The following is a 164,883-nucleotide window of genomic DNA, read 5'->3' on the forward strand; positions in this document are numbered from 1 at the left end:
GTATCGGGCGCGCGGATCTGGAGGCTTATCTGGAAGGCGTTACCGATCTTGAACATTTGGACGCCGAACAGCGGTTTTCCGGGCTTGGCCTGATTGCTTTTTTGGGGATGGGGATCAATACGCCTCAGATTCTTCCGGAGGCGAGAGTGCTGGCCCTTATCGGAAACCTCGAAGAAGAGTACGGGTTCACGGCCGAAATGATCGCGCTCCAAAGCGGGCTTGAAACCTCGGATGTCGAACGTTTCCTCGCCGGACGCAAAGTCGCGGCCGAGAAACGTTTTAAACTGGGCGTAGCCGTATTGTTCCTGCATTTCCTGATCCATAAAGGAAAGGAGTAGAAGTTTTTTCAACGGAGGTTCGCGGCAGGGCCTGATCGCTTCGGGCCTGCTTTCCCGCGACGCTTATTCACGGTCAAATCGTCCGCCCCCGGCTCTCTACCAAGTTCGCCACCCAGTCGTCAAAAGCCCCAAATTCGCATTCTTCGATCCACTGCTCCGGAGGCACCTCCGGGTAAAACACGCCGAAGCGCTCATCCCGATCGCTGCCCGGCCGGAATCCGCCGAAGTGCCCCAGCTTCGGAATCGAAATGCCCAGCAGCAGCTCCGGGTACAGATCTTTTCCGTAACCGTCGAATACCTGATGCGAAAAGGCTTGAATTTCGTCCGGTCCCAATACTTCGATCCCCGCAGTCAAAGGACCCACGAACAACTCTACCCCGCCGACCCCGATCAGGAAACGCTTATATTCAGCCGGAAGCTCGATCCCCGACTCTTTCTCAAATACCTCCAACGCTTGTCCGGTAAACGTTCTTTTTCGCATAAACCGATACGATTCGCCGTTATCCAGCTCGATGAATTGGCCTTCGCTGGCTCTGATCCAGGCGTTAATCTGATCGTAAGCTTCTATGATTCTCCACATCTCTCGTCCGACCTCCACTTCGCATTTACCAAGGGCGCTTCGCCCATGTTCAGACCTATAAGTATCCTTTTTGCCTATGTATAACGATTTCTTTCATTGTAAACGCTTGAGGCCCAAACGCCAAAAAAACAAGCCGGCAAGTTCCCGACTTGTTTTCCGACCGGTCGCAGCCGAGTGTTAACCCTTGAGCTTGAAAACAGCCCCTTGACTCATATCCTGCACCTGAATCGTCAATCCGCCGGTCTGCGTATCAATGTACCAACCTTCCTGCCCGTGATCCGCCTCATCCTCCGTCAGCTCGGCCAGCCCTTCGATCTCCGAAGGCTTGAACGCCGTGCATACCAGAGCAAAACGCAGCAGATTGCGGTTCGCCGCATAGCCCCGACGCTCGTAGCGATAACTCAGCTCCAATTCGTTTTCCCCGCCGCGCAGTTCGAATTGGATCGACGACGAGACGCCGCTGGCGTAATCGAAGCTTGAGCCGTCGTCTTCGTACAGACTGTAGCTTGTTTTAAAACCCGGCCGCGCCTTTGCTCCGTACACGCGCAGCGTCAGCGTCTCGTCCGTCCGATCGTCCGCATACAGCTTCGTTACGCCCTCCGCGATGACTGCACCGGATTTGATGTACAACGGCATAATGCTGAGCGGAGCGTGAGCCAAAATATGCCGTCCGCCCTGAATGATCTCGCCCGTCCAATAATCGATCCACTCGCCTTCAGGCAGATAAACGGCGCGATGCTCGGTATCCGGCCGATAGATCGGTGCCGCCAGCACGTCGCTGCCCACCAGAAATTGGTCGCACAGATTGGTCACGTTCGGATCGTCCTGATATTCCAGGATCAGCGGACGCATCGGCGGCAATCCGTTCTCCGACGCTTCATGGAACAGATTGTACAGATGCGGCATCCAGCGATAACGCAGGCCGATATATTCGCGCAAAATGCCTTCGATCTCCGGCCCGAACGACCACGGCTCCTGCCGCAGCGTGCCGATCGACGAGTGGTTGCGGCAGTAAGGGAACAATACGCCCATCTGCGTCCAGCGCACCAGCAGCTCGGCCGACGTATGGTGCGCGAAGCCTCCGATATCCGGTCCGGAAAAAGCCAATCCCGACAGCCCCATATTGAGCACCATCGGCATGGCGAGCGCCATATGCTCCCAGAAGCTGCGGTTGTCGCCCGTCCAGACGGCCGCGTAACGCTGGATGCCGGAGTAACCCGCCCGCGTCAGCACGAAAGGCCGCTGTCCGTCCATGTTCCTTTTCAACCCTTCGTACGTCGCTTTGGACATCAGCATGCCGTACAGATTGTGCAGCTCTTCGTGCGTCTTCGGATTGCCGTTGTTGCCGTGCATGACGTCGAGGTCCATCGTTTTGGAATTATTGAAAACGGCCGGCTCGTTCATGTCGTTCCAGATGCCGGGGATGCCGAGGTCCGTGTAGTATTTGTGCAGATTGCCCCACCATTCCGAAGCGGTATCATCCGTGAAATCGGGAAACGCGCTCGTGCCCGGCCATACGTCTCCCAGGAAAATATCGCCTTCGAGCTTGCGGCTGAAATGGCCTTCTTCGACGCCTTGACGGTACACCGCGTATTTCGGGTCTTTTTTCACGCCGGGATCAACGATGGGCACGATTCGAATCCCCAGCGATTTAAGTTCGGCCATCATCGCTTGCGGATCGGGAAAACGCACCGGATCGAACGTGAACACCCGATACTCGTCCATATAATGGATATCGAGGTAGATGACGTCGCACGGAATTTCTTTTTCCCGGAACGTCCGCGCCAGATGCAGCACCTCGTTTTGATCCATGTAGCTGTAGCGCGACTGATGGTAGCCGAGCGCCCACTTCGGCGGCAGCGCGATGCGTCCGGTCAGTCCGGTATAATCTCGCACGACCTCTTTCAAATCCGGTCCGTACACGAAATAGATATCATAGTCGCCCGTCGAGCAGCCGATCGTGTACGCGATGCCGTGCGAGCGCATATCGAAGTCGGTACGGCCCGGATTATCGAGGAAAATGCCGTACGACGAGCTGCCGTGCATATGGATCAGCAGCGGAATCGACTCGTACAGCGCTTCGATTTCCGGCATATGCGGCGCATAGACATCGGTGTTCCACATGGTGTAGCGCTCGCCGCGTTTATCGAGGAAGCTGGCTTTTTCGCCGAGTCCGTAAAAGTGGGAATCGCCCGGCATATCGTACACCGAATGAATAGCGCCTCGCGGGTTCCAACTGATGTTGTTTTGCCGCGCGACCAGCCGTTCCTCAAGATCGAATACCGACAAGGCGGACGACTTCTTTTCGATTTCCAGTACCAATTTGCCGCTGCTCAGCTTCCATGCCGAGTCGGTCTCTTCCACGGTCGCTTCGAGCGGTTCGTTGTCGCGAGGCAGTACGGCGATCGTAGAGGACAGGTTGACTTCTTTGCCCATAAATAGCTTCATCCGGAACATCTTCTCGCTCAAAAAAACAAAAGCCAACGACGCCCGTTCCCCTCTGCATACATACACGCCGTTCATATGCTCCAGCGCCAACGCTTTTCCGATCGTCCCCCACGCTTCCTGCACGATGATCGGTCCTACCCGGTCGGGGTGTATTGCTTCGCTCGTATCCATGTCTGCGTCAGCTCCTTGTTGGTTCGCTCTTCGCCGTGCCGTTCGCTGCGGCGAAGACGAGTATCGTATCGCTTTCCCGGCATCTCGTTATCCCTATTTCACCTTTATTTCGGCGGATGAATAATGGACGGATCGAAGCCGGAACGCTCTGTATGCACGGATATAGATAGAAGGTTCAAAATGAATATCAGCTTGCTTGTCCCGATTATCCCACCGCTTTTCGTCTTCGGCAATCGGAAAATTCGCGAATCCGGGTACAAGCCGCGCAATTCGGGGTAAAAGGGAGGGAGAAGGAAATGACCTGCCGGTCATTTCACGATTTGACGGATGACTTTTGCGATTCCCGAACTCATGACCATACTCGAAAGGGGCTGTTTTTCTTGTCATCAACCTCGAAAAATCCGTACAAATGGTTAAACGCAATTCTTTTTATCGCGGTAATCGTCGTGAACGCGCTTGCCACCACGCTGCCGTTGGCCGGCCGCGACACCCGGGAGATCTCGGACATGTACAAAAACCTGCTGACTCCGGCAGGGTTCGCTTTCTCGATCTGGTCCGTGATCTACGTGCTGCTGCTCGGCTTCATCATTTACGCGTTCGTCGCCGAACGCAAAGGCCGGGCTTCCGCCGCCGCGCCGGGACCGCTGTTCGCCGTCACCTGCGTGCTGAACATGGCTTGGCTGTTCTGCTGGCATTACTTGCTGGTCGAACTGTCCGTCGTCGTCATGCTGCTGTTCCTCGTCACGCTGATTCTCATCTACCTGCGGACGCGTCTGGATAACGAACGGCTTGAAGTGTTGGACATCCTGTTCGTAAAAGTCCCGTTCAGCATGTATCTGGGCTGGATCAGCGTCGCGACGATCGTCAACATCTCGGCTTTGTTCGCCAAACACGACTTCGGCACTTTCGGTCTCGGGGATGCAGGCTGGGCGATCGTCATGGTGATCGTAGCCGCCTTGCTGGCCTTCGCGATCGGTTTCCGCTTCCGCGACGGCGTATATCCGCTCGTCTTCGCTTGGGCACTGTACGCGATCTCGGTCGAACAATCCGACGCTTCGCAAGCGGTAAGCACGGCCGCTCTGGTGACTTCCATCGTGGTCGCTTTGTTCGCGATATGGATGTTCGTCCGCTCCGTCATGGATCGGGACTGAAGGAAGGGCGGCGCGGAACTCGCCTTGTCGGGAGCTCGCTCGGAAGGTGGGAGCGGTTAGGCGGATTGTTCGAGCAGGGGCAGTCGTTCGGGCTTACCCGCCGTTCGCCTCGAACGACTGCCCCTGCGGAGTTGTGCCGCGGGAAGCCGCTCCTTTGTGGGAGCGGCTTTTTGCATGGATAGGGATCGCGCCCCACCCAACACCAAACCCGGGAAACAGATTCGACGTCGCTGCGCGGCCGAAACCGGAAAACAACAAATATTTCGGCTCGGCTCGGCTCGGCTCGGCTCGGCTCGGCTCGGCTCGGCTCGGCTCGGCTCGGCTCGGCTCGGCTCGGCTCGGCTAACGGATTGTATATACTTTAGAAGCCGAATCAACCCTCTTCGCGATTTTAACGGATCGTATTGCCGTTAGACGCTTACTTCCCCGCTTTTTCCGCAAAAATCAAGCCGATTCCTGCTCTAATCGTCACCTCGATCCGTTAAAAATCTCAAGCGGCTCCAAATCCCCTCTAAGCGTCGCCTCGATCCGTTAGATTCTAACCCTTTTGTTAGACGCTCGGCCTCCCGTCCGCCGCCTTCGCCTTTATCTTTGCTCCCCCTGCAAAAAAGCCGACTGCATAGAGCAGTCGGCTTGATTCGGCCGGAGAAACCTCCGGCCAGGGAAGGCCCAGCGGACGCAGGGGGATTCGTGCAGGAGTAAAACTTCCCCCGGAGCCCGCGCCCGCCTTCCCGCACGCCCGGTTTCAAGCGTCCGAGTCAAAAGGCCGCTCCCGAAATCACTCGGCGAGCGCGATGACTTCGACTTCAACGAGAGCGTCCTTCGGCAGACGAGCCACTTCGATCGTGCTGCGCGCCGGGAACGGCTCGCTGAAGAACGTGCCGTACACCGCGTTCGCCGCGGCGAAATCGTTCATGTCTTTCAGGAACATCGTTGCTTTCACGACGCGATCCAGACCGCTGCCTGCCGCTTCGAGCAGAGCGCGGACATTTTCCAGCGATTGCTTGGCTTGCGCCTCAACGCCGCCGGACGGGAATTCGCCCGTCGCAGGGTCCAGTCCAAGCTGTCCGGAAGCAAAAATGAATCCGTTCGCCGCAACGGCTTGCGAGTAAGGTCCGATTGCGCTTGGTGCTTGGTCGGTAACGATCGGCTTTTTAGTGTTCGACATATGATCCCATCCTTTTCGGCTCGTAATATAATCTGCTGGCTAAAAAGCGTTTGAAACGCTTTGTTCCGCTTCGCATATAGGCCTATTTTAAGCGGTGAACCGCCTTCTCGCAAGCCGTCCGCGAAGGACGGACGCCGCTTACGAGTATGCAAAATCGCAATATCCGGTTTTTTCAAGCCCCCGCAGTCTTTCGTCTAATCAAACGTCGCAATAATGAAGCGCTTGTGCGTTTTCCGATTAACCCCCTGCGTCCAACCGTAACGGAAAATACAAGCAGCAATCCGCCGAGCAGCCGTCTGAAACACGACAAAAAGCCGCAGCCCGGATAAACGAATCATCCGGCAGCGGCAAAATAGGCATCCGATATCGCGAAACCCGCATTTTCAGGAGAGCGGCAAGAACAGCGCAAAGGTACTCCCTTTTCCTTCCGCGCTCTCCACACGAATAAATCCGCCAAGCAAACGTGCCAAATCCCGACTGATCGACAAACCAAGACCCGTTCCGCCATATTTTTTGCTCACCGTGCTGTCGGCCTGTTGAAAAGCTTCGAAGATCGTAAAATGCTTCTCCGCCGCAATGCCGATCCCCGTATCGCGAACCGCGAAAACGACCCATTCCCCTTTTAACTGCGGCTCCTCGGCCTTGTAGATATTCAGCTCCACTTTGCCCGTCTCCGTGAACTTGAACGCATTCGCGAGCAGATTGCGCAAGATTTGCTGGAGTCGCTGCGGATCGGAACAGATCGTATCGGGCAGGTCTTCCTCCACCCGGATATCGAACGTTAATTGCTTGCGCTCGGCGGTAAGCTCGAAATACGGACCGACCCAAGTCGGAATCTCGACCAGACTGATATCTTCGGTGACCACTTCCAACTTGCCCGCTTCGACTTTGGACAGATCGAGAATATCGTTGATGATTTTAAGCAAATCCTCGCCCGAGTGGAAAATGAGCTGTCCGTAGCGGTGCATCTCCTCGCTGCTCGTATCTTCGGCCGAATCCGAGATGAACTGCGCCAGATTAATGATGCTGTTCAACGGCGTCCGAAGCTCATGCGACATATTGGCCAAAAATTCCGATTTGTACTGCGAGGCGAGCTGAAGCTGCTTGGCCCGGTCTTCCAAAACGGCTTTGTTTTTCTCAAGTTCCTCCGTTTGCTGACGAAGCAGCCGATTCAATTTGCCGAGTTCGACGGCGCGATGCTGATCCTTTTGAAAATCCCTTAGGATAAAAGCGAAGAACGAACACAGCAAAAGGCTGGTCGGCAGCGTGTAAGGCAAGATATGCAGCAGATATTCATCCGCGGGAATAACGCCGAAAATCGCGATATTCACGCAATTCAGCACGTTTATAACGACAAGCGCAACGGCCGCCTGCCGCAAAAAGCTCCAGTTCACGCTGCGGAGCCAACTATTCAGTAACGCTCCCACGAAGCCCAAAATCGTCAAATTAATAAAACCGGCCAACGCCGCGTCGGTAAAACCAAAAGCAAAACGCGTCAATCCGATGCCTAACCCGACGACAAAGACGACAGGCGAGCGTTGATACACGAATATGGCAATCAATAGCGGAACGATGCGCATATCGAAAATAATGCCTTCGCGCAATTCAAAACCGAAAAACGTAGCCGACCAACCGCCTGCGATCAACAACAAAACCGAGCCTATGTATTTCACGACACCCGACGTGCGGTAAATCGCATATTTGTAGATGAGATTGGCGATATAAGCAAACGTAACGAGAACCGCCATGTTTTGAATGAACATTTTGGAAAATTCCATCTCTTCGCCTCTGTTTCCTGGATCTCCCGCTCCGGCATTGTTGAGCCCATCATACCACGAAGTTTCGGTTGCGGATATATTCACCATTTTTCGAACGTATGATCTTTTATTCTTATACACGATACATTTTTTGTCAAGAAAAAAGCAGATTTGATGAGTCGTTTCCGAACGTTTCCGCGCCGCCCCCGAATTTGCTATGATGAAGCTATCTTGAATTCAAGGAGGTTTCACGCCGATGAAAATGCGCGCAGCCGCCGTGCAATATCACCTGCATTCGATCTCGTCCTTTGACGAGTTTGCGGCGCAGGCCGAACACTATGTCAAAACCGCTCAAGAGTTCGAAACCGAATTTTTGTTGTTTCCCGAATTTTTCACGACGCAGCTGCTATCCATCCCGGACGAGCAAGGAAATGCCCGCGGGATCGAAAGTCTCCCTGATTATACGTCGGCTTATCTGGATTTGTTTCGCGACCTTGCCGCCCGTTCCGATATGCACATCATCGCAGGTACGCATGTGGTGCGCCGAGAGGGCAAGCTTTACAATACGGCCCACCTGTTCTATCCGGACGGACGGGTAGAAACGCAAGAGAAAATCCATATCACGCCGACCGAGGTCCATGAATGGAATATGGCTAAAGGCGACGGACTGACCGTTTTCGAGACGGAAAAAGGCACCATCGCGATGTTGACCTGTTACGACATCGAGTTCCCGGAGATCGTCCGCATGGCTCGCGCCAAAGGCGCCGACGTGATCTTTTGCCCATCCTGCACGGACGATCGGCACGGGTTCCACCGCGTCCGCTATTGCTGCCACGCGCGCACGATCGAGAACCAGATCTATATCGTGACGACGGGCACCGTAGGCTCCCTGCCGACCGTAGACTTTATGCGCGGGAACTTCGGCCAAGCCGCCGTGCTTTCGCCGAACGATGTCCCGTTCCCGCCCAAAGGCATTGTCGCCGAAGGCGAAATCAATGACGACATGATTATCGTGGCCGACTTGGATCTCAGTCTTTTGGATCAGGTGCGGGAAAAAGGTTCCGTCACGACCTGGCGCGACCGCCGTACGGATCTATATACGGACTGGTCCTGAGGCCGCCCATGAGCGAAACGGCGATCTACGAAAAAAGCTGCTATGTTTTCCGAGACGGGCATCCCGAGCATTTACGCATTCGCAACTATACGGAGCAAGACATTGAAGCATTGATTGATATCCAGCGCGAATGCTTCCCTCCGCCCTATCCGTCCGAACTATGGTGGAACCGCGAACAACTGCTTCAGCATATCGAAAGATTCCCAGCAGGGGCATTATGCGCAGAAGTCGATGGGCGTCTGGTCGGATCGCTAACCACTATGATTACGCCTTTTGACCCGGCACATACTGAGCATGGCTGGGCTGAAATGACGGATAACGGGTATATCGGCACCCATGACGCAGCAGGCGATACCCTATATGTCGTAGATATCAGCGTCTCTCCTGCCGCACGCGGTCTCGGGTTAGGCAAGCAGATGCTTCAATCGGCCTATGAGCTTGTGATCGCTTTGGGACTTACTCGCCTGCTCGGCGGGGGCCGAATGCCCGGATACGGCGCTGTGCAGCATGAAGTCACGCCCGAGCGTTATGTAGACGACGTGCTGCATGGACGCCGACGCGATCCGGTTATCGGATTCTTGCTCCACTGCGGACGCACGCCGCTTGCCGTCGTGCCCGATTATCTGGACGATGAGGAATCGGCCAATCATGCTTTGTTGATGGAATGGCGCAACCCGCTCCTCTCGCTCCGCGGTCGTTGAACAGCGTCTGCTCCACCATGCTTTTCTACCATTATTAATAGGTTTTGATCCAGATCAACTTTATAGGAGGAATCATAGAATGGAATATACGCGGGTAACCGATATTGCTGATCCGCTCTTTGCAGGGCTGCATCGGCTGATGAGTGAGATTTTTCCGCCGGAGGAAGTGCTGGCGTTCGATCTTTGGAAAGAACCGCTGCAAGATCCAGGCATTCGAGTATTCGTGGCCGTGCATGACGGGGAAGTCGTAGGTGCCACGGAGTATCGATATTATGCGGAAGACGATATCGCCATGACTGATTTTACGATCATCGGTCGCCCCGGGCTTGGAATCGGGCCTTTCCTGGCTAACCGCCGCGAAGCGGATCTGAGACGGTTGGCTCACGAAGCAGGCGGAACGCTCAAAGGCATGTTTGCCGAGATTTATGATCCTTATCAATCGCAGGAGCATGAATTCGGCGGCGTGAAGCCGATGGATCCGTTCGTCCGTCGCGAAGTGTTGGCTCATCTGGGCTATCGGCGTCTGAACTTGGGCTATGTGCATCCATCCTGGCAAGGCGACGGGGAAGCGGTAGGCGGCCTTGACCTATGTTTCCTGCCTTATGAAGAAAGCGCGTCTCTCGCCGGAAGTTTCATTGCCAAATTCCTGCGTACGTATTACAGCGTTCTGGAGCCTAAACCGGCGCAGTGGACCGAGATGGTCGAAGCATTGGAACAGCGAAACGCCGTAGAGCTGCTTCCTTTATAAACATTCAAAAAAAGAGTGCGACCACGCCGTCAGGCGCGGTTGGCACTCTTTTTGTTTCCGTGTTCGGCGGGCGTGGAGAACGCCCGGCGTTTCCACTTGGAGAGGACAACGGGAGAGACGATTGATCGAAGGACATCCTCCGCTGCATCGTCTTCCGCCCTTTCTCCTTCCGGAAGTTTGTAATAACGAAGGTCATAGGAGCTTACGAGTCCGCCTTGAACGGTAATGACGACATGGCCGCGCTGCTCGATAATCCTGCCGGATACGACATAAGATTCCACCATGGCTGCGTCCCCTCTCTTCTGCTTCCGGATTTCAACCCGTGATCCCGCCCGGCCTCCGCTCAACTCCGCTTCTTGCGGGTACGGATAGCGGCGGGGCGTTCGTCCGTATATTAGCGATCGCTGCCCGTCGTGAGCGCGGACGCCCAAGACTTGTATTCCAATTCGGCCGCTTCGGCATCATGCCCGTAGCGCTCGCGAACCTTCTCGATCAGCTTTTCCTTGTCTCCGTTTATATACTCCAAGTCCGCTTCCGTCAGTTTGCTCCATTGCTTCTTCGCCTCGTGCTGCGTCTGATTCCATCTGCCTTTAATCACTTTGGTTTCGATCGGATTGGTCATGAGGTCAGCTCCTAACTAATTGGGAATCGGTTTAATTTGAATTACCCTGGCTCCCATTTGCTGAATCCGGACAGGGGTCGTTAAAGCCGTAAGCACGGGGTGAAAAAAATCGAATTTCGACACGGAACGCGCGGAATGAGACATATGCCACACACTTTGTGATTATTATCACATGAATATTTCAAATTGTATGTTATTCTGATATCGAAAACGGTGACGGACGGAGAACGAACCTACGCAGCATCCGTATTCCGGAGTATTTTTAGCCGGTTGAACACCGCTCTGACGGAATCGTTTTCGGTAAATCGTCGATCGTTCGGAACGATTCATTCAGACAATGACGGAGGGGTTAAGGAATGGGTAAAAAACATGGGTCTATCATGATGTGCAGCGTGCTGTTGTTAGGCGTGCTGGCAGCATGCGGAAGCAACAACGAAACGGCAGCAACGACTGAACCGGCAGCGCAAACAGAAACAGCGGCGGAACCGGCAGTTACCGAAACGACGGAGCCGGCTGAAACGACAACCGAGCCTGCCGAAGCAACATCCGATCTGCAAGACGGCATGTACTTCGCGCAAGGCGAAATGGACGCGAACTCCGGTTGGCAGCCTTACGTGATCCTTCAAGTCGAAGGCGGCAAAATTACAGACGCCGCTTGGAGCGCATCGAGCATCAACGCGGGTCTCGACAAAAAGACTTCTTCCGAAGAAGGCAAGTACGGCATGAAAGCGGGCGGCGCTTCTTCCGAATGGCACGAACAAGCCGAGAAGATCGAGCAATACTTGATCGACAACCAAGATCCGGCGAAAATCACGACTGACGCCGAAGGACATACGGATGTCGTATCCGGCGTGTCCGTTCACGTGAATGATTTCACTGAGCTTGCCGCAAAAGCGCTGGCAGCCGGACCGGTCGAAGCTGGCCCTTATAAGGACGGCGCTTACCATGCGGAAGCAGCCGATTTCGATGCGGAAAGCGGTTGGAAAGAAACCGTTGACGTGACTGTTGCCGCCGGCAAAATCGTTGCCGTTAACTTCAGCGGCGTGAACGCGGCCGGCGAAGACAAGAAAACGAACTCCAAAGACGGCAAGTACGGCATGAAAGCAGGCGGCGCTTCCTCCGAATGGCACGAACAAGCCGAGAAAGCCGAGCAGTACCTGATCGGGAAACAAGATCCGACGGCTGTCGAAACAACGGAAGACGGCAAAACGGACGCAATCAGCGGCGTATCTATCCATATCGGCTCTTACCTCAAATTGGCCGAAGAAGCTCTGGCAGGCGCGAAGTAATCGAAGCTGCCTGTCTCGCAACGTATAATTTTAATCTGAAACAACGGACGGGCCGCCGCCTGCCCCTCGCGAGTAATCGCGAAGGCCGGCGGGCGCGCGAAGTCCGTCAACGGAAAGGTTGGTTTCCTGATGAAGAAGATAGTCGTATTGGGCGGCGGTTACGGCGGCGTTCTGACTGCAAAGAAATTAGCGAAAAACTTCAAAAAAAACGACGATGTACAGATTCAACTGATTGACCGCAATCCTTATCACACCATGTTGACCGAGCTCCATGAAGTCGCGGCAAACCGGACTTCCGAAGATGCGGTCAAAATGGATCTCAAAAAGATTTTTGCCGGCCTCAAAGTCGACGTAATCCTGGATGAAGTAGAGAATATCGACTTCAATGCCCAGTCTCTGCAGGGGCAACGAGCTTCCTACGCATATGACTATCTCGTCATCGGAACAGGTTCCAAACCTACTTTCTTCGGTATTCAAGGCGCTGAAGAAAACAGCTACACGCTATGGTCTTACGACGATGCCGTGAAGCTGAAAGATCGCTTCCGTCAGATGTTCACCGAAGCATCGAAAGAAACGGACAAAACGATTCGTCGCGAAAAACTGTCGTTCGTCGTGGTAGGCGCAGGCTTCACCGGCGTCGAACTGATCGGCGAAATGGCCGAATACCGCAAAGAGTTGTGCCGCGAGTTCTTCATCGAAGAATCCGAAGTTCGCATGATCGTTGCGGATATGGCACCGAAGATCCTGCCCCTGCTGCCGGACAACTTGATTGCCAAAGCCGAAAAACGCCTGAAAAAGATGGACATCGAGATTATCGTCGGCAAACAAATCACCGGCGTATCCGAAACGGGCGTCGACCTCGGCGATCAAAAGCTGATTGCCCGTACGGTCATCTGGACAGCAGGCGTGGAAGGCGCAGGCATTCTCGATAAGCTGGACGTGCAGCAAAAAGGCCGCAAACGGATCGAAACGAATGCGCATCTGCAAAGTTTGGATCACGAGAACGTATACGTCGTCGGCGACAATATCTTCTTCATTCCGGAAGGCGAAGAGCGTCCGGTTCCGCAGATGGTCGAAAACGCCGAACATGCGGCTCCTTTGATCGCGCACAATATCACGGCCGATATCAAGGGCGGCACGAAAAAAGAATACAAACCTGCTTTCCACGGTACGATGGTATCGATCGGCAGCCGCTACGGCGTCGCAAGCGTAGGTCTGCCGGGTAAATTCTTCCCGCTGACCGGACTGTTCGCGATGTTCGCCAAGCATGCCATCAACGTTCTGTATCTGTGCACGGTTCTGGGCTTCAATAAAGTCTGGACCTATATGATGCACGAAGTCTTCCATGCCCACGACCGCCGCACGTTCCTGGGCGGACACTTCTCGAAGCGCTCGCCGAATTTCTGGCTCGTTCCGCTGCGCGTATTCGTCGGCTGGATGTGGTTGCACGAAGGCTGGGACAAGCTGCAAAAAGTCATCGATGACCCGAACAATATCTTCCTGATTCCTCCGGATCCCCGCGCGGACGTCATCAGCGCCGCTTCCCAAGCGGTAGGCAACGTCGCCGATACGGTCGATGCTCAAGCAGCCGCTTCCGCGGTCGAAAATGCCGGTCAGGCCGTTCAAGCGATCCCGGTTCCGGGCTTCGTATCCGACATGGTGCAATCGATGATGAACCTGATGTTTTACACAGGCGACGGCGGCTATACCTGGCTGGCTACCGCGTTCCAAATCGGCATGGTTGCCGCTGAAATCATCTTCGGCTTGATGCTGATCGCAGGTCTGTTCTCCGCGATTGCTTCGCTCGCAACGATCGCGATGGGCCTCATGATCTGGTCGTCCGGCATGGCACCGACCGACATGTGGTGGTACTGGTTCGCGGCATTCGCTCTTATCGGCGGATCGGGCAGCATCTTCGGCCTGGACTACTACGTCCTGCCATGGCTCAAGAAACATTGGAAGAAAACCTGGTTTGCAAAACGCTGGTATCTTTATACCGACGACTGAGGCGTTTCGATAACGGAATCGCTATAACCAACCGACTTTGCGTTACGGGCGGGGTCATGTGCAGCTTACGACGCACATGACTCCGCTTTTTTCAAACCGACGTCCCGTTACGCTTTGCATAATCAACGAATTTGTCTCATAATGTGGGGGAATCCGAGTGAACACGGTATATAAGCCGATTCGGTATTTTGTTAGTCCGTCAAGGGGTGCTTCAATGAACGACATCATGATCCGGGAAGCGCTGGAACGCCTCCAGGCCGAGATCGACCCGGTCACGCGCATCCGCCTCAAACCGGAAAAGTCGGTACTCGTCGAAGCGCTAACCGTATTCGAACGCTGTGGCGTAGAACCGCTGCGACGATCGAGACTGTTGGCGATCTATACGCTTTTGGCCTCGGCGTTCGCTCGGCATTCCGAGCCGCTGGAGCTGGACGATACAGAACTGACCCGCCGTATCCTGGACGGCGATTATCTGTATAGTCTCTACATTCAATATGCCTTAAAATGCAAGGAAGAATCATTGCTCCGCGACTTGTCTCCGTTCGTCAAAAAAATTCAAATTGCCCGCGCGCTAGGCCAAGACGAACAAGTTCCTCTTCTGTCTGCCTTCGAGCAAATCCTTCTGAATCGCAAGGAGGCGAACTAGGCATGCCGCTGCATAAAAAATTGCGAATCGACCTGCGCCGAATCGATCGGGAGATGAAGCGCATCGTGAAGTACGACAAGGATGTCCCGCCTCATTCGGAGCTGGAAAAATCTCTGCTGCAAACGATCGACGCAGGCGGAAAACGGCTGCGCCCGATGCTGGTCATGGTCGGAAGCCGCTTCGGTACGCGTCCGGACGACAACCGAATCGTACAGCTTGCCGCGGCTGCCGAATTCATTCACACCGCCTCGCTGATTCACGACGATCTGATCGACCGCTCGCCGCTGCGGCGGGGGGAACCTTCTCTGCACACGCTCATCGGTCCGGCAAAAGCAGTCTATGTCGGCAACTATATGTCGGCACGAGTTGTCGAACTATTAGCCCAAGTGGACGAAGAGCCGGCAGGCGACCGACAAAGCTTCACCGCCGTCGCGACGGCGGAACTGTGTCTGGGCGAGTACGAACAATTGGAACACGCCTACAACTACAACATGAGCTTGGATGACTATTTGTTGAAGTCCAGGCACAAAACCGCCCACCTCATGGCCGTTTCCCTCGAATTCGGTGCCAGAGCCGCCGGAGCCCCGGAACCCGTCTGCCAAAGCCTGTATCGGTTCGGCGAGCATTTGGGCCTGTCGTTTCAAATCCGGGACGATCTGCTCGACTTTACCGCTTCGGCGAAGCAGCTCGGCAAGCCGGCGGGAAGCGATCTGCTCGGCGGCCAAGTTACCCTTCCTGTGCTATACGCGCTCGAAGACGCGCAGCTTGCTGCACAAATTCGCAGCGTAGGCCCGCATACGCAGCCGGAAGACATCCAGCCCCTGCTGGAACAAATCCGCACGAGCGGGGCCCTGAAACGCGCCGAGACGTTCTGCGACGAAGAGCTGCAACGCGCCCGCGATGTCGCTGTCTCACTGGGCGAATACGCCGCACATGCTGACCTTCTGTCTCTGGCCGACTATTTCGGCGGCCGGACGTTTTAGGGGGAAGCGGCGGGGCTGCTGCTGGAGACGAAGTTCCTGTTCGTTTTTTCGCCTCCGGCGGGGCTTCGGGGGAGTGCGTTCCGGGCGCTGTCTCAATCTTCCGATTTCAAAGGCGCCCTTCACCCACTCCCCCTCCGCCCGGTTGGCTAAGTTGCATAAACCGGAACTTCAGAAACCTTTTCAAAAGGCCGACGGACCCTATACCGTCGGCTTTTGTTTTTAGATCAGAGGTCGGCTTTGCACTTTTGAGGCTTCGCGGGCTATCGCAAAAAAGCAAAAACACAAAAAAGCAAAACGCAAAATATCGCAGCAGGAAATTTTTAACGGATCGTCATTGCTTTAACGCGGCTTTTTGGACGTCCGGCGAATTCTAACGGATACACGCGACGCTTAGCGAAGAAAACCGTGCTTTTTGAACGTTTAAAACCCTCTTTTTGCCGTCTAAGCGTCATCTGTATCCGTTAAAAATTCCTGAACCCGAATTTTGCGCGCTAAGGGTCACCTCGATCCGTTAAACTTCGCACGTGAAGAAAAGCCTCCCTGTCGTTCAAAACTCGCTGATTCGTAACCTCATCGCTTCTCCCTGACCTTCGCAACGATATGCAACTAAGCAACTCCTCCCCTTTAGCGATGTTCCCCCGGAACGAGCCTATCCCCTTATCTCCTCTTATAAACGGCGTCCCAGGAGTTTATCTCAATCAGATGCAGCTTTAAGTGAGTCTGAATCGCATCTTTAAAATGAAACAAACCACCAGGAGAGTGATTTCCTTTTAGAGCGACTTTTGGCTTTCCGTAGGAAAACAACCCGGAGCGATAAAAGGAAATCACTCTCCCCGCGTCGAATATACCCCCTCTCAGCACAATACAAAGGAGCTACTCACCCCATGACTACAGACGAACAGCTGGCGCAAATGCGGCAGGAAGAAGAAGAATTGCGGTTTCGCGCTTTTGACGCGGAAACGGCGCTTGCGCTTGGTTTGACTTTGATCGAAGAAGCGCGTCGAACCAACAAAAAAGTTACGGTAGACATCACTCGCAAAGGACATCGCCTTTTCCTGCACGCGATGGAAGGCACCTCGCCGGAAAACGAAGACTGGATTCGGCGCAAAAACAATACGGTCGGACGCTTCGTCAAAAGCTCGTGGCACACCGCCCTCCAGCTTCGCAGCGAAAACAAGACCTTATCGGAAGACTTTGGTCTGAGCGACAATGAATTCGTGCTCGCCGGCGGCGCCTTCCCGCTGATGCTAGCCGGAGAAGGCTTGATCGGTACCGTCACCGTATCGGGCCTCCCCGATCAAGAAGACCACGACCTCGTCACCTCCGGCATCCGCCGCTTCCTGAGCGAAAGCCAGAATCAATAAATCGCTCAACCTGCACCTAACCTGCTTGCAAAAGCAGTCAAAGCACAACACGACCAAAAAGACTTCATCATTCGCATTTTCGCGAATGATGAAGTCTTTTTACCATTCTTATTATCGCTTGCCTTCTTGACCCTCAAGACACTTTACAAAAAGTAGTCCAACATCGCAAACAACAAAATCAGCATACTGACCACCTGATTCAGATTGTACGAAGCGATCTTCATCAGCCGTCGATTATGCGGTTTGACGATCCCGTGCTCCAGCATCAGCAGGAACGCAGCCAGCACGATCCCGATCAGGTACAGCCAGCCCAGATCGCGGAAAACGAACAAGAACAGCAGCAATCCGACCATCACCGCATGCAGGAAACGCGAGATATACAGTGCAGGCTTTAAACCGAAAGCGCTAGGAATCGAATGCAACCCCTGCTTCCGATCAAAGTCGATATCCTGCGTTCCGTACAAAATATCGAAGCCGCCGATCCACAACATCACGATCGTACCGAGCACGAACGGCGTGAACGCGAATGATCCGGTCACCGCGAACCAGGCCCCGATCGGCGCGGACGCAATCGTAAATCCCAGGTACAGATGGCTCAGCCACGTAAAGCGTTTCGTATACGAATACGACGAAATCAGGAAGATCGCGACCGGAGACAGGATCAGGCAAAGCATGTTCAACATCCCCGCCGCCACAATAAAGATTGCATAATTGACGACGACAAAAATCCAAACTTCGCGCACGCCAAGCAGCTTTTGCGGCAAATGTCGGTGGGCGGTGCGCGGATTGGCGGCGTCGAACTCGCGGTCTGCCAACCGATTGAATGCGTTCGCGCCGTTGCGGGCGGCAACCAGTGCGATCAGCGACCAGAGAATGACGCGCCATGAAGGCACGCCGCCTGCTGCCCACACGATCGAAATGATCGCAAAAGGCAGCGAAAACAGCGTGTGCGAGAACATCACCAACGAACCAAAATCACGTGTTTTTAGAAAAGCACTGCGTATCGCCGCACTCATGGCTGCCGATTCGACGCAGAAGCTTCGCTTTCTCCGCCTTGTTCCTTTTCCGTTACTGTAAGCCGCTCCTGCTCAATTGCCCCCAACACCGCATCCAGCGCTTCCAGCATCAGCTCGATATCCGACGCTTCGATGACGATCGGCGGTTGGAAAGCCAGTACGTTGCGGGACACGCCGTTTTTGCCGATCAGGAAGCCGCGGTCTTTCATCTCTTCCAGCACCCGATCCGTCATCATTGCGCCATAGGTCGGATCTTCCGCGTACAGTTCGGCCCCCAGCATCAAGCCAAGTCCGCGAACTTCGGACACGATATGCGGGTAAAAGACGCGCATGCGTTCCAAACCAAGCTTCAGCGCCGATCCCAAACGTGCCGCCCGTTCCGGCAGATTCTCCGACTCGATATAATCCAGCACCGCCAGCGCGGTTTCGGCCGAGATCGGATTGCCGCCGAACGTCGAAGCCGAAGGCACGTTGAGCGAAGCCGCTACCTCTTCCGTCGCCGCGAACGCGCCGATCGGAATGCCTCCGCCGAGCGCTTTGGCCATCGTCACGATATCTGCCTGCACGCCAAGCTGCTGCGAAGCGAGCAGCTGTCCGGTACGCCCGAAGCCGGTTTGAATCTCGTCCGCGATCAGCAGTACGCCGTAAGATTCCAGCATTTTTTTCGCGCGAGCCAGATAGCCTTCCGGCATCACGATCATTCCGCCGTTGCCCTGAATCGGTTCGACGATCATCGCCGCGATATTGTCGCCGGCTTCGCGCAGTACGTCTTCCAGCGCGCTTAACGAACGTTTTGCCGCTTCCTGAGGATCAACGCCATACGCATAAGGACGCGGAATGAAGTAGACATGATCGTCCGGGAACGGGTCGGTCCGCCACATTTGCAGACCCGTGACGCTTGTCGTCAGCGAAGTACGGCCGTGCAGCGATTCGGTCAGCGAGATGAAGCCTCTGCGTTTTGTATGCCGACGCGCCAACACCAACGCCCCTTCGTTCGCTTCCGAGCCGCTGTTGCAGAAAAAGACGCGCGGATAAGCGGGCAGAAGTTCCGACATCCGTTTGGCCAATTTGGCGGAAGGCTCGGTCAGATAGATCGTGGTCGTATGCTGAAGCTTGCGCGCCTGACGAACGGTCGCTTCGGCGATCGCGGGGTTGCAGTGACCCGTTGCAACGACGGATACGCCCGCGAAGAAGTCCGTATACGCCTTGCCTTCGCCGTCCGTCACATGCTGCATGGAACCGGAGACCAGTACGGGCGGATTCTTATAGAAATGCTGCGTGCACGGGAAAAAGTGGGCTTTGCGCAGCGCGACGACTTCTTCGGGCGTCATGACGCTCCCGACGGGTTCAGTCTGCGCCGCCGCTGCATGTCGCGCTTCCGCTCCAGACTTCTGCGTGCGATTCGCTTCGGTATCGGTAAACACTCCGGTTGATTTGGGCACTTGATTTTGTTGTTCGCTGTTCATTCCGCTCATCCTTTCGTTTCTTGAAGTACCGGCTGTTCGGCAGGCGCGACCTTTTCTTCCGACGCTTCCTCTGCCGAAGGAGCCGCATCCAGAGCTGTCGGCAAGTTCGCCGGCGTGCTGCGGTCCGCACGGCGGAAAGCCAGCGCGCCGAGCGTAAATCCGGCAAAGGTCGGCTCAAGGCCAGCCGCCAGTTCGACTGCGCGTTCCGGCGCATTCAAGGCTGCGCGATAGACCGCCAACAGTTCGCCCAAGCGCTCCGGCGCATAGGTCGAACCTTCGATGCGGAAGTGCGAGATTCCGGCCTGCATCAGTTCGGCGACGACAGGCAGCATGCAGATTTCTTTGGACGTCGTGAGATGGCAGCGGCCGTGAACGTCTTTATAGACCGGGCTTTCGCCTTTGTCGGTCATCAAGACAAGGATGTCGTCGCGAACATAGTGATTACTTTCTTCGGCGACCGGTTGGTAGACTTCGGTATTTTCATACAGATCGTGCTCCATATACATCACGACCGGCGTGCCGTGTACGGTCAGTTCCAGTTCGCCTTGGGTACGGCCCAACAGAGCAGCCAGATCCGGCAAATTGGCTTCGATCGAAGCCGTCAAACGTTCTACGCCTAACTCGCGGTACATATGTTCAGCCATATGATTATACAGATTCAGCGACAGGTCGCCGATCAGCGGAAGACCGAAACCTTTGAAGCGACGCACCGCGCCGATGTTTGTCACCAGAAGCGCGTCCAAGCCCGGTACACCGCGAGACAGCAGAGCATCATATTGTTCAAAGTGTATTTCGTTCATCATGCGCGGGGTTGCAAGCACTAGCCGCGTATTGCCTTTGATCGCGGCCAGTTCGGCCAGTTCTTTCCGGCCGAAAGCCCGATCCGGCAGCAGCACGTCGCCCGACAAGAACAGTTCATCCACGCCGGCTTCCAACGCTGCCTTGGCCTGAGCCATGTTATTGACGCGAACCGTCAGCTTCGGAACAGCAGCTGTCGGCGCGGAGTTTTGCAGTGTTGTTGCTTTTTCTACAGCGGTATGCGTCAGCCATTCGCGAGCGGTACGGACAGCCGATTCGCTCGTCTCGCGTTCCGCCGTCGGCGTGCTGAACACTTTACCCGTGCTGTAGAACTTGCCCGTGCCTTCAAAGCGCTGATTGATATTGGATAAGCCCGGCTTGCCGAATGCGTAAGCCGTGGAAAAATCGCGTTTGCGTTCCTTGTGCATCTTCTCGCTTTCCGCGTCGCGTTCGAAGCCTACCGGGTCTTCGAGATAGCGATCAATCGCTTCGCCGTAGCTGTTGACCAGAGAGGCCATGAATTCCTTGTCTCGCATCCGGCCTTCGATCTTGAACGAGGTCACGTGGGCATCGATCAGCTCCGGCAGATATTCGTACATATTCATGTCTTTGGCTGCGAGCGGATACGGCGTGCTGTAGACGTAGCCGTCTTTTTTCATCCGGTAATCCCAACGGCACGGCTTGAGGCATTTGCCCCGGTTGCTGCTCATGCCGAACAGATGCGAGCTGATGTAGCAGTTGGCTCCGTGCACCGAACACATATCGCCGTGGACAAAGTATTCGATCTCGATTCCGGTTTGTTCTTCGATGATTCGGGCTGTTTTGAGATCCATTTCCCGCGAGGTTACGACCCGGGTGACGCCGAATTCCTGAAGCGCGCGGACCATCTCGACGTTATGTACGTTCAGCATAACGGATGCGTGCACGGGCAGATCCAGACCTTGCTCGCGAAGCAGCGACGGGACGGCCAAATCCTGTACGATGATGGCGTCGACGCCGGAGCGATCGAGGAAGCCCAGGTACTCGCCCGCTTCGGACACGTCCGTTTCGCTGAGCATATTATTGACGGTGACATAGGCTTTTTTGCCGAGGCCGTGCGCGATGTTGACGGCTTCGACGATGTCTTCGCGGGTGAAGTTGTAGCCTTTGCGCATCATGCGCATGTTAAGGCCGGGACCTCCGAAGTAGACGGCGTCGCAATTGGCGCGGATGACCGTATCGAAAATCTCGAATGTTCCGGCTGGGGCTAGGAGTTCGACTTCTCTTCCTTGGAAATAACGTGGCATAATGGTTCCTCCTTGAAGCAAGTTCCTGTTCGGGGGGAAGCGCGGGACGCTGCGGGGGAAATTCGTTTCGGTCGCGTGTTGCACTTGGAAAGCCGGATTGAATTTTAATAAGGTAGCTTCCCAATTGCAAAGGCGAACGCTAACGCTCCTTCACTGAATTTCCCCCTTCGCTTAGCGCTTCGACTTAAGCAGGGGCTTGCTTCTTTTATTTAGTGTGTAGGTGGTTAAGAGATTTGAGCGAGTAAGCAAGCTCAAAGTCTGATGAAACGGATTTGTTTGGTTATAAGGTCAATCGCATTAACAGCGCTCCTACGGGCAGTAAAGCGAAAAGGAGCGTAAACCAGGTATCGGCGGAGCGCCAGATGAGTTGGCGGTAAGCGGTTCTGGGAGCGCCGATCCGGTAGCCGCGGGCTTCCAAAGATGTCGTCAGTTCCTCGGCGCGGCGGAAAGCGCCGACGGTGACGGGTACGAGCAGGGACAGGAGCAGACGCGCTTTTTCTTTGAGCTTCATTTCTTCGTAATCGGCGCCGCGTGCGGCTTGGGCCTTCAGGATGGTCTGCGCTTCTTCCAGCAGGGCCGGGATAAAGCGGAGGGCAAGGCGCATCATGAGCGAGAAGCGTTCGGCTCCCGTGCCTTTACGGGAGAGCGGCTTCAGCATGCCTTCGACGCCTCGGCTGAGCATGGACGGCGTCGTGGTGAAGGTCAGCATGGCGGTGAACACGATCAATAGCGCCATGCGGCTTACCGCAAGCAAAGCGCTGGAAAGAACGGCGGATGTAAGCGTGAACGGTCCCCATGTCCAGCTCCAGAGTAAAGGTTCGACGGCAGAGAGATTCACGGCGCCATTCCCTGCTCCGGCAATCAATTGGAACAGGAAAACGAACAACATCAGCCAGCGCAGCGGGCGTAGAGCGCGCAGATAAGTTTTGGCCGGAATTTTCGTCGCGGTCAGCACCAGGATCGATAAGATCGCAAGCGCAGCGAGCTGCGGCCAACCGTTGGAGAGGATAAGCGCCGCCGTGAAAAGCAGCATCGCCGCGATTTTGGCTCGCGGGTCCAGTTCATGTACTCGCGAACCTGTAGGAATCATTCGGCCGATGATCAGCTTGTCACGCATATGCTCGCCTCCTTTCCGTGTCCAGGCAGTGCGTCCGCCGAAGAATCGGCTGGGCCGCCAAGTGCCTGTATCGACTCGTGTTTAGCCCCTTCTTCCGACGCCATGTTCGTACTCTCGCACTCCGCGAAGCCGCGAACGGCTTCTTCGATCCGCCGCGCCATATCTTCGGCCGTCCGAGGAAGCGGCAATGCCGCCAACTGCGGCAGCCGGGCCGTCCATTCTGCCCAGCAGCGAAGCTGTTCGGGCACGGCTATGCCCCAATGATCCAGCTCCTCCGAACGGTCGGCCAATTCATCCGCGTCTCCTTGGAAAACGACGCTGCCTTCGTGCATCACGATCCATTCGTCCGCGACTTCCATCAATTCCTCGATCCGGTGCGTAACCATCAGAATCGTTCGGCCTTCTTCTCGGCATAGCCTCGCCAGGAGCGCAATCAATTCCCGGCGCGCCGCCGAGTCGAGCGTAGCGGTCGGCTCGTCGAGCATGACGATCTCCGGTCCGGCCGCCAGCACGGAGGCAATCGCGACCTTGCGCATCTGTCCGCCGCTTAATGTCAGCGGATGACGCTTGAGCAGCGCTTCGTCCAACCCCATCGACTTGAGCGCCTCAACCGCTTTCGACTGCGCTTCTTTACGCGACGAGCCAAAATTCATCGGGCCGAACATCAAGTCTTTTTCCACCGTATCCTCGAACAAATGCTGCTCGGGAAACTGAAAGCTCAACCCGATCCGGCGGCGCAGCGCATTCAGCTTCGGTTTTTGCCTATTCGGCAGCAGCGTGCGGTCCAGAACTTCAACCGTCCCTCCCGTAGGCAGCAGCAGACCGTTAAGCAGTTGCAGGAGCGTGGACTTCCCCGATCCCGTGCCTCCGGCGATGCCGACGAGCGTTCCTTTGCGAATACGGATATTGACGTCATGCAGCGCCGCTGCGGCGAACGGACTGCCTGCCTGATAGGTGTAATCGACATGGCTTAACTCGATAACCGGATCGGATAGGCCCGCCGCGTTTTTTTTCGCGGCAGCGTCCTCGATCCGATCTCCCATTGACGCCGCTGCTTCGTCCATACCGGACAAAGGCTCGGCGATCGTTGGTTTTCGACCGAAACCGTCCGCTTCGCTATTCGATTTTTTCCCCGCGTTTCGTCTTATCCAGCCGATCACGACCGTATCCCCCTTCAACTGCCTGCTTGATTCCCGGATGCTGCCTGTTTTGGCCGATGCCCGACTATCCGATGCCCCGCGCTCTGAGCTGCTGTTCCAGTCTCAAGCGAAACGGAAGCTCGATCCCGCAGTCGCGCAATACCTCTTCATCCTCGAAAAAAGTGTCCGGCGTGCGGTCTGCGCGAATCGTGCCGTTTTGCAGCGCTATGATTCGATCCGCCGCCAGCATTTCGTCCACGTCGTGCGTAACGGAGAACATCGTGTAGTTGCCCTGCTCCTTCATCCCTCGGATCACGCCCAGCAATTCGCGCCGCGAACGCTCATCCTGCATGGAAGTCGCTTCGTCGAACACGACGATCTCCGGCTCCATGGACAGACACGCGGCAACCGCGCAGCGCTGCTTTTGTCCGCCCGACAGCTCGCCCGGATGCTTCGGCAGAAGCGAAGAAATGTTTAACTTATCCGTATAGGCCGTAATTCGCCGCTCCATCTCCGCGCGGTCCAGGCACAATCCTTCGAGTCCGAACGCGATATCTTCTTCGACCGTCTCCCCGATAAACTGGTTGTCCGGATTCTGGAACACCATGCCGATCCGGGCCCGAACAAGCGGCGCGTTATGCTCGGTCAATTCTTCGCCGAATACGGATACTACGCCGTTTTGCGGCCGCAGCAGTGCGTTCAACAGCCGGACGAGCGTCGATTTCCCGCAGCCGCTTTCCCCCACGACCGCGATCCATTCTCCTTGGCGAACGGTAAGGTTTACGCCCTTTAGCACCGTGTCTTTTTTTGTATAAGCGAATTCAATATCCTGTAGTTCGACCAAAGCCGCTGCCTCGCGTTCCATGCTGCTTCCCCCTTCCTGCTTCCTATTGCTGCGCGGCTTGCATCAATATTCGTTCGGTACGAACGGCGCGAACAATTTCATATGGCCGAGCGCGTTGACCAGGTACCGAACCGCGATACCGACCACGATCCCCGTTGCCACGCCTGCGATCATCAAGACCGGCAGGTAATAGAAAATGTTAAGCGAGTCGATCACGATCGCGGCAGCCGCGAGTTGTCCGATATTGTGCGCAATCCCCCCGGCGACGCTGATCCCGATCAAACTGAGACGTTTACGGCTGATCTTCATCAATCCGTACATGACGCCGAAGCTGAGCAGAGCGCCGAACAAACTGAACAGCAGCATCGAAAACGTACCCAGGATCATGGCGGTCAGCAGCGTTTTGAGTACGACCAGCATCAGCGTATCCTTACCGTTCAAGAAATACAGGCACGTCAGGATCATGATGTTCGCGAGCCCCAACTTCGCGCCCGGCATCATAAAGCTTCCGACCGGAATCATGGACTCGATAATGCCCAACACGACCGCCGCTGCTGCGAAGATCGCCAGAATGACCGTCTTTTTCAGCAGCAACGATTCTTCAGCCAACGACGTCATCGACTTCCAGCTCCTCTCCCGATTCGACTCCGATAAAGACCGATACGCGGTGCGGCAAGCATACGATCTGCTGCCCCGGACGCGTCACGAACCCAAATCCCAAACACAACTCGTCCGGACAGTCCGCATCGATCATTTCTACGCCGCCGTTGTGAATTTTGATCTGATTGAATCCGTCTTCGGTCTTGATCATGACGACCTGCTCTTCTTCCGTCAGCGGCAGGGTCCGATAAGCTTCACCATTCACCTCGATATGCACAAAGCGATTTTCGATGTGATTTTTTTCACTTTCATTGCCACCCCAATAACGCGGAACGATAAAAGCAAGCGCCGCAATGACCACGATTCCGATCAGAATCAAGTCGCCCCTCTTCATCATCTTGCCTTTCATGGCCTGACTCCTAATCCGTACTTTGCACCTAATTTCACATGAATGTGCAGAAAAATGCTTTCTCGCTGCAAAATACTCTTTTTTTTGAATACCTAAATCTTAGATGCCTCCATTATACGCCCACATCCAAGATTCGACAATGCTTACGCCAACAGCGGCAGGGCCGTTTTAAGGTCTTTTCACAAATTGCTCAATATTAGATAAAAATTTAGGTAAAAATGAAGACACGCCCTAGGCAGGGAACAGAGATGGCGACAACGTCTAAGGAGGGCGCCGAGTACCTTGTCAACGCTAAAAGTAAGGTTACGTCCGACTGAAACGCACCTAAAGCGTGTACATTTCAGTCGAACATAACCTCTGATTAAGAGTTGACAAGGTACTAAGTACGGGAAAGCGGCCGCGGCCGCTTTCCCGCTTCGACAGGCCGTGCAGGGTGGAATCTGTTAAAATGATGAAAGACGCGCGCAGATGCGCGATTGCAACACATGAAGTGCATGCTGCGTTTATAGGTATGAGCATTGATTCATCGCATCTGCTTTTATGATGAGGCGTTCAGGGATGCCTTTCTTATCTCGATAGATTTTCGACGGATCGCGATTCTTCAAGATCGGAGGAACGATAGATGAAACGAACAGGAATAATACGCTTGCTTGGCGCGGCGCTGGGCTCGGCGGCTTTGCTCGCCGTGCTTGGCGCCTGCTCGGGAGGCGCGCAAGGCGAACGGGCGTTCGGCGGGAGTTACTCCGCCGAACGCCCGCGTCCCGCTGACAACGGCGGGGCGGCGGCCGCGGAATCTTCGCGGCCGGAAGCGGACCCGGCGCAGCCTGCCGGGTCCGGGGCGGACGAGCAATCGCGTCCGCCGGAACAGAGCGACGGCGGCGAAGCCGAGCCGTCGGAGCGCGGCCGACCGGACGAGTCGGCCGCGGAGCCGGGAACCGGCGCGGGCTTGGCCGACGAGCAAAGTCGGCCTGAAGGCGAAGCCGCGGAGAGCGCCGGCGAAGCGGCGCGCGAGGATGCAAGCGATCCCGCCGAGCGTAGCGCGGCGGGGAGTGCCGCGGACGAGCGGAGTCGACCAAGCGATGAGGGCGACGCCGAGAGCGAAGCGACGGATTCGGGTGAACGCAGCTCCGTGAGTGAGCAGAATCGGCCTGTCGACAAGAGTAACGACCAAACTCCACAAAACAATGAGCAATCGACGAACACAGAAAGTCAGCGGCCAAGCGACTCCAGTACCCGTGGTACCGAGAATCCATCCGCCGACGAGCAGCAACCTGTCAATAAGGAGCAGCAAAGACCCGAGGACAAAAGCTCGAAAGATTCAAGCAACAAGTCCATGCAGGACAAAGCTAAAGAGTCTCAAACGGATGAGAAAAACCGTCCAAGCGATTCTACGAGCAAAGATGGCCAAACCGCTAAAAAAGAAAATTCTTCGGAACGTATAGGCAACATATCCGACGAGGAAAAACGCCCTGTTCAAGCCCCGCGTTGGAACGGCCCGGATCAATCGTCCGAGCAATCCCGAACAGACGGTTCCCTTTCCGGCAGCGGGCATTATCTGGTTAACGAACACTTGCGACCGGGATTGTATCGCTCGGTCGGCAATATCGAATATTGGGAACGGACCTCTGGCAAATCCGGTACCGAGAAAGACCGGATCGTCCGGGTACAACCTGTAGGACCTGCCGTTGTGGAGATCAAGTCTTCGGACGTCGGCTTCATTTCCAAAGGATCAGGAACCTGGAAACCCGTATCCGGCAAATCCGGCTCCTTCAAGACCGAATTCGGAGCCGGAACCTACATCGTCGGCGTCGATATCGAACCGGGCCGTTATCGTTCGCCGATCGGCGCAACCCGTTGGGAGACGTTATCCGGCTTCGGCGGCGAAAAATCCGACATGATACGCGGCGCTTCTCCCGGGAAATCCGCTCCCGTAACCGTCGAAATCAAAGCAACGGACAAAGGCTTCACCTCAAGCGGCGCTTTATGGATGAAAGTAGAATGACCATGTTACCAGATCCTAATAACTGCAAATTTACAGTTGTTTCATCTGAGGGATAGCCAACGACTGAAATAGATACCTATCTACAGTTATTTGGCGATTGAATCTTGATGCAAAGTAAAAAACCAAGCAAATAACTGTATAGTTGTCGTTATTCATTCTGGAATCGTCGATATCAGAAGATTAAATGGATATTTGCAGGTATTTGAATAGAATGAGATTCAGCGGCAATTCTGAACTTTTGAAACGTTAACGGAACGTGGCGACGCTTAGAACGATTATTGAACAGACTTGAATTTTTAACGGAACGTGGCGACATTTAGCGGAGGGAAATGACGAAAAATCGAGGTTTTCAGCCTTTTTTCCTGCTAACGGCGTATCATTCCGTCAAAACATTTTCGCAACCTAAAAAGGCGTCGTAACGGCTATACGATCCGTTACAACACCTAGAGTCGATGAAGTCGAAATATAGTCTGCGCGATCTGTTACCGAACGATTCGCCGGCCTATATGCAAGTGCGACGCCGCGCGCAAGCGAGTTTCAAAGCCGCGCGGCTGCTTAAATCAAGCGTCTGCTTGCTCTTCCGCAGAAGCAGCTTCGGCCGCCTCATCGGCATCCGCGGACTCGCTCGATCCGCCAACGCTTTGTCTAGCCAACTCTGTATAACTGCATAACCGAAAAAATAAACCCGCGACCTTCGACGCTTCGGCCCGTTCCATATCCGAAGCGGCAAGCCGGCTCTGTTCGCCGGATCGCCCCAGTTTGCGCAGCAAATCCTCCAACAGTTCCATGCCCAACCTTTGCGCTTCATCCGCTAACGCTTCCAGTCGCTTGGCGTCTTCCACGGCAAACTGGCTCGTTCCGCGCAGCAGCAGATCCTCCGTCCAATCTTCCACTCGGCTGAGCAGACGATCTAATTCGATACCGCCTGCGCTATTCCTGTTCATGCGCTATTCCTCCGTTTCGACCCGCCCTATACGTCCAGCTTCAAATTCAACTGCCGGTTTCCTTGAAGGAAGCTGATCGGATACACGCCGTCTTCGCTGATCGAGGCAAAAATATGGAACTCGTCCCCGTTAGGCAATCCCCGTCCCGATTCCAAGCGAGTGATCGCCGCGCTCCAATCCGCGTGATACGGCAGGATCAGTTCCAATCGGTCGCCTGCGGCATCCGCAACCGTAAACTTGAGAGCTTGCGCGACTCGATCGTAGATCGAACCCACGATTCCTGCCGCCCTCAGCAGCTTGAATCGCCGCGGAAGCCCTCCGAACAATCCCACTTGAACCGGCTCCGATGCCAGTTCCGCAAAGGAAGATGCTCGCAGATTCCCGAAATCGAACGACTCTGCCGCAGGCCGCTCCGTCAGGGTCAGCACAGGTGAACCTCCGGAGGATAACCGTCCTTCGCCGCTCACTTTCACGGCGCGGAAAGACAGCATCGAGCTGCTGGCTTCTTTCATCGACAGATCGGGCTTCCACGGCGAACGCTCGCGATAATGACGAGAGAAGTCGAACTCGGAACCCTCGTAATAAGCGGGCCGAGCCTGACTGTAGGTGTACAGTCCGCCGTCTTCGCCGCAGTAGAAATAATACGTGATGCCCCGGTACCCTGAACGCGTCTCCCACGGTTCGGCTCCCAGCGCATAAAGGTCAAGCCTCGGCACCGTATAGTATTTGCCCCGAAAGCGTCCTGCCAATTGCGCCCGGCGCGCCGGCCCGATTTCGCTCTCCAGCGCATCCAGCATCAGGCTCACGCGAGAAAGGCGACTCAATAGAACCCGCGCAGAGAACCGAACATGACGTGCGAAAAACAGCTCCAGCTCCCCATGAATTCCGCGCGCTTCGCGCTCCAGATTCGGCAGTCCGCTGCTGCGGGCCGCGATCGCGAGAAGCTCGAAACGATCGGCGAAGCTATGCGGCAAACGAGCAAGGCCGTTGCGCAGCAGCTCGCCGATGCTGTCGCGGAATTCGCCTAACGTTTCCGGCGGGAACTCGACCTTGGACAACTTTGCCGCTAACGCGTCGCTATCGTTCAACCCTTTGCCTGCCCGGTAACGAAGCAGCGCTTCAAGCTTGTACATCTCGCCGTCCGTACCCGAAACCGCGCATAAAGCACGGGCAATCTCCGGTGTATCGGTAAAAGCGACCTCCACGCCGGAACGCTTCATCTGCACGACCAGCAACGAGCCTTCGCGCACCTCCAGTTCTTCCACATACCTCAACCGAAACGCGGCCTCTTCCACTCTTGAAGGCGAAAAAGGCGAGACGAGCTCACTGATCTCCCGCTCCGTCAGCCAACCGAAATCCAAGACCGGCGACTCCGCCTCTACGGATCGGTCTGCCGCAGCATCCAACCCAAAAGTTTCCGATTCTTGATCACTTCCGGAATCGGCCGGCGCTCCATCGTTAGCTGCGCTCGATTCCCCATGCTTCGCATCGGCGTCTTGCTCGTTCTCTGAGGATAATCCATCCCCGCTGCCCGCAAAGCGCCGGTAATCCAAAATCCCGATCAGCACATGCTTGCAGATTTTATCGGATGGACAGCTGCAAGCAAACGACTCGATGGAATCGGTCAGCTTGCAAATCGTGTCGTCGCTTAGCGTGCAGATCACTTCGTTTTCGGTAAAGTCATACTGAACCGAAACGCCTTTTTCCATCTCCTTAAGCGCACGGTTGTACAAGCCTTTATTGGCATACCGAATCAAATAATCTTCGGTGCCGAGTGCGACCAGTCTTGCAAACCGTGCCCGCATATCGCTTCCGCTCATTCCCGTTCACCTCCGCCCCGAGCCTGACGATCGTGCTTGATGATGCAGTTTGAACTCATGGCGTATCCGACTCTTCGTCCAAATAGTTCTCCAGATACGCCGCTAGCGCCGCATCGTCTTGAAGTTCAAGGTGTATGCCCCAGTTCCAATCGGCCAACGCAAGCGGTGCAAGGCCGGCCAGCGCACGCAGCAGCTTGAGGGTCCATTCATACCGATCGCGATCCTCGAACTCCAGCGTCAGCCAGGCTTTATATAAAATGCCGTCCTTATGCTCGCAAAAAAGCGCGGTCTCTTCGTTCGGTCCGAAAGCTTGAATCCGAGGACATTCCACGCGGTACGAAGAACCATAGCCCGTCGACACGATATCGTACGGCTGCGCGAACGAAGATACTGCCGCCTTGATGTCCGCAATGCGGATGCCAAGCCCGGTCAGGCCGTCCGCGTCGCCTTTTCGCACATACAGATCGGTGTACCCGGCTTCCGTACGATGCTTTTCCGAAAATCTGGCGATATGGCCCATCTCTTCTTCCGCCTCGTCTTGTTGTCCCGGCAGAACCAGCTCCAACATGCAGTAATCGTCCTCATGGAAAAACAACTTTCTTACGCCTGAATCGGCAGAAAGGGAGGCTTGCGCCGCCCCGTTCTCCGAATCGCATTCATGCCTTGTCATGCTTGCAGCCTGCCTCTCTTCTGCTCTTTTCGCCCCATGCCGGGATTACTGTCCGGTCGCGCGCAGAATATCGTAGACCGTCTCGCTGAATACGCGGTTCGGTACGTTTTTCATCAGATGGCCGCTTGCGGAGGTATAGTAATAGTCGTCGCCTTTGTTGTTGAAAAACTCAAGCTCTTCCAGCGAGACGTCCTCCATGCCTTCGTAGTACGCGATGCTCGTGCCGCTGAAGTTCAGGCGCGCCATCAGTTTGCCGTATGACTTGAACAATTCGTTGTAGAATCCGCCGTCCTGCGCACGTCCTTTGACCCATCCGTATTTTTCCAGCGCTTTCGGGAAACCTGTCGGCGAATATTCGCCTTCCGGCAGACGGCTGTAGGTGCGGCGCTCCAAATCATCCTCTTCCGGCAAATAGACCGGGCGATTCAACTGGATGAACGGCTGCACGATCTCGTAGTCTTCCAGCTGCGTTTTCCAAGCGCTAAGCGTCTCGGCGTCGAGTTCCAGCGGGTGCACCAGACCGATCTTCGCCGTCTCCGCCAATTCGTATTCGTCCTCGTCCACCGTATTGAACGTGCCGTCTTCCATATAACGGAACGTGTCTGCGATCGTCGTTTCTTCGCTGCCGATTTTGTAGACGCCCCAGATCAGACCCACCGCGAAGCGGCGCATGACTACATTGTTCACGAATAAATCCGTCCACTCCGACGCCGTCCACAAACGCTGCTTGGAGAGAGACTCTTCCAGACGCTGCGCCTGGATGCCGACCATCGTTTTGAGGTCTTTTTTGAGCTGGGCAAACCGGGATTTGGATTGTGCGGCAAGCGCCGCATCGTCTTTTTGTCCCGGCGCGGGCAAGCTCTTGACCGCTTTGCCCGTCTCGTCGTTCACGGCGGACAGTTGAAGATCGGCACTGACTTTGACGGTGAACGAACGTTCTCCGTAACTCAGCGCAAGCTCGCCTTTCTCGTCAAAACCAAGCGTCGTGATCAGTCGGTCGGCGAGTTGATCCTTGGTCAGGCCTTGATTCTCGGCGGCCAGTTGCAGCGCTTCTTCGGCCGCTCCCTTGACCTGACGGTTCTTGATCGCTCGTCCCAACCGGTCGATCGTCATCAGCGCCGCCGTATCGTTCATGAAAGCCAGAGCGCGTACCGCATCAGCGGCAATCGCGCCGCGGCTGCTTTCCGCCCAGTCTTTGATCTGACGGCCGAGCAGATCGATCACGTCGCGGCCGCCGAAACGAGCCGCAAGGGGCAGTACCCACTTTTCTTTGGCCGGAGCCTGAGCGTCGATCCATATACGCAGAACCTCGATCGTCAACGCGGCAAGCGACGCATGATCCGCATACTCGGCGACCTCGTCCAGACGAGGATTCGGCTCGGACGCGAAATCAACGGATTCCGTCAGCACGTAAGACTTGATTCCGTCAGCCAGCTTATGTCCGTCTTTCCCGCGAAGCTCAGGCAGCCGATCGAGCGACAACCAAGATAGGCGGGCCAGCTTTTTGGCATCGGCGTGTTCGGCCAGCGCGGCATGCGCATATTCGGCAGGCTTGCCCAGCGTATCGGACAAAGCCTGCAAACGAGCTTTCAACGCCGCGGACTTTTCTTTTTTCAACAGCTGCTCATAAGCTTCGCCTTCTCCCTCGATTCCGCGCAGCAGGTCGATCACGACTTCGCGAACGCCGGCTTTTTTCTCGGCCAGATACAGCTTCACGTACAGATCCTTGTCCGGACGGCGAATAAGCTCGGCACGCGCAATCTCGCGGGAACGTTTGGACGAATCGCCAAGGCCCATGCGCAGCGCTTGAATCAGCAGCTCCCCGTTCTCTTCTTCGCTGACCGACAGAGCCGTCTCCAGGACCGTCTGCCGCACTTCGCCTTGCAGATCATTATAGAAGTCCAGGCTGGCCGGCAGACGGTGCCGGATAATGCTCCGCAGTTCTTCCTCCGGAACGCGGGCATAATAATACTGGTTCAGTCCGTTCAGCAGCAGCAAACGAAGCAGCAGGCGTTCGCCGTCGACATCCGGATCCGCCTCAACCCGCGCCAGCAGCTTCTCGCCGTTGAACATCGGAGACTGATACAGATACGACAGGAAAGACGCCGTCCCGATCTCGGGATGTCCGGCAACTTTGACGAATTTGGCGTACAACTCCGAGTCTTCAGGCAGGAAAGTGACCGCAATCAGCAGATTGCGGCGTCGCGTGTCGTTGCCCCTGACGTCGTCCCAGGCATGGGAAGGCTTGTGCTTGGCGTACGTTTCGAACGAAAGCTCTCCGGCCAAATATTTCGCCAGGCTTTGACCGAGAATATTGCCGTGAAGCTTGTCGGCCAACGCTTCAAGCACCAACTTCTCGATGCCGCCTTCGCTCTCCGGTGCGGCTCCTTCATCCAGTAACACGCGGTATACGTAAGCTTTGAGCATCGGACGGCGCAGGATGGAGAAGAGATACCGGGCACGCTCGGCGTCTTTGACCAGTTCGGCACGCAGCATATTCCAAGCCGGCATATAGCTGTCGATCTCCCGTGCGAGCGTGGCGATCAAGGCGAACGGTTCATCGGTACGGACGACGCCGTCCAGTACGAGATCCGGGTCCTTGCCCGTATTTTCCATCAACAGCAGCTCGGCACGCATCTCCAGCGGAAGAATCTCATGCACGTCGCGCACCAGATCCAGCACGGCCGAATCAAGCTCCGACGACGATTTCAGCAGCCCTTCTTTGCCGCCGTTAAGCAGCAGCATGTAATAAAAGGCCATGCGCAGCTGCGTTAATACGGCATTTTGCTGCTCCCGGCGAAGCTGCTCGTTCGGATCGAGCGTCGAATCCGGGAATAGGCGCGCTCTCAGCGCTGATCGTCTGGCTTCCACAAAATCGGGCGCAAGATCAAGCTGCGTCAGCGTGTCCTTGAGCGGAAGCTGACGGATCGCCAGAGGTTCAATCGCCTTGAGCAGATATTTGCGCAGACGTTCGGCATCACCGGCAAGCAGAGCTTGGATCGAATGAGGCAGCTTCAGGATCATTTCGTCCGCAAATGCCGAATCAATCTGCGCATACAGCTTCAGCAGCACCAGCGTGTCCGCACTCGTCTCCAGCGGCGATACCGATTTGCCGTTCTGTTGCATGGAGCCGATTCGGGAACGGAACATTTTCTCGACATGCTCGGCTCCCACGTACGTATGCATCAAGCGAAGACGTTGAAGCGACTTTTCCATCCGGTCTTCCACATCGTGGATTTGGCGCGCGCCCAAGTTGATGCCGACCAACAATTCGTCCGTGCAAGCCCGGTACAGCGCATTTTCCTGATACCCGTATCCGCCGTTGCCCATCGTGCGCAGCAGAACCGCCGCGGCCCGGAAAAAGACTTCTCCTTTTTCGCTCCGACCCAGCTTTTCCAGCGCGTCGATCGTACGATACAGATACCGATTGGAACCTGTGAGCATGTCCGGAAACTCTTCCGACACTCCCGTTACATAATCGATAATCGAATCTTTGCGATCTACCGCGAGCGAATAATCGTCCGAGCAGGCTTTGGCGAATTTCTCGATCAAGGGATCAACCGTATGGTTTTGCAAACTCATGGGTAAGCCTCCTAAAAATAAAGTTTAGTTAACGATACGCCCGATCCATTCGGCGAGAGCGTCCGGCGTCAGCGCCGCGACCTCCGCTCCCATATCCGCAAACGTGCGCGCCGCATGTTCGTCGTACATCGCGTGGCCTTCAAAATCGAGCGCGGTCAGCACCAGCAGACGGGAACCCGCGTCCAGAATATCTTTTCCCGCGCGGTACATCCGGGAAACGGGATAGCCTTCTACCAGATCGCTCACGAGAATAAACAAGGTGCGCCCCGGGTTTTCGATCAGCGTCTCGCCGTAGCGCAGCGCTTTGGCGATATGCGTGCCTCCGCCGAGCTGCACGCTCATCAGCACGTCGACCGGATCTTCCAGTCTTCCGCTCAAATCGACGACTTGAGTATCGAAAACGAACAGGCTGGTCTTGAGCGAATTCAACCGGTAAAAGATGCTGGCCATTACCGAGCTGTAAATGACCGAATCCAGCATGCTTCCGCTTTCGTCCACCGCGATGATGACATGCCATTTGTTGTAAGGCTGAACGCGTCCGTCGAAATAAAGCCGATCCACGACGAAACGCCGGTTCTCGCGATCATAGTTTTTCAAATTGCGGGAAATGGTCTTCTTCATGTTGAGATTGCGCAGCGTGCGAACATGTCCGGATGTATAACGGTTACGTTTGCCGACAATGCTCGCTCTGGCGTCGGACTCCAGCTTGCGCCGCAGATCCTCGACGACCCGGCGCACAATCTCTTTGGCGCTCGCGACCACTTCGCCTTTCATTCGTCCTTTGAACTGCAAAATATTTTTCAGCAGGTTCATGTTCGGCTCCAGCGATTCGAGCACGGCTTTATCGGTCAGCAGCTCGCTCAAGCCGTAACGGTCCAGCGCCTGCTTTTCCAAAATTTCGACCGTTTCTTTTGGGAAAAGTTCGCGCACCTTGCCCAGCCAGCCCGGAACGGTGAGATTGGAGCCTCCGCGGCCCGCCTGCTTGCGCCGATACCCCTGTTCTTCGCCGTATTCGCGGTCATACAGATAATCGAGCAGCTCGTCCAGCTCCCGGTAAGCGAAGCTTTCCGCGGCGTAGCTCTCCGTCTCGCCGAGCGCCTCGTCCGCCGCAGGACCGAGCAGCAACCGCCAACGGTTCAGCGTCTCGGCGCTCATTCCGGTTTCCATGATTCAAACTCCTCCCGTATCGCCCGATCCAGCTCCCGCGCCGTACGCAGCGTACGCTCATCGACGGCGGGACTCTCCAAGCTTGACGCCGGAATGCCGTGCAACCCGGCAACTTTCGCCGCGATGCGCGACGTCTCTGGCGGCGTGAAAAAGGTAAAGGCCAACCGCAGCTCCGGCAGCATGCGCAGAAACTCTTCATGCGGCAGACGTTCCAGCAGCGCGCTAAGATCGGCGATCAATGTGTCGTCTTGCATCAGCGCATCCCGCGCCAATGCGAACACGCCCTGCAAATACTCGGCGCTTTTGACCGCCTGGTCCGGCGAACCCTGCATATAAGCGCGTGCCCGATTCGAGATTTCGCTTCGTTCCCGCTCGCCGAGGCGGACAAGAACGGCAGCGACCGCTCCTTCCAGCCGCGGAGCCAGATCGGATACCGCCAACAGCTCGTTCAAACGGTCCCGGAAGTTCTCGTCGGCTGCCGATGCGCCTTCGACATTGCCGATGCGCCCGACGGCGTGCATATAAAGCAGCTTCAGCCCTTCCACCGCCTGCGGCTGCTCGTCGGGATTCAGACCGTTCAGTCCGGCCAATCGCGATACGGAGGCCGCATAAGCTTCGTTCGCCAGTCGGCGAAGCCTCGCTTCGTCCGCTACGCCCAGTAATCTGCGGTGCGAGCGAATACGGTCCAGATTGTCGAGCGTATCGCACAGCGACAGGAAGCTGCCGTCTTGACGCAAAGCGGATTCGAGCCGTTCGAACAACCGCGACGACAGCTTTTCCAGCCCCATGACCAGCGCCCGCAGCAGCCGTAAGGCGACCTCGCCGCTATGATGCTCCGGAATGTTGTCCAGCTCTTCGACGATCCGGGCTTCGGCTGCTTCCGCAACCGTTCCGCCGTAGATCGAATTTTCGATCAAACGCGCTTCGGTTCGCGAAGAATACGAATAGCTCCAAGTCTCCCGCACAAGGTTCATGTCGCGCCGCGCGATCCAATCCGGCCCGGATTCGCGCTTGGCGAATTCCGAACCGAGAAACTCGGCGCAATGCAGCAGCCGGCTCGCTTCGCGATGCGCGGGCTTGGCGTAAAGCTCGAGCGTCCGGCGATGCCGGCCTGTCGATTGCACGTTCAGGCGGCAGGCCGCGGCACGCTTTTTGAAGTCCTCCACGATCGGCACCGCGAACTCGTTCGGCGCGACTTCCCCGATTCGGTCGCCGGTCATCAAACCGAGCAACTTTTCCAGCGGGCGATCCGAAGCCAGCGTACGTTCGCCTTTGATAAACGAAGCCGTTACCGCATCGATCAGCTCATAGGCGCCGCCCTGGCTTTTATTCCGAAGCGCCGCCAAACCCTGCATCATGCCGTAAGCTTCGATGCCGTCCGCGGTCGATACCGCTTCGGATTCTCCCCGAAGCTCTTTGCCCAATAGGGACAGAAGCTCCAGTCCCGTCCGGTCGTAAGGCTTGGTCTCCCCTTTGGCGATCAACTCCCAGGTTCGGTCATAGTACCCGACATGCGGCATGCCGCTGGCGTAACCGTTCAATCGATCGGCTTCTTCGAACGTGAACACCATCGGATACATTTGCTTGCGAATAACCTCAGCCTTTCGGGGGCTTGTTTGGGCGTCTCGATCTGTTCGGATCGTACGGACGTCTTCCGAAGCGCTTGCTTTGCCCCGAGCTGACGATTCCGGAACTTCCTCCGCTTCATCAACGATCAGCCCGTAAGTATGGAAGCCGCCGGTTACGACCAATATGCGCGAATACTCGGCGCGCGCTGCCTGGATATGCTCCCGCATCCGGAGTTCCCGCTCCAGATCGCCTTCCGACGCTAACCGTTCAGACGAATAAGTCATGCGCGATAACGTGCAGTACGCGAACACGCTTCGGACAAACTCGCGGGTATCCCGGTTCAAGCCCCCGACCTCGAAAGCCCGCTCCCACAATTCGTCGAAGCTGCGCGCGCGGCTGGTTCGGCACAGCCGACCGATAAAGTCCGAATTGGCCAGCAATGCTTCGTCTTGAGCGGACGCTTTGCCCCCCTCTTCCGTCGTTTCCCGCCGTCCGCGGTAATCCAGATCGATAAACCGCGCAGGTATGCCGCGTGCCGACGCTTCCCGAATCGCCGCGTATTCCGGCGAATAGTCCAACATCGGGAAATAGCAGGAGCCGCGCCCGTTCTCGTCTTCATACCCGTAATACAGACTGACCGGCGCCCGGGTAGCCGGATCGGCCAGTACGGGGATCAACGGATTTCCGCTTTCCGGCCCTTCGATCAGCACGATGTCCGGTTGATAAGCTTCAAACGTACGCAGCAGATGATACGAACAAGCCGGACTATGGTGCCGAATAGGGAAATGTACGACCGGGCCGCTCAGATCGAACACTTTTTCCGCAAATACGGCATTAAGCTTCGCCAGCTCTGCTTCCGTATCGGGAGGCAGCGCAAGCTCTTCGCTCTCCGCCGCTTGATTCAGCCGATCCATTTTTTCTCCTTGTAATACGCGTCCCATAGACTTTCCGTGCGTGCGCGTTCCTTGACGACTTTGGAGAAATAAGCTTTGAGCACGCTCAAATCTTTGGTGCTCTCCTTCGCGACGGTTCCGAGCATATTTTGCACCAGCCGCTCCATCGACAAACCGCCTTCCTCATAGTAGTAGGAAGTCATCGCGCTTTGGACGTAAACGGATACCGCTTCGGCCGTACTCATGACCGCCTGGGGAACCTCGATCTTATAGCCTTCGCGCGTGCGTCCGGTGCGCAGCTCGATGAAGGTGGTCGCCAGCAGTTCCACGACGCCCGGATCCACCTCGATATCCACGCCGCTGTGGCTGAGCAGGTTGGATGCTTGCGATTCGATGATCTTCGCTTCCATTTTGACGTTCTCGATCGGGCGGATGGTCTCGAAGTTGAAGCGCCGCTTGAGCGCGCTGCTCATCTCGTTGACCCCTTTGTCGCGAATATTCGCCGTCCCGATCACGTTGAAGCCCGGTTTTGCGAACAGCACGCCGTCCGCCAGCTCCGGAATGTTCATCACTTTATCGCTCATGATGCTGATCAGGCTGTCCTGCGCTTCCGAAGGACAGCGGGTGATTTCCTCGAAGCGGGTGATCAAGCCGTGCTTCATTCCCTGATACAGCGGAGACGGCACAAGCGCGGCTTCGGAAGGTCCTTTGTCCAGCAGCATGGCGTAGTTCCAGGAATACTTGATCGTATCTTCCGTCGTGCCTGCCGTGCCTTGAATCGTATTGGTGCTAGTGCCCGAGATCGCCGCCGACAGCAGCTCGCTCAGCATCGTTTTGGCCGTGCCCGGTTCGCCGACCAGCATGAGTCCGCGGTTGCCGGCCAGCGTCACGACCGCGCGCTCGATCAGAACGTCGTTGCCGTAAAACTTCCGTGTAATATGTATCTTTTCTCCATCCAGGTCAATAGGCTTCTCGCGTCCGATCAAAAAGTCTCGTACGGCAGCAGGAGACAGCTTCCAATTCGGCGGGCGTTTACCGAGCCCTTCTGCGGCCAACGCGGCCAATTCCCGCTCATGCAATACTTCCGCAGGCGGCTTGATCATCTCGATCGTCATGACGTTCCTCCTCAAAAAAACAGATCATACGTTCTCATTTTTCTTCGTATGTATTTTATCACATCTGACGGGGATATCGCGAGAACATTTGGCGGAAATGAGCGGGATGTCCTGTTCCGTTGCGAACTGCTGGGACATCTCATCCTCGTAACGACGGGTTTCCGGGACCAAAGTCGCTCTCTTTCGTTGCTTTTCCCGCGGATGCACGTCAATACGTCGAAACGCGAACTCAAGCTTCGTACGCCCCCAAAAAAGCGTCTTCATCTTTTTTTCAAAAAAACGAACTTTCTTTTCTTTCCGCGCGTATATGAAGCAAGGAGCGGAAGCGGATCGCTCGTTTCCTCTCTTAATTTTTTACCCACTAAAGGAGGCTACCGCATGACATTCTTCTGGATTTTATTGATTTTCGTCCCTGTCGTTTTGTTGATATCCGCCCTTAATCCCAACCGAAACAAATCGCGTTCGCGCAGAGGTTATCGCTCCGGCTTCACGCACGACTCGGGCAGCGGCTATTCCGGGGATTACGGCAATCATCACTCCTCGAATCATTGCAACGACTCCCATTCCTTTTCGCATGACGGCGGCAGCTGCGATTCCGGCGGCGGAGACGGCGGCGGAGGTGGCGGGGAATGAGCTTCGAAGACGGATATGCAGCAAAAAGAACGCGTTGATTCCCGCAGTCGGGAAACACGCGTTCTTTTTAAACGGCGAAAATTCTATACGACCACCCGATTGCGACCGCTCTCCTTCGCCCGATACAGCGCACGATCCGCCAGCTCGAACAAATCATCGATCCGCGTGGATTGCATCGGGCTGATCGCTCCCCCAATGGATAAGGTAACAGGGATGCGCAGCGCATTCTCGTGCGCGGCAACAGCCAGCCGAAGGCGTTCCGCCATCTCGTACGTTTCCGGCAAATTCCGTCCCGGAAGCAGAACGATAAACTCTTCGCCTCCGTAACGACCGCATAGATCCCGATTACCCACCGTTTCTTCCAGGGTACGCGCCACGCTCCGCAATACTTCATCGCCTGCCGAATGACCGTGACGATCGTTGACGGACTTGAAGCGATCGATATCGATCAACAGCAATGCAAACGGACGGTTGTCGCCTTCCATCTTTTCCAACACTTCGTCCAGCGCGCGTCGGTTCAAAAGTCCGGTCAGCGGATCTTTTAACGCGAAATCGTTCAGATCGCGGTTCTGCCGCTTCATCTCGCGCACGGTGCGCATGACGGCCCGATTCAGCAGATCCGCTTCGCGGTTCCAGTGGCGCCTGACGGAAGGCATGGCTTCGTCCTGCGGACGATCGGCTGCCCGAACCACGAAGTCGGCCAACGATACGAAAGGCGCCGCCAAGCGGCGTGCCAGGAACAACGCGGAAGCGGCCAAGATGAGAAAAGGCCCCAATACCACAAGCAGCGTTCCCCGCATTTGCTCCAATTGCTGCGCCGTAATGAGGCTGGTCGGCGTCTGCGCGACAATGCCCCAGCGCGTCGCCGGGACATAGGTGTAACCGACCAGGTACATGTCTCCTTGCGAATTTATGAGCTTCTGCTTTCCGCTTTCTCCGCGAAGCAAATGCATAACCGCAGGGTTATCGGCGACATCCTGACCCGTTCGACTTTTATCCGGATGGTAGGCCAGTTTTCCTTTCGCGTCGACGATGTAAGCATAAGATCCGCTCGCATCGATCTGATTTTCCCCGAACAATCCGCCCAGCACGTTAGGAGATTCCAAATGAAGCACGCCGCCGATGATGCCCAGATAAATGCCTTTTTCGGTAAAAATCGGTTCCGTAATCATGATCGCCACGCCGCCGTGAACATCCCGATAAGGCTGCGACTGAAACTGAAGCTTTGCGCCGAGGGCTTCGTTCATGACGGCCGCGTCGATATCCATCGCTTTGCCGCCCTGCTTGCCTCCTTCGTACGTCGCAATAAGTTTTCCGTCCGCCCCGGCCGCGAACACTTCGGCAAAATAACCTCCGCTATCATAGAGCAACCGCAGTTCGTCTTGCGTTCTGGTCGACGCGCGAAGCACCGCCATCTCGGCGAATTCGCCGGCGAAGGCGGACAAACTCTTGCCGATCGAGACAAACAATAAATTCATGGCATGTCCCACACGTTCCGACTCCCGGAAATTGGCTTCCAATGTCCGGTCTTCCAGCAGCCGTTGCTCCGAACGATACGAAGCAAACAGCGTAATGACAAGCGTCATCAAGAAGGTCAAAATGACGAGGCCGGAAAACAGCGCACGCAAACTGACCCTGCCTTTTGTTTTGAAAAGCCCGTCTTCATGCCCCTTTTTCCGATCGCCCGTCGCTGTTCTCACTGTGTCCCTCACCTTTTCGATCGATTGAAGTCTTGTTGCCGAGTTACTTTCTTTCTATATATTACGGCACAATTTGTCGATTATTTAGGGATTTTATCGAAGAAGTCAGAGGAAGGCGAGAGAAATCGTTGAATATGTATGTGATTTAAAAAGAAGAGAGGCTCAGCGCTGGTTTCCCGTCTGAGCCTCTTCCGTTCCTCAACCTAGGTTGTGGTTTGACCGTGTGGCGACGCCACATCTAAAAATTACCCGGAATGCAGATAATTATTCGGCATTTTTCGCATAAAAAAATAAATAAAATTAAAGCTGATTCTCATCGTTTCTTGATTCCATTCTTGATCCGGAAAGGCTGCTTTGATCGACTAAAGATTAGGCGGACGGTAGATGAATGGTAGACGAACCAAAAAAGACGCGAGTCCCAGTTTCCCGAAACCCGCGTCTTTCCTGCTTTCTTATGATGCTGATGAAGGGAATTGAACCCCCGACCTACGCATTACGAGTGCGTTGCTCTACCCCTGAGCTACATCAGCTCAAGAATGGCGCGCTACAGCCGTTCATGCGAGGACCAACGCTTTTCACGAAGCCCTACGTTAATTTCATTATACAATAATTCTTCAGTCGTATGTCTTAAATTTTAAGGTGAAATAAGTCGATAGTATCGCCGACCAGGTGTGCTTAGAGATTAAAACATGTTCTTAGGTCTTTTTCAGATTTAAACTAACCCCGTATTTTTACATAAGCTTAGGAATTCTTTTAGCTCGTTTATTTCCAGCTTAATTATTCATTCTCTTTCTTTTTAAGATTGTAGCCTTTATCAAATATATGCTCTTTATCACGACTGAGATTTTTCAATATATACCCTACTAAATCTGTAAGATCAACTGAAAAATCATTCTTATATGCTTTTCTGGTTAAAGTTATTACAAGCCCTTTCAGTTTCACATATTTGAAATTATCAAAGTTAGCTTCTAAAAAAGTTTCTTCTTTAAACATTTCTCTAACTTCTTTTTCTACAAACTCTTCTTGGAAAAGAGAATGATAGTTATTAATCAAATCAGCGAGTGAACATAATCTTTTAAAATGCTTATCTGCTAAAAAAATATTCTCAGTATTACCTGAGTAACTAATGTATTGATCTGAAGGAATCCCTTTTTTTTCACACTCTTGTTCTATCCACTCTTTATCTGCGATAGGTTTAAAGTCTTTCATTCCCGGAACATATGCTGTCATATGAAAAGATACAGTTTTGATAGAACCATCCCAAAAACTTTCTTCAGGCTCTGCAAGAGTATACAATTGTATACCATTTGAATCCGCTACTTCTTTAGCGCCTTTTTGATAGCCTGTTCGTGTTACAAATACACCTCTAGGTTGATTAGGAAGATCATTTAATACAGCAGAGAAAGCTAGCATTTGCCCTTTATTTATCTTAGACTTTTGATCTTTAGCTTGTATAATAGTAGAATATTTTATATCGTTAGCTAACTCGAATTCCCAATAAATATCAATTTGGTGAGTGGTCGTTTTTCCTTGTAAGGTAATGTTATGCTTGAGTTTTATATTCTCAACTTCATTTTGATTTAAGAATGCATTAAATATTTGCATAGTAAGGGTCTCATACGGTAAACCAGTGTTCTTCATACTCCTCCTCCTTCACTATATTTCTTAGGCTTCTTAACTATGCGTTAAATGTATTATACTTTAGACCAATTTTGTAGACTTCTTCAAGCTTTTTAGTTGTTTCTTTCTTTAGTCTACCAAAAATAATACCTTTATTTTCAAGTGTCATTATGGCTTAAAATTGTCTCCTGCTTATTGCTTCTTATCTTTTCACATTTTCGCTCACACGTAGGGGAGAGTAATTCCAAAATAATATTTAGTCCTAATTATTTCCAATCCATTCTTATATTTTCTAATATATATTCAAAACATAATTTTACATATATTTTAAAAAGAAAAATTTTCAAGATCGTTGGGTTTGTAGATTGCTCCAAATAATTACTATTTATATAAATAAATCACGTATCGTCTCTTATAACATAGTATATTTTTATAAGAGATAATATTTTTTAGGTTTAAATAATTAAAGCACTCTCTTATAAAAGAGAGTGCTTTACTTTTAACGATTTTTAATAATTATTTCAACAATTTTCAAGATATCATTCTCGCTTATACCTTTCTGAATGAACCGAGAACAAAATTCTGATATTTCTTTTTCATTTCCGGTTTTAATGCGGTTAAGCAACGGACTCTTTAGAATTTCTATAATTATTGAAATGAATTTTCTTGCATACATTTTGGATGGCATTATTAACAAAAGTCTTTCTAAATCTTCTATTGAGAATTGAACAGGACTTTCATGTTTCTCTTTTTTATCGATTAAAACTTCTTCTTTTGAAGCAATTGATGGCACTGGAATACTTCTATTAATTGATTCCACTACTTTTTGTTTGTTAATTGCTTTAAGATAAATAGTTTGTCCATCTGTTGTCTCAAACTTATAAGACTTTGCAATCACGTTTTTTACATTGGATTTATGATTAATAATCTTAACCAACTTAGCATCATTAAAGGGACCAATGTGTATTTTTTCATTAATATTTAGCTGAGGTAACTTTTCTTTTATACGCTTGTTGTCAGAAAACGACCATAATTTTGGTTTGGTATCAAGGTTTTCTTCCAGCTCAAGAGCATTTGAAAGCTCTCTTATGTAGTTAAAATCTTGTACTATCAACCAATCCGGCGTAATCCATTCTGTTCCATGAATTGCTCCAAACAAAGCACCTACCAATGACGCATTAGTATCTGCATCTGTATCTTTTAAAAACGAAATTTCAAGTAGACCCTTTAACGGATTGGAAGCATACTTTGAGGCCATGTAGATTGATACTAAAGCTGCTACAGTTCCTGCACCTCTTGTTTTCTTATCAAAACAAGACAACTTCGTAAGAGTCTCTCTCTCATTATCAAGAATCCCTCTTTTTAAAGAAATTCTAGCAATTTCTAAACCATCCATCAACTCTATTAAAGTTTGACTCCATAATATATCATATCTCGCGTTTGTAGAAACTTTAGCAGCATCTATCCAATCATTCATATTATTAAGAGTCGGTTGCTTCCCCCATTCGTTTTTAGTTTCAATTAGGTAATCAACTATCTCGCCATAACCTAATACATTATCTTTTTTCATCAAATAGTTCAGAGAGAAAGCATACATTATTGCACTTAGCAGTGCCCTTGGATGTCCATGAGTTGATATACCGTTTAAAAATACTTGACTAGCTATTTCTTCTATATTTTTTTTAGGCAACATCGCATGTGGAAGTATTCTCATTACCACCCCATTACCACCTGCATTGAAATAGTTCTTAACTTTTTCGATACCTTGCTTTTCAATGTTCCATGGTGTGCTTCCATTACTCCAAGTTTGAGCGGCTCTTTTAGTTGCCCCGCCACCACCTCTTTCATATAAAGGCCAAGAAGGCAATTCAACTCTTACAAAATGAGAAAACCAATTACTGTATCTAAGACTTCTAGCTGTAGAAAGTATCAATTGTGTATCATCACTGTACGATCCTTCTAAAATCTCCTCATTGTGCGAGTAGTATTGTCCCCCAGATTTTCTTGTCCAACGTTGAAACCCTAACTGTGGTTTAATAATGCTCTCTATTTTAGAGCCTCTGTCTTCTTGTGGCCAACCTAATGAATCTCCTACGGCAGCGCCAAGAAAACAACCGATTTTTTTGTCTATAAAATGTATTTTAGCTCGATCGGGCATTTAATCACTCCTCTAGATATGGAGTCTCGGTCGGTCGACGCCCTGTACGAATAATATTATTCCAGTTGACATCGAACAGCTCAGGCGCGACTATCCACTCAAAATTTTGGCGTGCATCTGGTATTAGACTTACCATTGATTTTATCTTTCTAACATGTTCTTTGGTAGGGGCTGCAATACCAATAATATCTGATAGAGCTATGTTTTGGTATATAAGAACTTCAGCTTGACCGTCTGTTGGGCAACATGCCAGCATATCCCTAGAACGATAAATTGTACTCCTTCCTTGTACTGGATTATTAAACATACCTCTAAATCCTGTTTCTCCTGCTTTCACGTACTCTCCTCGATTGGCAGCTGCATTTCTATGGCAAAATAGTGTAGTCTCTTTTACCATTAAATCAGGATTCAACAACAGTACCACCCAGTCTTTGAATATAGGGTCATTATTTTTTATCCTTCTCAGGTACCAAGTATTAGGGTACTCTACCGAACAACAAATATAGTCCTCTCTTCCATCTAACCTCAAAAGATCATTTTTATCCAACAAATCAAGTTGATCCTGTAAAAATGCATTAGCTACAACACCTGATTCATTTCTAACAATGTGCAACAACTTATTCACTTTAGTAAAATGACAAAGCCGAGTAATGCCTCTTTGAGAAATCTCGCTTTTAATATTATTCATTAGAATCAAGCTCCTGATATAAATTTTCATCAGAAGGAAGCAACTTTGTTATATTTCCGCTATAAGAAATAAGTAGGCCAGTTCTTGCTCTAGTAACTCCTACATACAAAAGTTTAATTTCTTCACTGCTTGCTTCTTCTTCTGAACCTAGGGCAAGAATCCGCTCTTCTGCTGGGAGCCTACTTTCATTACAAAAAGGCATCATAATTATATCAAATTCTAAGCCCTTTGCAGAATGGTATGTACCTACTGAAATTCCTGGGTTAGAATCCCAAGTGGTCATATCTCCACTCAATTCTTTTGCAGCAATACCTCTGGAAAAGAGATGTTGTCTGAACCTTTGTAATGTCTCTCTATCTCTCACAAGTATAGCTGCTGTTTGAGTAGTAATAAAATTAGGGACTTGACTTAATATATATTCTATCTCTTCTTCTTCATTATTAAATTGTAATAATACAGGTAATGGACCAGAGGCACGAGGGAATTTAGGTTCAATTAAATCTACATCATCCTTAAAATAAGGCATTTTTGAAATTGCCAATCCTAGAGTTGCAATTTCTTTAGTATTTCTGTAGTTGTCTTCGAACTTCCATATTCTCGGGTTATTAAATCCTGCTGATCTCCAAGAAATTCTACTTCCATAAATCTGTTGAGCAACATCTCCAAAATAAGTGAGACTTCCATTATCAGGTATAGCCGAAGCTAAAGATTGAAGCATCACAGGAGAAAAATCTTGTCCTTCATCAATGATAATATGTCTATACCGACGCTTAGTATTATCTACTTTTAGTTCTTCTCGAACATAAAATGCTAAGTCCTCCATATCGTACTTGTAACCTTTATTAATTCTTAATTCAAGATATTTGTCATACACCATATAAAAATATTTCCTTGTGTTTCTACTGATTCTGGTACTTGAACGTCCAGCTCTTTCTACATTTTCATACTCTTCTAGAGTAGTAATACCGTGCTTTTGAATCCAATTGATTTCTTCAGCAAATATTTCAATAGGGCGTTCTAAAGTAGTTATGCCAGGGTTTTCTGTCTGAATTAATTCATATGCTATTTTAATCAAATCACTTTTCGTGAAGTATTGATTAGAATAAGGTGGAGTGATATCTTTTCTTCCCATCTTATTACGATAAGCTAAATAGCCACGAGCAAATCGGTGATAGTTTTCTACTTCTACATTTTTCATAAGCCCTTTTGAAATTGCCTTTAAAAAAGTTACTAAAGCCTTGTTGAACGTAACAAGCAAAACTTTTTCTCCAGGATCACAAAATGTTTTTGCAAGGTATATAGCACGGTATATTGCCAATGTCGTTTTGCCACTTCCTGCTGTACCTAAAACCACAAAATGGCCTTTTTCTGGCATAGCTAAAACCTCTGCCTGTTTCCCCGTAGGGCTTGGAAGTTTCGTCATAACTTATCTCCTAACTATAAGTGTAATAATTCATAGTATAGATCATATTACCTCCATTAAAAACTTATTTTTGATCTAAAAATCCTAATTTGGTCATAAATGCCTGGTTTTTTTTAGCATAGACGTCCTATAAAAACTTGAATTTTTAAATAATGAAATCTAAACACTTAAATACTTGTTTAAATCATTAGTTCTTTTCTTTCAAATTTAGTCACTCTTACAATCTGATTTCGTATATCAATAAGCTTTAGATATATTGATATTTTAGTTATAAATGGTTCTGTAGTTTCACTTTATAAGAGTTCTGCACAACTTTAGTTTATTAAGCATACATTTTTTGAATTTTAATAATAATTTCAATTGCAGGTGAATCAGGAAAGTGATTTTTTGAAATCAAAAATAAAGCGATAAATTTAATGAATAAGAATTCAACCAAAATCTTTGTTATCTAACTATAGATAAAACCAAGTTTTTCTGTCATTATTTCTCATCGAAGTAATAAAGAAATTCATCAAGACACCTTATGCATAAAGAAAATTATTAAGATATTAAAATGCCTATCTAACACTAAAACATGTTGGGAAGTGACTGCGGTATATAAAGCAATTTAAAGCATCAAACACAAAGACGCTTTTAATATTTGACGATTATAAAACGAAGTGCAACACCTCGAGCTGAATCTAAAAAGGCTCTTAACTGGATTCGTATAAAATAAAATTACTATGCTACCTTCTATAAAGACCCCCTCATCATATACTCCACTCTTTTTAACTTAATTGAACGTAGAAATATAACTTATTTACATTGTAGACCCTTATTCGTCTTAGTAGCATGGCTCAAATAGGCATTTCACTTCAGTACAAATCAATCTCATAAATAGTTGGGTTAGAACTTCACATAGAAATCATTTTAGAAGAAACTGTTACATTTGAATTGACAATTCTTCGTAAATAACGAGAAGTCACTTATGACCATCTTCAATTTTTTTAATTAACTGCTGCTTGTACTGCCATGTATTCTACCTTCCTTACAATGCAAAAAAGAGCAGCGCCCAATGGACTGCCCTATCTTGCCTAACTGATGTATTTGATTTATCATGAATTACAAATCCGAAAGCATCGGTCAACGAGTCGTAAGGGAACTATTCTCTTACGGCTTTTTGTTATGTTTACAATTCTAATCCATCGTCTTCTTCATCTTCTTTCTTTTCACCAAAGTATAAGCGAGCTTCCTTAGCGTGTTGATCAATTTCACTCGTGAATTTTAAAATGGTCTCTACAACTTTGTAATCAGGTTATCTCCTGATACTTTTGCCTTTACCTTGTCGTAGATTTCGACAAGATCGTTTGCCTGTTTACTGGATAGAATCAAAGTTGCGATATTCTTAAACTCCTGACTCTTTTCCCACCTAATAAACGTGTCCATCGTTTTAAGATCAACCTTCTTTAGAAATGCTTCCTCTGTTACTTTTGGCGTATCATGCCTAAATCACACGTTAAACTTATATTTAACATACATCTCTTTACGAAATGATAATTTCTTTAACCCTCCTTCTATCTAATTCATACTTAATTCACTCCTGCTGCTATTTAAATAATTAAAGCAATAAATAGGAACATAAAAATTATAGACGCTATCAAAACGGATAATACCATTCTCATTCCAAATACATCTTTGATTGTCTTAAGTCCTGTACTTTCGTATGTCTTGTTTAGTTTAGTTTTGATTACTCATTTGAAATTCCCCTTTATCATTTACTCGTTGTTAGCTTTTATAGAAAATGGCTTATATCTTTAGAGTCTCTTTTGCGATTATCTCGACGAAAACGTTCGAATTTGGTTTGGTTCCGTTCACCTCGCCAAATATCGCCCTCCCAATCCTCTTCATTACTTTTTCCATCATTTTTTTGTTTAAGAAGATCATCACGAAATTGCTTAAACTCTTTTACTGCATCAGCGTTAAAAGGTTGACTTTTAATAATTTTTTTAAGGTGTTCTAAAATCTCTTGAATAGTTTCCTTTCTTAATTTTTGAGAATGAGAACTTATCAGGTCTCTTACACATTGTTTCGCCAAATCATCTTGTCTATAGCCACCAGAAACAAATTTCTCTCCAACCCAAACCAATGTATCATCCATTTTAAGATCATTAGGATTTAATTTCTGCAACTCTCTATCTACGAGAATGAATGTTGAGTTACTATTCTTGATAGTTTTAATTTGTTCTTCTTCTTTCTTCTCTTTTACTTGTTGTACCATAGCTTGTTCTTTTGATTTAGCACGTTTCTCAGCATTTTCAATGTTTTTGTCGATTATATATTTAGCATTATTATTTGAGCCGTCACGGGTAATTCGATTGATTTTATTCTCAGCAATTTTCATAAAGTCTGAATTCTCCTTATTTGCTACGTATAAATCAAAGTCAACATTGTCTAAGTTCCCTGCATTACCCCAATTTCCCCACTCTGTTAAAGCTTTAAATTCTTTCTTGGGCTTATTTTCTGCTTGCTTTGGTTTTTGTTCTACTTTCTGTTCTTGTATAGCTACTACTTTTACTTCTTCCTTTAAGCTGTACAAGTGATATGTGTTAGATGTACTTGCAAATTTCCCACTACCGTTTTGAAACCTCTTACTTGGTTCATAGGAAATCAATTTCTTCTTAGACATAGCATTAATTGCTTTCTGTGCTGTCTTCTCATCACATTCAAGTAATTTTGCTAACCCATTCATGTTCTTACTAAAACCACTACTCTCAAATCTTTTCAGGATACATAAGAAGTAAAGTTCAATCGGATTGGTTGAAAGATCATATACATTTTTAAATATTTGCTCATGACCATATTCTTTTTCACTTTCATCTGTCATTAGCTTAACGAAATACACTTTCATATCTTCTTTGAAATCGATCTTTCCATTAACCTCTTTAACATCTAATTCAATGACTCCTTTATCTCTTAATACTTCAACTTGCTTCCAAACTTTCGGATAGTTTTTTGAAGCTTGTTTATCATTATAAATAGTTTGTACTCTTGTTAGTTTAGATATACTTAGTTCTGTGCAATCTAAAAAAACTGACCATCTAGCATGAAGTAAACTATAGAAATACCATTCTTCTGGCGATAGTTTGTAATTAGTATTTTCCATAAAACAATTATAAAATTTGATGAATCCTTCACTAGTTCTCTTTGTCTTACTCATATTTAGCATTCTCCTCTTAATGTGTTGTTCTTAAAACATTTGTGTAGCAAATTAACTAACTCGCGTTAGCGATCATCTTTCTGTTAGTTAGTTTTCTGTTAAAGGTATTCTGTTAATATTGCCCCGTTTAAGCCCTAAAATCAGGGTTGATTTGGAGCATCGGGACATCTATTTTTAGGGTTTAAATGGGGCATCGGCACACCTAAAAATAGGGTTGCATCGGGGTAACGGTTTACTCTGATTTCTTAGAAAACTCTGTCAGTGCTGCTTCCAGTTCTGGTGTTCTTGTGAACTGCCAGAACATCATTTGGCTACGTGGATGTAGCCCTTTACAGTTCCATTCGATATTAGGCACATGATCGTATCGCAGATACTTTATAAGTTGTTTATTATAAGCATAAAAAAACTTAGTACTATTCATATAAATTATCCTCCTATTAATTAAAATACATATAATTTATTATAACACAAAATATGTAAATTGTCAAGTATATAATAAACTCTCTTTTACATTTTAAAAAACCTTGACTCTTTACTTAAGAGTCAAGGTTTTTTGGGTAAGTCACTCTACATCTCTCATTCTCATCTGTTCCAGCTCAATCATCTTCACAAATTGACTTGCTGTGATTTCAAAAGCTTTAGCTATATCAAATATTTTAGTTAGTGAAGGCTCTGTCTTCCCACGTTCAAGAAGCGATATGTAACTACGATCTACATTACATGCTGCTGCTAAATCTTCTTGATTCATCTTCTGCTTTAATCTTAACCCTTTAATTATTTTAGCTATGATTGGCTTAATAATAATGATTTCTGACAAAAGGAAAACTCCTTTTAGATCATTATCATTTTTTATTTTCAATTGAGTGAAGATCATACTATACGCAAAAAGGATATTATTGTATTATTAAAATAGAAAATCAGCGGGAAAGGAGATATTATGTTTAAGCTTGAACGTTTATTTTATTTATGCCCCGTTATGCTTGTTTTCATGCTTATTGCATCTAAAATGGAATCCGCATTCTTCATCAAGTTTTTCTTTTTTGCTGCCGTTGCATGTGTTTTACTTTCTATATACTTTAATCGGCATAATGCTAAAGAAGAACACGAAAAAGAAGAAGCAAAGGCCGCATTTTACCTTGCTACTCGCGATATTAAGGAATTGAATCAATTACTGACAAATGGATTGATCACACAAGAAGAATTTGAACAAAAAAGAGATTTAATCAATGATAGATTAGCGAAACATAAAAGTACTTATATTAATGATTAGAATCTGAAAGGCAGGAATAACTTTGAAAAAGATTATGACTCTTGTTATTGTTTCTACTCTTCTTTCCTCTTTTGCAACAGTGAATGTATCAGGACAAACTCCAATGACTCAAACTTTAGAAAGTAACAAAAAATCTTCTTATAAAGTTATAAAAGTGGCTACTGGCTATGAGAAACTTGTTTATTATGCAAAAAAGTTTAATGAGCCAGATAAAGAACTTCAGGCTTTAAAAAACAAACTCCCGTATCTTTCTCAGACTTCAAAACAGTATCGTCAAAATCTCACAAGACAAAACGTATTAATAGCAAGGAAGATAACTTGGTTAAAGAAAATTCAGAGCTTATTAGAGAATGGTGAAATAACTCCTGCACAACATTTTAAAGTAATGGGATATTAAAAAAGTCACCTTAATTGGTGGCTTTTCTTTCTCACACGACTAACTCGAAAAATCCGTTTAAATATATCTTTGGAACTAAGTGGATGGTACAATACTTTTCGTAAATATACTTATACAGAGGGAGCAATTCACTTGAAAAAGCTTGTTGCTGGTTTTCTTTGCGGTTCTTTGTTCTTTTCAGGAGTTTCTTATGCGGCATCGGGAAGTTTGAAAGCAGACATTGCGAATTTGAAGGTACTGATTAACGGTACAGAACAAAAATTCAGCACTAAGCCAGTGGTGATTGATGGAACGACTTATTTACCGCTTAGAGAAGTTTCAAAGGCATTCGGCTACTCTGTAAATTATAAAAATGGAACTATTACTTTGAATGAAGGGCAAGCAACAAGTGGTTCTACAAGTCCCACGCAGACAAGTGATAAGTATACAAAGTTAAGTTCAGATGCTTTAAAATTAAATGTTAACGGAAAGTACTATGGACTAAGTATGGGGACTGGGCTCTACGTAGATGGCAGTGAAGCTTACAGTTCATTTGATGCTGGAATGATTGATCTTATTGTAGCAATTGCTTCAAAGGACTATATCATTTACGAAACACATAATGATAATGCAGATTTTATCACAACAGATTATTTTGCTTCTCGGTACAAATACCTTGAAATTATTGAAAAACAAAAATCTTATCGTTTGATCAATCCGTCTAATAGTAAGACATACGAGATTGTTACAAACAAGGACTCTAGTAAAGGTGTAACTTATTATGCAACTGAAAATCAGCATCTAGTTCCCTTAAACAAACTCTTCAAAGATTTAGGATTAAATGCAGAAGCTAAATATGATGCTGCTAATAAACAAGTCAATTTGATTCTCAAGTAATTTCAGCTTCCAAGTCACCTTAACAGGTGGCTTTTTTCTTTTCAATAAATCTCAAAGACTTAGCTTAATTCTAAGCAGCTCTAATACCTCTCACATTGATTCTAATGGCTTCATTGAAGAGAGTTGGGTAGTTTCTTCAAAATAAGATTCTTGCTCCTTACAAGGATAACAACGTTAGCTTTGAATAAGTCTCTTTATAAAACAAAAAGCCTCTATTTAAGAGGCTCTTTTCAATATACCTAACTACCTTTAGCGAACTTTCAATTTATGGTTTGAATTTAAATCTTGTTTTCATGAAATGTTTATTTCATAGTCGTTCTTCTTTTATTAACTTAAAAGGTTTATTGAAAAATTTTACTTGTATATTTTATATTCTATAGTTAGATTGTCTTCTAAAGCTCCTCGTGTATCATCTTTTATATCCAGTACTCTGGTAACTAAGTAATTATCCCATCTGTTGCGCCATAATATTAGCTCTCCTACATGCACACACTTCTCTCGAAACCCAACTTCAAATTGATCAAAATCTTTTGTTGAAGGAAAAATATAATGATTCTGATTGTACCCGATCTCTTTTATATTTCTTCCGTCTCTAAATGCATATATAGATCGATCATCTGCTTTAGACCACATTGTATCAAAACTAAAATCTTCTTCTCCAATTATAAGTAATCCGCTATCTTTAGAGTAGTTGAATTTTAAAATATTTGTGTCATCAATATTTTGCGTATTTTTTTTCAAAATTTTGATTTTTCCAAAAATGAAATTAATATTCTTTTTATTAAAAAATAATTTTAGTAATGAAGATACTATTAAAACTCCAATTCCTGAAAAAATCCAGTCTTTATTTTCTAAAACTAACTTTAACATCTCAGCCCCCTATTCGTTTTCGGGTTAAGATACATGATAACGTGGAGAACTTTTCATGTTATGCTCTACCATAATTCTACTAGGTTTCACATACTACTATCTCATCTTAATGTCCGCGTTAATCACAACTCGCTAGAAGATAAATAAATTTCTTAGAACAATTGAGAGGTATAGTACTCTTACGCTCTACTATGAAGCTGTGTACTTCATTCTCGCCCGATTTCTATAATACAAATATAACAGCGAGAAAGTCGAATAATGGACCAGAAATCGTTCAAATACTGGTTAAAGACTTTGCCTCTCATGAAAAGAAAGTATGCATTTCGCAATAGAAATCACATAAAGATCCCCTAATTCCACTGCAAAAACATTTAACCAATTCAATTCTTTGTCTACATGTGCTCCCCCACCCTTATCAGCAAAAGAACGAAGCAAAGAATAAACAGTTATATTTTCTGATGCTGATATATTCAAAACATTTTGCGGATCATCTTGATCTATTATCGTTTCGCAGAATTTACCACAATGTTTGCACCGAAATTCAAAAGCATTTTGAGGTTCGCCTAATAAAATCCGAACTTCTACAGCATCATGCTCATGTTTAAGTGATAATTTTTCTGAACATTTCTTACATGTGAGATATTCTGGTGAAGGTACTTCAATCTCTGCCTCTGCGATCACTTGCTCTGTCCATTGTTCTAGGTTTAACAAAGCTGAATCAGAAAACATGTTTAAAGGATTGAGAAATTTAGTGCCGTCAAATTCCCTAAAATCATTTGAAATAATCGGTAAATTCAAATCGTCCTTATAGAGTATTTTCATTAGACTCTTATCATTCTCAAATAATAATAATCTTAACTGCCCTGATACTACTTTCACAAACTCTTTTTGAGGTCTTCTTTCGTTTTCAATCAATTCAAGTGAGGTTCTAATGATATTTATACTTTGTTCTAACATATCCTTCAAGCCAGATTCGCTTCTCCTAAATTTAAAGCTCTTTATTTTCATATACATCCTCCAGATGAGTTATTACACAAATATATCATAAAAAAAGGTCAGCACTCAGCCAGCCTCATGATCTTCCAACTTTTCTATTCTCAAAGCAGCGGCCAGCTAACTGATTGCTTCGTTCTTCTCCAGCCGATGTGTGCATTATTAATTGTTTTCTTAATAAGTAGCAGTCTTTTATAACGGTTTTTCTTCGGCTGTTTCTTGACTAATAAACACTCTGACCCGTTTCTCTCCGTCTTCTATCGTTAATCTAAATGGATGCTCATGTAATTCTGCATTCTTTAGACTTCTTTCAAATGTTCCAACGGCGGTTTTATATATTCTATTCCCGTTTTCGTCTTTCTTAGCGACCGCATAAGTTACCTTCATATTCAGTCCTCTTCCATTCTGATTTTTATTTAATTGCTTCAAGTTATTTAAATATTCTTAACAACAAGGAGTTCATCCAAAAAAAATTAATTGTTTTGTTTTCGTTTTCAACTTTTAGAATGATGTTTTTTAAGTAAAATTTATAATCTTCATCTTTCAATATTTTTTTCGCATACGCTTCTTGACTCTCAATTATCTGTGCCCAAAGTCTAACATGCTTCTTGTTGCGACAACTTCCCTGAGCTAACTTTGCTGATTCAATAAGCTGAGGGTGATTTTCTTTGTCAAATTCCAGATATAATAAGAGAGTATCCAAGTAAACTTTCATTGCATTTAGGGTATCAGTATCTGTAGAATCTTTAATCTTAAAAAAAGTAAGTAATATTAACTGGTATACTGTATAAGAGAAAATAAAATCTTTTAAAAGAACGAGGGTACTTTCTTCCTTAAATCCCCCTATTACATAGTTAATTAACATAGAGCTAGCAACAATTTCAAAAAAATAAAGAAGATAATGTTTTAGAATATAAATGAAACTACTTTTATTTTTTAAGAAAGAAATTGATACTAAAGTTATAATCATAAGAAATAAAAGAATCCATAAAACTTTATATATGTCGCTAATATTATTCACTCCTTATTTTTTCTTGATTTTTATGATGTTTCTCAAAGAGTCGTTCTTATGTAGCTTAGCTTCAACAAATTTGTACTTTATATGATTTGTATCGAATGCTTCTTTTACAAGTCTATCCTAATTCAACTTACAGCAACCTGGCTACTAACTTTATATTCTTTCAATAATATTTTAAGAATATAATTCACTCTTATCTTCTAAATAAAGAAATGCTCAATCCCGTAAGAGATTGAGCATTTCTTTACTTTTCAACCTTGTATCTTCGCTTTCCTATTCGCGCTAACGGCGAAAACTGTTCATGGCTATTCTTTATTGCTAGTTCACTAGGCTTCACGTAACCTTGTGTCGTCTTGATATCCGCATGACCAACAATACGCTGTAAGGTAAAAAGATCGCCTCCGTTCAACAAATACTGCGTGCAGAAGTAATCCCTCAATCTATGCGGTGTAACTGGTGTCTTCTTAACGTCGATTCCAGCGTCACCCGCATGCTGAAGCAGTCTTTTTCTAAAGTGATCTGCCTTAAGCGGCTCACCGTAGTTTGCTACAAAACAGAAATCAGTATCAAAGTAGCTTCGAGTCTCTTCCATCAACTTGATAAGCTCACGCAGGACAGCGACAGACAACGGTATGATACGAGGCTTACGATTCTTATTCAGCTCGGCAGGTAGGCGTATGCAACGTGCGTTCATGTCGATATACAGTTCACGAAGGTTCAAGGCTTCGTTAATCCGCAACCCTGTGTCTACGAGCAACAAGATAAGAACATAGTCTCGATAACCTGCATAGGTGTCGGTGTCAGGCGCACTCAGGAGCGCTGACAGTTCCTCCTCCGTTATGATCGGCTTCTCCTTGACATCCATGCGCGGAGGCTTAATTTTAACCGCCGGATCGCTCAAAAGCAGCCCCTCGCCTTCCCAGAACTTACACATGGATTGAACCGCTCGCAGCCTAGATGATACCGTAGCAGGAGATAACTTACGCGAGTCCTTCTGACGTGACTCCACAGTACCGTAGCGTGTATGATCGTGCATCATATAACCGACATAAGATCGAACAATCTCTGTTGTAATCTGGTCAACTTCAACAACCTCTGGTCGATCCTGCTCAAGCCATTCCAAAAAGTAACGCCAGTAGCTTCTACAATCCGCTAACGTTCGATCCCTCAACCCTTCTGCTCGCTTAGCATTGTAGTACATATCAAAGGCCAGCGAGAGTGAAATCTTACTGGAACGCGAACCTTCTGACTGAATTGCCCGCTTGCTAGCGACCGTTGCTTTCCCCTTACGTGGATCAACTGCCATACAAAAAAACCTCCTACGATTATTCGTAGAAGGCTTCGTGTCACCGTAATTAGCACCAACGTTTTAGCTGTTTTCAGGCTGGATTGCGTTGCTCTTGCAAGCTGCTCTCCAAGTCCGCTTACTGCTGACAAACGTTGATATTACAGGATATTTGCGTCCTGATGCTGATGAAGGGAATTGAACCCCCGACCTACGCATTACGAGTGCGTTGCTCTACCCCTGAGCTACATCAGCATACTTTGTTAACCTTGCTGACTTAGCAGCAACGAAATACATTATACACCTTTCTCGGGGATGCGCAAGGTACTTCTCCAAAAAAGTCAAAATAGGTCTTTCCCCTTCATTAATCCCTATTCTGCCGCGCCTCGTTCAGCCAACTTGGCCTGGACCGAAGCGAGCTTTTGCGCGGATGATCCGGTTTTGTCGCGGCGGTCGTCGATCTTGATCGACGTCGAGACGCGCTGCGCGCCGGATTCGAAGGTATGCTCGTGCAATTCTTTGACCGCAGCCAAGATTCGATCCAGCGGTCCTTCAATAATCGTGCTCATCGAAGTCAGCTCATACGTTATGCCTTCGATACTTTCCAGTTTCCGCTGCATATCCGCCACGTACCCGCTCAGACTGGTCGTTCCTGTTCCGATCGGGATGATCGTTACCTCTGCGATTGCCATTTTGATCTCCTCCTTTGAACTTGAGACAAGCTTATAGTCATGAAAAAGGCGGGCTGTCAATTCCGTTTTTACGTCTTTTTATTGTAACGCGAACCTGTCCAAAAATCGAATTTCGACGCAAACCGCACCACTATGGGCTTCGTGTAAAAAAGGCGTTTTCAACCTTGACGATTTTATTAAATTTTCGCCTATAGTTTGTGTCCATTATGTGGCAAGTCGTATCATCTCGCTTCACAGATACCATATGTAGGTGTAGATTAAGTAATCGAAAGCCAAATATGGTGTTCGGCGCAAAACGTACAAGACCGCGATTCCTCCTCTCGGAACCGCGGCTTACCTATTTCAAGACACGGAGATTGCTTCCCGGCCGCAGTACGGACAGGCATCGGAAACCAACTCATATCGAAAGGACGGAACCCACAATGAGCACGACTCTTCCGCTTTTCCCGGCGGCACGCAGCAAAGAAATCGACGCGCTTGAGGAAATCACCAAACTCGGACGCGATATCGCGGACAGTCTCGACACCGAGACGCTGCGCGAGAACGCGAACCTGAACGGAGACAGTTTTTCAGGCAAAATAAGCAAATTCGGCAGCGAATATGCGAAATGGTACGCGCGCCTGCATATTCTGCCGAGAGAAGTGGAAGCCGCCATTCGCGGGAATACCGTCTATGTGCATGATCTGGATCATTACGCGGTCGGCACGACCAACTGTATTTTCATTCCCTTCGATAAATTGCTCGCCGAAGGCTTCAGCACGGGCAACGGCGATCTGCGCACCCCGCGCACGATCATGACGGCCATGGCGCTGGTCGCGATCATTTTCCAATGTCAGCAAAATGCGCAATACGGCGGCGTGTCCGCGAACAAAATCGACCACGATCTGGCGCCTTACGTCGGACGTTCCTTCATTAAGCATTTCCGCAAAGGCTTATCGTACTTCGAGAGTTTCAAAGAAGGCGACGAGATCCTGGCAGGCTCTGCGACACCGGAAGGTCCGGCTGACGAAGAGATTTATATGGATAACACCGATCTGCGCGACCGCTATCCGCATGCTTACCGCTACGCCTACCAAGAGACGCGCCAAGAGACGTTCCAGGCGGCGGAAAGCTTGGTCCATAACCTGAACACGATGTCGAGCCGCGGCGGCGGCCAGATTCCTTTTACCAGCATTAACTACGGCACCTGCACATCCAGCGAAGGCCGCTTGGTCATGGAAAGCCTGATGGAATCGACCATGCGCGGACTCGGTCAGGGACAGACGCCGATCTTCCCGATCCAAATCTTCAAATGCAAAAAAGGCATCAACCAGTCGATCGGCGAGCCGAACTACGACCTGTTCTTGAAAGCGATCGAATGCTCGACCAAGCGGCTGTATCCGAACTTCGCCAATCTCGATGCCCCTATTAATATGGAATATTACGTGCCGGGCGATCCGAATACGGAATTCGCGACGATGGGCTGCCGGACCCGCGTGGTCGCCGACCGCTTCGGCCGCAATCATCTGTCGGGCAAAGGCAATCTGTCGTTCAATACGATCAATCTGGTGAAGTTGGGCATCGAGAACGGGATCGTGCTCGGCGAGCGAAAACGGGCCGACGAAGAAGGCTTTTACGAAATGCTGGACGAAGCGCTTGATATCGCCATGACCGGTCTGCTGCACCGTTACCGCATCCAAGCCAAGCAGCCTGCAAAAGCGTCCGACTTCATGATGCGCGAAGGCGTATGGGAAGGCGGCGACGCGCTCGGTCCGGACGACAAGGTCGAAGATCTGCTCAAGCACGGCAGTCTGTCGATCGGCTTCATCGGCATTGCCGAGTCCATGAAAGCCATGTACGGCAAGCACCATGCGGAAAACGAAGACGTCTATGCCAAAGCGCTGGCGGTCGTTCGTCATATGCGCGCTTACTGCGATGCCATGAGCGAAAAGCATAATCTCAACATCACGTTGTTCGCGACTCCGGCGGAAGGCCTGTCGGGCAAGTTCACCAAGAACGATGCCAAAGAATACGGATGCATTCCGGGCGTGACGGATCGCGAATATTATACGAACTCGTTCCACGTGCCGGTCTATTTCCAAACGTCGGCGGCACGCAAGATTTCGCTCGAAGCTCCGTTCCACGAAGTCTGCAACGCGGGCGCGATCTCGTACATCGAGCTGGACGGCAATGTGCGCAGCAATCCTGAAGCGTTCCGCAAGATCGTAGCCTATGCGCTGGATCAGAACGTCAGCTACTTCAGCATCAACCACCCGATCGACCGCTGCACGTCATGCGGTCATGAAGGGATCATCGGAGAATCGTGCCCTTCTTGCGGGAAAAAGGAAACCGAAGTGCATATCTCCCGCCTTCGCCGCGTGACGGGTTATCTGACAGGCGATTATCAGACCCGTTTCAACGGAGCCAAACAAGCCGAGGTCCGCGACCGCGTGAAGCATGCCGGACAAGCAGCGCCTCGGCAATAAAAAGCTGCGAGTCCGCTCTTTTGCGGTAAGGAGGTGTTCGATCATGAATCTTTGCGGGTATTATCCCGAGTCCATTAATGAAGGAGAAGGTCTGCGCGCCTCGGTCTTCATCAGCGGCTGCAAGCATTATTGCAAAGGCTGCTTCAGCGCACGCACCTGGAATTTCAATCACGGCGAACCGTTCGACGACAAGCGCCAACGCGAAATCATTCGGGAAATGGCGGAGAATCCGCTGCTCGACGGACTAACCCTGGCCGGCGGCGATCCGTTCTTTTCCGCGGCGGAAGCAAGTTCCTTCATTGATTTGGCGCGCGAGAGCATCCCGGGGCTTAATGTATGGATGTACACCGGATATACATTCGAACAGCTTGCGGCCAGGCCGGAATCGGACGAGTACGGACTTCTTCGACGCGGCCACGTCTTGGTAGACGGACGCTTTGAGCAGGAACTGCGGGACGTATCGCTGCTGTATCGCGGGAGCTCCAACCAACGCCTGATCCGCATTCCCGAAAGCTTGGAGCGCGGCGAAGTCGTATTATGGGAGCGGGAAAAAGTCTTTATGTAAATGTTGTCCTATATAAATCCATTTCAGTATTTAATTGTTGACAATTTGCTTTTCGTTGAGTAAGATAAGCTTAAATTTATGGAAGACCCCACAACCGCATACTTGATCTTTCCTTAACCGGGTAAGAGGGAGTAGCTTTTACAGCAAAGTCGTCAATACGGGAGAATATCCCCGGCTTTGTTGGCAACCATCGTTGTTAGCGAGACTTTTACCGCTTTAGGTTACGTTTGTTTATTCGTGCAGACACGCATATTCATTCGTACCCTTTGGCGGTAAAAGTCTCTTTTGTTTTATTGGGGTCTTTTCGTAAAAAGAAAGGGAACCTATCCCACATTAAAAGGAGAGAAGCAGATGGATTTGTCGTTGATGCTTGAGTACGGATGGGTACTGCTCGTACTGATCGCGTTGGAGGGCCTGCTTGCCGCGGATAACGCGCTCGTACTGGCTATCATGGTTAAACCCCTTCCGGAAGAACAGCGTAAAAAGGCTTTGTTCTACGGTCTTGTCGGGGCGTTCGTGCTCCGTTTCGGTTCCTTGTTCGTCATCTCGTTCCTGGTCGACGTCTGGTGGATCCAGGCGATCGGAGCCGCATACCTGCTGTTCATTTCGTTGAATCATATCATTAAAGCCATTCGCAGCAGGAAAACCGAAACCGACGAAGCGGAAGAATCCGCGGAAGGCAAAGGCGTCGGCAAGAAAAAAGTCAGCTTCTGGGGCGTCGTATTCAAAGTCGAGCTGGCTGACCTTGCGTTCGCGGTCGACTCCATTCTCGCAGCCGTAGCGCTCGCGGTCGCATTGCCTCCAACCAACTGGGGCACGATCGGCGGTCTGGATGCCGGACAATTCGCGGTTATCTTCGCAGGCGGTTTCATCGGTCTCGTGATCATGCGTTTCGCGGCCAACCTGTTCGTCGGCCTGCTGCACTCGCGCCCGGGTCTGGAAACCGCGGCATTCGTTATCGTAGGCTGGGTCGGCGTCAAGCTCGGCATGCACACACTGGGTCATGAAGCGATCGGCCTGGTTCCTCACGACTTTGTCGAAGGCACGATCTGGAAAACGACCTTCTACGTCGTTCTCGTCGCTATCGCTTTGATCGGCTGGTTCACGTCGAAGAAAATCGAAGAAAAAGTGGACGAGGAGCCGATTCGCGAAGTTGAAGAACAAGCGAAAAAACTTCCGAAACTCGATAAGTAATTAACGCAATAGACGATGTTCCCGGTACCGGAGGAGTCCTATAGGACCCTCCGGTACTTTTTTGCGTCCGTGAAAAGAAACGCGTATCGGAAGAAGTTCCTATTAATCTTTTACGAGTAGATTTTGCGAAATCTTTTTAAAAAACCTATAAACTTTCGTTTTCCTTCACCGATAAATAAAATATCAAAACAAAACAACAACAAAAATCGACAAAGTCATTTACTAAACGACAAATAATGAAAGAGAGAGGTGCAGCAGTCATGATCACGCTGAATACACAAGGAATCAAGGAAGTTCTCCATAAACAAATTACGAAGTTTTTCGAAGCAGAGCCGGTTATGCTCGAACTGACGCAGGACATTCAAAACAACGATGCCGAAGCCGGACAGACGCTGCACTTCTCCAATCCTCACTACTGGGTAAAAGTTATGGATTGCTCTTTCGAGAGCTACGTTAGACCCGTTATCCTTTGCGAAGTGATCTACTTCCTCAAGAAAGAATACATGGACGCCGAAGTCGAAGTGAACGTGGATATCGACCTCTCCGCTCCTGCCGACGAACGCATCGCGATCTCCGCTACGGTCAGCTTCAACGACCAAGTGGAACTGGAGCGCACGGAGCTGAACAACCTGATCGACCTGGCTCTGCAGCTCAAGGACAAAGAATGGTTCGAAGAACTGTCGAGCCGCTACAACGCCATCAGCGCTTAATTCCAAACCGCCTTACGGTCCGGAACGCGCCGGACGACAAGCAAGTCAGTCAGCATTCGACAAAATCGGACATTTCAATCCGCCTTCGCCGCTCGTCCGACCTTCGAAAGATTTTGCAGCTTTTTCACCTTAGGGTGTTCCGCGGCTTCCCGGCCGGTATCTCTCAACTGGACTTCGCTTCCGACGCCGAGACCCGCTTCATCATATCTTTTTCTTCTCCTTCCCTTCCGGTGCATCCCTCCCCAACCTATACGTAAATGAGATGCACCTTCAGGCTCCGGATTCCCCCGAATCCGGGCCTCTTTTTGTTAGGCTGAACTCACGGTTGACGGCACCTCGCCTCGGCGTTATACTGAGAAACATAATTTTAGAACTCCACCATGCCGATGAAGAGAATCCAACTCCGAGGCGTTTTCGTCAAGGGTCAGCAGCGATAACCGCCTGTCATCGACCGCCTAAGTCAACCGGTATTCGCCCGTTATCGCGAAACTCCAGAGCGGATCGTTCCTTCGGGAACGGTCAAATTGGGTGGCACCGCGAGCGTAGATAGAACGCCCCTCGTCCCAAACGAGAGGGCGTTTTTGCGTTTTTTCACACCAATCACTCAGAGGAGCGTGCTTAACATGATGGATATTCGAACGATTCGGGAGCAAGCGGCACAATTTCAAGCGGCAGCGGACGGAAAAAAAATCGCGGTTTCGATCGAGGAATTGCTGGAGACGGATATGCGCAGGCGCGAACTTGCGGGGCAGGCCGAGCAGCTGCGCGCGCGGCGCAACCGTCGCACTCAAGACATCGGCGCGAAGATCGCTGCGGGCAAACAGGATGAAGCCCAAGCGGCAAAAGAACAGATGCGTCTGGATCGGGACGAATTGGCGGGGATCGAAGCGGAATTGGACACGGTGCTTCAGCGTTATCAGCATTTGATGGAACGGGTACCGAATTTGGTATCGCCGGATACGCCGACAGGCCGTTCGGATGCGGACAACGTCGAGTTGGGCAGGACCGGACAAATTCCTCAATTCGACTTTAAAGCGCGGGACCATGTCGAACTCGGTGAGTTGCACGGATTATTCGACATGGAGCGCGGCGTCAAAGTTGCCGGAAGCCGCAGCTACTTTTTGAAAGGCGACGGGCTCAAGCTTCAGCGTGCCGTCCAGCAGCTTGCACTGGATTTTCTTGACGAGCGCGGGTTCACCGCCATGGATGTTCCGCTGATGGTACGAACCAAGGCTATGCAAGGAACGGGATTTTTCCCCGCCGGACAGGATCAGGCGTATCGGATCGAAGGCGAAGACGCTTGGCTGGTCGGCACGTCGGAGGTCCCGTTGATTGCCTACTTTGCGGACGAGACGCTGGATGTCGCGGAGCCGATCCGCGTCGCCGGCATCTCGACCTGCTTCCGCAGCGAGGTCGGATCGGCGGGACGGGACGTGCGCGGGCTGTATCGGGTGCATCAATTTGCCAAAGTCGAACAAGTCGTGATCTGCCGGGGCGAAGCAGAAGAATCGGAACGCCTGCTGCAAGAGATCACGCGCAACGCCGAAGATTTGCTGGACCTGCTTGAGCTTCCTTATCGCAAAGTCGCGGTCTGCATCGGGGATATGTCGCAAAAAAATTACAAGCAGTACGATATCGAAACCTGGATGCCGAGCCGCAATGCTTATGGCGAAACGCATTCGGCCTCGAATGTGGGAGACTTCCAAGCCAGACGCGCGGGACTGCGCTATCGGGATGCGGACGGCAAACCGCGTTTCTGCCATACGCTCAATAATACGGCCGTCGCCGTTCCCCGCCTGCTTATTCCGCTGTTGGAAAATCATCAACGCGAGGACGGATCGATTTACCTCCCTCCCGCGCTTCGCCCGTATATGGGCGGCCGCGAAATGTTGGCGACCGCGGTCACGGATACGGAATAGAAACTCAAATGCGCGAAAAGGCTGCTTTTCCTTCGGGAACGGCGGCTTTTTTATGCTGTCGACCATCTGGGCCCCGCTGGATATAAAACATATTTTTTTACAATTATGAGCATTTGCTCTCAAAAAAGAAGATGTGCCTGACGAAAAATACATATATCAGCTTTTGAAAAAACCAGGTACAACCAACCAGCAGGCAAATGATCATCCGATCCGCGCTACTGCGGCACCTCCTTCCGAAATCCCGCCACCCGAACTTTTACATGAACCCACGGGGGGAGCTTTGGCAGGGATCGGAAGGTTTGCGCGAAGGGAAGGCTGAACCTAAAAATAATAAAACGGAGTGATTCGGGATGCAGTGGTTCAGAAATCGAAAAATTTTCACCAAGCTTATGGTTGTCGTCATGACGCTCACCGTGCTTACGGCAGGCGTCGGTCTGTATGGCCTGTATAACATCAACATGATGAAAAACAATTTGAACGAGCTCTACAGCGACAATATGATGCCGCTGCGACAATTGGCCAGCACGGAAACTTCTCTGCTTAAACTTCGCGTCACTTCGCGCGATATCGCCATTGCCGAAACGCAGGCGCAAAAAAGAGAAATCGCGGACACGATCGCGCCGCTCAGCGAGCAAGTCGATACCAATATGGGCGCTTACCGTATCAGCGCGCTGAGCGCGGAAGAAACGACGCTGCTTCAGGAATTCGATAAGTATTGGGCCGAGTATCAGCAGCTGTACGCCAACGCCGTTCAAATCGCGGAAACGTCCACCAACGCGGAATTTCAAGCGTATGTGACGGATGAAGTGGGTCCGACCAGCAAATCCTTGTACGAAACCATCGAAAAGTTGGGGACCCTGAACGAACAGCAGGCGACCACGACCGATACGCAAGCGCAAGGAGACGTTTCCCGCGCTACACTTTGGACGACCGTCATCATCGTAGCTTCGATCGTTTTCGGCCTGCTGCTGGTTGCGCTCGTCACGGCCATGATCAGCAAGCCGGTGAAAAAGATGGTCGGCATCGTGAAAAATATCGCCGACGGCGATATGCGCGAAAAGTCGGAATACCAAGCCAAAGACGAGATCGGCGATCTGTCGCTGTCCGTCAACAAAATGGTGGATACCTTGTCCGTATTGATCGGAGGTATTCAGGATTCCGCGCAAAACGTGGCGGCTTCCTCGCAAGAAATCTCGGCGAGCACCCAACAAATCGCGGGAGGCACGTCGATTCAAATGCAATCCGCCCAAGCGATTAACGAACTGTTCAAAGATATGGCCGTTGCGATCGAAGATGTCGCCAAAGGCGCGGAAGGCGCGGCCGAGTTGTCGAACGAGACGGTGGAAATGGCGCATTCCGGCGGCGAAACGATTCAGCTTGCTTTGAAAAGCATGGAAGACGTCACGCAGCAGGTCGGCAAATTGGAAGAACACTCGGCCAAGATCGGCGATATTATCAACGTGATCGACGATATTTCGGCGCAAACGAATCTGCTTGCCCTTAACGCGGCGATTGAAGCGGCCCGTGCCGGCGAATCGGGCCTCGGCTTTGCCGTGGTTGCCGACGAAGTCCGCAAGCTGGCCGAACGCAGCGGCGCGGCGACGAAAGAAATCACGTCCATCATCCGTTCGATGCAGCTCAATATCGAAAAAAGCGTGACCGCCGTCAATACCAATCTGGAGCACGCCAACGATTCGGGCCGGGCGTTCAGCGAAATCATCGACCGTCTCGGCAACACGTCGCTCAAAGTCAACGGTATCGCCGCGGCCAGCGAAGAGCAAGCGGCGCAAACGGCTGAAGTGATGCGCACGCTCACGGGAATTACGATCGCCAGCGAAGAGTCGGCGGCGGCCAGCGAACAGACCGCCACGTCGTCCCAAGCTCTGGCGCAGCTCGCGGACCAACTGCATCTGTCGGTATCGACGTTCCGGGTGTAAAATAAACGACTTCGCAAATAAAAAGACAGTCCGAGCCGTACCTGCGGCTCGGACTGTCTTTTTTGCATAAGCGCTTTGAAGCCGGCGCTCGCTTATCGTCTACAAAGAATCAATAACGTCTCCTGCCAACAGAGACGCCGGATGCTCGCGCCGTTCGGCAGCATGCTCTCCCGCTCTGCCGTGCAGGTAGACGCCGAAAGCCGCCGCTTGGATCGGAGTCAGCTTCTGCGCGATCAGTCCGGAGATCACGCCGGTCAGCACGTCGCCCGTCCCGCCGGTGGACATGCCGGGATGGCCTGTCGTATTGATGAACGCTACGCCGTCAGGCGAAGCCACGACGGTTCGCGCTCCTTTAAGAACGAGCGTCACGTTATGCAGCTTCGCGTACTTGCGCGCCGCTTCGATTCGGTCTTTTTGCAGATCGGCCGTCGGCATGCCGAGCAGACGCCCCATTTCGCCGGGATGCGGGGTCAGGACGACATTGTCCCGGCGTCCCCAATCCGCGATGAAATCGCCGGCGTCCGCCAGCATGTTCAACCCGTCGGCGTCGATGACGAGCGGGACATCGGACTCCGTCCACAGCCTTTTCAACCATTCCGTATCGCCGTCGAAGCGTCCCAGCCCCGGCCCTACGGCCAACACGCCCAGCTTTTCGGCCAGCTTCAGCACCGTATCCGCCGAGTCGCGAGTCCAGGCATCTCCCGCGGTCGCTTCGGCAACCATGAGTTCGGGCACGTGGCCGACAACGCTCGGAAGCAGCGCTGCCGGAAGCGCCCAGGTCACGAGACCCGTGCCGATCCGAAGCGCCGCGCGCGAAGACATGAGCCCCGCTCCGCTCATCAAGCGGCTGCCGCCGACGATCAGGGCATGGCCGTAGGTGCCTTTATGGCTGTCTTCTTCGCGGTTGCGCGAGGTATCGATGTTCAATACGCCGCGCAGCGATTGTTCCGTGATCAGGTAGGTGTTCGGTGAATCTTCGATTCGCGACGCTGCCAGCTGCGGAATTCCGACTGCCCGCACGCGCACTTCGCCGGCCGCTTTCGCTCCCGGATACTGCGCCAGACCCGTTTTCAAAAAAGCAATGCAGACGGTTCGCTCGGCACGGATACAGGCTTCCGCCGTCTGACCGGTCTTTGCGTCCAAACCGCTCGGAATATCGGCCGCAATGGTCGGAAGACCGCTATCGTTGGCCGCTTGAATCAAGCTCGCATACGGCTCGCGCGGTTCCCCGCTTGTCCCGATTCCGAGCAAGGCGTCGACAAGGCCCGTGTACGAAGCAAAATCGATATTCGATACCTCGCCGGAATCGGGCACCGTTTGCACGGGGATGCTTGAACGGCGGACGGATTCCAGCTGCGCGGCGGCTTCCTCGGAAAAGCGTTCCGGATTTTCCGCGCACAACACGGACACCTGCACTCCCGCATCCTGCAAGTAACGAGCCGCGACCAGACCGTCGCCGCCGTTGTTGCCTTTTCCCGCCAAGATCAGCCAATGCTCGCGTTCTGCCCCTTCGAACGGAGCAATCAGCGGATCGTTCAGCACGGGGGACGCAGAGGTGACGCCGCGCTTCGCAGAACCGTCAGGCCGCGTCCCCGCTCCCCGATTGCCTGTAACGGGCAAATCGCGGCGCTGTCGGATCAAGTCCAATACTTCTTCGGCGATGGCTCGCCCGGCGGATTCCATCAGGGAAAGCGACGGAATCCCCAATTCTTCGATCGTATAGCGATCTATGCTTTTCATTTGCTTCGGCGTTACGATGAGCATGGTTGTCACGTTCTCCTTCCGGAATTGCCGAATTCAGTCAAGGCTTGGCAAGCATGGGACATTCGGTTCGATCATGCGATCAATAAGCCACCGTGAAGCGCGAGCGGATAAAGTTCGGATCGTCCAGTTCATCGATCACCGCTGCGGCAAAATCTTCGATGCTGATCCGGCTGTGTCCTTCGTCGTCGGTAACCAGCATCGACATGCCGACGCGGAAATTGCCTGTGCGCTTGCCGGGTTCGATCCAGGCAGCCGGGCTGACATAGGTCCATTCCAACTCGCTTTCGGCAAAAATCTCATACGCTTCGGCATGGGCTTGCGCCAGCGGAAGCAGCTCCTCCCGATAGTCCGGCGCATCCATGACGCGAACGCCGGGAGCCGTCAGCAGCGTTCCCGATCCGCCTGCCACAATGACGCGCCCGACGCCTGCCGCATGCGCGCCTTCCAAAATCAAACGTGCCGCTTCCGACAATAAAGGACCTTCGCCCGGCTCTGTTCCGAAAGCACTCAAGATCGCTTCGCAGCCGGCCGCCGCCGAAGCGATCGCGCCGGGTGCAAGCAGGTCTCCCTCACGTACGTGCAAAGCTGCGTGTTCCTCTTGAAGCAGGGCCGGGTTTTGCATCAGCACCGTCACCTCGCATTTTCGGTACAAAGCCTCTTTTACCAAGCGGCGGCCGATCGGCCCGTCCGCGCCCAATACTAATATTTTCATCATTTCCAATTCCATTGTCGATTCCGTCCTTTCGCTAGCTGCTTGCGCAGTCCTATATTAACCCATCGGGTCCTCTTGATTCCTATACCCGTTTCCGGAGAATAATTTGCTTGCCCCGCGAAGCGAATTTTACGCGCACCGAACCTTTTTGTCCATGCAACGTTGCAGCGAAGAACCCGAATCCGCCATAACGCTTCGCTTCGCGCTGCGGAATTGCGAATAATAAGCTTTGCGCATTGAGCAAATTCGAACCTTTGAAGCTTGAAGCCGCCCCGGGCTTGTGTAATAGTGGGTAAGACAGGTTTATGCGATGCGCGAGAGGAAGGCGAATCAGAATGGAAACGGTGATCTGGCTGGCTTCGGCCGCCTTTGCGATATGGATTTACGAGCAGGCCCGGCGCGCGTTGGAACGGCGGGCGACAAACCGCGAGCGGAGGCTGCGCTCGGCGCTGGAAGCGTTGGGTTCGGCAGCCGCGCTGTTGGATGAAGCGTCGGACGCCCGGTTCGCTTCTCCCGCTCCGGGATGGGAATCGCGGCTCCGCGAGCGGCTGCTGCTGTGCCAAGGCATGCAGGGCTTTGCATCCGAGTTGGACGGTCAATTGGCCCTCTATCTGCACGGCGAAGAAAGCGATCGCCTGCCTCTGCTGCATGCGGCGCTGCATCGCGAGCTGGAACGGACCCGCCACGAGCTGGCCGTGCTGCTCGAACAGGAAGAGCGGCCGTCCTGGGGCGGCGGATTCGTGCGCCTGCTCAAGCCCGCGCTCGTGCCCGCGCTGCTGGCCGCGGCCGGAGCGGCCGGCTGGCAGTTCGCCCGGGAGCCGGAGCTTGACGGCTCTCCTTGGCTGCCGCTGCTCCGCCTGGCTTCCTGGCTGCTGGCGGCTTTGCTTGCGGCACGGCTGCTGGAGCCGGGCTATCGGGCCGAACGGCCCGTCTTGCGGCGCGTCGTGCCGCTGCTGGCAGCCACTCCGGCGCTGCTGAACCCGGCGCTGGGGCCGGAAGCCGCGCCGTGGTTGCTCGCCGCGCAGCTGCTGCTCGCGGCGGCCGGGTTCGCCGCGCTGCGCCCCGTCGCCTCCAAGCGGCGGGAGCGCCCTTATGCCGGGCACTCTCCGCAGCTTCGCCCGGCTCCGGCGCAGCCGAAAGCCGTCCCGGGGCCCAGTGCCGGGACCGAACTGACCGCCGTGCCTCCGGGGCCTCGCGGCGCCCGCCCGGAAGCCTCGCCTTCCGGCGGCAATGCCGATCGGAAGGCGGCGCTGTCTTCGCGCTGATTGCCGGACGCGACCGAAGATTCCCGTCGGGCCGGCCAGTCACGTTTCTTGAACGAACGCAAAAAAGCCCGCGCCGAAAAGGCCGTTCCGATACCCGCAATTCGGTATCGGAACGGCCTTTTGACGCGCCGGCTCCGCTCTCGCTTCTCTAATCCGTTTCGTATTTGGCTTTATGCTCGTCTTTCATGCGGAGATAATCCTCGTCGGTTTTCGCCTTTTCCCAAATTTCTTTGAAAATGGCGGCCGATTCCGCTTTCTGCGGATCGCCTTTGCGGATGGACAGCGTGCCGTTTTCCGCGTATTTTCGACCGCCTTTGTAGTTGGTATACCTCCGCGCGCGCGTGTAGCCCATCTGCAAAAACTTCCGCGCCATGTCCATGCCGACGAAGTCGTTTTTTTCTTTGTAATCCAAAAACATCGCGTAAATCTTTTCCGACGACTCCCGCGCGATATCCGGCGTTTTGAAACGCCAATGCGGCAGAATCTCTCCTTTGTAAGGCTGAACGAGCAATACGCCCTGTTCGCCTTTCCCGACCCGGTACAATTCCGGCTTTTCTCTCAGGTCCAGATTTTCGTAATCCAAATCGTAATCGAATGCCTTCATCGCTTCCGCCTCCTTGACGACAGGGCCGGCCGCCGACCCTTTTATCGCTTTCGTCTGTCCGTCTGTCGTTCGTCCTCAGGATTCCTGAATTTCGGGAACGGGGCATACGCAAACCGGACGGTTGAAGTCCAGCGAAAATCCCGTCGGCGTCAGGCTTCCGTCTTTTTCGCCGATCGCAAACGAAACGATATTCCCGCTATCCTGGTTGGCCGCCAGCAAATATCGACCCGCGATCGCGAAATGGCGCGGAACGCGCCCGCCCGAAGGCACGCGTTCGACCGGCGTCAAGCGTCCGTTTTCGAGATCGACGGCAAAAATCGAGATGCTGTCGTCGCCCCGATTCGAAACGTACACACGGCGTCCGCACGGCGACACGGCCGCGTGGGCGGCCGTATTGGCCGGATCGGCCGCCTGTTCTTCAGATAGCAGCGGCACGCGCTGAGCTCCCAGAAGCCGCCCGCTCGGCACGTCGTATTCCAACATCGTCACCGTGTTGTCGAGTTCGCCGGAGACGTAAGCCCATCTGCCGCTCGGATGGAACGCCAGCGTTCTCGGACCGGTTCCGGGCGGCAGCTCCGTGTCGTCCTGCTTGAAAAGCTGCTCGTCTTCCAGCGTGTACTTCACGATGCGATCGGTTCCCAAATCGGGCGCGAACAGGAATCTTCCGTCCGGCGACGCGACGAACGAATGCGGGTGCGCCCCTTCCTGACGATCCGGATTCGGTCCCGATCCGGTATGCCGCACGCGGCTGGATTGCTCCAGGTCGCCGTGATCCCGGACCGACATCGCCACGACGCAGCCTCCGTAGTTGGCCGCGAGCAGCGTTTTCCCGTTAGGCGTCGCTTCGACGTAGCACGGCGAAGAACCCTCCGATACCTTGCGGTCGCGCAAATGCAATTCGCCGTTTTCCGGATCGATCACATAGGAGAAAAGCTCGCCGTGCTCTTTTTCGCTGGCCGCGTACAGATTTTGCCGGTTCGGGCTTACGGTGAGATAGGACGGGTTTTCGATGCCGCTTATGCCGGAAACGCGGCGCATCTCCCCGGTGTTCGTATCCAGCACGCAATGAAAAATTCCCTCTTCTTCTTCGGAAGCATAGGTACCTACATAAAAATGCATGTCCTGTCGAAATGGCGTCATCGGTTTATTCTCCTTTATTTGAAGCCCGTTCGGGTAAACGGACCGTTTATATTACGTTTGCTCATTTATTAACGAGAACCTTTCTTTCTGAAACGAGCCTGCCGAAATTCGTCCGCATTCGACAGTCGAATCTGCCCAAGTTTGCCGAATTCGACGTTTTTCGAAACCGCCGGGCAGGATCATGCCTGCAATCCGTGCTTTTGCGCGCTTTGCATTATATACTGGTAGGAAGAAGATAAGTTATCGAACAGTTGAAAAACATTGCCATTTGGAGGAAGCCATGGAACTCGATATTACCGAACAATCGCTGCCCGTGTATGAAGCGCTCGCCAGCAAAGTCCGCCTCAATCTGCTGTCGCTGCTCGCCGAGCGGCCGATGAACGTACGCGAGCTGGCCGAAGCTTCGAATCTGAGCAGCGCCATTATGACGATGCATGTACGAAAACTGGAGAACGCGGGGCTGATTCGCACGGAACGCATGGCGGGCCGGGGCGGAGCGCGCAAAGTCTGCTCGTTGGCCGAAGATCGCATCGAGATCATTCTGCCGAAGGCCGGAAGCGATCGTCGATCCGTCCATCCGGTCAATGTTCCGATCGGCCATTTTACGGATTGGGAAGTGCACCCGACCTGCGGACTGGCGACGACGGAGAAAATGATCGGCCAGTTCGACGATCCGCGATTTTTCCTGTCGCCGGAGCGGGTGAATGCTTCCATTCTATGGTTCGGGCAAGGGTTTGTCGAATACCGCGCGCCGAACTTCCTGCTATCCAGCCAAACGCCCGAAGAACTGGAAATTTCGATGGAAATCTCGTCCGAAGCGCCGGGCATCGACGAGGAATGGCCGTCCGATATCACGTTTCATTTGAACGGCGTCGAGCTGGGCACCTGGACGAGCCCCGGCGATTACGGCAAACGGCGCGGCAACCTGACGCCGGCCTGGTGGCCGAACGACATCAATCAATACGGGCTGTTGAAAAGACTCAAGATCAACCGCGGCGGTACCTTTATGGACGGCACTCCGCTGTCTTCCGTCACGCTCGATCAAATCTCGCCTTCGAGCAAGGAATGGAAACTTCGGATCGGCGTGCGCAGCGAAGCCCAGCACGTCGGCGGCGTGACGCTGTTCGGCAGCGGCTTCGGCAATTACAATCAGGATATTTTGTTCCGGCTCTATTACCGGGATGCGGTCAAGCCCGAATCGCAAGGCTGAACGCTTCTGCTTCGCGATCCCTATCCCGCTTTGAGGCCCTGTCCCGTATTGCGAACAGGGCAGGTCATGCCGAATCAAACGCAAAAAAACGAGCTTTCGGCGTCAGTCTTCATACGCCGAAAGCTCGTTTTGCAATGCCGCCAGTTCGGTTTTCGCTTGTTCGAATTGCGCTCTGAGTTCCGGTAAACGTTCTTCCGGCACGTTTTGCGAAGCTTCGATCTCGGCCAGAAGCCGCCCCGCCCGGTCGTTCAGTTCGCCGATCCGGTATTCCAGATGCGCGATGTCCGAGGAAGCCCCCGCCTGCGCGCCGTCTCGCTGCGAATAGGTCATGAACACGCCTCCCGCTTGTTGGTTTTTCCCACTATATCCCGCCCTTTTGCGAAAAGCAAGCCGACCTATTGCGAAAAGCCGTTTTTCCTCGAAGGAAAAACGGCTTTTCGCTCAGCACTCGTTGTTTTAACGCAGCAGTTCGAGTTCCGCCTGTTCTTTGTTCGTGTTCCAATAATTCGAAATCGTAAACGTGATCGGTTGAACGACATCTTTTTCTTCTATGCGGTACGTGCTTTTATCGATTAATCGGCCTTGTACCTGCTCAGTCGTTCCGCTAACGGCGTACGGCAGCGAATAAGTGCGGCCTTCCGCATCGACGACGGTATCCTCGAAGCTGATCTGAGAGGCATCGCGATGGTTTTCTTCGCTGTACTCGCCCATATCCTGCTCGAACGTAAAGGCTCTTTCTTTCGGATCCGCAGATACGCTCAAAGTAGAATCGCCGCCTTGCAAAATGCGGCCTTTTTCCGTATCCACGACCAGTTTGAGCTGTTCGGGATCAAGCGCCGCGATGCCTTCGGCGGAGAGCACGATCGAATCCGCGTCCAGGCTGTTCAGAACGGCCGAGAAAATCAGCGTGCGCTGTCCGTTTTCCGACTGATCGTTCTGCTGGAATGCAGGGCTTTCGCTGCTCTTTTCCGAGCTCACCTTCAGATTCGGGGAATTCAAACTAAACACATGCTTGGTATTCGTGTCCGCGTAGGCATAATCCACGTAAGTGCCGAGCGGAGAAAGCATGACTCGCTGTATCTCGATCCGTTGACCGTCGATCGTCAGCTCCCGTCCGACTTCTACCGTTCGCGTATCGTCGAGCAAATCCTGCGCATCGAGTTCGAACGGAATATCGAAGCTGATCTCTTCCGCTTTTGGATCGCCGAATTCCCCGGCGTACGCTTCGGCATGGAAGACCGCTTGATCGGGATCATCTATGCCGGAAGCCAGCTTGTTTTCGATAAACAAATATTTGCTTCCGCCGGGAGGCAGGACTTCGCCGTTACTCAAAGACCAAGATACGGCTTGAACATTGTCGAAGCTGACCAGGGGATTAGTCAAGCGAACGACCCGGTCGCTGTCGTTGCGCAGCTCGGCGACCACGTACATTTTGCGTTTGTCCAGAGCCGCTCCTTTCAATGTCAGCGTGTACCCGTCTTTTTCCTGCTTTTCGCCTATCGCCTTCATGTGTCCTCTGTTAATCGCATTAAAAAACTTGGTTTCCATGCCGACGGAGCGATAATCGTCGATCGACAGGTAGCCGGAATCTTCGTCCGAAGTTTCCGGCTGCCCCGCGGCGGCGGGATCCGACTGAACTCCCGCAGTCACGGCGCTCGGCGCAGGAGAGCTTTCGCCGCCCGGCAGCAGCGACGCCGACAGTGCGATGACGACCGCGGCAGCGGCGGCGAGAGTTCCCGTTCCGTAGGCTGTTCGGCGCCGCGAAGCGCGCTTTTTCCCTTTTCCGATTCCTTGTCTTACGGCATCGCTTAGTTCCGTGCCGCCGATATGCCGCGATTCGCGTTCCGATTGTTCGGCGTCGCGCAGCAGCTTTTGTTCTTCATGATGGGTCATGCCGATCTCCTCCCCTTGTTCGCAGCGTCATAAAAATCCCTTCAGCTGCTTCAGTCCTTCACGCAGCCATGTTTTAATCGTGCCTTCCGGCTTTCCCAGAATGTCGGCGATCTGCGCCGAGGTCATGCCGTGATAATATTTGAGCATAACCGGATGCCGGTATTTGCTTTTCATTTTGCCGAAAGCCCGCTCCAGATCGATCCGGTCATGGCTCTGCATTTCTCCCGTCACGGCCCGCTCTTCGAATTCTGCCGTTGGGAACGACCTTTTTCTCCGCCTCAATTCGTCCATGCAGCAGTTGATCACGATCCGGATCAGCCAACTTTCGAACACGTCGGGATTTTTCAATTTTTTCCGCTTGATCCAAGCCCGGCATGTCGCTTCCTGTACGGCTTCCAACGAATCCGATTCGCTGCGCAGATAGCTGTAAGCGATCGAATACAGCTTGCGCTGCCTTTCGGCAACCTGCGCGAAAAACATCTCTTCCTGCACGTGTGATGACCGTTCTTTGTTTTCCGACTCGGTGTGCCCCGCCGTTTTCTCCATGTTCCCCCTCCTGTCCAGGCCGCTGCAGCGGCCTTCGCCGATCCTCCGGGTCAAACTTCCGACGAAAAGCCACCTTCGCCGCGAGCATTCCGCCCGGTATCAGCCTTTTGCAAAATCTGATGTCTATAAGACGTGCCAGCCGTCCAAAACGATTGATTTATTTTAGGGAGTGTTCGAAAAGTCCGGAAAACGGCATAAAAAAAGACCGTCTTGGACACGACGGTCGGATTTCCGGAAAAACGGTTTTGCAAAGTGTTTATTTATTTCAATACGATATCCTGAGAGTCTCCGATCAGGTTCGGATAGGCTTCGATACCCAGCGTCAGCGGCTGCGGATAATCGCCTTTTTTAAAGTACAAGACGGCTGCGCCTTCGTCGCTGCCGCCGTAGGAATACGAGTGGCCGTAACCCGAACCGTCCGGCGCTTGCGTTTGTTCGTGCTGCTTGCCGGAAGCATCCGCGAATCCGAACGACAAGGAAAGCAGCGAAGTCAGTTCTTGCGGATCTTCGTAATTTTTCGGATCCACCCGGTACTTCAGCGTCAGCTTCGACACGTCTTTCGATGCGTCTTCTACGGTAACCTCAATCCCCGGAATCGCGGACGAAATCACTTTGTTTTTCTTGGTATCCACAACCAGCTTCAGCTCGTCTTTGCCCAACGCTTCGATGCCGTCGGCATGGAACACGATGCCGTCGGGATCGGTCAGCAGCGACTCGTTCGGGAATTGGAAAATGTAATCCGATCCGTCGCGGTAAGACGTGCCCAACTGCGGACGGGACGTTTGCTCGACGCCGTTTTTGCTCAACGTCAAGCCGGCTCGGGTCAAACGGAAAATTTCTTTGCTGTTGCTCTCGTCCGCGGTCAGCTTCACGTAACTCCGAAGCGGCGTAACATAGGCTTCGGTCACCGTCAGACGCTGACCGTCGACCGTAAGCGTTTGACCGGTCGCCAAGCGGCTTTCATGCCGAGCAAAGCGGGTCGGATCGCTTTGCACGTCGAGCTTGAGCGTCGTCAGCAGCTTGCTGTCGGGATCGTAGCCCGGATTCAGCGTGCGGCTGTAGACCGGGGCGGTCACGCTGAACGTTCCGACGGGACTGTCCGAAGCTTTCAATCGGAACGAAGCGTACCCGTAAACGGTACCGTCGACCACGACCGAATGGGCAAGCCCCTGCGAATCGATCAAGTCCCGATCGCCGTTTTTGATCGAAAATCGGCTAAGTCCCGCTTCGGAAGCTTTTTCGCCGGTTAGCGTGTAAAGCAGCGTAAGGCTTTGGCTGTCGCGCACGACGCCTTTTACGTTGAACGTATAACCGGCTCCGCTTACGGAATCGTCCAGCGCTTCCACATAGCCTTGATCCAACGCCGCGATGACGATCGAATCTTTTACCGAAAAGACATCGTTGCCGTCGACCGCTTCGCGGAAGACCTCGAAAGCTCCCCAATCCGCGGCCGACGCGTTCTTGTCCGACACGGCTTCGGCCGAAGCCGCATGCGTCGGAGCAGCCAACGGACCCGACAGCGCGAACAGCATGCCGGAGGCCAGAACGGCCGCCGTACCGACTTTCGCCAAACGTTTCGTGCTTTGAAGTCTTTTTCTCATTTAAACCCTCCTCTGGATAATAAAAGAATTCAATCGCAATATTGACGGAGCAAACGCGCAAACGGATTTAAAAAGGCGGATTTTTTTATTTCAAACGAATTTCCGCATATTCCGAAATTTCTTTCGGATAAGACATGATCTTGAACGTCAGCGGCTGCGGATAATCGCCCGACGCGTACTGGTACGTCGACGTGGTCGATTTGCTGTTCGGCAAAATCTGATTGATCGATCTTCCGCTTCCGGCTCCGAATGTCTCAAGCGGGTGCTTCACCCCGTCCGCATCGGTAAAGGTCTCCCACAGGAACATCGTCGACGGAGGATCGTTGCCCTCAAAATATTTGCTCGCATCGATCGGATAGCCGAATTGCACCACTTCCGTTCCGTCCGCTCCCGGATTGACGTTCACCGTCATTTTTTCGTCGGGCGCCTGCAGCACTTTTGCCGTCTCCGTGTTCGCGATCAGCTGCTGTTCTTCGCGATCCAACGCTTCGATCCCGTCTATGCTAAACGCGACGGAATCCGGATTTTTCGGCAGCGGCGTGCGGTTGAAGGTGAAAATAAAGCGCGACGAATCTTCCGTCAGCATCTCGATTACGCCTACGCCGAGACCGCCTGCGGATTCGACCGTTTCACCGTCCTTCGTTACCGTCAGCTTGGCCCCGATCAAGCGCGAAATGCTTTTGTCGTTGCCTTCGTCGGGAACCAGCACAATATACCCGCTTTTCGGAGTGATCAGCGCCTGCTCCACATGCAAGACCTGCCCCGCTACCGTCAGCGTCTGCCCGGCGGCAAGGTTTTCTTCGAACACGCCGGAGCTGCCCGGATCGACTTTTACTTCGGCCTCCAATACCGTCAGTTGCTCGCTGCCTTTGTCATAACCGGGATTTCGCGTACGCGTGTATACGGGCGCCTCCAGCTTGAAGGCTTCCAGATCCGCTCCGGCCGAAGCATCCAGATCGAATCGCGCATACCCGTACAGACTGCCGTTCACGAAAAAGTCTTGGCGGTCTTCCTGACTGCCGATCTGCTTGCCGGAAGCATCCGTCAGCTTGCCCAAACTGATCGCGGTCGAACGCACATCCTCTCCGCTGATCTCGTAAAGCAGCGATAATTTCCGGCTGTCCCGCACCGCTCCGTACAATTGCAGCGTATAATCGTCTCCTTCGACCGTTACGTCGAGCGGCTCCACTTCGCCTTTATCCAACGCGCTTTTCAAAATAGGATCGTTGGACGCGCTGGCACGGAACGCTTCGTATTCGCCCCATTCTCCGGTCGGCTGCGGCGCCTCTTCCACGATCGGCGCCGGAACGATGGCCGCGCGCGTCAGATAGTCTCCGCCGCCCGCCGCGATAAATATGCCGGTCGCCAGCGCCAAACCTGCCGCTCCCGCTCCTCCGTACTGATAAACGCGTCTTCTGGACGATGCCTGCCCGCGCTTTACGCCGCCGCGAATCGCTCGCATCAATGCCGCATCGTCTACGGACGCTTGGTCGCGGCTATCATCCATGGCTTCTTCTTCAAAAAGCTGCCGAATCCGATGGTCTTTCATCTTCGTTTCCTCCTTTTCGCTCGTGAAATCCGGTCCGTCTGTCCTATACGAGCTCCCGCATTTGCTTGAGTGCCTTATGCAGCCAGGTCTTGACCGTCCCATCCGGCTTGTTCAGCACCCGCGCAATCTCGGTCAACGTCATATCGTGATAATATTTCAGGATCACGACATGGCGATGCTTCGCGCTCAGTTTGGCCAATGCCCGTTCCAGATCGACCCGATTCGAACTGACCATCTCGGCTCCCCGATCTTCTCCGGCCTTGTCCGACACGATTACCCGCTTGCGTTTCCTCAGTTCGTCCATGCAGCAGTTGATCAAAATGCGAATCATCCACGGTAAAAACAATGCGTCGTCCTTGAGCGATTTGCGCTTGATCCATGCTTTGCAAGACGCTTCCTGAATCGCTTCGAGCGCATCTGCCTCATTGTGCAAATAACTGAAAGCGATCCCGTATAACTTCCGTCGATGCTCGGCTATTTTGCCGATAAAAAACTCTTCGCTGTCAGCGACTGCGCGCGCGCCTTCCTGCTTCGCTTCTATCGGTGCGTCCACCTGCAACCCCTCCTTTTACAACCCTTTCAACTCTTAATCGGAGGATTACGTTCGAATGAAAGGCGCACGCTTCAGGTGCGTTTCATTCGGGCGTAACCTTACCTTTAGCGTTGACAAGGTGCTGCCACGCGTGTTTCTTTTTTTAATCGATTATGTATCATAGACGGCGTTTAGGCCGCGAACGGTTTTCGAATTCGAAAAAATAAACAAAAAACCGCGAAGGCCGATGAGGACTCCACGGTTTGATCGAATGACGGACGGCGGATCATTTTAACAACACTTCCTGCTCGTCGCGAATGCCTCCCGGGTACATGCTGATCGTAAAGGTCAACGGCTGCGGATAGTCTTGATCGGGAATGTAAAACGTATCGCTCGCAGACTCGCTGTCTCCTTTTCCCGTTTGCATTGCTCCTTCTGACGATACCATCTCGTGTTCCTTGCCGTCGCCGTCCGTAAATACGGCATTGAGCCTCATAGAGCCGAGTCGTCCGAATTCGTCTTCATGAACCGGATAGTGAACGGCAACCTGCCTGGTGTTTGCTTTGGCTTTGGTTACCTGCAAGGCAAAGCCGTCTTCCGGTGCTTGAAGCACGCTTTCTTCCTCCGTGTTCAACACCAGATTAAGCTGCTCCTTCGACAACGATTGGATACCTGTCACACCGAACAATAGAGCGTCGGGATTGACGATTCCGATTTGGTTTACAAAACTCATCTCCCAACCCTGCCGCCCTTCGATAAGGGAAGGAACGCTCGGCTCTTGAAGCTTGAAAGTCTGTTCGTCTTGCTCAAGAGTCAAAGTCGGCTCAATGAGATCAAACAGCTTATCCGTATTGTCCGGGTCTTCGGATACGTTCAAATACACGGAAATCGGAGTAAGCAGCACCCGATGGACTTGTATAATCTGGCCGGACACGATCAGCTGCTTGGGTTGGTCGTAAACGATTTCTTGTTCTTGCGACGAAGTCGACGGGAGGCGTAACGGAACGACGAACGTTCCGAGCCGTTTTCCTTGGTCGGGAGACCGCAGAGATAAAGCATCTACCTTCAAATTGAAAGTCTCCGCCCTGTTTTCGGCTTCTCCGCTGAAAAACAATGTCGCGTAACCGTATGTGGCTCCTTCTCCGGTATTGAAGTACGTCCGATGAACCCAATTCTTGGTCGTCGTTTCTTTTCCGTAAAAGGCATCCAGCAGCTTCGGCGTATCCCACTCTGCCGCTTCTCCCTCCGGCGACTTCAACTTGTACAACAACGTCACGCTGCGGCTATCCCGAATCATGCCCTCGATCTTCAAGTTCATGCCGTTCTCTTCGACCGACACCGCATCCGCCGGTTCGATGAACCCTTGCTTCCAAGCACTGCTTAGTCTGTCGTTGCCGTTCAGTAATTTAAGAAAAGGCTCCCACTTGTCAGCTTCCGGAAGAAATGACGAGTGATGCGTGCCGCTGTGGCCGAAAACGCCTTGCAGCGGCCCTGAATCCGCGAACAGCAAGGCCCCTGCCGCAATCGCCGCCGCAACTCCGCCGTAAATCATGCCTTTCCTGCGCGGCTTCCCATTCTCCGCACGCCGCATCCCCTTGCGAATCGCCGCGCTGCGCTCCGCTGCCGAAGGCATGGTTGACAGATGACGAAGAGTCTCGGCGTCCTGCCGGATTCTTTTTTCCAAGTGATCATTCATCTGCATTCGCTTCCTCTCCCTTCTAGCGATGACGTTCCAGCTTTGTCCGCATCTGCTTTAACGCGCGATATAATCGACTCTTCACCGTACTCTCCGGTTTGCCCAGAATCTCTGCGATTTCCGCCAGCGTCATATCGTGGTAGAAGCGCAGAATCAAGACGTGCTGATACTTTTGCGGCAGATTGCTCAGCACATGTTCCAAATCCGACTGATCCGAGCTTTGCATCTGCGCCATTCCCGGTGCGCTCCCGCGCTCCCCGATCTGTTCGACCGGAATCACCCGCTTGCGCCGCCTTAGCTCATCCATGCAGCAGTTAATCAGAATACGGATCAACCACGAGTCGAATAATTGGTCGTTTTTCAGCGATCCGCGCTTCGCCCAAGACCGGTACGACGCTTCTTGCAGCATCTCCAGCGCATCCGCTTCACTGCGCAGATAACTGTAGGCGATACTGTACAGCTTCCCGCTTTGTCTGTCGATTCGCTCGAAAAACCGTTCTTCCTCTCCGTGACGAACCCGCTGCTCCGCCTCTTCCGTTTTCAACGTCCCGGCCACCTCATTCCCCCCTCTTGTCACTTTGCACCGCTATGACGGATTGTTCCCCGTGGAAAGTTTCATTTGTCGGAAAAAAGAAAAAAAGCCGCGCGCGTTCCTTTTCAGGATACGACGCACGGCCGGTTATGGAACAGCGTTGCTTATTTAATCGGGATTATCATTGCGATCAACGTTAGCCTTTTAACTCCCGCTTCGGAAATTCTTCCATCCATTCCCGCAGCAGCGCCGGAGTCAGATCAGCGGGGGTTGCGACATGATGATCGGCATCCGGCAGCGTCTCCTCGGTCCCGATACCGACCGCCGGCATGCCCGCGCGATGAATCGCGAGCACGCCGGCTTCCGCGTCTTCGATTCCGATGCAGCGCAGCGGATGCACGCCGAGTCCTTCAGCCGCGTTCAGGAAAATTTCCGCGTCCGGCTTTTGCAGCGCTACTGCTCCGGCATCGGCCACGTAATCGAACAAGTCGGTTACGCCGAGGCGATCGAGCACCGTCGGAGCGTTGCGGCTGGCGGAAGCCAAAGCGACGAGGATACCGTCCCGGCGCAGCGCCTTCAGCAGCTTGCGCACGCCCGGCAGAAGCGCGTCCGGCGTCAACGTCTCCAGCAGCTCTTTGTAGCGTTCGTTTTTTTGATCGGCCAACTTGACCAGTTCGTCTTGCGAAAACTCGCGGTCGCCGTTTTTGAGGATCAGCTTCAGCGAAGCCATCCGGTCGACGCCTTTGAGCTTCTCGTTGTATTCGCGGTCGAACGGAATGTTCAGCTCGTCGGCCAACTCTTTCCACGCCTGATAGTGCAGCTCGGCCGTGTCCGTGATGACTCCGTCAAGGTCGAACAACACGCCGCCCAAAATCCGGTTCGGCAAGGTGAGTTCTTCCTCAAGTTCCGCTTCGACGCCGAAATGCTCGATTTTGACCGGGTCGCCTTCCAGCACGCGATAAGTGGTCGAATCGGCAGAAATGTTGATATGCAGACGCCGTCCTTTCCATTTGAGCGAAAAGGCGTAACGTTCCCATTGATCCGGGATGACCGGACGGAAGCTCAGCTTGTCCTCGTCCTGTTTCATGCCCGCAAAGCCGTTCAGGATCGCCAAGCGACTCCCTGCCATAGCCGCGGCGTGGATGCCGTCCTTCACGTTGCCGTGCGTATCGTCCAGATCGAGCCGCGCCGTTTCCATAAAGAACTCGTACGCCTGATCCAGATAACCCAGCTCCGACGCGACCATGGAATGCACGCAGGCGGACAGCGAAGAGTCGTGAGTCGTCAATCCTTCATAGTAAATGTAGGCACGAGCTTTTTCCGCACGGGTGAATCGATCGGGATGCAAGTGGAACGCGAGCACCAGATCGGCCTGCTTCAATACCTGATGGCGGTAAATGTCCATCGGGTGATAATGCAGCAGCAGCGGATATTTGTCTTTCGGCGTATCGGCAAAGTTCCATGGGGCTTTATGCAAGAACGTGTCATCTTGGCCGATCATGCCCTGCTCGCGGTAAATGAACATTTCCTCGGCCATTTTGCGCCAAGATCCGATCTCGGCATCGCTCACCTGAAGCCGGTCGCACAATTCCTCGCAGCGTCCTTCGTGCATGTCCTTCATTTCTTCCATCAGCTTCACGGTATATTCGAATTGATCCTGGACCATGACGTTGGTGTAGGCATTGTTGTTCACCAGCGCCGTGTACTCGTCCGGTCCGGTCACGCCGTTGATGCAAAATCCTCTTCCGGGGATAAAGCTTCCGTAATCGGCGAAAAAGCGGCTCGTTTCGATCAGGATTTCCAGACCGTCACCGTACTTGTAGTCCGGGTCGTCGACGGCTTCATTGTAAATCTTGATCGCATGCGCGATATCGGCATTGATATGGATCTGCGCCGTCCCTGCCGGGAAATACGCCGACGTCTCTTTGCCGCTAATCGTCCGCCAAGGGAACAACGCGCCTTTGAAATTGAGCTTTGCCGCCCATTCGCGTGCTTCGGGCAGGATGTAATGACGGTAATCGAGCAGCTTGCGCGCAATCTCCGGCTCGGTGTACAGGAAGAACGGCAGCACGTACATCTCCGTATCCCAGAAATAGTGTCCTTCATAGCCTTCGCCGGTCAGTCCTTTTGCCGCCATATTGGTACGACCGTCGCGACCTACGGATTGGAACATATGGTAAGCGCTGAAACGAAGCCCCTGCTGGAGCGCTTCGTCGCCTTCTATCGCAATGTCCGCGGACATCCAGAACTCGTCAAGAATGCCTTCCTGAACAATGGCATAGCTCTCGTAACCGCGTTCCCAGGCTTCATCCAACTGACGAATGCCTTCTTTCCACAGATCGCCGATATTCGGTTCCTCCGAAGCATGGTAGACGACGTATTTCTCCAACGTGAATTGTTCTCCGGCTTGAGCAGAAACGGTAAACCGCTTTTCCACTCTGCCGCTCGACGAATCGGTCTCCAGCTCGTAATCGCCGCCCGAAAATTTATGCTCGGCCGCGCAGGTCACGTGAAATCCGGTTACCCGGGTACGCTGCGCGATGCCCATATACGTTTTGTTTTCGCGCATCTCCAACGTCGTCAGCACGGGACCCGAGAACGAAGAACCGGAACGCGGATCGCCCGAAGACGACTGATTCACGACGTTGCCGTCGATCTCCGATTCGAAACGGATTTTCCCGTCGAAATTCATCGGCTTGACCGTGCAGCGCAAAAGCAGCAGGTGCGGATCATCGAGCGAAGCCATGCGTTCGAAAGTGATTTCCACTTCCCGGCCTTCAAGCGAGCGCCACTGGATCGTTCGGGTGACCGTGCCTTTTCGCATATCGAGTTGACGCCAGTATGCGAACAAAGTGCCTTGGAACATATGCACAGGTTCGTCTTCCAACCAAATCCGGATGATCTGCGCGTCTGCGACATTCAGCATCGTCTCGCGGTCATGGGCGGAACCGTAGGTCTCTTCCCCGTAAACGATCGGCGCCGATTCATAGAAGCCGTTAATATAGGTTCCGCGCAAGGAGGTCCCTAACGGTCCGTAATAGCCTTCCTCGAAATTGGCACGCATGCCGATGTATCCGTTCGCCACCGCGAAGATGGTTTCGTCGCGCAAATTCTGGTCGGTATCCAATGTATGCTCGGTTATTGTCCATGGTTCATACGCATAGATTGGTCCGGCGGATGAATGCTTCATGTATGTTCCTCCCATTCCTATCGTGATCTCCTCTGCAACACATCTCAACTTATTACCCACCTGGCTTCGGGTAAGTAACTTTATTGCAGGGAAAAGGGAAAGAGAAATTAAAATTCAATGATTGACCTCGGCCTGAAAATCATCTTTGTATGACTTGTCCGCATTGAAAAAGACAATATCGCCGTCTTTTAGCGCAAACGTGTTTTTCCATGAATCTTGCACGCTAAGCTTAAACCCTTCCAGCGACCACTGATTCATGAGCGGGGCGTTGATATACTGCAAATGCGGCGCGTTCAGGTTGCCCTCGCGGATGCTCTCGATGTTAAAATTCAAGATGATATAGCCGTCCCGCAGGAAGACCGGATCGCGCTTCGTCAGACCGCCGTGCGTCCGTCCGTATTCGGCCAGGTTGGTTCCTTTGACTACGACATACGGATCGCCTGGTAGGCTGTAATGCCCATACCACTTTTGTACCGCCGCATTGGCACGCGCAAAATCGACCGAACCGGGGAGGTTGGCCTTGGGTCCGATCAGCGTGCGGATTTGCTCCGGCAGCAGCAGGAGATCAAAACCGCCAATCGGCGTTTTTTCTTTGGTGAAGCGGCGGATGTAGTCGGCGATAAACATGTCGCGACTGACGCCGTTCATTTCCGCAAACGTGTAGTAGTTGTCGTACTTATATCTGGCAGTATCGGTCAATTCCTCCTCGGGTACGTTGCGCAGGCGGTCGTTTAGAATGATGTAGCGCTCTTCCGTGTCTTCCGGCGATCCGACCTTGATGAACGTTCGGTGGTCGTCGTTGTAGTACAGATCGACAGGCGTTTGGGTCTTGCCGTCTGTGCTGACGAACGTGAAGCTTGGCGTAATTCGGATGCCGTCGGTTTTGCCGAACATATTGCCTTTGGTCTTCAAGTCGAACTTGATGTGGTAGCCGGTTTTCACCGTGATGTTTTTCATCCCTTCGAGCGGGTTGCTGCCCGGCAGAATCGGTAGGGTGAACGGCGGTGCGTTTCCGCGCGCGGCTCCGTCGATCCCTTGCAGTCCGGTCCAGTAGGTGTTGCCGGTGTAGACGGCGCTGCCTTCTTGGGTGCGGAAAACCATCTCCCAATTGTAATCGGCGATATCCGTGATGTGGAAATCGTATAAACGGCCGATCACTTCAACGTCGACGGTGTCGCTTGCACCGTGGTGGATGAGATCGAAGTTTGCATCTTGTTGGGTTGGTTGAACATCCGGTGCGTTTTCGGCGGTATTGCGGAAGGTGACGGTGTAGTCGCCTTCGTCGACCCAGACGGGAAGGAAGAATTCGGTCGTGATCTGAGAGATCGGGATATTGATCCAGGTGCCTTTCGGGTAGAACGTTGTTCGATCAGCGGAATATGTATCGAACGGGAAAGAAACTTCTTTGCTTCGGAAATACTTCGCGTAGTCGCGATTGCCGTACCCCGGGTAGTTTTGATGCTGCCCGCTGGTTGGCATTGTGATTGTAAATGGCCGATCCAAGATGAACGCTTGACGACTGTAGTTCGGCGTCGTTTTTTGGTTGTGCGCGGCATCATCGGATGTGGACGAATAGTTCACGACCGGGGTGTGCACCGTAACCGGGTTGATGCCCGGGATTGGATACGTGTCGCCGTCTTCGGCGTCGTAGTTGTCGCTCAGCCCGGCGTACGTGACGGTACCCATACTTGGAGCCGCCATTCGGTTGGTTTTCGTCATGGGGATCATATGGTCGGGACTGTATAGCACGTTTCGGCTGATCATGGTTCCGTTTGGTATTTTGCTCGGGACGGGTGTTTGGACTTCGGCTTCTTGGTCACTCATAATCGTTTGACCGTTGAAGACGACTTTATCGTTTTTACCTTTGACTTGTCCGATTTTTTCTTCAACGTAGCCTTGGGCGAGATCAATGTCGTTGCTTGGTGAAGGTTTGGACGTTCCGCCGTCTCTTTCAATTACACCCGGTGCGACAAACGCCGCCGGTTTATCCGGAGCGGTGTATTCGCCGTTTTTCTCTAATGTGAGTGTTGGCGGTACATATCCGTTTGGATAAATGGTGATGGTTTCGCCTTCAAACGCGTAGTTTTTGAGTTCCGCGCTATCGATCTGGTAAATTCCCAGTTTTTCAACGGTCCAATACGTGAAGTATCGTTCGGTATGAATCGGATAAATTACCTGGGCATCTTCTTGCTGCGGATTGGGTATTCGTGTCGGTACAGGCGGTGTTGCCGGGTTTGGTTGGCCGGGGTCCCATTTCAGCACGTAGAGCTGCGTGACATCGACCTCATAAATGCAGGTTACTTTGTGTTCTTGGAACTTATATTGGTTCAAATAATTTTTGGTTAAGACATTGCCGTACAGACTCTCCGATGTCGGAATGCCTTGCAGCACATCAAAGATTTCGCGGTCCCGCTGGTCAGCTTTGATTACGGCACTTGGGTTGGGTTTCATCCCTTCGGCGTCCCCTTCGATCGTCCGTCCTTCTCGGACGTTACAAAAGCCGATTGATTCGCCCGTTTCCGGCTCCCCTTTTTCGGTGTAGACCCAATACGAATCCGGATATTGATACGTGAAGGATTTCATTTGGAATTTGTACGCCGCGTAGTAGAACACCATGGCCTGCGCATTATCACCTTTCGTACCGTACTTCACCATGGGTGCCGTATCGCTATCCCGCAGATAATATTTATTCCGTGTGGGCCCATGTTTTTGTGTAAACTGTATTGTTGCGTAATCGAGACTTCGGGTTGGTGTGTTTTCGTTGCCATCAGGTTCAACACCGATTATAATGCTCTCAATTTCTGTAGAACTGTCATTTGTACCGGTTATAGGTAAGTTTCCCGTATCTATGTCTACATCATTATTGACGACTACATTCGTCCCATTTGGTGTGTTCGGGTTTTGTTGTCGAATCGTATCAGCAGTATTGTCAATATAGGATGTTGGGATTTGGACATCTTTACCATTAAGTTCGCCAAAATAATTTTTTGTTCTTGGGTATTTGATTGTTAATCGAACTTCTTTGTACGGGTATTCCCGGTATTTGAAATTGTAGGGCCTCCCATTATTTACTGTTGTGATGTCTTCAACTGTGATTTCTCCATCTGTATCTTTGTAGGCATACCATTTACCGTTATCACCGGCTTGCCATAGCGGATCGGTAATGCCGCGTGACCAGGCGAACCATGATCCTGCTGATCCGTTTTCTTTGGATAGAACGGGTAAGGCTTTCCCCTTAAAGGTTTCGCTTCCGGTATAACTTTGCGCATTAACGTTTACGGTTTTGACTTCTTCGGTTCCGCGATAAAACACAATTTTTTGTATTTTGTTGTTGGCCCCCGCATTTTCACTGATGTTAATGGTACTTGCGGTTTTGACTTTTCCGAATGTCACCGAATTTAGATTGGTTAGGGGTTTGACGCCCGATTCTGCCGTATAGGTGATCTTTTTCTTTTGTACGGCGGCTTCTAGTTCGCCTTGATTCGGAAAAAAAACACTCAGCACGCTGCCCGCAAGGAGCAGTGTGCTGAGTCCGACAATCGTTAAGCGTCGCCGGATTTTATTCATTAGCGTGTACCACGCAGACGAATGAGGTCTTGTTCAAAGAACAGCGATCCGCCAGCTGGGATTTGCAGTTTGATCGAAATGTCACTGGTTTGAACCCATCCGGATTTCGGGATGATTACAGCAGGCATATCACCTGGGTCTTTGCTAAAGATTTTCGCTGATTTATTGAGTTTGCCCGCATAAAAAGCATTGATGTTTGGTGAGCCGAATCCAGATACTTCGGTTTTCACTCCGACATAAGATGGGTTGTATTTTTTGATGTCTTTGTTGAATACGGATTTACCTTTGAAATAGAGTACATAACTGTTTGTATTACCTTTCACGGGATTGTCCATGATGGTGTTGTTATCCCATTTCAGCGTATTCACATTGCCCAGCAGCGCGCGGTTCGGGTCGCTTGGGTCGGCGAGGTCGATCGCGATCAGAGCGTCCAGCTTGCCTTGATACAGGCCGTCTTTCGACGTAATCGTCATGTTTTTTTCGTTCCACATTTCCTCGATCGACGACTTGCCTTTGTTTTTCCAATCCGAATCCGGAGTGACGAACATTTCCGGCATCACCGTGAAGATGTTCGTGCCGTGCCAGAGGATTTCCGCAGCGCCGGTTGCGTACAGGTCGGTATCGAGTTCGGTACCCGTGTTGACGCTCAGGATGCGCTCGATGATCACGACCGATTGCGCACGCGTCGTGAGGCCTTGCGGGGCAAGCTGCCCTTTACCGACACCTTGGATCAGGCCGGACTTGGTGGCGAGGTACATCCATTTGTCGTTCTCGGATGTTTTCTCGCCGATTGCGCGGGCCGCGACGCGGGCCATCTCTTCGCGCGTCATGGTTTTGTTCCAGCCGGAATCGTTATTCGCGAAGTCACTCGATGCGTACAGACCGGCTTTCGTTGCGGCGTTGACGTATTGCACGTACCATTTGCCGCTTGCAGGCGTCGTCTCCAGCTTCATCGCCGCCACGACCATCTTAACGAACTCGGCGCGGCTTACGCTTGTATCCGGCTTGAACGTCCCATTCGTATATCCGTCAACATATCCCTTCGCTACGGCCTTCTGTACGGCGCTGTACGCCCAATGACTCGACTTCACGTCCGAAAACTGCGTGCCTGCCGCTTTGACCGTAGATGCGGCTCCGCTTCCCCAAACGGCTCCCACCAATACCATCGATGCTGCTGTAGCTTTGATCCATTTGCTCCAAACCTTGTTCACTTCATTCTCCCCCTTCGTTCTTTTGCATTTCACATATATGAATCCAGGCCCATCCCGCCCGGACGTACTCTTCCATTGTCGCTTGGTTGCATGAATTGGGAAAGTCCCATTTTTTGTTTTCAAAGAACAGGTAATTCATCGCAAGCAAATCCTGATCGTCCATTTGCGCACAAAAAAGCGGACGGCCCCCTTCCATGAATGGAAAGAAGACGTCCGCGTGCTTCGCGTAAGCGTCGGTTTATTTACGATAACCCCACTTTATTTCAGAGTCAGAGGAAATGCAAGAGAAATTCATACTCTATTACGCAAAAATCTCATAAAAAGAGAGTCTGCGCCGAAGCGAAGACTCCAAGTCAGGGTTGTGTTGAAAGGGCTTACAACTGCATTATAATCGCCCGTTTGCTTTTTGTGAATCCCTAATTTTTCAAAATAGAGAAGAAGTTTTTCGAATTCGTAGAGATCTGAATCGAAATGTAAGCAAATCCGTATTTTTCATTCCTTTTATCCGTCCTTTTGCAGCTTCGGATCTGATGGGATTACCGCGAACCTGTCGCGTCGGCGGACAATTGCACCGAGGACGCTTCTTTCAGGATTTTCTGCATCATCGGCACGTAAACATCCCAGTAAAAAGCATCTTCGCTGCCGGGCGCATCAAAGGTAAACCAGCTTTTGAACGCCGGCCAGCCCGCGTATCTTCGCCAAAACGGATATTCGTCGTGGTCCGCGTAATCGCCGGCGAAATAATAGCTTACCTGCGCGGCGGAAGGAGCAGCCGTGGAACCGAAAGACAACTCGGAAGCATCGACGGTTCCTTCGCGCCGGATCACGGCCGGGAAGCTTTCCCTAACGCCGTGCTCGGCGAGCAACGCGCGGCCGTTGCCGGTCAATTGAAGATCGTAGTTCGCCAAAACTTCGCTGTCGGCAGAAGCCGTGACGATATCGAACCAATAATTGTAACGGTTCTCGGGACGGATTCCGAAGCGCTCCCGGCCGGCTTCGGTAAAGGAAATGCGTGCCCCTCCTTCGGTTTCTTGGCCTTCGCGCAGCACGAACAGATCGCCGTCGTCCTGCACGAACAGGAAACCGGCTCCTTCGTAATTCCATTCCCTGCCCGTGATTTCCCGGTAACGGTCCGGCACCCAAGCCGGAACCTCGACGCCTTGCGTCAAATCCGGAAAATAACGCGCCGTCCAGCCGGTCCATTTCATGCCGAACAAGGCGCTGGCGCGATCGCGAACGGGATCAAGCGTGGGGGCCGCGACAGAGTTAAACTCCGCGATCAGCATGGTGCCGCGCGCGGCAGCCGCTTCCAGCACATTGACGTCCACCGTTTTCATGCCGCCCTCCTGCGAATCGGGCGTTTGGCCGCCCGCGTTGGCAGGAACGCCCGCTTCCGCGTCGGTATCGTCCGCATTCTGGGCTTCGGCCAGGCCGTAAGTGTCCGCGACGTAAATCAGCTGCGTGTCCGCCGGCATCTCCGCCAGCGTTCGCTCCGCATGCCGCAGGCCGTTTTCGGGAGGATAATTACCGTAATAATCGCGATCGTATAAATATTTTTCGCCTCCGGGCATTCGGTATTTCTGTTGATTCAATGTCCAGAATAATCCTTTATGCTCCCGGTAACTTTCGTCCGTTACGGTTTTATCCAACACGGCAACGGACAAAGTCTTGGCGGGACGAACTTCCCAAATGATCCACGGCAGAAGCAGGAGCAGCATCAATGCCGCAAGACCGGCCCAAAATCGGGGGAACGGTTTCTTTTTTTTCAATTCCGGTTCACTCCTTCTTCTCCGGCGGAGCCGGGTTCGCGCCCGCGATCGTGCCTGGTTTTTTATTGGCGCCCAGCACGTTGACCCGGGTCATCTCGCCCCAACCGTGTTTTTTGCCGCGAATCGCTTGAATCAAGCCTTGCGTCCGCCATAACGTCTGCACGGGCCGGTACCAAAACGATTCCGAAAGCGCGTAGGCGAACATTTTCAGCACGTCGCGGATCCGGTTGTAATTGTGGAACCGCCATTCCTCGAACAGCACGGCTCCCGCCGAAACGAGCGAGCCGAACAGCAGCATCATCAACGCGAGCGACAGCGAGACCTGAATGTTGATCCGGTCGAGGAAAAAGCCGAACACGACCGTGATGTATCCGAATATTTCAACCAACGGCCCGAGCAGCTCGATAAACAGGAACATCGGCATCGATACCATGCCGACCCGGCCGTAGCGCGGATTCAGCACCATGTTTTTGTGCTTCCAGATGCTTTCGAACAGCCCCCGCTGCCAGCGGGTACGTTGACGGCGCAGGATGGTGAAACTTTCCGGCGCTTCCGTCCAGCACACCGGCTCCGGCACGTAAACGATGCGGGCTTTGCTTTTTCTGCGGCGGATCTCTTGGTGCAGCCGCACCGTCAATTCCATGTCTTCGCCGATGGTTCCGGTCTCGTAACCGCCGACGTCGACCACCCACTTTTTGTTGAATACCCCGAACGCGCCGGAGATCAGCAGCAGCATGTTGTAACGGCTGAGGCCGATCCGTCCCATCAGGAAGCCCCGCAGATACTCGATGACCTGCATGATGACGAGCGGCTTATCCGACAAACGCACGTTATCGCTGCTGAGGTAACCGCTGTCGACCATGCTGCCGTTGGCGATGCCGACGCTGCCGCCGGTCGCGATGATTTCTTCGCCGGGACGCGCGTCCATGATCGGTTTGACCACTTTGATAAAAGCATTCGCGTCCAGCACCGTATCGCCGTCCAGCGACACGAAATACGGGTAACGCGAGACATTGATGCCCACGTTCAGCGCGTCCGCTTTGCCGCCGTTCTCTTTGTCCACGAGCACCAGGTTCGGATGGCGCAGCGAACGGTACACGGCCCGGATCGGCTTCGTTTCCCGCTTGAGTCCGGCGAACGGCACGCGTCCTTTGACCTCGGACATATCGAATTCTTCGATCATGATGTCGGCGGTCCGGTCCTTCGATCCGTCGTTGACGACCACGATTTCGAATTGCTTGTAATTGATGCCGAGCAGCGAGCGGACGCTGCCGACGATGTTGACCTCTTCGTTATACGCCGGCACGACGATACTCAAAGGAGGCACGAGCTCCGTTTCCAATACCGTGCTGTATTGGATCGGGCTGAGATCGCGGTCGCGCCACAGGCTTCGAGCGGCGGCGGCGTACATAAAGATGTATACTCCTGCCGACAATCCGACGTAAACCATGATCGCGTAACCGAAAATCCGGTGCGCCTGCATCATGAATTCAAACCACGTTTCGTTCATACGCCCTCCTTTCCAGAATCTCCACGGCCATGTCCCGGGCGAAACGGTCCTGATGATGATCCGCCACCTGCCGGATGCGATCGATCCCGCCCCGATAGTTCGACAGCGAATTCGCGGCCTCCCGGCGAACCTCGTAGGACGGATCGGCCATCATCGCCTCGAGATGCGCGGCGAACCGCTCTTCGCGCACCGCCCCGGCCAAACGGGCGTGCATCAGGCGCTCGGGCCAGATCACCGAATCGCCTTCCGCCATGCGCGCGTCCAGCCTGTCCGCCGCCTCTTCGCTCATATACCCGAAGTTCGCCAAAGCTTTGAGCGCGCGGATGCGCGTTTCGGTATCTTCGGACTTCATGCAGCGCTCCAGCAGTTCCAGCACTTCGGTCGTCCGGACATTGCCCAACCGAAGCGTATCCAACACGCAGCGCCGTACCCGAAGCGGAAGACGTTCGAAATCGCGAATCAGGCGTTCGGCCATTTCGCCTTTCATCGGGCGAAGCACCTGCAGCAGTTGAAGCTCCGAAAAGCGCTCGGCGGCCATGTCCAAGTAATCGAACGTTTCCCCGATTTGCAGCGCCGACAGCGTTCGCACCAACAAAAAGCGCTCGTCGTCCGTCTTCCCGCCTTCGCCGAGCTTGTCGAGGCGCAGCAGCAGCGGCTCTTTCAGCCCCCGTATCCGAAACTTCTCGATATGCAGCAGCGCGTTCATTCTGTCGCTCCAGCGTCTTCTTCCGAGCAAATACGCGTATTCTTCGGAAAAGTAGCCGGCGGCGAACTCGTAAATGCGCTGCCGCTCCGTCTCGGACGCGCCGACGCTGAGCCGATCCAGCAGCGCTTCCTCCAGCGCCTCGCGGCGAAGACCTTCCCCGCCTCCGGGGGCAGTCAGCCTGCGGGTTCGATCGCCGCTGCGCAAATAATCTTCAAGCGGCGAGGTCGGCGAGGCGAACACCGCAATCGCCGCCCGTACCTGCCTCCGATGCCGCATGCGGCGGATTTTCCGTTCGACAAGATAAAACAGGACCAACAAGATGACCAGCACCAGCACGGCGATCCCGATCCATACGACGAGCAAAAATTGGGAGTCGGTCATGTCATCGCCTCGACTTTGCCGAGCAGCCTGCGCACGCGGGCTTCCAGCTCGATCATGCTGAACGGCTTGGTCATGTAATCGTCCGTTCCGGCCCGGATCGCTTCCGCGATGCCGAGTTCGTCGCCGACGCCCGTCAGCATGAGCACGGTATAGACCGGATCGTAAGCGCCGCTTCGCAGCCTGCTGAGCACCTCCATGCCGTTCATTCTCGGCATCATCCGGTCCAAGATCAGCAGGTAGCGCGCAGACTCGATATGCCAAGGATCGCTCAGGAAGTCTTCGCCGTCGGAGAACGAACGGACTTCAAGCCCGTACTCTTCTTCCACGCCTTCGAGCTGACGCTCCAAAATGTTTCGGATCAACGGATCATCGTCGATGATCGCCAAACGCAGCTTGCGCGGAAGCATCCCCGAAGCGAAGCCTTCGCCGTCAGGCTTCGGCTCGCGGCCTGCCGATGCTTCGAGCGCGCGCAGCGCTCCGGCCAGCGCCTGCTGACGCGTCGAACCGGCTTCGACGTCGATGATGCCGCACACCGCGCTGACCCCGTCCGGACGCAGCAGCGCCAACACGCTTTCGTCGGCGAGCGCGCCTTCCAGAAACTCGCGGCTTCGCTCGGCGTCGAACCCCGGCTGCATCAAATAAAAACGGTTCGCCCGGTCGCGCGCCCAGATATCGCGAGGTCTGAGCATTCGCCTTACCGCATCGGAGAACGTTCGCAGAACGCGGTCGCCTTCGCGGTAGCCGGTCCGCTCGTTCAAACGGCGCAGCCCGTCCAATTCGACGGCGGCCAGCGCGAGCGGCTCCCGCCTCGCGTCCGTCGAACCGATCTGGCGCGTAAGCTCGCGCTCCAGAAACGGCATGCCGTAAGCGCCCGTCGTCTGATCCAGCAGCAGCTGCCCGGTCAGGCGACTGCGCCGGCGCGTCAAGCGACGGATGCGCACCACGAACTCTTCCGGATCGACCGGCTTGGACAGAAAATCGTCCGCCCCGTTCTCGTAAGCGCGCAGTCTCGTCGCCTTATCGGTTTTCGCCGTGATCAGCACGACCGGGATCATGTAGTTGTCGCACAGCTCGCGCAGCCGTTCCATCAGCTCGAAGCCGGATTGTTCCGGCAGCAGCACGTCGAGAACGGCGCAATCCGGCCGCATTTCGTAAAACCATTCGACGGCCTTATCGAAGCGCGGAGTGGCGAACACGGTAAATCCCCGTTCTTCCAGCACGTCCTTCAGCAGCGCAAGCAGGCTGAGATCGTCGTCGAGCAGCAGCACGGTTCCTTCCGACTCGGCAAGCGCACCGGAAGCGCCGGTCCGGAAACCGGACTCCGAACGACGGTTAACCTCGCTGCCCGGCGAAGCCTTTGCGCCCTGAATAACTTCGCCGGCCTGCATGGGCGCGGCGTCCGACGAGGCGGCTGCTTCCGGAATCGGGGCGCTTTTCGACGATTCCGGCACGCCCAGGCTGCGGGCGATCGCGTTGCGAAGATTGCCGAACGTTTCCGAAGTTCGGCTCGGAGCATCGGAACGGCTCGAATCGTACCCTTCCGCAGTTTCCGAAGCCTGGTTCGGCAAAGATCCGAGGTTCGGTGCGGACGCCCCGGCGGGCTTCGCCTCTTGCTCTTCGCTCAACAGCTCCGACAATTCGGCCAGTTTGCCGCTCAATTCCTCGCCGCTGAACACGCGGTCGCCGTGCTCGTCAAAATCGTCAAGCAGCCTTAGGGAGGCTTCATACCACGCCTGCAAACCGATGGTACCCGAGGTGCCCTTGATCGAATGCAGCATCCGGTAAACGGAACGTTCGTCGCTGCGGGCACCGGGCTTCAGGATTCTGCCCAAGTTGTCTCCCGTCTGGTCGATAAACAGCTTCTGATATTTGTTCATGTAGGCTCTCCTTTATCTTCGGATTCGATTTCCGCGATCGCGAAATCCGTCTCGACCTCGATCTGTCGCACGCCCAGGCCGTGCGTTTCCAGCGAAGCTCTGGCCAATGCTTCGCTTGGCAAAGGCAGCGCAAGTTCCGTTCGGGCCTTGACGGAAGTGATCATCCGACGTCCGAGTTCCAGCAGCTCGCGCACCGTGAACGGCTTGCGCAAATACTTGCCGCTCTCCGATTCGGCATATCCTTCGGGCGGATCAAGTGCCGAAGACACGATCACAGGAACGTTTCGCAAACTTTCGTCCGCGGCGAGATAACGGATGAAATCCCAACCGCTTTGCTCGCCGGCCAGCGACAGATCCACCACGCACAGCCGCGGAGCGGCTTGGGCATTTCCCGCTTCCAGCGCGAGCAGCGCGGTCTCGGCTTCGGAGAATCGGCAGACCCGGAACGCCTCGCCGCGGAACGCTTCTTCGATCAAGCCGCCGAGGCTGTCGTCGTCTTCCAGGACCAATACCGCTCCCGCCGCGGACGGCAGTTCGAGGAGCGGCAGCGCGAATCGGAACGCGCTGCCGACGCCGAGCGTCGAATCGAACGAAATCTCGCCGCCCAGTCCTTCGACCATCTCTTTCACGATGGCAAGCCCCAGACCCGTGCCGCCGATCTGGCGGCGGTCGGAGTTGTCGACCCGGTAAAACTTGCCGAACAGTTGAGGCTTCGCTTCTTCGGGGATGCCGAGCCCGTAATCCCGGATTTCGACGACCCAACGGTCCTCCGCTTCCGCCTCTTTCGAAGGCTCCCGCCGAATCTCGCAATCCACGAGCATTTTGCCCGGCGAGTATTTGATCGCGTTGCTCAGCAGATTGTGCAGCACTTGTTTCAAACGGTCACCGTCGCTGCGAACCACGCACGGTTCTTCCGGCAGCGTCAGCCGCACCTCGTGACCGGAACGCCCGTCCCATTGCGCCGCGATATCCGCCGTCAATTCTTTAAGGTTCAGCGGCAGCATGCGGTACGTCTGCTTGCCCGCTTCGATCCGCTGGAGATCGAGGAAGTCCCCGATCAATCCGGACAACCGGGTGGCTTCGCCGTGAATGGTCCTCAAGTACTTCTGCGCTTTCTCGGGCTTGACCGTCCGGTTCAGCATGATTTCGGCGAAGCCGAGTATGCTCGCGAGCGGCGTCCGCAACTCGTGAGACACGACGCTGACGAACTCGTCCCGAAGCCGGTTGGTCTCTTCTTCTTCCGTCCGGTCGCGAAACACGAACAGGCGCACGTCGCCCCACAGCACGTCTTCGACCTTCTGGACATATACTTCGAAATACCGGGCGGAACGTCCGGGAGGCTCGAAAGCGTAACGTGCCCGCGTACCGTCCAGCCCGGAATCCAGCGCCAGACGGATCCGTTCGCCCGAGTCGTCCTCGATGCCGAATTTCGAATTCATCTCGTCCATCGCGTCGGCGAAGTTGCGGCCCGAGCAGAAGATCGGGTCCAGCATCTCGCCGGTAATCTGATTGCACATCAGGATTTCGCCGGAAGGCGAGCAGACGACCAGCGCTTCGTGGATCGAGTCGATGACCTGCTGCGTGGAGTCGCGCTGGTGCAGCAAATTGCGCTTCTCCTTTTCCAAATCCCGATTCAGGCGCTCCAGCTCCCGGCTCTGCCGCTGCCGCTCCGCCTGCGTCAACTGCGCCACCAACGCTCCGATAAATTGACGGATCATTCCGGCCGTCAATTCTTCTTCGCCGTCCGCGGAAGGCCGGTCGCCGTAAATGGTCAACAGCAAAAATCCGGCCGGACGCTCCTGTCCTCCCCCGTCGTAGACCGGGTAATACGTATCCACAGCCGTCTCGTAAGCTCCGTGAACGCCTGCTTCCGCCCCGGAAACCGGACGCCGCCGCGTCACCGGACGATTCGCGGCGATCGCTTGCAGCGCCGGTCCGGCCGGTTCCCCGACGAATGCGGCTTGCGACGAGGCGGGATACCCGCTGCTGTACAGCAGCTCGTAGCGTTCTTCGCCGAAACGGGCACGGAACGCTTCGTCCGCGTAAGCTTCGGGGTGGTCGCCCGCAAGCGCGTCCGCCCGCCAACCTTCGGCGGGGGTGCGTCGGCTATCGCCGCTGCGCATGACGAGCATCGCCGCGTCGCGTCCGGTGACGAAAATAAGCTGACCGATCGCTTCCCGCAAAAAGTCGCCGAATTCCGTCAGGCCGACCAAAGCACGCTGATACGTGTTGATCGCTTCCAACTGCTCTTCGCGGCGGGTCAGACGTTCGAGCGCGCGTTCCAATTGTTCCCGCTGCTCAAGAATTTGCTCGTTCTGCGCTTCGAGCTCGTCGTTTTGCGCTTCGAGTTCTTCGCGCTGTTCCTCGATGTGCAGCAGATTGTTTTCCAGCTCGGCCTGCCTGCTGCGAATGCCTTCGGCCATGCGTCCGATTCCTTCGAACAGGCTGCCGATTTCGTTGCGGTGGGGCGCGGCGTCAAGCTCGACGATCTCGCCGCGTTCGATCCGGCCCACGGCCGACTCGGCTTGAACCACCGGCGATATGAACGATTTTCTCAAGTAACGGATCAGCAGCAGGGCGGCGGCCAGCGCCGCGATCAGAGCCGCTCCAGGCACGATCAAAACCATGCGAGCCAAAAAGCGTCCCCGGTCGGTCAGTTCCACGATCCGATCCCTCTGTTGCCCGACAAGTCCCGAAAATTCGTCTTCCATCTGTCGCACGAGCGCGCTGCCTTCCGTTTGGGACAGCGTCTCGAGCGCGCCTTCGTTTCCGGCCGCGATCAATTGCAGCGCCTCGACGTAATACGATTCGAAGCGGCCGTTCATTTCGGAGAGCGGATCGATGTCCGATGCATTTTCCGCGGCGTAAGCGGCACTCAAACGATTGAACAACAGATCGTAATCGGCCCGTGCCGACGTTGCCCGGTTTTGCAAATCTTCCCTGCCGTAAGCCGCGTAAGCGCGCAGGTACGATACCGATTCCAAAAAAGCGCGCTCCGTGTCCTGAAGCAGGTTCAATCGTTCGATCCGATCATCGAGCTGAGCCGAAATGTCCGTATACTGCCGATGCACGCCCCATTCCACAGCCGCAAGCAGCAGTCCGAATACCAAAAACAAAGCCATTGTGCCGTAAGCGATCCGCCGCTGCAAACTTCCTCCGACCTTGCCGATCATGGAGCGCCTTCCCCGGTCAAGTCATGCACGATTTCCGTTAATTCCGCGGGGCTGAACGGTTTGGAGACGAATATCGAGACGCCGGCTTGCCGGGCCTCCTCGCGGTCTTTCTCCTCGGCTTTGGCTGTCAGCAGGATCACAGGCTTTTGCGCGTTAATCCCGCCTTCGGCCCGCAGCCAGCGGCAGACCTCGATTCCCGTCGCTTCGGGCATCATGTAATCGAGAATGACCAGATCGTACTCTCCGTAGCGCAAACTGTCGATGGCAAGCCTGCCGTCTTCGGCTTCGTCGATATCGAATCCTTCCTCTTCAAGCGTCTCCGTCAACAGGAATCGAAGCACCATCTCGTCTTCGGCGATCAGTATTTTCTTGTTTCCCAATTTGGCCACCCCGTTCGTATACGGCTTCCGGACATTTGGAAACCGGTGGAATTTTCGGTTCTCTCTTAATCTTACCCCAAAACTCGCTTTTCGTGCCGGATCGCTTACAAAGCTTCCGATGCCTTATGGTATACTGAAAAAGACGCGCCCCGGCGCATTTCATTCTTTTACAGAGAAGAGGCCCATAGATGATCGATTGGATCAATTCGATATTCGACAAATTCTTTTCCTTGAATCCGATCCTGCTCAGCGTGCTGTTCACCTTGTTCTTCGCGGGAATGGCGTTCATGGCGCTTTTCATGCGGATGAAAGCCAGCAAACGTCCGCTCACGGTTCGCAAGATCATGATGCCGCCGGTCGGGATGGCTACCGGATTTTTCATGTTCGTCATTCGCGATATCCAGATTCCGTGGTTGGGCGCGTTGACGGCGTTTTTGGTGGGTTGGTTCCTGTTCGCTTATCCGCTCATACTCGGAACGAAGTTCGAGCAGGTCGGCAGCGATCTGTTCGTCAAAAGGTCCAAAGCTTTTCTGCTCATCCTCGTCGTGCTGATCGTGATCCGTCTGGCGCTGCACGGCTACGTCGAGCAGTTCGTGACGCTCCCGCAGACCGGCGGCGTGTTCTTTATCCTCGCGTTCGGCATGATCCTGCATTGGAGGCTCAATATGCTGCTGCGGTTTAAGCGGATGACGCGGGGGACAAACGCGGGGACGGCAGGCGTCTGAAGGTAGGAGACGCTTCGGGAAAAATTCGTTCAAGGCGCTGTCTCACGCAGAAAGCTTACAGCTTTCCGCGTTCAAAGGCGCCATTCACTGAATTTTCCCCTCCGCTGCGTCCTCTCGTTTAAGTGGGGTTCAGAAGAAAAATCAATAAAGATTAAAGACGGAACCTTCGGGTTTCGTCTTTTTGGTTGGCGACTTTTTATAGGCAAGAAGCGTTAAGCTGTTCAATCGTGACGAACCGTGCGTTTGCATTTGATTCGCTACCGGGACTATCCGCAGCTTTCCTTTTTTTCTATAAAAAAACGAGGAACGGCAAAGCCTTTCGGCCCCGTTCCTCGTTTTTTCAAAAGCTCAGTCCAACAATCATTCACTGCAAATTCAGCTTAACGCTTCAAACTTTTGCCGTTCGTCGCGATGACTTCTTTGTACCAGTTGAACGATTTTTTCTTGTAACGCTCAAGCGTGCCGCTGCCGTCGTCGTGACGGTCGACGTAGATGAAGCCGTAGCGTTTTTTCAGTTGTGCCGTCGATGCGCTGACCAGGTCGATGCAGCCCCAAGTCGTGTAGCCCATTACGTCCACGCCGTCTTCGATCGCTTCGCCCACTTGCACGAGGTGATCGTTCAGGTAGTTGATGCGGTAGTCGTCTTCGACCGTCTTCTCGCCTTTGTCGTTCGTGATCAGCTCGTCGACCGCGCCCAGGCCGTTTTCCACGATGAACAACGGTTTTTGGTAACGATCCCAGAAGTAGTTCAAGACGTAACGCAGGCCTTTCGGGTCGATCTGCCAGCCCCACTCGCTTGCTTGAAGATGAGGGTTCGGCACGCCGCCGAGCAGGTTGCCTTCGCCTCTTGCTTTCATGGCAGGGTCGGCCGTTTCGCAGATGCTCATGTAGTAGCTGAACGAAACGAAGTCGACGGTGTGCTTCAGGACTTCTTCGTCGCCTTCTTCGAATTTGATCGTGATGTCGTTCTCGCGCAGGTAACGCTTCATGTAACCCGGGTAAACGCCTCGTACGTGAATGTCGGCAAACGCCATGTTTTTGTGATCCGATTCCATCGCTTGGATCACGTCGTCCGGGTTAGGCGTCATTGGGTAGATCGGCATGCTCAGAACCATGCAGCCGATTTGGAAGTCAGGGTTGATCTCGTGACCGATCTTGACCGTCTTCGCGCTCGCAACCAGCTCGTGGTGGATCGCTTGGTACAGGTCTTGTTTGCTCAGTTCTTTCTTAGGCGTGGAGATACCGCCGCTCATGAACGGCGCTTCCAGGATCGAGTTGATCTCGTTGAACGTCAGCCAGTATTTGACTTTGTCTTTATAACGCTTGAATACCGTCGTGGCATAGTTGACGTAGAAGTCGACCATTTTCCGGTTAACCCAGCCGTCATACTCGCGGGACAGGTGCAGCGGCGTTTCGTAGTGGGAAATGGTAACGAGCGGCTCGATGCCGTATTTGCGGCACTCGTCGAACAGGTCGTCGTAGAATTTCAGGCCTGCTTCGTTCGGCTCGGCTTCGTCGCCTTTCGGGAAGATGCGCGACCATGCGATCGAAGTACGGAAGACTTTGAAGCCCATTTCGGCAAACAGCTTCACGTCTTCTTTGTAACGGTTATAGAAATCGATGCCGATCAGCTTCATGTTATCGTCGGTCGGATCCTGCGTGATCAGAGGATCGGTGTCGTGCCCGCCTTGGCCGATGCCGCCTTTCGGCGTAACGTCCTGGATCGAGAGGCCTTTGCCGTCCGCGTTGTATCCGCCTTCGAGCTGGTTCGCCGCTACCGCGCCGCCCCACAAAAAGTTTTCCGGAAACCGTGTAGTCATTATCGATTCACTCCTGTGTGTTAGAATGGAAGTAAAGTGCTTACCGTTAGCATAAATCGTGAAACGCGTTCCACGTCAAGCGTAAGGAGAGACGTTATGTCCAATCTTGAACAAATCGCGAAACTTTCCGGCTTTTCCAAGGCGACGGTCTCGCGCGTATTGAACAAATCCCGCCATGTCAGCCCCGGGACGAGGGAAAAAATTCTGCAGGTCATCCGGGAAATGGACTACGTGCCGAACCGCAACGCCGTATCTCTTTCCAAAGGCAAAACGCTTCAAATCGGCATGATTACGGCAGGCATTACCGAAGTCATCCTTCCTTTCATGACCAGCTTCGTCGAAGTCGCGGCGGAACACGGTTTCCAAACGATCATCTATACCTCGGACTCGGATCGCGACCGGGAGCTGCAAGCGTTTGAAGATCTGAAGCAAAAAAGGGTCGACGGACTGCTTATCATTACCTGCGTCAACGAACTGTCCGTCGTCAGCTCGTACGGCAAATACGGCCCGATCGTGTCGTGGCAGCGAATGGATCGACCGGATATTCCTTCCGTGGCCATGGACCAATATGACGGTTACGCGCTGGCGATCGAGCATCTGCTTGCGCGCGGCGTAACGAAGATTGCCAATGCGTTCGGCCGCCCGAGCAGCCTGAATACGCTGCGTCGAATTCAGGCCTACGAGGATAAAATGACCGCAAGCGGCCTTCCGATTCGGCAGGATTGGTACTTCAATGCCGTCTATCACCTCGAGGACGGTCAAGAAGTCGTCCGCCGCCTGCTCGGCGCGCCTTCGCAGCGTCTGACGGATGCGCATGCCAGACGCGAAGCGGCAGCGGGCGAGCCCGGCGTGCTGGAAACGTATGCGCAAGCTTCGAATCCACGCTCTACCGACGATCGCGCTTCCCGTCCTCGCTTGGAATGGACGGAAGAAGAAGCAGCGTCGAAACCGGAGCGCTCTCGCGGACGCGCCTGTGCCGACCCCGATAACGAGGGGCCTGTGCGTCCGTTCGAGCGCGAGCATCCCTTCGGCGAGGCATCGACGCAGTTCGGATCGGACGACACGGAGTCTCAAGCGCAAGCAAGAGATTCTGATGAACTGCCCCAAGCCGTCGTCTGCGCCAATGACTATGTCGCCGCAGGCATTCTGAGCGAAGCTCGACGAATGGGCTGGGATGTTCCGGCCAAGCTTCGGATCGTCAGCTTCGACAATATGCAGATCGCAGGCACGCTGGGCTTGACCAGCGTTCAGAACCCGATTCGCGATCAAGCTTATAACGCTTTTGCTTTGCTGTCTCCCAACCTGCTCGGTCAGCAAATCCCTCTGAAACCGCTAGGTTTCAGCCTCGCCGTACGCGAAACGACTTGAACGCATGACACTCAAGAAAGGAGCCGATTCATTTGAGGCCCAGCACCACCTCTGCATTAAAAGTAACATCCGCTATATTACTGGTTCTGATCCTGATCGGTCTTGCCTTTTTGCTGCTCAGGGATCGGCCCGCAACCACAAATACCGTAAGTTCTTCCGCTTATTCAAACAACGAGACTCAAAACATGAACGCCGATTCAGTAAAAGATCAGATCGCTGCCATCGTTTCTTTGGCCCGGGAAGGCCAGGTCGAGACCTCGGGCTTCATCGTCGGAGAAACAACCCAAAACGAAGTCGTCGCGAAGTGGCGGACCCCTGAACAGACCTCGGAAAACGGCGGAATGGTATTTGCGGAATATCCGGCAAACTTCGCGACATTCGGTTATCGCGACGATATCGCGATCGATCTGCGTTCCGACGATCCGGCGCTGCAAAAGATTCATTATTTGGATCTTCTCGCCGAACTCGGCGATGCGGATCGCGTGACGACGTACAGCGACGACGCCGTCGATCAAATTATTTTGGGGTATGACTTGCCTGGCGGATACACGCTAAGATGGATCTTCCCGAAGCCGTGGAGCGGTTCCGGGAATGAAACGGAAACTGCCGGAAATCCGGTGCTCGACCATATTTCATTGCTCGGCCCGGCGAAAAACGCTGCGGCGGATGCCCCCGATGTCGCCGTTCCGGCAAAGCCCGAACACCCCGCCGATACGGCGGATAGTCCCTCGGACGACTCGGCGCAAGCAGCATCCGACGATTCCGCTTTGAAACCTTCCGAAGAGGTGACCGCATTGCTCGACAACATGACGTTGGACGAGAAAATCGGCCAGATGATCGTCGCGGGCGTAGAGGGCACTTCGCTACGCGAAGAAGACCGCACGCTGCTTCATGACCACGGCGTAGGCGGCGTAATCCTTTATGCGGACAATATCGACTCGGCGGCGCAAACGAAGTCTTTTGTGAATGAGATCAAAGCCGCCAATCGGGAAAAGGAACTTCCCTTGTTTATCAGCGTCGATCAGGAAGGCGGACGCGTAGCGCGGTTAAAAGGCGTAGCGAAAGTGCCGACGGCAGGAAAAGTAGGCAAGGAAAACGACGCAGCCTATGCACGCTCTATCGGCGAACTGCTGGGCGATCAGTTGCTCTCCCAGGGCTTCAACCTCGACTATGCGCCCGTGCTTGACGTGAACAGCAACCCGGATAATCCCGTAATCGGCGACCGCTCGTTCGGCAGTAGCGCCGCTCTGGTCTCCAAGCTCGGAATCGCGGTCATGCAGGGCCTTGAGTCGAAGAACGTTATCCCTGTAGTCAAACATTTCCCCGGCCACGGCGACACCTCCGTCGATTCGCATATCGCGCTTCCGGTCGTGAACAAAAGTCTGGACGAACTGGACAAGCTGGAGTTGATTCCTTTTAAAAAGGCGATCGCCGAAGGCGCAGACGTCGTGATGATCGCCCACATTCTCCTTCCGAAGCTCGACAGCGAGTATCCGTCATCCCTGTCCAAAGCCGTCATTACCGATCTCTTGCGCAGCCGCCTCGGCTTTGACGGCGTAGTCATGACCGACGACATGACCATGGGCGCCATCGCAGAAAATTACGGCCTGGGCGAAGCCTCCGTCCATTCCGTTCAAGCCGGAAGCGACATCCTGCTTGTTGCCCACCGCGCCGATAACGCCATCGCGGCAATCGAAGCCGTCAAGCAAGCCGTTGCGGAAGGTAAAATCTCCGAGAAACGTATCGACGAAAGCGTAGCCAGAATCGTCGCTCTTAAGCAGAAATATCTGCTGAATAATTAAGGCTTTGCTATAAGCCGCCTACCCACTCCTGAACATGAAATAGCCTCTGGCGTAAGCCGTAGGTAAGGATGCCTAGAAAGCATAACGTAGCTGGAAGCCAGAAAACGGAGAGAAAAATTCAGTGTAGGTGAAGGCTTTCGGAGAAAGCCACTTCGAGAGCATATGCTTAGCGTTCGCCTTTGAAATCGGGAAAATTACACTTTAAATTTAATCCTTTTCCCGATTTCAACACGCGACCGGAACGAATTTCTCTTGGAGCTTTCTGGCTTCCCTGCCGAAGTCACTTTCGAAGCCATACCAAAGCCTCCGGCAGACGCCGGAGGCTTTTTCAGGTCAAACTATTTAAAACCCGACATTGTCGACGAGTTCGATATTCCCGTTCTTGAACGTCGTCTTCGCTCCGTTCGTGTTCATAAGCGTGTTCCGCTCGAATTTCACGTTGCGGACGACGCCGCCTCCCCAGACCCCGATGCCTCTGTGGGCTCCGTTCGTGATCGTGTTTTCGCTAAATTCAATATTACTGATCGTGCCCTGGCCGGCATAGACCAGTACGTTCGGATGCTTTTCGGGTTCTTTGATGCCGGTATGGTTCACCGTATTTTTGACCACTTTTACGCCGTCGACGTTCATCGTGTTATACGACCCTTCCGTCGCGATATAAATTCCGGCCATCATCGTATTTTTCACGCTGTTATTTTCAATGGTTACGTTCTCGCCGCCCACGACCGAGATCCCGCGCGCTTTGGATAAGCCGCCTACCTCATTATCGCGAATCGTCACCGCTCTCACCGGCACAGGACTGGTCTTATAACTCACTACAGCGATACCGTCGTCTCCCGCTGCCGTAACCGTATTATTTTCAACCGTAATATGATGGCTTTCCGTCGTTATATGAATGCCGTCCGCGCCGGTGTTCGCCACCGTGTTATTGGAGATGATTCCGTTATTCGATCCGTATGCGACCATGATCCCCGCCGTGCTGGACTTGTTGACGGATACGTTGTCGATCACGAAATTGCCGGCTCCGCGTACCGTAATGCTGTTTTTTTCATGCGCTCCGTTGCCGCGGGGAACCGTCGTTTCGTAAACATGCTTCAGGTTGCGAAGGGAAACGCCGCTGCCTTTCAAGTCGATCGAACCCTTCTGCGGATCCGTCGAAACCAATACTGTTGCGGCCTTGCCGGCTCCCTCCATTCGGATACTGTCGATCGTCAATATTTTGCTAAGATGAAATGTACCCGCAGGGACATGCAAGGCCTTGTTTTGTTGCTTGGCTGCCTTGGCGGCTGCGGCAAAAGCCGAATGGTCATCTTTCCCGTCATTGGCGACCGCCCCGAAATCCGTAACCGACAAGGCCGCTGCCGAAGCGGTAGAAGAAGCGCCGATCCCGGCGTCGGTCCTGTAGACGGCCGGCGGCTGGCCTGCCGCATAAGCAGGCGCACCGGATGCAAACGACCCGCCTACGATTAGGGATAAAGCTGCTGTACCGAGGAGCCATTGATGTTTTTTCATGATGTTCATCCTCCATTTTTTGGTATACCATTTATTCCCACTAATTGGATCTAAGTTTACAATTATTTATTCTTTTGATTCAAAAAGACTAATTATATGCGAATAAATTACTATTTAAATCCATTTAAATCCATATTTTTTCTAGTTATTCCGATCTTGCTTTTTAGGTCTTTAGCATTTTTCTTCAAGGTCTCTATTCTTATTTTTTGAATTTTCATGATTCGCTTAGCGAGATCCGGATGGTGGGCTTTTTTATGTAAAAGAAAGGCGATGACCGGGAAAAATCCCGATCATCGCCTTTTTGAAGCACTCTATTCGACTTGTTGTTCTTACGCTTTGACCAGCTGCTTGCCCAAGTTATCGCCGCTGAACAGGCCCAGGAAAGCTTCGGGCGTTCGCTCGAATCCTTCAATGATATTTTCCCGGTATTTCAACTTGCCTTCTTTCAACCAACCGGCCATTTCCGGAATGGCTTCGCTGTACCGATCCTGATATTGGCCGACCAAGAAGCCCTTCACGAGCGCCGTACGCGTAAGCAATTGGGGCAGGAAACGCGGTCCCGGCTCTTTTTTCGCTACATTATACAAAGAGATCTGGCCGCACAACGGAATCCGCGCATTCGAGTTCAGCAGTTCGAACACCGCATCCGTCACTTCGCCGCCTACGTTGTCGAAGTATACGTCCACGCCGTCCGGGCAGGCAGCCGCCAAAGCTTCGCCAAGCGACTCCGTTTTATAATTCACGACGGCGTCAAAGCCAAGCTCTTCCGACAGATAGCGGTTCTTCTCCTCCGATCCCGAGATGCCGACCACGCGAGCGCCTTTGATCTTGGCGATCTGGCCGACGATCATGCCGACCGCGCCGCCAGCACCGGATACGACGACCGTCTCGCCCGCTTTCGGTTGCCCGATATCCAGCAAGCCGAAATAAGCGGTTAATCCGGTCATGCCAAGCACGCCGAGAGCCGTCTGGATCGGAGCCAGATCCGGATCGACCGGAGCGACCTGGTCGCCGCTTACCGTCGCATGAGTCTGCCATCCCCAGCCGCCCAGCACGATATCGCCGACTTTGCGGGAAGCATGGCGGCTTTCGATGACCCGACCGATCGAGCCCCCGCCCAGCGTGCCTCCGATCTCGTAAGGCTTGGAATACGACTTGGCATCATTCATTCGGCCGCGCATGTACGGGTCTACCGACAGGTACAACGTCTCTACCGAAATCTCGCCGTCCTGCGGCGCTTCCAGCTCTTCCGTCTTCAGTTCAAAGTTATCCTGGGTAGGCATGCCTTCGGGACGACTAGCGAGCACGAATCGTTTCTTCTGTGTCATTATTCATTCACCTCCGTCAAAATTCGCCCAGCGCTTCTTCTGTTGAAAGAATTCAAAGAACTCCAATCGAAGTCGCATCAAGGCCACCTTTATAGTTTACCCCTTATGAAGCCGATCGCCCATTTTGGTCATTTTCCCGTTCTCCCGTCCTCTTTTCTTCCATTCCGATTTGATTCGCCAACTTTTCCGTTCAAGATGTCATGTATCGTAACATATTCGTGCATTTTGTGGCTGACAACCCTCTTCTTTTCCGTTAAAATGAAAGCATTGAGTTCTTTTGAAATCCTTTCATGTAAACAAGTGAACACTTAAATCTTTCATTCGATCATTTTCAATATAAAATATTAATAACTAGGGAGTGCGAATATGGGGAGAAAAAATCGCAAAGTCGCCATTATCGGATCGGGTCTGGTCGGATCAAGCTGCGCCTACGCCATGATCAACCAATCCATCTGCGACGAAATCGTCATCATCAGCCGCAACCATGAACATGCACTGGCGCAAGCGCTCGACCTGTCGCACTGTGCAGACTTTACTTCGACGCGTACCCGCGTACGTGCCGGAATCTATGCCGATTGCGGCGATGCGGATATCGTGGTGCTCACGGCGGGCGCGAACGTCAAAGCCGGTCAGACGCGTATGGACATTATCGCCGACGCCGCTTCCATCACACGCGAAGTCGTCACTGCCGTCATGGCGAGCGGTTTCGACGGCATCTTCGTGGTGGCCTCGAATCCGGTCGACGTCGTAACGCAGATTACCGCCCAAGTGTCCGGCTTGCCGCGCCATCGGGTCATCGGCACGGGCACATCCATCGATTCCGCCCGTCTCAAAACGCTGCTCGCCGACGTTTTCCAAGTCGACCCGCGCAGCGTCCACGGCTACGCGATGGGCGAACACGGCGAATCCCAATTCGTCGCCTGGTCGCACGTCACCATCGGCGGCAAACCGATTCTGCATATCATCGAAGAACACAAGCTTCGCTTCCCGGATCTCGACCTGAACGATATCGCGCGCAAAACCAAAGACGCAGGCTGGGAAATCTTCACCCGCAAAGGCTCCACCCAATTCGGCATCGGCAGCGCCATCGCTTACATCACCCGCTCCATCCTGAACGACGACCACCGCATCATCGCCGTCTCCGCGATCCTGGACGGCGAATACGGCCAATCCGACGTCTGCGTCGGCGTCCCCGCCATCATCGGCGACGGCGGCATCGAAGAACTGATCGAATTCAACTTGAGCGACGACGAAAAAGTATCTTTCCAACGCTCCTGCGACATGATCCGCACCGGCCTGAACAGCATTGCCATGCTTTCTTGAACGAATGTCTGTCTGAATTGAATTTCTTTTTCGCACAAAAAAGGCCCGGAAGACACTCCTTCCGGGCCTTTCCCTTTATCCCTAAAAAACTTGATGTGCGCTGCGACGCCAGGCGGAGGGAGAAATTCAGCTCAAAACGCCTTTGAACCCGGAAAGATTTCTTTAAAATTTCAATCAACCTTTCCGGGTGAAACAGCGTTTTGAAGCATTTCGAAGAAATGCACTTCGGAAGCATACGCTGGCAATTTCTCCCGCAGCCGCCCCGCACACCCCCTCACGAATTGCGCTTCCGCCGCACCATCAACCCAAACACCCCTAACATCACCGCCAACGAAGCCACCATTGAAATGCAAAACACGGAAAACCGTTTTCCGTCCGTCATCGACGCGGCCGGAGAACCTTCGATCCCCATATCCAGCATAGCCGGAGCTTGATCGCCTGTTCGGATCGATACATACTCCGCCGCGGCGTACTCCCCCGCTGCTCCTTCGTGTGCCAGTGCGACCACCGCGGTTTCAGCTACCGCATCAACCGGATCCGCCGCTTCGGCATAAGTTTGGCCGGCCCCGGCTACTCCCGAAATCGCGATAGCGGCGACCAGGGCAGCGCCGAGCATTTTTTTTCGAAACATGATCGTTGCCTCCTTATATGGTAAAGCCCGAAATTCCTTTTCCTATATTTATCAACGTCGAAACCGGGACATTCGTTAATAGCCGGAAGCAAGCTTTTTTAAAAAATTTCCGTCGCGAGCTTTTTCCGCGCTGTGTTTACACCGGTTTTCGGTTGAAATAAGTTAACCCCGCCGCTAGGAACAACACGAAGCTACCGCCTACGGTAATCAGCAGCGTCTCTATAGGCAGCCCGAACGCGCCGAAATCGTATTGCCCTCCCGCCTGCATCATCACCAGCATCGGCTGCGCCCACGGATAGTACGGACCGTAAGTCGCCGAATTGGCGATCAGGATGTTCGGGATAGTGAATATGACATTCAACACCAGCGGCGCGGCGAAGCTGCTCCACATGGTGGACACGAACAATTGCAGCGCAGCCAGCGGCAGGCAAGCGATAAATCCTCCGAGCAGCTTGATGCCGAATTCTCCCCACGGAATCAAGGCGAGATCAAATCCTTTGAGCGCGCCCACGCCGAGCACCGAAACGAAAAACAGCAGTTGGTTCAGCGCGAGCGTTCCCATGACGACCAGCAGCTTGGAAAAATATAATGCGCTGCGCGAAACGGGAAGCGACAAGATCTGTTTCCATCCGCCGCCCGCATGCTCGTACCGACATACATAAGCCGAGAAAATCCCCGTCATGATCGGCAGGAACAACATTGCGTGCAGCACCATCATCGCCAGCAGCAACCCGGCCCATGCGCCTTCTCCGTTACCGACGTTGGCAAGCAGCCCGATCACTGCGCATAATACCGGATCAATGACGGCCAGCAGCATGATTTGAGAGCGTCCAAGTTTGATTCGTTCGCTGCGCAAAGCAGCAATCCATGTTCCCATTTACGCCACGTCCTTTCTGGAAAAGTGCAGGGAGCCCAGCAGATACAAGACGGCGAATACGCCGATGCCGAGTCCGACGAATCGCATCGCTTGCTCGCCGTGGAGCGCTAATGCCGGCCAGGACAATGGAAGCAGCTCCGGCATGGAAGCCCCGAATACCGAGGTCAGCGAAGCCGCGATGCCCAGCGCGATCGGAATCGCCTGATTGCGTACCGTTAACGTCAGCCACAGCATCACGCCCAACATCGGCAGAGAAGCCAGCATCGGATAAAAGCCGAACGTCGCCAGTTCCATATACGGAATCGGACCGGGCAGCTTCAGTACAAGGCCCAAAATCAAAGTCGAGACCGTCAGAAGCACGCAAGCCGCAAGCAGTTGGATCAGGCAGCTCAGAAACTTGGACGCGAACACCTGGGAACGACGCACCGGGAGTGCCAGCGTCTGCTTCCAGGAGTTCTGCCGATTCTCGATATTCGCGATCATCGACATCAGCAGCGTCATCGCCAGATAGATCGCGATCGGCACGAACAGTCCGGTCGATTCGATCAAGCCGCCCCATGGATCGCTCGCATAAGCGTCATTTACCAAGTAGTCATAACGCAGACCGAAGTTAAGCGCCTGCATCGCCGTCAATCCGACCGAACCGACCAGCACCACCCACCAGATTCCCGTTCGGCGCATCTTGAGCAGATCCGTTACAAGAAGTTTGCCGATCATTGCGCAGCCTCCTTCCGCAGTCCTGCCGCTCTCAGCGCACTGGCTTCATGGCGTTCGGAATTGGCATTCGACGCACCCGACGTCATGGTCAGGAACAGGTCTTCCAACGATTTGCGGCGTTCTTCCACCCGGTAAATGCTGTGGCGGGCATCCACCAGCGCCGCGACTAGACGGGCGATCTGACCGTTATCGATGCCTTTGAACACCAGATGACCTTGATCCAGCCGCGGGAAACAGCCTTGTTCGCGCGCGGTGATCATCGCGGCGTCCGGATCGGACAGCGCGATATGGATTTCGCTGCCGGCTTTGCGCTGCAAATTCGGAATGCTGTCCTGGAAGACCATTTTCCCCTGGTTCACGATGCCGACGCTGCTGGCCATCTGTTCGACTTCGCTCAGCAGGTGGCTGGAGACGAGCACGGTAATGCCCTGCTGCTGCGGCATTTTTTTGATCAGCTCGCGAATTTCCAAAATGCCCGAAGGATCGAGGCCGTTCGTCGGCTCGTCCAGAATCAGCAGTTCCGGACTGCCCAGCAGCGCCGACGCGATGCCGAGCCGCTGCTTCATGCCGAGCGAGTAGCCTTTGACGGAGCGTTTGGCGTCTTTGGTCAGGCCAACGGTATGCAGCACTTCGTCGATCCGGCTTTTCGGTACATTTAAAATGCGGCGGATCGTTTCCAAATTCTCCACTGCGTTCAGATGGCCGTAATACGACGGGTATTCGACCAGCGAACCGACGCGGCGCAGAATCTTGATCCGCTCTCTTTTCAAATCCTGGCCGAAGATCTGCACCACGCCGCTATCCGGCTTGATCAGTCCCAGCAGCATGCGGATCGTCGTCGTCTTGCCCGCTCCGTTCGGTCCGAGGAAGCCGTAAATCTCGCCTCGCGGGATCGCCAGGTTAAGCGCGTCCACAGCGGGGGTGCCTTTGTATTTTTTCGTCAAGTTCCGGGTCTCGATCATCATGTCTGTCATTGTCCCTCACCTCTCGTTTTCTTATCGTTGGTTCTTATGATAAAGACGCAAGGTTAAAGGGAGGATGACCTGAAGTTTAAATTTGGTTTAAAAAATCGGCAAAAAGCCGACATTCGTTCCATCAGTGAATGTCGGCTTTTTATAATCAGGCATTTTTCAAACTGAATTTACGGCATTGCGTATTCAGCGCTTGATTTCGCGTTCGAAGTACAGCTCCATGAACGTCGCGGTTCCGTAACCCATAGCCGGCGGAGCGAACAGCTGCACCAGGCGCCAGCCTTCTTGAGCATGCGCATGAATGATTTCGTGATGATCCTGCTTCGGCTTGCCTTTAAAAGCTCCCATTTCGATTTGAACAATATCGTATTCGTACATCGTTGATCTCTCCTTTTCATGATTCGTAAAATTATGGCGCCTTTAGTAAAAGGGATTACACGGCGTCGTTCGTTTGGCCGACTCCGACTTGAGTTTGAGGACGAGGAGATTTGTTTTTTACGCCTAACATTTTCAGCATCGTGCCGATCGACGGCTTCTGTCCGTACAGCAGCACGCCGCCGCGATAAATTTTAGCCGACAGAAGTCCTACGATGAGCGTGGAAACGGCGAGAACCAGGATCGGCAGCAAAATCTCCAACAGTGCCAATTCGCCTGCGCCGACTCGAGCCAGCATGACCATAGGCGTCAGGAACGGAATGTAAGAAGAGACGACCGCCATCGTTCCGTTCGGATTGCCGAGCGAAAGCATCGCGATGATGAATCCGACGAACAGCAACAGCGAGATCGGCATCATCGCCTGACTCAGCTCCTCGCTGCGGCTGACGATCGAACCGGCTGCGGCAAACAGCGTCGCGTAGAAGAAGTAACCGAGTACGAATATCGCGGCCGCCACAGCCAACATTTGTCCGTCGAAAACCGACAAGTCGAATGAAAGTCCTGCCAGCGACAAGCTTTCTTCGGCTCCGAAGAGGGTCACCAACAGAGCGCCCGAGCCGAAAATAATCGCAAATTGCAGCATCCCGGCCAAGCCTACGCCCAACACCTTGCCTGCCAGCAGTTGGACCGGGCTGACTTTGGTAATCAGAATTTCCTGAATGCGCGATCCTTTTTCCACGGAAACCGAAGTCGCGACCGTGCCGGCGAACAGGTAGATCATGAAGAACATCACGACCATCAGCGCGTAGACCGGCATATAAGTCTCGGTCATGGACTTGGCTCCCGCGTTCAATTCGTTGAGTTCGAAGGCCGGCTGCGCGGTCAGCGCCGCGGCCTGCTGCGTCGTCAGCCCCAGCGATTCCACGCGGTCGTTCACGTTCAGTCGTTCCACGTAAGCAGACAGGTTCGGAGCAAAGGCTACGTCATCCTTTCTATTGACCGAGAGAAGGATTTGCGGAGCCGCCGCAGCGTCCGCGCCGCGCTCGATCACGACGACCGCCGCCAAGTCTTCGTTTTGCAGTAACTGCCGTTGAGACGCCAATTCGCTGTTCTGTACCATTTTCCATTCGTAAATCGGCGATACGCCGGAAGTCAGCTCGCCGGCTTCGACCGGAAGAGACGAATTATTAACGACCGCGACCGTGCCTTCCGTCAGCGCCTGACCGCCGAGAAATCTGGAAGCCAAGACGACGGCGGCGATGACCGCGACCATCAGAACAGTCATCCAAGTGAACGATTTGGAGCGAACGCGTCCTTTAAACGAATAGCCGAATACGATTCCGAATGGTTTCATACCGCTTCTCCCACCTTTTCGATAAAGATTTCATGCAGCGAGGGTTCTTTGAGTTCAAATTTGAGCATGGGCACGCCTGCTTGTCCAAGCTCCCGCATCAATTGGTGCGCTTGCGCTTCGCCCGGCACCCGGATCGTCCATTCTTGCGCGTCGCGGCGAATATTTCCCCATCCTTTTCCTTCCAGGAAAGGAGTCAGGTCCGCTTCGCTGCGCAGAACCAGATTATTGCGTCCGTACGAGCTTTTGATTTCGGACAATTTGCCGTTGAGTCTCATTCGGCCTTTTTTCATGATGCAGATATTCTCGCAGAACTGCTCGACTTGCATCATCTGATGGCTGCAAAATACGACGGCTTTGCCGAGCGCGATCTGATCTTTGACGACCGAAGCCAGCATATCCGCGTTAACCGGATCAAGTCCGCTGAACGGTTCATCCAGGATGACCAGGTCCGGATCGTGGATCAGCGAAGAAATAATCTGCACCTTCTGCTGATTGCCTTTGGACAGCTGTTCGACCCGCTTATGTTCGTGTTCTTCGATGCCGAGACGTTCCAGCCACGTTTTGAGCGCTTTCTGCGCGTCGCCTTTTTTCATGCCTTCGAGACGGGCCAAATATGTAAGCTGTTCGCTCACCGTTTCTTTCGGATACAGTCCCCGCTCTTCCGGCAGATAACCGACGCTCGGCCGATTTTCCAGAAACGGCTTGCCGTTCCAGAGCACGTCGCCCCGGTCATATTCCAGCAATCCGAGCACCGAACGGATCGTCGTCGTTTTGCCCGCGCCGTTGCCGCCGAGAAGCCCGAACGCTTCGCCGGCTTTGACCTCCAGCGTCACGTTGTCCACGACGTACTTGCCTCCGTACTGCTTGCCCAATTGATTGATTGAAAGTGTCAATTTAATCGCTCCTTCCGAATAATAACTTGATCGACGACCTGTCGATTCGGGAAACGTCCTTTTCATAAGCGGCGGCGGAAGATTCCCGCTCGTTTCGCCTTGATTCGAAACTGCCGCTTGTCTGTCTTGCCATCATTGAACTGCCCGATTCGCGGTGTCTGCCTTGCTTGCAAAGTACGGCGCCTCTTGGCTTGATTTCACTATACCAGCCGATATGCGCTCGGAAAACGACAACGCGTTCCGTAATTCCCGCAAATTGTCGTTCTCCGTTTTGCGGGCCGCAAAGCTTTGATGTTCGGTATGGACCGCGTTTCAAAACAGCACGAAAAACCCGTCTCGCAAAGAGACGGGCCAGTAGCTTCTCAAAAAATCGTATTCTCCGACAATAATCCGATTCGTCTCGCTTCGGCGATCGCTTCGGAACGCGAACGCACGCCGAGCTTTTCGAACACGCGGGTCAGGCTGTATTCGACCGTGCGCTGGCTCATCAGCAGCTTGGCGGCAATGTCTTTGTTGCTTCGCCCGCTGGCGACTTCCTGCAAAATCTCCTGCTCGCGCTCGTTGATCGAGACGGTTTCCAGCGTGTTGTCTTCCCGCGTCGATACGCGAATATCGCTGCGTCGAAGCTGGCGGAGCAGCTGCACCGGAATAACCGCCTCGTCGCGCATCACGCAGCGGATCGCCGTAAGCAGCTGCTCCCGGCTGGCCGTCTTGCTGACGAAACCCGACACGCCGGAATCGATCAGCACGTTAAAGTGCGGACTGATGTCATAGCCGGTATAGATCAGCACGCGGCTGTCAGGCTGCGCGGTTACGACTCGCTTGGTCAACTCCAGTCCGCTGATGCCCGGCATATTCAAATCGAACAGCAAAATATCGAATTCTTCCGTTTGCAGCAGCTCCAACGCTTCCATAGGCAAAGACAGCGAGGTCACGCGAACTTCCGGGTCTTGCTCCAACAGCAGCTTGGTTCCTTCCCCTACGGAAGGGTGGTCGTCGACCAGCAAAATTTTAATCATTGAACGGCCTCCTTATATGAGAAATCAGTACTTGGCTTAAGCGGAATAATAATCTCGGTTTCCATGCCGGCTCCCGGTCGGGAATGCCACTCGAACGTTCCTTCGAAGCTTCGGACTCTTTCTTTCATGCCGGCAAGCCCCATATGGCTGAACGAGTCGGCCGCGTCCGCTTCGTTCATGCCTACCCCGTCGTCCCGATAACGGTAATAAAAAGCTTCTTCGTCGGCGAACATGGAGATCTCCACGTTCGAAGCATCGGCGTGCTTGTCCGCGTTGCGCAGCAATTCCTGGGTAATGCGGTAAATGGCCAGCGTCTGCTCGTCGTCGAGCACACCGCCGATATTGTTGGCCTGGAAATCGACGATATAATCGGCTCTCATCTGGGCTTCGGTGAATAGCTGTTCAAGCGACTGTTCCAGCCCCATTTCCATGAGCAGCGGCGGACGAAGCTCGTTGCAGGTCTCGCGAATCTGATGAATAACGTCCAGCAGCCCTTCTTTGATCCGATCCAGCTCGGCTTTCAGCAAGCCGCTCATCTCGTAATCCACGATCGCGGTCTCCAAACGGCGCAGCCAAATGATCTGGTCCTGAAGCGCCGAATCATGCAGGTCGGAAGCCAGCCGTCTTCGTTCGTTCTCCGACAGGTTGAAGATCAGGCGCAGCACCCAGCCCGGCGTTTCGCCGTGCTTTTCCATTTCCGCTTCCAGACTGTCGATCAGCCCTTCGACCAGATACAGATTCTCGAACACGATCGCGCTATAATTGGCGAGCGTGACCAGTCGATTGCGTTCGTCGGGGTTGTATCGGGTATGATCCGCTTTGTCGTCCAGCCAGAGCAGATAGGCTTGGTCTCCGCGGCGGCCGATTACCAGGCAGGCGCCGCGCGAAAGCATCGTCAGCGAACCGGGAACGAGCTGCTCGTTTTTGCGACGGAGCGCTTCGGCCATCTCCCGTCGCTCCGCGGCTGCCATCTTTTCGACCGGCACTTCGTTGACCGAAGTATCCCAATCGAAAAATTGCAGCGCGGGTATGCGAATGCTTTCCTTGATCTCTTGTTCGAGCGCCCGTTCCAGATCCGCCCGCTTCATCACGCGCGCGACATTGTGGGAAAACCGCTCGAAATTCCCGTCTAGGCTCGTTCCGCCTTTCCCTTGCCGAAGTTTGCGGTCCAGCGCTTCTTTAACGAACAATAAGATGACCAGCACCAGGTAAAAAATCAGGAACATCCTCGTGATGCCGATTCCGCTCGGCCCTTCGCTTCGAACGATCCACATGCCGAGCAGCGCCATGATCGCCGAAGGCAATACGGCCACCGAAGCATGATAGAAAAATCGGTTCAATACGAAATTCACGTCGAAAATGCGGCGCGTCATCAGCATGTACATGTAGGCGAGCGGCAGCACCAATAAAAAGGCTGTTGCGGTTCCGACGGAAATGATCGGAGATCCGATTAACAGGGGGAGGCTGTATAAAACGATAAACGGCGAAAAAGCCAGAATATGCGTGATTAAGGTCAGCTTGAACAAGGAGTTCAAGTCGCCTTTTCGATGTTTTCTGTATTTTCGTATCAGTTGAATGACGGCAATGACGTTCGGAATCGCAAAAAACAGCGTGAACAGCGGCGTAGCCCAATCCAAAAATTCAAGCTTAACAAATGATCGAATACAAAGTAAGGCAAGTTCAAAACTTAGGCAAGCATAAAAGAAAATCATCCATTTAGAAGATAATAAGAATTCGTTGAATCTTTTCAAATACATATTCATGAAATGGATAAAGACGACAGGAACCATCAAAAACAGAAAACGGAATAACAAAGTGCCGACAGGTTCGAGTTTATGGGTCGTATACCCGCCGATATAAGCCGCTCCCGTAAACAGGAAAAAGAGCGCCAGCACAAAAGAGGACGGGTCCGAGCGTCCGGATCTCCACAGTACGGCCACGAAAATCAAAAATAAAAACGAAGCCGCCAAGGGCACGCCGATGAATTGAAGCGTCTCCGATAACGGGGGCGGCTCCAATTCATAATGGCGGCTTTCGCCTTGAGCGTTCACGATATCGAGCGATTTTACCCTTTCAAGCTCGCCGTAACGCCCAACGATATAGTCTTTTGCAGGATCTTGGCCGTTGACCGCTATGATTCGATTACCGACTTCGAGGTATTTCTCTCCCCATCCGCCTGCCACGATCGATGTTACACGATAGGAACCATCCGGCTCGCGAAGCACTTCAACAAACATGTTTGGATTTGACGCAACAGTATAAAAATATTGAAACACAACAATTATGTATATAAGTACGGCAATCGGCCACTTCCATCTTCTTAACATGGAATCCTCCATTTCTTACAGAAATCTATACGACTCCCCAAGCCGCTAGGCTGGTCTTTTTTAAAACCTTGTCATTTTTACCTTCTTGAAACACTTCTTTCAACGCCCTTTGCTCCATCGCTCCAAGTCCCGCAAACTGCAGTTGTCCCGATTGGAATTCGGCCCGAGCATTCTTATTTTGCATAAGCATCGCTATCGCTTCTTTCAACATTTCCGATCAACCTCCGTGAATTGGGATAGATACAGCCGGCAGTTCGTCTGCCTGGAGCTGTCAGCGTAACCGGCGATCGGAAGCGAGAAGATTCTGGATAGTGGTTCCGGCGTTTGGCTTGACTTCACTATACCAGCGCCGGGAAGTTCGGGAAACGACAACAGCCGCGACAATTCCCGCAATTGTTTTTGCGGTGTTTTTGCGGGAACGCAAAGCGGTCTGCCGACACGCGAAAACAGGATTCACAAGCGAATGGTTTGGTCCAATATCCGCTTGAATTCCGATTGGGCGGGCAGCGATTCGATCACGTCCAGGCACCGATAATAAGCCAGTCGCATTCTTACCGAAGCATAGGCGAGCGCACCCGATTGTTCAAGCACCTCCTCGAACTCGGTTGCCTTGGTTTTGACTTCGTCGTAGCTTAATTTTCCTTCGAAATACTCCGTTGCCCAATGATTTTCGCCCTCCAGATAATTCAGCAGCATCAAAACGGGCAGCGTGCGCTTGCGGTTCCAAAAGTCGTTTTTGCCTTCATGATTCGTAATGTCCAGAATATCGTTCTTGATCTGGGCGGCTATGCCGAGCTGAAGCGCGAATTCCGCGCTTTCGATCTTGGTTTGCCCGCAGCCGAGCAAAGTGCCGAGTTGAACGGCCATGACGAGCAAGGAAGCGGATTTACCCGAAATCATCTCCATATATTGTTCTTCGGTATAGACGGCATTCAGCAGGTCCGTCATTTGTCCGTTAACGGTCGTAAGTAATTGAGCATTCAGCAGCGCGGCCGCTTCATATTTGCGTTCGGACGGGAAAGGGGCTTGCAGCAGCATCTGCTGAGCCAAAAACGAAAATCCGAGCGCGATATTCAAGGCAAGATCGCTTCGGAATTTGCTCCACGGAGCCGATTCATTATCTCCGTCTTGCAGATCATCGATCATGTCCAAAGACAGCACCAAGGCTTCGACGGCAGCAGCCGCTTGCAAAATCCCGTCGCCTTCTCCGCCGTACATCCGATAGTGGAGAACGGTGAGATTGCCGAAAAGCGCTTTTTCCGACAACTTGTACGCCGCGCATTCCGCTGCCATTTCCCGAAGCTCGTCCTGATTGAATCCTTGTTCGATCCCTTGCATCAAAGTTTGCTTAATCGCTTCATTCCAATTCAACGTGGGTTTCTCTCCTTATCCGATACTGATTAGGGTTAGATTTATTCCTATCCCCTATTCTACTTTCAAACCCTCTTTATTCCAACAGCGAAACGCCAACCTTTATATACCCGGAATACGCAAAAAAGACCTTCCCGTTCGGAAAGATCTTCTGCGCGATTCCTATACGATTAAGGTTTGTCGTACAGCACGACAGCGGCCAGCGCAACTTCGTAAATCCCGTCCAACCCCAGCCATTCATTCACTCTGTCGTCATAAAACGTGGCAATCGGAGCCGTATCCGTTGTTGGAGGCGCGCAGCTCTGCACTTGTTTCGCCATTCTTCCCGCTTCCAGCAGACTATAGCGGTAGCCCCGTTCGCCGAGCAGTTTATGCGAACGGTGCAAATTGGCAGCGACGAACCAGATCGCCCGCGGCGAGCCGCTCAGCAGTCCCGGCGGAAAAGCATCTTGCAACGAAATATTCCAAGGCCGGCCGCAGCACTTCAACTCCCGCCCTTGCTCTTCGATATGATAGCAAAGGTGCTGCCCTTCTTCGTTCCGGCAAACCATGTGCAGCTCCAACTGATCGGGCTTGAATCCGGCAGTTTGCTCCAGCACGCGCATTTCCTCGAAAGGAACTTCGGAATGCGACGCCACGGTTCGGGCATAAGCGTCCAACCATTGTTTCAGATCCGGCGGGATGTCCGCTTCGCTCGGCGGAATCGCCGGCGAACCGAAATAACGTTTGTCCGACGAAGCTTGACCGTTCAGGTGTCGAAACAGGTTGCCGAGCATTTTCATCCGAGATCTCATTAACACGTCCAATTCGGGGTGGTGGGCAGAACCGGCATGGTAGGTCAGCGAAAGACGTTCTTCATCCAGCTCGCGCTCGGATCTCCAATCGTTAAATTTCAGACTCATCAAGCATTCTCCTTTCAGGGAAAAGGGTGGGGCGCCGTATTCAAATCCGTCGGCGCGATCGGGAATGCGCGGTAACCCGTCCCGACCGGAACATCGAAAATGCGGCGGCTTCCGATCAGGCGTTCATGCTCGCTTCGCGGAAGCTGCACGGTTCCGGGTACGATCATTTTGACGACATGCAGCCCCAGCGCTCTCGCGTCTTCGGTCGTGACGTCCGCGCAGATCGCTTCCAATCCGCGCGCCGCAAGCCGGTCAAGCACCTGCTTCAACTGCTCGGCATGGGACGCCTTGCCGTCGATCGGGTTCGCGGCGAGCTTTCGCGTCTTGGGTGCGGCGCATGCGAAATCAAGCTCGCGCATCGCGTTCGGCTGCTCGTAATAAGGCAGTCGCAGACCGTAATCGACAATCTGGTCCGCTTGCAGCTCGGGAAGTCCGGACGCGTAAATTTGCGCTTTGTTGCCCATGTACAGCTGGCTGATTTCCATCAGCGTCTTGGACGCGGCCTCCTCGAGCGTGCTGCGGGCGGCGCCGCCGAACGAGACCTTCCTGTCTCGGGTATGCAGCAGGCCGAAGACGGAAGGCACGCCGATATCCGAAGTCGTATCCACCAGATCAAGCCGGAAACGCCGCTGGTCCATCAGCGCTTCGAACGGTTTCAACAGCGCGGAGCCGTTCAAGTCGATCCCCGGCATCTGCAAGCGGTTGTACCACATGATCATGAACGAATCCCGTTCGATGATTTCCAACAGCCCGCCGAGCATGGCTTGCTCCAGGGTCGAGCCGGCCGCGGAGCCGGTCATGAGGCCGAAGCAAATCGCGTCTTCGTTCGGAGCGATCGGCCGGTAAGAATCCCAGGTCAGCGCGGCCGGCACGTAGACGTTCTTTCCACGGGTCAGACTATACGCCTCGAACCAGCCTATGCGGCTGTCTTCCGTGAACGGACGGTACGGGAATCCCGGCTTCGCGTGCTGCTCTTGCGTGAAAAGAGGAAGTTCGCTCGGATGCAGCGCATTCGTGCCCAACTCCCGCCACGAAGCAAAGACCGTCCGATCGGGCTGCACGTAAGACGCGCAATAGCGTTCGACCGCTTCCGCGACGGCGGACGTATTCGCTTCTTCCGGCGTGCGTCCCATTCCGCTGGCAAAAAAGTCGATCAGCCCTTCCTGGCCCGGAACGAAGGCTTTGGGATTGCCCGGAATAGCCAGACTCAAAAAAAGCTCGGGATCTTCCGCGTCGGAATTGATATTCATCAAGCCTTTCACGATCCCGCCCCGGCTGCCTAGCGTTGCGGCCAACGCTTTCGGCACGCCGGCATCCGTTCCGACGGCCGACGATCTGCGAATCAGTTGACGGCTCATGCGAGCACCGCCGCTTCCGTCCACGGCTGCGCAGCCAGCGAAGCCGAACGGCGCACTCCGCATACGGTACAGGTCGGAACGCGATGCACCGCCGACAACTCGCCTTCGATATGGAACGCGTCGAATTCCAACAAGTGCCCAAGCGTCAACGGCGCGAAGCTGCTTTTATGCCGGGAGGACCACTTCGCGACTTCAAGCGCGACGATGCCGGCAAAAATCTGCCAAGACAATTCGAAGCCGGCTGCCGCTTCCGGAACATCGGGGCTGGACAACGACGCCATGCGCCGCTTCAGGCATTCCCGGCAAGCGGTAACCCCGGGGATGACCAGCGGACCCACGCTGCCTCCAAGGCGGTTGAAACGCACCGGCAGCCAATTGAACGCTCGGCTATTCGCGATCTCGTTCCAGGCCGAAAGCCGTTCCTCGCTGCCGATCGCGATCATCAATTCGGGCGCTTCCGGTACTTCGTCCGGGGACTCCGTCCATCGAACCGGCAGTCCCGCGATTTGAAGCATGCCGCCGATCTTTTCGGCTTTCGCCCGATCTTCTTCGGCGTGAAGAATCCAATATTCGCCCATCAGCTCACCTTGCCTTTCTCAAGCACCAGGCAGCGCACGGGCGCCTGATCCGCGGGATAAGTATGCGTCTCGATCAGTTTCAAGGAAGAGCGATTCACGCAATCCAGAATTTGCGCTTCCGGGAAAAACCTTTTGGACGTGGAACCGAAGTAACGGCGCGTGCTTCCGCCCTGCACCACTTCCGCGTAAAAGTTCATGACCGCTTTGCGGGAGTCGTGCTCTTCGTGCTCGCCCATCAATACGAACTGCTTATGATCGGGACCGAGATCGATCGTAACGCCGTCCACTTTGCCGTCGCGCATTTCGCGGTTGTGCTCGCTGTTCTCGTAGACGTAGTCGAACACGAACCGCCCGCCTTCCTCCAGATGCGCGTAGACCGTTTCCAGCATTTTTTCCACCGAAGCCATATCCGGCAGCAGACTGACGCTTGTCGCCGACAACACGATCAGCGGAAACTTTTCGGCTTGCGCAAACGAAGTCATGTCCGCTTGCCCGACTTCGATACGGTCACGAACATTCTCCGGCAACCTAACGCTCTTGCGGCGGTACAAGGCCAGCATGTCCGGCGACAGATCCAAGCCGAGCGTCGAATGTCCGCGTCGGGCCAGTTGGATCAACACGCGCCCGGCACCGCAAGCCAGCTCCAGAATCCGTCCTTGGCCGCGAACCCGTTCGGCTTGCTCGGCCAGCAGTTCGACGTCGTACTCGGTCCGTTCCGTCAACGCTTCGTAGAACTCCGAGTAATAACCTTCATACAAGTCCATATCGTGACTGTCAGGCAGGTTCAGGCTGCGCAGCTCTTTGAAAATTCCGAAATACATAATCCTCTCCCCTTTTCTTGTCGGTCTTATCGAAATCCGGCCGTTAGGCGACCGTCCAGCCGCCGTCCACGATCAGATTATGTCCGGTGATCATGCCCGCTTGATCCGAAGCCAAGAACAGCACGGCTTCCGCAATGTCCGAAGGCACGGCAAGCTTGCGCAGCGGAATTTTCGGCAGGCTCATTCGGCGGAATCTCGGATCTTCCACGTGTTCGCGATTCGCTTCGGTAGCAACGAAAGTCGGCGACACGGCATTGACGCGAATTCCGTACTTGGCCCATTCCAGCGCCAACGCCTTGGTCAGATGAACAAGTCCCGCTTTGCTGGCGCAGTACGGCGCACGATTCTCGTTAGCGACCACGCCGTGTTGGGAAGCCAGCATGACGATCGAACCGCTTCGGCGCTTGACCATTCCTTTGGCGATCTGCTGAGTCAGGAAAAAAGTGCCCTTCAAGTTGATATCCATAATCTGATCCCACTGCTTCGGCGTGACTTCAAGCGCCGGCACCAGCATGTTCACTCCGGCATTGTTCACCAGGTAATCAATGTCCAATCCGTCCGTTTTCAGTTTATTCGCACATTCGGTTATGGATTGGTCGCTGCGAATATCAAGCATGATTCCTTCGATTTCTTTTCCGTAGGTCTGCCGCAGTTCGTCAGCAACGTCATTCAGGCGTCCCATCTCGCCGGGAACTTCCGTGATCACGAGCGAGGCTCCTTCTCTGGCAAAACTTTCGGCTATCTTGGCGCCGATCCCTCTGCCGGCTCCCGTCACGAGTACCCTCTTGCCGCTCAACCTTCCAACGCTCCGAACCGGCAAGTCGCCTTCTTGTTCTTGCGAATCCCCGAGCCTTATTTCAGCCGTATTCCGCTTCATCCTTTCCCCTCCTGACTATTCATGGTTCCAAGCCGGAATCAGACCGGCTCGCGCAGCGTCTTCCAGAACTTCATGGCATGCACGGCCAACATGGCGAGCAGAACCAAAGCGACTGCGTATGACGCGATGCCGATATAAGGTTGCAACCGATCGATCAACTGATAGATGCCCCATCCCCAGAACAACGGAGTGAAAGCGGCGGCCGCAATGCCGTACAGCAAAAGCACTCCCATTTCGAAAGGACGTGCCGGCTTGCGATTGCTCTCTTTGCCGGGAAGCAGCCGGCCGAAGACGTAACGAAACGCTTTCTGTCTGAGGTTGACGATCCCGAGCGAGTGGGACAGCATCCAATATCCGTCCAATTTCACCAGCGGAATCAAATTCAGCAGGCTCATGCCCAAGTTGGCGACCGAGTAATAGAACAGCAGAGGCACTTCGATTCCCGCGTGCAGCAACCCGTAGAATGCGGCCGCGGATATTGCCGTCATCATCCATTGGCTGTAGATTCCGGCAAACAGAACGGCCAGTTTATGACGCTTCTTTTTGAATAGGTACGTCGAGCTGACGTCGCAGAACATGGCCGGACCGAAGTAAAACAGCATCACTCCGGTCTCCGGAACGCTTCCGCCGTACTTCTTGCAGACCGCCGCATGGGACATTTCGTGAAAAGCGGTCGTCGCGACCATCATCAGATAAAGGATCACTGCTTCTTTGACGCCAAGCCCCGAAAGGGACAAACGGTTAACCAGTCCGGGATCGGACATCATCATGTACAGCGCGCCCAGCATCAGCAGCGTATAAGCGCCGATCGCGACCGGGTGCAGCAGAACGCGGATCAGCCCGAGTCTTCGCTCCAGCCAGGCATCCGGATTGATGCGCAGAAGCTTGATCAGCGTCATGTCTTTTTTCTTGCCCGAAACTTCTGCGGCTTCCGCTTGAAGAAAGCCCCATTCTTCGAATTTGGCGGCCAGGTAACGTCTTTCGGGAGCGGTCAATTCTCCGGCATACAGACGTTCTCGCTCGCTTTCCTGCGGCTGGCTCAGCATGAGTTTTAAAAACTCCGCTTCCCGACGTCCGACTTTGATGTATTTGTTCAATGATTTATGTTTAATCGTAAAAGAATTATTTTCAGATTCATGAAATTCGATAAAATCCGCTGTTTGACTCAATTTTCATCACCTTCGCTCTTTGGAATAGATGCGCGATTCGCATTCCTTTGCCGATGCTGCATTTTCGGGGAAACGGTTGAAAAAGAACGGGGCTTTCCGCCGTACGGCTGCCGCTGATGCGGCGGAATAAGCCCCCTATGTCCTGCACGATCCTGCGTTAATGAAAGCCGAATGTATTTGCGATTAAGTGAAAGCGACCAATCCCGCTCCGACGGCTACGACGCCTACTCCGGCAATAACGCCTTCCACGAAGTCTCTCGAACTTCCCGGCGCTTCGACGTTCTCCAACAGTTCCAGATCCAGTGCGCATGTTTCGTTCATTTTAAAATTCCTCCTCGTTGGTTGTTTTTCAAATTTGGGTTACGAGTATTTCCGACCTTGCATCTTGCGTTTGTCAAAAATACTCTTTACGTAAAAGCGATCAGACCGCCGCCCACGATCACGCCCACGACTACTCCGCCGGCGAACGCTCCGCTCACGGGCGCCGCGATTTCTTCCAGTTCTTCCAATTGCATGTTCAGCATGCTTTCCATCTTTTATCGCTCCTTTCGGCTTCGTTTGTTTAAGTCAGGGCTACGATTACGCCGCCGACGACGATTCCCGTGCCGAAAGCGGTCCCGATTTCTTGCCAGCCCGGCGCATCCATAGCTTCCAGTTCTTCGACGATCAGATTCTTGTTTTGTTCCATGTTCAATCTCTCCTTTTGGGTTTGGTTTTTTATTCGACGATTTAAGTAAAAGCGACCAGGCCTGCTCCGACGGCTACGACGCCTACTCCCGCAATGACGCCTTCCACGAAGTCTCTCGAACTTCCCGGGGCCTCGACGTTTTCCAACAGTTCCAAATCCAGTGCGCATGTTTCGTTCATTTTAAAATTCCTCCTCGTTTAAATGGTTTTGTTTTGCGAAAAGCATTCTTACGTAAAAGCGATCAGGCCGCCGCCTACGATCACGCCTACGATCACGCCGCCCACGAACGCTCCGTCTCCCGGCGCCGCTACCTCTTCCAATTCTTCCAGTTGTACATTCAGCATATTTTCCATGATCAATCGCTCCTTTGATTGAATTTGGTTTTTGAGTGTTACGAGTGTTAGTTGAAAAGAAAAGCGAAATCTTTAAGTCAGGGCGACAATTACGCCGCCGACGACGATGCCCGTACCGAAAGCGGTCCCGATTTCCTGCCACCCCGGCGCATCCATAGCTTCCAGTTCTTCGACGATCAGATTCTTGTTTTGTTCCATTTTTAATCGCTCCTTTTAGGTTTGGTTTTTTAAAAGACAGTTTACGTAAAAGCGATCAGGCCGCCGCCTACGATCACGCCTACAATCACGCCGCCCACGAACGCTCCGTCTCCCGGCGCCGCTACTTCTTCCAGCTCTTCCATCTGTACGTTCAACAAGTTTTCCATCGTTAATCTCTCCTTTGGGTTTTAAGTTAAGGCAACCAATCCTGCTCCGACGCCTACGATGCCTACTCCGGCGATGACGCCCGTTACGAAATCCCGTGCGTTTCCCGGCGCTTCCACGTTCTCCAACAGTTCTAGATCCAATGCTTGCTGTTCATTCATTTTTATATTCCTCCTCAGGGTTTATCGAGCATATGCCTTACTTTGAACTTAGGTAAGAGCGACGAGAATTCCGCCTGCCACGCTTCCCAGACCCGGGAAAGGGATTCCGGAAGGGAACGGCATCAGGGTTTCGGGAGCAGAATAGATCGGGGCCACCACATTTTCCAACAGCTCGATGTCCAACGCTTGCAGTTTTTTCATTTTCCTATTCCTCCTCGAATATTAGGTCAGGGAGATCAATCCGCCGACAATTACGCCTATGATCGGTCCGCCTATGTACATGCCGCCTGCCGGCGCCGTTACGGTTTCCAACTCTTCGGCTTTTACGCTCCAAGCTTTTTCCATGTTCTCACCTCCTTCACGAAATAAACTCTTTTAAGACTCTTGGATATCCGGAAATGAATTAGAACAACACGGCCTCGTTAAGCGGCTCATCGCCGGGATATTCGCCGCCGAAAAGCGTCGTTTCTTTCAAAGGATCGAACGAATAGTCACGCTGCATGCTTCTCACCTGCCTCCCAGCGTTTTTTTGATAATACCGACGATCTTCGATACTTCCTGGGCGGAAATGATGAACGGAGGATAGAGATGGAATCCCGTCGTGACGCCCGGCGTATAGAACGGATACACGATCAATCCCCGCTGCTTCAGCCGGCCGATCAAGGCGGAAAGACGCTCGGCCTCCATGCAAACGCCGCCCGCCAGATCATCTTGCAGCGCAACGCCGATCATTAAGCCTTTGCCGCGCGTTTCCAAAAAGGCCGGGCAATCCGCAAGTTCTTCGTTCAAAAGTTCGCGCAGCAATTCTCCCATCTCGGAAACATGTTCCAGCATGCCCGGTTGATTCAAAGCTTCAATCGTCGCCAATCCGGCTGCGCAGGCAATCGGGTTGCCATTTTGCGTAGACAAATGCTCGATATGCAGATTGGCGGCCGCGAATTCGCGGTAAATCGCTTCGCTGAACAGGACGGCTCCAAGCGGCAAATACCCGCTGTTAATGCCTTTGGACAAACAAAGGATATCCGGTACGGCGCCGCTGTGTTCGAAAGCGAACATGCGGCCCGTTCTGCCCATTCCCGTCGCGACTTCGTCAAAAGCAAGGAGCGCCCCGTGCAGGTCGCACAGCTCCCGAATTTTTCGCAAAAACGCATCCGGCAGAGGAATCGTTCCGCCCGAGCCGATAATCGGCTCAACAATCATTCCGGCAATCCGGTCTCCTTCACGTTCAAACAACTCTTCAATCGCGCGCAGTTCTTCGTCTTCGCTGCCTCGCTCCAAGCTGCTGAACGGCGTATCGTGGAACAGGAATCCCGGTACCTTCGGACCGTAACCCCGCGAAATCTCCCTGTCGATCCCGCTTGCGCTCATCGCTCCGTAATACGTGCCGTGGTAGGAAATGCTTAGCGCCACGATATTTTGCTTTTGCTCCAGTCCGCGCAGGCTCTGGTATTTGCGCATCAGCTTGATCGCCAACTCGGCCGATTCCGAACCGGTGCAGGTGTAGATCGCCCGGGATAGGCGCTCCGGCGTCAGGGCCAACAGTTCTTGCGCGAATTTGACCGTGGTCGGATTGGTCTGATCGACCAGGTTCACGAACGGAATTCGGTCGAGTTGTTCGAGGATCGCCTGCCGAATGCCGGGGTGTCCGTACCCGAGCGATACATTCCATAGACCGCTGATTCCGTCGATATAAGGCTTTCCGTTCTCGTCGCGAACATAGATGCCCGATCCTTCAAGCAGGGAAGTAAACGATTCGCCCAGCTGAACGTTTTTTAGCGGGTGGATCAGCGGATAGACCGCCTTTTGCGTATTTTGCATCGTAGACATAGCCGATTCTCCTTTTATCTTTTGCTTTAAGAAGCTCTGCGCGAAGCGGGCAAGATGCCCATTTCGTCCAGCTTGAGACCCACTTGGCGCGCTGCCGTTTCGGCTTGCGCTTCGTCGGCTTTGAACACTTCGGAAATCGCGCGTCTGAGCGATATTTCGGACAACCCTTTGATCCCCGCTTCCAGCACCAAGGCCATCAGCGGACTCAGTTTCAGCAGTTTCCCTCCGTTCGCCTGGTAAAGCAGCGGTTGACCGCCGACGAACAGAACAAACAGATGGTCCGGTACCCACGCGTCGCCTTCGCTCGGATAGGAAGCGGGCAGTACATGCGTGCAGGTTCGCAGCGATACGCCGATTTCGCGGATATCGATATCGCGGAATGCCGCCGTATATTGACGCAGTCCTTTGAGCAATTGCGCGACCTGCATATAGCGGTGCAGCAGTACATGGCGCTTGCGAAGATCGCAGTATTGGTTTCGGGTCATGTACTCCGGCAAAAAGGTGCATTTGGAGCAGGTGTCGCGGATTTCGCAGCCGTCGCAGCCGCGCAGCAGTTGTTCGCGGGTGGAGATTGCCGCCGCTTCGCGCTGCAAAGCGTCATAAGAATCTCCGATTCGGCCGATGGCGGAGCACCCTCCGCAGCCGGAAACTTTGCCGTCGGCTTCCGTGTACAGGCGCGGAAGCTGCTTGATCGGGCATTGTCCGGCAGCCGACCATCGACAACTGTCCGCGACATACCCTTGTACCTGATAGCCCCGAAGGAATCGGCCTTCGCGCTCGAAAGCTTCTACGTCTTCCATGAAAGCATCCAGGTCGGCGGGTTGGACAAGCTGTAAAATCTCCAAACCTTGTCCGTTCGCAGTCTCCTTATCGGCCGTTTCAGAAGCTTCCCGATAATTCGTTAGTCCGATCTCGACCGAAGACCCGAAATCAAATTCGCTCATCTCCAAACGCATCATTCGGTCATCGGCATTAAGAATTTCCGCATGAACGTGAGGGACGTACTGCCGCTGCTGCTCTAGTTCATGGTCGATAGGCCCGTACCATTCCCGAGACTGCTTGACGACGCCCTCCATATCGATATATTTTTCTGCCTTTTCCGACTTGCAAACTGAGTTTTTGTTTAAAATGAAGGCGCTGTTGACTCCCATCAACTGATCCGGCTCCAACCCTGCAAGACCTGCCACATGCTCCTCGGACACTCCGACGTGCTTCACTCCGCTTCCGAGTGCTTGCGGCGGATATTGGCCCGTTTTGAAGGCCAGATAACCGTTCAGCAAAGCCGGATCGCTGCCGACCGTCGAAGCCGATAACAGGTCTGCCATTTCGGCATGAAGCTCCGTTCGTCCCGGACCTTTCACGCGAACGTTCAAGTCTCCCTGCCCGATCAAACCGGCAGTCAGCCAATCCCGGAGCGCAGACGCCGTTTCTTGTTCGGATGAGACCGTTTTTTCGTCGAGTTTGAGTCGAAGCCTTGCATCAGCCCTAGCCTTTTTCCAATCGGTCAGTCGATTTCTTACCTCGGACGAACGGAGAGAGCCGGAATCCGTTACCACGAGTTCAAGCGTCGCAAGGCTCAAGGCTTCTAACCGTTCAGGTTCGATCCAACCTAACTGCTCGGGACTCAAAGCAATCTCGAACCCCGCCTCGGTTGCATGCTGCTCCAAAACGCCAAGCCCTTGAAGAAGGCGTTGCGGCGACGGCTCAAGCTCAAAGCCTTCCACGACCATTGGCGAGCAGGCTGCGCAGTTCGCTTCTTGCTGAAGCTCCTTGGCAAATCGGCTTGCGGAATGTCGTCGCAGTCCGTTGCTTTGCGAAGTTTCGCCTTGAAGATCGGCCCAACGAACCGTACATCCCGAACCTTTGGCCGCATCCGGCGAACTTAAACGATCCAGCAGGCACATGTCTGGTTCGATTCCGGCTTGCGGATCCGCAAAGGCTTCTTGGTGCGTGTCTTCGAAATCAACTTCGCCTGCAAGCTTTAAGCCCGGTTCGCTTCGCCAGCTTTCTTTGTCCGATTCGGACAGTTTCCATAGCCGGCTTTCGGGCTCGGCCAGAACAAAAGCATCCGCGCCCGCATCCGCCGGGTCCGTATCCCGAAGCGTTCCGACCCACTCTCCGAACCAGACGATTCGGATATCGGGGTCCAATCGTTTCAGCGTTCTGCATAACCCCCGGCAAAGCGAGTAGGTCTGCGGTTCGACTTCGAAGGCGACAACGGCGCTTCCGAACGATTCGATCTCTTCGGCGCAATCCTGAAGCGTTCCCAAGCTTGCTTCGATGTACTGCGCGGCGTTGCCGCCCCGGCTTTTGAAATGCGCTCTTATGTATCTGCAGTTCAGGCTTTCACCGGCTGTGTACAGTCTGGAAGACTGGAGTTTAAAATGAATAAGTGTAATGCCTTCTCCGTAAGTGAATCCGTACAATTGCTTCGCCTCCTTAACCTTCGGCTGTGATTCGTCCTCACCTGAGCGCTGCGGCTTGCTCGGCGGCGTTCCGTTTCGGTGCGGCGTGTCTGTGTTCCTTTTGCTTGATTTCATCATAAACCAGTTTCAAAAGGATTTCACCGAAAAGAATGTAAGGTTTTCCCACAAATGCTTTGCGCTGTATTCAGCCTATATTTGCGGTTTTTGCGCGGCTCCGCAAGTTACGCGTCGCGTGCGGAATCGCGGTCAGAGCGAAGAGACGAACCTCAACTCGATGCGGGATGCGGATAGAAGTTCAAAACAAAAAGACGACCGTATATGCGGTCGTCTTCAAACTGTCGTTAAGTCTGACTCATGCTTGCGCCATTCGGCGCTCTTCCTGCGCAATCAACGCCCCGTAAGAAGCCAGATCGCTGTGCATGGCACGAACCGACTGCACATACTCGCGAGCGGAATTTTCAGTTCCTTCTATAAAAGCGCGGGCTTTGAGCAGCAGCGGCGACGGCTTGGCCGAGCGTCCGCCGATCTCTGCATATAACTGCTCGGCTTCTTCCCGCAAACCGTCCCCGCATAAACGCACGACCTCTTCCGCCAGTACCATGACCAGCGTATCGCGTCTCGGTTTGGACAGTTTGGCGGGAATCGCCGCAGACCAGGCGGCCTTTGTTTCTTCGATCAACCGCTTAGCGGCAGGTTGGCGCGCGGTCTCTCCGTCCATCAGCTTGACGTAATAGACCAGGAACAGGTCATGAGTCTCGCGTCCTTTTGCAGGAGCGGAGGTGGCAGCAAGCTCCTGCAAATAGAGCTTGCTCGCCGCATTTAAAAACTTCAGCTTCTGCTCGTCCATTCGCTGATCTTGGAGCAACATCGTCCACCCGCTGACCAATGCGTGGTTGCGACGGCCGAGCAGGATCGCGTTCACTCCGTCGCTGAACAAGGTGGCAAGTCCGATCCCGACGGATAGCAGCGCGTAAATGCCGGCGACGCTCCACGGGCTTGCGGAAAATCCGTAAGCGACCAGGCCCGTAATCAGGCTGGACGCGGGTCCTGCCGCATTGACGATCCGCTGCGCCCGGATACCCCGGGCAAACGAAGCTTCATCATGGTAAGCCTGCATATCCGTCTGCATGGCACCGAAGAAATAACGATTGCGGAACGCGAATCGGATACGCCGTTCGGGGAATAGGCAGATTAACGGTCCCCAATATAATCGGGTCACTCGGCTGCGGACCATAACCGCTCCAAGGATATGCCCAAACTCATGAATCAGAATCGCGATCATCGCCATCGCGGCGGCGCCGAGGATCACGACAGCCGGATGCCAGCCTCCGAAAGCCGGTCCGGTCGCGGACTCAAGAGCAGCATTTCCTGCAATCCCTTCTCTCCCGAGACGAACGGCGACGGTAGCAACCAGCGCGCCTACAGCCGCTCCGATCAACAACGGAAACACTTTTCTGAACATAAGCCGCACTCCTTTCCTTCACCCTCATTACCCCTGCTGCATCGTTGCTGTTCGTTAAACCGCGTCTTTGGCTTGGCCTTTGGAAGGCGCGATCTTGGTTCGGGAAGCTTTATTTCCTGCGGAGCCGAGCATTTTCAACATCATGCCCAAGGAAGGCTTCTGTCCGTAGAGCAGCACGCCGTTACGGTAAACTTTGCCCGACAGCCAACCGACCAACAGCGTCGATACGGCCAGGATCACGATCGGAAGCACGATTTCCAGCAAAGCAGGTTCGCCTGCGCCTACGCGGGTTAGCAGAACCATCGGCGTCAAGAACGGAATATAGGAAGAAACGACAGCCAATGTTCCGTTTGGATTCGCCAAGATCATCAAAGCGACGATAAAGCACGCCATAAGCAGCATCGACACCGGCATCATCGCCTGATTCAACTCTTCGCTCCGGCTGACCATCGAACCCGCCGCCGCAAACAACGTCGCATAGAAGAAATAGCCGAGGATAAACAATGCAGCCGCAACAACCAGAGTCTGACCGCCCAGAATCGATAGGTCGATAGACAAGCTGCCGATCGACAGCGCTTCTCCCGTTCCGCCGAAACTCATCAGCAGCACGCCGAAGCCCGCGATAATGGCAAACTGGAGAATTCCCGCTACGCCGACGCCGAACACCTTGCCTGCCAGCAGTTGACCGGGGCTGACTTTCGTAATGAGAATCTCTTGAATGCGCGAGCCTTTTTCGACCGAGACCGAAGTGGCGACGTTGCCCGCGAACAGATAGATCATGAAGAACATCAGGGTAAGCAGCGCATAGACCGGCATGTAAGTCTGGGTGAACGACTTGCCTCCGGCGTTCAACTCGTTCAGTTCCAAGGAAGGCCGGGCCGTAACCGAAGCCGCCTGCTCCGAAGACAAGCCGAGCGCTTCGACGCGTTCCTCCACGTTCAACCGTTCTACGTAAGCCGATAGATTCGGCGCGAACGGAACATCTTCCTGACGGTTCACCGACAACGTGATTTGCGGAGCCGCCGACGCTTCGGCCGCAGGCGCAATCGCGACGATCGCGGACAGTTCTTCATTTTGCAGCAATTTCGCTTGTTCGGCCTGCTCGCTCTCCTGCACGATCTTCCATTCGTACAATGGAGATACGGAAGCTCCCAGTCCCTCCGCATCGACCGGCAGCGAGGTGGTATTGACGACCGCAACCGTTCCTTGCGTCGACGTTCCTCCGCCCGTGAGTCTCGGAATAAGCACGATCGCCGCAATCAGCGCGATAAGCAGCACCGTCATCCACAAAAACGATTTGGAACGAACCCGTTCCTTGAACGAATAGCCGAATACGATTCCGAATGATCTCATACCGCTTCCCCCACCTTTTCAATAAAGATTTCATGCAGCGACGGTTCCTTCAGTTCGAACTTGAGCATCGGCACGCCCGCCTGTCCGAGTTCGTGCATCAGTTCGTGCGCCTGCGCTTCGTTGTTCACCTTGAGCGTCCATTCCTGCGCATCCCGGCGAATGTCGGTCAGGCCGCGCGTTTCCAGAAACGGCATCAGATCCGCTTCGCTGCGCAGAATCAGATTGCTGCGTCCGTATGAGCGCTTGATCTCGGACAGGCGTCCGTCGATCTGCACCCGGCCTCTTTTCAAAATGCAAATCTGCTCGCAGAACTGCTCGACCTGCATCATCTGGTGGCTGGAGAAGACCAACGCTTTGCCTTTCGCGATCTGTTCTTTCACCACCGAAGCGAGCATGTCCGCGTTGACCGGATCGAGTCCGCTGAACGGTTCGTCCAGAATGACCAAGTCGGGATCGTGGATCAGCGCCGAGATAATCTGCACTTTCTGCTGATTGCCTTTCGACAACTGCTCGACGCGCTTGTGTTCGTGTTCCGCGATGCCGAGACGCTCCAACCAAGTCTTCAGTGCGCTCTGCGCCGCCGCTTTCTTCATCCCTTCCAGCCGCGCCAGATAGATCAGCTGCTCGCTCACCGTCTCTTTCGGATACAATCCGCGCTCCTCCGGCAGATAACCGACGCTCGGACGATTGCTCAGAAAAGGCTTGCCGTTCCACAGCACCTCGCCGCGTTCATGTTCCAACAATCCCAGCACCGAGCGGATCGTCGTCGTTTTCCCTGCTCCGTTCCCTCCCAGCAGCCCGAAAGCTTCGCCGGATTTGACCGTCAGCGATATATCGTCCACTACTTTTACCTCGCCGTATTGTTTGCCCAAATGTCTGATTTCCAATGTCATCCCGTTCTCTCCCTTCGAGTGATGCGCGTCTGCGCCATGTATAAATGCGAATGAAGCGTGTAGGTGAAATTCAGGTGTGTATCTAGAGTGATTAGTGTGTATGTCTATATGCACACTATATTTGCAGGAGGGGGATTTTGTCAACGGTTTGGATAAAAAAAGAGGATCGAGCCGGAAAAACACACCGACAGGAAAGCAGAAAAAACCGCGCGGTTGCAGCATTTTCAAGGGTAAAAAAACAGTTCGGGATTTTTGGGGCGGTCCAGGGTTCGAGCTGTGTATAGGTGTGCTTACGAGTGTATATAGAGGTGTGCTCATTGTGCTAAAAAAAGACAGACAGCAAAAAAGCGTGCCGCAGTAGGCACGCTTCGGAATGGTACTTTTCAGAAACTCATGAAGACCCTATCGATCTCATCCGATCCCCTGCATCCCTGTGTACATAAATTTGAACCAAGTTACCGAGTTAAGGATAGATGGCGATCACGGTTCCGTCGGGGCTGCCGTCGATGCTCCAGCTCATGTCCATTTCGCGGATCATGAGGTCTACGATAGATAGACCGATGCCGGCTCCGGCAGAAGGACTGCGCCGGGTCTCCGGCTTTACGGAGTCTGCTTTCCCGGGCGTATTCGTATCGGACGCATCAGATGCTTCGCGCGTCGCGCCGGACACCGCAGACGCTGCCGCGAGATTGCCGAACGAAGGAAGGCCCGGGCCTTTGTCTCGGATCAGCAGCGGACGGGCTCCGCGATCGTCGGCTTCGCCGAGCGACAGGCCGATGTATCGTCCTTCTTTCGCGTGACGGACGGCGTTTTGGAACAGATTGTCGAGGATCCGGACGAACCATTCTCGGTCGACGTTCCAGAGCAGCGCTTCGTCGGGCAGGTCGGCGTCGACTTCCATGCCTTCTTTTTCGAATACCGGATACCATTGCGCGGCGGCGGTTCGGACGATGCGGAGAATGTCGGTTTCCTCCAAGCGCATCGGGTAACGGCCGGCGGCGATCAGGGTGTAGGACAGCAAATTGTCGATCAGTCCGCCGAGGTCGTCCAGCTTGCGCGACATCAGCCGCAGCGATTCTTGGCCGCGTTCGCCCAAAGGTTCGCTTTCCAGCGAATAGGCATGGCTGCGAATGACGGTCAGCGGAGTTCGAAGATCATGCGACAGATTGGCGATCAGCTTTTTGCGCAGTTCTTCTTCTTCCCGCTCGCGTTCGCGGCTGTCGCGCAGTTTATGCACCATGGTGTTGAACGTCCCTTCCAACGCCGCCACTTCGTCTCGATGCTTGCCGGGACCGACCGGCAAAGGAAGACCGGCTTCATCGTAGGCTGTCATGGCTTCCTGCAGACGAATCAGCCGTTTGCGAATCCGGTAGAAGAATGCCCAGGACATGAAGGCGAACGACACCAACAACAGCAGGAACAAGGATATCGCTACGATTTGCGGGAATCTGTCGTTTTGGTCAGGCACGTTCGTATCCATATGCTCGCGCAAGATCTCGGCAACCAAGAAGCCCTGCCGGGCATCACGCATGCGGTCTTCTCCCTCTCCGATAAAGGCGACGACGGAAAAACTGCGGGAATCGTAGGCGGTTGCGCGCTTCATGTACTCGGCTGTCCAGCCGGGCGTCCACACATCAGGGATTCCCGATTGCTGCGGGTCTTCCAGGATCGTGCGGCCTTCCGCATCGACGGCGGCGACCGAGATCAACGGATTTTTGACGCGAAAAGCCTCAAGCGACTTCACGATTTCTTCCGCCGAAGCTCCATCCAGCGCAGCCGCCAGTTGATGCCAGCCCTCCTCCAGGGCCGACAACGAAACATACTGCCGATCCGGTTCGACTTCCTGGCGACCCGGCTGCCAAACGAAATACGTGTAGCCCAGATAAATCACCATCACGAAGATCAAAATCATCGGCAGCAGGAAAATGGCAAAACCGATCAGCATCAGATAACGGGCCATTAACGAATGACGAAATTTTTCAGTCGATCCTTTGCGCCGCCTCATCCCCGCACCCGATATCCGATCCCTCGAATGGTCTCCACGATCTCCGGATTGCCGGGATCGCGTTCGATTTTTTCCCGCAGGTATCGAATATGCACCATCAAGGTCTTGTCTCCGTCGATGTAAGGTTCTCCCCATACCGCTTCATAAATCTGTTCTTTCGTCAGGATTTGTCCCAGATGGCGCAGGAAATACATGAAGATATGAAATTGTTTGCCCGTCAGCGGAATCTCTTCGCCGCTTTGCGCGTCTTCGATCCGATTCTCGTGCTCATGCACCAATAAATGCCCGATCCGGCGAGCTTCCGGCTCTGCCGGACCGGTTCGCCGCAGCATGACTTCGATCCGCGCCGCCAATTCGTCCGGGTGAAAAGGCTTGGTCAAATAATCGTCGGCAAATCGCAGCGCTTCGAGCTTATCATCTATGGCCGTTCGAGCCGATAACATCATTACGGGCAGTGACGGATGGTCGCGCTTCAGGCGCTGACCGACCGTAAAACCGTCCAGTCCCGGCAGCATGATGTCCAATACCGCCGCATCGCATGCTCCGGCCGCATCGGACGCGCCGTCGCCGCTTTCCAGCCAGACTACGCCGTAGCCGCGCTCTTCGAGGTTGCGCACGACCCACTCGCCGATCTGACGCTCGTCTTCGATATAGAGTACCGTTTTTTTAGTCACAGACAGAATCCTCCCGTTTTCGGCGCTTCGGAAAAGAAGCTTGATTCGCCTTTGCGCCGCCTTGCGTCCATGATACCAGCATTTGTGCTTTCAGGCACATTGGAAGCGTTATCTTAATCTTCTTTTTCGCTAAAAATCTCGTTTCTTGCAGCTGTGGACCCGGGTAATAACAAGTACTGTTTTCGCTTATTTCCCGACATTCATTCTCCATTCCGTCCACTTCGCTGCTTGAATATAATCTTCCATCCCATGATCCGAGGAGGAACCCCGTCATGACGCCGATCACCATCACGCTGCTGCTCGCAGCTGCCGCACTGGCCGGTGCGACCGCCGCCTGGCTCCTTGTCCGTTCGAAGCTCATGCGTAAAAAGACAAGCAACATCGTCGATCTGGCCGCCGCCCGCCGACGCAAAATGCGGGAAGCCTCGCTGAATCCGATCCGGACCGACGTGCCCAAGCGAAAAGCCGGCTCGGTTTCCGGCGCGGAAATTCGCGGGTTCACTCCAAAAAACGGCGATGCGCGCCTGCAATCCTGCACCCGCTGCCAAAAGAAAAGCGACACGGTAGGCTTCTACGTCGATGAATACGGCAAGTTGGTCGGCGTATGCAACGAATGCCGCAAATCGGCCAAAAACCGGGATCTGATGCCTCTATAGCAGTCGAATCAAAAGACGTCTTTCCGGCTCGTCCCCCTGCCATGCGCGGTTGGGGAACGGGTCTTTTTCTTGTGCCTGCTTTTTTGCGGCCTCCGCTCTGTTTCTCGTTTCCCTTTTCACGGGTATACCATCTTGTCGGTGCATGCGCGCCATTCATCATTCCACTATTCCAACAACTCGAGGGGGATTTATCTCATGCTGCTTGAAGCGATCGAACACCGGCCGAAAATGAACTGGGCCTACACGGTAGACAAAGAGACGATTCACCTGCGAATCCGCACGAAAAAAAGCGACGTGGAGCGGATCTTCGTGATCGGCGGAGACAAATACGCTTGGGACCGGACGAAAGAAGAGATTCCGATGCGCGTATTCGCGTCCGACGAGCTGTTCGACTATTGGGAATGCGAAGCCAAACCTCCGTACCGCCGCCTGAAATACGGATTCAAACTGGAGAGCGGCAGCGAGACGGTATGGATGAACGAGGACGGCTTCCACCATACGGAACGCACGTCGTCCGACGATTTCTACGAAATCGCCTATATTAATCCCGAAGACATTATCAAGACGCCGGAGTGGGCCAAAAACGCCGTCTTTTATCAGATCTTCCCCGAACGTTTCGCCAACGGCGATCCGTCGCGCGATCCAGAAAACGTGCAGCCGTGGGGCGGCAAGCCCGAAGTGGACAGCTTCTTCGGCGGCGACCTGGAAGGCGTGCGGCAGCATCTGGACTATATCGCGGATCTGGGCATCAACGCGATCTACTTCACCCCGATCTTCGAAGCGCCGAGCAACCATAAATACGATACGCAGGATTACTTGAAGCTGGACCCGCATTTCGGCGATATCGACACGCTCAAGCAGCTGATCGAAGAATGCCACGGCCGAGGAATCCGGGTTCTGCTGGATGCGGTATTCAACCACTCCGGAAAAACGTTCAAGCCGTTCGTCGACGTGAAAGAAAACGGCGCGGATTCCGCGTATGCCGACTGGTTCCACGTCCGCGAGTTCCCGATCGAGGTCAAGGACGGCATCCCGAGCTACGAGACCTTCAGCTTCGAGCCGAACATGCCGAAATTCAACACGGGACATCCCGAGGTCAAAAAATACCTGCTCGAAGCCGCGCGTTACTGGATCGGCGAAGTCGGCTTCGACGGATGGCGGCTGGACGTGGCGGACGAGGTGGATCACCGCTTCTGGCGCGAGTTCCAGACGGTGGTCAAAGAAGCCAACCCGGAAGCGTACATCGTCGGCGAGCTTTGGCACGAAGCGACGCCGTGGCTGCAGGGCGACCAGTTCGATTCCGCGATGAACTATCCGTTCACGTACGCGGTCCGCGACTTCGTCGCGCTCGGCAAAACGGATGCGCGAAAATTCGCCTACTCGCTGTCCAAGCAGCTGGCGCGTTATCCGCTGCCGGTGAGCCAGGCCGCGTTCAACCTGCTGGACAGCCACGATACGGAGCGGATACTGACCGTTGCCGGCGGCGATAAAAACAAGCTGAAGCTGGCCGTCACTATTCAGATGACGTATCCCGGCACGCCGTGCGTGTACTACGGCGACGAGATCGGCATCGACGGCGGAGCCGATCCGGACTGCCGCAAGTGCATGGAGTGGGACGAGTCGAAACAGGACCGCGACCTGCACGAATTCTATAAAACGGCGATCGGCCTGCGGCACGAATATGCGGCGCTGCGCACGGGACGCTTCGACGTTCTGCACGCGGAAGAAGGCGGACATACGCTCGCTTACCGCCGCGAAGACGAAGAGTCGACGCTGATCGTCGCGCTGAACGCGTCGGACAAGCCTCAGACGGTCGAGATCGACGCGAACGGCGGCAGCGAAAAAACGACGGCCGAAGCCTGGAGCGTGCTGGCTGCGGGCGGCGTCAAGCCTTCGCTCAAAGCGGAAGACCGCCTCGACGCGAAAAAAGGACGGTTGACCGTCGAGCTGCCGGCTTACGGGTATGCGGTCTTGAAGGCGGAGTAACGCGATGTAAAAGGTAAAGCCCAACATGCTTCAACGCATAAAAGCCCGGACCGAACGGAGTTTTCCGTTTGTCCGGGCTTTTCGCGTTCCATTTCGGCTTTACGGGTAATCGAAAGATGATCCCACTAAAGAACCTAATCTTCCGTCGAAAAGGAGAATCCGATATGTCCTTGTCTTCCAGCGTAATGAAGCGTCTGGCCGCCCGTCGAAACGAAGATCCCGATCTGCTGGAGCGCACTTCGTTCCCGGCCGAATTCCGCATCTCCGGGGGAGGTTACGCGCTCGCCGTTCTGGGCATCGCAATGGGCATTTCTTTTATCGCTGCCGGTTTTTATCTGTATGCCGAGGACAGCAACAATCTCTACGTCCTGTGGCTCCCCGTCGTGATCGGCGCCCTGTTCGTCCTTCTCGGCGCTTACCTGATTTACGCCGGGCGGCAATTCCGCTTCATCGTCGAACCGGATCGGATTCGCTTTCGGGAACATGCGAAATGGACCGAATTTTCCGTGGCCCATATGAATGTCGAAGAACGCAACGGCTTTCTTGTCCTGCATTATCCCGGAGGAAGCCATACGGTCAATACAATACTCAAGGATTATCCGCTGCTCGCTTCCCTTCTGCTGCGGCTTGCCCATCAAACCGGGCAGGACGGAGACTTTTCGTACGACGAAGCCCGGAGAGAATCGAAGGCGCGCGACGAAAAGCGGAACAGGAAAGGCCTTGTCGTCGTTTACTATGCCTTCGTTCAATAGGACGAAGCGAACGTCTTTTGACCGGCTTCACTTCAACTCGAACAACTGAAATCTTCGATCGCTTTCCATCTGTTCCAGCAAAGGGGCTTCCCCAGTCAGCTCCCGAATCACGCGGTCCCAGAATTTTTGCGCCGGGATGTTGTTCGCGAGCTGGTGCAATCCCCAGCGGCCCGGCTTCGTACTGAAAACGAGCTTTGCCGCGCGCGTTCCGATGCCGGAGCGGCGATATTTGCGCATAATGAAAAACTGCGACAAGTACGCCGCTTCGTTTTCCCAAAACTCGTGCACCATCGCGAATCCGGCAATCTGCCCGTCCGCCAAGATGAGGTACGCGCAGTTGCCGCCCCACTTTTTCCAATACAACTCGAACTCCGGGAAATACGGATATTCGCCGTCCGGACGCACATCCATTCCCGTAAACTCGCTAAAGTCGTACAAATACAGCTGCCATAACTGCTCGAACAGCTTCCGATCCGCGATCCGCGCTTTCCGAATCTCTACGTTGCCGATATCCATTGCAGGTCCCCTAATCGATGTAGTCTATACGTTGCGCGCGTTACCCTAACTCAATCCAGTATTTGCAGGAAGCCTTCGCCGACTGTTCCAGTTTGCCGCCGCAGCCTTCAATAATGCTTCGCGAAGCGGTATTATCTTCGTTGCAAGTCAGCAGAACCCGGTTCACTCCGCCCTTCTCGGCTTCGATCAACAGTGCCTTCAACATCCGGCTTCCATAGCCTTTGCCGCGCTCGGAAGGCCGGATCACGTACCCGATATGACCGCCATGCTCGCGCAGCGCCTCCGTCAGCGAAAATCTCAGCTTGCCATACCCTACAGGGCGTTCCCCGTCATACAACCAATAAATCTGCTGGCGCACATGCCCTGGCGGCAGATCATCTCCGACGGCGATCTGAACATTTTCCGCAAGCTTGGCCCGATAAGACTGTTCCGTATCGGTATAAAGCCCGTTCACAAAGCCGTTTTCTCCCGGTCCGATCTCTTGGATCATTTCTCGGATTTCCGGCGTTTCTTCCGCTTGCAGCGGCCTGAGCCGGATTGAATGTTCGCTCATGAATCTGCCCCCTTTGCTTATCTGCCTTCGTATCGTGTATCCTCTAATTTACCAAATGCCTTTCCAAAAATCTATTCATTGCAAAAACAGTACTCCGTCTCAAGACGGTTGCCCGGACGGTCCCGGCGGACTATGATAAGAAAAAACGCGAAGGCAGGGTCAAGCGCCCATTTCCTCCAAGGAGTGAACAACCATGATGCACAGCGGCGAGCAAGAACCCTCGATCCGCCTGATTGAAGATACCCTGCTGCCGGACGTTCGACTGGAGAGCATCGATCCGTTCAACCCGGTTGTCGTGCATCTTACGCCGACGGATTGGACTCTGCTCGGGGCCGGCAATTACGCCGCAGTCTTCGAGCATCCGTCGCTTCCCGGCAAGGTCGTCAAAGTCTATGCGCCCGGACGGCCCGGTTGGCGGGAAGAATGCGACGTCTACGAACGACTCGGCACGCATCCTGCTTATTCGACGCTGTACGCGGCGAACGTGCTGGACGATAAATATTATCTGGTCCTGAAAAAGCTCGAAGGTAAAACCTTCTACAATTGTCTGCGCGACGGTACTTATATCCCTTCGAAAGCCGTACGGGACGTCGACAGCGCGCTCGATTACGCCCGTTCCCGCGGCTTGAATCCGAAAGATGTCCACGGCAAAAACGTCATGCTCAAAGACGGCCGCGGCCTTGTGGTAGACATCTCCGACTTCCTGCAAGCCGGACCGTGCGTAATGTGGAAAGACTTCAAGAAAGCTTACTTCAAGCTCTACAAGCCCTTGATGCCGAAAAAGCACACCTTCCCCATGCCGGACTGGTCGATGAACGCCATCCGCTACGTTTATCGCCGCCTGCGCAAAAAAGCCCGCCTCGACGGCCGGCATCCGCAGGGGAAACGGTATAAGGTGAAGGCAAGGAAACCGGGTTAAAGGACCACTCGGGGAGAGCGGGAGGAATCGGTCTCCGGCGTAAATTCCGGACACGCGCAAAAAAGGCCGACTCAACCATGAGTCGGCCTTCCCTTTTTTACAATACTTTTTCCAAAAAGCTGATCGTCCGCTCGTGCTTCGGATTGCCGAACACTTCTTCCGGCGTACCTTCCTCCACGATATAGCCGCCGTCCATGAAAATAACGCGGTTGCCCACTTCGCGGGCGAAGCCCATTTCGTGCGTGACGATAATCATCGTCATGCCTTCGCGGGCCAAATCCTGCATGACGCCGAGCACTTCGCCGACCATTTCGGGATCGAGCGCGGAGGTCGGTTCGTCGAACAACATCACGTCGGGGTTCATCGCAAGCGCGCGGGCGATAGCCACGCGCTGCTTTTGGCCGCCCGACAACGATGCCGGGAAAGCGTTGGCTTTATCGGAAAGACCGACGCGCTCCAGCAAACCCATTGCCGTTTTTTCGGCTTCGGCTTTCGTTTGCTTTTTCAACTCGACCGGCGCGAACGTGATGTTCTGAAGCACCGTCTTGTGCGGGAACAGATTGAAATGCTGGAATACCATGCCGATATTTTCGCGGATTTTGTTGATATCCGATTTTTTGTCGCTCAGGTCGTGATCGTCCACGACGACTTTGCCTGCCGTGATTTCTTCCAGCAGGTTCAAGCAGCGCAGGAACGTGCTTTTGCCGGAACCGGAAGGTCCGATGACGCATACGACCTCGCCTTCGCGGACTTCCATGTCGATACCTTTAAGCACTTCGTTGCTGCCGTAGCTTTTTTTGAGTCCGGTGACTTTAACTTTATCCACGGCTTACTCTCCTTTCGAGACGATCCGCGATCTTCGTGAGGATGGTAATCACGATCAAATACATAATCGCAATAGTCAGATACACGTCAAATGTTTGATACGTACGCGCGATAACCAATTTGCCAGACTGCGCCAGCTCGACCAAACCGATAATCGAAAGGATCGACGTGTCTTTCAGCGTAATAACCATCTGATTGATGAACGAAGGCACCATCACTTTGATAGCCTGCGGCAAAATGATCTTGCGCATCGCCGTCCCGTAAGGAACGCCGAGCGAGCGGGCCGCTTCCATTTGGCCTTTGTCGATCGATTGAATACCGCCGCGAATAATTTCGGTCACGTAAGCTCCCGCGTTCAGCGACAATGTCAGAATGGAAGCGAGCCAAGGATCGATTTTGAATCCGATCGCTTGAGGAATGGCAAAATAGATGAAGAAAGCCAGAATCAGCAGCGGTATGCCGCGGAACAGGTCCACGAATACCGTCGCGATCGCACGAAGTACCTTATTATGGCTAACTTTCATCGATCCGAAGATCAACCCCAAAATGAAGGCGAAGAATAAAGAAACGACGGTATACCATAAGGTATTGCCGAGACCTTTCAAAAAGGCCGGCATAGACTGCCAAATCAAGGCCAGGCGGCTGTCTTTGGGAGCTCCCGCTTCGCTGTCGATATTGGCGCCCGAAGCCGCATCGGCCGAACCGAGATATTTGGCGACGATCTCGTCATATTGGCCGTTGCTTTTCAGTTTCTCCAAACCTTGATTGAACATTTTAAGCAGTTCCGGGTTTTGACCTTTATTAACCGCGAATCCGTAAGAGCCGCCTTTTTCTTTCGGCGTAACCGTCTTGATACCGTTACCCTGCGTGATGCCGTAAGCCAGCACCGGATAGTCTTCGAAAAGCGCGACCGATCCTCCCGCTTTGACTTCGTCGACCAATTGCGCAGAATCGTCGAACGTTACGATGCTGAAGTCGTACTTGGTTCGAATCGATTCGGCAAACGTAGCGCCTTCCGTTCCTGCTTTGACCGCTACACGCTGTCCGCGCAGATCTTCGTAAGATTGGATCGTATGGTTGTCGGCTGCGACGCCCATCATCGGACCGGCATCAAAATACGGCTCGGAGAAATCAAACACTTTCTTGCGCTCGTCCGTAATACTCATTCCGGCGATTACGCCGTCCACATTCCCGGATTGAAGCGCTTGGACCGCCGCATTGAACCCGAGCGATTGAATCTTGATTTCGAAGCCCTGATCCGCAGCGATGGCCTTGATCAAGTCGATATCGATCCCGACAAAATCGCCGTTTACGTCTTGGAATTCGAACGGCGCGAACGTCGTGTCCGTCCCGATCGTGTACGTCTTCTTCGCTTCGGCGGCTTGTGCCGATGGCACCAAACTTCCCGCGAACGAGAAGAAGAAAATCAATAGAACCAAAAACCCCGTAATCTTTTTCTGTATACGCATATTTTCCTCCAGTCGCTTTGCGCGGCTTTTGAATTTTCTCTCCATTTTACATGACCTGTGAACTATTGACTACGCTTATCCATTAAAAATTTTAATAGACAACATAAAATTACTTAATGGACCTATCGCACGGTGTAACGTTACATGTCGTGTAACTTGGATATGAAAACGGCTTCGACTCAAGCTGCTTTTGCACGTTTAAGATATTTATTTTGAAAGAAAAACACCTCCGAATCGCGAACTTTTTTCGTTTTTCTTTGATTGTTAAAACTCTGCTGCTTTCGACACTGACGGTTCCTTCAAAAAAGCTGAAAGGTTTGGTTTTCGTCCATTCTCTTCCTATTGGAAATTTAAAGCGTTATCCGTCTTAAGAAACTTAAATTTTCGTTTTAAATTGACCATAATTTAGTTTCTTAAAATTTTTATCCCGTTTTGGCTCGTTAGATATTGAAAATTAGAAACCTTGTTACTATAATATACCTATGTGCTTTTGATAACGAAAAAAATCCGCCTTTCGGAAAGGAAGTTTTTTATCATGACAAACGCTAAATTCGCCAAGCTGTTCGACACTGTTCAACTGAACGACGGAATCACTCTGCAAAACCGGATCGTACTCGCGCCGATGACTCACTCTTCGTCCAACGAAGACCTGAGCGTATCGGATGCCGAGCTGAGCTATTACGAGCGTCGCACAGGCAAACTCGGACTCGCGATCACGGCAGTCGCACACGTAATGCCGGGCGGGATCGGTTTCCAAAACCAATTCGCGGCATTCGGCGAAAAGAATCTCCCAGGCTTGACCAAGCTTGCGACATCGCTCAAAAAAGGCGGCGCCAAAGCCGTGCTGCAAATTTTCCACGCCGGCATCCAAGGTCCCCGCGCACTCGTGCCGAACGGCGACGTTGTGGGACCGAGCGCAATCGAGCTGCAAGACGGTTCGCAATCTCGCGAACTGAGCAACGAAGAGATCGAATCGATCATCCTCGACTTCGGCCGCGCAACCGAACTTGCGATCCGTGCAGGATTCGACGGCGTCGAAATCCACGGAGCCAACGGCTACCTGATCCAACAGTTCTTCTCCGGTTGGTCCAACCGCCGCGAAGACAAATGGGGCGGCAGCGTCGAGCAGCGCCTGACGTTCCCTCTGGCCGTCGTGGACGAAGTGCAGCGCGCCGCTTCCGAGCATGCCAAAATGCCTTTCATCGTCGGATACCGCTTCTCGCCGGAAGAGCCGCAAGAAGAAGGCCTGACCATGGATCACACTTTCGCTCTGCTCAAAGCACTGGCTGCCAAAAACCTCAGCTACCTGCACGTATCGCTGATGGAATACAACTCCAAACCGCGTCGCGGCGGCGATCTGGAGCGCACGCGTCTGGAGCAAATCGTCGAAGTATCCGGCAATGTTCCGGTCATCGGCGTGGGCGGCATCCACACGCCGGAGCAAGCCGTCGAAGCGATCGAGCTTGGCGCGGCGATGGTCGCTCTCGGCCGCGAACTGATCGTAGAGCCCGATTGGGTGCAAAAGGTCGAAGCCGGGCAGGAAGACGATATCGCCGTCACCTTGACTGCCGACGACCAAAACCGTCTCGTGATTCCCGACCAACTATGGGGCATGATCATCGGCTTGCCCGGCTGGTTCCCGGTAGTCGAAGCGGCAGCCGAGTAAAGTTCGATTCCGCGGCGAAAAAGAAACCCAAGCCATCGCGCCATGGTCTATGCGGGAAACGCATTGCTTTTTCATCCCGCTTTTCGCGCAAAAAAGAACCTCGTTTTCGTCATCGTGACGGAAACGAGGTTCTTTTTTGCGCGAAGCTTTGAAAGCCGTTCGCTTGGCTCGATTAACGGCTTTAAGGAAGCGCCAATTTGCCCAACACCGTCGCGACTGAAGCTCCCGTCGCGGACGGAAGATGGTTGGGCACGCCGCGCAAAAAATCGTTGCCGAGCAGCGCGAAAATCACGGCTTCTTTCGCTTCGTCGTCAACGCCGAACGCGTTCGACGAGCATACGCGCTGCTCTGGCAGCAGCAAGGCCAGCATGCGCATCAATTCGGCGTTTCGAGCGCCGCCGCCGGATACGATCACTTCGTCGATCCGGCAGCGCGGGAACACGAAATTCCGGCAGCTTTCCGCGATCGAGCGCGCGGTGAAAAGGGTCGCGCTTGCCACGATATCGGCATCGCCCAACCTGAATCCTTCCCGGGCGAGTTCCACGAACGCCTGAGTATAGGCTTTTCCGAACACTTCGCGCCCCGTCGATTTGGGCGGCGCCTGACGGAAATACGGATGCTCCAGCATCTTGTCGACCAGCGCTTCGCACGGCGTGCCGGAAGAAGCCCAAGCGCCGCCGTCGTCGTAAGTCATTTTGCCGCCGCTGAGCAGCCATGCGGCCTGGTCGATCACCATGTTGCCCGGCCCCGTATCGAACGCGAACACGTCTTCCGGCTCGGCCCCGGCGGGCAGGGCGGTGCAGTTGCCGATTCCGCCGATATTTTGCAGCAGGCGACCGCGCTTCTCGTCGCGGAACAAAATCAGGTCGCCGTAAGGGGCCAGCGGCGCGCCTTGACCGCCCGCCGCCATGTCGCCCGGCCGAAAATCGCCGACGACCGGCACGCCGAGACGTTTGGACAGCACCGACAAATCGCCGATTTGCAGCGTCGAACGAAACCTTGCGGGATCGCGGCTTTCCAGATCGCGCTCCCCCGGTCCATGCTCCGGAATATGCCAGATCGTTTGGCCGTGAGAACTGGCGAAATCGACGTCTTGCATGGACAATCCCGCTTCGCTTACCGCTTGCCGTGCGGCTTCGGCGAACATTTCCGCCAGCAGCGCGTTCATGCCGCAAATGTCGTCGACGCGCGAACGCTCCGGCACGCACAAGTCTTTGAGCCGCTCGCGCAGCGCGTCGCCGTACGGAAAGCTGCGCGCATGCAGAAGCTCCGCTTTCGCGGACAGCCCGCAGCCTTCGATCCGGACGACGGCGGCGTCCACGCCGTCGAGCGAAGTGCCGGACATCAGGCCGACGGCGATCGCGGAACCGCGGTCGAATTCGATCCGGATCATGGGCGAAGCCCCCAGCCCGCCGGATACTTTTCGCCCAGCGAGACCGGCAGCCGGCCGCGGAACGGAATGCGGCCGAGCAGCGCTTTGGCCGCGCTTCCCAGCGCGAGCGGACGGCTTTCGTAAACGGCGGCGTATGCCGGCGCTTCCGGAAATTCCAGCAAATCGTACGGATCGCGCAGCGCGACGACGGCAAGCGGCTTGCCGAGTCCGATCAGCCGCAGGACGAGCGCAGCCTGCGCGGGGTTGAAGCGCGCGTTGTACGTGCCGACGACGATCTGTTCGATATCCGCGCGTTCCGCCGCTTCCGCGAGCCGGTCCGAATTCGGCCCGACTTCGTCCGCTTCGACGATCTCGTCCACGACGTCAAGCCCCAGCTCCGCCAGTTCATGTCCCAATCCCCGCGTTCCGGCGATCGACTCGTCCACGAAAGCGGTCACGTTGGCCGAGCAAGTGACCGCCAGCGTCCGCGCGGCACGCAGCGGCAAGATTCCCTGCTCGTTTTTCACCAACGTCACGCTGTTTTCGCTCACGCGCCGCGCCGTATCCAGCGATTCGGGATCGCGCAAAGCCGCAGGTTTCGACGCTTCCACCGCGCTCTCCGCGACGCTGCCGGACAAGCTTCCCGGCACGTCGTCCCGTTCCTTTTTCCCCAGCAGCTTTCGCGCCGCCCCGCGCGTCAGCACTCCCCGCTTCCATTTCATGCGCAGCAAGCGGCGAACCGACGCGTCGATCCGGCTTTCGTCGATCCGGCCGCCGTGCACGGCGTTCTCCAGCGCGTTCAGCGCCGCTCCCTGCCGATCCAGACGGTGGCTGACCAACACCTGGTCCGCGCCCGCGAGCACGGCCAGCACGGACGCTTCCGCCACGCCGTAATGCTCGGCGATCGCGTTCATTTCCATGCAGTCCGTCGTGATGATGCCGTCGAAACCCAATTCTTCCCGCAGCAGTCCGGTCAATACCGAAGGCGACAGCGTGACCGGAAGCTTTTCGCGTTCCAGCGCCGGAAAATAGATATGCGCCGACATGACGGCGTCCACGCCTTCTTCGACCGCGCGCTTGAACGGCACCAACTCCACGGCGTCCATTCTTTCCCGGTCATGCTGCACGGTCGGCAGATCCAGATGCGAATCGACGTCAGTATCGCCGTGTCCGGGAAAATGCTTCGCCGTCGCGCCTACGCCCGCATCCTGAAGCCCGCGGATCGCCGCCGCTCCGAACGATGCCGCGCGCTCCGGCGATTCGCCGAACGAGCGTACGCCGATCACCGGATTGGCCGGATTGTTGTTCACGTCCAGCACCGGCGCGTAATTCAGGTTGACGCCCAGGCTTCGGAGTTCTCGTCCGGAAATATAAGCACAGCGGTAAGCGTCTTCTTCAGAGCCGGCCGCCGCGATCGCCATTTGGCCGGGCATCAGCGTCACTCCTTCGGTGATGCGCGCCACCATGCCGCCTTCCTGGTCGATCGAGATCCAAAGCGGCGGCACGCCGTTCGCTTCGGCCGCTTCCTGAAGCTCGCGCGTCAACGCGGCCAATTGCTCCGGCGAAGAGACGTTGCGGGAAAAGTAAACGATCCCTCCCGTCCGATACGCGGCGATCAGCCTCATGGCGGCGGACGTCATCGTCCGGCCGTCGAAGCCGCCGAGCAGCATCTGGCCGAGCTTGCTCCGCAAATCCATGCTGCCCAGCAGCCCTTCGATCTCCTGCTCCGCTTCGGCGGTCATTTCGGCTTCTTGTTCGCTCATCCAAATCGTCCTCCTTGTAAACGGGATGCTCTACATTCAAACCGCGTCAATACAGCAAATAGGCTTCTCTTCGTTCGCTCCAACGTTCCGCTTCGCGGCTCCAGGCTTCGGAAATATCCGCGAACCCGGAACCGGAAGGCTCGGCGATCCATTGCCTGAGCTCGCTGCCTCCCGCCAGCAGGTCGACGAAAAAGCGACGGCCGCCTGAAGGTGGCTCCAGCCAGCGGAACGCCGAAGGGTAGCGGCGGGCGACCACATGCAGCAGCGCAAGTCCGGTCTGGACGGCACGGAATGTTTCCGGTTCCGTCACGAACAGCCGAACGCCGCCGCAAAGTTCTCCCGCATGCTTCGAAAAGGTCGGCGCGTTATACGCCGGATGAACATGGACGCCGGGCAGCCCGAAGCCGTTAAGCTCAGCCGCCAGCTCCTTCCCGTTCACCCAGGGCGCGCCGATCCATTCGAAAGGGCGCGTCGTGCCGCGCCCTTCCGACAGATTGGTTCCTTCGAAAAAGCAGGTTCCCGCGTAGACGCGGACCGTGTCGACGGACGGCATGTTCGGCGAAGGCAGCATCCACGGCTGATCGGTCTCGCCGAACTCCATCGGCCGTTCCCAGCCTTCCATCTTCACCACGCCCAGCTCGCAGCCCGTACCGCGAAGGTCGTTCGCCATGACGGCCAGCTCGCCGACGGTCATGCCGGTGCGAATCGGCAGTTCCCACGCGCCGACCATCGATTCGAAGCCGGGCTTCAACAGGCCGCCTTCGACCGCGAGACCGCCCAGCGGATTCGGCCGATCCAGCACGACCAATGCTTTGCCGTTTTCCGCGCACGCTTGCGTCGCGTACAGCAGCGTCGACAAATACGTGTAAAACCGGATGCCGAGATCCTGCATGTCGAACACCAGCGTATCGACGTGTTCCAACATCGAAGGCGTCGGCTTTTTGTGTGCCCCGTACAGGCTGAACACGGGAATGCCGAGCTCGGGATGCAGCTCGTCGCCGAAACGCAGTCCCGCCTGATGCTGCCCGTAGACGCCGTGCTCGCCCGCGAAAAGCGCGGTCAACCGTCCGCCCGACGACGCGCAGACCTCGACCGACGAACGAAAATCGGCCGTGATGCCGGTCGGGTTCGTGATGAGGCCGATGCGTCGGTTTTGCAGCAGCGGATGAGCAAAACCGCCCGCCAGACGGTCGAGTCCGGTCGACACGCGAGGACGCTTGCCGTTTCCCGACTTGTTGCCGTCCGCCGCGCGGCCCGCGAAATTCCCGTTCGCCGAATGTCCGTTCATCCGGCGTTTCCCGGCAGCGTGCCGAAGCCCCGGCTGCTTTCTTTTTCTTTTTCCACGTCGCCGTCCGGATGCAGCACGTTATGCGTCGCCTGATGCAGATACACCGCGAGCAGTCCCGCATATACGGACAACACGCCGACCACGGTCACCGTCAGCAGAAGTCCGAGGAAAAACGCCTGGAAAAACGCGCCGATCGTGTACCCCGGATGCCGCAGCATCAGCTTGACGCTTTCGCCCATGGCCCGAAAAATGCCCAGACCGCTTTGCAGCACGAGTTGAAGCGCGTAAAACTGCGACACGAGCGCCATCGCCACGAAGTAGGTTTGGAACACGGCGATCGCCAGGTAGAACACGCCCGGCTTGCCGCCGTAATACCACCAGGTCGATACCAGGATCAAGGCGAGCATCGAGCAGAACAGACCGAACACGACCGCGGGCACGAAGCCTTTGGAAGCGCCTTGCAGCACGGCCCGCACGCCCGACGGCTCGCCCAGCGTCCGCCGGTGGTAGGCATAAAATGCTCCGTACACGAGCGGCATGTACAGCAGCGGCAGCAGGATCAGCGAGGCGGCGACCGGCATGAAGATCAGCACGGGAATGAGCACCGCCGAGCCGATCAGCGTATGCACCACGGCGGGCACGATCTCGTAAAACGCTTCGCGGCCCGTTTTCACCAAAATCTCGTTCAGTTTGCGCATGTCGGAACCTCCTTGGATCGGATAAAATAAGCGGGCTTTCCGGTTACGTTTCGATTCGGCGCTCCGTTTCGGGATCGAAAAAGTGCACTTTGCGCAGATCGAAAATGAACGGCTTTTCGAGACCCGGGTAGGCTTTCGTTTCCGGATGCACTTTCGCGGTGACGAGCCGTTCGCCGATATGGAAATACAGCAGGTTCTCGGAACCCAGATGTTCGACCACCTGGATATGGCCGTTCATGCGATGCGGCGACTCTTCCAGGCCCGGCGCGTAATCTTCGCCGTGGATGTCTTCGGGACGGATGCCGAGAATCAGCTTGCGGCCCGCATGCGGCGCGAGCGCTTCGAGCGCGGCGGCCGGAAGCTCGAACGAGCCGCCTTGCACGACGACGCGTCCGCCCTCGACCGACGCGTCGATAAAGTTCATCGGCGGAGATCCGATAAAGCCCGCGACGAACATGTTTTGCGGCTTGGCGTACAATTCGGTCGGGTTGGCGATCTGCTGGATCACGCCGCGGTTCATGACGACGATCCGTTCGCCCAGCGTCATGGCTTCCACCTGATCGTGCGTGACGTAGACGATCGTGGCGCCGAGCCGCTTGTGCAGCTCGCTCAGTTCGACCCGCATCTGCACGCGCAGCTTGGCGTCTAGATTGGACAGCGGCTCATCAAACAAGAACACCTGCGGATCGCGCACGATCGCGCGGCCGAGCGCCACCCGCTGACGCTGCCCGCCGGACAGTTCGCGCGGCTTGCGGCCGAGCATCGGCTCCATATCGAGGATCGTCGCGGCTTCTTTGACTTTTTGATCAATGTACGCTTTCGGCTGTTTGAGGTTTTTCAACCCGAAAGACAAATTGTCGCGAATGGTCATATGCGGATACAGCGCGTAATCTTGAAACACCATCGCGATATCGCGGTCTTTGGGATGCAGCTTGTTGACGACGCGGTCGCCGATCAAAATATCGCCGCTCGTCTGATGTTCCAGACCGGCGATCATGCGAAGCGAAGTCGTTTTGCCGCAGCCCGAGGGACCGACGAACACGACGAACTCTTTGTCGTTGATCACGAAGTCGGAGCCGGCGACGGCGGTGAAGTTTTGTTTGCTTTGGTCCTGAAACTCTTTGCGTACGTTGCGAAATTCGACGCGTGCCATAAGTGTGGCCTCCCTGCCCGTAACCGACTGCCGCGCTGCGCCTCCGGGACTGCGGCGGCGCAGCGCGTTCGCGGTTCGTGAAAAATTAAGAAAAGAATCGTATGCCCGCACCTTGTCCGGTTCGGAAATCGGACAAGGTACCGATCAGCCTTTGACCGCGCCGATCGTGATGCCTTGAAGAAAATAGCGTTGAAGCGAGAAAAACAGGATCATCATCGGCAGCGCGCCGATCGTCGCCCCGGCCATCATCGCGCCGAAATCGGTCGATTCCGCGAACACGAACGAGGCCAAGCCGACCTGAATGGTGCGCATATCGCTCGAACTCGTAATCAGGAACGGCCAGAAAAACTCGTTCCACGAAGCGACGAACGTGAAGATCGCCAGCACCGCGAGACCCGGCTTCGCCAGCGGCAGGATCACTTTCCAGAAAATGCGGAACTCGCCGCACGCATCGATCCGCGCCGCATGAATCAGCGAAGTCGGCAGGGAAGACATGTATTGCTTCATCAAAAAGATATTGCCCACGCTGACGGCCGTCGGCAGGATGATCGCGGTGTACGTGTCCTGAAGTTGAAGCGTGTTGACCATCAGGATATACAGCGGAATCAGCGTCACCTGCGCCGGAATCATCATCGTGCTGAGCAAAATCCAGAAAATCGCGTTGCTGCCGGGAAATTTGAGCTTGGCGAACGCGTACCCGGCGAGCGAAGCGAAAAAGACGTTCGTGACCGTCAGCACCGACGATACGAGCAGCGAATTGAACAGCCAGCGCCACGCGGCCGTTTTGGCGAAAAAGCGTTCATAAGGCGCCAGCGACAAGGCTTCCGGGATCATCGAAGGCCGGAACGACGCCGAAGCGGCGGAATCCTGAAGCGAACCGACGAGCATCCAGTAAAGCGGCACGATCGTCAGGACCGTCCAGGCCAGCAGCAAAGCCGCAGCGATCGCCAGCATGATTTTTTTGGACTGCAAAACACTCACCTCCGCGCGTAAAAGTTACCGGGCGTTCCCGCGGCGTCAATACTCGACGTCGCTGGAGAACGCTTTGAATTGCAGCACCGACACGATGACGATCAGCAGCGCCAGCACGAACGACTGCGCGGACGCCAGCCCGAATTCGTAAAACTGGAACGCGGTCTGATAAATCAGGTACGCGATGGTCGTCGTGGCGAAGTTCGGGCCTCCCTGCGTCATCAGGTACACCGAAATGAACACTTGGAACGACGTGATGATGCCCGTGACGAGCAGATACAGCGTCGTCGGCTTGAGCAGCGGCCAGGTAATGCGCGCGAACTTGGTCCAGCCGCTGGCATGGTCGATATCGGCCGCTTCGTACAGCGATTTCGGAATGCCGCCCATCGACGCGAGATACAAAATGATGCCCGCGCCGTGCGAGCCGAGCCAGTTCATAAGAATCAGCGAAAACAGCGCCGTGCCCGATTGCCCCAGCCAGATGACCGGATCGATGCCGAGCAGGCCGAGAAAACGGTTGAGCAGCCCGGAATCGGTCGGATCGAATATGGCGAGCCAGACGACGGAAATGGTGACGCCCGACGCCACGGCCGGCAGATACAGCGTCGCTTTGAAAAAAGTCTGGGCTTTGTTTTTCATCTGGAAAATCAAATAAGCGAGCACGAACGTGATGACGATGTTGACCGGCACCGTAGCGAGCGTGAAAATCACGGTGTTGCGGATCGATTTCCAGAACACGTCGTCGGTCATCATGCGCGAATAGTTGTCCAGGCCGATCCAGGTCGAGCCCATGACTTTGTACTGCTGAAAGCTCATGACGAACGCCGAAGCGACCGGATACAGCGTGAAGACCAAAAACAGCAGGACCGGCGCCAAAATAAACAAGTACGCCCAGCCGTATTCGCGAAAGAATCGGCCTCGGCCGTCCCGGCGGGGCCGCGGCGTGGGCGAGACGGAAGTTTGCAAAAGGGTTCCTCCTTCTTTGGAAAATCCGATTCCGAAAGCGAACTAGCAGCATCGGAATCGGTTTTTCCTTTTTTGCTGCCTACTGTCCGAAAGACTGCGAGCCTTTGGATTTGAACTCTTCGGCGATTTGGTCGGGCGTCTTTTCGCCGGAGTAGAGCGCCTGCATGTTCGGTTTGACGACCTGCTCCTTGAACTGCTTTTGCTTGGCGGCGAGGGCGGCGTCGAGTTTCAGAGTGACGGGAAGCTCGGCGTTTTCGGCCATGTTCTCGGCGGCGGAAAGCGTCGTTTCGGTACCCAGCTCTTTGCCGGCGAACGCTTCCTGCTGCGATTTGCGGACGAAAGGCAAAGCCAGTTCGTTGGACGCGTTGCCCGCTTCGGCGTCGCTCAAGTATTCCATGACCATGAACGTGTTTTCGGCATGCTGCTCGCCTTTGTCGTTTTTCTGCTTGAACGCGACGTAGCCTTCGCCTCCGGTCGTCGTTTTGGCCGGAGCGTTATCGTTGTGAGGAACCGGAAGATACACGAAGTCGATCTTTTCGCCTTTCACCGTGCCGGCGTCGATGTCTTTGTTGCGGGCCGCGAGCATGACGTCGTAGTACGGGATCGCTTTGGAAATGATCGCGGCCTGGCCGGCGTAGAACATGTCCGTCCGCTTGGTCGGATCGAGCGCGGCGGTTTCTTTCGGCACGTAGCCGGAATCCATCAGCTCGCGGATAAACGACAGCGTGTCCAGGATGCGTTCGTCGTTCCATTGGAACTTGCCCGCGTCGTCGAGCACGTCGGGCATGCCGTTGTTTCGCGAAAGCATCTCGATGAAGTCCAGCGAGCTGCCGTCCGTCACCAGCGCGTACTGCGGCGAACCGTCGGCGGTCTTCCCGGTCAGCTTGGACGCGGCTTCCTTGAATTCGGTCCAAGTCCAGCCTTCGCTTTGGATGTTCTCCCAGTCGATGCCGGCTTCTTCGAGAATGCGCTTGTTGCCGCCCCAGCCCCATTGGAACTGGTACAGCGGCAGCCCGTACTGAACGCCCTGAATCTGCGCCAGCTCGAGCGTGCCCGGCAGATAGTCGTTTTTGATATCGTCGGTCATGTACGGCGTCAGGTCGAGCGCGAGTCCGGTATCGACGTAGGTGCCGTCCACGCTGTGGAAATACAGGTCCGGCGGATTGCCCGCGTTCAGCGCGACGTCGAATTTCTGCGGCCCTTCGGACCAGGAAAGCATTTCCGTTTGCACGGTGATGTTCGGATGTTCGTCCTGGAATTTCGCGACGCGTTCTTTAAGCTCGCTCTCGTATTCTCCGTACACCGGATACGTCCAGACGGTCACCGTATCTTTGTCTTCCGGTCCAGCCGCGTTGGAGCCGCCCCCGCCTCCGCACGCCGTCGTTACGCCTACCAACATTGCCAGCGAAAGCAGCCATCCTGTTTTTTTCATCGTTATGCCCTCCCTGTTGGAATGGAAATGATATCGAAAGCTTACTTGAGGAAAATCGTCTTCCGCCGAAAAAGCGTCGTTACAGTTCTTTGATCGCCTGACGGCTTTTTTCCAAATACGTTACCGAATGCTCGTAATTCCGGCTCGCCACGCTCAGGTACAAAATGTCGATCAGGTTCAGCTGCGTGATCCGCGACGCCATCGCGCCGCTGCGGATCTCGTTTTCGGTGGAAGCGGTACACAGCGGGTAATCGGCCGTTTTCGTCAACGACGAATGGCCGTATTTGGTGATGCCGATGACGGGACAGCCGTTGCTTTTGGCGAGCTTGGCAGCTTTGAGCACTTCTTTCGTCTCGCCCGAATACGAGATGCAGATCACCGCGTCTTCCGGCGAAGCCGTCAAAGCGGCAGTCAACTGGACGTGCGGGTCGGCGAACGAAAAGCTCGTTTTGTCGATCCGCAAAAATTTCTGCTGGGCGTCCATCGCGATCAAGTTGGAAGCGCCGACGCCGAAAAAGTACAGATTCCGCGCCGACGCCAGGCATTCGACCGCTTTCTCCACCATTTGCTCGTCCAGGATCTTCAGCGTGTCCCGGATCGACTGGATATTGTTGGAAGACACGCTTTGCACGATCGCCGACACGCTGTCCCCGGCACGGATCTCCTGATAGCCTTGCGTTTCGCCCGCGTTTTGCAGATCGCCCGCCACTTTGATTTTCAAATCCTGATAACCTTTGAAGCCGATCGTTTTGCATAAACGCACAATCGCGGCCTGGCTCGCCCCGCTTCGCGACGCCAGCTCGGCGATCGAGAACTGAATCGCTTCTTCCGGCGTTTTCAAAATGAATTCCGCGATTTTGCGTTCGGAAGGATTCAATCCTTCCAGTCCTTCCCTCAGACGGATCAATCCGCCGTTCATGGTTCGTGCCCCTTTCATCGTTCTGCAATTATTTTCTGCAATAAATCATTGCGTTACTAAAACTTACATGTCGGGTTTCCTAACCTGCCAGACGTTTGAATGAATTCATTATAGAATCGGCGAAATAAAATTTCAATATATTTTTTATTTTTGAAATTTTATTTTACATCCTTTGGTATTTCGCCTATACTGAACAACAAATAAAGAGGTGAATGACATGAAATTTTTTGCGGGAATCGATGGAGGAGGCACTAAAACGGAAGCCGCAGCGCTGGATGCTCGGGGTCGCGCGATCTGCCGGATTCGCGGGGGAAGCACCAATCCGCATGCCGTCGGCACGGAAAAAGCATTCATCGAACTGACATCTATTTTCGAGCGGTTATTCCGGAGTCCCGAACTTTCAGAAAAAAAATGTGTCGGTATCTCTCTCGGAATGTCAGGTATAGACGGCGCGCGGGAACGCAAAGCGCTCGAAGCTTATTTGAAGCAAGAGCTTCCGAAACTCGGCGCGGATTGTCCGTTCGAACTCCGAACGGAAGGCGAAATCGCTCTTGCCGCCGCGCTCGGCAAGCCCGAAGGACTTCAAGTGATCGCGGGCACGGGCTCGATCGTATACGGCTTTTTGCCCGGGATTCCCCGCGCGCGCGCCGGAGGCTGGGGACACTTGCTCGGCGACGAAGGCGGCGGCTACCGGATCGGCCTCCGAGCGCTGCGGCTCGCGGCGCGGGCTTTCGACGCCGAAGCGGCGGGAGACGTCGGGCTTTCGCCGCTGGCGGACGAGGTGCGCGGAGCGCTCGGACTGGATACGCCGGAGGCGCTCAAGCGCTGGGTTTACGCGCCCGGAACGGGCAAAGCGGAGATCGCCGCGCTGGCCGCGACGGTGCTTCGCGCCTGCGAGTCGGGCGATTCCGACGCGCGGCGCATCGTCGAAGACGAAGCCGCGAAGCTTGCGGCCGAGACGGCGGGGCTGCTGCGGCGCAGGCCGGAGTTCGCCGGCGCGGCGGCCGTGCTCGGCGGGTCGATCTTCGGGCATTCGCCGAGCTTTAGGAACGCGTTCGCCCGGCGGGTGAACGCGGAATTCCCGCGGCTGACGTTCGTCGACGGAGCCGCCGGAAGCTCGCCCGCCGAAGGGGCGGCGCTGCTCGCTTTGCGCGCGTTCGGCGGCTGAATGCGTGAAGCCGGCACGATCTTTCTTTTCTGCTATTTCGGCATTCGATCCGCGAACCAATGACGGCCGGCGCAGGCCGGATGCGTCCCATCCCTATAAAGCAAAGGAGAATTAACGCTATGGAACATCTATTGGGAATCCTCACGACCGAACAGCCCAACCCCAATACGGCAGATATCGACCGATTGGATTCCGCCTCGATCATGACGCTCATCAACGACGAGGATCGGCTGATCGCCGAGCTTATCCGTCCGCTTGTTCCGCAGATCGCCGCCGCCGCCGACGCGGTCGTCGAAGCGTTCCGTTCGGGAGGCCGCCTGCTTTACGTGGGTGCCGGAACCAGCGGACGGATCGGCATTTTGGACGCTTCCGAATGCCCGCCCACGTTCGGCACGCCGTCCGAACAGGTTCAGGGTTTGATCGCAGGCGGATTTCGCGCGATCAAAGACCCGGTAGAAGGCGCGGAAGACCGCGAAGAGCTGGGCGCCGCCGATATCGACGGGCTGGACGTCGACGAACGCGACGTCGTGCTCGGAATCGCCGCGAGCGGACGGACGCCTTACGTGCTCGGCGCCATGAAAAAAGCGATCCTCCGCGGCGCGGTCACGTTCGGCTTGTGCAACAACGCCGACACGCCGATGGCGAATCTCGGCGTTCCGGTCATCGAAGCGGTGATGGGACCCGAAGTCGTGATGGGCTCTACCCGAATGAAAGCGGGCACTTCGCAAAAGTTGATTTTGAACATGCTGACGACGACGGCCATGATCCGCAGCGGCAAGGTATACCGCAATCTGATGGTGGATCTCAATCCTTCCAACGAAAAACTGGTTTTCCGGGCCAAACGCATTATCAAGCTTGCGACCGGCGCGGATGACCGGACGGTCGAAGCGGTTTTTTCCGAATCCGGCAACCAAGTCAAAACGGCGATCGTCATGATCGAAGCCGGAATCGGCGCGAACGAAGCGCGCGCCCGACTGGCCGCTTCGGACGGATTCGTCCACGAAGCCATACGCCGCTGACTGCCGCGCCGCAAATCCCCTGCCGTTCCGGCTTTAAAAAAGCTGTTCCGAAAACCGTTATGCGGTATCGGAACAGCTTTTTTCGTACGGCAATCTTAGTCCGTCTTTGCGCGGCACCTATTTTTCCTACGGACTTCGCGCTTTATTCAGGCCGATTCCCTCCCTTTTTCTTATTGCTTTCGCTCAAAAAATCCCATACCGTTACATCATTGGAGTTTCCATACACAGATATGGGTACTTTAATAGATACATGACAAACAAAGCGGCGTCGAGATATCGACCGCGTTAATTTAACGGCGCGAGCCGCCGATATTCTGTATGAAGGGTTTAATCAAATACGGTCAATACCTGATTACGGGGAAAGGAAGGCTCTTCTTGAACATACTTTTTTATAACGATTCGCAGGATCAGCTTTTCCATATCTCTCCGCGTCAACGCCGGGTCGCTTTATCGCTTTCGTTGATCATGGTCGCTTTCACGTTGATCGCTCTTTTTTTCGCGCGGGAGAAACTTCCGGTGCTGGCTTCTTTTTTCCCGGTCATCAGCGCTTGGGGCATATTTGGGGATGCGCTGACGGCTTTTATTCTGTTCAACCAATTCCGCGCTTCGCGCATTCTTCCGCTTTTGATTTTGGCGTGTACCTTTTTGCTGACGGGCCTGCTTAGTCTTTTTTACCTGCTTGCGCTGACCGATATGATGCCGGGCTCCGGAATATTGTCTCCCGGTCCGCAAAGCGCGGTCTGGCTGTGGTCCTTTTGGCATCTGGCGTTCCCGGTCGGCATCCTGGCTTTCGGTTGGTCGATGCGCGCGAAGAAGGACATCATTCCCCTAAGCCGCGTTCCTGCGCATCTGCTCACGGCCACGCTCGCCGTTCTTGCCGTGGCGGGTTTGCTTTTGCTGCTGGTGACGGCAGGCCGCGACCATCTTCCCGTCATGATCGAAAACGGCAATTATCGCAGGATGATCGAATCCGGCATCGGTCCGGCGCTATGGGCGGTGAACGCGTTAGCCTTTTGCTTCTCCGCTTTTCCTTATCGAAAAAGAGGCGTGCTGCGCGTGTGGCTCAGCGTCTCCACGCTCTCTTTCCTGCTCGGCCTTACGTTGAGCCTGGCGGCGGGAGAACGTTATACCCTGGGTTGGTACGGCTCCCGAATCGATTCGTTGATCGCTTCCACGGTCGTCGTGATCGCCATCATCAGCGAGGTCAATAAGCTCTTCACCCGGATCAGCCGACAGCACGAAGAGCTGGAAGAGTCCAAGCAAGCGTTGGAATCCGCCAACGAGCAGCTTAAGGAACTGGCAGGGATCGACAGCCTTACCCGCATCGCCAACCGGCGCAAGTTCGACGACGTGCTGAAGCAGGAGCTGAACGCGCCGCAGCGGGACAAAGAACATCTCTCCCTGCTCATGATCGACATCGACTTTTTCAAAGCGTACAACGATAACTACGGTCACCTCGGCGGCGATATGGTGCTGCGCAGCGTGGCGCCGAAGCTCGAATCCGAGGCGTTGGCCCACTTCGGCTTCACGGCGCGCTACGGCGGCGAAGAATTCGCCATCATCCTGCCGGGACACAGCGAACTCGAAGCCGAGCAGATTGCCGAACTGATGCTGGAGTGCGTCCGTTCGCTCGGCATCCCGCATCATTATTCCGGCGTGTCCGACCAGATCACGATCAGCATCGGCGGCTGCACCTTGCATCCCGGGGAAAAAGCAACGCCTCACGACCTGATCGGCCGCGCCGACGAAGCGCTGTATCAGGCCAAGGCCGAAGGCCGCAGCCGGTTCGTTTTCGCCAAGCCGGTGCGTCCCAGGCGTCCCTTCTCCTGAGCCTGAAGTATTCCTGAGTTAGCCTCATTCGGATGTCGAGTCCCGCCGCAGCCCCGCACCGCCCGATCCGGGTACGTGCGGGGCTGCTTTCGCTTGAAAAGATTCGTTTACATCGCTCGGCGTTTCAATTAACATGTAGGCAGCAAAAACCCCCTTTAACCTTCCGGCAACCAGAACTTCCCGCACGCTTTATACCATGATCCGACGAGGAGAGATTGAGCGATGAAACCGTATCTGAAGGTCAACGAATGGCGCATCATCGAAGAAGGTTTCGATGCTGAGCGCAATGAAGTATCCGAGAGCGTATTCAGCATCGGCAACGGCTATATGGGACAGCGCGCGAATTTCGAGGAACGCTACGGCGGGCCTTCGCTTCAGGGAAGCTATATGGCGGGCGTGTACTATCCGGACAAAACGCGGGTCGGCTGGTGGAAAAACGGCTATCCCGAGTATTTTGCCAAAGTGCTCAATTCCGTGAACTGGATCGGCATCGATGTCGAAATCGACGGCGAAACGCTGGATTTGTCCTCGGCGGCCGTCGAAGATTTCGTGCGCACGCTGGACATGCAAGAAGGCACGCTCAGCCGCTCGTTCACTGCCGTGCTTTCCGACGGTAAAAAAGTGCGCGTCGAGTCGCTGCGCTTCGTCAGCGTCCCGTTCAAAGAAATCGGCGCGATCCGGTACACCGTCACTCCGATCGGCGAAGCGGCGCAGCTCAAGCTGACTCCGTATCTGGACGCGAACGTGGTCAACAAAGATTCCAACTACGACGAAAAGTTCTGGGACGGCATATCGCAGGACTCCGGCGTCGATTATGCCAACGTCGAGGTGCGCACCAAAAAGCTGGATTTCCGCGTCGCGTCGCATATGGTGTACGAGCTGGCGGCATCCGGCGAGGCCGACCAAGAGTTCCACGTGGAAGCGGAAACGCACAAGCGGGACAAGTTCGCGGGCCTGACGCTGTCGCTCCGGGCCGAAGCCGACCAGAGCATCACGCTGTACAAATACGTCGCCAACGTCACTTCGCGGGATCACGAACCGGAATCGCTGGCGGGCAAAGCGCAGGAGTTGGCGGAAGAAGCGCTGGAACGGGGCTTCGACGCTTTGCTGGACGCTCAACGCGAAGCGTGGGCGGCCAAATGGCGCGACGGCGATATCTCGATCGAAGGCGACGAAACAGCGCAGCAGGCGATCCGGTTCAACATTTTCCAGCTGCATCAGACGTACACGGGCGAGGATGATCGGCTGAATATCGGACCGAAAGGCTTTACGGGGGAAAAATACGGCGGCAGCACCTATTGGGACACCGAGGCGTACTGCATTCCTTTTTACTTGAGCACGGCTGACCCTGGCGTCGCGCGCAATCTGCTCGTATACCGCTATAAGCATCTGGAAAAGGCGAAAGAGAACGCGGCCAAACTGGGCTTTGCCAAAGGCGCGCTGTACCCGATGGTCACGATGAACGGCGAGGAATGCCACAACGAGTGGGAGATCACGTTCGAGGAGATTCACCGCAACGGCGCGATCGCTTATGCCATCTACAACTATGTGGAGTACACGGGCGATTCCGCGTATCTCGGCGAGTACGGGTTCGAGGTATTGGCCGAGCTGTCGCGTTTCTGGGAAGAGCGGGTCAACTATTCGGAACGTCGCGGCGCGTACCTGATCCTCGGCGTGACCGGTCCGAACGAATACGAGAACAACGTCAACAACAACTGGTACACCAACCGCATGGCGGCGTGGACGTTGGAGTACACGACCGAAGTCGCGAGGAAACTTCGATCGGAAGAGCCGGACGCTTTCGCCGCCGTGGCGGAGAAGATCGGATTGACGGATGCGGAATTGGAAAAATGGACCGATATCTCGGAACGGATGCTGCTGGCGGAAGATCCGGAAAGCGGCGTATTTTTGCAGCAGGACGGTTTCCTCGACAAAGACATCCTTCCTGTGGCGCAGCTTGATCCATCCCATTTGCCGCTCAATCAAAAATGGTCGTGGGACCGCATTCTGCGTTCGTGCTACATCAAGCAGGCCGACGTGCTTCAAGGGCTCTTTTTCCTCGGGGACCGCTACGACTTGGAGACCAAGCGCCGCAACTTCGACTTCTACGAGCCGATCACCGTGCACGAGTCGTCGCTGTCGCCGTGCGTCCACTCGATTCTGGCGGGCGAGCTGGGCTATACGGAAAAAGCGTACGAGATGTACCTGCGCACTTCGCGGCTGGATCTCGACAACTATAACAACGACACGGAAGACGGCTGCCACACCACCAGCATGGCGGGAACGTGGATGTCCGTCGTCCAGGGCTTCGGGGGCCTGCGCGTGCGCGGCGGTCGCCTGGTGCTGAACCCGTTCAGCCCGGAAAGCTGGACGTCGCTGTCGTTCAAAGTCGGCTTCCGCGGAGCCAGGTTGAAAGTCACCGTGTCCGGCGGGAAAACGACCGTGGAGAACGAAGGCGCGGCAAACGCGGCCTTGACGCTGTACGGCCGGGAAATCGAACTTGCGGCAGGCGAAAGCGTGTCAGGCGAGCGCGACCCGCAAGCGGGGGCGCCGGATGAGGCGGTGCGGGGTTAAGCGGCGCTTGCCGGAGGGCAGAGCACTGCCGAGGCGCAAAGGCAAGGAGCGCCGGCTCGCCCCCTTGCCAAGCCGGATCAAGCGAAAAAGCGTCCTTCGTCGAAGGGCGCTTTTTTCGTGAGG

General features: G+C 53.7%; 142 protein-coding genes and 2 tRNA genes (1 of these 144 running past the window's edge). 36 read left to right on the forward strand and 108 right to left on the reverse strand.

Annotation, left to right across the window (positions count from 1 at the left end):
- Positions 1–338: the 3' portion of an HTH domain-containing protein gene (locus HRQ63_RS15255; protein WP_172245276.1), read on the forward strand. 136 nt of this gene lie to the left of the window's left edge; 338 of the gene's 474 nt are visible here — the last part of the coding sequence; the start codon falls outside the window, past its left edge; it ends in the stop codon at positions 336–338.
- Positions 339–411: 73 nt separating this feature from the next.
- Here HRQ63_RS15255 and HRQ63_RS15260 read toward each other — a convergent pair whose 3' ends face one another.
- Positions 412–918: an SMI1/KNR4 family protein gene (locus tag HRQ63_RS15260; RefSeq protein WP_172245277.1), complete on the reverse strand. Its 507-nt coding sequence runs from the start codon at positions 916–918 to the stop codon at positions 412–414.
- Positions 919–1,095: 177 nt separating this feature from the next.
- Complete coding sequence (locus HRQ63_RS15265; protein WP_172245279.1) at positions 1,096–3,537, reverse strand: glycoside hydrolase family 31 protein; 2,442 nt, start codon at positions 3,535–3,537, stop codon at positions 1,096–1,098.
- Between the two features lie 380 nt (positions 3,538–3,917).
- Between HRQ63_RS15265 and HRQ63_RS15270 the strand changes: the two genes are divergently transcribed.
- Entirely contained in the window at positions 3,918–4,688 is a 771-nt protein-coding gene (locus HRQ63_RS15270) for a TspO/MBR family protein (protein WP_172245281.1), read from the forward strand.
- A gap of 778 nt (positions 4,689–5,466) precedes the next feature.
- On the opposite strand, the gene HRQ63_RS15275 is transcribed toward HRQ63_RS15270, so the two are convergent.
- Together HRQ63_RS15275 and HRQ63_RS15280 are read right to left on the reverse strand one after the other, a co-directional pair.
- Positions 5,467–5,856 carry a RidA family protein gene (locus tag HRQ63_RS15275; RefSeq protein WP_037284993.1) on the reverse strand — a complete coding sequence of 130 codons (390 nt, stop codon included), beginning with the start codon at positions 5,854–5,856 and terminating at the stop codon, positions 5,467–5,469.
- Positions 5,857–6,239: 383 nt separating this feature from the next.
- On the reverse strand, positions 6,240–7,634 hold the full coding sequence (locus HRQ63_RS15280; protein ID WP_172245283.1) for an ATP-binding protein: 1,395 nt from the start codon (positions 7,632–7,634) through the stop codon (positions 6,240–6,242).
- Positions 7,635–7,869: 235 nt separating this feature from the next.
- Between HRQ63_RS15280 and HRQ63_RS15285 the strand changes: the two genes are divergently transcribed.
- The 3 genes from HRQ63_RS15285 (at position 7,870) to HRQ63_RS15295 (ending at position 10,176) form a co-directional block, all read left to right on the forward strand.
- Positions 7,870–8,727 (forward strand): carbon-nitrogen hydrolase family protein, encoded by an 858-nt coding sequence (locus HRQ63_RS15285; protein ID WP_172245284.1) that lies wholly within the window; start codon positions 7,870–7,872, stop codon positions 8,725–8,727.
- Between the two features lie 8 nt (positions 8,728–8,735).
- A complete protein-coding gene (locus HRQ63_RS15290; RefSeq protein WP_172245286.1) occupies positions 8,736–9,428 on the forward strand; it encodes a GNAT family N-acetyltransferase in 693 nt (230 codons plus the stop codon).
- A gap of 79 nt (positions 9,429–9,507) precedes the next feature.
- Positions 9,508–10,176: a GNAT family N-acetyltransferase gene (locus tag HRQ63_RS15295; protein WP_172245288.1), complete on the forward strand. Its 669-nt coding sequence runs from the start codon at positions 9,508–9,510 to the stop codon at positions 10,174–10,176.
- A gap of 29 nt (positions 10,177–10,205) precedes the next feature.
- On the opposite strand, the gene HRQ63_RS15300 is transcribed toward HRQ63_RS15295, so the two are convergent.
- Both HRQ63_RS15300 and HRQ63_RS15305 read right to left on the reverse strand, forming a co-directional pair.
- On the reverse strand, positions 10,206–10,460 hold the full coding sequence (locus HRQ63_RS15300) for a hypothetical protein (RefSeq protein ID WP_172245290.1): 255 nt from the start codon (positions 10,458–10,460) through the stop codon (positions 10,206–10,208).
- 110 nt (positions 10,461–10,570) lie between these two features.
- Entirely contained in the window at positions 10,571–10,798 is a 228-nt protein-coding gene (locus tag HRQ63_RS15305; RefSeq protein ID WP_211251331.1) for a CsbD family protein, read from the reverse strand.
- A gap of 356 nt (positions 10,799–11,154) precedes the next feature.
- Between HRQ63_RS15305 and HRQ63_RS15310 the strand changes: the two genes are divergently transcribed.
- The 5 genes from HRQ63_RS15310 (at position 11,155) to HRQ63_RS15330 (ending at position 17,087) form a co-directional block, all read left to right on the forward strand.
- Positions 11,155–12,087 carry an FMN-binding protein gene (locus HRQ63_RS15310; RefSeq protein WP_172245292.1) on the forward strand — a complete coding sequence of 311 codons (933 nt, stop codon included), beginning with the start codon at positions 11,155–11,157 and terminating at the stop codon, positions 12,085–12,087.
- A gap of 129 nt (positions 12,088–12,216) precedes the next feature.
- Entirely contained in the window at positions 12,217–14,094 is a 1,878-nt protein-coding gene (locus tag HRQ63_RS15315) for an FAD-dependent oxidoreductase (RefSeq protein ID WP_172245294.1), read from the forward strand.
- 214 nt (positions 14,095–14,308) lie between these two features.
- Complete coding sequence (locus tag HRQ63_RS15320; protein ID WP_172245296.1) at positions 14,309–14,740, forward strand: hypothetical protein; 432 nt, start codon at positions 14,309–14,311, stop codon at positions 14,738–14,740.
- A 2-nt stretch (positions 14,741–14,742) separates the two neighbouring features.
- Positions 14,743–15,723, forward strand: a complete 981-nt coding sequence (locus HRQ63_RS15325) for a polyprenyl synthetase family protein (RefSeq protein ID WP_172245298.1) — start codon at positions 14,743–14,745, stop codon at positions 15,721–15,723.
- An 884-nt stretch (positions 15,724–16,607) separates the two neighbouring features.
- Complete coding sequence (locus tag HRQ63_RS15330) at positions 16,608–17,087, forward strand: heme-degrading domain-containing protein (RefSeq protein WP_172245300.1); 480 nt, start codon at positions 16,608–16,610, stop codon at positions 17,085–17,087.
- Positions 17,088–17,230: 143 nt separating this feature from the next.
- On the opposite strand, the gene HRQ63_RS15335 is transcribed toward HRQ63_RS15330, so the two are convergent.
- The 8 genes from HRQ63_RS15335 to HRQ63_RS15370 form a co-directional block, all read right to left on the reverse strand.
- Entirely contained in the window at positions 17,231–18,103 is an 873-nt protein-coding gene (locus HRQ63_RS15335) for a UbiA-like polyprenyltransferase (protein ID WP_172245302.1), read from the reverse strand.
- On the reverse strand, positions 18,100–19,434 hold the full coding sequence (locus HRQ63_RS15340) for an aspartate aminotransferase family protein (protein WP_172246107.1): 1,335 nt from the start codon (positions 19,432–19,434) through the stop codon (positions 18,100–18,102). The genes HRQ63_RS15335 and HRQ63_RS15340 overlap by 4 nt, the downstream gene beginning before the upstream one ends.
- A gap of 140 nt (positions 19,435–19,574) precedes the next feature.
- Positions 19,575–21,653, reverse strand: a complete 2,079-nt coding sequence (locus HRQ63_RS15345; RefSeq protein WP_172245304.1) for a peptidase U32 family protein — start codon at positions 21,651–21,653, stop codon at positions 19,575–19,577.
- A gap of 280 nt (positions 21,654–21,933) precedes the next feature.
- On the reverse strand, positions 21,934–22,770 hold the full coding sequence (locus HRQ63_RS15350; RefSeq protein ID WP_172245306.1) for an energy-coupling factor transporter transmembrane component T family protein: 837 nt from the start codon (positions 22,768–22,770) through the stop codon (positions 21,934–21,936).
- Positions 22,755–23,930, reverse strand: a complete 1,176-nt coding sequence (locus HRQ63_RS15355; RefSeq protein ID WP_229714215.1) for an ATP-binding cassette domain-containing protein — start codon at positions 23,928–23,930, stop codon at positions 22,755–22,757. Before HRQ63_RS15355 ends, HRQ63_RS15350 begins: the two co-directional genes overlap by 16 nt.
- Positions 23,931–23,994: 64 nt before the next feature.
- A complete protein-coding gene (locus HRQ63_RS15360) occupies positions 23,995–24,774 on the reverse strand; it encodes an ATP-binding cassette domain-containing protein (protein ID WP_172245308.1) in 780 nt (259 codons plus the stop codon).
- A 42-nt stretch (positions 24,775–24,816) separates the two neighbouring features.
- Positions 24,817–25,371 (reverse strand): Gx transporter family protein, encoded by a 555-nt coding sequence (locus HRQ63_RS15365; protein ID WP_037285018.1) that lies wholly within the window; start codon positions 25,369–25,371, stop codon positions 24,817–24,819.
- The gene (locus tag HRQ63_RS15370) at positions 25,355–25,762 is read right to left on the reverse strand and encodes a NusG domain II-containing protein (RefSeq protein WP_308809925.1); all 408 of its coding nucleotides are present in this window, start codon (positions 25,760–25,762) and stop codon (positions 25,355–25,357) included. Before HRQ63_RS15370 ends, HRQ63_RS15365 begins: the two co-directional genes overlap by 17 nt.
- A gap of 622 nt (positions 25,763–26,384) precedes the next feature.
- On the opposite strand from HRQ63_RS15370, the gene HRQ63_RS15375 reads away from it, so the two are divergent.
- A complete protein-coding gene (locus tag HRQ63_RS15375; protein WP_172245310.1) occupies positions 26,385–27,764 on the forward strand; it encodes an Rv1352/Rv1906c domain-containing protein in 1,380 nt (459 codons plus the stop codon).
- A 560-nt stretch (positions 27,765–28,324) separates the two neighbouring features.
- On the opposite strand, the gene HRQ63_RS15380 is transcribed toward HRQ63_RS15375, so the two are convergent.
- The 7 genes from HRQ63_RS15380 to HRQ63_RS15410 are packed head-to-tail and all read right to left on the reverse strand — an operon-like array spanning position 28,325 to position 39,518.
- Positions 28,325–28,708, reverse strand: a complete 384-nt coding sequence (locus tag HRQ63_RS15380) for a hypothetical protein (RefSeq protein WP_172245312.1) — start codon at positions 28,706–28,708, stop codon at positions 28,325–28,327.
- A 26-nt stretch (positions 28,709–28,734) separates the two neighbouring features.
- A complete protein-coding gene (locus HRQ63_RS15385; protein WP_172245314.1) occupies positions 28,735–30,528 on the reverse strand; it encodes a hypothetical protein in 1,794 nt (597 codons plus the stop codon).
- 55 nt (positions 30,529–30,583) lie between these two features.
- A complete protein-coding gene (locus tag HRQ63_RS15390; RefSeq protein WP_172245316.1) occupies positions 30,584–31,198 on the reverse strand; it encodes a hypothetical protein in 615 nt (204 codons plus the stop codon).
- Between the two features lie 45 nt (positions 31,199–31,243).
- Positions 31,244–34,780 (reverse strand): DUF4132 domain-containing protein, encoded by a 3,537-nt coding sequence (locus tag HRQ63_RS15395; protein ID WP_172245318.1) that lies wholly within the window; start codon positions 34,778–34,780, stop codon positions 31,244–31,246.
- 24 nt (positions 34,781–34,804) lie between these two features.
- A complete protein-coding gene (locus HRQ63_RS15400) occupies positions 34,805–35,947 on the reverse strand; it encodes a VWA domain-containing protein (protein WP_172245320.1) in 1,143 nt (380 codons plus the stop codon).
- Complete coding sequence (locus HRQ63_RS15405; protein ID WP_229714216.1) at positions 35,932–38,430, reverse strand: DUF5682 family protein; 2,499 nt, start codon at positions 38,428–38,430, stop codon at positions 35,932–35,934. The genes HRQ63_RS15400 and HRQ63_RS15405 overlap by 16 nt, the downstream gene beginning before the upstream one ends.
- Positions 38,418–39,518, reverse strand: a complete 1,101-nt coding sequence (locus tag HRQ63_RS15410) for an ATP-binding protein (protein ID WP_229714252.1) — start codon at positions 39,516–39,518, stop codon at positions 38,418–38,420. The genes HRQ63_RS15405 and HRQ63_RS15410 overlap by 13 nt, the downstream gene beginning before the upstream one ends.
- Positions 39,519–39,902: 384 nt before the next feature.
- Here HRQ63_RS15410 and HRQ63_RS15415 point away from each other — a divergent pair, with 384 nt between their 5' ends.
- Positions 39,903–40,157 (forward strand): hypothetical protein, encoded by a 255-nt coding sequence (locus HRQ63_RS15415; RefSeq protein ID WP_172245324.1) that lies wholly within the window; start codon positions 39,903–39,905, stop codon positions 40,155–40,157.
- A gap of 83 nt (positions 40,158–40,240) precedes the next feature.
- Here HRQ63_RS15415 and HRQ63_RS26280 read toward each other — a convergent pair whose 3' ends face one another.
- From HRQ63_RS26280 to HRQ63_RS15460, 9 genes are all read right to left on the reverse strand, one after another.
- The gene (locus HRQ63_RS26280; RefSeq protein ID WP_172245326.1) at positions 40,241–41,857 is read right to left on the reverse strand and encodes a sensor domain-containing diguanylate cyclase; all 1,617 of its coding nucleotides are present in this window, start codon (positions 41,855–41,857) and stop codon (positions 40,241–40,243) included.
- 458 nt (positions 41,858–42,315) lie between these two features.
- Positions 42,316–42,387, reverse strand: a tRNA-Thr gene (locus HRQ63_RS15425).
- A gap of 247 nt (positions 42,388–42,634) precedes the next feature.
- Entirely contained in the window at positions 42,635–43,498 is an 864-nt protein-coding gene (locus HRQ63_RS15430; protein WP_172245328.1) for a restriction endonuclease, read from the reverse strand.
- 478 nt (positions 43,499–43,976) lie between these two features.
- Positions 43,977–45,635 carry an ADP-ribosylglycohydrolase family protein gene (locus HRQ63_RS15435; protein WP_172245330.1) on the reverse strand — a complete coding sequence of 553 codons (1,659 nt, stop codon included), beginning with the start codon at positions 45,633–45,635 and terminating at the stop codon, positions 43,977–43,979.
- Between the two features lie 4 nt (positions 45,636–45,639).
- On the reverse strand, positions 45,640–46,323 hold the full coding sequence (locus tag HRQ63_RS15440; protein WP_229714217.1) for a DarT ssDNA thymidine ADP-ribosyltransferase family protein: 684 nt from the start codon (positions 46,321–46,323) through the stop codon (positions 45,640–45,642).
- The gene (locus tag HRQ63_RS15445; RefSeq protein ID WP_172245334.1) at positions 46,316–47,746 is read right to left on the reverse strand and encodes a 3'-5' exonuclease; all 1,431 of its coding nucleotides are present in this window, start codon (positions 47,744–47,746) and stop codon (positions 46,316–46,318) included. Before HRQ63_RS15445 ends, HRQ63_RS15440 begins: the two co-directional genes overlap by 8 nt.
- Positions 47,747–49,517: 1,771 nt before the next feature.
- Entirely contained in the window at positions 49,518–50,942 is a 1,425-nt protein-coding gene (locus tag HRQ63_RS15450; RefSeq protein WP_172245336.1) for a hypothetical protein, read from the reverse strand.
- Between the two features lie 232 nt (positions 50,943–51,174).
- Complete coding sequence (locus tag HRQ63_RS15455) at positions 51,175–51,363, reverse strand: hypothetical protein (protein ID WP_172245338.1); 189 nt, start codon at positions 51,361–51,363, stop codon at positions 51,175–51,177.
- A gap of 141 nt (positions 51,364–51,504) precedes the next feature.
- Positions 51,505–51,759, reverse strand: a complete 255-nt coding sequence (locus HRQ63_RS15460) for a helix-turn-helix domain-containing protein (protein ID WP_229714218.1) — start codon at positions 51,757–51,759, stop codon at positions 51,505–51,507.
- A gap of 120 nt (positions 51,760–51,879) precedes the next feature.
- On the opposite strand from HRQ63_RS15460, the gene HRQ63_RS15465 reads away from it, so the two are divergent.
- The 3 genes from HRQ63_RS15465 (at position 51,880) to HRQ63_RS15475 (ending at position 53,485) form a co-directional block, all read left to right on the forward strand.
- The gene (locus HRQ63_RS15465) at positions 51,880–52,212 is read left to right on the forward strand and encodes an SHOCT domain-containing protein (RefSeq protein WP_172245341.1); all 333 of its coding nucleotides are present in this window, start codon (positions 51,880–51,882) and stop codon (positions 52,210–52,212) included.
- A gap of 22 nt (positions 52,213–52,234) precedes the next feature.
- The gene (locus HRQ63_RS15470) at positions 52,235–52,609 is read left to right on the forward strand and encodes a hypothetical protein (protein ID WP_172245343.1); all 375 of its coding nucleotides are present in this window, start codon (positions 52,235–52,237) and stop codon (positions 52,607–52,609) included.
- A 132-nt stretch (positions 52,610–52,741) separates the two neighbouring features.
- Complete coding sequence (locus HRQ63_RS15475) at positions 52,742–53,485, forward strand: stalk domain-containing protein (RefSeq protein WP_172245345.1); 744 nt, start codon at positions 52,742–52,744, stop codon at positions 53,483–53,485.
- A 354-nt stretch (positions 53,486–53,839) separates the two neighbouring features.
- On the opposite strand, the gene HRQ63_RS15480 is transcribed toward HRQ63_RS15475, so the two are convergent.
- From HRQ63_RS15480 to HRQ63_RS15510, 7 genes are all read right to left on the reverse strand, one after another.
- Positions 53,840–54,355, reverse strand: coding sequence for a hypothetical protein (locus tag HRQ63_RS15480; RefSeq protein ID WP_172245347.1), 516 nt, complete (start codon positions 54,353–54,355; stop codon positions 53,840–53,842).
- A 285-nt stretch (positions 54,356–54,640) separates the two neighbouring features.
- Positions 54,641–55,363: a hypothetical protein gene (locus tag HRQ63_RS15485; RefSeq protein WP_172245349.1), complete on the reverse strand. Its 723-nt coding sequence runs from the start codon at positions 55,361–55,363 to the stop codon at positions 54,641–54,643.
- 177 nt (positions 55,364–55,540) lie between these two features.
- Entirely contained in the window at positions 55,541–55,735 is a 195-nt protein-coding gene (locus tag HRQ63_RS15490; RefSeq protein ID WP_172245351.1) for a hypothetical protein, read from the reverse strand.
- Between the two features lie 43 nt (positions 55,736–55,778).
- Positions 55,779–56,369, reverse strand: a complete 591-nt coding sequence (locus tag HRQ63_RS15495; protein ID WP_172245353.1) for a hypothetical protein — start codon at positions 56,367–56,369, stop codon at positions 55,779–55,781.
- A 241-nt stretch (positions 56,370–56,610) separates the two neighbouring features.
- The gene (locus tag HRQ63_RS15500; RefSeq protein WP_172245355.1) at positions 56,611–57,672 is read right to left on the reverse strand and encodes a tyrosine-type recombinase/integrase; all 1,062 of its coding nucleotides are present in this window, start codon (positions 57,670–57,672) and stop codon (positions 56,611–56,613) included.
- Between the two features lie 162 nt (positions 57,673–57,834).
- Positions 57,835–57,906, reverse strand: a tRNA-Thr gene (locus HRQ63_RS15505).
- A 116-nt stretch (positions 57,907–58,022) separates the two neighbouring features.
- The gene (locus HRQ63_RS15510) at positions 58,023–58,343 is read right to left on the reverse strand and encodes an MTH1187 family thiamine-binding protein (RefSeq protein ID WP_172245357.1); all 321 of its coding nucleotides are present in this window, start codon (positions 58,341–58,343) and stop codon (positions 58,023–58,025) included.
- Positions 58,344–58,765: 422 nt separating this feature from the next.
- Between HRQ63_RS15510 and HRQ63_RS15515 the strand changes: the two genes are divergently transcribed.
- The 6 genes from HRQ63_RS15515 to HRQ63_RS15540 all read left to right on the forward strand — a co-directional run bounded on the left by HRQ63_RS15515 (position 58,766) and on the right by HRQ63_RS15540 (position 67,133).
- The gene (locus tag HRQ63_RS15515; protein WP_172245359.1) at positions 58,766–60,808 is read left to right on the forward strand and encodes an anaerobic ribonucleoside triphosphate reductase; all 2,043 of its coding nucleotides are present in this window, start codon (positions 58,766–58,768) and stop codon (positions 60,806–60,808) included.
- Between the two features lie 43 nt (positions 60,809–60,851).
- Entirely contained in the window at positions 60,852–61,373 is a 522-nt protein-coding gene (gene nrdG, locus HRQ63_RS15520; RefSeq protein WP_172245361.1) for an anaerobic ribonucleoside-triphosphate reductase activating protein, read from the forward strand.
- Positions 61,374–61,724: 351 nt separating this feature from the next.
- Entirely contained in the window at positions 61,725–62,567 is an 843-nt protein-coding gene (locus HRQ63_RS15525; RefSeq protein ID WP_172245363.1) for a TerC family protein, read from the forward strand.
- Positions 62,568–62,827: 260 nt separating this feature from the next.
- Positions 62,828–63,277 carry an IDEAL domain-containing protein gene (locus HRQ63_RS15530; protein WP_172245365.1) on the forward strand — a complete coding sequence of 150 codons (450 nt, stop codon included), beginning with the start codon at positions 62,828–62,830 and terminating at the stop codon, positions 63,275–63,277.
- 623 nt (positions 63,278–63,900) lie between these two features.
- Positions 63,901–65,196 carry a serine--tRNA ligase gene (gene serS / locus HRQ63_RS15535; RefSeq protein WP_172245367.1) on the forward strand — a complete coding sequence of 432 codons (1,296 nt, stop codon included), beginning with the start codon at positions 63,901–63,903 and terminating at the stop codon, positions 65,194–65,196.
- Positions 65,197–65,546: 350 nt separating this feature from the next.
- Positions 65,547–67,133, forward strand: a complete 1,587-nt coding sequence (locus HRQ63_RS15540) for a methyl-accepting chemotaxis protein (RefSeq protein WP_172245369.1) — start codon at positions 65,547–65,549, stop codon at positions 67,131–67,133.
- A 99-nt stretch (positions 67,134–67,232) separates the two neighbouring features.
- Here HRQ63_RS15540 and HRQ63_RS15545 read toward each other — a convergent pair whose 3' ends face one another.
- Together HRQ63_RS15545 and HRQ63_RS15550 are read right to left on the reverse strand one after the other, a co-directional pair.
- Positions 67,233–68,897 (reverse strand): NAD(P)H-hydrate dehydratase, encoded by a 1,665-nt coding sequence (locus tag HRQ63_RS15545; protein WP_172245371.1) that lies wholly within the window; start codon positions 68,895–68,897, stop codon positions 67,233–67,235.
- A 79-nt stretch (positions 68,898–68,976) separates the two neighbouring features.
- Positions 68,977–69,609, reverse strand: coding sequence for an NAD(P)-dependent oxidoreductase (locus HRQ63_RS15550; protein WP_172246115.1), 633 nt, complete (start codon positions 69,607–69,609; stop codon positions 68,977–68,979).
- A gap of 335 nt (positions 69,610–69,944) precedes the next feature.
- Here HRQ63_RS15550 and HRQ63_RS15555 point away from each other — a divergent pair, with 335 nt between their 5' ends.
- A complete protein-coding gene (locus tag HRQ63_RS15555) occupies positions 69,945–70,874 on the forward strand; it encodes a hypothetical protein (protein WP_172245373.1) in 930 nt (309 codons plus the stop codon).
- Positions 70,875–71,022: 148 nt separating this feature from the next.
- On the opposite strand, the gene HRQ63_RS15560 is transcribed toward HRQ63_RS15555, so the two are convergent.
- Positions 71,023–71,478 (reverse strand): DUF4385 domain-containing protein, encoded by a 456-nt coding sequence (locus tag HRQ63_RS15560; RefSeq protein ID WP_172245374.1) that lies wholly within the window; start codon positions 71,476–71,478, stop codon positions 71,023–71,025.
- A 75-nt stretch (positions 71,479–71,553) separates the two neighbouring features.
- Positions 71,554–72,618: a lactonase family protein gene (locus HRQ63_RS15565; RefSeq protein ID WP_172245376.1), complete on the reverse strand. Its 1,065-nt coding sequence runs from the start codon at positions 72,616–72,618 to the stop codon at positions 71,554–71,556.
- A 280-nt stretch (positions 72,619–72,898) separates the two neighbouring features.
- On the opposite strand from HRQ63_RS15565, the gene HRQ63_RS15570 reads away from it, so the two are divergent.
- Positions 72,899–73,828 carry an ArsR/SmtB family transcription factor gene (locus HRQ63_RS15570; protein ID WP_172245378.1) on the forward strand — a complete coding sequence of 310 codons (930 nt, stop codon included), beginning with the start codon at positions 72,899–72,901 and terminating at the stop codon, positions 73,826–73,828.
- A 102-nt stretch (positions 73,829–73,930) separates the two neighbouring features.
- Here HRQ63_RS15570 and HRQ63_RS15575 read toward each other — a convergent pair whose 3' ends face one another.
- The 17 genes from HRQ63_RS15575 to HRQ63_RS15655 all read right to left on the reverse strand — a co-directional run bounded on the left by HRQ63_RS15575 (position 73,931) and on the right by HRQ63_RS15655 (position 99,941).
- Positions 73,931–74,158, reverse strand: a complete 228-nt coding sequence (locus tag HRQ63_RS15575; RefSeq protein WP_172245380.1) for a hypothetical protein — start codon at positions 74,156–74,158, stop codon at positions 73,931–73,933.
- Positions 74,159–74,284: 126 nt separating this feature from the next.
- Positions 74,285–75,721, reverse strand: coding sequence for a DUF4179 domain-containing protein (locus HRQ63_RS15580; protein WP_172245382.1), 1,437 nt, complete (start codon positions 75,719–75,721; stop codon positions 74,285–74,287).
- Between the two features lie 27 nt (positions 75,722–75,748).
- The gene (locus HRQ63_RS15585; protein ID WP_172245384.1) at positions 75,749–76,267 is read right to left on the reverse strand and encodes an RNA polymerase sigma factor; all 519 of its coding nucleotides are present in this window, start codon (positions 76,265–76,267) and stop codon (positions 75,749–75,751) included.
- A gap of 260 nt (positions 76,268–76,527) precedes the next feature.
- Positions 76,528–77,868: a DUF4179 domain-containing protein gene (locus HRQ63_RS15590; RefSeq protein WP_172245386.1), complete on the reverse strand. Its 1,341-nt coding sequence runs from the start codon at positions 77,866–77,868 to the stop codon at positions 76,528–76,530.
- Between the two features lie 85 nt (positions 77,869–77,953).
- The gene (locus HRQ63_RS15595; protein WP_172245388.1) at positions 77,954–79,417 is read right to left on the reverse strand and encodes a hypothetical protein; all 1,464 of its coding nucleotides are present in this window, start codon (positions 79,415–79,417) and stop codon (positions 77,954–77,956) included.
- A gap of 43 nt (positions 79,418–79,460) precedes the next feature.
- On the reverse strand, positions 79,461–79,970 hold the full coding sequence (locus HRQ63_RS15600) for a sigma-70 family RNA polymerase sigma factor (RefSeq protein WP_229714219.1): 510 nt from the start codon (positions 79,968–79,970) through the stop codon (positions 79,461–79,463).
- Positions 79,971–80,235: 265 nt separating this feature from the next.
- Entirely contained in the window at positions 80,236–81,651 is a 1,416-nt protein-coding gene (locus HRQ63_RS15605) for a hypothetical protein (RefSeq protein ID WP_172245390.1), read from the reverse strand.
- 16 nt (positions 81,652–81,667) lie between these two features.
- Complete coding sequence (locus HRQ63_RS15610) at positions 81,668–82,201, reverse strand: sigma-70 family RNA polymerase sigma factor (RefSeq protein WP_229714220.1); 534 nt, start codon at positions 82,199–82,201, stop codon at positions 81,668–81,670.
- Between the two features lie 172 nt (positions 82,202–82,373).
- Positions 82,374–85,367 (reverse strand): beta-phosphoglucomutase, encoded by a 2,994-nt coding sequence (gene pgmB / locus HRQ63_RS15615; RefSeq protein ID WP_172245392.1) that lies wholly within the window; start codon positions 85,365–85,367, stop codon positions 82,374–82,376.
- Between the two features lie 114 nt (positions 85,368–85,481).
- Entirely contained in the window at positions 85,482–88,934 is a 3,453-nt protein-coding gene (locus tag HRQ63_RS15620; protein WP_172245394.1) for a DUF5704 domain-containing protein, read from the reverse strand.
- Positions 88,934–90,145 carry an S-layer homology domain-containing protein gene (locus tag HRQ63_RS15625; protein ID WP_229714221.1) on the reverse strand — a complete coding sequence of 404 codons (1,212 nt, stop codon included), beginning with the start codon at positions 90,143–90,145 and terminating at the stop codon, positions 88,934–88,936. Before HRQ63_RS15625 ends, HRQ63_RS15620 begins: the two co-directional genes overlap by 1 nt.
- A 536-nt stretch (positions 90,146–90,681) precedes the next feature.
- On the reverse strand, positions 90,682–91,914 hold the full coding sequence (locus tag HRQ63_RS15630) for a hypothetical protein (RefSeq protein WP_172245396.1): 1,233 nt from the start codon (positions 91,912–91,914) through the stop codon (positions 90,682–90,684).
- 7 nt (positions 91,915–91,921) lie between these two features.
- Positions 91,922–93,424 (reverse strand): glycosyltransferase family 2 protein, encoded by a 1,503-nt coding sequence (locus HRQ63_RS15635; RefSeq protein WP_172245398.1) that lies wholly within the window; start codon positions 93,422–93,424, stop codon positions 91,922–91,924.
- A complete protein-coding gene (locus tag HRQ63_RS15640) occupies positions 93,405–94,511 on the reverse strand; it encodes a HEAT repeat domain-containing protein (RefSeq protein ID WP_172245400.1) in 1,107 nt (368 codons plus the stop codon). The genes HRQ63_RS15635 and HRQ63_RS15640 overlap by 20 nt, the downstream gene beginning before the upstream one ends.
- Positions 94,508–96,388 (reverse strand): response regulator, encoded by a 1,881-nt coding sequence (locus HRQ63_RS15645; protein WP_172245402.1) that lies wholly within the window; start codon positions 96,386–96,388, stop codon positions 94,508–94,510. The genes HRQ63_RS15640 and HRQ63_RS15645 overlap by 4 nt, the downstream gene beginning before the upstream one ends.
- Positions 96,385–99,561, reverse strand: coding sequence for an ATP-binding protein (locus HRQ63_RS15650; protein WP_172245404.1), 3,177 nt, complete (start codon positions 99,559–99,561; stop codon positions 96,385–96,387). The genes HRQ63_RS15645 and HRQ63_RS15650 overlap by 4 nt, the downstream gene beginning before the upstream one ends.
- On the reverse strand, positions 99,558–99,941 hold the full coding sequence (locus HRQ63_RS15655; RefSeq protein ID WP_172245406.1) for a response regulator: 384 nt from the start codon (positions 99,939–99,941) through the stop codon (positions 99,558–99,560). Before HRQ63_RS15655 ends, HRQ63_RS15650 begins: the two co-directional genes overlap by 4 nt.
- Before the next feature lie 188 nt (positions 99,942–100,129).
- On the opposite strand from HRQ63_RS15655, the gene HRQ63_RS15660 reads away from it, so the two are divergent.
- The gene (locus HRQ63_RS15660; RefSeq protein ID WP_172245408.1) at positions 100,130–100,666 is read left to right on the forward strand and encodes a CcdC family protein; all 537 of its coding nucleotides are present in this window, start codon (positions 100,130–100,132) and stop codon (positions 100,664–100,666) included.
- A 380-nt stretch (positions 100,667–101,046) separates the two neighbouring features.
- Here HRQ63_RS15660 and HRQ63_RS15665 read toward each other — a convergent pair whose 3' ends face one another.
- Positions 101,047–102,486, reverse strand: coding sequence for a glycoside hydrolase family 1 protein (locus HRQ63_RS15665; protein WP_172245410.1), 1,440 nt, complete (start codon positions 102,484–102,486; stop codon positions 101,047–101,049).
- A 96-nt stretch (positions 102,487–102,582) separates the two neighbouring features.
- On the opposite strand from HRQ63_RS15665, the gene HRQ63_RS25960 reads away from it, so the two are divergent.
- Positions 102,583–103,854, forward strand: coding sequence for a LacI family DNA-binding transcriptional regulator (locus HRQ63_RS25960; RefSeq protein ID WP_229714222.1), 1,272 nt, complete (start codon positions 102,583–102,585; stop codon positions 103,852–103,854).
- Positions 103,855–104,039: 185 nt separating this feature from the next.
- On the forward strand, positions 104,040–105,656 hold the full coding sequence (gene nagZ, locus HRQ63_RS15680) for a beta-N-acetylhexosaminidase (protein ID WP_172245412.1): 1,617 nt from the start codon (positions 104,040–104,042) through the stop codon (positions 105,654–105,656).
- A gap of 342 nt (positions 105,657–105,998) precedes the next feature.
- On the opposite strand, the gene HRQ63_RS15685 is transcribed toward nagZ (HRQ63_RS15680), so the two are convergent.
- Positions 105,999–107,168 (reverse strand): right-handed parallel beta-helix repeat-containing protein, encoded by a 1,170-nt coding sequence (locus HRQ63_RS15685; RefSeq protein WP_172245414.1) that lies wholly within the window; start codon positions 107,166–107,168, stop codon positions 105,999–106,001.
- Between the two features lie 329 nt (positions 107,169–107,497).
- Positions 107,498–108,496, reverse strand: a complete 999-nt coding sequence (locus HRQ63_RS15690; RefSeq protein WP_172245416.1) for an NADP-dependent oxidoreductase — start codon at positions 108,494–108,496, stop codon at positions 107,498–107,500.
- Positions 108,497–108,862: 366 nt separating this feature from the next.
- Between HRQ63_RS15690 and HRQ63_RS15695 the strand changes: the two genes are divergently transcribed.
- On the forward strand, positions 108,863–109,819 hold the full coding sequence (locus HRQ63_RS15695) for an L-lactate dehydrogenase (protein ID WP_172245418.1): 957 nt from the start codon (positions 108,863–108,865) through the stop codon (positions 109,817–109,819).
- Positions 109,820–110,093: 274 nt separating this feature from the next.
- On the opposite strand, the gene HRQ63_RS15700 is transcribed toward HRQ63_RS15695, so the two are convergent.
- The 34 genes from HRQ63_RS15700 to HRQ63_RS15835 form a co-directional block, all read right to left on the reverse strand.
- Positions 110,094–110,450, reverse strand: a complete 357-nt coding sequence (locus HRQ63_RS15700; protein WP_172245420.1) for a hypothetical protein — start codon at positions 110,448–110,450, stop codon at positions 110,094–110,096.
- Positions 110,451–110,586: 136 nt separating this feature from the next.
- Positions 110,587–111,327, reverse strand: coding sequence for an ABC transporter permease (locus tag HRQ63_RS15705; RefSeq protein WP_172245422.1), 741 nt, complete (start codon positions 111,325–111,327; stop codon positions 110,587–110,589).
- On the reverse strand, positions 111,328–112,044 hold the full coding sequence (locus HRQ63_RS15710) for an ABC transporter permease (RefSeq protein ID WP_172245424.1): 717 nt from the start codon (positions 112,042–112,044) through the stop codon (positions 111,328–111,330).
- Entirely contained in the window at positions 112,041–113,018 is a 978-nt protein-coding gene (locus HRQ63_RS15715; protein ID WP_172245426.1) for an ABC transporter ATP-binding protein, read from the reverse strand. The genes HRQ63_RS15710 and HRQ63_RS15715 overlap by 4 nt, the downstream gene beginning before the upstream one ends.
- Before the next feature lie 183 nt (positions 113,019–113,201).
- Complete coding sequence (locus HRQ63_RS15720) at positions 113,202–113,393, reverse strand: DUF4177 domain-containing protein (protein WP_037285092.1); 192 nt, start codon at positions 113,391–113,393, stop codon at positions 113,202–113,204.
- Positions 113,394–113,448: 55 nt separating this feature from the next.
- Positions 113,449–114,744, reverse strand: coding sequence for an ABC transporter permease (locus HRQ63_RS15725; protein ID WP_172245427.1), 1,296 nt, complete (start codon positions 114,742–114,744; stop codon positions 113,449–113,451).
- Positions 114,741–115,637, reverse strand: a complete 897-nt coding sequence (locus HRQ63_RS15730) for an ABC transporter ATP-binding protein (protein WP_229714223.1) — start codon at positions 115,635–115,637, stop codon at positions 114,741–114,743. Before HRQ63_RS15730 ends, HRQ63_RS15725 begins: the two co-directional genes overlap by 4 nt.
- 362 nt (positions 115,638–115,999) lie before the next feature.
- Entirely contained in the window at positions 116,000–116,656 is a 657-nt protein-coding gene (locus HRQ63_RS15735; protein ID WP_037285098.1) for a response regulator transcription factor, read from the reverse strand.
- On the reverse strand, positions 116,653–118,893 hold the full coding sequence (locus HRQ63_RS15740; protein WP_172245429.1) for an ATP-binding protein: 2,241 nt from the start codon (positions 118,891–118,893) through the stop codon (positions 116,653–116,655). Before HRQ63_RS15740 ends, HRQ63_RS15735 begins: the two co-directional genes overlap by 4 nt.
- A gap of 115 nt (positions 118,894–119,008) precedes the next feature.
- Entirely contained in the window at positions 119,009–119,194 is a 186-nt protein-coding gene (gene comX / locus HRQ63_RS15745) for a competence pheromone ComX (protein WP_172245430.1), read from the reverse strand.
- 242 nt (positions 119,195–119,436) lie between these two features.
- Positions 119,437–120,354, reverse strand: a complete 918-nt coding sequence (locus HRQ63_RS15750) for a polyprenyl synthetase family protein (protein ID WP_172245431.1) — start codon at positions 120,352–120,354, stop codon at positions 119,437–119,439.
- Positions 120,355–120,524: 170 nt separating this feature from the next.
- Positions 120,525–121,256 carry a nitroreductase family protein gene (locus HRQ63_RS15755; RefSeq protein ID WP_172245432.1) on the reverse strand — a complete coding sequence of 244 codons (732 nt, stop codon included), beginning with the start codon at positions 121,254–121,256 and terminating at the stop codon, positions 120,525–120,527.
- Positions 121,257–121,270: 14 nt separating this feature from the next.
- Positions 121,271–122,614, reverse strand: a complete 1,344-nt coding sequence (locus HRQ63_RS15760; protein WP_172245433.1) for a YcaO-like family protein — start codon at positions 122,612–122,614, stop codon at positions 121,271–121,273.
- A complete protein-coding gene (locus HRQ63_RS15765) occupies positions 122,611–123,192 on the reverse strand; it encodes a TOMM precursor leader peptide-binding protein (RefSeq protein ID WP_172245434.1) in 582 nt (193 codons plus the stop codon). The genes HRQ63_RS15760 and HRQ63_RS15765 overlap by 4 nt, the downstream gene beginning before the upstream one ends.
- A complete protein-coding gene (gene mpaM / locus HRQ63_RS15770; RefSeq protein ID WP_172245435.1) occupies positions 123,192–124,013 on the reverse strand; it encodes a daptide-type RiPP biosynthesis methyltransferase in 822 nt (273 codons plus the stop codon). Before mpaM ends, HRQ63_RS15765 begins: the two co-directional genes overlap by 1 nt.
- A 43-nt stretch (positions 124,014–124,056) precedes the next feature.
- A complete protein-coding gene (locus HRQ63_RS15775; protein WP_172245436.1) occupies positions 124,057–124,890 on the reverse strand; it encodes an SDR family NAD(P)-dependent oxidoreductase in 834 nt (277 codons plus the stop codon).
- A 38-nt stretch (positions 124,891–124,928) separates the two neighbouring features.
- Positions 124,929–126,059, reverse strand: a complete 1,131-nt coding sequence (gene mpaP, locus HRQ63_RS15780) for a daptide biosynthesis intramembrane metalloprotease (protein WP_308809926.1) — start codon at positions 126,057–126,059, stop codon at positions 124,929–124,931.
- A gap of 183 nt (positions 126,060–126,242) precedes the next feature.
- The gene (locus tag HRQ63_RS15785) at positions 126,243–126,380 is read right to left on the reverse strand and encodes a daptide-type RiPP (protein WP_169833756.1); all 138 of its coding nucleotides are present in this window, start codon (positions 126,378–126,380) and stop codon (positions 126,243–126,245) included.
- Between the two features lie 86 nt (positions 126,381–126,466).
- Positions 126,467–126,592, reverse strand: coding sequence for a daptide-type RiPP (locus HRQ63_RS26185; protein WP_268239470.1), 126 nt, complete (start codon positions 126,590–126,592; stop codon positions 126,467–126,469).
- A gap of 29 nt (positions 126,593–126,621) precedes the next feature.
- Positions 126,622–126,747 carry a daptide-type RiPP gene (locus HRQ63_RS26190; RefSeq protein ID WP_268239471.1) on the reverse strand — a complete coding sequence of 42 codons (126 nt, stop codon included), beginning with the start codon at positions 126,745–126,747 and terminating at the stop codon, positions 126,622–126,624.
- A 41-nt stretch (positions 126,748–126,788) separates the two neighbouring features.
- Positions 126,789–126,926, reverse strand: a complete 138-nt coding sequence (locus HRQ63_RS15790) for a daptide-type RiPP (protein WP_169833756.1) — start codon at positions 126,924–126,926, stop codon at positions 126,789–126,791.
- A gap of 48 nt (positions 126,927–126,974) precedes the next feature.
- Complete coding sequence (locus HRQ63_RS26195; RefSeq protein WP_268239472.1) at positions 126,975–127,100, reverse strand: daptide-type RiPP; 126 nt, start codon at positions 127,098–127,100, stop codon at positions 126,975–126,977.
- Positions 127,101–127,172: 72 nt separating this feature from the next.
- Positions 127,173–127,298 carry a daptide-type RiPP gene (locus tag HRQ63_RS26200; protein WP_268239471.1) on the reverse strand — a complete coding sequence of 42 codons (126 nt, stop codon included), beginning with the start codon at positions 127,296–127,298 and terminating at the stop codon, positions 127,173–127,175.
- Between the two features lie 41 nt (positions 127,299–127,339).
- Entirely contained in the window at positions 127,340–127,465 is a 126-nt protein-coding gene (locus tag HRQ63_RS26205; protein WP_268239473.1) for a daptide-type RiPP, read from the reverse strand.
- A 21-nt stretch (positions 127,466–127,486) separates the two neighbouring features.
- On the reverse strand, positions 127,487–127,624 hold the full coding sequence (locus HRQ63_RS15795) for a daptide-type RiPP (protein ID WP_172245438.1): 138 nt from the start codon (positions 127,622–127,624) through the stop codon (positions 127,487–127,489).
- Positions 127,625–127,672: 48 nt separating this feature from the next.
- A complete protein-coding gene (locus HRQ63_RS15800) occupies positions 127,673–127,825 on the reverse strand; it encodes a hypothetical protein (RefSeq protein ID WP_156950967.1) in 153 nt (50 codons plus the stop codon).
- A 21-nt stretch (positions 127,826–127,846) separates the two neighbouring features.
- Complete coding sequence (locus HRQ63_RS26210; protein WP_268239474.1) at positions 127,847–127,969, reverse strand: hypothetical protein; 123 nt, start codon at positions 127,967–127,969, stop codon at positions 127,847–127,849.
- Positions 127,970–128,131: 162 nt separating this feature from the next.
- On the reverse strand, positions 128,132–129,451 hold the full coding sequence (gene mpaD / locus HRQ63_RS15805) for a daptide-type RiPP biosynthesis aminotransferase (RefSeq protein WP_172245439.1): 1,320 nt from the start codon (positions 129,449–129,451) through the stop codon (positions 128,132–128,134).
- A 26-nt stretch (positions 129,452–129,477) separates the two neighbouring features.
- Positions 129,478–131,877 carry a hypothetical protein gene (locus HRQ63_RS15810; RefSeq protein WP_172245440.1) on the reverse strand — a complete coding sequence of 800 codons (2,400 nt, stop codon included), beginning with the start codon at positions 131,875–131,877 and terminating at the stop codon, positions 129,478–129,480.
- Positions 131,878–132,229: 352 nt separating this feature from the next.
- On the reverse strand, positions 132,230–133,339 hold the full coding sequence (locus tag HRQ63_RS15815) for a site-2 protease family protein (protein ID WP_172245442.1): 1,110 nt from the start codon (positions 133,337–133,339) through the stop codon (positions 132,230–132,232).
- 54 nt (positions 133,340–133,393) lie between these two features.
- Positions 133,394–134,692: an ABC transporter permease gene (locus HRQ63_RS15820; RefSeq protein WP_172245444.1), complete on the reverse strand. Its 1,299-nt coding sequence runs from the start codon at positions 134,690–134,692 to the stop codon at positions 133,394–133,396.
- Complete coding sequence (locus tag HRQ63_RS15825; RefSeq protein WP_172245446.1) at positions 134,689–135,585, reverse strand: ABC transporter ATP-binding protein; 897 nt, start codon at positions 135,583–135,585, stop codon at positions 134,689–134,691. The genes HRQ63_RS15820 and HRQ63_RS15825 overlap by 4 nt, the downstream gene beginning before the upstream one ends.
- Positions 135,586–136,048: 463 nt before the next feature.
- Complete coding sequence (locus HRQ63_RS15830; RefSeq protein ID WP_172245448.1) at positions 136,049–137,590, reverse strand: sensor histidine kinase; 1,542 nt, start codon at positions 137,588–137,590, stop codon at positions 136,049–136,051.
- On the reverse strand, positions 137,587–138,264 hold the full coding sequence (locus HRQ63_RS15835; RefSeq protein ID WP_172245450.1) for a response regulator transcription factor: 678 nt from the start codon (positions 138,262–138,264) through the stop codon (positions 137,587–137,589). Before HRQ63_RS15835 ends, HRQ63_RS15830 begins: the two co-directional genes overlap by 4 nt.
- Positions 138,265–138,536: 272 nt before the next feature.
- Here HRQ63_RS15835 and HRQ63_RS15840 point away from each other — a divergent pair, with 272 nt between their 5' ends.
- The 3 genes from HRQ63_RS15840 (at position 138,537) to HRQ63_RS15850 (ending at position 141,658) form a co-directional block, all read left to right on the forward strand.
- Positions 138,537–138,920, forward strand: a complete 384-nt coding sequence (locus HRQ63_RS15840) for a hypothetical protein (RefSeq protein ID WP_172245452.1) — start codon at positions 138,537–138,539, stop codon at positions 138,918–138,920.
- Positions 138,921–139,115: 195 nt separating this feature from the next.
- Positions 139,116–140,906: an alpha-glycosidase gene (locus HRQ63_RS15845; protein WP_172245454.1), complete on the forward strand. Its 1,791-nt coding sequence runs from the start codon at positions 139,116–139,118 to the stop codon at positions 140,904–140,906.
- A gap of 164 nt (positions 140,907–141,070) precedes the next feature.
- Positions 141,071–141,658, forward strand: coding sequence for a hypothetical protein (locus HRQ63_RS15850; RefSeq protein WP_172245456.1), 588 nt, complete (start codon positions 141,071–141,073; stop codon positions 141,656–141,658).
- A 27-nt stretch (positions 141,659–141,685) separates the two neighbouring features.
- On the opposite strand, the gene HRQ63_RS15855 is transcribed toward HRQ63_RS15850, so the two are convergent.
- On the reverse strand, positions 141,686–142,174 hold the full coding sequence (locus HRQ63_RS15855) for a GNAT family N-acetyltransferase (RefSeq protein WP_172245458.1): 489 nt from the start codon (positions 142,172–142,174) through the stop codon (positions 141,686–141,688).
- A gap of 40 nt (positions 142,175–142,214) precedes the next feature.
- Positions 142,215–142,727: a GNAT family N-acetyltransferase gene (locus HRQ63_RS15860; protein ID WP_172245460.1), complete on the reverse strand. Its 513-nt coding sequence runs from the start codon at positions 142,725–142,727 to the stop codon at positions 142,215–142,217.
- A gap of 193 nt (positions 142,728–142,920) precedes the next feature.
- Here HRQ63_RS15860 and HRQ63_RS15865 point away from each other — a divergent pair, with 193 nt between their 5' ends.
- Positions 142,921–143,646: a serine/threonine-protein kinase gene (locus HRQ63_RS15865; protein ID WP_172245462.1), complete on the forward strand. Its 726-nt coding sequence runs from the start codon at positions 142,921–142,923 to the stop codon at positions 143,644–143,646.
- A 97-nt stretch (positions 143,647–143,743) separates the two neighbouring features.
- On the opposite strand, the gene HRQ63_RS15870 is transcribed toward HRQ63_RS15865, so the two are convergent.
- Positions 143,744–144,472, reverse strand: a complete 729-nt coding sequence (locus HRQ63_RS15870; protein ID WP_172245464.1) for an amino acid ABC transporter ATP-binding protein — start codon at positions 144,470–144,472, stop codon at positions 143,744–143,746.
- Positions 144,465–145,940: an amino acid ABC transporter substrate-binding protein/permease gene (locus HRQ63_RS15875; protein WP_172245466.1), complete on the reverse strand. Its 1,476-nt coding sequence runs from the start codon at positions 145,938–145,940 to the stop codon at positions 144,465–144,467. Before HRQ63_RS15875 ends, HRQ63_RS15870 begins: the two co-directional genes overlap by 8 nt.
- A 535-nt stretch (positions 145,941–146,475) precedes the next feature.
- On the opposite strand from HRQ63_RS15875, the gene HRQ63_RS15880 reads away from it, so the two are divergent.
- Complete coding sequence (locus tag HRQ63_RS15880) at positions 146,476–147,606, forward strand: NADH-dependent flavin oxidoreductase (RefSeq protein ID WP_172245468.1); 1,131 nt, start codon at positions 146,476–146,478, stop codon at positions 147,604–147,606.
- Positions 147,607–147,787: 181 nt separating this feature from the next.
- Here HRQ63_RS15880 and HRQ63_RS15885 read toward each other — a convergent pair whose 3' ends face one another.
- The 9 genes from HRQ63_RS15885 to HRQ63_RS15925 all read right to left on the reverse strand — a co-directional run bounded on the left by HRQ63_RS15885 (position 147,788) and on the right by HRQ63_RS15925 (position 158,169).
- Positions 147,788–148,999: an anhydro-N-acetylmuramic acid kinase gene (locus HRQ63_RS15885; RefSeq protein ID WP_172245470.1), complete on the reverse strand. Its 1,212-nt coding sequence runs from the start codon at positions 148,997–148,999 to the stop codon at positions 147,788–147,790.
- Positions 148,996–150,741, reverse strand: coding sequence for a beta-N-acetylhexosaminidase (nagZ, locus tag HRQ63_RS15890; protein WP_229714224.1), 1,746 nt, complete (start codon positions 150,739–150,741; stop codon positions 148,996–148,998). The genes HRQ63_RS15885 and nagZ (HRQ63_RS15890) overlap by 4 nt, the downstream gene beginning before the upstream one ends.
- Before the next feature lie 46 nt (positions 150,742–150,787).
- Positions 150,788–152,029 carry an exo-beta-N-acetylmuramidase NamZ family protein gene (locus tag HRQ63_RS15895; RefSeq protein ID WP_172245472.1) on the reverse strand — a complete coding sequence of 414 codons (1,242 nt, stop codon included), beginning with the start codon at positions 152,027–152,029 and terminating at the stop codon, positions 150,788–150,790.
- A complete protein-coding gene (locus HRQ63_RS15900) occupies positions 152,026–152,727 on the reverse strand; it encodes a hypothetical protein (RefSeq protein ID WP_172245474.1) in 702 nt (233 codons plus the stop codon). Before HRQ63_RS15900 ends, HRQ63_RS15895 begins: the two co-directional genes overlap by 4 nt.
- A 43-nt stretch (positions 152,728–152,770) precedes the next feature.
- Positions 152,771–153,880: an ABC transporter ATP-binding protein gene (locus tag HRQ63_RS15905; RefSeq protein WP_172245476.1), complete on the reverse strand. Its 1,110-nt coding sequence runs from the start codon at positions 153,878–153,880 to the stop codon at positions 152,771–152,773.
- A gap of 144 nt (positions 153,881–154,024) precedes the next feature.
- The gene (locus tag HRQ63_RS15910; protein WP_172246125.1) at positions 154,025–154,834 is read right to left on the reverse strand and encodes a carbohydrate ABC transporter permease; all 810 of its coding nucleotides are present in this window, start codon (positions 154,832–154,834) and stop codon (positions 154,025–154,027) included.
- Positions 154,835–154,897: 63 nt separating this feature from the next.
- Positions 154,898–155,818: a carbohydrate ABC transporter permease gene (locus HRQ63_RS15915; protein WP_172245478.1), complete on the reverse strand. Its 921-nt coding sequence runs from the start codon at positions 155,816–155,818 to the stop codon at positions 154,898–154,900.
- Between the two features lie 79 nt (positions 155,819–155,897).
- Positions 155,898–157,250 (reverse strand): ABC transporter substrate-binding protein, encoded by a 1,353-nt coding sequence (locus HRQ63_RS15920; protein ID WP_172245489.1) that lies wholly within the window; start codon positions 157,248–157,250, stop codon positions 155,898–155,900.
- Between the two features lie 79 nt (positions 157,251–157,329).
- A complete protein-coding gene (locus tag HRQ63_RS15925) occupies positions 157,330–158,169 on the reverse strand; it encodes a MurR/RpiR family transcriptional regulator (protein ID WP_172245491.1) in 840 nt (279 codons plus the stop codon).
- A 217-nt stretch (positions 158,170–158,386) separates the two neighbouring features.
- On the opposite strand from HRQ63_RS15925, the gene HRQ63_RS15930 reads away from it, so the two are divergent.
- The 4 genes from HRQ63_RS15930 (at position 158,387) to HRQ63_RS15945 (ending at position 164,760) form a co-directional block, all read left to right on the forward strand.
- Entirely contained in the window at positions 158,387–159,337 is a 951-nt protein-coding gene (locus tag HRQ63_RS15930; RefSeq protein ID WP_172245493.1) for an N-acetylglucosamine kinase, read from the forward strand.
- 119 nt (positions 159,338–159,456) lie between these two features.
- Positions 159,457–160,356, forward strand: coding sequence for an N-acetylmuramic acid 6-phosphate etherase (murQ, locus tag HRQ63_RS15935; protein WP_172245495.1), 900 nt, complete (start codon positions 159,457–159,459; stop codon positions 160,354–160,356).
- Between the two features lie 375 nt (positions 160,357–160,731).
- The gene (locus tag HRQ63_RS15940; RefSeq protein ID WP_172245497.1) at positions 160,732–162,186 is read left to right on the forward strand and encodes a sensor domain-containing diguanylate cyclase; all 1,455 of its coding nucleotides are present in this window, start codon (positions 160,732–160,734) and stop codon (positions 162,184–162,186) included.
- A gap of 222 nt (positions 162,187–162,408) precedes the next feature.
- Positions 162,409–164,760: a glycoside hydrolase family 65 protein gene (locus HRQ63_RS15945; protein WP_172245499.1), complete on the forward strand. Its 2,352-nt coding sequence runs from the start codon at positions 162,409–162,411 to the stop codon at positions 164,758–164,760.
- The last annotated feature ends 123 nt before the right edge of the window (positions 164,761–164,883 follow it).

It is taken from the genome of Saccharibacillus endophyticus, from assembly GCF_013185185.1.
GTDB lineage: Bacteria > Bacillota > Bacilli > Paenibacillales > Paenibacillaceae > Saccharibacillus > Saccharibacillus endophyticus.

What these genes read in the sequence shown, in the direction of transcription:
- HRQ63_RS15260 (WP_172245277.1), bottom strand. Translation starts at nt 918, where the DNA reads ATGTGGAGAATCATAGAAGCTTACGATCAGATTAACGCCTGGATCAGA.
- HRQ63_RS15265 (WP_172245279.1), bottom strand. Translation starts at nt 3,537, where the DNA reads ATGGATACGAGCGAAGCAATACACCCCGACCGGGTAGGACCGATCATC.
- HRQ63_RS15275 (WP_037284993.1), bottom strand. Translation starts at nt 5,856, where the DNA reads ATGTCGAACACTAAAAAGCCGATCGTTACCGACCAAGCACCAAGCGCA.
- HRQ63_RS15280 (WP_172245283.1), bottom strand. Translation starts at nt 7,634, where the DNA reads ATGGAATTTTCCAAAATGTTCATTCAAAACATGGCGGTTCTCGTTACG.
- HRQ63_RS15285 (WP_172245284.1), top strand. Translation starts at nt 7,870, where the DNA reads ATGAAAATGCGCGCAGCCGCCGTGCAATATCACCTGCATTCGATCTCG.
- HRQ63_RS15290 (WP_172245286.1), top strand. Translation starts at nt 8,736, where the DNA reads ATGAGCGAAACGGCGATCTACGAAAAAAGCTGCTATGTTTTCCGAGAC.
- HRQ63_RS15295 (WP_172245288.1), top strand. Translation starts at nt 9,508, where the DNA reads ATGGAATATACGCGGGTAACCGATATTGCTGATCCGCTCTTTGCAGGG.
- HRQ63_RS15300 (WP_172245290.1), bottom strand. Translation starts at nt 10,460, where the DNA reads ATGGTGGAATCTTATGTCGTATCCGGCAGGATTATCGAGCAGCGCGGC.
- HRQ63_RS15305 (WP_211251331.1), bottom strand. Translation starts at nt 10,798, where the DNA reads ATGACCAATCCGATCGAAACCAAAGTGATTAAAGGCAGATGGAATCAG.
- HRQ63_RS15310 (WP_172245292.1), top strand. Translation starts at nt 11,155, where the DNA reads ATGGGTAAAAAACATGGGTCTATCATGATGTGCAGCGTGCTGTTGTTA.
- HRQ63_RS15315 (WP_172245294.1), top strand. Translation starts at nt 12,217, where the DNA reads ATGAAGAAGATAGTCGTATTGGGCGGCGGTTACGGCGGCGTTCTGACT.
- HRQ63_RS15320 (WP_172245296.1), top strand. Translation starts at nt 14,309, where the DNA reads ATGAACGACATCATGATCCGGGAAGCGCTGGAACGCCTCCAGGCCGAG.
- HRQ63_RS15325 (WP_172245298.1), top strand. Translation starts at nt 14,743, where the DNA reads ATGCCGCTGCATAAAAAATTGCGAATCGACCTGCGCCGAATCGATCGG.
- HRQ63_RS15330 (WP_172245300.1), top strand. Translation starts at nt 16,608, where the DNA reads ATGACTACAGACGAACAGCTGGCGCAAATGCGGCAGGAAGAAGAAGAA.
- HRQ63_RS15335 (WP_172245302.1), bottom strand. Translation starts at nt 18,103, where the DNA reads ATGAGTGCGGCGATACGCAGTGCTTTTCTAAAAACACGTGATTTTGGT.
- HRQ63_RS15340 (WP_172246107.1), bottom strand. Translation starts at nt 19,434, where the DNA reads ATGACGCCCGAAGAAGTCGTCGCGCTGCGCAAAGCCCACTTTTTCCCG.
- HRQ63_RS15345 (WP_172245304.1), bottom strand. Translation starts at nt 21,653, where the DNA reads ATGCCACGTTATTTCCAAGGAAGAGAAGTCGAACTCCTAGCCCCAGCC.
- HRQ63_RS15350 (WP_172245306.1), bottom strand. Translation starts at nt 22,770, where the DNA reads ATGCGTGACAAGCTGATCATCGGCCGAATGATTCCTACAGGTTCGCGA.
- HRQ63_RS15360 (WP_172245308.1), bottom strand. Translation starts at nt 24,774, where the DNA reads ATGGAACGCGAGGCAGCGGCTTTGGTCGAACTACAGGATATTGAATTC.
- HRQ63_RS15365 (WP_037285018.1), bottom strand. Translation starts at nt 25,371, where the DNA reads ATGACGTCGTTGGCTGAAGAATCGTTGCTGCTGAAAAAGACGGTCATT.
- HRQ63_RS15370 (WP_308809925.1), bottom strand. Translation starts at nt 25,762, where the DNA reads ATGAAAGGCAAGATGATGAAGAGGGGCGACTTGATTCTGATCGGAATC.
- HRQ63_RS15375 (WP_172245310.1), top strand. Translation starts at nt 26,385, where the DNA reads ATGAAACGAACAGGAATAATACGCTTGCTTGGCGCGGCGCTGGGCTCG.
- HRQ63_RS15380 (WP_172245312.1), bottom strand. Translation starts at nt 28,708, where the DNA reads ATGAACAGGAATAGCGCAGGCGGTATCGAATTAGATCGTCTGCTCAGC.
- HRQ63_RS15385 (WP_172245314.1), bottom strand. Translation starts at nt 30,528, where the DNA reads ATGAGCGGAAGCGATATGCGGGCACGGTTTGCAAGACTGGTCGCACTC.
- HRQ63_RS15390 (WP_172245316.1), bottom strand. Translation starts at nt 31,198, where the DNA reads ATGACAAGGCATGAATGCGATTCGGAGAACGGGGCGGCGCAAGCCTCC.
- HRQ63_RS15395 (WP_172245318.1), bottom strand. Translation starts at nt 34,780, where the DNA reads ATGAGTTTGCAAAACCATACGGTTGATCCCTTGATCGAGAAATTCGCC.
- HRQ63_RS15400 (WP_172245320.1), bottom strand. Translation starts at nt 35,947, where the DNA reads ATGGAAACCGGAATGAGCGCCGAGACGCTGAACCGTTGGCGGTTGCTG.
- HRQ63_RS15405 (WP_229714216.1), bottom strand. Translation starts at nt 38,430, where the DNA reads ATGGATCGGCTGAATCAAGCGGCGGAGAGCGAAGAGCTTGCGCTGCCT.
- HRQ63_RS15415 (WP_172245324.1), top strand. Translation starts at nt 39,903, where the DNA reads ATGACATTCTTCTGGATTTTATTGATTTTCGTCCCTGTCGTTTTGTTG.
- HRQ63_RS15430 (WP_172245328.1), bottom strand. Translation starts at nt 43,498, where the DNA reads ATGAAGAACACTGGTTTACCGTATGAGACCCTTACTATGCAAATATTT.
- HRQ63_RS15435 (WP_172245330.1), bottom strand. Translation starts at nt 45,635, where the DNA reads ATGCCCGATCGAGCTAAAATACATTTTATAGACAAAAAAATCGGTTGT.
- HRQ63_RS15440 (WP_229714217.1), bottom strand. Translation starts at nt 46,323, where the DNA reads ATGAATAATATTAAAAGCGAGATTTCTCAAAGAGGCATTACTCGGCTT.
- HRQ63_RS15445 (WP_172245334.1), bottom strand. Translation starts at nt 47,746, where the DNA reads ATGACGAAACTTCCAAGCCCTACGGGGAAACAGGCAGAGGTTTTAGCT.
- HRQ63_RS15450 (WP_172245336.1), bottom strand. Translation starts at nt 50,942, where the DNA reads ATGAGTAAGACAAAGAGAACTAGTGAAGGATTCATCAAATTTTATAAT.
- HRQ63_RS15455 (WP_172245338.1), bottom strand. Translation starts at nt 51,363, where the DNA reads ATGAATAGTACTAAGTTTTTTTATGCTTATAATAAACAACTTATAAAG.
- HRQ63_RS15465 (WP_172245341.1), top strand. Translation starts at nt 51,880, where the DNA reads ATGTTTAAGCTTGAACGTTTATTTTATTTATGCCCCGTTATGCTTGTT.
- HRQ63_RS15480 (WP_172245347.1), bottom strand. Translation starts at nt 54,355, where the DNA reads ATGTTAAAGTTAGTTTTAGAAAATAAAGACTGGATTTTTTCAGGAATT.
- HRQ63_RS15485 (WP_172245349.1), bottom strand. Translation starts at nt 55,363, where the DNA reads ATGAAAATAAAGAGCTTTAAATTTAGGAGAAGCGAATCTGGCTTGAAG.
- HRQ63_RS15490 (WP_172245351.1), bottom strand. Translation starts at nt 55,735, where the DNA reads ATGAAGGTAACTTATGCGGTCGCTAAGAAAGACGAAAACGGGAATAGA.
- HRQ63_RS15500 (WP_172245355.1), bottom strand. Translation starts at nt 57,672, where the DNA reads ATGGCAGTTGATCCACGTAAGGGGAAAGCAACGGTCGCTAGCAAGCGG.
- HRQ63_RS15510 (WP_172245357.1), bottom strand. Translation starts at nt 58,343, where the DNA reads ATGGCAATCGCAGAGGTAACGATCATCCCGATCGGAACAGGAACGACC.
- HRQ63_RS15515 (WP_172245359.1), top strand. Translation starts at nt 58,766, where the DNA reads ATGAGCACGACTCTTCCGCTTTTCCCGGCGGCACGCAGCAAAGAAATC.
- nrdG (WP_172245361.1), top strand. Translation starts at nt 60,852, where the DNA reads ATGAATCTTTGCGGGTATTATCCCGAGTCCATTAATGAAGGAGAAGGT.
- HRQ63_RS15525 (WP_172245363.1), top strand. Translation starts at nt 61,725, where the DNA reads ATGGATTTGTCGTTGATGCTTGAGTACGGATGGGTACTGCTCGTACTG.
- HRQ63_RS15530 (WP_172245365.1), top strand. Translation starts at nt 62,828, where the DNA reads ATGATCACGCTGAATACACAAGGAATCAAGGAAGTTCTCCATAAACAA.
- serS (WP_172245367.1), top strand. Translation starts at nt 63,901, where the DNA reads ATGATGGATATTCGAACGATTCGGGAGCAAGCGGCACAATTTCAAGCG.
- HRQ63_RS15540 (WP_172245369.1), top strand. Translation starts at nt 65,547, where the DNA reads ATGCAGTGGTTCAGAAATCGAAAAATTTTCACCAAGCTTATGGTTGTC.
- HRQ63_RS15545 (WP_172245371.1), bottom strand. Translation starts at nt 68,897, where the DNA reads ATGCTCATCGTAACGCCGAAGCAAATGAAAAGCATAGATCGCTATACG.
- HRQ63_RS15550 (WP_172246115.1), bottom strand. Translation starts at nt 69,609, where the DNA reads ATGAAAATATTAGTATTGGGCGCGGACGGGCCGATCGGCCGCCGCTTG.
- HRQ63_RS15555 (WP_172245373.1), top strand. Translation starts at nt 69,945, where the DNA reads ATGGAAACGGTGATCTGGCTGGCTTCGGCCGCCTTTGCGATATGGATT.
- HRQ63_RS15560 (WP_172245374.1), bottom strand. Translation starts at nt 71,478, where the DNA reads ATGAAGGCATTCGATTACGATTTGGATTACGAAAATCTGGACCTGAGA.
- HRQ63_RS15565 (WP_172245376.1), bottom strand. Translation starts at nt 72,618, where the DNA reads ATGACGCCATTTCGACAGGACATGCATTTTTATGTAGGTACCTATGCT.
- HRQ63_RS15570 (WP_172245378.1), top strand. Translation starts at nt 72,899, where the DNA reads ATGGAACTCGATATTACCGAACAATCGCTGCCCGTGTATGAAGCGCTC.
- HRQ63_RS15575 (WP_172245380.1), bottom strand. Translation starts at nt 74,158, where the DNA reads ATGACCTATTCGCAGCGAGACGGCGCGCAGGCGGGGGCTTCCTCGGAC.
- HRQ63_RS15580 (WP_172245382.1), bottom strand. Translation starts at nt 75,721, where the DNA reads ATGACCCATCATGAAGAACAAAAGCTGCTGCGCGACGCCGAACAATCG.
- HRQ63_RS15585 (WP_172245384.1), bottom strand. Translation starts at nt 76,267, where the DNA reads ATGGAGAAAACGGCGGGGCACACCGAGTCGGAAAACAAAGAACGGTCA.
- HRQ63_RS15590 (WP_172245386.1), bottom strand. Translation starts at nt 77,868, where the DNA reads ATGAGAAAAAGACTTCAAAGCACGAAACGTTTGGCGAAAGTCGGTACG.
- HRQ63_RS15595 (WP_172245388.1), bottom strand. Translation starts at nt 79,417, where the DNA reads ATGAAAGACCATCGGATTCGGCAGCTTTTTGAAGAAGAAGCCATGGAT.
- HRQ63_RS15605 (WP_172245390.1), bottom strand. Translation starts at nt 81,651, where the DNA reads ATGCAGATGAATGATCACTTGGAAAAAAGAATCCGGCAGGACGCCGAG.
- pgmB (WP_172245392.1), bottom strand. Translation starts at nt 85,367, where the DNA reads ATGAAGCATTCATCCGCCGGACCAATCTATGCGTATGAACCATGGACA.
- HRQ63_RS15620 (WP_172245394.1), bottom strand. Translation starts at nt 88,934, where the DNA reads ATGAATAAAATCCGGCGACGCTTAACGATTGTCGGACTCAGCACACTG.
- HRQ63_RS15635 (WP_172245398.1), bottom strand. Translation starts at nt 93,424, where the DNA reads ATGAACGAAACGTGGTTTGAATTCATGATGCAGGCGCACCGGATTTTC.
- HRQ63_RS15640 (WP_172245400.1), bottom strand. Translation starts at nt 94,511, where the DNA reads ATGACCGACTCCCAATTTTTGCTCGTCGTATGGATCGGGATCGCCGTG.
- HRQ63_RS15645 (WP_172245402.1), bottom strand. Translation starts at nt 96,388, where the DNA reads ATGAACAAATATCAGAAGCTGTTTATCGACCAGACGGGAGACAACTTG.
- HRQ63_RS15650 (WP_172245404.1), bottom strand. Translation starts at nt 99,561, where the DNA reads ATGATCGGCAAGGTCGGAGGAAGTTTGCAGCGGCGGATCGCTTACGGC.
- HRQ63_RS15660 (WP_172245408.1), top strand. Translation starts at nt 100,130, where the DNA reads ATGATCGATTGGATCAATTCGATATTCGACAAATTCTTTTCCTTGAAT.
- HRQ63_RS15665 (WP_172245410.1), bottom strand. Translation starts at nt 102,486, where the DNA reads ATGACTACACGGTTTCCGGAAAACTTTTTGTGGGGCGGCGCGGTAGCG.
- HRQ63_RS25960 (WP_229714222.1), top strand. Translation starts at nt 102,583, where the DNA reads ATGTCCAATCTTGAACAAATCGCGAAACTTTCCGGCTTTTCCAAGGCG.
- nagZ (WP_172245412.1), top strand. Translation starts at nt 104,040, where the DNA reads ATGAACGCCGATTCAGTAAAAGATCAGATCGCTGCCATCGTTTCTTTG.
- HRQ63_RS15685 (WP_172245414.1), bottom strand. Translation starts at nt 107,168, where the DNA reads ATGAAAAAACATCAATGGCTCCTCGGTACAGCAGCTTTATCCCTAATC.
- HRQ63_RS15690 (WP_172245416.1), bottom strand. Translation starts at nt 108,496, where the DNA reads ATGACACAGAAGAAACGATTCGTGCTCGCTAGTCGTCCCGAAGGCATG.
- HRQ63_RS15695 (WP_172245418.1), top strand. Translation starts at nt 108,863, where the DNA reads ATGGGGAGAAAAAATCGCAAAGTCGCCATTATCGGATCGGGTCTGGTC.
- HRQ63_RS15700 (WP_172245420.1), bottom strand. Translation starts at nt 110,450, where the DNA reads ATGTTTCGAAAAAAAATGCTCGGCGCTGCCCTGGTCGCCGCTATCGCG.
- HRQ63_RS15705 (WP_172245422.1), bottom strand. Translation starts at nt 111,327, where the DNA reads ATGGGAACATGGATTGCTGCTTTGCGCAGCGAACGAATCAAACTTGGA.
- HRQ63_RS15710 (WP_172245424.1), bottom strand. Translation starts at nt 112,044, where the DNA reads ATGATCGGCAAACTTCTTGTAACGGATCTGCTCAAGATGCGCCGAACG.
- HRQ63_RS15715 (WP_172245426.1), bottom strand. Translation starts at nt 113,018, where the DNA reads ATGACAGACATGATGATCGAGACCCGGAACTTGACGAAAAAATACAAA.
- HRQ63_RS15720 (WP_037285092.1), bottom strand. Translation starts at nt 113,393, where the DNA reads ATGTACGAATACGATATTGTTCAAATCGAAATGGGAGCTTTTAAAGGC.
- HRQ63_RS15725 (WP_172245427.1), bottom strand. Translation starts at nt 114,744, where the DNA reads ATGAAACCATTCGGAATCGTATTCGGCTATTCGTTTAAAGGACGCGTT.
- HRQ63_RS15735 (WP_037285098.1), bottom strand. Translation starts at nt 116,656, where the DNA reads ATGATTAAAATTTTGCTGGTCGACGACCACCCTTCCGTAGGGGAAGGA.
- HRQ63_RS15740 (WP_172245429.1), bottom strand. Translation starts at nt 118,893, where the DNA reads ATGTTTGTTGAAGTGCTTCGCGAGCCGGATGGTTCCTATCGTGTAACA.
- comX (WP_172245430.1), bottom strand. Translation starts at nt 119,194, where the DNA reads ATGTTGAAAGAAGCGATAGCGATGCTTATGCAAAATAAGAATGCTCGG.
- HRQ63_RS15755 (WP_172245432.1), bottom strand. Translation starts at nt 121,256, where the DNA reads ATGAGTCTGAAATTTAACGATTGGAGATCCGAGCGCGAGCTGGATGAA.
- HRQ63_RS15760 (WP_172245433.1), bottom strand. Translation starts at nt 122,614, where the DNA reads ATGAGCCGTCAACTGATTCGCAGATCGTCGGCCGTCGGAACGGATGCC.
- HRQ63_RS15765 (WP_172245434.1), bottom strand. Translation starts at nt 123,192, where the DNA reads ATGGGCGAATATTGGATTCTTCACGCCGAAGAAGATCGGGCGAAAGCC.
- mpaM (WP_172245435.1), bottom strand. Translation starts at nt 124,013, where the DNA reads ATGTATTTCGGAATTTTCAAAGAGCTGCGCAGCCTGAACCTGCCTGAC.
- HRQ63_RS15775 (WP_172245436.1), bottom strand. Translation starts at nt 124,890, where the DNA reads ATGAAGCGGAATACGGCTGAAATAAGGCTCGGGGATTCGCAAGAACAA.
- HRQ63_RS15785 (WP_169833756.1), bottom strand. Translation starts at nt 126,380, where the DNA reads ATGAACGAAACATGCGCACTGGATCTGGAACTGTTGGAGAACGTCGAA.
- HRQ63_RS26185 (WP_268239470.1), bottom strand. Translation starts at nt 126,592, where the DNA reads ATGGAAAGCATGCTGAACATGCAATTGGAAGAACTGGAAGAAATCGCG.
- HRQ63_RS26190 (WP_268239471.1), bottom strand. Translation starts at nt 126,747, where the DNA reads ATGGAACAAAACAAGAATCTGATCGTCGAAGAACTGGAAGCTATGGAT.
- HRQ63_RS15790 (WP_169833756.1), bottom strand. Translation starts at nt 126,926, where the DNA reads ATGAACGAAACATGCGCACTGGATTTGGAACTGTTGGAAAACGTCGAG.
- HRQ63_RS26195 (WP_268239472.1), bottom strand. Translation starts at nt 127,100, where the DNA reads ATGGAAAATATGCTGAATGTACAACTGGAAGAATTGGAAGAGGTAGCG.
- HRQ63_RS26200 (WP_268239471.1), bottom strand. Translation starts at nt 127,298, where the DNA reads ATGGAACAAAACAAGAATCTGATCGTCGAAGAACTGGAAGCTATGGAT.
- HRQ63_RS26205 (WP_268239473.1), bottom strand. Translation starts at nt 127,465, where the DNA reads ATGGAAAACTTGTTGAACGTACAGATGGAAGAGCTGGAAGAAGTAGCG.
- HRQ63_RS15795 (WP_172245438.1), bottom strand. Translation starts at nt 127,624, where the DNA reads ATGAATGAACAGCAAGCATTGGATCTAGAACTGTTGGAGAACGTGGAA.
- HRQ63_RS15800 (WP_156950967.1), bottom strand. Translation starts at nt 127,825, where the DNA reads ATGAAAAAACTGCAAGCGTTGGACATCGAGCTGTTGGAAAATGTGGTG.
- HRQ63_RS26210 (WP_268239474.1), bottom strand. Translation starts at nt 127,969, where the DNA reads ATGGAAAAAGCTTGGAGCGTAAAAGCCGAAGAGTTGGAAACCGTAACG.
- mpaD (WP_172245439.1), bottom strand. Translation starts at nt 129,451, where the DNA reads ATGTCTACGATGCAAAATACGCAAAAGGCGGTCTATCCGCTGATCCAC.
- HRQ63_RS15815 (WP_172245442.1), bottom strand. Translation starts at nt 133,339, where the DNA reads ATGTTCAGAAAAGTGTTTCCGTTGTTGATCGGAGCGGCTGTAGGCGCG.
- HRQ63_RS15820 (WP_172245444.1), bottom strand. Translation starts at nt 134,692, where the DNA reads ATGAGATCATTCGGAATCGTATTCGGCTATTCGTTCAAGGAACGGGTT.
- HRQ63_RS15825 (WP_172245446.1), bottom strand. Translation starts at nt 135,585, where the DNA reads ATGACATTGGAAATCAGACATTTGGGCAAACAATACGGCGAGGTAAAA.
- HRQ63_RS15830 (WP_172245448.1), bottom strand. Translation starts at nt 137,590, where the DNA reads ATGAGGCGGCGCAAAGGATCGACTGAAAAATTTCGTCATTCGTTAATG.
- HRQ63_RS15840 (WP_172245452.1), top strand. Translation starts at nt 138,537, where the DNA reads ATGACGCCGATCACCATCACGCTGCTGCTCGCAGCTGCCGCACTGGCC.
- HRQ63_RS15845 (WP_172245454.1), top strand. Translation starts at nt 139,116, where the DNA reads ATGCTGCTTGAAGCGATCGAACACCGGCCGAAAATGAACTGGGCCTAC.
- HRQ63_RS15850 (WP_172245456.1), top strand. Translation starts at nt 141,071, where the DNA reads ATGTCCTTGTCTTCCAGCGTAATGAAGCGTCTGGCCGCCCGTCGAAAC.
- HRQ63_RS15855 (WP_172245458.1), bottom strand. Translation starts at nt 142,174, where the DNA reads ATGGATATCGGCAACGTAGAGATTCGGAAAGCGCGGATCGCGGATCGG.
- HRQ63_RS15860 (WP_172245460.1), bottom strand. Translation starts at nt 142,727, where the DNA reads ATGAGCGAACATTCAATCCGGCTCAGGCCGCTGCAAGCGGAAGAAACG.
- HRQ63_RS15865 (WP_172245462.1), top strand. Translation starts at nt 142,921, where the DNA reads ATGATGCACAGCGGCGAGCAAGAACCCTCGATCCGCCTGATTGAAGAT.
- HRQ63_RS15875 (WP_172245466.1), bottom strand. Translation starts at nt 145,940, where the DNA reads ATGCGTATACAGAAAAAGATTACGGGGTTTTTGGTTCTATTGATTTTC.
- HRQ63_RS15880 (WP_172245468.1), top strand. Translation starts at nt 146,476, where the DNA reads ATGACAAACGCTAAATTCGCCAAGCTGTTCGACACTGTTCAACTGAAC.
- HRQ63_RS15885 (WP_172245470.1), bottom strand. Translation starts at nt 148,999, where the DNA reads ATGATCCGGATCGAATTCGACCGCGGTTCCGCGATCGCCGTCGGCCTG.
- nagZ (WP_229714224.1), bottom strand. Translation starts at nt 150,741, where the DNA reads ATGAGCGAACAAGAAGCCGAAATGACCGCCGAAGCGGAGCAGGAGATC.
- HRQ63_RS15895 (WP_172245472.1), bottom strand. Translation starts at nt 152,029, where the DNA reads ATGAACGGACATTCGGCGAACGGGAATTTCGCGGGCCGCGCGGCGGAC.
- HRQ63_RS15900 (WP_172245474.1), bottom strand. Translation starts at nt 152,727, where the DNA reads ATGCGCAAACTGAACGAGATTTTGGTGAAAACGGGCCGCGAAGCGTTT.
- HRQ63_RS15905 (WP_172245476.1), bottom strand. Translation starts at nt 153,880, where the DNA reads ATGGCACGCGTCGAATTTCGCAACGTACGCAAAGAGTTTCAGGACCAA.
- HRQ63_RS15910 (WP_172246125.1), bottom strand. Translation starts at nt 154,834, where the DNA reads ATGCTGGCGATCGCTGCGGCTTTGCTGCTGGCCTGGACGGTCCTGACG.
- HRQ63_RS15920 (WP_172245489.1), bottom strand. Translation starts at nt 157,250, where the DNA reads ATGAAAAAAACAGGATGGCTGCTTTCGCTGGCAATGTTGGTAGGCGTA.
- HRQ63_RS15925 (WP_172245491.1), bottom strand. Translation starts at nt 158,169, where the DNA reads ATGAACGGCGGATTGATCCGTCTGAGGGAAGGACTGGAAGGATTGAAT.
- HRQ63_RS15930 (WP_172245493.1), top strand. Translation starts at nt 158,387, where the DNA reads ATGAAATTTTTTGCGGGAATCGATGGAGGAGGCACTAAAACGGAAGCC.
- murQ (WP_172245495.1), top strand. Translation starts at nt 159,457, where the DNA reads ATGGAACATCTATTGGGAATCCTCACGACCGAACAGCCCAACCCCAAT.
- HRQ63_RS15945 (WP_172245499.1), top strand. Translation starts at nt 162,409, where the DNA reads ATGAAACCGTATCTGAAGGTCAACGAATGGCGCATCATCGAAGAAGGT.